Source organism: Prochlorococcus sp. MIT 1223 (assembly GCF_034092465.1).
Taxonomy (GTDB): Bacteria; Cyanobacteriota; Cyanobacteriia; order PCC-6307; family Cyanobiaceae; genus AG-402-N21.
Genome location: NZ_CP139303.1, coordinates 1 through 230,686 on the forward strand (window position 1 = coordinate 1; position 230,686 = coordinate 230,686).

Annotated in this window: 236 protein-coding genes, 2 tRNA genes, 1 other RNA gene and 1 pseudogene (1 of these 240 cut by a window edge); 121 read left to right on the plus strand and 119 right to left on the minus strand. The window is 35.6% G+C overall.

Annotation, left to right across the window (positions count from 1 at the left end; genetic code table 11):
• The first annotated feature begins 59 nt into the window (after positions 1–59).
• Positions 60–1,448 (plus strand): chromosomal replication initiator protein DnaA, encoded by a 1,389-nt coding sequence (dnaA, locus tag SOI85_RS00005; RefSeq protein ID WP_320664185.1) that lies wholly within the window; start codon positions 60–62, stop codon positions 1,446–1,448.
• Here dnaA and SOI85_RS00010 read toward each other — a convergent pair.
• Entirely contained in the window at positions 1,445–2,110 is a 666-nt protein-coding gene (locus SOI85_RS00010) for a ParB-like protein (RefSeq protein WP_320664186.1), read from the minus strand. The two genes, dnaA and SOI85_RS00010, sit on opposite strands and share 4 nt — an antisense overlap.
• A 69-nt stretch (positions 2,111–2,179) precedes the next feature.
• Positions 2,180–3,433, minus strand: coding sequence for a glutathione S-transferase family protein (locus SOI85_RS00015; RefSeq protein WP_320664187.1), 1,254 nt, complete (start codon positions 3,431–3,433; stop codon positions 2,180–2,182).
• Between the two features lie 40 nt (positions 3,434–3,473).
• Here SOI85_RS00015 and gorA point away from each other — a divergent pair, with 40 nt between their 5' ends.
• The gene (gorA, locus tag SOI85_RS00020) at positions 3,474–4,838 is read left to right on the plus strand and encodes a glutathione-disulfide reductase (protein WP_320664188.1); all 1,365 of its coding nucleotides are present in this window, start codon (positions 3,474–3,476) and stop codon (positions 4,836–4,838) included.
• Positions 4,839–4,871: 33 nt separating this feature from the next.
• Here the strand turns inward: gorA and SOI85_RS00025 are convergent, their stop codons facing one another.
• On the minus strand, positions 4,872–5,978 hold the full coding sequence (locus SOI85_RS00025; protein ID WP_320664189.1) for a calcium/sodium antiporter: 1,107 nt from the start codon (positions 5,976–5,978) through the stop codon (positions 4,872–4,874).
• A 158-nt stretch (positions 5,979–6,136) separates the two neighbouring features.
• On the opposite strand from SOI85_RS00025, the gene pyrC reads away from it, so the two are divergent.
• Entirely contained in the window at positions 6,137–7,195 is a 1,059-nt protein-coding gene (gene pyrC, locus SOI85_RS00030; protein WP_320664190.1) for a dihydroorotase, read from the plus strand.
• Positions 7,196–7,222: 27 nt separating this feature from the next.
• On the opposite strand, the gene SOI85_RS00035 is transcribed toward pyrC, so the two are convergent.
• Positions 7,223–7,308, minus strand: a tRNA-Leu gene (locus SOI85_RS00035).
• A 63-nt stretch (positions 7,309–7,371) separates the two neighbouring features.
• Here SOI85_RS00035 and SOI85_RS00040 point away from each other — a divergent pair.
• The 3 genes from SOI85_RS00040 to trpA all read left to right on the plus strand — a co-directional run bounded on the left by SOI85_RS00040 (position 7,372) and on the right by trpA (position 8,840).
• Positions 7,372–7,623, plus strand: a complete 252-nt coding sequence (locus SOI85_RS00040) for an NAD(P)H-quinone oxidoreductase subunit L (RefSeq protein ID WP_320664191.1) — start codon at positions 7,372–7,374, stop codon at positions 7,621–7,623.
• 3 nt (positions 7,624–7,626) lie between these two features.
• Positions 7,627–7,941 (plus strand): DUF3007 family protein, encoded by a 315-nt coding sequence (locus tag SOI85_RS00045; RefSeq protein ID WP_320664192.1) that lies wholly within the window; start codon positions 7,627–7,629, stop codon positions 7,939–7,941.
• 65 nt (positions 7,942–8,006) lie between these two features.
• On the plus strand, positions 8,007–8,840 hold the full coding sequence (gene trpA, locus SOI85_RS00050; protein WP_320664193.1) for a tryptophan synthase subunit alpha: 834 nt from the start codon (positions 8,007–8,009) through the stop codon (positions 8,838–8,840).
• Between the two features lie 121 nt (positions 8,841–8,961).
• On the opposite strand, the gene SOI85_RS00055 is transcribed toward trpA, so the two are convergent.
• The gene (locus tag SOI85_RS00055; protein ID WP_320664194.1) at positions 8,962–9,330 is read right to left on the minus strand and encodes an AbrB family transcriptional regulator; all 369 of its coding nucleotides are present in this window, start codon (positions 9,328–9,330) and stop codon (positions 8,962–8,964) included.
• Between the two features lie 103 nt (positions 9,331–9,433).
• Here SOI85_RS00055 and SOI85_RS00060 point away from each other — a divergent pair, with 103 nt between their 5' ends.
• A complete protein-coding gene (locus tag SOI85_RS00060; RefSeq protein ID WP_320664195.1) occupies positions 9,434–9,703 on the plus strand; it encodes a YciI family protein in 270 nt (89 codons plus the stop codon).
• On the opposite strand, the gene SOI85_RS00065 is transcribed toward SOI85_RS00060, so the two are convergent.
• From SOI85_RS00065 to SOI85_RS00080, 4 genes are all read right to left on the minus strand, one after another.
• Entirely contained in the window at positions 9,679–10,038 is a 360-nt protein-coding gene (locus SOI85_RS00065; RefSeq protein ID WP_320664196.1) for a c-type cytochrome, read from the minus strand. The genes SOI85_RS00060 and SOI85_RS00065 overlap by 25 nt on opposite strands.
• 35 nt (positions 10,039–10,073) lie before the next feature.
• The gene (locus SOI85_RS00070; RefSeq protein ID WP_320664197.1) at positions 10,074–10,388 is read right to left on the minus strand and encodes a hypothetical protein; all 315 of its coding nucleotides are present in this window, start codon (positions 10,386–10,388) and stop codon (positions 10,074–10,076) included.
• 1 nt (position 10,389) lies between these two features.
• The gene (locus SOI85_RS00075) at positions 10,390–10,755 is read right to left on the minus strand and encodes a YkvA family protein (protein ID WP_320664198.1); all 366 of its coding nucleotides are present in this window, start codon (positions 10,753–10,755) and stop codon (positions 10,390–10,392) included.
• Between the two features lie 97 nt (positions 10,756–10,852).
• Complete coding sequence (locus SOI85_RS00080) at positions 10,853–11,788, minus strand: RNA polymerase sigma factor RpoD/SigA (RefSeq protein WP_320664199.1); 936 nt, start codon at positions 11,786–11,788, stop codon at positions 10,853–10,855.
• A gap of 226 nt (positions 11,789–12,014) precedes the next feature.
• Here SOI85_RS00080 and SOI85_RS00085 point away from each other — a divergent pair, with 226 nt between their 5' ends.
• Positions 12,015–12,500, plus strand: a complete 486-nt coding sequence (locus SOI85_RS00085; RefSeq protein ID WP_320664200.1) for a DUF2214 family protein — start codon at positions 12,015–12,017, stop codon at positions 12,498–12,500.
• A gap of 56 nt (positions 12,501–12,556) precedes the next feature.
• Here the strand turns inward: SOI85_RS00085 and hisIE are convergent, their stop codons facing one another.
• On the minus strand, positions 12,557–13,222 hold the full coding sequence (gene hisIE, locus SOI85_RS00090) for a bifunctional phosphoribosyl-AMP cyclohydrolase/phosphoribosyl-ATP diphosphatase HisIE (protein WP_320664201.1): 666 nt from the start codon (positions 13,220–13,222) through the stop codon (positions 12,557–12,559).
• 62 nt (positions 13,223–13,284) lie between these two features.
• On the opposite strand from hisIE, the gene SOI85_RS00095 reads away from it, so the two are divergent.
• The gene (locus SOI85_RS00095) at positions 13,285–13,758 is read left to right on the plus strand and encodes a 6-carboxytetrahydropterin synthase (protein ID WP_320664202.1); all 474 of its coding nucleotides are present in this window, start codon (positions 13,285–13,287) and stop codon (positions 13,756–13,758) included.
• Between the two features lie 86 nt (positions 13,759–13,844).
• On the opposite strand, the gene clpB is transcribed toward SOI85_RS00095, so the two are convergent.
• The 9 genes from clpB to SOI85_RS00140 form a co-directional block, all read right to left on the minus strand.
• The gene (clpB, locus tag SOI85_RS00100; RefSeq protein WP_320664203.1) at positions 13,845–16,421 is read right to left on the minus strand and encodes an ATP-dependent chaperone ClpB; all 2,577 of its coding nucleotides are present in this window, start codon (positions 16,419–16,421) and stop codon (positions 13,845–13,847) included.
• Positions 16,422–16,909: 488 nt separating this feature from the next.
• Positions 16,910–17,269, minus strand: coding sequence for a plastocyanin (gene petE, locus SOI85_RS00105; RefSeq protein WP_320664204.1), 360 nt, complete (start codon positions 17,267–17,269; stop codon positions 16,910–16,912).
• A 25-nt stretch (positions 17,270–17,294) separates the two neighbouring features.
• Complete coding sequence (locus SOI85_RS00110) at positions 17,295–18,299, minus strand: NAD(P)-dependent oxidoreductase (protein WP_320664205.1); 1,005 nt, start codon at positions 18,297–18,299, stop codon at positions 17,295–17,297.
• A gap of 10 nt (positions 18,300–18,309) precedes the next feature.
• Positions 18,310–19,356, minus strand: a complete 1,047-nt coding sequence (hemE, locus tag SOI85_RS00115; protein WP_320664206.1) for a uroporphyrinogen decarboxylase — start codon at positions 19,354–19,356, stop codon at positions 18,310–18,312.
• A 146-nt stretch (positions 19,357–19,502) separates the two neighbouring features.
• Positions 19,503–21,785, minus strand: coding sequence for a 1,4-alpha-glucan branching protein GlgB (gene glgB / locus SOI85_RS00120; protein ID WP_320664207.1), 2,283 nt, complete (start codon positions 21,783–21,785; stop codon positions 19,503–19,505).
• A 20-nt stretch (positions 21,786–21,805) separates the two neighbouring features.
• Entirely contained in the window at positions 21,806–23,425 is a 1,620-nt protein-coding gene (locus tag SOI85_RS00125; RefSeq protein WP_320664208.1) for a CocE/NonD family hydrolase, read from the minus strand.
• 14 nt (positions 23,426–23,439) lie between these two features.
• Entirely contained in the window at positions 23,440–23,706 is a 267-nt protein-coding gene (locus tag SOI85_RS00130) for a hypothetical protein (protein ID WP_320664209.1), read from the minus strand.
• Between the two features lie 68 nt (positions 23,707–23,774).
• Positions 23,775–24,200, minus strand: a complete 426-nt coding sequence (locus tag SOI85_RS00135) for a DUF4332 domain-containing protein (protein WP_320664210.1) — start codon at positions 24,198–24,200, stop codon at positions 23,775–23,777.
• Positions 24,197–24,766 (minus strand): Ycf51 family protein, encoded by a 570-nt coding sequence (locus tag SOI85_RS00140; protein ID WP_320664211.1) that lies wholly within the window; start codon positions 24,764–24,766, stop codon positions 24,197–24,199. Before SOI85_RS00140 ends, SOI85_RS00135 begins: the two co-directional genes overlap by 4 nt.
• A gap of 65 nt (positions 24,767–24,831) precedes the next feature.
• Here SOI85_RS00140 and SOI85_RS00145 point away from each other — a divergent pair, with 65 nt between their 5' ends.
• The 4 genes from SOI85_RS00145 to SOI85_RS00160 all read left to right on the plus strand — a co-directional run bounded on the left by SOI85_RS00145 (position 24,832) and on the right by SOI85_RS00160 (position 31,350).
• Positions 24,832–28,806 (plus strand): translocation/assembly module TamB domain-containing protein, encoded by a 3,975-nt coding sequence (locus SOI85_RS00145; protein WP_320664212.1) that lies wholly within the window; start codon positions 24,832–24,834, stop codon positions 28,804–28,806.
• Positions 28,807–29,047: 241 nt separating this feature from the next.
• The gene (locus SOI85_RS00150; RefSeq protein ID WP_320664213.1) at positions 29,048–30,364 is read left to right on the plus strand and encodes a glutamate-5-semialdehyde dehydrogenase; all 1,317 of its coding nucleotides are present in this window, start codon (positions 29,048–29,050) and stop codon (positions 30,362–30,364) included.
• Entirely contained in the window at positions 30,361–30,741 is a 381-nt protein-coding gene (locus SOI85_RS00155; protein ID WP_320664214.1) for a dihydroneopterin aldolase, read from the plus strand. The genes SOI85_RS00150 and SOI85_RS00155 overlap by 4 nt, the downstream gene beginning before the upstream one ends.
• Positions 30,742–30,747: 6 nt before the next feature.
• Positions 30,748–31,350, plus strand: coding sequence for an esterase/lipase family protein (locus SOI85_RS00160; protein ID WP_320664215.1), 603 nt, complete (start codon positions 30,748–30,750; stop codon positions 31,348–31,350).
• A gap of 131 nt (positions 31,351–31,481) precedes the next feature.
• On the opposite strand, the gene SOI85_RS00165 is transcribed toward SOI85_RS00160, so the two are convergent.
• The 8 genes from SOI85_RS00165 to SOI85_RS00200 all read right to left on the minus strand — a co-directional run bounded on the left by SOI85_RS00165 (position 31,482) and on the right by SOI85_RS00200 (position 41,873).
• Positions 31,482–32,303 carry a class I SAM-dependent methyltransferase gene (locus SOI85_RS00165; RefSeq protein WP_320664216.1) on the minus strand — a complete coding sequence of 274 codons (822 nt, stop codon included), beginning with the start codon at positions 32,301–32,303 and terminating at the stop codon, positions 31,482–31,484.
• Positions 32,304–32,580: 277 nt separating this feature from the next.
• Positions 32,581–34,698, minus strand: coding sequence for a M3 family metallopeptidase (locus tag SOI85_RS00170; RefSeq protein WP_320664217.1), 2,118 nt, complete (start codon positions 34,696–34,698; stop codon positions 32,581–32,583).
• 1 nt (position 34,699) lies between these two features.
• Positions 34,700–36,271, minus strand: a complete 1,572-nt coding sequence (locus SOI85_RS00175) for an NAD(P)H-quinone oxidoreductase subunit 4 (protein ID WP_320665177.1) — start codon at positions 36,269–36,271, stop codon at positions 34,700–34,702.
• Between the two features lie 56 nt (positions 36,272–36,327).
• Positions 36,328–37,275: a homoserine kinase gene (gene thrB / locus SOI85_RS00180; protein WP_320664218.1), complete on the minus strand. Its 948-nt coding sequence runs from the start codon at positions 37,273–37,275 to the stop codon at positions 36,328–36,330.
• Positions 37,276–37,285: 10 nt separating this feature from the next.
• Positions 37,286–38,335, minus strand: coding sequence for a glucokinase (locus SOI85_RS00185; RefSeq protein WP_320664219.1), 1,050 nt, complete (start codon positions 38,333–38,335; stop codon positions 37,286–37,288).
• Between the two features lie 55 nt (positions 38,336–38,390).
• Positions 38,391–40,313, minus strand: coding sequence for a threonine--tRNA ligase (gene thrS, locus SOI85_RS00190; protein WP_320664220.1), 1,923 nt, complete (start codon positions 40,311–40,313; stop codon positions 38,391–38,393).
• 2 nt (positions 40,314–40,315) lie between these two features.
• Positions 40,316–41,332 carry a tryptophan--tRNA ligase gene (gene trpS, locus SOI85_RS00195; protein ID WP_320664221.1) on the minus strand — a complete coding sequence of 339 codons (1,017 nt, stop codon included), beginning with the start codon at positions 41,330–41,332 and terminating at the stop codon, positions 40,316–40,318.
• A gap of 7 nt (positions 41,333–41,339) precedes the next feature.
• A complete protein-coding gene (locus SOI85_RS00200; RefSeq protein WP_320664222.1) occupies positions 41,340–41,873 on the minus strand; it encodes a hypothetical protein in 534 nt (177 codons plus the stop codon).
• A gap of 239 nt (positions 41,874–42,112) precedes the next feature.
• On the opposite strand from SOI85_RS00200, the gene SOI85_RS00205 reads away from it, so the two are divergent.
• From SOI85_RS00205 to SOI85_RS00225, 5 genes are all read left to right on the plus strand, one after another.
• Positions 42,113–43,477 (plus strand): YcjF family protein, encoded by a 1,365-nt coding sequence (locus tag SOI85_RS00205; protein WP_320664223.1) that lies wholly within the window; start codon positions 42,113–42,115, stop codon positions 43,475–43,477.
• Between the two features lie 72 nt (positions 43,478–43,549).
• Complete coding sequence (locus SOI85_RS00210; protein WP_320664224.1) at positions 43,550–44,515, plus strand: metal ABC transporter substrate-binding protein; 966 nt, start codon at positions 43,550–43,552, stop codon at positions 44,513–44,515.
• Positions 44,499–45,299 carry a metal ABC transporter ATP-binding protein gene (locus SOI85_RS00215; RefSeq protein ID WP_320664225.1) on the plus strand — a complete coding sequence of 267 codons (801 nt, stop codon included), beginning with the start codon at positions 44,499–44,501 and terminating at the stop codon, positions 45,297–45,299. The genes SOI85_RS00210 and SOI85_RS00215 overlap by 17 nt, the downstream gene beginning before the upstream one ends.
• On the plus strand, positions 45,292–46,161 hold the full coding sequence (locus SOI85_RS00220) for a metal ABC transporter permease (protein ID WP_320664226.1): 870 nt from the start codon (positions 45,292–45,294) through the stop codon (positions 46,159–46,161). The genes SOI85_RS00215 and SOI85_RS00220 overlap by 8 nt, the downstream gene beginning before the upstream one ends.
• A 2-nt stretch (positions 46,162–46,163) precedes the next feature.
• Positions 46,164–47,369 carry a DUF4336 domain-containing protein gene (locus SOI85_RS00225; protein WP_320664227.1) on the plus strand — a complete coding sequence of 402 codons (1,206 nt, stop codon included), beginning with the start codon at positions 46,164–46,166 and terminating at the stop codon, positions 47,367–47,369.
• Here the strand turns inward: SOI85_RS00225 and SOI85_RS00230 are convergent.
• A complete protein-coding gene (locus SOI85_RS00230; RefSeq protein ID WP_320664228.1) occupies positions 47,359–47,709 on the minus strand; it encodes a DUF760 domain-containing protein in 351 nt (116 codons plus the stop codon). The two genes, SOI85_RS00225 and SOI85_RS00230, sit on opposite strands and share 11 nt — an antisense overlap.
• A 45-nt stretch (positions 47,710–47,754) precedes the next feature.
• Positions 47,755–48,345 carry a signal peptidase I gene (gene lepB, locus SOI85_RS00235; protein WP_320664229.1) on the minus strand — a complete coding sequence of 197 codons (591 nt, stop codon included), beginning with the start codon at positions 48,343–48,345 and terminating at the stop codon, positions 47,755–47,757.
• Positions 48,346–48,368: 23 nt separating this feature from the next.
• Between lepB and menD the strand changes: the two genes are divergently transcribed.
• Genes menD through SOI85_RS00255 form a run of 4 tightly spaced genes read left to right on the plus strand, consistent with a single transcriptional unit; the run spans position 48,369 to position 54,068 of the window.
• On the plus strand, positions 48,369–50,213 hold the full coding sequence (gene menD / locus SOI85_RS00240; RefSeq protein WP_320664230.1) for a 2-succinyl-5-enolpyruvyl-6-hydroxy-3-cyclohexene-1-carboxylic-acid synthase: 1,845 nt from the start codon (positions 48,369–48,371) through the stop codon (positions 50,211–50,213).
• 5 nt (positions 50,214–50,218) lie between these two features.
• Complete coding sequence (gene menB / locus SOI85_RS00245) at positions 50,219–51,109, plus strand: 1,4-dihydroxy-2-naphthoyl-CoA synthase (RefSeq protein ID WP_320664231.1); 891 nt, start codon at positions 50,219–50,221, stop codon at positions 51,107–51,109.
• A gap of 56 nt (positions 51,110–51,165) precedes the next feature.
• Positions 51,166–52,626: a glycogen synthase GlgA gene (gene glgA, locus SOI85_RS00250; protein ID WP_320664232.1), complete on the plus strand. Its 1,461-nt coding sequence runs from the start codon at positions 51,166–51,168 to the stop codon at positions 52,624–52,626.
• Positions 52,627–52,664: 38 nt separating this feature from the next.
• Positions 52,665–54,068: a UDP-N-acetylmuramoyl-tripeptide--D-alanyl-D-alanine ligase gene (locus SOI85_RS00255; protein WP_320664233.1), complete on the plus strand. Its 1,404-nt coding sequence runs from the start codon at positions 52,665–52,667 to the stop codon at positions 54,066–54,068.
• Between the two features lie 3 nt (positions 54,069–54,071).
• On the opposite strand, the gene glmU is transcribed toward SOI85_RS00255, so the two are convergent.
• Genes glmU through SOI85_RS00275 form a run of 4 tightly spaced genes read right to left on the minus strand, consistent with a single transcriptional unit; the run spans position 54,072 to position 59,327 of the window.
• The gene (glmU, locus tag SOI85_RS00260; RefSeq protein ID WP_320664234.1) at positions 54,072–55,418 is read right to left on the minus strand and encodes a bifunctional UDP-N-acetylglucosamine diphosphorylase/glucosamine-1-phosphate N-acetyltransferase GlmU; all 1,347 of its coding nucleotides are present in this window, start codon (positions 55,416–55,418) and stop codon (positions 54,072–54,074) included.
• Positions 55,419–55,450: 32 nt separating this feature from the next.
• The gene (locus SOI85_RS00265; RefSeq protein ID WP_320664235.1) at positions 55,451–56,368 is read right to left on the minus strand and encodes a tRNA (5-methylaminomethyl-2-thiouridine)(34)-methyltransferase MnmD; all 918 of its coding nucleotides are present in this window, start codon (positions 56,366–56,368) and stop codon (positions 55,451–55,453) included.
• A 5-nt stretch (positions 56,369–56,373) separates the two neighbouring features.
• A complete protein-coding gene (gene aroA / locus SOI85_RS00270; RefSeq protein ID WP_320664236.1) occupies positions 56,374–57,702 on the minus strand; it encodes a 3-phosphoshikimate 1-carboxyvinyltransferase in 1,329 nt (442 codons plus the stop codon).
• A 56-nt stretch (positions 57,703–57,758) separates the two neighbouring features.
• Positions 57,759–59,327: a UbiD family decarboxylase gene (locus SOI85_RS00275; RefSeq protein ID WP_320664237.1), complete on the minus strand. Its 1,569-nt coding sequence runs from the start codon at positions 59,325–59,327 to the stop codon at positions 57,759–57,761.
• 63 nt (positions 59,328–59,390) lie between these two features.
• Here SOI85_RS00275 and SOI85_RS00280 point away from each other — a divergent pair, with 63 nt between their 5' ends.
• The 5 genes from SOI85_RS00280 to sds are packed head-to-tail and all read left to right on the plus strand — an operon-like array spanning position 59,391 to position 63,869.
• Positions 59,391–60,119: a 2-phosphosulfolactate phosphatase family protein gene (locus tag SOI85_RS00280; RefSeq protein WP_320664238.1), complete on the plus strand. Its 729-nt coding sequence runs from the start codon at positions 59,391–59,393 to the stop codon at positions 60,117–60,119.
• A 32-nt stretch (positions 60,120–60,151) separates the two neighbouring features.
• Positions 60,152–60,976 carry a carbon-nitrogen hydrolase family protein gene (locus SOI85_RS00285; RefSeq protein ID WP_320664239.1) on the plus strand — a complete coding sequence of 275 codons (825 nt, stop codon included), beginning with the start codon at positions 60,152–60,154 and terminating at the stop codon, positions 60,974–60,976.
• 4 nt (positions 60,977–60,980) lie between these two features.
• Entirely contained in the window at positions 60,981–62,075 is a 1,095-nt protein-coding gene (locus SOI85_RS00290) for an N-acetylmuramoyl-L-alanine amidase (RefSeq protein ID WP_320664240.1), read from the plus strand.
• Positions 62,072–62,875, plus strand: coding sequence for a glutamate racemase (gene murI / locus SOI85_RS00295; protein WP_320664241.1), 804 nt, complete (start codon positions 62,072–62,074; stop codon positions 62,873–62,875). Before SOI85_RS00290 ends, murI begins: the two co-directional genes overlap by 4 nt.
• Positions 62,876–62,897: 22 nt before the next feature.
• Positions 62,898–63,869, plus strand: a complete 972-nt coding sequence (sds, locus tag SOI85_RS00300; RefSeq protein WP_320664242.1) for a solanesyl diphosphate synthase — start codon at positions 62,898–62,900, stop codon at positions 63,867–63,869.
• On the opposite strand, the gene SOI85_RS00305 is transcribed toward sds, so the two are convergent.
• Positions 63,866–64,537: an HAD family phosphatase gene (locus SOI85_RS00305; RefSeq protein WP_320664243.1), complete on the minus strand. Its 672-nt coding sequence runs from the start codon at positions 64,535–64,537 to the stop codon at positions 63,866–63,868. The genes sds and SOI85_RS00305 overlap by 4 nt on opposite strands.
• Before the next feature lie 96 nt (positions 64,538–64,633).
• Between SOI85_RS00305 and acs the strand changes: the two genes are divergently transcribed.
• A complete protein-coding gene (gene acs, locus SOI85_RS00310; RefSeq protein WP_320664244.1) occupies positions 64,634–66,610 on the plus strand; it encodes an acetate--CoA ligase in 1,977 nt (658 codons plus the stop codon).
• On the opposite strand, the gene SOI85_RS00315 is transcribed toward acs, so the two are convergent.
• Positions 66,599–67,339, minus strand: a complete 741-nt coding sequence (locus tag SOI85_RS00315; protein WP_320664245.1) for a DUF1350 family protein — start codon at positions 67,337–67,339, stop codon at positions 66,599–66,601. The genes acs and SOI85_RS00315 overlap by 12 nt on opposite strands.
• A 91-nt stretch (positions 67,340–67,430) precedes the next feature.
• On the opposite strand from SOI85_RS00315, the gene SOI85_RS00320 reads away from it, so the two are divergent.
• From SOI85_RS00320 to SOI85_RS00340, 5 genes are all read left to right on the plus strand, one after another.
• Entirely contained in the window at positions 67,431–68,282 is an 852-nt protein-coding gene (locus tag SOI85_RS00320) for a 3'-5' exonuclease (RefSeq protein WP_320664246.1), read from the plus strand.
• A gap of 182 nt (positions 68,283–68,464) precedes the next feature.
• On the plus strand, positions 68,465–69,748 hold the full coding sequence (hisS, locus tag SOI85_RS00325) for a histidine--tRNA ligase (protein ID WP_320664247.1): 1,284 nt from the start codon (positions 68,465–68,467) through the stop codon (positions 69,746–69,748).
• A gap of 2 nt (positions 69,749–69,750) precedes the next feature.
• Entirely contained in the window at positions 69,751–71,157 is a 1,407-nt protein-coding gene (locus SOI85_RS00330; protein ID WP_320664248.1) for a nucleotide sugar dehydrogenase, read from the plus strand.
• A gap of 431 nt (positions 71,158–71,588) precedes the next feature.
• Entirely contained in the window at positions 71,589–71,921 is a 333-nt protein-coding gene (locus SOI85_RS00335) for a TIGR02450 family Trp-rich protein (protein ID WP_320664249.1), read from the plus strand.
• Between the two features lie 157 nt (positions 71,922–72,078).
• A complete protein-coding gene (locus tag SOI85_RS00340; RefSeq protein WP_320664250.1) occupies positions 72,079–72,318 on the plus strand; it encodes a MerR family transcriptional regulator in 240 nt (79 codons plus the stop codon).
• A gap of 49 nt (positions 72,319–72,367) precedes the next feature.
• On the opposite strand, the gene SOI85_RS00345 is transcribed toward SOI85_RS00340, so the two are convergent.
• The gene (locus SOI85_RS00345) at positions 72,368–72,544 is read right to left on the minus strand and encodes a hypothetical protein (RefSeq protein ID WP_320664251.1); all 177 of its coding nucleotides are present in this window, start codon (positions 72,542–72,544) and stop codon (positions 72,368–72,370) included.
• 663 nt (positions 72,545–73,207) lie between these two features.
• Here SOI85_RS00345 and SOI85_RS00350 point away from each other — a divergent pair.
• From SOI85_RS00350 to SOI85_RS00360, 3 genes are all read left to right on the plus strand, one after another.
• Positions 73,208–74,263, plus strand: a complete 1,056-nt coding sequence (locus SOI85_RS00350; RefSeq protein WP_320664252.1) for a chlorophyll a/b binding light-harvesting protein — start codon at positions 73,208–73,210, stop codon at positions 74,261–74,263.
• A gap of 436 nt (positions 74,264–74,699) precedes the next feature.
• Entirely contained in the window at positions 74,700–76,073 is a 1,374-nt protein-coding gene (locus SOI85_RS00355; protein ID WP_320664253.1) for a sodium/glutamate symporter, read from the plus strand.
• Between the two features lie 77 nt (positions 76,074–76,150).
• Positions 76,151–76,411 carry a hypothetical protein gene (locus tag SOI85_RS00360; RefSeq protein WP_320664254.1) on the plus strand — a complete coding sequence of 87 codons (261 nt, stop codon included), beginning with the start codon at positions 76,151–76,153 and terminating at the stop codon, positions 76,409–76,411.
• Positions 76,412–76,423: 12 nt separating this feature from the next.
• Here the strand turns inward: SOI85_RS00360 and SOI85_RS00365 are convergent, their stop codons facing one another.
• Entirely contained in the window at positions 76,424–77,098 is a 675-nt protein-coding gene (locus tag SOI85_RS00365) for a glutathione S-transferase N-terminal domain-containing protein (protein WP_320664255.1), read from the minus strand.
• 177 nt (positions 77,099–77,275) lie between these two features.
• Between SOI85_RS00365 and SOI85_RS00370 the strand changes: the two genes are divergently transcribed.
• Positions 77,276–77,833 carry a GIY-YIG nuclease family protein gene (locus tag SOI85_RS00370; RefSeq protein WP_320664256.1) on the plus strand — a complete coding sequence of 186 codons (558 nt, stop codon included), beginning with the start codon at positions 77,276–77,278 and terminating at the stop codon, positions 77,831–77,833.
• Between the two features lie 420 nt (positions 77,834–78,253).
• On the opposite strand, the gene SOI85_RS00375 is transcribed toward SOI85_RS00370, so the two are convergent.
• The gene (locus SOI85_RS00375) at positions 78,254–78,967 is read right to left on the minus strand and encodes an SDR family NAD(P)-dependent oxidoreductase (RefSeq protein WP_320664257.1); all 714 of its coding nucleotides are present in this window, start codon (positions 78,965–78,967) and stop codon (positions 78,254–78,256) included.
• A gap of 8 nt (positions 78,968–78,975) precedes the next feature.
• On the minus strand, positions 78,976–80,253 hold the full coding sequence (gene crtL / locus SOI85_RS00380) for a lycopene beta cyclase (protein ID WP_320664258.1): 1,278 nt from the start codon (positions 80,251–80,253) through the stop codon (positions 78,976–78,978).
• 299 nt (positions 80,254–80,552) lie between these two features.
• On the opposite strand from crtL, the gene SOI85_RS00385 reads away from it, so the two are divergent.
• Positions 80,553–81,554: an SDR family NAD(P)-dependent oxidoreductase gene (locus SOI85_RS00385; protein WP_320664259.1), complete on the plus strand. Its 1,002-nt coding sequence runs from the start codon at positions 80,553–80,555 to the stop codon at positions 81,552–81,554.
• 16 nt (positions 81,555–81,570) lie between these two features.
• Here SOI85_RS00385 and SOI85_RS00390 read toward each other — a convergent pair whose 3' ends face one another.
• On the minus strand, positions 81,571–82,587 hold the full coding sequence (locus tag SOI85_RS00390; protein ID WP_320664260.1) for a mechanosensitive ion channel family protein: 1,017 nt from the start codon (positions 82,585–82,587) through the stop codon (positions 81,571–81,573).
• A gap of 131 nt (positions 82,588–82,718) precedes the next feature.
• Positions 82,719–83,291, minus strand: coding sequence for an isochorismatase family protein (locus tag SOI85_RS00395; protein WP_320664261.1), 573 nt, complete (start codon positions 83,289–83,291; stop codon positions 82,719–82,721).
• A gap of 188 nt (positions 83,292–83,479) precedes the next feature.
• On the opposite strand from SOI85_RS00395, the gene SOI85_RS00400 reads away from it, so the two are divergent.
• A complete protein-coding gene (locus tag SOI85_RS00400) occupies positions 83,480–83,941 on the plus strand; it encodes a Fur family transcriptional regulator (protein WP_414477792.1) in 462 nt (153 codons plus the stop codon).
• An 11-nt stretch (positions 83,942–83,952) separates the two neighbouring features.
• Here the strand turns inward: SOI85_RS00400 and arsS are convergent, their stop codons facing one another.
• Both arsS and stpA read right to left on the minus strand, forming a co-directional pair.
• Positions 83,953–84,891 carry an arsenosugar biosynthesis radical SAM (seleno)protein ArsS gene (gene arsS, locus SOI85_RS00405; protein WP_320664262.1) on the minus strand — a complete coding sequence of 313 codons (939 nt, stop codon included), beginning with the start codon at positions 84,889–84,891 and terminating at the stop codon, positions 83,953–83,955.
• Positions 84,892–84,949: 58 nt separating this feature from the next.
• Entirely contained in the window at positions 84,950–86,206 is a 1,257-nt protein-coding gene (gene stpA, locus SOI85_RS00410) for a glucosylglycerol 3-phosphatase (RefSeq protein WP_320664263.1), read from the minus strand.
• Positions 86,207–86,386: 180 nt separating this feature from the next.
• Between stpA and SOI85_RS00415 the strand changes: the two genes are divergently transcribed.
• The 5 genes from SOI85_RS00415 to SOI85_RS00435 all read left to right on the plus strand — a co-directional run bounded on the left by SOI85_RS00415 (position 86,387) and on the right by SOI85_RS00435 (position 91,614).
• A complete protein-coding gene (locus SOI85_RS00415) occupies positions 86,387–87,898 on the plus strand; it encodes a hypothetical protein (RefSeq protein ID WP_320664264.1) in 1,512 nt (503 codons plus the stop codon).
• 125 nt (positions 87,899–88,023) lie between these two features.
• Positions 88,024–88,755 carry a hypothetical protein gene (locus SOI85_RS00420; RefSeq protein ID WP_320665179.1) on the plus strand — a complete coding sequence of 244 codons (732 nt, stop codon included), beginning with the start codon at positions 88,024–88,026 and terminating at the stop codon, positions 88,753–88,755.
• Positions 88,756–88,766: 11 nt separating this feature from the next.
• Positions 88,767–90,095: an O-acetylhomoserine aminocarboxypropyltransferase/cysteine synthase gene (locus SOI85_RS00425; protein ID WP_320664265.1), complete on the plus strand. Its 1,329-nt coding sequence runs from the start codon at positions 88,767–88,769 to the stop codon at positions 90,093–90,095.
• An 18-nt stretch (positions 90,096–90,113) separates the two neighbouring features.
• The gene (locus SOI85_RS00430; protein ID WP_320664266.1) at positions 90,114–91,007 is read left to right on the plus strand and encodes a homoserine O-succinyltransferase; all 894 of its coding nucleotides are present in this window, start codon (positions 90,114–90,116) and stop codon (positions 91,005–91,007) included.
• Between the two features lie 37 nt (positions 91,008–91,044).
• A complete protein-coding gene (locus SOI85_RS00435) occupies positions 91,045–91,614 on the plus strand; it encodes an alpha-ketoglutarate-dependent dioxygenase AlkB (protein WP_320664267.1) in 570 nt (189 codons plus the stop codon).
• An 8-nt stretch (positions 91,615–91,622) separates the two neighbouring features.
• Here SOI85_RS00435 and SOI85_RS00440 read toward each other — a convergent pair whose 3' ends face one another.
• Positions 91,623–93,206 carry a SulP family inorganic anion transporter gene (locus SOI85_RS00440; protein WP_320664268.1) on the minus strand — a complete coding sequence of 528 codons (1,584 nt, stop codon included), beginning with the start codon at positions 93,204–93,206 and terminating at the stop codon, positions 91,623–91,625.
• A 30-nt stretch (positions 93,207–93,236) separates the two neighbouring features.
• Positions 93,237–94,526 carry an FAD-binding protein gene (locus SOI85_RS00445; protein ID WP_320664269.1) on the minus strand — a complete coding sequence of 430 codons (1,290 nt, stop codon included), beginning with the start codon at positions 94,524–94,526 and terminating at the stop codon, positions 93,237–93,239.
• A gap of 82 nt (positions 94,527–94,608) precedes the next feature.
• Between SOI85_RS00445 and SOI85_RS00450 the strand changes: the two genes are divergently transcribed.
• On the plus strand, positions 94,609–95,655 hold the full coding sequence (locus tag SOI85_RS00450; protein WP_320664270.1) for a sirohydrochlorin chelatase: 1,047 nt from the start codon (positions 94,609–94,611) through the stop codon (positions 95,653–95,655).
• 409 nt (positions 95,656–96,064) lie between these two features.
• On the plus strand, positions 96,065–96,328 hold the full coding sequence (locus SOI85_RS00455) for a DUF2811 domain-containing protein (RefSeq protein WP_320664271.1): 264 nt from the start codon (positions 96,065–96,067) through the stop codon (positions 96,326–96,328).
• On the opposite strand, the gene SOI85_RS00460 is transcribed toward SOI85_RS00455, so the two are convergent.
• Positions 96,318–97,955 carry a GMC family oxidoreductase gene (locus SOI85_RS00460; protein ID WP_320664272.1) on the minus strand — a complete coding sequence of 546 codons (1,638 nt, stop codon included), beginning with the start codon at positions 97,953–97,955 and terminating at the stop codon, positions 96,318–96,320. The genes SOI85_RS00455 and SOI85_RS00460 overlap by 11 nt on opposite strands.
• A gap of 563 nt (positions 97,956–98,518) precedes the next feature.
• Between SOI85_RS00460 and SOI85_RS00465 the strand changes: the two genes are divergently transcribed.
• Positions 98,519–98,989 (plus strand): pentapeptide repeat-containing protein, encoded by a 471-nt coding sequence (locus SOI85_RS00465; protein WP_320664273.1) that lies wholly within the window; start codon positions 98,519–98,521, stop codon positions 98,987–98,989.
• 5 nt (positions 98,990–98,994) lie between these two features.
• Here SOI85_RS00465 and SOI85_RS00470 read toward each other — a convergent pair whose 3' ends face one another.
• Both SOI85_RS00470 and SOI85_RS00475 read right to left on the minus strand, forming a co-directional pair.
• Positions 98,995–99,408, minus strand: a complete 414-nt coding sequence (locus tag SOI85_RS00470) for a hypothetical protein (protein ID WP_320664274.1) — start codon at positions 99,406–99,408, stop codon at positions 98,995–98,997.
• Between the two features lies 1 nt (position 99,409).
• Positions 99,410–99,943, minus strand: coding sequence for a VHS domain-containing protein (locus SOI85_RS00475; RefSeq protein ID WP_320664275.1), 534 nt, complete (start codon positions 99,941–99,943; stop codon positions 99,410–99,412).
• A 626-nt stretch (positions 99,944–100,569) separates the two neighbouring features.
• Here SOI85_RS00475 and SOI85_RS00480 point away from each other — a divergent pair.
• Complete coding sequence (locus SOI85_RS00480; protein ID WP_320664276.1) at positions 100,570–103,068, plus strand: glycosyltransferase family 39 protein; 2,499 nt, start codon at positions 100,570–100,572, stop codon at positions 103,066–103,068.
• A 258-nt stretch (positions 103,069–103,326) separates the two neighbouring features.
• On the opposite strand, the gene SOI85_RS00485 is transcribed toward SOI85_RS00480, so the two are convergent.
• From SOI85_RS00485 to SOI85_RS00495, 3 genes are all read right to left on the minus strand, one after another.
• Positions 103,327–103,527 carry a hypothetical protein gene (locus SOI85_RS00485; protein ID WP_320664277.1) on the minus strand — a complete coding sequence of 67 codons (201 nt, stop codon included), beginning with the start codon at positions 103,525–103,527 and terminating at the stop codon, positions 103,327–103,329.
• A 121-nt stretch (positions 103,528–103,648) separates the two neighbouring features.
• Positions 103,649–104,005: a hypothetical protein gene (locus SOI85_RS00490; RefSeq protein WP_320664278.1), complete on the minus strand. Its 357-nt coding sequence runs from the start codon at positions 104,003–104,005 to the stop codon at positions 103,649–103,651.
• A 227-nt stretch (positions 104,006–104,232) separates the two neighbouring features.
• Positions 104,233–104,319 (minus strand) — tRNA-Ser (locus SOI85_RS00495).
• 116 nt (positions 104,320–104,435) lie between these two features.
• Between SOI85_RS00495 and SOI85_RS00500 the strand changes: the two genes are divergently transcribed.
• Positions 104,436–104,696, plus strand: a complete 261-nt coding sequence (locus SOI85_RS00500) for a hypothetical protein (protein WP_320665185.1) — start codon at positions 104,436–104,438, stop codon at positions 104,694–104,696.
• A gap of 100 nt (positions 104,697–104,796) precedes the next feature.
• Here SOI85_RS00500 and SOI85_RS00505 read toward each other — a convergent pair whose 3' ends face one another.
• Genes SOI85_RS00505 through SOI85_RS00515 form a run of 3 tightly spaced genes read right to left on the minus strand, consistent with a single transcriptional unit; the run spans position 104,797 to position 108,250 of the window.
• Positions 104,797–106,059 (minus strand): glycosyltransferase, encoded by a 1,263-nt coding sequence (locus tag SOI85_RS00505; protein WP_320664279.1) that lies wholly within the window; start codon positions 106,057–106,059, stop codon positions 104,797–104,799.
• A gap of 59 nt (positions 106,060–106,118) precedes the next feature.
• Positions 106,119–107,039: an NAD-dependent epimerase/dehydratase family protein gene (locus SOI85_RS00510; protein ID WP_320664280.1), complete on the minus strand. Its 921-nt coding sequence runs from the start codon at positions 107,037–107,039 to the stop codon at positions 106,119–106,121.
• The gene (locus tag SOI85_RS00515; protein ID WP_320664281.1) at positions 107,036–108,250 is read right to left on the minus strand and encodes a class I SAM-dependent methyltransferase; all 1,215 of its coding nucleotides are present in this window, start codon (positions 108,248–108,250) and stop codon (positions 107,036–107,038) included. The genes SOI85_RS00510 and SOI85_RS00515 overlap by 4 nt, the downstream gene beginning before the upstream one ends.
• Positions 108,251–108,406: 156 nt before the next feature.
• Here SOI85_RS00515 and SOI85_RS00520 point away from each other — a divergent pair, with 156 nt between their 5' ends.
• A complete protein-coding gene (locus SOI85_RS00520) occupies positions 108,407–108,721 on the plus strand; it encodes an FAD-dependent oxidoreductase (protein WP_320664282.1) in 315 nt (104 codons plus the stop codon).
• On the plus strand, positions 108,652–109,650 hold the full coding sequence (locus SOI85_RS00525) for an NAD(P)/FAD-dependent oxidoreductase (protein WP_320664283.1): 999 nt from the start codon (positions 108,652–108,654) through the stop codon (positions 109,648–109,650). The genes SOI85_RS00520 and SOI85_RS00525 overlap by 70 nt, the downstream gene beginning before the upstream one ends.
• Positions 109,651–109,741: 91 nt before the next feature.
• Here SOI85_RS00525 and SOI85_RS00530 read toward each other — a convergent pair whose 3' ends face one another.
• The 4 genes from SOI85_RS00530 to SOI85_RS00545 form a co-directional block, all read right to left on the minus strand.
• Positions 109,742–110,698 carry a hypothetical protein gene (locus SOI85_RS00530; RefSeq protein WP_320664284.1) on the minus strand — a complete coding sequence of 319 codons (957 nt, stop codon included), beginning with the start codon at positions 110,696–110,698 and terminating at the stop codon, positions 109,742–109,744.
• A gap of 37 nt (positions 110,699–110,735) precedes the next feature.
• The gene (locus SOI85_RS00535) at positions 110,736–111,320 is read right to left on the minus strand and encodes an HAD family hydrolase (protein WP_320664285.1); all 585 of its coding nucleotides are present in this window, start codon (positions 111,318–111,320) and stop codon (positions 110,736–110,738) included.
• Positions 111,321–111,332: 12 nt separating this feature from the next.
• Positions 111,333–112,268, minus strand: a complete 936-nt coding sequence (locus SOI85_RS00540) for an NAD-dependent epimerase/dehydratase (protein ID WP_320664286.1) — start codon at positions 112,266–112,268, stop codon at positions 111,333–111,335.
• A gap of 221 nt (positions 112,269–112,489) precedes the next feature.
• Positions 112,490–113,185, minus strand: a complete 696-nt coding sequence (locus tag SOI85_RS00545) for a sugar phosphate nucleotidyltransferase (RefSeq protein ID WP_320664287.1) — start codon at positions 113,183–113,185, stop codon at positions 112,490–112,492.
• 347 nt (positions 113,186–113,532) lie between these two features.
• Between SOI85_RS00545 and SOI85_RS00550 the strand changes: the two genes are divergently transcribed.
• The 5 genes and pseudogenes from SOI85_RS00550 (at position 113,533) to SOI85_RS00570 (ending at position 116,673) form a co-directional block, all read left to right on the plus strand.
• Entirely contained in the window at positions 113,533–114,297 is a 765-nt protein-coding gene (locus SOI85_RS00550) for a YdcF family protein (RefSeq protein WP_320664288.1), read from the plus strand.
• A 245-nt stretch (positions 114,298–114,542) separates the two neighbouring features.
• The gene (locus SOI85_RS00555) at positions 114,543–114,713 is read left to right on the plus strand and encodes a photosystem I reaction center subunit XII (protein WP_320664289.1); all 171 of its coding nucleotides are present in this window, start codon (positions 114,543–114,545) and stop codon (positions 114,711–114,713) included.
• Between the two features lie 960 nt (positions 114,714–115,673).
• Entirely contained in the window at positions 115,674–115,829 is a 156-nt protein-coding gene (locus tag SOI85_RS00560; protein ID WP_414477817.1) for a high light inducible protein, read from the plus strand.
• 8 nt (positions 115,830–115,837) lie between these two features.
• Positions 115,838–115,948, plus strand: a pseudogene (locus tag SOI85_RS00565) (high light inducible protein); the annotation flags it as partial.
• 527 nt (positions 115,949–116,475) lie between these two features.
• Entirely contained in the window at positions 116,476–116,673 is a 198-nt protein-coding gene (locus SOI85_RS00570; RefSeq protein ID WP_320664291.1) for a hypothetical protein, read from the plus strand.
• A 65-nt stretch (positions 116,674–116,738) separates the two neighbouring features.
• Here the strand turns inward: SOI85_RS00570 and SOI85_RS00575 are convergent, their stop codons facing one another.
• Both SOI85_RS00575 and nrdJ read right to left on the minus strand, forming a co-directional pair.
• Positions 116,739–116,996, minus strand: coding sequence for an RNA recognition motif-containing protein (locus SOI85_RS00575; RefSeq protein WP_320664292.1), 258 nt, complete (start codon positions 116,994–116,996; stop codon positions 116,739–116,741).
• A 155-nt stretch (positions 116,997–117,151) separates the two neighbouring features.
• Entirely contained in the window at positions 117,152–119,497 is a 2,346-nt protein-coding gene (gene nrdJ, locus SOI85_RS00580) for a ribonucleoside-triphosphate reductase, adenosylcobalamin-dependent (protein ID WP_320664293.1), read from the minus strand.
• A 120-nt stretch (positions 119,498–119,617) separates the two neighbouring features.
• Between nrdJ and SOI85_RS00585 the strand changes: the two genes are divergently transcribed.
• From SOI85_RS00585 to SOI85_RS00595, 3 genes are read left to right on the plus strand one after another with little or no spacing between them, the layout of a single operon-like run.
• A complete protein-coding gene (locus SOI85_RS00585; protein ID WP_320664294.1) occupies positions 119,618–120,310 on the plus strand; it encodes a class I SAM-dependent methyltransferase in 693 nt (230 codons plus the stop codon).
• A 36-nt stretch (positions 120,311–120,346) separates the two neighbouring features.
• Complete coding sequence (locus SOI85_RS00590) at positions 120,347–122,014, plus strand: peptide chain release factor 3 (RefSeq protein WP_320664295.1); 1,668 nt, start codon at positions 120,347–120,349, stop codon at positions 122,012–122,014.
• Between the two features lie 56 nt (positions 122,015–122,070).
• A complete protein-coding gene (locus tag SOI85_RS00595; RefSeq protein ID WP_320664296.1) occupies positions 122,071–122,760 on the plus strand; it encodes a CPP1-like family protein in 690 nt (229 codons plus the stop codon).
• A gap of 31 nt (positions 122,761–122,791) precedes the next feature.
• Here SOI85_RS00595 and hslO read toward each other — a convergent pair whose 3' ends face one another.
• Together hslO and SOI85_RS00605 are read right to left on the minus strand one after the other, a co-directional pair.
• The gene (gene hslO, locus SOI85_RS00600; RefSeq protein WP_320664297.1) at positions 122,792–123,694 is read right to left on the minus strand and encodes an Hsp33 family molecular chaperone HslO; all 903 of its coding nucleotides are present in this window, start codon (positions 123,692–123,694) and stop codon (positions 122,792–122,794) included.
• A 31-nt stretch (positions 123,695–123,725) separates the two neighbouring features.
• On the minus strand, positions 123,726–124,346 hold the full coding sequence (locus SOI85_RS00605) for an ABC transporter ATP-binding protein (RefSeq protein ID WP_320664298.1): 621 nt from the start codon (positions 124,344–124,346) through the stop codon (positions 123,726–123,728).
• A 116-nt stretch (positions 124,347–124,462) separates the two neighbouring features.
• Here SOI85_RS00605 and SOI85_RS00610 point away from each other — a divergent pair, with 116 nt between their 5' ends.
• The 3 genes from SOI85_RS00610 to SOI85_RS00620 all read left to right on the plus strand — a co-directional run bounded on the left by SOI85_RS00610 (position 124,463) and on the right by SOI85_RS00620 (position 126,502).
• Positions 124,463–124,924, plus strand: a complete 462-nt coding sequence (locus SOI85_RS00610) for a DUF3531 family protein (protein ID WP_320664299.1) — start codon at positions 124,463–124,465, stop codon at positions 124,922–124,924.
• The gene (locus SOI85_RS00615) at positions 124,921–125,679 is read left to right on the plus strand and encodes a 16S rRNA (uracil(1498)-N(3))-methyltransferase (RefSeq protein ID WP_320664300.1); all 759 of its coding nucleotides are present in this window, start codon (positions 124,921–124,923) and stop codon (positions 125,677–125,679) included. Before SOI85_RS00610 ends, SOI85_RS00615 begins: the two co-directional genes overlap by 4 nt.
• Positions 125,680–125,758: 79 nt before the next feature.
• Positions 125,759–126,502 carry a TIGR00297 family protein gene (locus SOI85_RS00620; RefSeq protein ID WP_320664301.1) on the plus strand — a complete coding sequence of 248 codons (744 nt, stop codon included), beginning with the start codon at positions 125,759–125,761 and terminating at the stop codon, positions 126,500–126,502.
• Between the two features lie 11 nt (positions 126,503–126,513).
• Here SOI85_RS00620 and SOI85_RS00625 read toward each other — a convergent pair whose 3' ends face one another.
• The 5 genes from SOI85_RS00625 to SOI85_RS00645 are packed head-to-tail and all read right to left on the minus strand — an operon-like array spanning position 126,514 to position 131,536.
• Positions 126,514–127,158, minus strand: a complete 645-nt coding sequence (locus SOI85_RS00625; RefSeq protein WP_320664302.1) for a GDSL-type esterase/lipase family protein — start codon at positions 127,156–127,158, stop codon at positions 126,514–126,516.
• Positions 127,159–127,163: 5 nt separating this feature from the next.
• The gene (locus tag SOI85_RS00630) at positions 127,164–128,729 is read right to left on the minus strand and encodes a phosphate ABC transporter permease (RefSeq protein ID WP_320664303.1); all 1,566 of its coding nucleotides are present in this window, start codon (positions 128,727–128,729) and stop codon (positions 127,164–127,166) included.
• Positions 128,729–129,469 carry an ATP-binding cassette domain-containing protein gene (locus tag SOI85_RS00635; RefSeq protein ID WP_320664304.1) on the minus strand — a complete coding sequence of 247 codons (741 nt, stop codon included), beginning with the start codon at positions 129,467–129,469 and terminating at the stop codon, positions 128,729–128,731. The genes SOI85_RS00630 and SOI85_RS00635 overlap by 1 nt, the downstream gene beginning before the upstream one ends.
• Positions 129,466–130,383 (minus strand): putative selenate ABC transporter substrate-binding protein, encoded by a 918-nt coding sequence (locus tag SOI85_RS00640; protein WP_414477793.1) that lies wholly within the window; start codon positions 130,381–130,383, stop codon positions 129,466–129,468. Before SOI85_RS00640 ends, SOI85_RS00635 begins: the two co-directional genes overlap by 4 nt.
• A gap of 4 nt (positions 130,384–130,387) precedes the next feature.
• On the minus strand, positions 130,388–131,536 hold the full coding sequence (locus SOI85_RS00645) for a pyridoxal phosphate-dependent aminotransferase (protein WP_320665182.1): 1,149 nt from the start codon (positions 131,534–131,536) through the stop codon (positions 130,388–130,390).
• A 127-nt stretch (positions 131,537–131,663) separates the two neighbouring features.
• On the opposite strand from SOI85_RS00645, the gene SOI85_RS00650 reads away from it, so the two are divergent.
• The 4 genes from SOI85_RS00650 (at position 131,664) to SOI85_RS00665 (ending at position 135,302) form a co-directional block, all read left to right on the plus strand.
• Positions 131,664–132,053, plus strand: a complete 390-nt coding sequence (locus tag SOI85_RS00650) for a VOC family protein (RefSeq protein ID WP_320664305.1) — start codon at positions 131,664–131,666, stop codon at positions 132,051–132,053.
• A 42-nt stretch (positions 132,054–132,095) separates the two neighbouring features.
• The gene (locus SOI85_RS00655) at positions 132,096–132,686 is read left to right on the plus strand and encodes a uracil-DNA glycosylase (RefSeq protein WP_320664306.1); all 591 of its coding nucleotides are present in this window, start codon (positions 132,096–132,098) and stop codon (positions 132,684–132,686) included.
• Positions 132,687–132,688: 2 nt separating this feature from the next.
• Positions 132,689–133,921 carry a (E)-4-hydroxy-3-methylbut-2-enyl-diphosphate synthase gene (gene ispG, locus SOI85_RS00660; RefSeq protein ID WP_320664307.1) on the plus strand — a complete coding sequence of 411 codons (1,233 nt, stop codon included), beginning with the start codon at positions 132,689–132,691 and terminating at the stop codon, positions 133,919–133,921.
• Between the two features lie 103 nt (positions 133,922–134,024).
• Positions 134,025–135,302 (plus strand): S41 family peptidase, encoded by a 1,278-nt coding sequence (locus tag SOI85_RS00665; RefSeq protein ID WP_320664308.1) that lies wholly within the window; start codon positions 134,025–134,027, stop codon positions 135,300–135,302.
• 12 nt (positions 135,303–135,314) lie between these two features.
• Here SOI85_RS00665 and SOI85_RS00670 read toward each other — a convergent pair whose 3' ends face one another.
• Together SOI85_RS00670 and nadA are read right to left on the minus strand one after the other, a co-directional pair.
• The gene (locus SOI85_RS00670) at positions 135,315–135,890 is read right to left on the minus strand and encodes a DUF1543 domain-containing protein (RefSeq protein ID WP_320664309.1); all 576 of its coding nucleotides are present in this window, start codon (positions 135,888–135,890) and stop codon (positions 135,315–135,317) included.
• A 69-nt stretch (positions 135,891–135,959) separates the two neighbouring features.
• Positions 135,960–136,922, minus strand: coding sequence for a quinolinate synthase NadA (gene nadA, locus SOI85_RS00675; RefSeq protein ID WP_414477818.1), 963 nt, complete (start codon positions 136,920–136,922; stop codon positions 135,960–135,962).
• A 35-nt stretch (positions 136,923–136,957) separates the two neighbouring features.
• On the opposite strand from nadA, the gene SOI85_RS00680 reads away from it, so the two are divergent.
• Positions 136,958–137,818 carry a TIGR04168 family protein gene (locus SOI85_RS00680; RefSeq protein WP_320664310.1) on the plus strand — a complete coding sequence of 287 codons (861 nt, stop codon included), beginning with the start codon at positions 136,958–136,960 and terminating at the stop codon, positions 137,816–137,818.
• A gap of 25 nt (positions 137,819–137,843) precedes the next feature.
• Here the strand turns inward: SOI85_RS00680 and SOI85_RS00685 are convergent, their stop codons facing one another.
• The gene (locus SOI85_RS00685; RefSeq protein ID WP_320664311.1) at positions 137,844–138,647 is read right to left on the minus strand and encodes a TPM domain-containing protein; all 804 of its coding nucleotides are present in this window, start codon (positions 138,645–138,647) and stop codon (positions 137,844–137,846) included.
• Between the two features lie 31 nt (positions 138,648–138,678).
• Here SOI85_RS00685 and SOI85_RS00690 point away from each other — a divergent pair, with 31 nt between their 5' ends.
• On the plus strand, positions 138,679–139,893 hold the full coding sequence (locus SOI85_RS00690) for a class I SAM-dependent methyltransferase (protein ID WP_320664312.1): 1,215 nt from the start codon (positions 138,679–138,681) through the stop codon (positions 139,891–139,893).
• Here the strand turns inward: SOI85_RS00690 and aroB are convergent, their stop codons facing one another.
• Positions 139,894–141,000 carry a 3-dehydroquinate synthase gene (gene aroB, locus SOI85_RS00695; RefSeq protein WP_320664313.1) on the minus strand — a complete coding sequence of 369 codons (1,107 nt, stop codon included), beginning with the start codon at positions 140,998–141,000 and terminating at the stop codon, positions 139,894–139,896.
• Positions 141,001–141,217: 217 nt separating this feature from the next.
• Here aroB and SOI85_RS00700 point away from each other — a divergent pair, with 217 nt between their 5' ends.
• The 10 genes from SOI85_RS00700 to SOI85_RS00745 all read left to right on the plus strand — a co-directional run bounded on the left by SOI85_RS00700 (position 141,218) and on the right by SOI85_RS00745 (position 149,800).
• The gene (locus SOI85_RS00700; protein ID WP_320664314.1) at positions 141,218–142,405 is read left to right on the plus strand and encodes a 5-(carboxyamino)imidazole ribonucleotide synthase; all 1,188 of its coding nucleotides are present in this window, start codon (positions 141,218–141,220) and stop codon (positions 142,403–142,405) included.
• 20 nt (positions 142,406–142,425) lie between these two features.
• A non-coding RNA gene (ssrS, locus tag SOI85_RS00705) (6S RNA) lies at positions 142,426–142,605 on the plus strand.
• Between the two features lie 455 nt (positions 142,606–143,060).
• Positions 143,061–143,258, plus strand: coding sequence for a hypothetical protein (locus SOI85_RS00710; protein ID WP_320664315.1), 198 nt, complete (start codon positions 143,061–143,063; stop codon positions 143,256–143,258).
• Positions 143,259–143,388: 130 nt separating this feature from the next.
• A complete protein-coding gene (locus SOI85_RS00715) occupies positions 143,389–143,556 on the plus strand; it encodes a hypothetical protein (RefSeq protein ID WP_320664316.1) in 168 nt (55 codons plus the stop codon).
• Positions 143,553–143,684, plus strand: a complete 132-nt coding sequence (locus SOI85_RS00720; protein WP_320664317.1) for a hypothetical protein — start codon at positions 143,553–143,555, stop codon at positions 143,682–143,684. The genes SOI85_RS00715 and SOI85_RS00720 overlap by 4 nt, the downstream gene beginning before the upstream one ends.
• A 70-nt stretch (positions 143,685–143,754) precedes the next feature.
• A complete protein-coding gene (locus SOI85_RS00725; protein ID WP_320664318.1) occupies positions 143,755–144,861 on the plus strand; it encodes a hypothetical protein in 1,107 nt (368 codons plus the stop codon).
• 81 nt (positions 144,862–144,942) lie between these two features.
• The gene (locus tag SOI85_RS00730) at positions 144,943–146,214 is read left to right on the plus strand and encodes a hypothetical protein (RefSeq protein WP_320664319.1); all 1,272 of its coding nucleotides are present in this window, start codon (positions 144,943–144,945) and stop codon (positions 146,212–146,214) included.
• 80 nt (positions 146,215–146,294) lie between these two features.
• On the plus strand, positions 146,295–147,263 hold the full coding sequence (locus tag SOI85_RS00735; protein WP_320664320.1) for an SPFH domain-containing protein: 969 nt from the start codon (positions 146,295–146,297) through the stop codon (positions 147,261–147,263).
• Positions 147,264–147,296: 33 nt separating this feature from the next.
• The gene (locus SOI85_RS00740; RefSeq protein WP_320664321.1) at positions 147,297–147,995 is read left to right on the plus strand and encodes a hypothetical protein; all 699 of its coding nucleotides are present in this window, start codon (positions 147,297–147,299) and stop codon (positions 147,993–147,995) included.
• The gene (locus SOI85_RS00745; RefSeq protein ID WP_320664322.1) at positions 147,992–149,800 is read left to right on the plus strand and encodes a tetratricopeptide repeat protein; all 1,809 of its coding nucleotides are present in this window, start codon (positions 147,992–147,994) and stop codon (positions 149,798–149,800) included. Before SOI85_RS00740 ends, SOI85_RS00745 begins: the two co-directional genes overlap by 4 nt.
• 43 nt (positions 149,801–149,843) lie before the next feature.
• On the opposite strand, the gene SOI85_RS00750 is transcribed toward SOI85_RS00745, so the two are convergent.
• From SOI85_RS00750 to pepN, 6 genes are all read right to left on the minus strand, one after another.
• Complete coding sequence (locus SOI85_RS00750) at positions 149,844–150,500, minus strand: neutral zinc metallopeptidase (RefSeq protein WP_320664323.1); 657 nt, start codon at positions 150,498–150,500, stop codon at positions 149,844–149,846.
• Between the two features lie 261 nt (positions 150,501–150,761).
• The gene (locus SOI85_RS00755; RefSeq protein ID WP_320664324.1) at positions 150,762–150,962 is read right to left on the minus strand and encodes a hypothetical protein; all 201 of its coding nucleotides are present in this window, start codon (positions 150,960–150,962) and stop codon (positions 150,762–150,764) included.
• A 24-nt stretch (positions 150,963–150,986) separates the two neighbouring features.
• On the minus strand, positions 150,987–151,133 hold the full coding sequence (locus tag SOI85_RS00760; protein ID WP_320664325.1) for a hypothetical protein: 147 nt from the start codon (positions 151,131–151,133) through the stop codon (positions 150,987–150,989).
• 287 nt (positions 151,134–151,420) lie between these two features.
• The gene (locus tag SOI85_RS00765) at positions 151,421–151,675 is read right to left on the minus strand and encodes a hypothetical protein (protein WP_320664326.1); all 255 of its coding nucleotides are present in this window, start codon (positions 151,673–151,675) and stop codon (positions 151,421–151,423) included.
• Positions 151,676–151,842: 167 nt separating this feature from the next.
• Positions 151,843–152,046: a hypothetical protein gene (locus SOI85_RS00770; protein WP_320664327.1), complete on the minus strand. Its 204-nt coding sequence runs from the start codon at positions 152,044–152,046 to the stop codon at positions 151,843–151,845.
• Between the two features lie 181 nt (positions 152,047–152,227).
• On the minus strand, positions 152,228–154,846 hold the full coding sequence (pepN, locus tag SOI85_RS00775) for an aminopeptidase N (protein WP_320664328.1): 2,619 nt from the start codon (positions 154,844–154,846) through the stop codon (positions 152,228–152,230).
• A 171-nt stretch (positions 154,847–155,017) separates the two neighbouring features.
• Between pepN and SOI85_RS00780 the strand changes: the two genes are divergently transcribed.
• Positions 155,018–155,335, plus strand: coding sequence for a hypothetical protein (locus tag SOI85_RS00780; RefSeq protein WP_320664329.1), 318 nt, complete (start codon positions 155,018–155,020; stop codon positions 155,333–155,335).
• Between the two features lie 661 nt (positions 155,336–155,996).
• Here SOI85_RS00780 and SOI85_RS00785 read toward each other — a convergent pair.
• Entirely contained in the window at positions 155,997–156,245 is a 249-nt protein-coding gene (locus SOI85_RS00785) for a hypothetical protein (protein WP_320664330.1), read from the minus strand.
• A 1,076-nt stretch (positions 156,246–157,321) separates the two neighbouring features.
• Between SOI85_RS00785 and SOI85_RS00790 the strand changes: the two genes are divergently transcribed.
• Positions 157,322–157,846 (plus strand): hypothetical protein, encoded by a 525-nt coding sequence (locus tag SOI85_RS00790; RefSeq protein WP_320664331.1) that lies wholly within the window; start codon positions 157,322–157,324, stop codon positions 157,844–157,846.
• Between the two features lie 233 nt (positions 157,847–158,079).
• On the opposite strand, the gene SOI85_RS00795 is transcribed toward SOI85_RS00790, so the two are convergent.
• Together SOI85_RS00795 and SOI85_RS00800 are read right to left on the minus strand one after the other, a co-directional pair.
• Positions 158,080–158,418 carry a hypothetical protein gene (locus SOI85_RS00795; RefSeq protein WP_320664332.1) on the minus strand — a complete coding sequence of 113 codons (339 nt, stop codon included), beginning with the start codon at positions 158,416–158,418 and terminating at the stop codon, positions 158,080–158,082.
• Positions 158,419–158,664: 246 nt separating this feature from the next.
• Entirely contained in the window at positions 158,665–158,829 is a 165-nt protein-coding gene (locus SOI85_RS00800) for a hypothetical protein (protein WP_320664333.1), read from the minus strand.
• A 174-nt stretch (positions 158,830–159,003) separates the two neighbouring features.
• Between SOI85_RS00800 and SOI85_RS00805 the strand changes: the two genes are divergently transcribed.
• Positions 159,004–159,246 (plus strand): DUF3104 domain-containing protein, encoded by a 243-nt coding sequence (locus SOI85_RS00805; RefSeq protein ID WP_320664334.1) that lies wholly within the window; start codon positions 159,004–159,006, stop codon positions 159,244–159,246.
• A gap of 108 nt (positions 159,247–159,354) precedes the next feature.
• Here the strand turns inward: SOI85_RS00805 and SOI85_RS00810 are convergent, their stop codons facing one another.
• On the minus strand, positions 159,355–159,546 hold the full coding sequence (locus SOI85_RS00810; protein ID WP_320664335.1) for a hypothetical protein: 192 nt from the start codon (positions 159,544–159,546) through the stop codon (positions 159,355–159,357).
• 216 nt (positions 159,547–159,762) lie between these two features.
• Here SOI85_RS00810 and SOI85_RS00815 point away from each other — a divergent pair, with 216 nt between their 5' ends.
• Positions 159,763–160,071 carry a hypothetical protein gene (locus SOI85_RS00815; protein WP_320664336.1) on the plus strand — a complete coding sequence of 103 codons (309 nt, stop codon included), beginning with the start codon at positions 159,763–159,765 and terminating at the stop codon, positions 160,069–160,071.
• A gap of 27 nt (positions 160,072–160,098) precedes the next feature.
• Here SOI85_RS00815 and SOI85_RS09720 read toward each other — a convergent pair whose 3' ends face one another.
• A complete protein-coding gene (locus tag SOI85_RS09720; RefSeq protein ID WP_414477794.1) occupies positions 160,099–160,737 on the minus strand; it encodes a rhomboid family intramembrane serine protease in 639 nt (212 codons plus the stop codon).
• Positions 160,738–160,926: 189 nt separating this feature from the next.
• On the opposite strand from SOI85_RS09720, the gene SOI85_RS00820 reads away from it, so the two are divergent.
• From SOI85_RS00820 to SOI85_RS00830, 3 genes are all read left to right on the plus strand, one after another.
• Positions 160,927–161,064 (plus strand): hypothetical protein, encoded by a 138-nt coding sequence (locus tag SOI85_RS00820; protein WP_320664337.1) that lies wholly within the window; start codon positions 160,927–160,929, stop codon positions 161,062–161,064.
• 665 nt (positions 161,065–161,729) lie between these two features.
• Positions 161,730–161,915, plus strand: a complete 186-nt coding sequence (locus SOI85_RS00825) for a hypothetical protein (protein WP_320664338.1) — start codon at positions 161,730–161,732, stop codon at positions 161,913–161,915.
• A 211-nt stretch (positions 161,916–162,126) separates the two neighbouring features.
• Positions 162,127–162,312 carry a hypothetical protein gene (locus tag SOI85_RS00830; RefSeq protein WP_320664339.1) on the plus strand — a complete coding sequence of 62 codons (186 nt, stop codon included), beginning with the start codon at positions 162,127–162,129 and terminating at the stop codon, positions 162,310–162,312.
• Between the two features lie 233 nt (positions 162,313–162,545).
• On the opposite strand, the gene SOI85_RS00835 is transcribed toward SOI85_RS00830, so the two are convergent.
• Together SOI85_RS00835 and SOI85_RS00840 are read right to left on the minus strand one after the other, a co-directional pair.
• Positions 162,546–162,863, minus strand: coding sequence for a hypothetical protein (locus SOI85_RS00835; RefSeq protein WP_320664340.1), 318 nt, complete (start codon positions 162,861–162,863; stop codon positions 162,546–162,548).
• 47 nt (positions 162,864–162,910) lie between these two features.
• Complete coding sequence (locus SOI85_RS00840) at positions 162,911–163,264, minus strand: DUF1499 domain-containing protein (protein ID WP_320664341.1); 354 nt, start codon at positions 163,262–163,264, stop codon at positions 162,911–162,913.
• 326 nt (positions 163,265–163,590) lie between these two features.
• On the opposite strand from SOI85_RS00840, the gene SOI85_RS00845 reads away from it, so the two are divergent.
• Positions 163,591–163,794 (plus strand): hypothetical protein, encoded by a 204-nt coding sequence (locus SOI85_RS00845; RefSeq protein WP_320664342.1) that lies wholly within the window; start codon positions 163,591–163,593, stop codon positions 163,792–163,794.
• A gap of 20 nt (positions 163,795–163,814) precedes the next feature.
• Here the strand turns inward: SOI85_RS00845 and SOI85_RS00850 are convergent, their stop codons facing one another.
• From SOI85_RS00850 to mnmH, 4 genes are all read right to left on the minus strand, one after another.
• Positions 163,815–164,000: a hypothetical protein gene (locus tag SOI85_RS00850; protein WP_320664343.1), complete on the minus strand. Its 186-nt coding sequence runs from the start codon at positions 163,998–164,000 to the stop codon at positions 163,815–163,817.
• Positions 164,001–164,142: 142 nt separating this feature from the next.
• Positions 164,143–165,219 carry an AI-2E family transporter gene (locus SOI85_RS00855; protein ID WP_320664344.1) on the minus strand — a complete coding sequence of 359 codons (1,077 nt, stop codon included), beginning with the start codon at positions 165,217–165,219 and terminating at the stop codon, positions 164,143–164,145.
• Positions 165,219–165,584: a photosystem II reaction center protein Psb28 gene (gene psb28 / locus SOI85_RS00860; RefSeq protein ID WP_320664345.1), complete on the minus strand. Its 366-nt coding sequence runs from the start codon at positions 165,582–165,584 to the stop codon at positions 165,219–165,221. Before psb28 ends, SOI85_RS00855 begins: the two co-directional genes overlap by 1 nt.
• A gap of 59 nt (positions 165,585–165,643) precedes the next feature.
• Entirely contained in the window at positions 165,644–166,744 is a 1,101-nt protein-coding gene (gene mnmH, locus SOI85_RS00865) for a tRNA 2-selenouridine(34) synthase MnmH (protein WP_320664346.1), read from the minus strand.
• A 3-nt stretch (positions 166,745–166,747) separates the two neighbouring features.
• Here mnmH and SOI85_RS00870 point away from each other — a divergent pair, with 3 nt between their 5' ends.
• Together SOI85_RS00870 and SOI85_RS00875 are read left to right on the plus strand one after the other, a co-directional pair.
• On the plus strand, positions 166,748–167,464 hold the full coding sequence (locus SOI85_RS00870; RefSeq protein WP_320664347.1) for a GUN4 domain-containing protein: 717 nt from the start codon (positions 166,748–166,750) through the stop codon (positions 167,462–167,464).
• A 90-nt stretch (positions 167,465–167,554) separates the two neighbouring features.
• On the plus strand, positions 167,555–167,986 hold the full coding sequence (locus tag SOI85_RS00875; RefSeq protein WP_320664348.1) for an ATP-binding protein: 432 nt from the start codon (positions 167,555–167,557) through the stop codon (positions 167,984–167,986).
• A gap of 6 nt (positions 167,987–167,992) precedes the next feature.
• Here SOI85_RS00875 and SOI85_RS00880 read toward each other — a convergent pair whose 3' ends face one another.
• The 3 genes from SOI85_RS00880 to glnA form a co-directional block, all read right to left on the minus strand.
• On the minus strand, positions 167,993–168,247 hold the full coding sequence (locus SOI85_RS00880; protein ID WP_320664349.1) for a DUF6439 family protein: 255 nt from the start codon (positions 168,245–168,247) through the stop codon (positions 167,993–167,995).
• 123 nt (positions 168,248–168,370) lie between these two features.
• A complete protein-coding gene (locus tag SOI85_RS00885) occupies positions 168,371–169,444 on the minus strand; it encodes a class I SAM-dependent methyltransferase (RefSeq protein WP_320664350.1) in 1,074 nt (357 codons plus the stop codon).
• Positions 169,445–169,801: 357 nt separating this feature from the next.
• Positions 169,802–171,223 (minus strand): type I glutamate--ammonia ligase, encoded by a 1,422-nt coding sequence (gene glnA / locus SOI85_RS00890; protein WP_320664351.1) that lies wholly within the window; start codon positions 171,221–171,223, stop codon positions 169,802–169,804.
• A gap of 207 nt (positions 171,224–171,430) precedes the next feature.
• Here glnA and SOI85_RS00895 point away from each other — a divergent pair, with 207 nt between their 5' ends.
• Positions 171,431–172,594: a pyridoxal-phosphate-dependent aminotransferase family protein gene (locus SOI85_RS00895; protein WP_414477795.1), complete on the plus strand. Its 1,164-nt coding sequence runs from the start codon at positions 171,431–171,433 to the stop codon at positions 172,592–172,594.
• On the opposite strand, the gene SOI85_RS00900 is transcribed toward SOI85_RS00895, so the two are convergent.
• Positions 172,587–173,078, minus strand: coding sequence for a nucleoside deaminase (locus SOI85_RS00900; RefSeq protein WP_320664352.1), 492 nt, complete (start codon positions 173,076–173,078; stop codon positions 172,587–172,589). The genes SOI85_RS00895 and SOI85_RS00900 overlap by 8 nt on opposite strands.
• A 107-nt stretch (positions 173,079–173,185) precedes the next feature.
• Here SOI85_RS00900 and SOI85_RS00905 point away from each other — a divergent pair, with 107 nt between their 5' ends.
• A complete protein-coding gene (locus SOI85_RS00905) occupies positions 173,186–174,559 on the plus strand; it encodes a pyridoxal phosphate-dependent decarboxylase family protein (protein ID WP_320664353.1) in 1,374 nt (457 codons plus the stop codon).
• 116 nt (positions 174,560–174,675) lie between these two features.
• Here the strand turns inward: SOI85_RS00905 and SOI85_RS00910 are convergent, their stop codons facing one another.
• From SOI85_RS00910 to SOI85_RS00920, 3 genes are read right to left on the minus strand one after another with little or no spacing between them, the layout of a single operon-like run.
• Entirely contained in the window at positions 174,676–176,214 is a 1,539-nt protein-coding gene (locus SOI85_RS00910) for a GTP-binding protein (protein ID WP_320664354.1), read from the minus strand.
• Positions 176,215–176,265: 51 nt separating this feature from the next.
• Positions 176,266–176,745: a signal peptidase II gene (gene lspA, locus SOI85_RS00915; protein ID WP_320664355.1), complete on the minus strand. Its 480-nt coding sequence runs from the start codon at positions 176,743–176,745 to the stop codon at positions 176,266–176,268.
• Positions 176,742–177,314, minus strand: coding sequence for a biotin transporter BioY (locus SOI85_RS00920; protein WP_320664356.1), 573 nt, complete (start codon positions 177,312–177,314; stop codon positions 176,742–176,744). Before SOI85_RS00920 ends, lspA begins: the two co-directional genes overlap by 4 nt.
• Positions 177,315–177,459: 145 nt before the next feature.
• Between SOI85_RS00920 and SOI85_RS00925 the strand changes: the two genes are divergently transcribed.
• Positions 177,460–177,690 (plus strand): NAD(P)H dehydrogenase assembly family protein, encoded by a 231-nt coding sequence (locus SOI85_RS00925; RefSeq protein WP_320664357.1) that lies wholly within the window; start codon positions 177,460–177,462, stop codon positions 177,688–177,690.
• Here SOI85_RS00925 and SOI85_RS00930 read toward each other — a convergent pair.
• Complete coding sequence (locus tag SOI85_RS00930; RefSeq protein ID WP_320664358.1) at positions 177,678–178,946, minus strand: pitrilysin family protein; 1,269 nt, start codon at positions 178,944–178,946, stop codon at positions 177,678–177,680. The two genes, SOI85_RS00925 and SOI85_RS00930, sit on opposite strands and share 13 nt — an antisense overlap.
• A 5-nt stretch (positions 178,947–178,951) precedes the next feature.
• A complete protein-coding gene (locus SOI85_RS00935; RefSeq protein ID WP_320664359.1) occupies positions 178,952–180,139 on the minus strand; it encodes a pitrilysin family protein in 1,188 nt (395 codons plus the stop codon).
• 115 nt (positions 180,140–180,254) lie between these two features.
• Here SOI85_RS00935 and SOI85_RS00940 point away from each other — a divergent pair, with 115 nt between their 5' ends.
• The 11 genes from SOI85_RS00940 to SOI85_RS00990 all read left to right on the plus strand — a co-directional run bounded on the left by SOI85_RS00940 (position 180,255) and on the right by SOI85_RS00990 (position 191,032).
• Positions 180,255–181,001, plus strand: coding sequence for a phycocyanobilin:ferredoxin oxidoreductase (locus SOI85_RS00940; protein WP_320664360.1), 747 nt, complete (start codon positions 180,255–180,257; stop codon positions 180,999–181,001).
• Between the two features lie 5 nt (positions 181,002–181,006).
• Positions 181,007–181,894: an HlyD family efflux transporter periplasmic adaptor subunit gene (locus tag SOI85_RS00945; protein ID WP_320664361.1), complete on the plus strand. Its 888-nt coding sequence runs from the start codon at positions 181,007–181,009 to the stop codon at positions 181,892–181,894.
• The gene (devC, locus tag SOI85_RS00950) at positions 181,891–183,063 is read left to right on the plus strand and encodes an ABC transporter permease DevC (RefSeq protein ID WP_320664362.1); all 1,173 of its coding nucleotides are present in this window, start codon (positions 181,891–181,893) and stop codon (positions 183,061–183,063) included. The genes SOI85_RS00945 and devC overlap by 4 nt, the downstream gene beginning before the upstream one ends.
• Positions 183,064–183,100: 37 nt before the next feature.
• Positions 183,101–183,793 (plus strand): DevA family ABC transporter ATP-binding protein, encoded by a 693-nt coding sequence (locus tag SOI85_RS00955; RefSeq protein ID WP_320665092.1) that lies wholly within the window; start codon positions 183,101–183,103, stop codon positions 183,791–183,793.
• Positions 183,794–183,828: 35 nt separating this feature from the next.
• Positions 183,829–183,984 carry a hypothetical protein gene (locus tag SOI85_RS00960; protein WP_150882534.1) on the plus strand — a complete coding sequence of 52 codons (156 nt, stop codon included), beginning with the start codon at positions 183,829–183,831 and terminating at the stop codon, positions 183,982–183,984.
• Between the two features lie 52 nt (positions 183,985–184,036).
• Positions 184,037–184,969: a glycosyltransferase family 2 protein gene (locus SOI85_RS00965; RefSeq protein ID WP_320664363.1), complete on the plus strand. Its 933-nt coding sequence runs from the start codon at positions 184,037–184,039 to the stop codon at positions 184,967–184,969.
• Positions 184,970–185,093: 124 nt separating this feature from the next.
• Complete coding sequence (gene rpsB / locus SOI85_RS00970; RefSeq protein ID WP_320664364.1) at positions 185,094–185,813, plus strand: 30S ribosomal protein S2; 720 nt, start codon at positions 185,094–185,096, stop codon at positions 185,811–185,813.
• An 85-nt stretch (positions 185,814–185,898) separates the two neighbouring features.
• Positions 185,899–186,561, plus strand: a complete 663-nt coding sequence (tsf, locus tag SOI85_RS00975; protein ID WP_320664365.1) for a translation elongation factor Ts — start codon at positions 185,899–185,901, stop codon at positions 186,559–186,561.
• Positions 186,558–187,796 (plus strand): hypothetical protein, encoded by a 1,239-nt coding sequence (locus SOI85_RS00980; protein ID WP_320664366.1) that lies wholly within the window; start codon positions 186,558–186,560, stop codon positions 187,794–187,796. The genes tsf and SOI85_RS00980 overlap by 4 nt, the downstream gene beginning before the upstream one ends.
• Positions 187,745–190,282: an ATP-dependent DNA helicase RecG gene (gene recG / locus SOI85_RS00985; protein WP_320664367.1), complete on the plus strand. Its 2,538-nt coding sequence runs from the start codon at positions 187,745–187,747 to the stop codon at positions 190,280–190,282. Before SOI85_RS00980 ends, recG begins: the two co-directional genes overlap by 52 nt.
• 75 nt (positions 190,283–190,357) lie before the next feature.
• Positions 190,358–191,032 carry a M15 family metallopeptidase gene (locus tag SOI85_RS00990; RefSeq protein ID WP_320664368.1) on the plus strand — a complete coding sequence of 225 codons (675 nt, stop codon included), beginning with the start codon at positions 190,358–190,360 and terminating at the stop codon, positions 191,030–191,032.
• Here the strand turns inward: SOI85_RS00990 and SOI85_RS00995 are convergent.
• Positions 190,990–192,771 (minus strand): NADPH-dependent assimilatory sulfite reductase hemoprotein subunit, encoded by a 1,782-nt coding sequence (locus tag SOI85_RS00995; protein WP_320664369.1) that lies wholly within the window; start codon positions 192,769–192,771, stop codon positions 190,990–190,992. The genes SOI85_RS00990 and SOI85_RS00995 overlap by 43 nt on opposite strands.
• 95 nt (positions 192,772–192,866) lie before the next feature.
• Here SOI85_RS00995 and glyS point away from each other — a divergent pair, with 95 nt between their 5' ends.
• Positions 192,867–195,035 (plus strand): glycine--tRNA ligase subunit beta, encoded by a 2,169-nt coding sequence (glyS, locus tag SOI85_RS01000; RefSeq protein ID WP_320664370.1) that lies wholly within the window; start codon positions 192,867–192,869, stop codon positions 195,033–195,035.
• Positions 195,036–195,055: 20 nt separating this feature from the next.
• Here glyS and chlP read toward each other — a convergent pair whose 3' ends face one another.
• On the minus strand, positions 195,056–196,408 hold the full coding sequence (chlP, locus tag SOI85_RS01005; protein WP_320664371.1) for a geranylgeranyl reductase: 1,353 nt from the start codon (positions 196,406–196,408) through the stop codon (positions 195,056–195,058).
• Positions 196,409–196,520: 112 nt separating this feature from the next.
• On the opposite strand from chlP, the gene SOI85_RS01010 reads away from it, so the two are divergent.
• From SOI85_RS01010 to ccsB, 6 genes are all read left to right on the plus strand, one after another.
• Positions 196,521–197,261 (plus strand): M15 family metallopeptidase, encoded by a 741-nt coding sequence (locus SOI85_RS01010; RefSeq protein WP_320664372.1) that lies wholly within the window; start codon positions 196,521–196,523, stop codon positions 197,259–197,261.
• A gap of 153 nt (positions 197,262–197,414) precedes the next feature.
• Positions 197,415–199,217 carry a translational GTPase TypA gene (gene typA / locus SOI85_RS01015; protein WP_320664373.1) on the plus strand — a complete coding sequence of 601 codons (1,803 nt, stop codon included), beginning with the start codon at positions 197,415–197,417 and terminating at the stop codon, positions 199,215–199,217.
• Positions 199,214–199,603 (plus strand): DUF309 domain-containing protein, encoded by a 390-nt coding sequence (locus tag SOI85_RS01020; protein ID WP_320664374.1) that lies wholly within the window; start codon positions 199,214–199,216, stop codon positions 199,601–199,603. The genes typA and SOI85_RS01020 overlap by 4 nt, the downstream gene beginning before the upstream one ends.
• A 38-nt stretch (positions 199,604–199,641) precedes the next feature.
• Positions 199,642–200,370: an LPS export ABC transporter ATP-binding protein gene (gene lptB / locus SOI85_RS01025; RefSeq protein ID WP_320664375.1), complete on the plus strand. Its 729-nt coding sequence runs from the start codon at positions 199,642–199,644 to the stop codon at positions 200,368–200,370.
• Between the two features lie 8 nt (positions 200,371–200,378).
• Complete coding sequence (locus tag SOI85_RS01030; protein ID WP_320664376.1) at positions 200,379–201,572, plus strand: LptF/LptG family permease; 1,194 nt, start codon at positions 200,379–200,381, stop codon at positions 201,570–201,572.
• A 19-nt stretch (positions 201,573–201,591) separates the two neighbouring features.
• Positions 201,592–202,533, plus strand: coding sequence for a c-type cytochrome biogenesis protein CcsB (gene ccsB, locus SOI85_RS01035; RefSeq protein WP_414477796.1), 942 nt, complete (start codon positions 201,592–201,594; stop codon positions 202,531–202,533).
• Between the two features lie 18 nt (positions 202,534–202,551).
• Here ccsB and rpe read toward each other — a convergent pair whose 3' ends face one another.
• Positions 202,552–203,283 (minus strand): ribulose-phosphate 3-epimerase, encoded by a 732-nt coding sequence (rpe, locus tag SOI85_RS01040; protein WP_320664378.1) that lies wholly within the window; start codon positions 203,281–203,283, stop codon positions 202,552–202,554.
• Positions 203,284–203,485: 202 nt separating this feature from the next.
• On the opposite strand from rpe, the gene glpX reads away from it, so the two are divergent.
• The 7 genes from glpX to SOI85_RS01075 all read left to right on the plus strand — a co-directional run bounded on the left by glpX (position 203,486) and on the right by SOI85_RS01075 (position 210,516).
• Positions 203,486–204,490: a class II fructose-bisphosphatase gene (gene glpX, locus SOI85_RS01045; protein WP_320664379.1), complete on the plus strand. Its 1,005-nt coding sequence runs from the start codon at positions 203,486–203,488 to the stop codon at positions 204,488–204,490.
• A 31-nt stretch (positions 204,491–204,521) separates the two neighbouring features.
• Positions 204,522–205,811 carry a glutamyl-tRNA reductase gene (locus SOI85_RS01050; protein WP_320664380.1) on the plus strand — a complete coding sequence of 430 codons (1,290 nt, stop codon included), beginning with the start codon at positions 204,522–204,524 and terminating at the stop codon, positions 205,809–205,811.
• Between the two features lie 145 nt (positions 205,812–205,956).
• Positions 205,957–207,252, plus strand: a complete 1,296-nt coding sequence (locus SOI85_RS01055; protein WP_320664381.1) for a glucose-1-phosphate adenylyltransferase — start codon at positions 205,957–205,959, stop codon at positions 207,250–207,252.
• A 149-nt stretch (positions 207,253–207,401) separates the two neighbouring features.
• Positions 207,402–208,820 (plus strand): NADP-dependent phosphogluconate dehydrogenase, encoded by a 1,419-nt coding sequence (gndA, locus tag SOI85_RS01060; RefSeq protein WP_320664382.1) that lies wholly within the window; start codon positions 207,402–207,404, stop codon positions 208,818–208,820.
• 9 nt (positions 208,821–208,829) lie between these two features.
• The gene (pgl, locus tag SOI85_RS01065) at positions 208,830–209,543 is read left to right on the plus strand and encodes a 6-phosphogluconolactonase (RefSeq protein WP_320664383.1); all 714 of its coding nucleotides are present in this window, start codon (positions 208,830–208,832) and stop codon (positions 209,541–209,543) included.
• A 9-nt stretch (positions 209,544–209,552) separates the two neighbouring features.
• Positions 209,553–210,122: a CIA30 family protein gene (locus tag SOI85_RS01070; protein WP_320664384.1), complete on the plus strand. Its 570-nt coding sequence runs from the start codon at positions 209,553–209,555 to the stop codon at positions 210,120–210,122.
• Positions 210,109–210,516, plus strand: a complete 408-nt coding sequence (locus tag SOI85_RS01075; protein ID WP_320664385.1) for a hypothetical protein — start codon at positions 210,109–210,111, stop codon at positions 210,514–210,516. Before SOI85_RS01070 ends, SOI85_RS01075 begins: the two co-directional genes overlap by 14 nt.
• Here the strand turns inward: SOI85_RS01075 and ilvD are convergent.
• From ilvD to SOI85_RS01090, 3 genes are read right to left on the minus strand one after another with little or no spacing between them, the layout of a single operon-like run.
• Complete coding sequence (gene ilvD / locus SOI85_RS01080; RefSeq protein ID WP_320664386.1) at positions 210,513–212,183, minus strand: dihydroxy-acid dehydratase; 1,671 nt, start codon at positions 212,181–212,183, stop codon at positions 210,513–210,515. The genes SOI85_RS01075 and ilvD overlap by 4 nt on opposite strands.
• 35 nt (positions 212,184–212,218) lie before the next feature.
• The gene (locus SOI85_RS01085) at positions 212,219–212,518 is read right to left on the minus strand and encodes a hypothetical protein (RefSeq protein WP_320664387.1); all 300 of its coding nucleotides are present in this window, start codon (positions 212,516–212,518) and stop codon (positions 212,219–212,221) included.
• 30 nt (positions 212,519–212,548) lie between these two features.
• Positions 212,549–213,160 carry a uracil phosphoribosyltransferase gene (locus SOI85_RS01090; protein ID WP_320664388.1) on the minus strand — a complete coding sequence of 204 codons (612 nt, stop codon included), beginning with the start codon at positions 213,158–213,160 and terminating at the stop codon, positions 212,549–212,551.
• A 73-nt stretch (positions 213,161–213,233) separates the two neighbouring features.
• Here SOI85_RS01090 and SOI85_RS01095 point away from each other — a divergent pair, with 73 nt between their 5' ends.
• From SOI85_RS01095 to purQ, 5 genes are all read left to right on the plus strand, one after another.
• On the plus strand, positions 213,234–213,749 hold the full coding sequence (locus SOI85_RS01095) for a pentapeptide repeat-containing protein (RefSeq protein WP_320664389.1): 516 nt from the start codon (positions 213,234–213,236) through the stop codon (positions 213,747–213,749).
• Positions 213,750–213,767: 18 nt separating this feature from the next.
• Positions 213,768–214,802, plus strand: a complete 1,035-nt coding sequence (locus SOI85_RS01100) for a GTP-binding protein (protein ID WP_320664390.1) — start codon at positions 213,768–213,770, stop codon at positions 214,800–214,802.
• A 155-nt stretch (positions 214,803–214,957) separates the two neighbouring features.
• Positions 214,958–215,134 carry a hypothetical protein gene (locus tag SOI85_RS01105; RefSeq protein ID WP_320664391.1) on the plus strand — a complete coding sequence of 59 codons (177 nt, stop codon included), beginning with the start codon at positions 214,958–214,960 and terminating at the stop codon, positions 215,132–215,134.
• 82 nt (positions 215,135–215,216) lie between these two features.
• Positions 215,217–215,486, plus strand: coding sequence for a phosphoribosylformylglycinamidine synthase subunit PurS (gene purS, locus SOI85_RS01110; protein ID WP_320664392.1), 270 nt, complete (start codon positions 215,217–215,219; stop codon positions 215,484–215,486).
• A gap of 2 nt (positions 215,487–215,488) precedes the next feature.
• A complete protein-coding gene (purQ, locus tag SOI85_RS01115) occupies positions 215,489–216,142 on the plus strand; it encodes a phosphoribosylformylglycinamidine synthase subunit PurQ (protein ID WP_320664393.1) in 654 nt (217 codons plus the stop codon).
• A 66-nt stretch (positions 216,143–216,208) separates the two neighbouring features.
• Here the strand turns inward: purQ and SOI85_RS01120 are convergent, their stop codons facing one another.
• From SOI85_RS01120 to hisA, 16 genes are all read right to left on the minus strand, one after another.
• Positions 216,209–217,276, minus strand: coding sequence for a class I fructose-bisphosphate aldolase (locus tag SOI85_RS01120; protein WP_320664394.1), 1,068 nt, complete (start codon positions 217,274–217,276; stop codon positions 216,209–216,211).
• 159 nt (positions 217,277–217,435) lie between these two features.
• Positions 217,436–218,542 (minus strand): Gfo/Idh/MocA family oxidoreductase, encoded by a 1,107-nt coding sequence (locus tag SOI85_RS01125; RefSeq protein WP_320664395.1) that lies wholly within the window; start codon positions 218,540–218,542, stop codon positions 217,436–217,438.
• Complete coding sequence (locus SOI85_RS01130) at positions 218,543–218,977, minus strand: hypothetical protein (protein ID WP_320664396.1); 435 nt, start codon at positions 218,975–218,977, stop codon at positions 218,543–218,545.
• Positions 218,955–219,824, minus strand: coding sequence for an acetyl-CoA carboxylase, carboxyltransferase subunit beta (gene accD / locus SOI85_RS01135; RefSeq protein WP_320664397.1), 870 nt, complete (start codon positions 219,822–219,824; stop codon positions 218,955–218,957). Before accD ends, SOI85_RS01130 begins: the two co-directional genes overlap by 23 nt.
• Before the next feature lie 203 nt (positions 219,825–220,027).
• Entirely contained in the window at positions 220,028–220,930 is a 903-nt protein-coding gene (locus SOI85_RS01140; protein WP_320664398.1) for a phosphoribulokinase, read from the minus strand.
• Positions 220,931–221,021: 91 nt separating this feature from the next.
• Positions 221,022–222,104: a 3-isopropylmalate dehydrogenase gene (gene leuB / locus SOI85_RS01145; protein WP_320664399.1), complete on the minus strand. Its 1,083-nt coding sequence runs from the start codon at positions 222,102–222,104 to the stop codon at positions 221,022–221,024.
• Positions 222,105–222,140: 36 nt separating this feature from the next.
• Positions 222,141–223,181 (minus strand): UDP-3-O-(3-hydroxymyristoyl)glucosamine N-acyltransferase, encoded by a 1,041-nt coding sequence (gene lpxD / locus SOI85_RS01150; RefSeq protein ID WP_320664400.1) that lies wholly within the window; start codon positions 223,179–223,181, stop codon positions 222,141–222,143.
• A gap of 41 nt (positions 223,182–223,222) precedes the next feature.
• Positions 223,223–224,317 (minus strand): glutamate 5-kinase, encoded by a 1,095-nt coding sequence (gene proB, locus SOI85_RS01155; RefSeq protein ID WP_320664401.1) that lies wholly within the window; start codon positions 224,315–224,317, stop codon positions 223,223–223,225.
• Between the two features lies 1 nt (position 224,318).
• Positions 224,319–224,822, minus strand: coding sequence for a YqeG family HAD IIIA-type phosphatase (locus SOI85_RS01160; protein WP_320664402.1), 504 nt, complete (start codon positions 224,820–224,822; stop codon positions 224,319–224,321).
• A complete protein-coding gene (locus tag SOI85_RS01165; RefSeq protein WP_320664403.1) occupies positions 224,822–225,370 on the minus strand; it encodes a DUF3727 domain-containing protein in 549 nt (182 codons plus the stop codon). The genes SOI85_RS01160 and SOI85_RS01165 overlap by 1 nt, the downstream gene beginning before the upstream one ends.
• A 69-nt stretch (positions 225,371–225,439) precedes the next feature.
• Entirely contained in the window at positions 225,440–225,874 is a 435-nt protein-coding gene (gene ruvX / locus SOI85_RS01170; protein WP_320664404.1) for a Holliday junction resolvase RuvX, read from the minus strand.
• A complete protein-coding gene (locus SOI85_RS01175) occupies positions 225,871–226,920 on the minus strand; it encodes a hypothetical protein (RefSeq protein ID WP_320664405.1) in 1,050 nt (349 codons plus the stop codon). The genes ruvX and SOI85_RS01175 overlap by 4 nt, the downstream gene beginning before the upstream one ends.
• A gap of 42 nt (positions 226,921–226,962) precedes the next feature.
• Positions 226,963–228,138, minus strand: a complete 1,176-nt coding sequence (locus SOI85_RS01180; protein WP_320664406.1) for a F420-0:Gamma-glutamyl ligase — start codon at positions 228,136–228,138, stop codon at positions 226,963–226,965.
• 91 nt (positions 228,139–228,229) lie between these two features.
• Complete coding sequence (locus SOI85_RS01185; RefSeq protein ID WP_320664407.1) at positions 228,230–228,784, minus strand: thylakoid membrane photosystem I accumulation factor; 555 nt, start codon at positions 228,782–228,784, stop codon at positions 228,230–228,232.
• A 46-nt stretch (positions 228,785–228,830) separates the two neighbouring features.
• A complete protein-coding gene (locus tag SOI85_RS01190; RefSeq protein WP_320664408.1) occupies positions 228,831–230,459 on the minus strand; it encodes a DUF3685 domain-containing protein in 1,629 nt (542 codons plus the stop codon).
• Between the two features lie 114 nt (positions 230,460–230,573).
• Positions 230,574–230,686, minus strand: partial view of a 1-(5-phosphoribosyl)-5-[(5-phosphoribosylamino)methylideneamino]imidazole-4-carboxamide isomerase gene (gene hisA, locus SOI85_RS01195; RefSeq protein WP_320664409.1) — the 3' end only. Its footprint extends 655 nt past the window's final position; the window shows 113 of its 768 coding nt (coding positions 656–768); the start codon falls outside the window, past its right edge — the gene reads right to left on this strand; the stop codon is at positions 230,574–230,576.

Genomic DNA, 230,686 nt, shown 5'->3' on the forward strand with positions numbered 1-230,686 from the left:
TAAAATAATGAACATTTTCTCATAAAAGCTTAGATTTATGGTCTAAGTAGGAATTGCCTGTGTTTAGGGGTGAAGAAGTTTGGAGCAAGGTTCAAAGGTCCCTTCAAAATAATCTAAGTAAGCCGTCTTATGAAACGTGGATTAGACCAACAAAATTTTATAGCTATGAAAATTACATTTTGACGTTAATTGCTCCAAACCCCTTTTCCAGCAATTATCTAAAGAAAAATTATTCAGATACTATTCAAAGTCTTGCAAAAGAGCTTTTAGGACAAGAAATAAAGGTCCAATTCAAAGCAATAGAAGGGGAGACTCTTGATAAGGATCCTTCTGAAGATAGGGTAGAAATTAAATCTTCCAACTCTTCTAGGGGAAATCAGTCCTCTAATACAGCAGCGAAGCCCCCCAGGGTTAAAAAAACTTCACTTAATCAAAGGTATGTTTTTAACAGATTTGTAGTTGGTCCGAATAGTCGAATGGCTCATGCCGCTGCTATGGCAGTGGCCGAAGCCCCAGGACGTGAATTCAATCCGCTCTATATATGTGGTGGCGTTGGATTAGGTAAAACACATTTAATGCAGGCTATTGGTCATTATCGCTTAGAAATTGATCCGACTGCAAAAGTTACTTATGTTTCTACTGAGACATTTACGAATGATTTAATTCTTGCAATTAGGAAAGGCGAAATGGAGGCTTTTCGAAATAAATATCGTGCTGCCGACCTGATTCTTGTTGACGATATACAATTCATAGAAGGCAAAGAATTTACCCAAGAAGAGTTTTTTCATACTTTTAATGCTCTACATGAAGTAGGTCGTCAAATTGTTTTAACAAGTGATAGACCTCCTAATCAAATTTCACGCCTCCAAGAACGGCTGGTTTCTAGATTCTCTATGGGGTTAATCGCAGATATTCAAACGCCTGACTTAGAAACAAGAATGGCAATATTGCAAAAAAAGGCTGAACAAGAGCGAATGCGCCTCCCGCGAGATTTGATTCAATTTATTGCAGGAAGATTTACCTCAAATATCAGAGAACTTGAAGGAGCTTTTACACGTGCAGTGGCCTTCTCGTCTATTACCGGATTGCCAATGAACGTAGAATCAGTTGCTCCAATGCTTGACCCCAGAAGTCAAGGTGTTGATGTAACTCCTAAGCAGGTAATTGATAAGGTTGCTGAGGTTTTCGATGTAACAGTAGATGAAATATGTAGTTCAAGTAGACGAAGACCTGTAAGCCAAGCTCGTCAAGTAGGAATGTATCTTATGCGTCATGGAACTGATTTAAGTTTGCCTCGGATAGGCGAAGCTTTTGGAGGTAAAGACCATACAACTGTTATTTATGCAATTGAACAGGTTGAAAAGAAATTGTCTACTGAACCAGAGATGGCAAGTCAAGTTCAAAGAGTTAAGGATTTATTGCAAATAGATTCTAGAAAGCGAAATTAATAGAATCTTCCATTCCAGCCAGATAAATGAGATGCTGCTCTTGAGCAGACTAAAGATCTAGCTGCTGAAAAAGCTGGATGCAAGTTTTTTGAATTAAATGGTGGTAAAGCTCTTCTCCTAAGCCAGCTACTCCATTGAAATTCATGGTAAGGAATGAGTGGTTCAGACAGAATAATGCCTTCCTTCTTTAGCTTCCAGACAAGACTTCTATAAGGATCATCTTCCATTCTTAATAGGCTCGAAGGTAGCTCTTTAGCTTCTTTGGGACCTCTGCCTCTACTGTCATATAAATATAACCAGCCTTGTTGGGATAAATAGTCATAAACCTCATGATTTTCTGAAGTGTCTAACTCTGAAACTATGTATCCAAACGCTTCAGCATTATTATCTAGTTCAACCAGTGCCTTCAAACGATGATGACGATCTAGCATCCATAATTCATGATTTTTATTTTGTACTAGTGGAACTGGTCTCTTCTTTAGATAGGCGGAAATTTTCTTATGGCTTTCTTCTTGAAATTCTTCTTGACGTGCCCATACCTCTGAAAATCCCACACAGATCTGCGTAGGCTTTAAGTCCTTTACTTTTATTTTAAATAGCTCTTGATTTGACAGAGGCTTTGGAATTTGTCTGTAGTTTGGTAATTGAACTTTTAGTGACATAAATAATCAGAATTGGTCTACAGCTCGCTCATTTACTAAATCTAGGTAGGTTTGATAAAAGTATTTTCTTTATGATGATCTTATTGATTTTAAAAAAAGTTCTGGATTTTGATCGAAGCGATTTAAAAAAGGTATTGGAGAACTTTCTTCATTTCCATCTATCTGAGCTGTCTGCTCAAGGGATTGGCGTAGTTCTCTTGCTGCAAGCAAAGTCATATCTCTAGGTACAGAGATTCGATCTCTTAGATATCTCAATCCAGCAGCACTTCCTTTATTAGGCGTGGCAACTTTATTTGTCACGAGGTTTGTTAGAGCCGCTCTCAACGGTTGGTCAAAAAATTCTCTACCCATTGGATTTACTTTCTTAATTGATTCACGATGTTTTAAAACCCTTGTTAATGCCTCGGCTTTTGACTCCTTAGAATATTTCACTGAGATGGAAATTTCTTGCTCTTCAAGTCCTTTCCCAATATCTATTAGATTGGATATGTTTTTCTGTTTTTTATTGTTATCGAACCAGCAGCCTCCCATCTGAGGAGGTAAATCATGAGCATGAGTATGAAAATCACCTTGAGTTCCTCTATATACATGGTCCTTTTCAAGTGCACTGAACCAATTATTAATGCTTTTATATTCTTTTCTGAGGCAAAAGCCTTTGTAGTAAGCCAATGAAGCATTCATTCTTTCTAAGTAAGGAATAAATATAACGTCTCCACTTCCCGGAGAAAGGACGCCGTTATTATTAGTTGGATCGAGCCATGGAGTAGAGCTTTTACTTAAAGTATTCTCCACTTCTTCTAATATAGTCTGAAAATTTTTCCTTCTTCTTTCATTTTCTTGATAATTATTTCTTGAAGGGCTACATAACCAAATACACCATTGTCTAAATAATCTTCTTTCTAGTCTTCTTAACCATAATGTCTTAGGGTGAAGTAATGAATTAGCAAGTGGACCAAACTTCTCTTCAAGTGAAAGGAGAATATCGTCGCTTTCAGTAATTATTTTTCCTTCTAGCTCAATGGCAGGTAGTAAGCCGGAAGGTACTTTATTTAGATACCAACTTTCTTTTTTGCCATAACAACGCATCGTTACTTTTCTTATTCGGTAGGGGATTTCTTTCCATTCGAGCCAAAGCCAAACTTTTTGGCAGTAAGGGCACCAGGCATGATGATCTCTATATAAAGTTACTTGGGCATTTTCTTCTGGTTGTCCAAATAAACGGAGTAAAGCATGCGAGTTATTTTTACCACTTGCTCGATCTTCGTCTATTTGAGGCAATTCAAGTAATTCTTCCCATGAAAGTACATTTGTGGCTTGGTTCATGTAAATAGTGGAGAATTGGTTAGTTGGGTTTAAATTTTAATTGGAAAACACGTTTGACTTAATCGTTTTAGGCGCTGGCTCTGGAGGGTTAGCGGCTGCTAAGAGAGCTGCTTCTTATGGTGCCAAAGTGGCAATTGTGGAAGGAGATCGAGTTGGGGGAACTTGCGTTATTCGTGGATGTGTACCTAAGAAATTACTGGTATATGGCTCTAGCTATAGACAATATATAAAAAATGCAGATAGTTATGGCATCACTTTTAAAGATGTCAAAATTGATTCTCAGATCTTATTGCAGAACACAAGAAAAGAAGTTGATCGATTAAATGATCTTCATACTAAAAATCTTGAAAAGGCAGGTGTTGAGTTGATTAAAGGTTGGGCAGAGTTTAAAGACCCTAATTCAATCCTGATAAAAAATATTTCTGATAATCAAGGAGAAATTGAAATTGAGGCTAAAAAGATTTTAATTGCAGTTGGAGGTTCTCCTATTCGACCTGATATCAAAGGAGCTTCTCTTGGCTGGGTTAGTGATGATATGTTCGCTTTAAATAGTTTTCCCGACGAGATAGTAATTGTAGGAGGTGGCTTTATTGCTTGTGAGTTTGCATGCATCTTGAATGGTTTTGGTGCAAAAGTTTCCCAATTTGTTAGAGGAGATAACTTATTAAGAGGTTTTGATCTTGAGCTTTCTGACTTATTAAAAGATGAGATGGTAGCTAATGGAATTGAATTGAACTTCGGACAATCTATTTCAGGCATTGATGGTAAAGAAAATGATTTAACTTTAACGACTAATACTAAGCAAACTTTAAAGACTAAAGGAGTCTTATTTGCTACGGGGAGAAATCCTTCAATTAGTCGATTGAAATTAGAAAATGCTGGTATTGAATCTATTAATAATAAAATAAATGTAGATAAAAATAATCTAACTAGTATCTCTAATATCTATGCAATAGGTGATGTTACTAATCGAATTAATTTGACTCCTGTAGCAATTGATGAGGGTAGGAAGTTTGCAGATAAAATTTGGGGGAATGGGACTCTTAGTGTTAATTATAGTTTGATCCCAAAGGCGGTTTTTAGTTCTCCTGAAATTGCGGCAGTAGGTCTTACAGAAGAGGGCGCAATCGAGAAGTATGGATTGGAGAATATCAAAGTCTTTAGATCTAAGTTCAAACCAATGTCTCAGTCTTTACCAAAGAGTGGAAAACTATGCCTCCTTAAACTAATTGTTAAAAGAGATAATCATAAGATAGTAGGTTGTCATATGGCTGGCGAGAACTCAGCAGAAATAATACAGATGGCTGCTATTGCTTTAAGACTTGGAGCAACAAAAATAGATTTTGATAAAACAATGGCACTTCATCCAACTATTGCAGAGGAGTTTGTGACAATGAATGCCTAAGTAGATAAACTTAACTTTGATCTAAAAATACAGTTAATTTAATTTCGAAGTATACTTTTCTTGATTAATTATATAAAAATATTTAATAGATTTAATTGCTACTAATATTAATCCTGTAGGAAGAATAATGGAAACCAAAATTATCCTGAATTCTTCATGTAGAATAGGAAATGAGTAAGGTATTATTTGATCGATTAAATATAAAATATATAAACTTAAAAGACCTATCCCTTCTAACCTACTTATTTTTCCTTTGGTCCAAAAAATAGGCATGCATGCAAGAGTAGAAAGAAGCATAATAGGCATGTCTTTGTTGATTAATACCTCATCTATTTCTAGTCCTGTTGTTCCTGAAGAAATGGCACATAAACTTAGGACAAGAAGTAGGTTCAAAATACTACTTCCGACGACATTGCCGATAGCAAGATCGGTCCGCCCTTTAAATGTGGCTATTAATGAAGTAATTAGCTCAGGCATCGATGTGCCAGCGGCAACTATAGTTAGGCCAATTACCGCTTCACTCACTCCAAGAAGTAAAGCTATTGAACTTGCTCCATTAACAAGTAGCTTTGAACCAAAAGAAAGTAAAACTATTCCAATAAAAAGCTTTGTCAAAGAATTTATCCAATTATTTGATATCGGTTGAGGAATGACTCCCGCATTACAATCTTTTTCTTTTGACTCTTCTCGGACAGTACGAATTTCCCAAGCTGTATTTATTAATAAAGCAATCAATAACGCTATTCCGGCTTGCCATGTAAGTCTTCCGTTAGAAGTCATGCCCCAGACCGCAGACGAAACAGCTATCAATAGTGGAACATCTCTACGAATTAGTCGACTTTCTACTTTTAATGGAAGAATAATTGCACTACTTCCAAGGACTACAAGAATATTGAAAATATTGCTTCCAACTACATTGCTCGCTGCCAGTGCATCCGAGCCTTGATAAAATGAGTTTAAACTCACAAAAAGCTCGGGTGCACTTGTCCCTAGGGATACAACAGTCAATCCGATTACTAATTGTGGAATTCCTAGGATCCCTGCAAGAATTATTGAGCCTTGAACAAAAAGCTCGCCACCCCAGAAGAGAAAGGCTATCCCAATGATTAACTCTAATAGAGACGATGTAAAATCATGCATAGTCTTTTTTATGTTAGTTCCTTAACAGAAAATCATTTGTTCTTTTAATTTTATTTTGCTGAATCTTTTTCATTTTTTGTTTACCTGTTAGATTAACTATAGATACCTTATTAAGGTAATAGTATTTTATCTATTGATCCCATATTGGGTTTGAGCTTTTGATAGATCAGATTACTTTGCGTCAACCAGATGACTGGCACTTACATCTAAGAGATGGAGCGCTGCTTGAATCCGTTATTGGCTATACGGCTAGAGTTTTTCGTCGTGCCATTGTGATGCCCAACTTAACCCCACCTGTAACAACTATTGAAGCTGCAAGAAATTATAAGAAGAGAATATTGAATGCTGTGCCTGACAATTTATCATTTACTCCTTTGATGACGGCCTATTTGACAGATGACTTTTCTGCAGAAGTTTTAGAAAAAGGCTTTGATGAAGGTGTTTTTATAGCCGCTAAACTATATCCTGCAAACTCAACAACTAATTCTTCTAGTGGAGTTAGTGATATAAGAAAAATTGACTCTCTTCTTGAGACGATGGAAAGAATAGATATGCCATTGCTTATCCATGGGGAAGATACAGATCCCTTAATTGATATCTTTGATAGAGAGGCAGTCTTTATAGACCGTCATTTGCAGCCTATCTTTAAACGTTTTCCTAAGTTACGTGTTGTCTTAGAGCACATTACTACTGTAGATGCAGTTCAGTTTGTTGAAACAAGTGGATTCAGGCTCGCAGCGACAATTACACCCCATCACTTGCATATAAATAGAAATGCAATGTTTTTAGAAGGATTTCGAAGTGATTTCTTTTGTTTACCGATAGTCAAAAGAGAAAAGCATCGATTGGCTTTAAGGCAAGCTGCTACAAGTGGAAAATCTTGTTTTTTTCTTGGTACTGACTCTGCCCCTCACCTTCGCGGTGCAAAAGAGAATGCCTGTGCTTGTGCAGGCATATTTAATTCTCCTTATGCAATTGAAAGTTACGCAGAAGTATTCGAAGAAGAGAATTCCCTTAATCGATTGGAGGCTTTTTGTAGTGAGTTTGGTCCTTCTTTCTATGGCTTACCAGTAAATACAAGTTCTATCAAGTTAGTAAGGCGTTCATGCCTTGTTCCGGAAAACCTTCATCTTGGAAGAAGAAGTCAGGATTTATCAATAGTTCCATTTCATGCAGGGGAAAATTTAAATTGGTCTTTTGTCAATATTGAAAAATAATTGTTTATTAACAGTAAGCTAATTGAGTGGGAGTAGGGGGACTTGAACCCCCACGGCCTAAAGCGGCCAACAGATTTTAAGTCTGGTGCGTCTACCAATTCCGCCATACTCCCTTGAAAAGGTCGGGTAAGTAACCTTACCCTGATCATAGTTATTGAAGCGCACTTTTCTCCATAGTGACTTTACTCGCATTGGGAAATCAAATTCCCAACAACTTATTACTTGTCTTTGGCACTTATGCTGTGCTGGGCTTTATTTACTTGGTGGTTGTTCCATTAGCTCTTTATTACTGGATGAATAATAGATGGAATTTCATGGGAAAGTTTGAGAGATTAGGAGTTTACGGATTAGTTTTTCTTTTTTTTCCAGGTTTAATTATATTTTCTCCTTTTTTAAATTTGCGTCTTAATGGACAAGCTGAGAAATAGAACATGACTCGAGCAAAAGTTATTCAATTAGGTTTTTTGGTTCTGCTATTAGGTGGTGCTGGATATTTTGCTTTTCTTACATTTGGTTTTGATGAAGCATCTGCTGGTATAGCCGCTGAGGCTGTTCTTATACTTATAGTCCTAGCTTGGACCTTCTCTTACTTTCTCAGGGTTATTAATGGCAAGATGACGTTTGTTGAACAACGCAAAAGGTATAGAGCTGCTTACGACCAGATAACAAATACAAAATTAAAATCAAAATTTGAGTCTTTGTCTGAAGAAGAGCAGAAACGCTTGATTGATCAACTTGAAAAGTAACAAAGATTTTTTACTAACACTTTGATTTAGGAGTCCCGACAAATTAGCCTAAATTAGTTTTTTAAATGAGTGATAATAGTGAACACATTGAATTTAAAACCTTGAATAGTTCAAATATCTCTAATCGCTTCTTAAAAATTAAGCAAGAAGGACGAATTGCTTTAATGCCTTTTCTAATGGCCGGCGACCCTGACTTGAGAACAACCTCAGAGATTTTGTTGAAATTGCAAGATAATGGAGCGGATATTGTTGAGTTAGGTATTCCTTATAGCGATCCTCTTGCAGATGGTCCTGTTATTCAGTTAGCGGCTTCACGTGCACTTTCTTCTGGAACTTCTCCGTCAAGTGTTCTTGAAATGTTGAGTCAATTACGAAATAAATTGTCAATACCTGTAATTCTTTTTACTTATTGCAATCCTCTTTTGAATATAGGATTCGAACGATTTTGTGATGAAGCATCAGAAGCAGGTGCTTCTGGACTTGTTGTTCCAGATCTTCCTCTAGAAGAAGCTGAGAAGTTCTCTTCAATTGCTTCAGATAAAGGTTTGGATTTGATCTTGTTAGTTGCACCTACAACACCTAAAGATCGAATGAAAAGGATTGCTCAGAATACTAAGGGGTTTACATATCTAGTTAGTGTTACAGGTGTTACTGGAGAGAGGTCAGTTATGGATAATCGTGTGAAGACTCTTGTACAACAACTTAAAGAATCTTCGGTTAGTCCTGTTGCTGTTGGATTTGGTATTTCAGCTCCTAAACATATTCGTCAAGTTCGTAGTTGGGGTGCTGATGGAGCAATAGTCGGTAGCGCTCTAGTCAAAAGAATTGCAAGTGCTGTACCTGGTAATGAGGTAGAAGAAGCTGTTAATTTCTTGAATGAATTGAGATCAGAGGTTTGAAAAAATATTATATAGCTATTTTAATTTTTAAATTTTGAGAAAAATAAAAAGTCCTGGAATCATTCCAGGACTTTGCTTTTTATTTATTATTTATATTTTTTATTGACTTATTAGTGATTTTTTAATCATCACCATCTTCAGCACCTGCAGGAACAAGTCTTATTTGCTTGCGACCTAGCTTGATCTCAAATTCATCTCCAGCTTTTAGATCTAATAAGGCAGTATATGCCTTACCAATTAAAAGATTTCCATTGCCTTGAACTGTCGCTACGTAACTAAGCTTTCTTCCTCCTTTACCAATTCCAGCTACTCCTGTAGCTCCAAGGCTTACACCTTTAGCTTCAAGAAGAGCTTCATAAAAGGCTGTGAAGTTAAGACGTTCACCACCATCCTTCTTAGTGGATATATATCCACAAGCCTTAACAAGATCTGATTTGCTTACATCACCAAGTTCTTTGACTTTGGTGAGTAGGTCGCTACCTGTGAGCATAATTCTGAAATAAAAGAATCTACATAATTAACATAGCAAAATGTATGCCAATTGTGTCAACATTAGGGTGTTAATTTTCATGGATTAATTAATCATCGAAATTATGGAGCGATTTGTTCTTTGGGGTAAATACTGTGAGAATGCTATTGAAAAGCGAACACCATTTCGTGAAGAGCATCTAGATAGGCTTTCTAATCTTAAGAAACAAGGCTTACTTATTACGTTGGGTCCTACAAAATGTACTAGATATGTTTTTGGAATATTCCAAGTTTCTAATCTTGATGAATTAAGGAAGATAATTCAAGATGACGTTTATTGGAGAGAGGGTATATGGATTTCTTATGATATTTATCCTTGGACCCAAGCTTTTTGAGACTGTTCCCATATCCAATTTGCAACAATTTTATCGCCTTCTTCTCCAAGAACTTTTTTATATCCACTCATGTTTCCTATTCCATTACGAGCAACTTTTGCAATTGCTTCGGGGTTATCTAGACCATTGCGTTTTAAGGCAGATATCTTAAGGGTTTTGTTTCTTCTGATAATGTTTCCTCCATTTACATGACATCCTGAACAATGTTCTAAGAAAAGTTTTTCACCTTTTGAGTTGTTAAGTGCTAATAATTGATTTGAGTAGATTAAGAATGTTGAGAAGAGAAAAAAAGATATTAAAATTGAACCAAAAAGTTTTTTAATGAGTAGGTTCATTCAGAAGTCAATAAAATGGGAGTACGGAGATTTTCTTAATTATTGATGTTTTCTCTAAGTTCTTCTAATAGAAGATCTAGTTGATTAAAAGGATCAGATTCTTCTTGATTATTATTTATCTCTTGTTGAGGATTAATCCAGTTGCTTTCTATTGAGCAAAGACGCTCAGCAATTGTAGCAATACCACCTTTTTTGAAATCTGCTTTTAAGACTTCAATCAGATTTGGCATCCTTGATGAGCTGGCTTTAAGACTTTCTTTTAGATCCGCCTGGGTTTTTCCCCTGTGCTTAAGCCAATCTTTTATCAGAAAAGTAAGCTTTTCTTCTAGATCCTTAGACCATTTGATCATTTTATAAAGGTAACCATGTATCAAGTTTTTTCAGAGCCCTGGCCCTTATCTGAGGCGTCATATGATTTTGCCAAAGACTTATTACAGCTGTCAAAGCAACCAGATCATCGCTGAAACCTGCTACAGGAATAAAATCAGGCATTAGATCCATAGGCATTATTAGATAGCTGAGTGCTGCAAACATAGAGATTTTGACTTGATAAGGAGTTGAAATATCTGTCATCATTTCAAAAGCTTCTAGAGCAGGTTGAGCAATAGTTCTACCTGCCTTTATTAATATTTTCCTTAATAGCCCTTCATCAATAACAGAACTATCGATAACTTCTGCTTCGTAAAAATCTTTTTCTGATTTTTTATTAATTGTCATTTGTTTTTTAAGACTAAAAAGCCTTCTTCCTTATTTTTACTAAAAAAATGAAAATACCAACAATTCAGATTGATTTAGTTATATGAGGAAGGTTTATTCATTCACTTTCAATAGGAATCCCTTCACCTATTCCACTATTCACTCCGGCTCGGCGTAGTTTTCTTAGTGCTCTTTGAACTACTTGTCTGCAGTACTCTCTGCTGCAATTCATATGACGAGCAACTTCTGCCAATGTTCTCCATTGATTCGTTCCATCAAGACCAAATCGCAGGCTGACTATTTTTCTTTCTTTTGGAGTTAAATTTGCAGTGTCAAGTAAAGACCAGGCTGAGTCACTCCTTTCTGCTAATTCAGCTAGTTCCATTGGTGGGGTTTCTTCACTAGGTAATACATCAACTAGTTCTGATGGATCAGACTTTGACTTGATTACTCCTTGAAGACTTACGGTGATACTTCTTAATTCACATGCTAATAATTCTTCAACTTCTTCTTTTGATATATTCAATTTCTTAGAGAGTTGTGCGCTTGTTGGATGAATTCCATTTTCTTGCATTAAACGAGATTTGGCTGCTCTTAGTTTTGTTAGTTTTTCATTGATATTTACGGGTATCCTAATCGTTCTACTTTGTGTGGAAAGTGCTCTATTTAAGCCCTGCCGAATCCACCAATAAGCATATGTAGAGAATCGATGGCCTCTTTTGGGATCGTATTTTTCGACCGCTCTTGTTAGACCTAAGGTTCCTTCTTGGATTAAATCAAGTAGCTCAAGCCCTTTCCCTTGATAACGTTTAGCAAGATTTACAACCAGTCTTAGATTGGCTTCTATCATCTTGTTCTTCGCTTTTTCTCCAATTCGAATTGCTCTCTTTTCTATATCTGTGTAATCGCAAGCAGGCCCTTTACCTCCAGCAATATGACATCTCTGAGTCAAGGCAATCATTTCTTGCACTTTTCTGCCCATAGTGAGTTCTTGTTCAGGAGTAAGGAGCGGGTGTCGCCCTATCTCTCCAAGAAAGTCGCTTAAAGAACTCACGAGGTTTTCCTTATTTATATTCTTAATCTAGAGAAAAAATGTTTACTTTCTATTAGCGTAATGAATAGTTCGGAATTGATGATTTTCTTTCCACTTTTTTGAATCAACTTTTCTTGATTGGATAAAAATTTTTATTGATTTATGAAGTATTTTTTTAGGTGTACATACTTATATAGTTATTGTGTCTTTTCTCGTTAGTCTCTTTAAGTAGATTTATTTTCATCCCATGCCCCTGGGAACAATCTTTGGCAATGTTGTTTTGCAAAAGGCTGGAATTGCTTACATACATTATCTGAGTTTTATGATTTGTTTTGGAGCATTAGTTCTGGAACGAAAGATCTTAAAGGTCTCCCCTGATCGAAAAGAGGCTATAACTCTTCTTCTGGCTGATGTTGTATATGGAGTGGCTGCATTATTGCTTCTTTTGAGCGGCCTTTTAAGAGTTCTTTACCTTGGACAAGGCAGTGAGTTCTATACTCAAAATCCAATTTTTTGGATTAAGATAACTATTTTTATAGGAGTAGGATTACTCTCTCTTTATCCAACTTTTACATATATTCTTTGGGCTATTCCCTTAAGTAAAGGAGAGTTGCCAAAAGTGGATTCGATTTTAGTTGAACGAATTACAAAAATAATCAATATTGAATTGATTGGATTTATCATGATCCCTCTTTTTGCAACACTTATGGCAAGAGGGGTTGGATTGGGTTAAGGGAAGTAAGAATTGATTATTTTTCAGGATTAATTGGTTGGTTTTAGATCCTTATTTTATGCTTTATTTCTTCTCTTACCTCTTCTAGAGGCTAATACTTCAAGGACATCATTCCAGTTTACATTGTGATGTTTTAGTGCGACTTGTAAGTGAAAAAGCAAGTCTGCTGCTTCATTTGCAATTGAAGATGGTTCATCATCCTTACATGCCATTACAAACTCGGCTGTCTCTTCTCCTATCTTTTTCAGTATTTTATTGTCCCCTTCTCTTAAAAGGCTATTGGTATAACTTTTTCCGTCAGGTTGGGTATATCTAGATTCAATTGTTTGGAATAACTCACTGCATGCATCAGCAGGAACTATTGAGATCTCGTTTCCTTCCTTTTTTAATATTTCATTAAAGAAACAACTCCTTTTCCCTTCATGACAAGCAATTGAACCTACTTGTTGAACTGTGAGGAGGATTGCATCGGCATCACAGTCATATCTCATTGAATTTAATTTTTGAGTATGTCCGCTAGTTGCACCTTTCTCCCATAACTCTTTTCTGGATCGACTCCAATAATGTACTTTCCCTGTTGTAATTGTTTTTTCTAATGATTGTCGATTCATCCAAGCCATCATTAAGACAGCACCATCTAGCCAATCCTGCGCAATGGCTGGGATTAGGCCATTTTCATCAAAAGAAAGTTTGTTTATGAAGGATTCACTCATAGAAGTCATACACTTATTTTAAGAAGAAGTTTTAGTTTGATCTTTAACTAGTCTCCTCAATCGTTTATTGGATGTCTATCCCTAATTTCACTTTTACTTGTAGTAAGAGTTTTAAAGACTACCCCTGTTGCCATAGACAGTGGAAACATTCAGGACACTGCAAATTTGTTCATGGATATAGTCGCAGCTTCACCTTTTGGTTTGCTGCAACTAATCTTGATGAGAATGGATTTGTTGTTGATTTCTCAAGTCTTCGGGAAGTAGAGGGGAAATTAAAAAATCATTTTGATCATACATTCCTTATTAATGAAGATGATCCTTTGATTCTTGACTGGCAGAGACTACATAAAGAAGGTGCACTAGATCTTCGCATAATGAAAAATGTGGGAATGGAATCATCTGCTGAGCTTATTTGGAATTGGGCTAACTCTCTTTTGTTCAAAAAAGACTCTGGTAGAACATGTTGCTGGCGCACTGAATCAAGAGAAAATGATTCAAATGCAGCTTGTTTTGAGCTCGTCCCTGATTGGTTTAAAGATAGATAATGTATAAGAAGTGGAAATTATGATATTTAGTTTCTAGCCTTTTAATGAATGAGCATGAGTTTAATTTATAGAATGCGTTTCAGAAACTAAGAATCAAAATAGATCTCATTATTGAATAAACCTACCTTAATTATTGATCCAGGTTTTATACCACCTTTTAAAATTAATTTTGCAATAGGATTTTCTAGTTGCTTTTGAAGTTCTCGTTTAAGAGGCCTAGCACCGTAAATAGGATTAAAAGCTTTGTTTGAAATCCAATTAATTGCAGTTCTGCTAATCTCTATATCAATATCCCTTTCTTTTAGTCTTGTTCTTAAGTTATTGATTTGTATATTAATTATTTGATTTAAATCATTTTGCTGAAGACTATTAAAAATTATTGACTCATCTAACCTGTTAAGGAACTCAGGCTTGAAAGTCTTATTAAGAGAACTTTTAATAATATCTAGCATTCTTTCTCTTTGATTCTCAATTCCTGAAAGCTCAATAATTGCTTGACTACCAATATTACTTGTTAAAATTATTATTGTGTTGCTGAAGTTGACTGTTCTCCCCTGGCCATCTGTCACTCTTCCTTCATCAAGGATTTGTAGCATTAAGTTAAAAATATCATCATGAGCTTTTTCTATTTCGTCGAATAAAAGCACAGAGTATGGATTTCTTCTAATTGCTTCAGTTAATTGTCCGCCAGATTCATGTCCGATATATCCTGGAGGCGCTCCAATTAATCTGCTTACGGAATGTTTCTCCATATATTCGGACATATCTATCCTTATCATTGATTGCTCGTTATCAAACAGTTGCGAAGCAAGTGATTTCGAAAGTGCTGTTTTTCCTACTCCTGTAGGACCTAAAAATAAAAAACTTGCGATAGGTTTATTTGGATCACTTAGGCCTGTTCTTGATCTTTGTATTGCATCAGATATAGACCGAATAGCTTCATTTTGTCCGATAATTGTTTCTTTAAGAGAGTTTTCTAGGTCAAGCAGCTTCTCTATTTCTGATTTGGCTAATTTTTTGATAGGTATAGATGTCCACTTAGAAATTACTTCAGCGATATCATTATCTGTAACCTCTTCGCGTAGAAGGGAACTTTCTTCTGAATTATTCTCTCTTTCATCTAATTCCTTTAAGAGATTGCCCAAAGTGCCGTATTCCAGTTCGGCTGCCTTATTTAAATCATAATTTCTTTTGGCTTGTTCTATCTGTAGTTGCACCTTTTCAATCTCCTCTTTAATTGATGAAATTCCATCAATTGATTCTTTTTCTTTTTGCCATTGAGTATTTAGAGAGTTTTGCTTTATTAGTAGTTCTTTCAGCTCTACTTCGATAAGTTTTAGCCTCTCTTTACTCGCATTATCAGACTCTCTATCTAAAGAGAGTTTTTCCATTTGTAGTTGAACTATTTTTCTATCTATTTCATCAATTTCCAGAGGCCTTGAGGTGATTTCCATTTTCAACCTAGAGGCGGATTCATCTATTAGATCGATTGCTTTATCAGGCAAGAATCTATCGGTTATATATCTATTGCTAAGGGTTGCTGCAGCAACCAAGGCATTGTCTGCTATGCGTACTCCATGGTGAACTTCATATCTTTCTTTGAGGCCACGTAGGATAGAAATTGTATCTTCTATTGTCGGCTCATTAATCATTACTTGTTGAAATCTTCTTTCAAGAGCAGGATCTTTCTCTATATGTTTTCTATGTTCAGTAATTGTTGTTGCACCAATACATCTAAGCTCTCCTCTGGCAAGCATCGGTTTAAGTAAATTGCTTGCATCCATAGATCCACCCGTGGCGCCCGCTCCAACAACTGTGTGTATTTCATCGATGAAAAGAATTATTTGACCATCTGATTTAGTTACTTCTTTTAAAACAGCTTTAAGCCTCTCTTCGAACTCTCCTCGATATTTGGCACCTGCTATTAGAGCACCCATATCAAGAGAAATTAGCTGTCTCTCTTGAAGTGCAGAAGGAACATCTCCATTAATTATTCGTTGCGCAAGCCCTTCCACTATGGCAGTTTTGCCTACTCCAGGTTCCCCAATTAAAACAGGATTATTTTTTGTTCTCCTGCTTAGTATCTGTATAGTTCTCCTGACTTCCTCATCTCTTCCTACTACTGGATCTAGTTTCCCCTCTCGAGCTTGTGAAGTTAAGTTGATTCCATATCTTTCAAGAGATTCATATTTGTCTTCTGGGTTTTTGTCGATCACTTTTTGATTTCCTCTTATTGATTTAATACTTATAAGTAAAAGATCGGTATTAATATTATATTTATTAAAGAAGTTTTTACCGCATCTCTTGTCACTAGAAAGAGATAATATTAAATGCTCTTCTGAAATATAGCGGTCTTTGAATAATTCTCTATACTCTTCAGCTTTTGATAAGACTTTATCTAACTCTTGACCTAAAAACATACTTTCAGGTTCGTTATTTAATTTAGGCTGACTTTTAATGAATTCTTGAAGATCTTCTTTTATCTGCTGTCGCTCAATATTAACTTTTCTTAAAATACTTGAGGCTAATCTATTTTGTTCAATCAGTGCTAGAAAAAGATGTTCTGATTCTATTTTTTGATTCCTACTTTTTCTGGCAATCTCTTGGGAGGAGATTATCGCAGACCAAGAGTTCTCAGTAAATTGCTCTGCGTTAGGTTGCATATAAAAAAGCTTATTTATTTGAGATTATTATTTTTCGCATACTTTGATAAGGAGGTAAACCGATCTGAATCATTTTCGATTAGTTGATGTTCGGTTATTTACACTCTTAATTAACACTAATAAAAGAAGTATTCAAAATCATTCAGTTTGAGTAGATTTAAGTCCTCTCTCAGGTATCTTTTTTGTTGGAGAACCTCCTCTATATATTCTCCTATCAACAGTCTTCTTTTATATTTTTTAGGTGAAAATAAAACCGTAAGCTTTCGCCAGTGAAATCAATTTGTTCAAACTACTAACATAAGAACATATTTTCTTCGTAAGAAAGAACTTCTTTCTACTGCTCTAACAAAAGCCAATAAGCTTTTTCTAGACTTAGAAAAAACTATACTGATTGTTTAAGAATTACTGTAATTAAGAGTAGCTCGACTTTTAATCAAAGACAAAAAAAAGAGGTGGTAAACTACCACCTCTTTTTTTTGTCTTTAAGGCTAGTTAACAACAACTTTTCCTACCATTCCAGCGCCTCTGTGAGGCTCGCAATAGAAATCATAGGTACCAGAGTCGCTAAATGTTCTTTCCCATGACTCACCAGGAGCAAATGCTAGGTCTGGATGACTTAGGTCGTCATTTCCATCGAAAACTGCATTGTGAGGTGCAAGCTTGTTGTTTACAAATTTAACTGTGTCACCAGCGCTTATATTGACTGTGCTTGGCTCAAATGCAAGCATTCCAGCATCTGTGCCAAGTTTAACTTCTACGGTTTTTGCTTGAGCTGAGGATACTCCTAGTGAAACAACCAGGAACAAGGAAAAGGCAGCAGCAGCAAGTGATCGAAAAAAGGAAATCATTCGGTTCTTTATCTCTTTATATAGTTTAGCTTCTTTTGTGCTTTTTTTTCCTATTTATTCCTGAAACATGTAATACCTCGTTTAGTGTCTTTGCGTAACTCCTCCCTCCAAAACTCTCGGGCGTAGTTATTGGGTCGTGAATAAAATTTTTTTGTTTGATGCAGAATCTATCCCAAGTTGTCAGTTTTATTGGAAGAATTTTTATTAGCAATTCAATTAACCAATTCGTTAAGGGAATAGCGGGTGTGTTAATCATGCCTTTCCAATTTAAAAGAGTTTTGATTGCTTCATTCACCGAAATAGCCTCTTGACCTAAAACTAATTTCTTTATCCCAAGTTGATTCTCATCAGAATAAGGCCCATTAGGAGTAGTTGCTAAATGTCCGCATATAAATGCTATATCAGCAGCATGAATGAAATGAAATCTAGAAAATAATTTTATCCAGCGAGCGAGCCATAGCCATTCACATGCTTTGTTAAGGCCTTCCGTTAAGTAACTTGTTGGATAGATGCATTTTCTATCTACTCTTCCGCCAAAGACAAGAGTTGGAAATATTGCAATTATTTTGTCAGAAAAAGAATGCTCTTGTAATTCTTTAAAGCATCTAGCTTTCGTTTGGATGTATTCTGTTCCGTATCTAAAGGCTTCGGGAAGTGGAGAAAGATTATGTTTAAGAATACTGGCTGTTGAAAAGTAGATAATTTGTTCAATTTTCTCTGGGTTAAGAAGATCTAAAAGTTTTTCAACTGCAATTACATTTACTTCATAGGCTCTGCTTGGATCTCCCCATGCAGTTGCAGTATGAATAACTCTTGTGACAGTTGACAATTCATTTGCAAAAATGCCTGGTTGTCTTAAATCTCCAACTATTAACTGAACTCTTGGATGATTTGAATCTATCGCGGTGAGCTTGGATGGATCTCTTAACCAAAGGAGAAGATCTGCTTCGGTATTTTTAAGTAACCAAGTGGCTGTGTATTGCCCTACACAGCCACTTGCTCCTGTTATTAGTATTCGAGCCTTTTTCAAGAATCAGTAATTAAATATATTCATTGATACTTTTTCCAGTCTCAAAGAAAATTTTTGCATTATCTTCTGGAGTCCCTGGGAGAATTCCATGCCCAAGATTGAGGATATGAGATCTTCCTTTGGCCTTTTTTACGGTATCTATAATTCTTTCTTTAATGGCATTTGGTGAGCCAAATAGTAGGCCAGGATCAACATTCCCTTGAATCCCTATTCCCTTTGGAAGTCTTGCACATCCTTCTGCCATATCAACGGTCCAATCAAGAGAAACAATATCTACCCCTGTACTACCCATTCTTTCTATTACTCCTGCACTCCCAGAAATATATAGAATTACGGGAGTATTAGGATGAGTTTCTTTAACTAGATCTACGACTTTCTTCTGATAAGGAGCTGCAAACGTGTCGTAATCGATGGGACTCAATTGTCCAGCCCAGGAGTCAAACATTTGAACTACTTGCGCACCTGAATCAATTTGATAACGCAGATAAATTGCAATTGATTCAGCAAAATGGTTAAGAAGTTTATGGAGTAAGTCGGGTTCTTGGAAGGCCATCGACTTAATTATTGAATAATTTTTACTGCTTTTTCCTTCTACGACATACGCTGCAAGAGTCCATGGAGCTCCAACGAATCCCAATACAGCTGCTTCATTTTTAACACTTTCTCTTAACCTCCCAAGAACTTCTCCAACAAAGCCCATGCTTTCTGCTGGAACTAGTTTTCTCAGAGAGCTGACCTGATCAATATTTCTTATTGGATCTTGAATTATTGGTCCTTTGCTTTCAATAATGTCAAATTGAATACCCATGCCAGGCAAGGGAGTAAGAATATCTGAAAAAAGTATTACACCATCTGGCTTGAAGGCTCTAAATGGTTGCATAGATATTTCATAAGACAAATCTGGGTTTTCAGATCTATCCCTGAAACTGGGATAGCGATCACGCAGATCTCGGTATACCTGCATATACCTTCCAGCTTGGCGCATCATCCAAACTGGTGGACGATCTACTGATTCACCACAGGCTGCACGAAGTAATAAGGGCTTAGAATTACTCATTCGTAGGACGATATCAAGCGAGAAACTTACTAGACGCTGGCCCTATTAGTGCCCATTGGGCAATTGATAAGGAATCTTCTTCACACCTTTTTGGATTTTGGAATTTTTAAAAAGTGCGTTTTCATGTGTCTGGCGACTCTTTATTTTCAAGAACCTTTTCCAATTGACTTAGATGGATTGTGCTTTAGCACTAGAACACTAAGAGGTGGTAATGATAAATCGATGGAATAATCGTAACCATGAATATGCCATTCATCCGTAAATTTACCTCCCATATTGCCCATATTTGAGCCCCCATAGTTTTCCCCATCAGTATTTAGAAGCTCTTCATAGAACCCATTGACGGGTACTCCAACTTTGTAGTTTGAGTGGCCTTGAGGTGTGAAATTAGCTATAACAACAAGCCATTCTCCATCCGTTTTCTCCCTTCTCATGAAACTGATTACAGAGTTTTTATTGTCATTACAATCAATCCATTGGAAACCATATTCGTCAAAATCGTCTTTCCATAATGCAGGCTGAGATTTATAAAGCTTGTTAAGATCTGAAATTAATCTTTGAATACCTTTATGGGGTTCATATTTCGTAAGTTCCCACTCAAGATCATCCCATACATTCCATTCTTTTCTTTGCCCAAACTCCATACCCATAAAGATTGTTTTCTTGCCAGGATGAGTCCACATATAGGCCAGAAGTGCTCTTGTGTTTGCATGCTTTTGCCAGTCGTCACCTGGCATCTTATTTAATAAATTACTTTTGCCATGAACTACTTCATCATGACTTAGTGCAAGCATAAAGTTTTCAGTAAAGTTATAACAAATTGAGAAAGTTACATTGTTTTGGTGAAATTGTCTAAACCATGGATCTAGTTCAAAATAATCAAGCATGTCATGCATCCAACCCATATTCCATTTGAGGTTGAATCCTAGTCCTCCTATATCAGTAGGTTGAGTGACTCCTGGCCAAGTTGTTGACTCTTCTGCAATTGATAGAGCACCAGCAAAATTTTGAAAAAGAACATGATTTGCTTGTTGAAGGAATTTAACAGCTTCAAAATTTTCATTTCCGCCATTCTCATTTGGGATCCATTCTCCTTCAGGCCTTAAATAATCCCTATAAAGCATTGAGGCAACAGCATCAACACGTATTCCATCAATATGAAATTGATCAAACCAATAAATTAAATTTGCGACAAGGAAATTACGAACCTCATTTCGACTGTAATTAAAAATTAGGGTCCCCCATTCTTTATGCTCTCCAATTCGAGGATCTGAATGTTCATAAAGATGACTCCCATCAAAGAAGGCCAAACCATGACTATCTTTTGGGAAATGTCCAGGTACCCAATCTAAAATTATTCCAATGCCTTCCTGATGACATCTATCAACAAATGCTCTGAATTCATTAGGAGATCCATATCTACTTGTTGGTGCATACCATCCAGTAACTTGATATCCCCATGAGCCATCAAACGGATGCTCTGATATTGGCATTAACTCAATATGAGTAAAACCTTTCTCTTTGATATAGGGAATTAATTTGTCTGCAAGTTCTTTGTAAGTTAAAAGTCTTGTACCAGGCTTTAATTCAGCGGCTGGAACGCATTCTCTTGCTTCTCCGGTCTTTTCTATAAATGGTTCGTTAGCAGAAGCGTGCAACCAACTACCTAGATGCATTTCATAAACTGCAATAGGTTGATCAAGGGGATTACTTGTGTCTCGATTGTTAATCCAATGAGAATCCTCCCAATCGTAATTATTTAATTTAGATACGATCGAGCCGGTTGCCGGTCTTATTTCATGGTGGAAGCCATAAGGATCAGCTTTTTGGTAGCAGTGTCCCTCTTGAGAGCGTATCTCATACTTGTAAAGGCAACCTTCATTGATTCCTGGAATGAATAATTCCCAAATACCTCCAAGCCTTTTTTGCATTGGATGATGCCGACCGTCCCAAGAATTAATTTCTCCAATAACAGAAACGCTTCTAGCATTTGGAGCCCAAAGGCAAAACATCGAACCCTTAACTCCTTCTCTTTCGACAAGGTGAGCGCCCATCTTTTCCCAAATATGATGATGATTCCCTTCAGCAAAAAGATGCCTATCTACTTCTCCCATCCATTCATCTCTAAAAGCCCAAGGATCATTTTGAATATGTTGTATTGCTGCTCTATTGACTTTTAATTGATATTTGGAACCAGGGTTTTTACTGAGGATTGTCTCGAAAATCCATGGATGATTTGGATTGGTTAGTTCAATTTCTTGTTGGTTAATTAATAGACATACCTTCTCTGCCTCAGGTACCCAAGCTCTAATTATCCATTTATCTTCATGTGCTTGAGGCCCTAGGATAGAAAAGGGACTGTCATGTTTGCACTCTGAAAGCTTTTGCCCTTCTTTGGCCAGCCAGTCGAAAATAACACTTGTAGCCATGATGGACTGGAGATGTGAAGTTAGAGCTTAATCTGCTTACCGCCCTTTCTTGAGATTTCTTGATCAAGAAGGGGAGAGATATAAAGCTTTGATTTTGAAATATTAATTGAAATAGTAGTAACCAAGCAATCAGAGTCTGGGGCTCCACAAGAAAGATTATCGTCCCCTGGGTTGATCCCAATAGCTGGCCATGCAGCTCCAGCAATTGATAGACGAAGTCTGGTGCCTTCTTTGAAGTCAGCAAGTAAGGGTTGAAGTTTTATTTTTCTTACTTTGGGTTCCATTGCATTAGTTCCAATAACTCTTAGAAAACCAGTTGAAAGTTGTGAAACTTTTGTTTGCTCTTCATTAACTATTGATAAGGCTATGTAAATATCAAACCCCTTCTTATCTGATGAAGCTTCTAATTCAACTATTGGTATACCTTCTAGTCTGATTAACTTATTTAATTTAGAAGTAGTAAAAGTAGCTACGTCAAATCTTTTGTCTAATTCCTTCCTGTCTGTCTCGCCAGGCTGAGGGCTTAAATGTCCACCTATAGCTGGGAATGGTCTCCAGGGGTCATGGACTATAACAATATGTCCAGAGCTATTTGAGTTGCTTTTTAAAATCCCATCATCAGTATTTACACAAGCTTTGCCCTCTGTGGCTAACCCCCACCATTCGGGCATTATTTTGCTATTAAATTCTGATTTTTCCCATTTCTTAGTGGTTAAATTCCAGAGATGTTTATAGTTCGATGAGAAACCTAATTTAGTTTGTTCTTGAAGATGGTATTTAAAAAAATTCAGTAACAGATGCTCAGTCCCCTCCCACCATTGTAGATGAGTTGCAGGCCCAATATGTAGGTAAGGTCTACCTCCAGCTTGTAAAGCATGTTGATAGATATCAAGTATTCCAATTAAATGAGGATCCCACCAACCTCCAATTAAAAGCATAGGTTTAATTAGCCAATCTTTTGAGGGTTTATGGATAGTCCAACTTTTCGAATTGTTTTTTGATTTATTGAGCCATTGCATTGCCATCCCTTGAGGATCATATTTTTCTAATATTTGAGGCCCATCTCTAAGGTAGCTTCCATTTTCAAGACTTTTTCTTATCTCTAACCATCCATTCTTATTTTTAAGACGTTTAACTTTTTGTGCAGCCAGTTGTAATCCCCAAGAGAGCCCTATGTGCCACCAAAAAGCACCACCCTCGCAACTCCAGTGATCGCTCTCATTAAGTCCTGTCATGGCTGGGGCTAAGCAGTCAGGAGGTGTTGAATTAGGTATTGAAACTAGTTGAGTAAGGCCTTGGTATGAGAATCCATATGTACCTAATAAGCCATTGCATTCAGGTAAATCCCTAACCCATTTATGAGTTCTAGTTGTATCAGAAGCTTCTTGCGAAAACCCTGAAAAATCACCTTCAGAGCTACCTTGTCCGCGAACATCTTGAATAATTACTAGAAAACCATGGCTCGCAAAGTAACTAGGATGTAGGTAAGTCACTGTTGAAGCAATTTCTTTTCCATAAGGTTGTCGCATCAATAAGGCTGGCCAAGGGCCCCTTCCATTATTGGGAAGCCATACTCTTGAGCTTAGTTTTACTCCATCATCAAGAATTAAATATTCATCTCTATAGCTTATTTTTTCCAAGACTTCTAAATTTTTCAGACAACATCAGGACAATGTAGTCCCCTAACGTACATTGAAATTATTTCAGCATCTATTGAGCTAAGGTTTCGCTTTCTGGAAATAGATAAAATAGATTCCTTTGAACTTGCTGATATTCCTTTAGCATTAAGAGCTTTGAATTTTGAACATAAGGCAATAGCTTCTTTAGGATTTCTCTTGACACTTTCTAACAGAGTAGATTGAGCCTGCGACAATGAATTAGAGCTAAGAAGTGCGATAGTTAGTGCAATTATGTAGCCCATAATTGGTTTGTATTTATTCTGAATAGTTCTTTGATTATATAGCTATTTTAAGGCCCTAAGAAATCTTGTTAATGTTGCTTTTGGTCTAAGCCGATTTGATGATTGTGTTTAATTGCTTTTGTAATTAATGAATGAGCTTTTTGGAGATTAATAATGGGTTGTCGACCAGTCTTTAGGAAACGTTCAAAACGACCAGTCTTTTGGACCAATTCTGCAGGGGATAATACAGACAAAGCTTGAATAGTTGATACTCCTGAATGCATCAGTAAAGCGGCTTCTCCTAAAGAAACTTTAAGATCACAGATAAGATTAGCTATACACCGTAGTCGTTTGAGATTCCTTGAGGTGGCCATTGTTGTTTGGGTTATTTTTGTTAGTTCCTCATCTTTTAATCTCTTGATTTGAGCCCATGAATTTATTCCTAGTGACAAAAGAATTTTCTTTTCTTCTTGAAAATTTTTTGGAATGTTTTTAAAGGGGTCTTGTGTTTTCAACCTAGATCCGTTTGAATTTCGATTTGCTGGGAATCATCTTCGATTAGATCTGCTTCTGTTTTTATTTGACTTGGGATTTCCCCATCAGTATTCAGATCAATTGAGTTGGGAATAGGCAAGGTGATGTTCTTTACAACATCTCTTAGGACTTCTCCTATAATTACTGGTTTACTAACTCCATTTCCTAAGTCTTCTACTTTCCTCAGACGAACATTAACTAAAGATCTATTTCTTCCTACACCCTTTAGGTTACTAGCTATTTGTTCAAGGGTCGGTTGTATTGCTTCTTTTGGAAAGTCATTAGGTGCTTGGGCTACGACAAGGTCGTAACCATTGTCATAAACGATTGGGGTATATATAGCACCTTCAATGTTAATGGGAGGCCTATAACTTTCTGTAAATGCCCAACAACTTGCAGAAAGTAAGAGGGTGAATATAGTTGACCCAACAAGCCTAAACTTGCCATTCCAATTGAATATGAAAAATAAAATAGTGAGTATTAGTAGGACTAATCCTAACCACGCAAACCAAGTGGTTGCATCTTGAAGTATTTGAGAAATGGACATCAGCTGGTGAAGATGACAATCAGTCCTTATATTTTGATTGCTGCCCTAAAGGTAGATAGAACTTCATGGGAGTAAAGCGAAAATACTTAAAGGTTTTGAGAGCAACTCTCATGGGGGGCTCTTTGATTGCAATAGGCGTAATTGGTTTTTCTTCTGCAGATTGGTTGGCAAAGAAAATAATTGAGTGGTACCAGCCAAAGTTAGAAGAGGATCTTTCGAAAAAGCTTGGACACCCTTTGCTAATTGGACAATATAACGGATTAAGGCCCTGGGGCATATCCTTAGGTCCTACAAAATTATTAGCTGGTTATAAAGATAAATCAACAGCGAATGTATCTAACTTAAAAGTTCAGGTCGCCCCAATCTCAAGTTTGTTAAATAGGCGTCCAGTACTTATTTTTACTTTAAGTAAGGCAAGAGTTAATTTAACGCGGAATAATAAAGGTTCTTATTGGGTACTTGGAACATCTAAAGGAAGTAAGTCGCCAAATTTGGAACTTCAATTTCGTCTAAATGATTCTTCTGAGATATTCTTTGAGCCATCAAAGATATTAGTTAAACCAAATTCCAGGATAAAATTAAATCTCGCTGAAAGTAAGGTTAAGGGAGATTTGAGGCTTGATTTACCTAAATATGGCTCTTTGCAAGTAAAGGGAAATGGCAATTGGAATAAATTAGAGTTTGAAGCGAAAGCTGGATTAAGAAAATTTCAGTTAGAAGCTCTTGATGGCGTGTTGCCAACAAATTTAAGTTTAAAAACGAAAGGTACTGTTAATGGTGCTTTGTACTTAGGTGTGAAAGATGGAACCTTTAGTTGTGAAGGAGCACTAGGTATTTATGGATTCCATCTTGAAGGTGGGGCCTTGAAGGATTCCTTGACATCAAATAATGCAGCATTAACTTGTCAAGATAATTTAGTTCGCTTGCCATTAACTACTTTTAAATATGGAATATGGACTGCTGATATTACCGGAAATATTCCTTTTGATGATTCGAAAAACTTAAGATTGGGACTCTCTTCCTTAGTAAAGATTGAAGATAACTCTCAGGCGAGATTAGAGCTGAAGGCATCGTTACCTTTTTTCTTTAAAGAAGCAGGTTTGACTGCTGGTGTTTTAGTAGCTGACTTTACTTTGGATGACTATCCTTTAAATTCTTTAGGAGCATTCACTGGGCAATCATTATCTGGAAACCTTTCATCAAATGGCAAAGTTGAAGGTCCGTTATCTGAATTGACTACAAATTTGTCTTTTTCACTAGAAAACCCTCAATTCAGTAGTATTCGCTTACAAGAAAAATGGAGTGGAAATTTTATAGGTTTTTCTGGTAAAGGAGGAGAGTTGGAGATGAAATCTGTTGGAGCAGCCCTCCCTGCAAGCATTTCTGCAAATCTTGATGCAAATTGGGGTTTAGATTTTTTAACGATTAGACGCTTAGGTGGAGACATCTCTGTGACCAGAGATCAGCAGAGTTATGTATGGTCGGCTCGAGATTTTAGGTTGGATCGAATTGAACTAGCTCTTCCTCCTGAAAAGAGATTTAAAAGAATCTTTGGTAAATTATCTGGCTCTGGGAACTTCGCTCCAAACCCTCTTTCTTTAAACGGCAACTTATTGTTAGGCTATCCAAGATTAACAGGTCTTAAGTTAAAAGAAGCTCAGATAGTAGGGAATTACTTTGACAAGACTTACGCCATTAATGGCGAACTTTATCCATTAGATCAAGGGAAAATATCTATTTCTACAAAAGGTCGTGTTAATGGATCCTTATGGTCTAGAACAGAGCTAAAAAAAATAAGTCCTGCATGGTTGATTTCAACTGCAATTCAATTACCAAAAGTTAATATTCAAACACCTTCATCTGATGGACGTGCAAAAGATTTAGGGGGATTTGCTATTAACCCGAAAAGAGAATCTCTTGACAATCAGCTGAGAGAGTGGATACGTTCGATTATTGCTTTATCAAAAGATCAACAACTAAAGGAGATAAAGGAAATAATTAATCCTAACGATATAAAAGGATTTGTTAATGGTGTGATTGACGTACAAGGAGAGAATCTACAAAAGCTAAATATTGATTTAAAGGCTTCTGGAAAACTTTGGCCTAAATCTCAAAAGATCAAAAAGGAGACTGACATTAAACCATTTGGAGTCACTATTAAGGGACCCTTACAGATTGGTTGGGGTGAATTCACTTTTGAAAATATTCCTTTCTCTCTTCTTTCATTATTCGTACCTTCTCCTACTGGTTTGACAGGTATGTTTGGGCTAAATGGTAGATACCGATTGGGAAATAGAAAACCAGAGCTGACTGCGGATCTTGTTTTCAATGAAGTTGGTTTGGGAAAAAATAAATTGCTTTTAAAGAAAGGAAAGATTGATATTTCAGAATCAATTTTGAAGCTTGATATAAAGCTTCAAAATTCTTTGTCAACAAAACCCTTAACTTTAATTGGCGATGTTCCACTGGTTGAGTCTTTGCCAATCAATTTAAGGATAGAAAGTCATGGAGATGGTATTAATTTCGTTGATGATTTATTTGAAAATGAAATTGAGTGGAAGGCTGGCAGTGCTGATATTAGGTTGTTGATAACAGGAACGATAGATAAACCAAAGGCAAATGGTTTTTTGGTTCTAAAGAATGGAGAAATATTGCTCAACGAAAAACTTCTCAATGACATTAACGGTACAATGCTGTTTGACTTTAATAGAGTTGAAATACAACAACTAAGCGCGAAGGCAGGAGATATAGGTGTAATAAATGGTAGCGGTAATATCTCTTTGTTTAAGGAGGAGGAGGAAAGCAATCCCCTCTCTATAAAAATTAACGGTGTTAATCTTAAATCTTCTTTCTCAGATGTTCTAGTATCTTCGAAATTAGTAGTACGTGGAGCATTGATTAAACCTGTAATAGGCGGCGAAATTACAGTTGAAAAAGGTTCGATCTCCACTCAAAGATCTGGAAGTACAAAAAAAAATAAATCTAAATCTAAAAAGATATCTAATGGATATGGAATGAGTAAAACCATTCAATTACCTGAGCAAAGTTGGGATCGTCAATCACCACTAGTTTTATTTATTGGCAATGATAATGCTCCTGCAAGCAAGATGGTTAAATCAGCTATTCCTAAGGGATTCTCTTCTGTAAGTTTTGATAACCTAAGGTTAAATCTTGGTCCTCGACTCCGAATTGTTTCTCAACCTGTAGCTAGCTTTGAAGTGGAAGGTTTTCTTTTGTTGAATGGAGGATTAGATCAAACTATTAATGCCAGTGGATTAGTACGCCTACTGACTGGGCGGGTTAATTTATTTACGACTACTTTTGTCTTAGATAGGCGTGAGCCAAATGTAGCGATTTTTGTTCCTGATATGGGACTGATCCCTTATGTAGATGTTAAATTAACAACACGTATCCCTGAGACTGTAATCGATCCTGGAGAAGTGAGCTCTTCTAGTGATTTTGCTACTAATGGATCTAGCTCCATAGGGATAGGGGGATCACGTTTTGTGAAAGTAGAAGTAATTGCAACTGGACCGGCTGATCGTTTAAAAGACAACTATCAGATTAGAAGTAAGCCACCACTTCCTCAGAGTGAATTATTGGGTCTAATAGGTGGCAATTCACTGGCGAATTTATTTAAAGGTAACGATAGTTCTGTTTTTGCGGATGTCCTAAGTCGATCACTTGTTTCTCCTGTTTTGGGGAATATCAGTGGTGCTTTTAATGAGAGACTACAAATCAATCTTTATCCAGCATATGTAAACACAGTCGCCCCAGAGTCGGAAGTAGTCGATAATCAGTCAGCTAATAGCTCCGATGAGAACACTGACGGTTTGTTATCTCAACAAGCTTGGGTAACGGAAGTAGGGATTGATTTGACAGATAGAATAAGTTTTTTGATTCAAGCAACTCCAAATAGAGATGATATACCTCCTCAAGGAACTGTTGTTTTTCAGTTAAACCAGAACCTAGGATTACAAGGATCTTATGATCAAAATGGTAATTGGCAGAGCCTGGTTGAAATATTCGTTAGATATTGATCTATCCTTTCCTTGTATAGATATAAAACTCAAGAAGGAATAATATATTTAGGAAATCTTTTTTTGTTCTAAATTTAAAGCAGGGTTTAATTGGTAAAATTAGATCATTTTTAGTGACGTTCTCTCTTAAGACTATTCTCTTAAATAGTTAATGGATGATTAAATATAGTAAGCGCATGAAAAATTTATCAGTAATATTGTCCCTTTTTGGGGCAATATAAAGCTAAGACAATTTTGCAGAATGAAAAATCTTTCAACTATCCCAGAACCATCCAATGATTTATATCAAAGAGTTTTAGAGGTTAGAAAGTCATCTAAAGAGTTATGTCTTGCCTCAGATGACAAACGCAAGCAAGCCCTTTTCTCTATGGCAGAGGCATTGAATAGTAGAGCTGATGAGATTGTTGATGCAAATATTATTGATTTGCGAAAAGCTGAGGATGAAGGGATTAATAAGTCATTATTAGCGAGATTGAAATTAGATCATTCAAAATTATTAGTTGCTGTTGAGGGAGTAAGGAAAGTAGCAGGCTTGCAAGACCCTATAGGATTAAGCCAATTAAACCGTGAATTAGATAGTGATTTGATTCTTGAAAGATGTACTGTCCCTCTCGGAGTCCTTGGCGTTATTTTTGAAGCAAGACCCGATGCTGTTATCCAGATAGCTTCTCTTGCTATTCGTTCTGGTAATGGAGCGATTCTTAAAGGAGGAAGTGAAGCAACCTTAACTAATACAGCAATCATTAAAACTCTTCAAGAAGGATTGTCTAAAACTAGTGTCAAGTCTAATGCGCTTTGTTTATTGACATCTAGAGAAGAAAGTATGGCAATGCTTCGATTGGATGGACTAATAGACCTGATAATCCCTAGAGGAAGCAATGAACTAGTCAGATTTATTCAAGACAATACAAGTATTCCTGTTCTTGGTCATGCTGACGGTATATGTCATCTCTACATTGATTCTCATTGTGATATCCCTCAAGGTGTTCGTATTGCTTTGGATAGCAAAACACAATACTCAGCAGCTTGTAATTCAATTGAAACTCTTCTCCTTCATGAGTCTATTGCTGAACAATTTTTGAAACAGGCAATACCAGAATTTTCTGAAAGAGGTGTACTTCTTAAAGGTGATAAGGTAAGTAATTCCTTTGGGGTAGCTACTCTCGCCGAAAAAAGTGATTGGTCAACTGAATATTTGGATTTGATTCTTTCTATTAAAGTTGTCTCAGGTTTAGAAGAAGCGTTAGAACATATAGATCAATACGGTTCTCGTCATACAGATGCAATAGTTACTAATAATCTACAGATTGCCGAGAAATTTATGATGTCTGTTAACAGTGCAGGTGTATATCACAATTGTTCAACTCGATTTGCAGATGGTTTTAGATATGGATTTGGTGCTGAAGTTGGAATTAGTACGCAAACCTTACCTCCTAGAGGGCCAGTAGGATTAGAAGGATTGGTGACTTACAAATACTTCCTAAGAGGAAACGGGCATATTGCTGCTGACTTTGTTTCAGGGAAGAAATCCTTTATTCATAAGGATTTAAGTTTATGAGAAATAAGCTACCTTCAGGAGTTATAAAAATAAGAGGTGTCAATCTTTGGGCTCATGTTGGTGTTCTTGAAAGTGAAAGGCTGTTAGGACAAGATTTCCTTCTTGACATTAGTTTGTGGATTGATGTCTCTAATGCCGCAACTTATGACGATGTGAAATTATCGGCTGACTACAGTGTCGCCATAAAAGGCTTGCAGAAGCTCAGTTTTACAATTAAATGTTTGACCATTGAGATGTTTGGCGACAAAATCCTTGACTATCTTGAGGGCTTGTATGGACCAATCCCCATTAAAATTCTTTTAAAAAAATGTAGACCACCTATTAAGGGATTTCAAGGAAGTGTTGAGATAGAAATGAGTCGTAATTATGAGATTTAATCTACGATGTTAAGACGAACTAAAATTATTATTATGGTTCATGGGCTATGGGATAAACCTAATGTTTTTAATAGGCTTGTACTTCGACTTGAAAGTATTGGATTACGAGTCCTTGCTCCACACTTACCTCATGGACTAGGAAATGTTTCTATAAAAACTTTGGCAGAAAAGCTAGATAATTATATTTGTGAGACTTTAAATGAAGATGAATCTTTTGATATAGTTGGATTCTCAATGGGGGGATTAGTCGTTCGATATTGGCTTCAAAGAATGGAGGGAACAAAAAGGACTAGAAGGTTTTTTAGTATTGGGACTCCTCATCAAGGTACGTTCACGGCTCAGGTGGTACCTTCTTGGCTGCTTATAGGGATCGCTGAGATGAAGAGAGGAAGCATTTTCTTGAAAGATCTAAATAGAGATGTGCGAATGCTATATGTTGTTAATCCAGTAAGCTTTTTTTGTTTCTGGGACTTAATGGTTTTCCCTGGCTGGGAGGCAAGACTATTGATTGGAAAAGCTTATAAAATACCAGTCTTAACTCATAAAGATTTAATATCTAATTCTTCTGCAATAGATATTATTACTCAAAAGATCTTACGAAATCTCTAAATTAGGATGCCAAGAATTTTGCTGATCTAATTCTATTCTATAAGCTATTAGATACATCCTTAGTTAATAATAGATAGAATAATTCTAAACCTTAATTTCTAATCAAGGTTTAGTTTATCAGTTTGTATGACTTATCTTTTCGTTAGTATTATTATTGGATATGTACCAAGAAGTGTAAAGAATCTACTGAATCTGCTCTCAGCCTTAAAGAGTAATTGGAATAGATATTTGCCAATAAAATTATTTGGGAAAAAAACTTTTTGTATTTTTGCACTAAATGTTCGCCAAGGTCTTATTTTTACATCTGCAATATCATCAAAGCGAATCCACCATTTTAAGGGATAACGCTTGAAGTAATTTTTTTGATGTGTAAATTTATTGGATTTCTTCAAGAATCTAATTTCTCTTAGTGCATTTAAGCAATTAAGCAATATTTTCAAAGGATAGATCAAAATACTTTCTAGAGATTGAGGGTTTGAATATACAATAATTACTGGATTCCCTGGCTTTGTAACACTTAATAGTTTCCTTACAGCCTCTTCTTGTTTTTCTTTATCTATATGATAGATGGTATGCAAGCTTATTGCGCAATCAAAATAATTGGCTTCGAGAGGTATATCGAAAAAACTACCATGTAAATATATGCCATGTTCACCTAATTTATTTTTTGCATCTTCTAAAGCCTTTGAAGACAAATCTATGCAATACCTTTTTTCGTAATTGACTGAATATTCTAAATACTCAGGGTATTGAATTGGGCCTGATGCCATGTCAAGTATATTGGTACCTTTAATTGGAATGTACTTAAGTAGTCTTAATCTACATTTGCTTACATACTCTTTAGCGCAATCCCTTAAATCCTCTGATTGCTTAGCATCTTCTGTTATACCTTTATAAGTATTCCATAAATTTGAATTATAGTTTTTAGAAAGTATTTCTTCTGCTGATTTCATAGAGATAATTTTAAACTCATTTTACTACACTTAATTCTTGTTTAACCTTATAAATAGAATTCCTTACAAAAGTATAAGTATTAAAAATTAGGGTACGAAGTTAAAATTCTAAGTAGAAATAATTTTCTCTTAAATGTGCTTTCTTCAAGAAAGTAAGTTGTAAAACCAAGGTTATTGGCTTATCTAACTTAATACAATTCAACAGATATTTTAAAAATATATAAGAAAGAGAATCTATTTTGTATTTGACGAATAAATATTAAATTTAGCTATCGCTTTATAGCCCTGAATGTCTTATGAGTGCTTTTGTTGATGGCTGTCTACCTCTAAAGGCTTCAAAAACTTTTGATGGAGACCTGCTCCCACCCAGACTCAAGACTGTGTCACGAAAACGTCTACCAGTCTCGCTGACTTTTTGTACATCATCAAGTCCAACTTCTTCAAATGCAGAGAATGCATCTGAACTGAGAACCTCAGCCCACTTGTATGAATAGTAACCAGCGGCATAACCACCAGCAAATATATGACTAAAAGAACATAGGAATTGATCTTCCTTTATTGGATCTATTACAGTTGTTGATTTTGCGATTTCTCTCCTGATTTGGTCAGGACTAATGCCTAAGTCTTTATTCCATTGACTATGCAGTCTGATATCTGTTATCGCAAAATGTACTTGTCTTAATGTAGCCATTCCAGAATTGAATGTACGACTTTGCTTTAGCTTTTTAAACTCTTCTTCTGGTATTGGCTCGTCAGTTTTCCAATGCTTTGCCATTCCCATAAGTGTTGAACGGTCAAGGCACCAGTTCTCCATGAATTGACTTGGCAATTCAACCGCATCCCATTCGACATTATTTATTCCAGCTGCTTGTGGGTAGTCAACTGTTGTTAACATGTGCTGGAGACCATGTCCAAATTCGTGGAAAAGTGTTTCCACTTCTTCAAAGCTCATTAAACTAGGAGCCTCTTCTGTAGGAGGAGTTTGATTGCAAATTAAATAAGCGACTGGTAAAACCTTGTCTCCTTCAAGAGAGATATCTTTCCCTAGGCATTCATCCATCCATGCCCCCCCTCTCTTTGTAGCAGCTCTACTGTATGGATCCAGATAGAACGAAGCTAAAGTAGAGCCGTCTTTGTCTAATACGTCAAATAGTTTGACGTCTTTATGCCATGTTGGTGCTTCATCTGATTTAGAAGGGATTATTTGTATTTCGAAAAGTTTTCCACATAATTTGAATAATCCATTTAATACTTTTGGCAATGGAAACCAAGGTCGAAGTTTTTCTTGATTAAGACTAAATTTTTCAACTCTTAATTTCTCTGACCAATAACTGATGTCCCAGGGTTCAAGTTTATCTGCTTCAGAAGATTTATGCCTAAGAGCACAATCTTTTAATTCTTGAAGTTCTTTTTTTGCAACCTTTAAGGAAGCTGAACGTAGCTCTTCTAGTAGGTTCTCCACCTCAGTAGTATTTTGAGCCATTTTCCTTGTAAGACTTAGCTCTGCCCAGTTGTTATAACCAAGAATTTTTGACTGATCAGCTCTTAACGTAAGTATTTCTTCAATTATTTTTCTATTGTCAAGAAGACCTTCGCTAGCACGGCTTACATGTGCTTTGTATATCAATTCACGTAAATGTCTATTATCTGAATATGTAATAAAAGGAATGTAGCTTGGCATGTCTAAGCCAACTCGCCAAGGTCCTTTCTCTTTAGTAGGCTCTAAATCATCTTGACTTTTGTCTCCTGCCTCTTTCGCCGTGTTAGCAAGTATTTCAAGAACTCTTGAAGGTAAACCAAGTATTTCTTCTTCTTTGGTTAAAACCAAACTCCATGCTTTTGTTGCATCAAGTACGTGATTGCTAAATATATTTGATAGTTCTGCAAGTCTTTCGCTATTCAAATTAAAACTATTTTTTTGGGAGCCATTAAGGCCTACTCCTCTATGGTTCATTGAGGTTATCTCAGCTTCTAAAATTCTTAATTGAGTTTCGTTTAGGTTGTCTCGTTCCTTCTCTTTTAGGCTTAATAATGACTTGTATATTGTTCTGCTTTGTCCGACTTTGTTGCCAAAACGTATTATCTCAGGTTGTTGTTCGGCATATGCCTCGCGAAGTTCAGGCGAATTGCAAACACCATTTAAATGAGAGACAACTCCCCAACTCCATCTTATTTTTTCCTCAATAAGGTGTAGAGGGACCATTACATCCGCCCATCTTAATGATATGTTCTTATTGATTTTTTCTTCTAATATTTTTTCCAGTTCATCAACTTTTTGATTTAGTTGACCAAGCAGAAAAGGAATGCTTTCTTTTATTTCCTCCGGAGTAATTTCTTTGTAGTTTGGTAACCCTTCTCCCTTTAATAAAGGATATCTTTCTTGTTTATTTATCATGTCAACTTAATTGTATAGATTGAGTTATTGAGATCACATTATGGCTCAAAAGAACATCAGCCAGAGCATTTGTTGAACTTTCATATAGGTCAATTGCTACTCTAGGCCAGAATCCAATAACTAAAGTTGGAACTAATAGGCTCAAGCCTACTGATAGCTCTCTATTAGACATCTCTTTAGTAAAAGCTAAAGCAGGAATCCTTGGTCCAAAAAACACTCTTCGACACATTGATAAAAGATAAATTGGTGTAAGAACTAGACCAATGGCGGCAAGTAAAATTGTTATTGATCTGAATATAGAAGTAAATCCATCTTGACTTGTTATACCCAGAAATACAGTTATTTCACTTACAAATCCACTCATGCCTGGAAGAGCTAATGAGGCTAGAGAGCTTATTAAGAAAAGAGCGAATGTTATAGGTAAGACTTTTGCCAGACCTCCCATGTTTGGAATTGATAAAGTATTTGTTCTTTCGTAAAAGCTACCTGTAACAAAAAACATAGCTGCTGCTATTAATCCATGGCTAATCATTTGCAGCATTGCTCCACTAATTCCTAAAGCATCTATGGCGCCAATCCCAAGGAGAACAAAGCCCATATGACTTACAGAGCTACAAGCAATACGACGTTTGACATTGTCTTGGGCAAATGCATTTAATGCTCCATAAATGATATTTACAATCCCGATAATTATTAATGCTGGGGCAAGTTTTAAATGTGCGTCAGGAAGTATTTGCACATTGAATCTCAATAGTGCATATCCACCCATTTTTAATAAAACACCCGCAAGAAGCATTGAGACTGGAGCATTTGCTTCCCCATGAGCATCTGGAAGCCATGTGTGCAATGGAAATATTGGCAGCTTTACTCCAAACCCAATTAAAAAGCCCAAATAACAAAGAATCGCGAATGTACCCGTAGGGGATTTATGGGCAAGCTCTGTTAAATTTAAAGTAAAAATATCTCCTGAGAGAGCTAATGCTAAACCACTTATTAGTATTAATAATGAGGCTAATGCTGTATATAAAATAAATTTAGTTGCTGCATAAAGACGTCTATTCCCTCCCCAGATGGCAATTAATAGATAAACGGGTACAAGTTCTAATTCCCAAGCAAGGAAAAACAATAGAAAGTCTTGCGATAAGAAAACCAGTGCCTGAGCAGATGCTTGAACCAGCAATAAGGCAAAATATAGTCTTGTTTTATTATTGATTTTCCAACTAGCTATTGCAGATAGAAGAGTTATTAAACCACTTAAAACAACTAATGGAGCAGAAATGCCATCTACTCCTAGAGACCATTCAAGTCCTATAGATGGCAGCCAATTAAGTCTTTCAACAAGTTGAAGTTCGTTTGATTGTTTATTGAATAAATTTGCAAATACTCCAACAATTATCAAGAAGTCAAAAAGAAGAAAGCCTATAGCAAGGTTTCTTGCAATTGTTGAATCTCCTTCTTTTCCTTTTGGCAGTAAAGGCATTATCAATGCCCCAGTCGCTGGCAATAAGACTATTAGAGAAAGCCATGGGAATGTAACTTGGCTTTCAATAGGAAGGGGCAAATTTGCCTCCATAATTTGAGCAAGATGAGTTAAGAACCTATCAGCCATAGGTCTCTCCATAAGTATAACTACTCATTAACTTTTTTGACGCATTCGCTTCCCCTTCTTTGAAGCTCTAGGACGGGAGCTCTGCTTGCGACTCCGGCAAGCTCCCAGGCTCTTACCATGGATTGACTAACCATCCTGCTTTGAGACTCTTCGCATAAAGCCAAAATACTAGGACCTGCTCCGCTTATTGCGCACCCTAGCGCCCCAGCTTTTATTGCAGCAGTCCTAACTTCAAGTCCTCCTTTTATAAGCCCCCATCTATATGGCTCATGCAAGCGGTCGTGCATGCCGTCTGATATTAGTTCGTTATTTCCTGTTCTAAGACCTTGAAGAAGAAGTGAGATGGCTCCAAGATTCATGACGGCATCATTTATTGGAATATTCTTGGGCATCACTCGTCGAGCCTCGCTTGTACTAAGCCTTAATGATGGAATTGCTACAACTGCTTTAATTGAGCTATCCCAGTCGCATCTGATTACTCTCCATCTTTCCGATGCTGCTTTTGCTGTAAGACAAAGTCCTCCAAGCAATGAAGGCACAACATTATCTGGATGCCCTTCGATGTCAATAGCAAGTTCTAGAAGCTTTTCTTTTGGGAGAGGTTCTCCCATTAGTGCATTTGCTCCTACTAGTCCCGCAACAATTGCAGTAGCACTACTTCCAAGCCCTCTCGCTGGAGGGACTGCAAGCTTGACCCTGGCTTCAAGGGCAACGGGTTCTATTTCAGCAGCTTTCCAAACTCTTTGCGCTGCTCTATAGAAAAGATTTTCTGGCCCTCCACGCAAATGATTGCCTTCTGTACTTTCCATTATTAATTCAAATCTTTCAGCTGTTCCCTCAATCCTTTTGATAGTAAATTCATTCTTTAAGCTCAATGCAGCACCTAGGCAATCAAAGCCTGGGCCTATGTTTGCCGTTGTGGAAGGAACTTCCACGATTACTTTTTCTCCTATCAGCGGTGGCCGCATTAGTTCCTAACTATTGAGCTAAGTCTCCCATCTTGCTGGAAAGGATATGAGCTCTGCATGCTGCACTAAACAAGCCAACTTCAGGATCTATCAAGGCTATGACAGGGATTCTTCTCATTAAATCTTTAAAACGGCCTTTGTTTCTAAATGCTTCTTTAAAAGTAATAGATGTTATTCCTTTCAAATGCTTGCTAGCTGTCCCTCCTCCAATCCATAGGCCTGAATAGCAAAGTTCCTTTAAAGCAAAATCTCCAGCTGCTGAGCCGTATGCGCTAAGCCACATCTCCAAAGCCTCCACCATTAACTTGTCTCCGTGCATTGCATATTGACTTGCAATTGAGGGTAGATCAGCCTGAATTGTTTTTTTCTTGGCTCTTGAATTTTCCGCCAAACTTCTAAGGGGATGCGATTTTGCTTCTGATTGCATTAATTTCCAACATGCTATATGACCTAAACCTGTTCCACTAACAATTCTTTCTACAGAGACTCTCTCAATACTTAACTCTCGTTTTATCCATTTTCTAAGGGCCCATTCTTCGTCTGATCTGGGAGCGAATTCACTATGACCTCCTTCGCTAGCTAATGGTGTGATTCCATTATCCGAGACTATTCCTCTAGCCATTCCTAGGCCAGTACCAGCCCCCAAAACAGCAACCATTCCTTTTCTTAAAAGGGGTTTAATGTCATATCCTTCTTGAATTACTACATATTGATGATCATTTAAATGATTAAGTCCATAAAGGATAACTGAGAAATCATTTATTAATTCAACTTGATCAAGACTTGTTCGCTCGCATACTTTTTTAGAACTTATTTCCCAGCTTAAATTAGTCAAATGGCAAGAGTTATTTGAAACTCTTCCAGCTATGCCTATGCATCCGACTCTAGGCTTTTCTATTTGATTAGGCATTTTTTCTAGGAAATCAGAAAGTATTAAATAGAATGAGTCCCAATCTCTAGATGAATATTGCTTTTTGTACCTTTCTTTTATGCCATCTTTCCAGTAATAAATGGCTAAAAGAGTCTTTGTGCCTCCGATATCACAAGCAAGAAAATTCATAACATTAATTATTCAATTGATTGATTTATTAATATAAAATTAAGTAGAATAATTATCAATTCTTTATTTTTAAGCCTTTGAGTGAGATTGCTTGATCAATTATTGAAATTACTTCTTCTAAATCAAAAGACCCGCAATCTTTTCCCTCTCTTGTTCTTAAAGATACCTGATTGCTCTTTTCTTCCTTATCTCCAATAATTAATAAGTATGGAATTTTTCTTATTGTGCTTTCTCTTATCTTTAGCCCAATCTTTTCATTCCTAAGATCAGATTCGACCCTGAAACCATGTTGACTTAATGATTTTGTAGTTGCTACACAAGCATTATTATTCCTGTCTGTAATTCCCATAACAATAACTTGAACAGGTGCTAACCAAACAGGAAATAAACCAGCATAATGTTCAATTAAAATGCCAATAAACCTCTCAAATGATCCTAAGATTGCTCGATGAAGCATTACAGGAACTTCTTTATCTCCTAGCTCATTTATGTATGAAGCTCCAAGTCTTTCAGGCATTGAAAAGTCGACTTGTATTGTGCCGCATTGCCAAACTCTATTAAGACAATCCTTTAAGGAGAACTCTATCTTTGGCCCATAAAATGCACCTTCTCCTGGCAGTAAAGACCATTCAAGCCCCTTTGAATCTAAAGCGTCTGAAAGAGCCTTTTCAGACTTGTCCCAGACTTCATCAGTGCCAACACGCTTTTCTGGCCTTGTAGATAATTTTATTAAAATAGAATCAAACCCAAATGATTTATAAACTTCGAAAACAAGATCTATGAATTCTGTAACTTCTGTTTGAACTTGTTCTTCTGAGCAAAAGATATGAGCATCATCTTGAGTAAAGTTTCTTACTCTCATTAGTCCATGCAATGATCCAGAAGGTTCATTCCTGTGACAAGAGCCAAATTCTGCAAGTCTTATTGGAAGGTCTCTATAACTTTTTAACCCTTGATTAAAGACTTGAACATGGCATGGGCAATTCATAGGCTTTATGGCATATTCTCTGTTTTCTGAAGTTGTAGTAAACATGTCCTCTTTAAATTTTTCCCAATGTCCAGATTTTTCCCAGAGCGATCTATCAACAGCTTGCGGAGTCCTTATCTCTTTATAGTCATTTTTAACTAATACTTCCCTAACATATTTTTCAAGTACTTGATATATTGCCCAGCCATTTGGATGCCAAAAAATCATACCAGGAGCTTCTTCCTGAGTATGAAATAATGATAGCTTTTTAGCTAGTTTTCTATGATCTCTTTTCTCTGCTTCCTCTATATTTTTTATATAAAGATTTAGCTCTTTTGAACTTCTCCAGGCAGTTCCATAAATTCTTTGTAGCATTTCATTATCCGAATTTCCACGCCAATATGCTCCTGCAACTTTTAATAATTTAAATGCTCTTAAATGAGAGGTGTTAGGTACATGAGGACCTCTACACATATCAGTATATTCTTGATGCTTATATAGCTTTATTGTTTCATTTAATGGGATTTCATTAACTATCTCAAGTTTGTAATCTTCATCTCTACTAATAAATGTATTTTTAGCTTCCTCTTTGGAAACTATTTCAACAAAAATATTATAATTTTGATCAACAAGTTCCTTCATTCTGGCTTCTATCTTCTCAAGGTCTTCAGGAGTAAATGTATCTTTGTAAGAAATATCATAATAAAAACCATCTTCTATTACAGGACCTATCGCCATCTTTGCGTCTGGATAAAGTTGTTTCACCGCGTGCCCAATAAGATGTGCAAATGAGTGGCGAATTATCTCGAGACCTTCTTTATCTTTTGATGTAATTATTCTTAAAATTGAATCTGATTTGATAGGAATACATGTATCTAAAAGTTCTCCATTTACTTCCCCCGCTAAAGCGGCTTTAGCTAGTCCAGGACCAATCTCTTCAGCAACTTCCATTGTTGTGACTGGTTTCTCAAATGATTTTATAGTACCGTCAGGAAGAGTTATCTTAGGCATGATTAATAATCTCTATTGAGAAATCCTATTGATTCTTTTACTCTATTTAGAGTCTTTCTAGAGATTTCGTCTGCACGTAATCTACCTTTTTCCAGTATTTTATCTAATTCTGTTTGATCTTGAATAAGCTCTTTATATTTTATTTGAATTGGTTCAAGTGCTGATACTAGAACTTCACTTAAGAGAGGCTTGAATTTTCCCCAACCCATGTCAGCGCATTCTTCAGAAACTATTTGTGGAGCTTTCCCACTAAGTATTGAATAAATAGATAAAAGGTTACTTGCTTCAGGTCTTTTAGGATTATTAAATTCTAATCCAATTTCAGAATCAGTTTTTGCTCGTTTGATTTTTTTTGTTATAAGATCAGGAGGATCAAGTAATGCAATTCTGCTGAATTCATTAGAATCACTTTTACTCATTTTATTCGTTCCATCAGTAAGACTCATAACTTTTGCACCTTCTTTTATTATTAAAGGTTTTGGAACTTTTAAAATATTATTCTCTTTTGTAGAGAATCTAGCATTAATTCTTTGTTGAGCAATATCTCTTGCAAGTTCTAGATGTTGCTTTTGGTCTTCTCCTACAGGAACTAAGTCTGCATCATATAAAAGAATATCTGCTGCCATTAATACTGGGTAGTCCAAAAGTCCTATAGAAACATTATCTCCTTGCTTAATTGATTTTTCTTTGAATTGAATCATTCTTTCCATCCAGTTCAAAGGAGTTAAGCAATTGAGAATCCAGCAGAGTTCACTATGAGCGGGAATCTGACTTTGAATGAAAATAGATGACTTTTCCGGATTCATTCCACATGCAAGGTATAGGGCGGCGGTGGAATTTGTTTCTTTGGCTAATGTTTTGGGGTCATGGGGAGTTGTAATAGCATGTAAATCAACAACACAAACAAAAGTTTCGTGTTCCTCTTGCAGCTCCACCCAATTGCGAATAGCTCCTAGCCAATTACCTATATGAAGGCATCCGGTAGGTTGAACGCCAGATAAAACACGTTTTTGATGCATGAATTATTTAGTCTGAGGGAATATCAATTTTATTTTCTTCAGTAGAAATTGCATCTTGATTAAGTGCTTCACTTTCATTTTTAGATGACTTTTTAGAGATATCTTCTGGTGATTCTTGATTAGTATTATTTATTTGTTCTTGAGGTTTGGAGGGCCTTTCAAATGGATTTGGTTTAGGACTATTTGAAAAAGAGTTTCTATTTTGATCGTTATTTCTATTATTTCTAAAATTATGACTTCTTCTGCTGTCTGAGCTTGTTCCTTCAGATCGATATTCATTAAGAAGATCTTCCAATTTTCCCTGTTCAAGCATCTCTCCCAGAGTCCTTAAAGCAAATCCAAGAACTGCCACAGTTGAGCGAAGATTGAAAGCCTCTTGAAGAGAGCGTGCAGAACGCATTTCATTTTCACTTAATCTAATCCTGAAACCCCCTCCATCTCTATTCCCTTGGCCTCTCCCTCCCTTAAAGCCACTTCTTGAATCATTACGACTGTTCTCGAAGTTCCTTCCACTTCTAGGATCGCTGTAAGAGTCACCCATGGCTTTAAGCCTAATTAATAAAAGAAAGTGTGACTCATTTTGCGGTTTTATGGGATAAATTCACCTCATCCTTCAGCAGATTCACATTTCCTCGAATCAATTTAATCAATTCCTAATGCGAAAATATTTCAATAAATAATTAGTAATTAAAGTAAAAACATGGATTTGTAAGGGCTTAGAGCCCATGTGTTTGCTTTAATCTGTATATGAGCTAAGAAGATGTTGAACCAATGAATTTTGTGAAAAATTTTTCATCTCTTTCATTCCCTTTAAATACAAAGGTCCTTCCCTTGGCGAAAGTTGGAACCCTATTAGGTTCCGTCCTGATTGGCCAATGGTTAATAAGTGATGTGGCTCATATCCCTGGAGGAGGAATTGGAATTCTTGTTGTGGGTTTTGGGGCTTGGTACTTCCTTCAACCTGCGAAACCCTCTTTTAAGGCTCCTTCTTCTGTTCAAGGTTGGATAAGCCGATGTAACGAAGTGCTTGAACAATTTGAATTTTTGGAAGGACAAGAAGATTTTTTAAGAAATAGAAAAAAAAGAGTTAAGTCTCTTGAGGAAATACTTGATAGATCATTTCCTCAAAAGGTTTCTTTTACAGGTACTTCAGAGATTGCATATCCTGAGAAATCAGAGGTAAGCACTGCTTTATCAGTTACTCAATCTTTAAATCTTTCATATAACACTTCTTTACCTATAAGAGATGATCTTTGGCAATTACCTCAATCACTTGTTGAGCAAGACGCGATTATTTATGTTTTACCTGTTCCTCTAAGAGCTGTTGATCTGCTTTGGTTAAAGAAAATTCCAGAAGATCAACCATCATGGTTGATGATTTCTTGGGAGGATTGCGCTTCTTGGACTGACCAACTTAAGGATCTCCAGGCTCAGCTGCCGGAAAGATGGTCTTCAAGAATTATTAGATGGAATATGCCAAATGAAGAAATGAAAAATGTTTTAAGTCCTATTCGCAGGGTTTTAGATAAGCCTAAAATTAATATTGATTCAACCAAGCAAAGATTGTTATCAAGGTTACATTCTTCCTGGCAATCTGATTTAGAGCAATTAAGAAGAGAGAAATTTAAGCTTCTGCAAAACCGGTCTCAATGGATAGTAGCTAGTGCTGTATTTGCCTCTCCTCTCCCTAGCGGAGATCTTTTGTCTGTCGCAGTTGTTAATGGATTAATGATTAATGAAATGGCCAAAATTTGGTCATGCAAAATGAATCCAGAACTTCTTCAGGCAGTTGCACGCCAACTTGCTTGTGCGGCAGTTGCTCAAGGAGTAGTTGAATGGAGCGGTCAAGCACTTTTAGGAGTTGCAAAACTGGATGGAACAAGTTGGATAGCTGCAGGCTCTATGCAAGCATTGAGTGCAGCTTATTTAACAAGAGTTGTAGGTCGTTCAATGGCCGATTGGATGGCTATAAATAATGGACTATCTGAACCCGATTTGGAATTATTAAACCAACAAGTGTCTCAATTAGTTTCAAATGCTGCAGAACAAGAACGTGTCGATTGGAGACGTTTTCTAAAGCAAGGAAAGGATTGGATAGAATTACAAGTTGGAGATAATAGTAATAGTGAAATCGTAGAAGCTTAATTTGAATTAATCTTCTACCGTGATCTTAAATAATCAATATTTACTATTTAATTTTCTATGGGAATTACAACTATGAATAAGAATAGAAAGATTTTTGCTAAATTGAATATATTTTATTTTTTTCTTTTAGCTATCTTTGTATCATCTTGTTCGCTGCAAAAGATAAAGATAATTGAAAACAAAAAGGCTAAAAAACCTATTGCTCTTACTACGTTTACAGTCCTTGCAGATATAGCAAAAAATGTTTCCGGCGATAGATTTATTGTCAGGTCTATCACTAAGCCAGGCGCTGAAATACATACTTATCAATTTACACCTAGCGATCTTGTTAAAGCCAAGAATGCTGACTTGATTATAGAGAATGGATTAGGACTTGAATCATGGATAAGAAAGTTTACTTCTAGTCTTGGAAATGTTAAGACTGTGGTCTTAACAGATGGTATGGATCCAGTCTTGATTGATGGTGATAAATATTCTGGTAAACCTAATCCTCATGCCTGGATGTCTCCAAAAAGAACAATTCTATATGTTGATAAACTTGTTGATGCTTTTACAGAAATGGATCCTGAGGGAGAAGAAATTTTCATTAAAAATGCATTAAATTATAAAAAACAACTTTTAATACTCAATCAAGAATTAAATTATTATATTTCTTCAATTCCAGAAAAGAGAAGATATCTAGTTACATGTGAAGGGGCTTTCTCTTATCTAACTAAAGATTATGGAATGAAAGAGGCTTTTTTATGGCCAGTCAATTCTGAGAGTCAGGTTACTCCTAAAAGGATGGCTTCCTTAATAAAAATAGTTAAAGAAAATCAAATACCGACAATATTTTGTGAGACTACTGTTAGCTCTAAAGCACAGAAAGAAGTAGCAAGAGCAAGTGGAGCAGCCTTTGGGGGGAGTTTTTTTGTAGATTCACTTTCAGAATCAGATGGACCTGCTCCTACCTTGCTAGATCTACAACGTTATAACGTACGTCTTATAAGAGATGGCCTAACGACTGACCTACAAAAAATCAATGAGTTATCAAAATAAACAAATTCAAGAAAAGCTTTTCAGAATAGAGGCTGATCAACTATGTGTTGATTACAACGGAACAGTTGCTTTGTATGACGCAAGTTTAAAAGTAAAGCAAGGTTCAATTTGTGGTCTGGTTGGAATGAATGGGGCTGGTAAATCTACTTTTTTCAAGGCTTTAATGGGCTTTGTTCGTCCATCTAGAGGGAAAATCAAAATAAATGGAGTTGATGTTGGACAAGCTCAAAAAGATCAAGCCGTTGCTTATGTGCCCCAAAGCGAAGGGGTTGATTGCTCTTTCCCTGTGAGTGTATGGGATGTAGTAATGATGGGATTATATGGGTCTATGAATTTTCTAAGAATTCCTCGAGAGTCTGATAGAAGAGCCGTATGGAATGCTCTTGAAAGGGTTGATTTAATTGATCTAAGAACAAGACCTATAGGCAATCTCTCTGGGGGGCAAAGAAAGAGGGCTTTTTTGGCAAGAGCAATAGCCCAAAGAGCTTCTGTTCTTTTGCTTGATGAGCCATTTACAGGAGTTGATGTTCCAACTGAGAAGTTAATGGCACAATTGTTCCTTCAATTTAGACAGGAAGGGAGAACTATTTTAATTTCAACTCATGATTTAAGTCATGTAAGGGATTTTTGTGACTTAGTAGTTCTCATTAATAAAACAGTTTTGGCATATGGAGAAACATCAGAAGTATTTACTAGAGAAAATTTAAGTATGACTTTTGGTGGATTACCTCCTGATCCTCTTTTTGGTTCAAGTTCGTCCAGTCAAATGTTAAGTAATGATTGATTTATTAATAGCCCTAGATCCTTATTCTTTGTTGTTTGACCCTCTTTCGCATGAGTTTATGAGAAGAGCTCTTATGGTTAGTGCTCTCGTAGGTGCTGTTTGCGGACTTTTGTCTTGCTATATGACATTAAAAGGTTGGGCTTTGATGGGCGATGCAGTTTCTCATGCAGTTATGCCTGGCGTAGTAATTGCATATGCTTTAGGAATTCCATTTTCCGTTGGAGCATTTGTTTTCGGGGTTGGTTCTGTTGCGTTAATAGGCTTTGTAAAGCAGAAATCAAGAATTAAGGAAGATACTGTAATAGGGCTAGTTTTTACCGGTTTCTTTGCTCTTGGCTTGGTACTTGTTTCAAAGATAAAAAGTAATATAGATTTGATGCATATTCTTTTCGGAAGTCCACTAGGTATTTCTCAGTCAGATGTTAATCAAACAATAATTATTTGTTTTATAGTTGTATCTATTTTATTGATCTTTAGAAAAGATTTAATGCTTTATTGCTTTGATCCTACACATGCAAGATCTATTGGCATAAATACTGGATTAATTCATTATTTACTCTTATCGGTTTTAAGCCTTTCGGCTGTTATAGGACTTCAAACTGTTGGCATTATTTTGGTTGTTGCAATGCTTATAACCCCTGGAGCAACTGCATATTTACTTACTGATAAGTTTGATAGAATGACTATTCTGGCCGTTATAAGTAGTGTTGTGTCCAGTGTTCTTGGAGTATATATTAGCTACTGGTCAGATATTGAAACAGGAGGTTCAATAGTTCTGGTTCAGACATTAATTTTTTTACTAGCATTTTTATTTGCCCCTAGATATGGAATATTTAAAAATCGTTCATCTTTGACTTTATAGGTTTGATTAATAATATTAATAAAAGTGAAATAGACACTCGATATCAGGATCAGGAATGGCCATGGTGGCCTTTGTTTCCTCTTTACCCTTATGGGCGAAAAAGAACAATTTTCAGTGAATTAATCCCAAATCAAATTTGGAGTTTTGAGCAACTACAAGGTATTTATTATGTTGCTGTTCCCATAAGACTATCTGTTATAAAAGTTTCAGGTGGTTTGATGTTATTTAACCCTCTTCCACCAACTATTGAATTATTGAATCAGTTATCAGAGCTTGAAAGAAAACATGGACCTGTAATTGATATTGTTTTGCCAACTGCATCTGGATTGGAACATAAGATCTCTCTCCCCTCTTTATCTAGAGCATTCCCTAAAGCAAATCTATGGATATGTCCTGGACAATGGAGCTTCCCAATTGATTTACCATTGACTTGGATTGGAATTCCTCAAAATAAAACTAGAGTATTGTTTGAAGATGGACTACCTCATAGTGATAAATGTGAATGGTTTTCTCTAGGTCCCTTGGACATTGGCCTGGGAAGATTTCAAGAGGTTTCTTGTTATCACAGATCTTCTAATTCTTTGCTTGTTACTGATGCGTTGGTTGGGATTAGTGCGAGTCCTCCAAAGTTGTTTGAGTTAGATCCGACCCCTCTTTTGTTCCATTCACGGGAAAGCGGAGAAGAACCTCTTGTAGATAGCTATGAAGCAAGAATTAAGGGTTGGAGAAGACTTGTGTTGTTTTCTTCTTTCTTGAAACCTGCAAAACTTTCTATTCCCTCATTGCTTGACGTTTTTAGTAAATCTTTTAAGCCTGGCCTTCGAAACCCGAGTGCTCATTTTGGAATTTATCCTTTTAACTGGGAGAAAGGGTGGGAAGAATCTGCTAGCAATCTTGTTGGAGAAAGAGATTCTCTTGTGCAAATTGCACCAGTTATTGAGAGACTTGTTTTTCCAAGAGCCAAAGATACTTTTGTGTCATGGCTTGATAAGGTCGGATCTTGTAGAGGGCTCAAATGGTTAATCTCTTCTCATTACAATGCACCTGTTAAATTTTCTAGAAATCAAGCTATTCAGTTGAAGAAAAAAATTAACAGGAGAATATGGGCTCAAGGAGAAGGCAATTGGACCTTTCTTGATTGGCTAGATAAAAAATTATTGAACTTTGGAGTTGTCCCTGAAAACCCTCTTAAATCATTTAATGATTAAGTTCATCTGGATCAATTGACATTTCTTCATCCGTGATTAAGGATTCTTCTAATTCTTTTCTTTGTTCCATTTGACGTAAAAAATAACCAGTCATCATTGCTGAAGCCAGAAGGCTTGCAAATTGATCTCTTGATGAAGTTACCTTTACATCAAAGTGCTCTCCAGGAAGCATTCCTAAAAGGCCTTGAACATTGTGGCGAATGATGTCTTGTATATCATTACTCGCCGACTTGGCCACTCTTTGTAGAACATCAGGTGATTGTTCCTGAAGATATTGAATTAATGCATTAGATTCCTGTGCATCATTGTTGTCTGTAGTCAAAAACTCCGGGTTGAACATCCCAGTGTGCTCTTCATCACTTCCTAACCATATCGCAATATGGGCCTATCGCTCATATTGGCCAGGGGTGGTCTCCCGTATAAACCCAAATTTTCCTAACGGCCAATACCTTAAAAAAGCAGTTCCAATAACGTTTCTCTCAGGTAAAGGGCCCCAAATATGAGAATCAAGACTGTTATTTCTATTGTCTCCTAATACCCAGAGTGAGTCTTCTGGAACAATTATTGGACCCATCTTGTATTTAATAGGTTCCGCAACCCATGGTTCTTCAATTAATTTTTCGTTTAGAAAAAGTTTTCCTTCATGAACTTCTATTTGATCACCAGGGAGGCCTATAACTCTTTTTATTAATGCAGAATTCTTTTCGTACCCAGCTTCTACCAGTGCTTCTGGGGGAGCAAAGACAATTAGAGTGTTTTTATCTAGATGATTATGAGTCGAAAGAGTTAATCGAGGACGAATTTTCTCAATGAGTATTTTGTCGTGTATTTGCAAAGTGGGAAGCATGGATCCAGACGGAATCCATCTGGGTTCCATTACTTGCCATCTAAGCAAAAGTGCAAGGATCAACCAAATTAAAAAGTTACGCCAGCTTTGAAATCTCTTAGAAGATTCATTTGTTTGTGAATTTGACATTTAAAACTTTCCTTTAAATATTTATGAATGAGCAATTTTGTCCGAGTATTGGGATAGTTACATCTTTTCCTCTGTCTATAGCACGCTCAAATTTATTCGCCTCCATAAAGCTTTTACAAGCTTTTATAGCAAATGGTTTGAAATATATAGTTATTTGCCCTGGTAGTCGTTCTGGTCCGCTTGCTATAGCAGCAGGCGGACTTGCAGAGAAAAGAGCAGTAAATCTCATCACTTCAGTTGATGAAAGATCCGCTGCTTTTTTAGGTTTAGGAATAAGTAAAGGTATTGGTAAAGCCTCAATGGTCATAACGACCTCAGGGACTGCAGTAGCAAATCTTCTCCCGGCTGCCGTTGAAGCAGATAGATCGAGTCAACCTTTGATTTTCTTAACGGCGGATAGACCTTTGAGATTAAAAAATTGTGGAGCAAATCAAACGGTTAACCAAGAAGATTTCTTAAGCTCAGTTTGTAGATCATTAGAGGAAGGACCTGCAGAAGGTATTCACTGTTGGGGAAGTCATTCACAATTAGCTTTTGTTAATCGAGCGTGGGAAAAAGCACATAATCATCCGGGACCAGTGCACTGCAATATACCCATTGAAGAACCTTTATATGCCTCATTTAATGAGCAGCAAGAAGCCTGGTCAGAGTTCGACTCTCAAGCAAAAAATAAGATAATACCTTCCTTAGAAATACAAAATTTACCTAATAGTGAATTTTCATTTAATTTCAATGATTTTGATCCATTTAGCTCAGGGATAATTATTGCTGGTCCCTGGAGAGGACTTGCAAAAGACTTACCATCGTTTCAGGAAGCGCTTAAGAGATATCAATTGATTTCTGGATGGCCAATTTTTGCTGATCCTCTTTCAGGAATTGATATTACTCAAGCAGGTTTGGTTTATAATTGGGAGCTTTTAATAGATTCTGGATTTTTGAGGCAAAAAGATGGGTTAAATATTTTGAGGTTAGGGCCTTTGCCTTCAAGTCGTGTTTTAGAAAATTGGCTTAAACGATTAAATAGAAAACAAATTATTATTACTGAGGGCGATAAGCGTTATTTGGATCCGCTTGGAATTGCTCAACAATATAGTTTCGGATTGATTAATTGGGTTAAAGAATTCTTATCTGCTAAAGAGACTGGAGAAAAAAAAACAAACATTTCATCAAAAGTTTTTTTCGATGAAATTACACAGTTGGATTCAATAATTGATTTATGGATTAATAAAAAACTGCACTTCGAATCACAAATTTCTGAACCTTTGTTAGCAAAATGGATCGCAAAATTATTGCCCAAAAAAATAAATATAATGCTTTCTTCGAGTACTCCCATAAGAGATTGGATCTCTTTCTCTGGTAAAGAATCTTTTTCTAGGAGATGTTTTGGGCTTAGAGGTGCTTCTGGAATCGATGGGACTTTATCTATGGCTATGGGATTAGCTATAGCCAATGGTCCAATTGTTTTAGTGACAGGGGACTTGGCTTTAGTTCATGACAGTAATGGTTGGCTATTTTCAAGTCCTTTAAAACCTCCGCTGATAGTTCTTTTAATTGATAATGGTGGTGGAGGCATATTCAGCCAGTTAGATATAAATAAATTGCCCCGTGGCGATTTTGAAAACCTTTTTTCTATGCCTCAGAATATTGACCATCTAAGAATCGCTTCTGCTCACGATATTCCATATAGACAAGTTTCAACTCTTGAGGATTTGAAATCTGCATTAGAATGGGGTTTATATATGAATGAACCTATATTGTTGCGTGTTTGTACAAATGTTCTTCAAGACAAGAAATTACGGATTGACTTGAGATCCGGACTAAATGATCATCTTAATAGCATTATTCAAAATAAAGCACATGAGCATTAGAAAATATGGCAAATAATTTTGACGACAAACTTTTTTCAAGACAGGTTCTTCCAGGAGAGTCAATAATTTCTTGGGAAAAATGGGGAAGTTATGAGGATATTTTTTTAGATAAATCTGATGAGGGGATTGCAAGAGTGGCTATTAATCGCCCAGAGAAAAGAAACGCTTTTCGCCCAAAAACAATTATTGAACTATGTGATGCTTTTATAAAAATTCGAGATGATAATCGAATTGGAGTGGTCCTTTTTACCGGTGTAGGGCCTTCAAAAGACGGAGGTTTTGCTTTTTGTTCTGGGGGAGATCAAAGCGTTAGAGGAGATGGCGGTTACCTAGATGAGGATGGTTTACCGCGTTTAAACGTTCTTGATTTGCAGCGTATAATTCGCAGTCTCCCAAAGGTTGTTATTGCATTAGTCCCTGGTTATGCGATTGGTGGAGGCCAAGTCCTTCATTTATTATGTGACCTTAGTTTGGCTTCTGAGAATGCAGTCTTTGGTCAAACTGGTCCAAAAGTTGGAAGCTTTGATGGAGGATTTGGAGCTGGATATCTTGCAAGAGTTGTAGGCCAGAGAAAAGCTAGGGAGATTTGGTTTTTATGCAGGCAGTACAATGCTAAGGAAGCTTTGAAGATGGGACTTGTTAATGGGATCACAAAGATTGATAAGCTTGAAAATGAAGGAGTCCTATGGGGTAGGGAGATAATGCAGCACAGTCCAACTGCTATTCGATGCTTAAAAGCATCATTTAATGCGGAGGTTGATGGTTTAGTTGGCTTGCAAGAATTGGCAGGCCAAGCGACACATCTCTTTTATCGCACTGAAGAGTCGAAAGAAGGTCGCAATGCCTTCCTTCAAAAGAGAAAACCTAACTTCCCTGAATCTGGATGGTTGCCATGAAACAAATTCAATTTAATTATTTTGTTTCTTTAGTTCGTTTCGAAAAAAAAACTTAAATGGAGATACTTTTCGCTGCTGCTGAATGCGCTCCCATGATCAAGGTCGGTGGCATGGGCGATGTTGTGGGTTCTCTTCCCCCTGCGTTGTCAAAACTTGGGCATGATGTCAGGATAATTATTCCTGGATATAGCAAGCTTTGGAGTTCATTAGATATCCCTAATGAACCTGTCTTTTATGGTCACACTATGGGGTCTGATTTTTCTGTTTATGAAACTCAGCATCCATCAAATGGTTTGTGCATGTATTTAGTTGGTCATCCTGTTTTTGATCCTGAAAGAATTTATGGAGGCGATGACGAAGATTGGAGATTTACTTTCTTTGCAAGTGCGGTTGCAGAGTTCTCTTGGAATTTTTGGAAGCCCCAAGTGTTGCATTGCCATGATTGGCATACAGGCATGATTCCAGTCTGGATGCACCAAGATCCAGAAATAAGCACAGTTTTCACAATTCATAATCTCAAATACCAGGGACCTTGGCGTTGGAAATTAGATAGGATGACATGGTGTCCTTGGTATATGCATGGGGACCACACAATGGCAGCAGCAATGCTTTATGCCGATAGAGTCAATGCTGTTTCTCCTACCTATGCAAGAGAGATTAGAACCTCCGAATACGGCGAAAAACTGGAGGGGTTGCTTAACTATGTTTCTGGCAAACTCCGTGGAATATTGAATGGAATTGATTTGGAAGATTGGGATCCTTCTACGGATAAAGCATTGCCGGTAAATTTTAGCTATAAAGACCTTGAGAAAAGAAAATCCAATAAAAAAGTACTTCAGGAACAAATGGGATTAGAAGTTGACTCTGAGAAATATTTAATGGGCATGGTGGGACGATTGGTTGATCAAAAAGGGGTCGATCTTTTGTTACAGGTCGCTAATAGACTTTTAGCTTATACCGATTCACAGATTGTCGTACTTGGGACCGGTGATCGTGACTTAGAGTCGGGACTTTGGCAATTGGCTACAGATTATCCAGGCCGATTTGCTGTATTTCTTACTTATGATGATGCTTTGTCTAGGTTGATCTATGGTGGAACAGATTCTTTCTTGATGCCGAGTCGATTTGAGCCATGTGGTATTAGTCAACTATTAGCCATGCGTTATGGCTCTATACCTATTGTTAGAAAAGTAGGAGGTCTTGTTGACACAGTTGAACCCCATGATCCGATAAATGGAGCTGGAACAGGTTTTTGTTTTGATAGATTTGAACCCATAGATTTTTATACAGCTCTTGTTAGATCTTGGGAAGCTTTTAGACATCGTAAGACATGGAGGGAATTACAAATACGAGCCATGAGGCAAAAATATAGTTGGGATAGATCTGCAAAAGAGTATGAGACTATGTATAAGGATGTTTGTGGAATTAAAGAGCCTTCACCTGATGCTGCTGAAGTGGAAAAATTTTCTGTAGGGCAAGAAGCGGATCCTTCTCGAAAAGTTGATAAGAATAGTTAGATTTCTCTTTCCTGTTTGTCACATAAGAGAGCTTACTTTTGAGTATAAATCTTGAAAAACTGAATGAACTTTGGGGACAAGCTACATATGAGGAGTGTCCAGATTTTTCGACTCCTCTTGGTCCAGTATGTATTGATACTAGAAGTCTGATAGAAGGTAGTTTCTTTGTTCCCTTAATCGGGGAAAGATTTGACGGCCATGAATTCCTTCCTGAAGCCTTTAGTAAGGGAGCTCAGGCCGCAGTGGTTTCAAAAAAATCTAAGTTGAAGATACCAAGCAAATTTTTACATTGGGTTGTTGAGGATACTCTTGATGCATATCAACAGCTTGCTTTATTACATAGACGCAACTTGCGAGTCCCTGTCATAGCAATAACGGGATCAGTGGGTAAAACAACAACAAGAGAAATGATTAAAGAGATCCTGAAACCTTTAGGCCTTATTACCTCTACTCAAAATAATAATAATAATGATATAGGAGTCCCTCTGACGCTGTTTCAGGCTGACTTGGATAATGCTGCAGTTGTAGTAGAAATGGCCATGCGTGGCTTTGGTGAAATAGAGAGGCTTTCTCGTTGCACAGAGCCAGACATCGCTGTAATTACAAATATTGGTAATGCTCATATAGGTAGACTTGGTAGTCGTCGGAATATTGCCATAGCCAAATGTGAGATAACTACGAATTTAAAGTCTACAGGCGTAGTTATTATTCCGGCTTATGATCAATTGCTTGAGGAAGTCCTTAATGATTGCTGGAATGGAAGAATTTTAAAAATTGGCATCAAAAATTATTTCCCTGAACATATTGAGAACTGTTTGGATCATTTACCCTTAAAAGATCAAGATGTTGATTTTCAGGGAGACTTTTCTGTAATAGATAGTCTTTTAAAAGTTGAAGACACGATATTTAAAGTGCCTTTTGGAGGAATGCATAATGCTATGAATTTCATGCTTGCTTTAGGAGTTGCAAAGGAGCTTGGAATGAATTTGAGTCAAATTCCAAAACTAAATATTCAAACACCTTCTGGTCGAAATTGTTCCTTAAATATTGGTGGAATTACAGTTTTGGATGAGACCTATAACTCGTCTCCTGAATCAGTAATTGCATCTATGAAATTGTTGGTTGCCAGACCCGGCCGACATTTTGCCGTTCTTGGAGCGATGCGTGAATTAGGAGAGCATAGCTTTTCATTCCATTGCCAAATTGCTGAATTAGCTATTGATTTGTCTTTAGATGGATTGATTTTTATTGGAGATGGTGTTGAATCTGAAGCCATGTCAATTGCTGCGAAATCTTTGCAAACTTTTAAAGTAGTTTCTTCTATTGAAGAGTCTTTTAAATACTTGATCAGTTGGCTCATCCCTGGTGATACTGTTTTGCTTAAAGCTAGTAGAAGTGTTGAGCTTGAAGGATTGATTCCTTTACTAAAAAACTTTCTCTAGTCGTTAAATAATTTTCCATCCCTCTCTGGTGATTTGCCTGCTTCTTTCGACTACTAAGGATTGGCTTGGGACATCTTTAGTGATTGTTGACCCTGCTCCTATCGTCACATTGGCCCCTATTTGGATAGGAGCAACTAAAACTGAATTAGCACCAGTTTTGGTGTTATCCCCAATAATACTTTTGTTTTTGTTTTGACCATCATAATTAGCCGTGATTGTTCCTGCTCCAATATTTACATTGCTACCTACATCAGCATCACCTATATAACTTAGGTGACTTATGCTTGTACCCTCTCTGATAGAGCTTTTTTTAAGCTCTACAAAATTTCCTATTTTGCAATTGTTTTCAATCGACACTTCAGGTCTGATATGCGCAAAAGGACCTATATGTACATTGTTTTTTATGATGCATGTTCTGATGACTGACTGAATGGCTCTTACCTTATTTCCAATAATGGAGTCTTCAATTAAGGTTGCTGGACCTAGTAGGCAATCATCACCAATTTTGCAATTACCTCTTAGATGGGTCTGAGGCTCGATAATTACATCATTGCCAAATGTGCAATTTTCTGAAATTGTACAACTTTTAGGATCTGTAAAAGTTACGCCTTCATTCATCCAATAATTACGCAATCTTTCTTGTAGATATGATTCACATTTTGCCATTTGGATACGATCATTAACTCCGCTGACTTCTCTCTGATCGACAACTTCAAAATGGATTGCTTTTCCTAAATGACCTATTGCGTCAGTTATATATAGTTCACTCTGTGCATTTTTATTGGAGAGCAATGAGAGGACTTCCTTGAGCTTTTTCCAGTTAAAACAATAGATCCCTGAATTTGTAAGCTTGTTTTCTCGTTGTTCTTCATTACAGTCTTTATCTTCAATTATTTTATGCACTTCTTTACTCCCATTGGTGAAAACTCTTCCATAGCCTTTTGGATTGCTTGTCCTAGAAGTTAAAAGTGTTACGTCTGCGTTAGAAGAACGATGTTGATTCAAAAGTTCTTTAATGGTTGATGCTTGAAGAAGAGGTACATCTCCATTGAGGACGATAAGCTCACCCTCAAAATTTTTAAGAAATGGTATTAACTGTTGAACTGCATGTCCAGTCCCATTTTGAGGCTGTTGATTTACAAATTCGATCGAATTGAATTTAGTAAGGGATTCTTTTACTCTTTCTCCTTGATGACCAATTACTAGAAAGCTTTTGTCTGGCTTAATTTTTTCGCAAGATGAGATTACTCTTTCTACTAGGCTCACTCCTGCAAGCTTTAGAAGGACTTTTGGAAGCTTGCTTTTCATTCTCGTCCCTTTCCCGGCCGCTAATATTGCAATTGCTAGCATGTGAATTGAATTTCTCAGTTATAAAATTTAGGTTAGCGGGATTGCATCAGGTTCCAACGTTTTTTCCATGAACTAGTGCTAGGTAAGTCTGCCTCTATTTGCTCTTTTTCTCTACGTTTAAGGATTTCTTCAACACTTCCACATCCACTTGGATCGCGAAAAGGTACGCCTGCGGATGTCTTTAAATGCTCCTTTTCCATTCTGGTCAAAGGCCTTAATGTCTTTGTCTGTGCTTCTTCTTCCTGATTGAGGCTTGGCAATATTGCAGTTGTTCCGAGGCTCCACTTCTCTTTCGAACTTGTTTCTGGCTTAATTGACCTTAAAGTCAAACCAGCCCTAAGGAGGCTTCCTCTTATTGAGGCTGAACTCGAATATGTAATTAATCGACCGTTCGGAGCTAGCCTCTTAGCAAGTCTCTTTAGAAATTCTTCAGTCCATAAATTTGGACATTTTCTAGGAGAGAAAGCATCTTGAAAGATTAGATCGAATTTGTCTGAACTAGGTATGAGGTCAATTGTTTTTCTCGCATCACCCCAGATAACTTTTCCATGACTTCTACCTTTTTCCCAATTGCCTATATCACTTGTTGATTCCAGTACTTCTAGAACAGAAGAATGCCAGCTTTTTCTAAATGCCTTATTTTTAAGAGCAGTAGACATAGGACGTTGATCTATCTCTAGCCCCCACCAATTTATACTTATAGGTGTTTCTAGAATCTCTTCTACTAAACAACCAAGATTATATCCGAGACCAACACAAACATCTAGTACTCTTATAGTTGGAATATTAAGAAATCGATTAATCTCGGCAGGAGCAATAAATTTTTCCATTGACTCTTTTCTTGCCCCATTTATGTCATGATAGGCCTCTTGATAATAACTATTCTTGAAACTTAAGCTACCATCATTTGTAGTGATGGCTGTTAACTCACCTAGAACATTCGTTGCCAAGGTTACTAGATAAGTAGGCGACTTAACTCATCCCAGAAGTCAGGGTATGAGATAGAAGCCGCATTGCTTCGTACCATCGTTGAATCACTCTCTGCCATTATGGAAGCTATTGCGAGACTCATAGCAATTCTGTGATCAGTCTCGCTATCAACTTCACATCCATATAGCTTTTGTCCACCATATATGGTTAATCCATCGTCATGCTCTTCAATCTTGGCTCCCATTGCTGCTAGTTGTCGAGTAATAACTTTTAGTCTGTCGGTTTCTTTTATTCTAAGTTCACTGGCGCCACTGATTTTGCTAACTCCATCACAGAAGCATGCTGCAACAGTTAGAATTGGGATTTCATCTACAAGGCGAGGTATTATTTCACCATCAATATTAAAAGGCTTTAATTGCTTATTGTGCTCTACAACAATGTCACCTACTGGCTCGCCTGCAATATCTTTTTGATTAATTAATTCGAAGGTTGCACCCATTCTCTTCATTATTTCTATGATTCCAGTCCTGGTGGGATTTAGTCCAACATTTTCAATTGTGATTTTAGAACCAGGTATTATTGCTCCGCCTACAAGCCAAAATGCAGCGGAGCTTATGTCTCCCGGTACGACTATTGATTGCCCTTTTAACTTGGAACCCGGCCAAATCTTTATATGTCTACTCATCTCTCCACCTACTTCAATATTGGCTCCAAATGCTTTTAACATCCTCTCACTATGATCTCTTGAACGAGCTGGTTCAATAACAGATGTTCCTCCGTCTGCAGTAAGCGCCGCAAGTATTATAGCGGACTTTACTTGTGCACTAGCTACTGGAGTACCTATTACGGCTCCATGAAGACTCTTGCCAGTTACTGATAGGGGTGCGAGGTTTCCGTTAGAACGTCCGTTTATTAGTCCTCCCATTAGTTTGAGAGGTTGACTTACTCTTTTCATCGGACGATTTCGTAGAGATTCGTCTCCTGTTAAGACAAAGTGTCTGCCTTTGCGCCCTACCAATAAGCCAAGCATTAATCTCATAGTTGTTCCCGAATTACCACAATTAAGAATTTCTTCTGGTTCTTGGAAACCATCTAGACCGACTCCATTAACTTCAACTATTTGGCCTTTTTCTATGGAGCTAATAGATACTCCCATTGATCTAAGGCAATTTGCTGTACTTAAAGGGTCTTCAGCCGGTAATAGGCCATCAATTTTTGTAACGCCTTCTGAGATTGCCCCAAATAAAAGGGCTCTATGAGAGATTGATTTGTCTCCTGGTACTTTTACATTCCCAGATAAATGGCCACCATGCAGAAGTGGTCGTGTCTTAAACGTATTACTTGGATCTCTCAATGATCTTTAAGTTCAGATATTAAATATTTTATTAGTCTTTGAGCTAGCTTAGCAATTTATGACTTATTAATTAGGTTTTGCTTGTTTAAAAGGTCTTCAATTATGTAACCAAATAGTGATGGATCAGGTTCTTTATTATTTAGGTCTGATAGGCCAATTTCTTTCATTTTTGCAGTTATCTTTCTTTCAAGTTCTTCTGACCTATTAAGAGGCTCTCCCCACTCATGATTTATCTCCGGTCCAATTTTTCTTGTCGCGTCAATTGCTAATCTTCCACCTAATCCTATATCCACACTAGCGAAATCCAGGCTATCAAAAGGAGTATTTTCTAAAACAAATAAATCACGTTGTGGGTCAACTTGACTGGAAATTACCCAGATAACTTGTCTTGGATCTCTAATGTTAATAGTTGAATCGACAACTATAACGAATTTTGTGTAGGTAAATTGAGGAAGAGCACTCCAGAAAGCCATCGCAGCTCTCTTGGCTTGCCCTGGATATACTTTGTCTATTGAGATGATTGCAAGCTTATAGCTCAGTGCCTCCATTGGCAGGAAGAAATCAATTATTTCAGGTATTTGTTGGCGGAGTATTGGTGTGTAAATCCTATTAAGTGCAATGGCTAGCATTGCCTCTTCTTTAGGAGGCCTACCACTAAAAGTTGTAAGAAAAATAGGATCATTTTTTTGCGTCATGCAATGAAAGCGAATAAGTGGTGATTTTTCTACACCTCCATAAAAACCCATATGATCTCCAAATGGTCCATCGTCGAGCTCCTCTCCAGGTGTAATAGTTCCTTCAAGGACTATTTCACTGTGACTTGGTACTTTTAAGTCAACTGTTTTACACCGTGTCAATCGAATACCTTCTCCGGCATATAGACCTGCAAAAAGCCATTCGCTTAATTGAACTGGAATAGGTGTCGCCGCAGCCATTACTACGAGTGGATGAACACCAATTGCAATTGCTATTTCCAACTTTTCTCCTAACTCTGCTGCTTTTCGAAGGTGTCTTGCTCCTCCTCTAACACTTAACCAATGGACCGTCATGGTTTTTGCTGATTGGCATTGAAGTCTGTAAATTCCAATATTTGGAACTTTTGTTTCTGGATCTTTGGTAATGACTAATCCAAGCGTAATTATCCCTCCCGCGTCACCTGGCCAGGGCCGAATTAAAGGCAGTTCATAGAGATTTAAATCCTTTTCATGAATTATTTTTTGATGGCAAGGAGGGATGAGATCTATATCAGGCCTAGCCATAATTAAATCCCAGAGAATATTTCCAAATGTTCGAGTCTCTCTTAAATTCTTTGGAGGCTTAGGTTGCTGCAAAATGGAGAGTTTCTCTCCTAAGGTTTCTAATTCATCAGCTTTTTCTAATCCCATACTCCAAACAACTCTTTCTAATGTCCCCATAAGATTTATGGCAACAGGCATTTTTGAACCAATAACGTTTTCAAATAAAAGAGCTGGGCCACCTGCTCCAAGAACTCGATCGCTTATCGCGGCCATTTCAAGATTTGGATCAATTGGTGCCTTAATTCTTATTAATTGATCTTTATCCTCAAGAAGGGACAAAAAGTCCCTCAGATCTCTAGAGGAGTATCCTTTATTAAAAAAATTCATGAGAATAAAAGACAACCAGCCTAATCATCTAATTACTGTGACTCAATTAAGAGCCTTTGGGCAATGAAACTTTCGTATTTTCATGGAGCTGAAGACGTTCCAAAGGATTTTAGATCTGATACAGCTGTAGTAATTGATGTTCTTCGAGCTACTACAACCATTGCCTGGGCTTTTACTAATGGAGCAGATTCAGTACAGACATTTATTGATTTAAAGGAACTTCAGCAAGAGTCCTTAAAATGGCCTGTTGAACAAAGACTTTTAATAGGAGAAAGAGGAGGGAAAACTCTTAAAGGTTTTGATTTAGGAAACTCGCCTCTTGGAGTTACCCCTGAGATTGTTAAAGGGAAAAGAATTTTTATGAGTACAACTAATGGGACTAAGGCCTTAAATCGTGTGAGAGATTTTAATAATGTATACACTCTATCTTTGCCAAATAGAAGTGCAGTAGCAGAGAGGATTCTATTAGATAAAACAGATGATATCTGTATCTTGGGAAGTGGATGGGAAGGTTCTTATTCTCTAGAAGATTCACTGGCAGCTGGAGCTTTAGCATCATTTCTTTTAGAGAGTGGATCCGAATCAATAGTTGCGAATGACGAACTTAATGCAGCATTGGCTTTATGGCATTTTTGGAAGGATGATCTTCAAGGGTGTTTGAGAGTTGCAAGTCATGGCCAAAGACTTGCTGGAATTGGTAACCATGATGATGACTTTGCATGTTGTTCTGAATTGGATAATCTCGTAGTTGTTCCATATCAAAGTGAACCAGGGGTACTTTGTGCCTATTAATTTATTAAAATTCTTTTATTGGGTTTAATAAAGTGTCGGATTTCCTAGCAGCAGCTCTTCAGCTAACAAGCACTTCAAATGTGGAGGCAAATTTTTCTGCTGCTGAGGACCAAATAGAGTTAGCCGCTAGAAGAGGAGCAGAATTAGTTGGTCTACCAGAGAACTTTGCTTTTATTGGTGATGATCAAAAAAGGATTGAAATTTCTGAGAGTCTTGCAGAAAAATGCAGTAGATTTTTAGTAACTATGGCTAGGCGATATCAGGTCGTCTTGCTTGGAGGAGGCTTCCCAGTTCCAGCAGGAGATGGCACTCATACTCTAAATAGAGCCGAACTTATAGGAAGAGATGGCCAACTCTTAGCCAGATATGACAAAATTCATCTTTTTGATGTTGATCTTCCTGAAGGTAATACGTATCGAGAATCCTCTACATTTTATTCAGGTCAGAAAGCTCCTCCCGTAGTTGATGTCCCAGGGTTATGCCGTGTGGGCTTGTCGATTTGTTATGACGTTCGTTTCCCTGAGCTTTATAGGGATCTAATAGATAAAGGAGCTGAATTAATGATGATCCCTGCCGCTTTTACTGCTTTTACAGGTAAAGATCATTGGCAAGTTTTGCTTCAGGCCAGAGCTATTGAAAATACTGGATATATTCTTGCACCTGCTCAAACAGGGGTTCATTATGGAAGGCGTCAAAGTCATGGTCATGCGATGGTTATTGATCCATGGGGAACAGTTCTCGCTGACGCGGGATTAGTCCCAGGAGCTGCTATTGCCCCTGTTGACAAATCAAGAGTTGATCGAATTAGAGAACAGATGCCAAGTATTAAACATAGGAAAAAAGAGCTTTTTTCATAAATAAATGGATGTATTCAAGCTAAGCCGATTTGGTTCTGTTTTAGCTGGATTATTTCTTGGCTCGTCCTTTTATTTTGTAAGTCCTTCTTATTCAGCGAGTGCGTTGGCTGCGTGGTTGATAAGAAGTGACGGCGTTTTGGAGTTAAGAACAAAGACCGGGACTAGATTAAAAGCTTTCTTTCAGTCAGCAGGAGCAGGAAAAGGAGATAGGGTTTGGGTTGATTTCCCAGGTGAACTTAGTAAACCTCGTCGAATTTCAGGGAATGGTCCAATTAAAGAGGTTCGTCTTGGTAAACCTTTTAGTGGGTTTACACGGTTAGTCATAGAATTCTCTCCTTCTATTGAGATTGATCCTAGGAAGTTGAAATTGATTGGGATATCTCCCAATCGTTGGGAACTTAGTTTTGATGACCTTTCTTTATATTCATATGAATTAAAAAAGATTGGTGAAGGCGATGTTAAAAGAAGTTTTCGGAAACCTTCATTTTTGGGTTATGGAAGACCAACTTATTTGTTAGATGCTTCAACTCTTCCATCTGTAACTCGTGGTCGTTATAAAGTGGTTATTGATCCTGGTCATGGTGGACCTGATCCAGGAGCAGTTGGAATTAACGGTTTGAGGGAGACAGATGTTGTATTGGATGTGTCACTTCAAGTGACTGAATTCCTTAAAGAAAAGGGTGTGACTGTTTTATTAACTAGAAAAAAGGAGATAGATTTAGACCTTCCACCAAGAGTTGCTAGGGCTAATAAATCAAAAGCCAGTGCTTTTGTAAGTATTCACGCTAATGCTTCGAGGGATCACAGACGCGATGTAAATGGTGTTGAGACTTATTACTACACAGGCTATAGAGGCCTTTCGCTTGCCAAGAAGATTCATAAAGAGATTGTCCGTGTTTCTCCAGGGAGTCCTGATAGAGGTGTTCGACGTTCAAGGTTTTTTGTTATAAGACGCACAGACATGCCTGCTGCTCTTGTAGAAGTTGGATTTGTTACAGGTCGAATAGACGCTCGGAAATTAAGACAATCAGAGCATCGACAAAGGCTTGCATTCGCAATAGCTAAGGGCATACTCAATTATCTGAAGGGGGCCCGTTGACCATTCGTTTGGGACTTTTTGACAGCGGAATTGGAGGTTTTACCGTCCTAAAGAGTCTTGTCGAAAGGCATGGGGATGTTTCTTGTGTTTACTTAGGTGATCTCGCCAGAGTCCCATACGGGTCTAAAACCCCTAAGGAAATCAGATTAATTGCTAGTGAGGTAGTTCATTGGTTAAACAAGCAAGATTTGACAGCCGTTTTGGTTGCATGTAATACCACTAATTCATTAGCTTTAGATGTCGTTGAGAAGTTTGCCGAAGTCCCAGTATTTGGCCTTATTGACTCTGCAGTTGAAATGATTTATGAGAAAAGAGTTGGAATATTGGCAACTCCAGGAACAGTTTTTTCTAAAGCTTATTCCAAAAAAATATTAGAGAAAAGACCAGGTACTTTTGTAGTAGAGCAGGCTTGTCCAGCCTTTGTCCCTATGATTGAAACTGGTCTAGTCAATAATGAAGAAATTTGTATGCTAGCTAAAAAATACTTAAAGCCTTTAATTGAATCCCAAGTAGAATCAATAATACTTGGCTGCAGTCATTACCCACTTCTGCTTCCAATCCTCAGACCTTTAGTACCTTCTCATGTGCGTTTGATAGATCCGGCTATAGGAATGGCAAAAAATTTAGATAAATTACTTGTAAATGACAAATTTGTTGGTGTAACCATGCAAAATTCTTTAAATACAAAATTTTATGTAACCTCTGATCCCAATGGTTTTGCTGCGAGAGCTAAGCATTGGTTGAAAATTTATCCAGAAGTTGAACTGATTTCTCTGCGTTCTAAGGCTTGTGTCTTTTAGTATCAGATAACAGGAGAATTACATGATCACAGTTACGGAGATTCTTCAACCAGTTGAGAAGGATATAGAAATCCTGCTCAAGGATCTTCGTAGCCTAATAGGAGCTGGTCATCCAATACTTCAAGCGGCTGCGGAGCACTTATTTAGCGCAGGAGGAAAGAGGTTACGTCCTGGAATCGTTTTATTGATATCTAGAGCAATATCAAAAGATGGAAATTTAACAGAAAAGCATAGAAGGCTTGCAGAGATTACTGAAATGATCCATACCGCTTCGCTTGTTCACGATGATGTTGTTGATGATGCTTCGACGCGAAGAGGAGTGCCAACGGTACATAGTCGTTTTAATCATAGGGTTGCTGTTCTTGCCGGTGATTTCCTTTTTGCTCAAGCAAGTTGGCATTTAGCAAATCTTGATAACTTGGAAGTTGTGAAGCTACTTAGTCGGGTCATTATGGATCTCGCCGATGGAGAAATAAAACAAGGACTTAATAGATACGAATCAGATCAATCTTTTGAGGCTTATCTAGAAAAAAGTTACTGTAAAACAGCCTCTTTAATGGCGAACAGTTGTAGAGCTGCGGGATCTTTATCGGGTCTTAATGACGATTATTTAAAGCTTCTGCATCTTTTTGGCAAGAAATTAGGACTGGCTTTTCAGGTTGTTGATGACATTCTTGATTTCACTGGAAACGAAAAACAACTAGGAAAACCTGCAGCAAGTGATCTGGCAAGCGGATATTTAACTGCTCCAGTTTTATATGCACTTGAAGAAAAGCCTTCTTTGTCAGGATTGATTGAAAGAGAATTTTCACGCGAGGGTGATCTTGAAAATGCCTTGAATTTAGTTAGAGAATCAAATGCTATTAATAAATCTAGAGAATTAGCTGAAAAGTTTGCTGAAGAATCTCGTGAAGCGCTTAATTGGTTGCCTGAATCTCCTTCCAGGCGAGCTTTATTGGAATTGCCAGAATTTGTTCTAAGTAGATTATTTTAGATGAATTCATTCAATTTTTTTAACTCTTTTAGGACTTCACTTAGATGGTTTATGTATTTAGGATTTGAGTCGCTTTGAGATTTAATTTGGACATCCAAGCTATTTTTAAGAATCCATACTTGGCATCCAGCAGCTAAAGCTGATTGAGACCCAGAAATGGAATCCTCTATGGCCCAACATTTTTTAGGGTTTGCTTCTAGTTTTCGAGCGCCTAATAAATATGGGTCAGGAAATGGTTTGCCTTCCCTAAGAGAAGGATCATCTCCTTCTACTCTTGCTAAGAAGCAATTTAGCCATGGATGTGGAGATATTTTATTCTTTACCGAAATCGAAGTGCTGCTTGTAACTAAAGCAATCGGACATTTGTTTTCAAAGCACCAATTAACAAGATCCCTAGCACCTGGCATGGCTTTTGCTTCTTTTAGAAGCCTTTTAGAAATAGGTTTATGCACCTCTAAAATTTCAGATGCATCTAGAGGTTTAGGAATCCAATTGAGAAGTTGAACCGCACAGTCAGTTCTTCTACGCCCTTGTAGAGAAAGTAGTTGCTTATTATTTAATTCTGTACCAAATGAAGAGGCTGTTTCCTTCCATGCTTTTCCATGAAGAGGCTCAGTATCAAGTAAAACTCCATCCAGATCAAAAAGAATAGCTTTAGGGAAGAACATGAATAATTTTATGTTTGTTTTAAAAAGCGTTTCACTCTTTGCATAAATTGATCATGACAGCTTGAATGCGATTAATTAGCAAGTTGTTTTTAAGATATGTCTTCTGATCAATCCTCACAGATTGAGTCTGTTCTAGAAGAACAGCGAATTTTTTCACCTGATTCTCAGAAGGATGGGGAATGCCTTGTACCAAGCTTTGAGGCTTATCAAAATTTGGTTGATCAATGTAAAAACAATCCAGATAAATTTTGGGCAGATCTTGCAAATAAAGAATTAGATTGGTTTGAACCTTTCCAAAAAGTACTTGATTGGTCTAATCCACCATTTGCAAGATGGTTTGATGGTGGAAAAATTAACATCTCATACAATTGTCTTGATCGACATCTAGGCACTTCAATTGCTGACAAAGATGCACTTGTTTGGGAGGGGGAAATAGGAGATATAAGGAGATTTACTTATAAGGAACTCCACTTAGAAGTATGCCGTACTGCTAATGCTCTTAAGGAACTTGGAATCAAGAAAGGAGATCTTGTTGCTTTATATATGCCTATGGTTCCAGAGGCAGCTATATCAATGCTCGCTTGTGCTCGCATTGGTGCTCCTCATTCAGTCGTTTTTGGAGGGTTTTCCTCCGAGGCTCTTCGTGATCGATTGATAGATGGTAATGCTAAAGCGGTAATAACTGCTGACGGTGGTTATCGAAAAGATAAGGTCATACCTCTTAAGGAAGCTGTTGATGCGGCTTTAGATGGAGGTGTTTGTCCAAGTGTCGAATCAGTTTTAGTTGTTCAAAGAACAAAAGAAGACATATTTATGGATGAAGGACGAGACCACTGGTGGCATGATCTCGTCTCAAGACAATCCGAGATTTGTCCCGCAGAAAGAATGGAAAGTGAAGACCGCCTTTTTGTTTTATATACTTCTGGTTCGACTGGAAAGCCAAAAGGAGTAGTTCACTCAACCGCTGGTTATAACCTTTGGGCACATTTGACTTTTAAGTGGATTTTCGACATAAGAGATGATGATATTTATTGGTGTACAGCCGATGTTGGTTGGATCACAGGTCATAGCTATATCGTTTATGGCCCCCTTTCTAATGGCGCTACTACAGTTATGTATGAAGGAGTTCCAAGACCTTCAAATCCTGGTGCATTTTGGGAACTTATTCAAAAACATAAAATCACTATCTTTTATACAGCTCCAACAGCAATAAGGGCCTTTATGAAATCAGGAAGAGATATTCCTGATAAATATGATTTAACAAGTCTTAGATTATTGGGAACAGTTGGTGAGCCTATAAACCCTGAAGCTTGGATGTGGTATCGAGAGATTATTGGAGGAAATCGCTGTCCAGTGATTGATACATGGTGGCAAACTGAAACAGGGGGAGTAATGATTAGTCCATTACCTGGAGCGACCCCAACCAAGCCAGGTTCAGCAACTTTTCCTCTTCCTGGAATAGAAGCAGATGTTGTAAATACAAAGGGAGAGTCCGTTGAGGTTAATGAGGGAGGGTATTTGGTTGTTAGGCGTCCTTGGCCAGGGATGATGAGAACTGTGCATGGAGACGCTAAGAGATTTCGAGAAAGTTATTGGGAGTTCATTAAACCTTCAAATGGATCTTATATTTATTTTGCTGGAGATGGAGCTAAAAAAGATAGTGATGGCTATTTCTGGGTAATGGGAAGAGTTGATGATGTTATTAATGTCTCAGGCCATCGATTAGGGACTATGGAAATTGAATCAGCTTTAGTTAGTCATTATTTGGTTTCTGAAGCGGCGGTCGTTGGAAGGCCAGATGATTTAAAGGGTGAATCAATTATGGCATTTGTTACTTTAGAAAGTGGCCACCAAGCTAATGACGAATTAATTACAGAATTAAGAGCTCATGTTGGATCTGAAATTGGCCCGATTGCGAGACCTGATCAAATAAAATTTACTGATGCATTGCCCAAAACCCGAAGTGGAAAAATTATGCGTAGAATTCTCAGGGCTCTAGCTTCTGGACAGGAGATAAAGGGAGATACTAGTACTTTAGAAGATAGAACTGTATTAGATAAATTAAGAACCTAAAGCTTTGATTGAATATCTTTGAATAGTATTAATTAATTCATTTAGATTTTTAATTTTATAAGTTTCATCTGACCATTCACTAAATAAGTTTTTTCTTAAACCCGAACTAACAGGAGTTAGGTGATCTCCCTTAAGCTTTAATTCAGTTGTTGAATCTTTAGCTCTTGATTTTAGAGCATTAGTCAAAATAGGACTTTGATCAATTCTGTCATTTAGAAAGTTAATAATCAGATTATTTTGCTGGATATATTGGGATCTAATTAAGTCCAAAGTCTCTATTGGGCTAGGACTAAATTCTGTTTTTAAATTAAGTTTGTTAGAAATTTTGCCTAGCATTGGTATAGATTTATTTGCATTAAAATTGTTAAAACTTAAAGAAATTAGAGCACAGTTGTTTCTACCTCTATCTGGAGAGAGTAAATGCAATTTGCAACCAAGACTATGACCAATTCTAATAACTTTTAAGGGTGCATTCACTCTTGACTCTATTTTTTTTCGACATAATCTAAAATTTCTCCATGCATCATTAGCTTGAGATTGATGGTCAAAAGAGGGTAGGTAGGTCCATGCATGAATAGCAAAACCTTTTTTTTTAAGACTCTCAAGAAAATATTTATAGCTTATGTTGGGGCTCGCTGAAAGGTAGCTCCCACCGATGAATTCAATTAAGCCAAGAGGCCTTGATGGCCAAATACACCAGATTTTGTTTAATAATCGCCACTTACACATTCCTTTGATTTCAATCTCTGTTTAAATTCTTAGAGATTTTAAATGGACTTGCCATCTACGGGAGAATAAGGACATATTTAATTCTTAACCGGTGAATCAAAAGGTTGAAAATCAAAGACAGAATACTCAAATGGAACTCCTGCATCACCTAGAAGTTCCAAGCGTCTTTTTAAATGATGCACAGGAATCTAAACAGATCTCTGTTCCTACCACCACAGTAGTTGAAGAATCTCATGGAAACTTATCTGGTAAGCCTAATAATATTTTGATTTTAGATACAGAAACAACGGGACTTGATCCTAATAAGAGTCTCTGTATGGAAGTAGGCGTTATTTTATTTAATGTCTCCAATAGATCAGTTCTTTCTCAGCAATCATTCTTATTACCAGTGGAGACGAATGAAGCAGAGGATATAAACAATATTCCAGCTGAAATAACAAGATTGAATCAACCTTGGAAAGAAGGGATAAAATTTTTTGAAGCTTTGTTGGATCAATGTGATGCTGTAGTTGCTCATAATGCCTCTTTTGATCGCCAATGGTTTGGGAAAGGATTGTTGCCCGCAATTAATAAGCCGTGGATATGTACTATGGAAGATATTTCATGGCCTGCTAAGAAGAGACTAAGTAAAAGACCCTCTGTTAGAGATCTTGCTATTGCTTATGGGATACCCGTTTGGAATGCTCATCGCGCTTTGACTGATTGTATTTATCTTGCGGAAGTCCTTCTACGATGTGATGACTTAGAGGAATTATTAACTCTTGGGCTTGAGCCTAGACGACTCATGAAAGCAGAAGTTTCTTATGAAAGAAGGCATCTAGCAAAAGAAGCTGGCTTTAGATGGAATGATCCTATAAAAGGAGCTTGGACAAGGAGATTGAGTGAAAGAGAAGCTTTGGAGTTAGAATTCAAGGTAGCTTTAGTAGATTTAGATAAGCAATGAATTGCTTCTAAATTGAAAAAGTCAATTCTTTGTTCTCCTAATCCAAAGCTTTTATTGCATCTTTAGTTCAAAACGATTTTATTATTTGCAGGTTTCAGGTCTATTGGAATAAGGTTCTACTTATCTTTTTGAAGTTTTTCAATAAGGGAAATTCATTTCTAAATTAGAGGCCCCTTTGCAGGATGCATAAGTTTCAGAGTTTACGAGGAATGGTTGATTTACTACCTGCTCAGATAAGACTCTGGCAGATGGTTGAATCCAAAGCGCGTAAACATTTTCGAAGAGCAATAATTGATGAAATAAGAACGCCAATTCTTGAGTCAACTGAATTGTTTGCGCGTGGGATAGGAGAAGGAACAGATGTTGTGGGGAAAGAAATGTATACCTTTGTCGATAGAGGGGATCGCTCTTGCACTCTTCGTCCAGAAGGTACTGCATCAGTTGTTCGTGCAATTATCGAAAATGGATTAATTAATCAGGGCCCACAACGTCTTTGGTATTCAGGACCAATGTTTCGATATGAGCGCCCACAGGCGGGGAGACAAAGGCAATTTCATCAAATAGGAGTTGAATTTTTTGGACTTGATTCAGTAAATGCTGATGCTGACTTGATCTCTATTGCGTGGGACTTGCTCAATGATTTAGGCCTAAAAGGTTTAACTCTTGAACTTAATACTTTAGGAAGCCTTGATGATAGGAACAAATTTCGTGCTTTATTTGTGAAATGGTTAGAAGATCGTTTTGAGTTACTGGATCAAGACTCAAAAGAACGTGTACATAAAAACCCTTTGCGAATACTTGATACCAAAAACCCTCGAACTAAGGAATTATTAATGGACGCACCTTCATTGAACAACACTCTCTGTAATGAGAGTCGGCAACGGTTTGAGTCTCTACAGGAAATACTGAATAACTTGGAAATCCCTTTTAAATTAAATTTTGGACTTGTAAGAGGTTTGGATTATTACTGTCATACAGCTTTTGAGATAACAAGCGATGATCTTGGAGCCCAAGCAACTGTGTGTGGTGGAGGTAGATATGATGGCTTAGTTAAGCAACTAGGAGGTCCTGACGTATCATCTATAGGATGGGCAATAGGAGTTGAAAGATTAATTCTATTATTAGAAAAGTCTAATTCGAATTCAATCTCTCCTTATATTTACCTAGTCAATAAAGGAAATAAAGCTTCATTAGTTGCATTGTCTATTGCAAGAAAATTACGTTTAGCCAATTTTTCTATTGATATAGATTTTTCGGGTAGTGCCTTCTCCAAACAATTTAAGAGAGCCTCTCGTTCAGGAGCTAAATGGGCAATTATTTTAGGAGATGATGAAGTTGATGAAGGGAGAATTAATGTTAAAAAGATGAGATCTGATAAAGATTTAGAAATGGATGATTTGTTATTTTCACTATATGATCTTGAAGGATTAATCAGTTTTTTTGAAAATTCTTCTATAGAGAATTAATTATGAAAATAAATTCAATAAGCCATATATGTTGTATAGGAGCTGGTTATGTAGGTGGCCCAACAATGTCTGTAATAGCAGATAGATGTCCAGATATTGAAGTAACTGTTATTGATATTAATAAGGACAGAATTGATGCCTGGAATGAAAAAGATTTAAGGAAAATCCCTGTATATGAACCAGGTCTTGATGAGGTCCTTAAGAGAGCAAGAGGTAGGAATCTTTTTTTTTCAACAGCAATCGAAGCTTCAATAGCTAAGGCAGACATTGTTTTCATTTCAGTTAATACTCCCATAAAATCCAAAGGTGTCGGAGCAGGACAAGCAAGTGATATTCGTTGGGTTGAAGCTAGCGCTAGGCAAGTGGCTAAATATGCAAAAGGTAAAACAATAGTTGTTGAGAAAAGTACTTTGCCCGTAAGAACGGCAGCAGCAATTAAATCCATATTAGAAACTCCAAATAAGAACATTTCAGAAGACGAATCTTGTCAACGGTTCTCAGTATTATCAAATCCAGAATTCTTGGCTGAAGGTACTGCAATTAAAGACTTAGAAGAACCTGACCGAGTTTTAATTGGAGGAGATGATTCAAGTGCAATAGAAGCTTTGAAAAGTATTTATTTAAGGTGGGTTCCTAAAGAACAAATACTTTGTACAAATCTTTGGAGCAGTGAATTATCTAAACTAATTTCAAATGCATTTTTGGCACAAAGAATAAGTTCTATAAATGCTGTTTCTGCTTTATGTGAGGTTACTGGAGCAGATGTAAGAGAGGTTTCTAAGGCAATAGGAGCTGATCATAGAATAGGAAAAAAATTCCTTGAAGCCGGACCTGGATTTGGTGGCAGCTGTTTCAAGAAGGATATTCTTAATCTTGTTTATCTTTGCAATCACTTTGGACTCCCTGAAGTTGCTTCTTATTGGGAACAGGTTATTGAATTAAATGCGTGGCAACAGCAGAGAATTTACAGAACTATATTGCATAAACTTTTTGGGACGGTAAATGGGAAAAAACTAGCAATATTAGGATTTGCTTTTAAAGCTGATACAAATGATACGAGGGAATCACCTTCCTTACGAATTGCTTTGGATTTGCTAGAAGAGGGTGCATTGCTTTCTATTCATGATCCGAAAGTTAGTGAAGACAAAATATTTGAAGACTTGAATAGGAATGAAGCTGCATGGGAAGGTAAATGGTCATATGTTAAAACCATTTCAGAGGCTGTAATAGAAGCTGATGCAGTCTTAATTCTTACTGACTGGAAAGAATATGCTGAGCTTGACTGGTTTGATCTTGCCAAAAAGATGAGGGCTCCGGCATGGGTTTTTGATACTCGTTCAATTGTGGAACCAAGCCAAATTAAAAGTGCAGGTTTGAATTTTTGGAGAGTGGGAGATGGTGTGAATTAAAAAAGACTTTTGAACAATTGATACCACATAAATGTATTAGTAGTATGATCCTTTTGAATGATTACTAGTATTTAGAAAAAAAGGCAATGCCCCATAAATTATTATTTATATCTCTATCTTTAATATCTATAATTTATCTAATTAAATATAAGTCAAAAAAACGAAGAAACCTTCAATTTAATAAGTTAAGTATGATTGAATGGATGCAAATGAGTAACTCAGATAGACAAAATAGTTACAATAGACAAAGGATAGATTCAATGAATAGGAAGAAGATGCTTTTGAAAGACATAAGGAAAGAGTATAATAAAATTAAGTCAAGATAGTTTATATATAAATTTATCACAGCATTATTTCCTATAGATATTTTTAATAAGTCTTTCCTTAAAATTAATTACTAGAAAATTTAAAATTTTGGATTACAATCAATTATGAAATGGCCACCTGTAAAAGCTTGGACTAGCCACTATAAAATAAAAGAAAGAAGATACTTTGTCGCAATTAATTATGGAGGCAAAGGCAAAAATAGATGGGTTAATATGTTGTCAGTATTGGAAGGAGAAGTTTATATAAGAGTTCCTTGGGAGGAACTCGATGATATTAAATATTGGTCTCCAGGTTGGATTGATATCGAAGAGAAACGAAATATCGATTTAATTGAAATCCCAGTAAATTCTATGGATAATTCAATTTGCCTGCACCCCTCTGAGGATTCTGGCTTGCAAATACCTTCTCAAGCACAAAAACTTAGAAGTTGGAGTTGAACACCTTAAGTTCGTGCTTTTCATTGTTCTTAAAAATCCACTCCAAATCAAGTTTTTCTATATTTGTCATTAAAGGTTGTATTTTTACTCAATTGTTGTTGTCTTACTTACTTGTTTTGAGAAATTGCGTTATTAAGGGAAAACAAATGAATTTGTTATGAATGAAAGTCCTTGGCTTAATGAACTAGAGGCTAGTAAGAAGCTGGGAGTAACAAAAGATACCCTAAGGATATGGAGAGAAATTGGATATTTAAAACCAGGAACTCATTGGAGGAGTGCTCCTTCCCCTCAAGACAACCCATGGTCACCAAAGGTTATCTACCATGTTAGGTGGTGTAAGGAAATAATTGATTACTGGGCTAAAGAGGATGCACCAGTTTCTAGACAAGTAGCATAAATATATTTTCAGTAAAAATAGACTATAAATTGATTCTCAATAATTTTGTTTATTGTACGAGAGCTTCATTTCTGCACTCTTGGATAGATGTTTGCAAGGCTGGGTATAGTCCAATCATATTCAAATATTCTTCTGAAGATCTATATCCTTGCGCAAGTTCTCTATAATGTTCAACTGTCTGCATTTCAAGACTTAAATTCGCTTCGCCGATTTTTATGAATTCCATTTCCTATAACCTTCTTTTTTGAAATTGCTTACTTACTGATAATTAGATTTATGCTATGTAATTTGATTTTTTATGTTAATTAAATAATTGCCAGCTACTTTGTTAAGAAAAACTGACTTCTCTCCTGATTATTTATAGGGAGAACAAATTCTCAGATTAATTCAGGAGGTAAATTTGGTATGAACTTTTTAAAGTAGTTTGCGAGAAACCAGAGGATGACAATATTACCTAGCATTGCTAGAGCGAATCTGAGCCTTAGGTCTTTGACTAACTCTAAAAGCTTTACAAGAGGTTCCATGGGTTTTAAATAATCAAGAACTTATTATAAAAGAAAATGCCTTTGTTAATAAAACTCTCCTAATTATAGATGCATTAAGTTAAAACAGCTCTAGTTTTATGGATAATCTATGCGTTTTATTTAATATGCATTTTGCCTTGAATTTATTCAAATAGATATCAAGAAACATTCTGAGGATTTTTCAAATCCCGAGGATTATAGAATTTAAAATTTACTTTATCGAATAGTCGAAAACCTATTTTTTAATCAAAAAATTAGGATTTTGATGATTTCAAGTATTTACAGAATATATAAATTCTTTATTTAAGATGAGTCTTAGCTCAAATTGAAGTAAGTTTGGTGCGTTTTGCAGCGTTAAACCTCTAATGCAGACCTATGGTAATCCAGATGTCACCTATGGATGGTGGGCTGGTAATTCTGGGGTCACCAACCGCTCAGGCAAATTTATTGCTGCTCATGCCGCTCATACCGGCCTGATTGCATTCTGGGCAGGTGCCTTCACTTTATTTGAATTGGCTCGTTATGACCCTTCTATTCCAATGGGTCATCAGCCATTAATAGCTTTACCTCACCTTGCGACCCTTGGTATTGGTTTTGATGAGGCAGGTGTAGCAATGGGCAATCCTACTCCAGTTATTGCAGTTGCTGTGGTTCACTTAGTTGCTTCCATGGTTTATGGAGCCGGTGGCCTTTTGCATTCACTTGCTTTTAGTAGTGATATGCAGGATTCAGATGTAGCCCAAGCTAGAAAGTTTAAACTTGAATGGGATAACCCTGATAATCAAACTTTCATCCTTGGTCACCATTTAATTCTTTTTGGAATAGCCAATATCTGGTTTGTTGAATGGGCCAGAATACATGGAATTTATGATCCTGTTGTGGACTCAGTTCGCCAGGTCGAATACAACCTGAATTTAAGTACTGTTTGGAATCATCAGTTTGATTTCCTTTCTATTAATAGTTTGGAAGATGTAATGGGAGGCCATGCTTTCTTGGCTTTCTTGCAGATAACTGGTGGTGCTTTCCATATAGCGACTAAACAAGTTGGTGAATACACCAAATTTAAAGGGGCTGGATTACTAGGAGCTGAAGCTATCCTTTCTTTCTCTTTAGCTGGAATTGGTTGGATGGCAATTGTTGCAGCTTTCTGGTGCGCAACAAATACAACTGTTTACCCAGAGACTTTCTTTGGTGAAACTCTTTCACTTCAATTTGGCATCTCCCCTTACTGGATTGATACTGTTGACCTAGCTGATGGAGCACATACTTCACGAGCATGGTTGTCAAACGTTCACTATTACTTTGGTTTCTTCTTTATTCAAGGACACCTTTGGCATGCACTTCGTGCTATGGGTTTTGATTTTAAGCGTGTATCAAGCGCTATCTCTAACTTGGATAATGCAAGTGTGACTTTAAAGTAATTAGTTAAGTCCATTTTAATAGTCAATAAAAAGGCATCATCCTTCTGGGTGATGCCTTTTTATTATTAAATTAATCTTTGCAAGTTATAAATTCTGCGCTTAAGTGGTTTCAATGAACAATATCGTTAATGGCTTATCTATCTTCTCAAAAAACTTTGTATTCCTTAGAAAAACCTTTTCTATATAAGAATACTAGCAATTCAGATTTCTTATTAACTTTAGGTTTAGTTGAATTTGCTATTCAGGCTTTGTTCCTTCTTTTATTTCTCTAGTTGAAATTTAGAGGAGGATATAACTCCTTTTTTTTGAGAAATGTTTTATACGTTTAAAATAAATTGTTTCAGAAGGATTCAGGTTAGTATGTATTTAATGCTTTCTTTCAAGTTGGAGAAGTTTTGTTAAAAGGATTTTATTTATCTTTTATCTAGCTTTATAAATGAATGAAATATTTGAAATTATAAAAGACTTTATTCCTTTGAGTGCAATACCTTCATTCACAGTCTCCTTTGGCCTTCTTGTTTTAATAGGTTTTCTTTTGAGTCTTGGTAGAAGGTTGGAGTCTGCAATGAGATTAGAAAGATTTGGTATACCAATAGCTTTATTATTCGGACTTTTTGCTCTATGCGTTGGTCCTTATGGACCCATTCCTGTATTGCCTGAATCTGTAACTGATATTTGGGTTAATTTGCCTAGCCCGCTTCTTACTTTGGTTTTTGCAACTCTTATGATTGGTAGACCTATCCCTAACGGTAAAGGGATTTGGAAGCCTGTAGCTAATCAAGCATTATTGGGATTCCTTTTGGGTTTTGGTCAGTATTTGGTTGGAGGTTTAGCCGTATTACTTTTTCTAACCCCTTATTTTAATGTAGACCCATTAATGGGATGTCTTATAGAGGTTGGTTTTGAGGGAGGGCATGGGGCCGCTGCAATTATGGGCCAAAGTTTTGAGAAACTTGGTTTTAATGGCGGATTAGATCTTGGACTTGCAATGGCCACTGTTGGATTACTTTCTTCAACATTAATTGGTAGTGTTTTAGTCGTAATTGCCCGTTCTAGAGGATGGGTTGTTTTTCAGGCTGCGAGTACCAAAGAAGATTCAATTTATTCAGAAAATCCAATATCTTTTTGGGAGCAAGTTAGACAACTTTTATGCAATCTTGGGTTAGCAGGATGTGCTGTTTTATTTGCTGTTTTGATGCTTTCGTTTATAAGGTTATTAGCACCTTATTTCGGTGGTGTTCTTACTGATGTTGCTAATGTCTTCCCAGTCTTCCCTTTAGCGTTAGTTGGCTCATTTCTTATAAGATTTATTTTAGAGAAAACTGGTAAAGAAAGACTTGTCTCTTCCATCTTGCAGAGAGAGATTGGAATTCTTTCCACAGACCTTCTTATAACAATTGCTATGGCTGGACTGAACTTGCCGATTTTAAGAAATGATTGGATTCCTCTATCTATTCTTGCTATTAGTGGACTGTGTTGGAACCTCGCTGGAATGTTTATATTTGCTAGAATTACTTTTAAGGAGGAATGGTTTGAAAGATCACTAACTGAATTTGGTAATGCAACTGGAGTTGCTGCTAGCGGTCTCCTTTTACTTAGGCTTGCTGACCCCATAGATTCGACCAAGACATTGCCAATTTTCTCAATTAAGCAATTATTTCTTCAACCTCTACTTTCAGGAGGATTGATCACTGTTATAGCTCCTTTAGTTATAAACAAAATAGGCTTATTAGAGTGGACAGAAATTTGTGGATTGATAACTATTCTGATTATCTTATCAACATTTATATTTAAATTAAATAATGAGTAATGAATATTTTAATATTTGATTTAATAAACTTTGTCATTACGATTTAGAGTTCTATTAGTTTAATCCTTACAATCTAAATGAATTGGAAACTCCAGGAAGAAATTCCCTCTCAGGAGGCAAGGGAGAAATGGTTTAAGAGTCATCTTCTTGGCCGTGAAGTTGAATTGCGTGAACTTTATGAATTGCCTCAAAATGAATTAGACTTGATAATGGCTGAGACTGCAGAATTAAGAAGTGAAGTAGGAAATAGAGATAGGAATTTGGGCAAATTCTGTACAGCAGGATATTTCCTGGAATTAGCTAGAATAATTGACAAGAGAAGGTCAATTGAACAATAAATTTCTAGAAGTTTAAAGTTTTAGCCAAGTAGGCTCATCTTCCTTTTTCCATACTTTATTTTTAAACATCAATTTTCTAAAGTTACTTTGATTTAAATACTTATATATCCATTTATGTATATACTTAAGATCTGTATTTCTTTTAAATAGGTTAGGATCAGCAATATAGTATTGACGAACAAAAGGCCATATTGACCAATCAGCGATAGTCTCTTTATTTGAAACAAGCCAAATTCGAGATCCGATTTGCTCTGATTTTGATAGTTTATCATTCCACTCAGAAAGAATCTTTATAGCTTCATTCTTATGTGAAATTGGATCACAATTAGTGAATCTAGAGGCATACTTAAATCTATCTAAGTGATACTTAAATTTATTATCATTTTGAACAATAAGAGAGGAGACTTCGTCTTCATTCTTTTTACTATTATAAAAGATATCTTGGCAATAAGTGGAATTGCTAAGTGCCCATTTGATAATATCCAGACTTTCGTCTATTACGAATTCTTCTTTTGTTATAAGGACTGGTACGGTGGCCTTGTGAGATAATCTTACTAGTTCTATTGGCTTATCTTTTAAATCCACCTCTCTTATCATTACAGATTTTTTGCACCTTATTAATGCCCATCTTGCTCTCATTGCGTATGGACAACGCCTGAAACTGTATAAAACATTTTCCTGAGTCATTTAGGATTTTTCATGAATTTTAGTAGGATTCATTTATAAATATAATTTAATTGCCCGAATATGAATTTTTAGTCTTTCTTTGCTAAGATACTAAGTTATCACCTTGAGACAAAAGCTTATTATTTTATATCAGGATTGCCAACTTTTATTCATTCAGATCCATTAGAGGAGGATAGTATGTCTGGTTATGTATATCTAGTAAGGAATGCTGATCTATATATGATTGGAAGGACCAATGAACTTGAGAAGAAAATAAAATCACTAAAACCCGATGAAATTATAAAGACCTTAAAAGTAGATGATCCTAGGTATTTACAAGCAAGGCTTTTTAGAAGATATAAATCAAAAAGAATTCCTGACACAAATTATTTTCGACTTACGAACGATCAATTGGTTGACTGTTCTAATCATTTGAGCTCTAAAGGATATTTGCCATCTACTCTTGCGGCAGAAGTCACTATTGGCTTAACAGCCTCACTCCTTCTATTTGTAATTGCCTTTGTAATTGCGATGTGTCTTGGAAAAGGATTGGCAAATAGCTTTGCATTCTCTTTGCCTATAGGATCAATACCGATGTGGTCTTTGTTTTTTATTGGAAGTTTTGGTGGCTATGACATTAAAGACTTGCCGCTTTTTTCATCTTGGATAAATAGAGCTAAAGCATTGGTCTACGCCATAATTATAACTTCATTTTCATATTTCACTTTCTCTTTCCTAACTAATATCAATACTTAAATATACGATATTGCTTAATTACTACTATGTTCTCTTGCTAAATAATATTAACTGCTATTGCTAGCGTTAAAAAAGCTGTTTAAATGCATTTAATCTCAGTCCTATTGGGTCGGGGGTTTAACCTTTCCTTTGAATTTACATGGAATTTTCAAGCCTTTTGGATCTATTAGGACCTTACAAAGAAAATATCATTCAATTTTACTCAATTTCCTCGTTAGCTATTTCTATAATTGTGATTCTTTGGTTGTTCAATCTTGTTTCAACTTTTATTCGTCAAACCTTTCTGCTAGGAAAGTCAATAGGTTATTTCTATAGAAAATATATTCATTCATTTATTAAATTAATTATTTCTAAATTATCAAAGATAGGTAAGTTAGAGTCTAAATTAAATATTAATGTACAGAAGTTGCCCAACTATAATTAATAGTTTTTTTCTAAGATACAATTAACTGGAACTTCAAAAGGAATAGAGCTGTTAGGCAATTTGAGTAATGTAGAACTTATTAATGCAATATCTTCAACTTGAGTCATGTCTTCTTTCTTTATTGAGTTAATATTACTAGCCATATTGGTATTAACCCATCCTGGACAGATTGCAGTTACTCTTATACCTTTCTCCCACCCTTCATTTCGCATTGTTTGACATAAACCCATTAATCCGAATTTGCTTACTGTATAGCCTGCAAGATTTCCTTTTGATCTTTTCCCACTCATAGATACTAAAACTTGTATTCTTCCGCTCCCATCATTTTCTAAATCTTTCCAAACCTCTTTTGTTAGCAGCCAAGGTCCCATTAAATTTACTCTCCAAAGCTTGTCTAATTCTTTTTCCTCTTCCTCTAAGAACAGTAGGCCAGTATTCTTAAAAATTCCAGCACAGTGAATAACAGTATTTATTGAGCCAAAGCTTTTATGAGTATTATTAATCCATTCTTTTATTGAAGGGTTATTTTCTGCATCATAATAATTAACAATTAATTTATCTTTTGCAAATTTCTCAGGGTCTAACTCTGTTCCTTTTAAAAAACTTGGATTCCTTATTCCTAAACTTACTCTATGGCCGTCTTTTAAAGCCCTTAAAGCTATAGCACTTCCTATGCCACCTGAAGAACCTGTTATAAGTATTGTTCTCAATTTATTTTTTAAGGTTTAATAAACTTCCAAAGCAATTTGAGTTCTTTCCCTTGCATTGCCATTAGCCCCCATTTGACACTCCAGGGTGCTTTCTTGAACATACTCCACATTGAATTAATCAGTTCGTTCAGACTTAATGTGTTGGTTAAAAATCCATACCATTGATTATTTGGAAGTTTGAAAAATTGAATAAAGAATTCCCTTAGTTGAGACTCTTCAAAACGCATTAGTTTCTCAAGACCAAAAGTATAAAGAGCTTTTTTTTTAATAAGTTCCTTTGGCCAAAGGGCTTTCCAGCCTTCTTGTGCAATTTTCTCTGGTGAATTGGACTTCTCTTCCATTGACTTCGCAATAGCTTTCGCTAGCACTGGTGCTCTTCTAAGTAAACTTCCAACCAAGTAGCCAGATGCTGGATGAACCATTCCAGCCGCACCTCCAAAACTTAGAATGGGTTGATCTAAAGACGGTATCGGCATATTCATTGGTAAATAAACCCCAAGTTCTTCGTATTCAAGTTTTGTAAGTTTTATTCCTCGGTATTCAAGTCTTTTATTCAGTCTAGATTTAAGTACTTCTAGTGATAATGGTGGTGCAAGCCCAAGTGAGGTTTCCTCTAAGAAGAATTTATTGCTTCCAAAATCCATAGCATATAAGAATGTTGGAGGTTCTAATTTTTCGTTTGAAGTAAGGTGATCACATCGATAATCCATTAAAACGAATTGCCCTTCGTCAACAGGAGGTGAACTAAATTCACCCACTATTCCATAGCAAGTTTGGACAGCAATTGGCCCTTCATCAGGTATTTGTAGAAAAGCAGGCTTATATCCGGTTGCATCAATTATCAACCTTGCTGTTAGTTCTAACCCTTTTGAAGTAGTAACAGTGCTTATATCAGTATCAACTTTCAGATCTATAGCCTTACCAATGTGCCAAGTTACTAGAAACTTTTTACATTGATTAATCCAATATTGTTGCAGCTTTACTTTGTCAAAAAGCCCATAATCTCTGGCGTGATTAGTTGGGAAATTTTTATTGTTACCTTTGTGCTTTGAACCTTCACCAAAAAAACTGACTGTATTGCTCCATCTATGCTCAAGAAGATCAGACAATCCAAGCTGATCAACTTCTTCACCCCAAATACCATAGGTAAATGGCCAAGGTTTATGAGGCTCTGTTTCAGATAGTATTCCTACTTTTAGGTTTTCTTTGCCTAGAGCAGATGCAATAGATAATGCACCTGGGCCGCAACCAAGCACTAATGCATCAATTCGTGCATTAGTGTCCATTTCTTCTCCTAAAACTTCTTGCAGTACATTCTTGTACCCCTTTAACAAAAGTCATAGAGATAATTAGAGTTTTTTGGCACCATTGGCCAATCATTTTTGAAAACCCTCTTCTAATAAGTAGAGATTAACCTGGTCAGCACGTCTAAAACTAAATAAATGTGTTTTAGTTACTAGATTTATTCATTATCTCAATAGAGCGACTGGAACAAGCACGTTAAAGAAGAAACATGTTCATATCAAATTAAAATTTATCAGTTATATTTATAATCTAATGAATTAAACTATTTAAATTATTAGAAATGTCTAACATTAGGAATATTTTAATTACTGGAGCTACTTCAGGCATAGGTTATCAAGCTGCAGTTAAATTAATTAATCTAGGTCACAGATTAATTATTTTATGCCGGGATCAAAATAAATTAAGTAAGACATTATCAAGTTTTTCTAGAGAACCTGAGTTTGAAAAAGATTTCTATAAACAAATTGATTTTAAAATAGCAGATTTATCTAACCTATCAACCTTAAATAAACTGATGGAAGAATTACTTTCAGAAGGTTATGAAATAGATACTCTTATTCTTAATGCGGGAATGCAATACACTGGATCAAAAGACCCTATGTGGTCAGTTGATGGTCACGAAATAACTTTTGCCGTAAATCATTTAAGTCATTATTACTTAACCAGAAAAATACTTCCATTGTTATTCAGATCAACTTCTCCAAGAATTATAATCACAGCTTCAGAAGTACATAATCCAAAGTCGCCAGGAGGTAGAGTTGGAAAAGTTGCAGATATTGGGAATTTAGAAGGACTTAGGTCTGGTAAGGGTTTTATGATGTTGGATGGTGATATTAATTTCAATGCGGATAAGGCCTATAAAGATAGTAAACTATGTAATATCTTATTTGCTCGAGAACTTTATCGGAGATTGTCTGATAAAGGTAAGGAAATTCCTATCATAGCTTGGGCGCCAGGATTGGTTATTCCTAAAGGTAATGATGGTTTCTTTCGTTATAGTAGGAAGTATAATGAGTTCGGTCAAAGAATATTTGCTTTTATTGCTAGAGATCTATTAAGTATTACAGAGACACCAAAAAACGCAGGTGAATTACTCTCTAAATTATCAGTTGATTCAGAATATAACCAAAAAGGTTTTAGTTATATTAGTAATAAAATTTTGAGGCCAGGAACTAAATCATTTCAAGAAGAGAAAGTTAGTTTACAAGCCTCTAGCGATATTTTGGCTAGAGATTTATGGGAGCTTACTAGTGAAATACTTAAAATTAAATCAGAAATTTAAAATATATATTTAGAACTTATCTATTTAAATTAAGAGTTTGAGTAGGGAAGGCAAATTCAATACCTTGCTCCTCAAACTTCTTCATAATTCCTAGATTTATATTTTGTTGTGCTGTCATTGCTTGAATGTAGTTACTAGTAGGAATGAAGTATACGAGTTCAAAATCAAGACTGAAGTCGCCAAATTTTATAAAATGGCATCTGTCAAAAATTGCATTTTCAGTATTCTCAACAATATCTTTAATAACCTCAGGTATCTTAATCATATTTTGATGAGAAGTTTCATATACAACTCCTAATTTGTGTACTAATCTTCTATTATTCATTTCGGCATAATTTGAAATTACTCCATTAGTTAGTCTGCTATTACTCATTACAATTATCTCTCCATTAATACTTCTTAGCCGTGTTGAACGTACCCCTACAGTTTCTACCTTTGCCCAGACACCTTCAATATGAATGAATTGACCGTTTTGAAATGGTTTGTCTAAAAGAATAGTTATATATTCAAAAAATTCTTGAACAGGTTCTTTTAGAGCTAGGCCAGCACCTATTCCTCCAGCACTAAGTAGAGCCCAGACTGCCGTCATCTGAACACCCATATTTTGAAGATAGAAAACAATACCTATACACCATGTAATAGCCCTAATCATTGGACTAATAGAAGCAAGCATTGTACTGATAGATTTATCATCAACTTTTATCGACCATTCTTTTATGATTATCTGACTAATTTTATTGATTAATCTAATTACTAGTATTAAACAAATAAATTTAATTAAGCCAAGAACTAAATTATCCAATGTTTCAGTAATTGGGATGCTTGCCCATGCAATAAAAAAACTTATCAGAAATCCTAGTGGTTTAATTATTTCGATTAAAGACTTGGCGATGTAGTCATCTATTTTATTGTTTGTTCGAAGGGTGAACTTTCTTAAAATATTCTTCGATATAGCAGAAGAGACTAATGTTATTATGCTCCCAATGATAAATATCCCTATAGCTATTATCAACTCTTTAGTGAATGCATTCATTTGATAAACTTCCTGATACCATCTACTTTGCCGTATTAATTAGATTTTGCTAGCTTATATTAAAGATTCAATAAAAGCCTAATCAACTCACTTCTTTATTAATAGAAAACGTTAAAATGGGCATATCTAAATTATTTCTCTTGGAAAACCTCCTTAACAAGAGAGCTTATGATCTTAAATTCATTCCTTTTAGCAGTTCTACATAGTTCAAATATTGCTGCTTCTACTGTAGTTAATATAGCTCCGCAAGAATCTAATCTTTTTAGTGATGTTTCGTGGTCAATTGATTTTCTGCTGCTAACAGCATCAACTGCAATGAATGGTTTATATCCATTCTTTAAAAAATCAATACAAGTTTGTTGAACACATATATGCGTCTCTATCCCACATATAAGTATATTCTCATATTTAGTTAATTCTACACTCCTAATGATTTTGTTGTAGCAACTAAATTCCATCTTATGGATATTAGTATAATTTTCATTAGGAATAAGTCTTTTTACTGTAGAACCTAATCTTGTGGGATTTTGTTCACTATATATAGTATTTATATCAAGTATACTGCATACTTTTAATAGCTTATCTATATTCCATAATAACTTTTCTCGATTCAGAATACCCTCAATCAACTTCTCTTGAACATCCACTACTACTATCAATGTATTTGTTTCGTTCATTAGGATAGATTCGCTGGGTGAAATCATTTTAGGTATTTTGGATGAGGAGGAATTTGAGAATCTTGCTTGTGAGAAACTTTAGTAAATAATATGAGAATTTAAGTGACTAATTACGTAAATGCTCAAGGAAACAAAGTATTCATTTCAAGACTCTTGTTTGATTCATCTAAATATCTTTCGGATCTCTCATTAGCAGCTAGTATTGAGAAAGAGAAATGATTCTGTTGTCTGTAAACACCTCTTATGAAGCTTTCTCAACTCCTTTGGAGAGTGGTCTCCATCAGGATGGCAAGCGTTTAACTTCCCAAAGAAGAAAAATCTTAGACTTATTTGAGAGAATAGGTTCTGGGATACATTTAAGTGCTGAGGATGTGCATGGAGAACTTTTAAAATTAAATAAACGAGTTTCTTTGGCAACTATATATAGAACTCTTCGGTTATTGGTTCAAATGGGATTTTTAAATGAGCTCGAACTTAGTGAAGGTGGTCATCGGTTTGAGTTATTAAGTCATGATCATCCTGATCATCATCATTTGATTTGTATTAGGTGTGGGAGGACTGAAGAATTTGAAAGTAACCAGGTTGTTCAAGCTGGAAGACTAGCGTCTGAAAAACTTGGTTTTAAATTAATTGAATCGACACTTAATGTAAGAGCTATTTGTCCAAGCTGTATTTAGGTAATATTCTTTCAACTCAAAGCTCCTCCACAGCTTGAGCCACTTCCAGCTGTGCAACCAAAGCAATGATTGTCTACTGATATTGGATTACCTTCGAAAGTAAACTTTTTCTCAATAAGCTCTTGAATATTTATTGGCCCAGCTATTTGATTAAGTTTTAATTGTTGATTAAAGTCACAATCATAAATCTTACCATTCCAATCTATACTTATTGATTTCTTGCACATCACAGCACATAGATTATTTGGATTATAGTTATCTTTTAGCAAGTTTTCGTAATCATTTAGTTTGTCGATTACTTTTAAGTAGTCTGCAAATCTATTTATTGGCATATTTGCCAAGGCTAATAATTTAGAGAAGGAGATTCCATATCTATTATGTAATTCTTTACGATAATCCTCTTCTAATCTTTTTTGGTCAGGTGGAAGACATGGGCCAATAGGATTGAATACTAAGTTTAATATTAGACCACTTCCCTCCTTCCCATAGCCTAGTGAATTTAACAGCTTTAAACCTTTTATACTTCTTTCAAAAACACCTCTCCCTCTTTGTTTGTCTACATTCTCCTCTAGATAGCAAGGTAATGAAGCAGTTACTTCTACTCTATTTTTAGCAAGGAAACTTGCTAGGCTCTCTTGACCTGGCTCAGTCAGAATAGTTAAATTACATCTATCTATTATTTTAATATCTAGCTTATTAGCCTCTATAACTAATTGTTTAAATTTCGGGTGAAGTTCAGGGGCACCTCCCGTCATATCTAATACTTTAATACCATAAATCTTAATAACCTTTGGTATTATCGAAATTATATGATCATCCATCATCTCTGTTCTATTTGGACCTGCATTAACATGACAATGTGAACATGCTTGGTTACACTTATAACCCATATTTATCTGGAGAGTTTCTAAACCTTCTCGACTTATTTGAGGAAATCTTTTTATTTGCAAAAGATTAATTAAAATTCCAATATATTTTATATATACAATAAAACTAAAATTCTTAATTTTATCGAAATTTAATATTCTTGTCTAATTTTTTTGATCTCTCTCTTGCAATTATATTAAACCATTTTATATATTCAGCAGGTCCGCCTGTTAGCACAGAGTTAAACCTAAGATTATCATTCTTATCAGTTACTCCTGTTAAATCTGTAGAGTTTACTTTGGGTCTTGGAACCTCATTATTCCCACTACTTACAAACAAAATCTTGTTTTCTTTATTGTACTTTCTACCTAATTCTTGAATTAATGACAGGAAACCCCTGTCACTTCCTCCTCTTTGCCACATATTTAACTCTTTATTCCAAGTTGAGGTTACAGTATCACCTACTCCAATTAACATAGGCATCTCATCTGGCTTGATTCTATTAAGACAAAGATTAATTAAATCCTCTTCTGATTTAGGCGCCTCTCTCACATTGAATGAACTCCCAAATGGATACCTACCACTTTTATTGAAAATGTACTGATTTAGCAGAACCAGTAACCCTGACTCTTTTACTGCTCCATTAATTATGAATTGTATATCAGTAGTCCCTATATCGTGAGTTTTGGCCCCCTTCATTATCTCTACATTATCAACCTTTCCTAGGTTTGGCATAAGATGAAGAGAAAAAGATTTCTCAAGTGAAGTACCCTTTGTTGAATTAATAATTTTTTCCATTATTCTTTTCATTAATTGCTGTAACTCTATTTGTAAGTTTAATTTTCCTTCAGCAATATTAAGTATCTCATTAAAGTTAATTGTTGGAGTGAATCTTGTATCGCAGACCGCAACATCAATTAATTTTTTTATTTTGATTGGTTCTATATTAGGAAATATTTTGCTGAGTTCTTTTGTTAAATACTTTTTCATCTTTGAGGGGACATTTTTAAGAAAATCAATTTCTTCATTACTTATCCCAAGTAAGGAAATTTCGCCAAAATTATTTTGATATTCCACACCACATCCAGCCAGCCCTGGTAAATATAGACCCTTTTTTGTGGCTTCTGTCTTTGAACCTATTGATTTTTCTATGATTCTATTAACCCCTCTTTCTCCTTCATGCTCGCCACAGGTAAGGACATAAAACTCTCCTTTCAAATTAGAAACAGAGTAAATATATGAGTGATCTATTCTTCTATTAAGAGGATCTTTTACTAAAGGTATGCAGACACCATCAATGTCTTGTATTATTAATATTTCATTTTCGTTGATTATACTTTCAACTGTATTTTTTATATTGATCAATTTTGACATAAAATCATCATCTGAAAGAACCATTAAATGATTATATCAATCCTAGCATTAAGAGCATATTAACTTATTCATTTTCTAACTTGTACAATTAAATGATTTTTAATTCTAATTTTGTAGTAAAGTAAGGATTATTAACCTTCCTATGTTAAAAAGACTCTCATTAGGAAGAGTTTATTTGCTTATAGTCACTTTAGGCATAATTCTATGCAAAACAGTTTTTTTAAGGAACCCTATACAGAGACTTCTCTTTCAGAACGTATAAGAGAACTCAATAAAAGTAAGGTAGGTTTTTACAGTATTGGTTTATATCCCGCATCACTAGCTTATAACTGTGTTATGCAAACTGAAGTTGAAAACTTGTTACTTGCACCTAGACCAGGTAGGGAAATCTTAGGAGCTTTCTCGAAGGAATCGCTAGAAGGAATGAACGAAATATACTTAAATAAGATTGAAAGAATATCCAATCATTTTAGTAATGGTGTTTATACTAAAAATACACTTTCCTACCTTATCTTAAATTGTGAACTTGTAATCCTAAGTTCTAATAGCAATCATATTGAATCGGACCTTAGAGATACTTTAGAACTAAGAAAAAAGTTAAATCGTGATCAGGTTGTAATAGCTTGCCTGGTTGGTTCATTCTGTAACGATAGTCATTTAAATAAGTCATATGTTCTTTGTGAGAAAGAGTCTAATCTTGGTTTCTTTTCGGGTTTTCATAGACATGGAGCACTACTTAATGAATTTGATAGCTTTACGGCTAATTTCTGTCACCCGGATGCATTAACTGCAATGTTAGGAGCAAAAATGCTTGACTCTTTGTCACCAAATATTCAAGTCTCATCTGGTGTTCATAATTTAGAGGGACAATATATAAAAGCTTCTAAGAACATATCCTCTATCTTTGCAGGTTTTGCACATACTTATCATCAAGATAACCCAGGACTTTTGCCCACAATATTGACTTTACTTTTAGATCAATGTTTAGATCAAGCTGCAACAGTATCAATGTGTCGTAAAGATATTGACAAATTATATAAAGATCAATATTTTCCTATTACAGAACTTGGCTATGGAGTACAACATATTGAAGCTTCTTTATTAAAAGATGGAGACTTAAAACAGGTAAGAGATCATACTTTCTCGCAATTAACAGCGATGGTAGCGGATGTAAGAGGTAGCATGATGCTTCCAGTCTCAGGTAAACCAACAAGAAACTTCCAGGCTGGTCAAGTACTTGCTGAAAAGATGAATGAGCTTAAACGATGTCCATTAGATATAAACGAATTTATAGTTTGGTGTGAGAATTCTAGTTTAAAAATAGGTGGTTTAGAAGGTATTAAATCATTAAAGTATTGGCCTCAAATAAAGAAAAGCTATTTGATTGAGTTTCATGACTCATCAATGATAAATCTTTTATATATGTGCATTCTCGGCTCTGATTATGTTAAAGATATTTTTTATAAAGTTATGACTGAGAGCAGGCAACTTTCTAATTTTTGCCAGGAATCTGTTAGACCTTCTCATAGCAGGAAATATGCAAATGCTATTTCAAATCTTGAGAATGATGAAGCTATAAAATTAATAGTTAAATCAATTATTTCTAAAAATAACTCTTTAACTAATAATAATACTTATACTTCATTCAATATTCCTAATAACTCAAATAGTCAACCCTACTTTAAAGCTATGAACATTATTGAGCAACATCTTTGAATTTTTGAAATTTTTATGTTTTTGGTGCTTTTAAGAGTTTTTATGGGATTGCTAATCTAAAAGCTTTGTCGATTCCCATACTGTACAAATGCCGACTACGATTTGATGTATACGTAATTTTTGATGTGGCTAAGGAATTAACACATAGAGCAGATGAGCTGAAATCACTTGGTTGGTCTCAGGATGATCTTTACCGTTATACAGAGCTGTGGGAATACAGGCAAAGATGGGGTGCGATAAATTTAGAGAGAGAAGATAGACAGTTTCTGAGAAAGGCCGAAGCTGCATTGCCAGTTATTTCGAAAGCAAAAGCTTCTGTTAGAAAATTAATTAATGAAAAATCCTATTATAGATGGCTTGATTTCTACCTAGAAGCAATGAATAAAGCTGAAGGTGAATTAAATGTTCCAGATGAATCAAGAGGTTTATGGGCAATAATCCTTGAGGAGGAAATCCGAATACTTGATTTTTATGAGCCTGTTTTAGGGTTGCCAGATACGATTAAAGCTAGATCTTTAAAACCAATTAGAGAGGAATTGGTTTTAAATTTTTCCAAAAAAAATCATGAAAAGGTAAGTTTATTCAAATTTGATTTTGAAAAGCCACTTAAATCCATTGATCCAGATCAATCCAAGAATAAGAATTGGAAGCCTCTTAGAGAAGATGTCTCTTCTGAAGATCAAAATTACCCAGTAGTAAATGGATTGGTTGCTGAGAGTTTTCGAAAAGAAGTTAGAAAGTTACTTATAACTGCCATTAAGGATGGATTTCCGTCTTTGTCAGATACAGATAAAACAGCGCCTCCTGAAGACTGGAATCCAAAATTAAATTCCGTAGCTAAAAAGGATATTAGTTAGTCCTTAGTCCTTTGAGTTCACAGCACTTCGAAACTCTTCAATTACATGCTGGCCAGACACCTGACCCTGCCACAAATGCAAGGGCCGTCCCTATTTATCAAACTAGCTCTTATGTCTTTAATAATGCTGAACATGGGGCAAACCTTTTTGGATTAAAGGAATTTGGCAATATATATACTCGCCTTCAAAACCCAACTACTGATGTTTTCGAAAAAAGAGTTGCCGCACTAGAAGGCGGAGTCGCTGGATTAGCAACTGCTTCAGGACAGTCTGCGCAATTCATAGCGATCACAAATTGTATGCAAGCAGGAGATAACTTTGTCTCTACTTCATTTCTTTATGGGGGTACATACAATCAATTTAAAGTTCAATTTCCTCGTCTCGGAATCAATGTAAAATTTGCCGAGGGAGATGATGTAAGTAGCTTTGCTTCTCAAATTGATTCAAATACAAAAGCTATTTATATTGAATCAATGGGGAATCCTAAATTTAATATTCCAGATTTTGAGGGCTTATCAGCATTAGCAAAAGAAAATAATATACCTTTAATAGTCGACAATACTCTTGGTGGTGCCGGTTCCTTAATTAGGCCTATTGAGCATGGTGCTGACGTAGTTGTCCAAAGTGCTACCAAGTGGATAGGAGGTCATGGAACAAGCCTTGGAGGGATAATTGTTGATGCAGGAACTTTTAACTGGGGCAATGGGAAGTTCCCTCTTATGACTGAACCTAGTGATGCTTACCATGGACTTGTTCATTGGGATGCATTTGGATTTGGAAGTGATGTTTGTAATTTATTAGGTTTACCCTCAGACAAAAATATTGCTTTTGCATTGCGTGCAAGAGTTGAAAGTTTGAGAGATTGGGGCCCTGCGTTAAGTCCTATGAATTCCTTCTTGCTTTTACAAGGTTTAGAAACTTTAAGTTTAAGAATCGAACGACATTGTTCTAATGCTATGGCTCTAGCTAATTGGTTAAGCGAGCAATCAAAAGTTTTAAGTGTTAGTTATCCAGGTTTAACCTCAGACCCCTATCATCAACAAGCTAAAAAATATCTTACTGATAGAGGTATGGGATGCATGCTGATGTTCTCTTTAAGAGGGGGGTATGATGATGCCGTGCGATTTATCGACTCTTTGAAACTAGCAAGTCATCTTGCAAACGTAGGAGATGCAAAGACTTTAGTTATTCATCCAGCTTCAACAACTCATCAGCAGCTATCTCCTGATGAACAACTATCAGCAGGAGTAACTCCCACAATGGTTAGAGTATCAGTAGGCATAGAGCATATTAATGATATCTTGGCAGATTTTGATCAAGCATTATCTGTAATTAATTAGTTCTAAAAATAACTTTTTATGGCTCTAATTCTTCCTAGGAGTTATCACAAGATTCCTTCGGTTGAAAGGAATCACATTTCTTGGATTGAGCCGGAATTAGCAGAGAGACAAGATATAAGACCCTTGAGAATTGGGATCTTAAACATAATGCCTTTGGGGAAGCAGTATGAATTCAACCTTCTTCATCCGCTTGGCCTTTCCCCTCTACAGATAGAGCCAATCTGGATAAAACTGCAATCTCATTCTTATAAAACTTGGGATCAATCTCATTTGGAGAATCTTTATGTTGGATGGGAAGAAGCAATGTCTCCGAAGCCTTTGGATGGCTTAATAATTACTGGCGCTCCAGTTGAACATATACCTTTTGAGTCCGTAAATTATTGGCCTGAGTTGGTTAAGTTAATAGAAGAAGCTAGGTATTGTTGCGCTAGTACTCTTGGGCTTTGTTGGGCAGGCTTTGCCCTCGCATATTTGGCAGGCGTTGATAAAGAGAATTTTAAGAAAAAGCTCTTTGGAGTTTTTCCTATGAGAAGTTTAGTACCAGGTCACCCTTTGATGGGCAATCAGGACGATGAGTTCTTGTGTCCACAAAGTAGGTATGCAGGCTTGCCTGATCTTGCAATGGAAGAGGCTCAAAGACAAGGACGTTTAAGACTTCTTTCTTATGGAGAGAAAGTTGGATATACAATTTTCGAGACGACTGACCAAAGGCAATTAATGCATCTTGGGCATCCAGAATATAACGTTGCAAGGTTGTTATCAGAGATGGAAAGAGATAAAGCAAGAGGAGATGTACCTCCACCTGAAAATTTTGATTCTGAACATACTCATACTTTATGGCGATCACATAGAAACTTACTTTTTCAACAATGGCTCTGGTTCTGCTATCAGCGTGTAAGTTTTAATATTTAATTAAAAATATAATAAAAAGTAAGTTGCACGAAGTTAAATGTTAAATAAAAAAGAATATCCTTGGAATTTAATTAAAGGTTGGATGAATTTTGAAGAATCTAAGAAATGGGAGAAAGAAATCTTTTCCAAATTAGATTGGTCTCAACCTAAAATAAAGGTTTATGGGAAAGAATATTTAGTTCCAAGAAAAACAGCCTTTATTGGACAAGAAAACATTAAATATCGTTATAGCGGTTTGCTTCATATATCCGATGGCTGGCCTAAGTGGTTCCTTCCACTTCTGAAAAATGTTTGTTTAGCTAGTAAGAGTGACTTTAATGGATGCCTAGTGAATTTATATAGAAATGGAAACGATAAAATGGGTTGGCATTCAGATGATGAAAAAGAACTTAATCCAACTATGCCTATTTCTTCGCTTTCTTTGGGAACATCAAGAGACTTCTTTCTTAAGCACCGGTATATCAAAGAGAAACATCAGATAAAGCTTGAGGGAGGAGATCTTTTTATTATGTACCCTGACTGCCAGAAAGAATGGCTTCATTCAATACCTCTAAGAAGAAAGGTTATTAGTTCTAGAATAAACCTTACTTTTCGATGCTATAAATAAACAAATAATTAAAAATGAGATTGCTCTTGTCCACCTAATCTTTGAAATAAATCAAGACTTTCTTTGTTGAGCCCAACAACCTCTACTTCAGAACCTCCTTGACTGATTTTTCTTATAATTTGATCTAAAGCAGTTACTCCACTTTGATCCCAAATATGTGCATTAGTCATATTTATTGTTACCTTTGAAGGGTGTTCATGAACATTAAATCCCTGTAGAAAATATATTTTACTTACAAAGAATAATTGACCAGTAACCTCATAAATCAGCTCTTCATTGCTCGATGCTTTTACGCTTACATTTATAACTTTAGCTACTTTCCTGCTAAATAATATTCCTGCAAGTGCAACTCCAGCAATAACTCCAAGAGCAAGATTATGAGGTTTTGTTAGCATCGTTACAGCAAATGTCATTAACATCACAGCGGTATCACTTCTAGGGATCTTTCTAATATTTTTTAGACCATTTGTATCGGCTGTACTTATTGCAATTGTAATCATTACTGCAACCAATGCGGCCATTGGGATTTGTTCAAGCCATGGTTTGCAGAGCAATATCATTGCAAGCAAGCAAATGCCTGAGGACAAAGTAGAAAGTCTTGTCTTTCCTCCGTTTTCAGTATTCATTACAGACTGCCCAACTAGTGCGCATCCAGCCATACCTCCAAATAGTGAAGAAATGAAATTAGCTATTCCTTGTCCCCTAGCTTCTTTGTTTTTGTCTGAGTTGGTATCTGTCATATCATCGAGTATGTCTTGAGTGAGAAAGGTCTCCATAAGACCAACAAGGGAAATGGCCAGAGCTGTTGGCAATATGATTCCAAAAGTTTGAAGGTTAAAAGGAACCTTTCCTTCTCCAAAGGAACCAAATGGAAGACTTAGATTTGGAAGTCCATTTGGTAATTTTCCAAGGTCACTTACAGTTGGAATATCAAGATTAAACCCTATAGAAATTATTGTTAATGCAATTATTGCAACTAATTGAGAAGGAATTGATTTCGTCAACTTAGGAAGGCCATAAATAATTATTAGCCCTAGAGCAACTAAAAGCCACACTTCAACTATTTGCTCTTTTACTGGTCCAAGAAACTTTCCATAGTGATCTTGTATTCCAAGTTGTTCAAATTGCGCTTGAAAAATTAATAATGCAAGAGCATTTACAAATCCACTTAAGACCCCTTGCGGAACGAAACGCATTTGATAAGCGAGTCTTAAGTATCCCCATAGAATTTGAAAAACTCCAGTAAGTAATCCTGCCGCAATTAAATAAGAGAGACCTAATGCTTGAGAAGTTAATTCGTCTAATCCCATTGCTTGCCCAGTATTTACCCCGGTAACAACTACACCTGTCATTAAAAGAGCTGTAGAACCAGTCGCTGAGGTGATCATTCCCATTCGACCACCTACAAGCGCAATAGTTATTGATAGACAGAAAGCACCAAAAAGGCCTACTTGTGGATCCACTCCTGCAATGCCAGAGAAAGCAATCGCTTCAGGAATCATTGCAAAAGCAACAACCAGTCCAGATAAAACATCTTTACTTGGGTTACCAATCCATTGGTTAAGGTTGTTTGTTTTTGATCTTGCGAGCATTTTTAATTTTCTTCTATTAACGACCGTATATCAAAGAGGAGGCAGTAGTCCTTGAGGGTCGTATTTAGATTTTAGATTTTGCAACCCTGGAAGCCAATCTAGAAAAGCTAATTTCAATTCTTTTTCATGCCAAGGTAGATGTGGATGCATTTGCGCAAGATGGATACCAGGGCATACACATTCAAGTGTTTTCCAGACTTCTTCCATCCAATGAAGGCTTTTGCTTCTACCTTTTATGTCACCAGCAATCCATGCGCCTGAAATCCATGGCTTCCAAATAGCATTCCTATGCATAAATGAGCTGGCAGATTTGTTTATAAAAGTTGTAGCTCCACCTAATTGTTGAGAAGCTAAATAACACTCTGGGGAAGGCCTGTGTGCCATTAACCTATTAAGTGAATTTATTAACTTATCGGAATTTTTATTCCAATTACCACCAAGCAAACCTATTACTTCATTATGGAACTTTATAGATTGATGTGAAATATTGCTGCTAAGGGCAAAATCAGGTTTATCTTTAAGACCATTTTTAATTACAGTTTTGCATTGTTTTGAAAAAGGTAACTTTTCTATTATTTCTTTAGCCCTTTCAACTTCTTTAATTCTCTCAATTTCTATAACAATATAAACTTTTATTCTTTCTTTCCAAATCCAGTTAAAACTGGCATTGTTTGGCCATGACTCAGCTTGATAGATGCCTTCTGCTAATTGATCTGAATTAATAATAGCTTCAGTAATAAATAGCGGTTTCATCTTATCTGTTTGAAGTTGGATATTAGTAATTATTCCTAAGAAAGGTGCTGCTCCAAGCAAACCTCTCCATATTAATCTTTCTTCAAAAGTTGATAATTCATTTGGTTTGGAGATATTTATTTTTTCGCCTGTCCCCCATATTCCTGTCATTTTAGTAATTCGATCAATTGCCAATCCTTTATTCCTACTAATTGGACTTATTCCTCCTGTTAGTAAATACCCTGAACCTGTTTGCCCGGATAAACCTGTTGGGAAACTTCTTCCATATTTGCTTAACTCGTTTAAAAGAGAACCCATCTTTACACCTGCTCCAATATCAACATAATTATCAGTTTTATTAAAAATTATTTGCTGATAGTTTTCTCTCAGATCTAGGGTCCATAAATTATCAGCAGCACATCGACTACTTGTACCACCACTGCAGATTAAAAGAGGTTTTGGATTGAGTTGATTTGTACTTATATTCTTAATTAATTTTGGGTCAATTTTTTTTAATACTCCAAAATTAGAGCTATCTGAAGCCAATTGGTTTGGAACTTTGAAGTCACTTTTATTAGAAGTTCTCACGTCTTTTCAGAAAATGGATAACACTTGGCTTGCCCTTGGATTATCTTTAATAGTTATAAGGTATTGCTAAACCCTCCTTACTGTGAAATCTGCTTTACTACAAAGTAACAACTCTAGAATAGGTGTTTTGATATGTGGTCATGGAAGCAGACATGATTCTGCAATAAAGGAATTTGCCTTTTTAGTCAGTAAAATAAAATTAAATTTGCCTGGTATACCTGTCGAATATGGCTATTTAGAATTTGCAAAACCTGTTTTAACTGAAGCCCTAGATAAACTTCTTAACCAATCAGTAGAAAGAGTAATAGCTATACCTGCCATGCTTTTTGCGGCTGGACATGCGAAAAATGATATACCTGCATTGTTGAAGAAATACTCAGAAAAAACAGGACTTAAGATTGACTATGGAAGAGAACTAGGTATTAATAGCTTAATGATTGGAGCTGCGGGAGCAAGAATAAAAGAAGCAAGTGACTTAAACCCAGGATTAGCAGTAGATCAAACCTTACTAGTTGTTGTTGGCAGAGGTTCTTCTGATCCTGATGCAAATTCTAATGTTTCTAAAATAACAAGAATGTTGGTTGAAGGGTTAGGCCTGGGATGGGGAGAGACTGTTTTCTCTGGAGTAACCTTTCCTCTTGTAGAGCCTGGCTTAAGACACTTAATCCGACTGGGCTACAAGAGAATAATAGTTTTTCCATATTTTCTTTTTTCAGGAGTGCTAGTTAATAGAATCTTAAAATATACGAAAAAAGTGGCAGATGATAATCCCGAAATTCAGTTTATAAATGCAAGCTATTTGTCCAGTCATAATCTTGTTGTAGAGACTTTCATAGAAAGGCTTGAGGAAGTCTTAATTGGAAATAATTTAATGAATTGCTCTCTTTGCAAATATAGATCTGACCTGTTGGGTTTTGAAAGTGAAGTTGGGACCGTTCAAGAAAGCCATCATCATCATGTAGAAGGACTTAATTCATATTGTGAGATTTGTGGAACTCGCTCGGGATGCAAATGCGATAAAGCACTTGATGATCATACGGAGGGAGCAGGATTAATGCCTGGACATAGTCATCATCCTCCTTATCCAAATGCAGAGCATCCTTTAGGCCCTGTCACGCTTCGCTATTAAATAACTGCAAAAAATAAAAAAAGATGGAAAGATCATCAAACTCAGCAGTCTCTTTCTCAATGAGTCCTAAGAGACTCTTTAATGATAAGAATTACTTATCGTTTGAGCTGAATGAGTTTTCCCCAGCTTTTTTCACAGATACAGGATTGTTTTCCACTTAAAGCTTGTATTTAGATAAGCAATCTCTTTAATACTGTGGTTTTTAAGTTTTCCTAAGTCTTTTGAGTTGAAGTTGATATCAGCAAGGCTTGATTGTTAGTTATTTTTTCATTTAGATTGAATACCTTTAATAAATCATTGGTAATAGGCGAGTCTTATTCCGTCTCAAAATTCTTGTCCAGATTTTCTTTATCTTTGACTCTTTAGTGAATTTTTAGGAAGCTTACCTCTATAGATAAGTATTAATTGAATGAATTACTTTGAAGCCTCAAGCTCTGAAACGTCTTCCCATAAACTTTCCTTAGAAGCAAATAGAGAATATATGAGCCTAGAAACCGAAATACCAGAGTCACTCTATAACGGAATGAATGACTTTATAGAGTCTCACCCTAACTATGATCAATGTGGACTAATGAGTTCGGCTTTGGCTAATTTCTTATATCAAAATGGATGTTCCGATAGGGCTGTGACAGAAAAATATTTAAATGATTTGTTCGCTCAATCTAGTTCTTAGTTGCTTTTAAGCAGGCCCTTCTTGTGATTGCCATCATTGTCAGGGTTGGACTTTGCCATGAGGAGCTAGGCCAGCACGCTCCATCAACCACTAAAACGTTTTTACATCTCCAAAGTCTGTTCCATTTGTCAACAACACTTTTATCCTCAGAAGAACCCATTGGCGCTCCTCCTACTTCATGGATGTAATAGCCTGGAGGAGGCGCATTCTGTTGGGTAGCAAGGGCATTATTCAGAATTAAATTTGAAAAAGGAAAATTAATAATTTTGTTTAATGGAAGCATCTTTCCACCAGAGCTAACAATTATTTTTTCAATAGTTTTAGACATGTGATCTACCATATTATTTTCATTCTCTCTCCACTTGATATCAATATTTGGAATATACCCACCCCAAATATCCTTTTTATTTGAAAGAGTTACTTTATTACTTTTGTTAGGGAGCACCTCTCCATGCCCAATAAGAAATCCAATTTTTGAATATTTATCATACTTTAAAAATGAAGGTGGTTCAAATCTATCAATACCTCCCCATATCCCATACCCCCTATTAAAACCCTTATGTTCATAAATATTTGGTTTATTACCAAATGGTATAAAAAAGCTTCCAGCTCCAGACAATGTTTCGCCAGAATTTTCAAGAGGATCGATTCCTTGACCTGAAAGATTAAAGAATCTACATATTGATACATGATCCATTAAATTGCATCCAAGGCTTTGAGAAGTGTCTTCGAAGCCTTCTTCATTATGAGCCTTTTCAGAATTTAAAAGGAATTTTAATGTTTGAATTGTTGAGGCACAAAGTACTATTAATTTAGCTTCTAACTTAATTCGACTACTATTCTCCTTGTTTATTACTATTATTCCTTTTGCTTTATCTTCACTGCCGTTCATTATTAATCTCTCAGCAATATGATTGCTGAGTAATTGAACTTTACCAGTAGCAATTGCTATCTTTAAAGTACTACCTAGGCTGCTCGACCTTGGCCAATCTTTATTAGTCTTTGAATTATTACTTTCAAACCCTCTTGAATGTATTACAGGATAACCAAGTTTATTAATAGTTCTTCCAGCAAATACTTTTTCACTTTTTGTGAAAGGCTTTTTACCTACATATTCTCCATCAGGCAATTGATCGAGTCCATCCTTATTTCCATAAATTCGAAGTAGATTTTCTATATTTGAATAATGAGAAGATAGGTCTGAATATTGAATAGGCCAAGACTCGCCTACACCATCATGATTGGCTGCTTTGAAATCATAGTCAGAAAGTCTTAATGTGATACCTCCCCAGGTGAGGCTTTTCCCTCCTACTTGCCGACCTTGCGTCCAAATAAAAGGACGATCTTTTGGATGTTCATAGATATTTTCTTTCTCATTGGCATATAGCAAAGGATTTGTTTTCCAGAAGCCAGGATGCTGAGATTGTTTTCTATGTTCTCCACTTATTAGACCGTATAGCCTTTTGAACGTATTTTGGGGCTCTGATCCAAAAGCTTGTTTAAGAGATAACTGAGGTCCTGCCTCAATAACTAATACTCTTATTCCAGCTTTTGCAAGGGTTAATGCTGCTATCCCTCCAGTAGCTCCTGAGCCTATAACAATAACTTCAAATGGCTTCAAGTGCACAGGCCTATTTTATATTTTTTTCTACTTTAAAATCCATTTAATTAAATATCACTAATTAAATTTTCAATGTAATTAACTTTTGTCCTATTTTAATTAGCTTCTACTAATCTTTCAAGTCGCAGAGGAAAACTAATCTTCGAGACCTTCTTGATCAGGTTGAAATACCTCCTCTTGACCTGAATTACCTATCCCTGGATCATTTATAAGAACACCAATAGAATCAAAAGAACTTTTAACTTCTCTTCGCTACCTAGCTTTTTTATTCCAGGTAAATACTGATCGATCTCTATAAACAAACTTTTTTATGTAAATTCTTTCTTAAAGAGATATTTCTTTTTAGTAGCAAGTCTATTCAAAATTCTCTTAATTCTCAGACAGCATCTAGTTGAAAGCATAACTATATAGATCTCATAACTGTTTTTATCGACAATTTTATTCTGGTAAATAATGTGCTAAAAACTTTCCAACTTCTTTGATACTCTCAAGAAGTAAGATTTTAATAAATATTCTGCTTCTCATTAGCATCACTCGTTTCTAAAATTCTTCTGAAGGAGATTTTGATTATGATTACTCGTTTTCTTGTATTGTTTTTTGTTTTACTCTTGGTACCTTTTACCCCTTCCTATGGTGCTTTGGATTACGGTAAACAATCTCTTATTGGTGCAGATTTTTCCAATGCTGACCTTAAAGGTGCCACTTTTTACCTTGCAGATTTACAAAATGCAAATTTCTCGGGGGCCGATCTAGAAGGAGCAAGTTTATTTGGAGCTAAGCTTGAAAAGGCAGATTTAAGTAATTCTAATTTAAGAGATGTAACTTTAGATTCTGCGGTATTAGATGGCACTGATCTTACTAACTCTGTTCTTGAAAATGCGTTTGCTTTCAATGCGCGTTTTAATGATGTAAATATTGAAGGTGCGGACTTTACGAATGTACCATTCCGTAAAAATGAAATAAGCCAACTTTGTCAATCAGCAAAAGGCTTTAATCCTATAACTAAAAGAAACACCAGAGAAACATTGGGATGTGAATAAAATTTTCAACTATTTTTCATCATACGCTTATATATCTTCTTTGTATTGTCTTTATCCCCAATAGGCCAACCTAGTAAAGCAAGTTTATGCATTAAATTTTTTGATAAGAAATAACTATCGATGTAACTATCTTGTAGGTAACCTTGTAAATTTAAAGAGTGTTTTAAAAGTCTAAACTCAGATTGAATACCTGGCCGTTTATCAATTAAGTTGTAGCCAACCAACTCTTTCTTTGTCTCTAGATCAATTAAACTTTTTGCATAACCTATTATAATAGTATTATCATTACTTTTATAATAAGTATATAAAAATCCACTAGGGTTTTGTCTTCCATTAAATTTACTTGTATCTATTCCAAGCATTCTCTTTGTTGAAATAGATTTGACATTTATTTTATATTTCTTCTGATTAATATCCATACTAATTTCCCCAACTTAAACTTGATCCTTCATATTTTTCCCATAGATTATTAGCCTCTGCTAAAGCTATTCTCTGCTCACAGGCTTTGTCATACCTTTGAATAGCTGGGGTTGGAATTGATCCTTTGCTTTTCATTGTACGTAATCCTGTCTCAAGACATTGAAGCGCTACGCTTGAGAGGTCCCTTCCTTCTGCTGCCGCCCAAGCTTTCATCAAATAATTCAGGTTCTGAGGAACTGAAATCTGTAGTTTTGATGAATTAGGGGAGTTAAGGGAGAGATTGTCTAAGCTTTTTTCTTTAGTAGAGAAATTATTTTTTATAGATTGCCTAATACTTTTTATCGTTTTTATTCTCTTATCAGATTTTCTTTCTGCGGATATGTTTTCCTCTGGGATGTTTTCATATTCAAGAATTAGCTGTTCTGTTTTTTCAATAGAATCAATAGCCCATTTAGAGACCTCTTTTTCTAAGGAGGTATGTTTTAGCCATGAATCTTTTTCTTTAGACCAGTTATTCACTTCAATAAGGGCCATTGCTCGAAGTCTACTATATCTGTGGTCATTGTCTATAGATTGTATACAGATCTTTCACAGAGTGTGTATAGATTGAGTATAGTAATGTTGCTGTCTTGATTGGATTCTCAACCCTTCCCTTGGGGCTTCCGCCCTTTGTGGGTAGTCCCTGCTTTCCCTGTCAGTTAAAGAGCCTCTGACTTTTTCGAGAGTTACAGGCGTGTGTGTTTCTAATAATGATCAATTGGACAAATAAATATACGTTCATTTCTTCTTACTAGAAATAAATTAATAGGTTGATCTGAACTTTTTGCTAATCTCAGAACATCAATTTCGTGAGAATCAAATTTGAAATAGTTAATCGTGTAACTCTTAATTGTTCTTTCTGTCACTTTTCTCTATACAACCTAAAAAAAATTCAGTAGCTTTGTATTAAGTAGTTGATTTCAATGACTTTTGCCAAGACGGCATAAATTCAACTTTCTCTCTGACCATGAATCTTTTAAGACTTCCCAAATCTACTTCCTTTGGAATTGCTTTCTTTAGCATTATTGTTTTAGTCTCTTTTTTGAAAAATCTTTTACCACTTATCGCTTTATCTTTAATTCTTGCTTTTATCTGGAGGCAGGCAAGTAAGATTGATCTTAATGAAAGGCAAATGTCTAGTTAAGGCTTCAACTAACTCCCTTTTAAAAAGGTCTATAGATCAATTGTGTTTTAACAGGTCTTTGCTGAAAGGAAGGGTAGATTATATCTGTTTATTTGCTATTTGGTGTGCTTGCTTTTTATTTGATGCCATTTGGATTCATCAGAATAATTTGCCACCAGCTTGGGATCAAGGGAGCCATTTATCTAAGGCCTTTGAAATAAACGAATATCTAAATCACGTTAATTTGTTTGAAACAAGTTGGTGGAATGATCTTTGGGCTAAATTCCCTAGTTATAGAGGACCCTTTACGTATTTAGTGTCTTCTCCGATTTTTAGACTATTTGGAACCACATATAAGAATGCAATTCTAACTAATCAAATTTTTAATGGCATATTAATTTTTAGCACATATTTTTTGGGACGGTTAATTCATAGTAGAAACGCAGGTTTATGGGCAGCATTTCTTTGCGCAATATCTCCTGTTTTTATTCAACAAAGAACTGATTATTTAATTGACTTAAGTCTCGCTTCTATAATTAATTTGACTTGGCTCTGCTTGTCTCTTTGGAGGTTCAAAATATTTCTAAGTAAATGGGTCTCATCTATTTTATCAGGTATCTTTATTGGAATTAGTTTCTTAACAAGGCCTACTGGTCTGATTTTCTTTTGGCTATCTAGCATATTATTTTTACTTCAATTCATTCACTCTTTAATTAGATTCAAGACTAAAAGCATATTACAATCACTTGTTATTATTTTAAGCTCACTAATTGTTGCTTGGCCTTGGTTTTCAGAAAATTGGCTAACGATAATAACTTCAATCAATAAGGCTAGAAGATGGGGCATACTTTATCAAGATGGATTAGAGGCTAATTCATTAGATGGCTGGCTCTTTTATCCAAAGATGGTGCCTACAATAACCGGATCACTTTTTATAGGATTATTAGCTGCTGGTTCTCTAATAGCTATTTATTCTAGGTTATTTATTAGATCTAACTCTATAAATTTTTCTATTGATACATCAAAATTAATATGGTGGATTAGTTTTCCCTTAGGAGCTATTCTCCTTTGCATTTTTATGAGCACAAAAGAGATAAGATTTGTTTTACCTATTCTTCCACAGTTCTTTATTCTAATTGGTATTATTATTACTTCTATCCAAACTAACTGGAGCACTATTTGGAAGAAAGCCCTTATAATTATCTCCATTTCAGGTGTCTTCTGGACTTATTTTGGTATTGGTATAAATACAACTGGTTTATCTCCAAACCTTCCTGCTAAATCTGTTAATTGGCCTTTAGATCAAATAGTTGAAACTATTATCATTAATAGCCCATACCAGCTATCTACATTAGCAGTGCTTTCAGATTCAAAATATTTAAATGCCTTTAATCTAGATGCAGAAGGTAAAAAACAAGATAATCTTGTTGCAGCAAGACAGACTTATTATCAATCAGAATCCTTTAGTGATGAGTTAAGTAATTTTGACTGGTTTCTTTTTAAGACTGGTGATCAAGGGATCATGAGTGGCGAAAATGAGAGAAAAATAGCAGAAATTGTTAAAGATTCAATCTTTTTTTCTGAAGAGAGAAAATGGTTTTTGCCTGATGGAAGTTATGCGTATTTATTTCGACGTAAGCCACTTAGTATTGAGGTTGCTAGATCTAGTTGCTCAAGAAATAATCCTATCTTAAATTTTCAAAATATTCCCGGTGGTTTCCAACTAGATATAACAGACAAGGCAAGAAATTTAATTAAAAGCCATATACTAATCGATTTGAAAGATAGTAAAAGACAATATAATTTTGATCAGTCAGTTGCTCAAGGAATGCTTAGATTTGATCTGAAGAATTCTAATGATTGTTTTAAAATAACCCAAAGGTTCAATTCGAATTCAATTATTCTAGAAAATGATAACTTTTTCGGGTCTAGAATATCACTTTTAAATCCAGATATATATCCTGTCTCTAAACTATTATCGGAAGGCTCAGTTGAAATTAAAGCTACTAATTATTCTCAGCAAAGATTAGCTTTAAATAGAATAGAATTAGTTACAAATATGGGGAGTTTATTGAGGAATGGAGAACTAGACTTATTATTTGCGAAAGCAGGCCAACTAAATCAAGGGGATCCAGAACAGGTATATTTGGAAAACTCTGAAGCGATTTTTAATGAGAGATTAAGACTCGATGAAAATAACTTAGATTATCTGTATGGTCTCGCTATTTCACAGATATTACAGAAAAAAGTTTCCCTTGCTTCTAAGAGCCTAGATTTGATTTCTGAGATTGATATAGATAACCAATACGTATTTTTAGCAAAAGCTTTTCTTGATATTTATCAATTCAATCCTAAATTAGCTCTAATTTCAATTGACCGTGCAGAAGATATTAATAATGATCCAAATATAATAGATGTATTAAAAACTATGAGGATCTTGGCTAAAATTCAAAGCACGAAATTTCTTGAAGCAATAGCTTTAATTAAAAAGACATAATTACTTTATTAAACTAAAAGCAAAAAGCTTTAAGAATTATTTTTTAAGAGTTGAATTTAATCTAAATCATAAGTCTCAGGCGCCTCTCCAGTATCACTCTACAAATGTTGTAGCTATTGTAATAGTATTATCATCTGTCAGACTTGATTTAATAATTTTCCTAGAAATAGTTTCAGCATTAGCCAATCACTAGGAGTTAAATCAGCGTTTTTTTTTATTTTTTAAATTCGTTTTATATGCACAAATAGTTCATGCCTTTTAATCTCCATCTGTGTACTCCACGGACCCGTCTGGCTTCCTTTGTGGCTTTGAATGTAAAACTCTGAGAAGTCCTTTTGTATCCATATTTGGAGTTGTGATAGCAAATGAAAGGAGGAAAAAACCACCAAATATTGCAATCAGAATAATTATTAATGGCGAAATGCCTATCTCGTACAAGGTGAATGCTATATGATTCATATTAAAAATTTTTGTGGTTTTTAATTACCAATGGGTTAATTTAATAAATTATTTGATAAATTCTAACCATCTTTTTTATTTGTATAGGCTATTTGGTACATATTTAAATAAATCATATCTTTTACCACATATCATCATTGATTTTATCTTTTTCTTTCTTTCGTTTCTCAAGTAAATCAAGTCTTCTTTCTAATTCTATTTTTTCAGGATCCACATCTTCACCTTTTGTGTCCATATTTATAACCTCTTTTATTTGAAGTTCAAATGAATCTTTAAAATGTTCTTTCATTTCTTTCCAGGCTTCTCTTTCCTCTGCATTTCCAACAGTTCCTGTTATTTGGTCACTAACAATTGATCTTACAAATTTCCTTAGATCATCTTCTGTCATTGACTCTATTCTACTGTCAATGTATCTTTCTTTAAGATTCTCAAGTTGTTTCTTTGATAGATCTTTGTAACTAATCTGTTCAGTTGACATAATTTTCTTTTTTGATCACCCTTTTTACGTTAACAAGTTAACGAGAGATTGTGTTTATCTATTCGCCATGTTACTTGTTTTCGAGAAACATGTTCTGAGTTGAAAACCTTCCAACATCTTAAGTACTTAATGAGGGAAATTATTTGACTTATAGAAAAAACTTTAGAGCAAAAGCTTGAATAAATAGTTTTTTCAACCTTAGATAAAATAAATGAATTAGCTGGTAACGGAGGGGGTGGGATTCGAACCCACGGTGCCCTTGCAGACACGCTAGTTTTCAAGACTAGAGCCTTAAACCACTCGACCACCCCTCCTAGCTTGTCGACTGATCGCCGACAATTACACTTTAGCAACAAGCAGTACAAGATTTACCATGAGCAAGACTTCGCTGGAACAAAAACACTAAAAATTCTTTTGTTTCATCGTTTTAATGTCTTTTGAGGCTTTGGGGCTAAGAAGCATCCAAATACTTAAAAATTCAACTATAGTCCTATTGATGAAATTATGCCTGCTAATGATAAACAAATATCGTATAACTAGAATAGATGGAGAAGAGGATAAACTTACATCTCAATCTTTTGATAGTTACGATGAAGCATATGATTTACTTGAGGAGATCTATGGAGATATTTGCTGCTCAGATGCAGATTATGAAGATCGTCCTTACTATCAAATTATAAAAATGTCTTAGTCAATAAATTATTAGATCTATCTTTAAAGTATAAATTAATCTTCTAAGATATAATACTAATTTCTTATTTAAAACGAGCTTTTATTTTAATATACATAATTTAAAATATATCACCATGGTTAATTAAAGATTCTGATAGAACCTTAAAATAGTTTTCTGAGTTATGATATCTCTTCCAATCAATAGATCTTCTCTGCGAATCTTCAGATAATTTGCACTTGTTTTTTATAGCTCTACTTAGTGCTGCTTCTATTGACTCCGAGGTGTGAGAATTAAATATATAACCACCACCAAACTCTTCGATCTCATCTGACATCCATGTACCATTAGGGACAACAAAACACTTGCCGAGAGACCTTGCTTCACAAAATATACCTGAGGTTTGACTATGATATCGATTCCTACTGTATGGAAGAAGGAAAATATCAATTGAATTCAATAAATTCTCATAATCAATAGGAGAAAGAGAGTTTCTAAATAAAGTTACATTAGGTTTTGAATCTAATAGATTGATAGCCTCTAAAACCTTATTCTCCATTCTTACCCTAATTGAACATTGTAGAAGAAACTGTATATCAAAACCTTGATTCCTATTGCTGTAAATTTCGATAACATCGGGCAACAAGTCAAACCCTTTAGAGGTCCTTGCATCTCCCATATATCCAACTCTTATGCTTTTATTATTTTGTGTCTCTTCTTTATCTTTTTGACTTATTACATGTGGTATTGGTAAGACCTCAATTTTTTTAGAAGTGTAAACAGAAAATTCATCAGACAGTTTATTGGTATCAGAAAAAAGATAAATTCTTTTGGATATAATACTATTATTAATTTGATTATATAAAAATTTATGTAAGTTATCAGGAAATTTGCTTAATTGATAATTTGGTCTAGAAGTAAAATGATTAACGAAACCAACCTTAAAGTGGAATTTATGCGCAATAGATTCCAAATACTTTATTATCGCGAAGATGTTAACTATTGTCATCGTAGGAAAGAAGATAATATTTTTTTTGGACTTTTCAAGATATTTATCTATTTGCTTAAGGTCATAGTAGGTGAAAATATTATGCAGCAAGAAATTCCATGATAGATAAATAAACTTATATATTTTCTTTGGAAGGAATCTTTTTATTAGTGGAACATTAAATCTTCTGCCTAAATCAACTTTGTAAAAAGGAATTGCTCCTAATTCGTTTACTATTTCTTGACTCAAGTGCTTATTAGCTAGTATTAGAACTTTCCAACCTTTTGCTTTTGCTTCTTGTTGAAGTGATTTGCAATAATTATAATCATGACCTTGGAATGAGATTAGTGTCCTACACGATATTATAAAATTTATATCCTGATCTGATTTTTTCATATTTAAGAGTTTACTCATTATTATACATCAGTTAATTTACTCAACTCATAATAATCATACTATTTATTGCTTTTACTATTTTTGTACCAATCAATTGAATCTTTTAGCCCTTCTTTTAGAGACCTTGGTGAATACTCCTTATACATATTTTTAAGTTTATTTATATCTAAAAGTTTGCTTTTTGCACCGACATATCTTGATGTATCATAGTCTATTAGTTCTTCTGGACATTCTAAATATTCACATATACTCTGAGCAAATTCTTGTATCGAGTAATCCATACCGGCTCCTATATTTAGTAAGTCATTATTTACTTTGTCAGCAGTATTATACATAGCATTTAAGAAGTCATCTACATGAACTAATTCACGTCTTTGACTTCCATCTCCCCACAATAATGCCTTTTCTTTAGTTACTTTAGAATTATATATTTTCCTTATTAAATCAAAAATGAAGTGCATCTGCCTTCCATCATTATGATAATCCCCACCATAAAGAGTTGAAGGAATATAGCAAGAGTAGTTCATATTATATTGAAGGTGAAGAGCATTAGCTCCAGCGAGTAGCATTCTTTTTGTTAGAGCATATGTATATAAGCTTGTGGTTGGGATCCCTTTCATATAATTCTCTTCTTTTAATTCCAATAGTGGATCATATGAGCAACTAGTTCCCATAAATATTAACTTTGCTTGTGGTTGTTTTTGCTTCCACCAATCCAGAACATGTGTATTTATTAATTGATTAATTAACCATTGTTCCCCTGGATGTTTTAAGCAGAAATCTCCAGCTTGAGTCCATGCAGCCAAGTGATATATTCTATCGTATTTTATAAAACTGTAGTCATTTAATGAATCCTTAATCGTTAGATTACATTCGGAACTATTTGGACTAGTTATTTGGTTATCCCCTTGCTCTCTTTTTAGGGAACGTATTAGGTGCCTTCCTAAAAATCCTGAACCACCTGTAATAAATATATTCACTTAAAAATACTTGGATTAATTGGAAAGTAGAATTCTATTCCAGAATCGATGAGACTTGAATTACGTTCAAGTATTTCTTTTTTAAAATTCCAGGCTAATACATAATAAATATCTGGTAAATCCTCTAACTCATCTTCTATTACAATTGGTATATGCATACCGGGACTATAGAGTCCCTTACGTAATTTGTTCTTCTCGACAAGACATTGCAACGTCTCAGTTCCAAGGTTGAAATAATTTAGCAGTGTATTGCCTTTTACGGGTGCTCCAAATCCATAGATCTTCTTACCTTGCTCTATTGCTTTCCCAAGGTATTCAAGATCACGAACCCTAAGATCCGATATCTTTCTAGAGAAATCCAAATAGGTGCTTTTCTTATTTATATTACTTTCCTCTTCTTGTTTTATTAACTTCATTAATCTATAAGTCTTTTCCTTTGTATTCTTATGTGTAACAAAAGCTATCATCGACCCCCCGTGAATTGGGGAAAGAAATGCGTCAAATATTTCCAGTCCATGTAATTCAAGAAGGTAGGAAATCGACTTGAGATTATAATATAGAAGATGTTCGTGATAAATCTGATCAAATGCAATATTATCTACGATAGATTTCATATATAAGAATTGAACTATGAAAATTCCTTCTTCAGACAAAAGATGTTTTATACCTTCAGTAACTGAATGGAGTTCTTCTAAATGGAAGAATACACCAGCTGCATTTATAATCTCGAATTTTCCGTCAATTGATTCAGCTAATTCCTTATTGAAGAATTTATTTATCGTTGGTATGCCATTTGATTTAGCAATTTCAGAGGTTGTTTTAGAGGACTCTACTCCCAGCACATTGCATCCTATATCCATGAAGTGCTTTAATTGTGTTCCATCATTAGAGCCAATATCTAGAACATTAATGGCACTTTTATTAGCTGAATCAAAGTAATTATTTATTGTGATATTTGCGATATTTTTAAAGTGTGATGAAAGTGATTTTGTTATTCCTGATAGATATGTATGATCACCAAACATTATTTCCTTCTTCACCGTATAGTCTAATTGAGTAGTGCTACATTTATTGCAATAAAATACCCTTAGAGGATACTTTGGCTCGGAACCAATTTCTTCTCTCTTTAAAAAGTTATTGCACCAAGGCTGTAATCCTAGATCTATGCATAGATCTAAATCATTACCACCACATACTCTACATGAAAGCATAAAAGAGGTTTCTTTTGTTTAATTTAACATGTAATTGGCTTGATTAACAAGCTATATATTTTAAGTTAAATAAAATCGATTATTTTAGTCTTATAATTAAACTTAAAACATAATCAATATGTGCTAGAATTGCTTTAATTATTATTAATTAGCTTGATGTTATCATTTAGTGAGTTGAATGATAAAGTATTGATAATTGGAGCAGGAATGGTAGGTTTGTCGATTGCTAATCAGCTTGTAGATAGAAAAATTTCCAGCAATATTGTCTTAATAGAAAAAGAAGATTTACTTGGTCTCCACAGTTCTGGAAGAAATAGCGGTGTTTTACATGCGGGTATTTATTACAAGCCAGGATCGTTAAAGGCGAAGGTTTGTATCAGTGGAGCTAAGCGATTAAAAAAATGGATCGTTCAGCGAGGCTTGCCAATATCAAATTGTGGGAAATTAATCGTTCCACAAAAAAAGAGTTAGACTATATGATCGATGTACTTTATGAAAGAGGTTTAGAGAATGGTGCAGATGTAAGTATTTTAGGGAAATCAGCAATAAGTCAAATAGCACCAATAGCTAGATCTTCAACTGGTAGAGGTTTATGGAGCCCAGGGACATCTGTTACTCAGCCAAAGATTGTCATAAAAAAGCTAGAGGAAGAATTATCTTGTAAGGGTGTAAAAGTAATTAAGGGTGCAAATATCATTAATGTCGATGAGGATAATAAATTTTTAGATATAATGTCTAAAGGAGAATTATTTAGAATTAGATATATACATTTATATAATTGTACTGGATTGCATTCCGATAGAATCGCAAAATTATTTAACGTAGGCAAAGAATACCTTTTACTACCATTTAAAGGACTATATTGGAGAGTTAAAAAATCATCAAATATTTCTCTTTCAACTAACCTTTACCCAGTCCCTGATTTAAATGTACCTTTCTTGGGTGTGCATTTTACTCCCAGTGCAGAATTGGATCCAACTATACATATAGGTCCAACTGCAATTCCAGCGTTAGGTAGGGAAAATTATGAAAAATTCAAAGGAATCGAGCCTTTTATGACCTTTAGGAATTTTACTATTCTTGCCAATCAATATATAAATAATAAAAATGGCTTTAGAAATTATGCACGAGATCAAGCTTTTCTATCACTACGCCCACTATTAATGGAACAAATTAAGCTTATCATTCCTGAAATAGATATTAATGATATAGAAAAAAGTAACAAGGTAGGAATCAGAGCACAATTATTTAACAAGAAGAAAAATGAAATTGTGGATGATTTTCTCTATGTCAATTCTGGTTCAAGTACACATATATTAAATGCAATTTCTCCTGCTTTTACAGCTAGTTTTTCTTTAGCTGATTTGATTATTGATGAGACAATTAACATCTATACTTAGCCTTGATTAATTTAAGTCAAACTTACCTTATAACTATCTATCTGTACTAACTATAAAACTATTATTAAAATATGTTAGGAAGTCAAATAATCTATTCTTCGCAATAAATTATTTGACTTCCTAAGGAATCAAATTCAAATGGTACATGTACGTATTCTTTTAAAGCAGAGCGTATTTGTAAGTGCTTTTCAGGATTTGCTACAAGAAGTATAAATCCTCCTGATCCAGCCCCAAGGAGTTTACCTCCCGAAGCTCCGGCATCAATGGCCTTCTGATAAATAAGATCAATATGATCATTACTAATTTTTTCAGATAGTTGTTTCTTTATTTTCCATGATTCATCTAATAGAGATCCAAAATCGGTTATAGGTAGGTTAGAAAATAGAATATCTTCTGCCTCTTTTACAAAATCTTGTAATTTAAATAAGTAGTCTTTCTTTAGTTTGAAATTCTCAACTAATGACTTAGATATATAACTAGATGTTCTAGATATACCGGTAAAGAATAAAAGTAAATGTGATTGGAGGTCTTCCTTTCTTTTTTTTGAAATACATACTGGCTTGATTTCTATGGAAGAGTCTTTTGGAAAGTTGATTATATTGAGCCCACCGTATGAGGTGGCATATTGGTCTTGATATCCGCCTACTTCATTAAGAACATTTATTTCTAGATCTATTGCATCTAAGGCTAGTTTTGACTTACTTATTTTTACATTCTTATATGCGTATATAGCATTTAACAACCCTACTACGAAAGATGAGCTACTCCCTATCCCAGACCTGGCTGGTAGGTCAGAGTCGCAATGTATTTCTAGACCTTCTTTTATCTTTGATTCTTTAATGAGAGCTTTTACAGCTGTGTGTTTCAGATCTTCTATATCTTTCACATTTTCAACAATAGAATATGCAACTCTATATTTGAAATCAAAAAATGGAGGTAGTTTCCTAAGTGATATATAGCAATATTTATCGATAGTAGTTGAAATTACAGTACCAGAGTGCTCTTTAAACCAAGAAGGATAATCCGTTCCTCCTCCGAAAAATGACATTCTAAATGGAGTTCTTGTGATAATCATATATTTTGAACTATATATCCTTTGACAATATAAAATCTATTGCTGATTTTATATTGCTCTTTCTGTAATTTGAAAAATTTTCATTTGTGAACTGATTACAATTAGTGCTATCAGGTAATAAGATAGTTTGTAAACCTGCTTTACTACCTGCTTCTACATCGCTAGCTTTATCTCCTATTAGCCAGGACTGATTTAAATCTATATTCAGATCTCTCGCTGCTTCAAGAATCATTCCAGTACCAGGTTTCCTACATTGACAATCTTTTATGTATCCATAATCTGGATGATGAGGACAAAAGTAAACTGCATCCAGCCTACCTAAATTCATTGATATTTGTTTGTGTAACCATGTGTGTAAGTAAAATACTTCTTTTTTTGAGTAATAACCTCTAGCTATACCTGCTTGATTAGTTATTACTACTATTTTATATCGTGACTTGCTTATCGAAACTATACTTTCAAGAGCACCTTCGCACCATTCCCAATCACTTATCTTGTGCAAGTATCCTATTTCTTCATTAATAGTTCCATCTCTGTCTAGGTATATAGCTGGAGCCTTTGTGAGATTATTATTAGAGAAAATTTGTTTATGCAATTTATATTGTTATTAAACATTTTTATACTCAGAAACTTTTATCATCTGATATCCCTTAATAAGTTCTTCAATTCCTTCCTCAAGTGAATGAACAGGTAAATAACCTGTAGATTCTATTTTTTCATTGCTTACAATATAATTTCTTTGATCTGGATCCTTACCAATTTTTGCTTCAATAATTTCAAACTCAGTAACCTTTTCTTTAATTCTTTTGCAAAGCTCCAACTTTGATAGATTAGCTTCAGATAAACCGACATTGTATATTTGCCCTTTCATTTTAGAGATATTTTCAAGTCCATGAAGAAAGACTCTACTTACATCTCTTATATGAATATAATTTCTTTTAAATGAACTTTCAAATAAAACAACCGCTCTATCATTAACGGCTCTATATACAAAGTCATTTACTAATAAATCAATTCTCATTCTAGGAGACATGCCAAATACTGTGGCTAACCTAAAACTAATTGAATTTTCATGCTCTAGAAGCTTTTCTTCGATCTTCACTTTATCTATGGCATATTTAGAAATCGGACGGAGCTTAGATTCTTCTGTGCAGAAATTATTTTCATCACCTGTGCCATATGCACTATTTGTAGTAGGCATAATAATAATTTGACTCTCATGAACATTCTTAAATAAATTAAGAATAGAATCATGATTAACACTTTCGGCGTTATAAGGATCTTGTGCACAAATAGGAGCTCCAACTAAAGCAGCAAGAGGAAATATCACGTCATGTTCTCTTATTAGTTTATTAATTAGGCCTTCATCCCTAACATCACCTCTAATTATATGTAGATTTTTGTTGGTACATAGATGAGCCAAGCCAGATTGACGGTACATGAAATTATCTAAAACAGTGACTTTGTACCCTTTGCTTAATAGATCAGGTACAACTATTGAACCAAGGTAACCTGCACCACCTGTTACTAGAATATTAATCATTTGATGATTTCATGGGTAAAAACTCATTAGTACCAACCTCTTTAAGGAAAAAAATGAGATAATACTACTTTTTCTTGATCTCTAAATATACATCATTAATGGGAAGATCGAAAATCATGTTACTTGATGAGAATTGATTTCGGCTTAATACTATAAGTTATTTAATTATATTGAGTTATTAACTTATAGATTTAGCCTTAAAAGGAAGCTATATTAATTTCTCATTTTATAAATCTATCTAAATCTTTAATAAATCTATAATAATCACTAGGGATTCCAATATCAATAAAGTCATGATCTTGCCAACTAGCACTTAGCATTTTCTTTTCGGCTAAAATGGGAAGGAAATCTTTCTCAAAGGAAAACTTACCATTGAATAAAATAAGATTTTCTAAAATCTTAGACTTGCTTATTAAATAACATCCTGTATTAATAATCCTTCCACCTTCTTCTTCATCAAATTCAATGATATTTCTATTATTATCCAATCTTATTGATCCATAACGATTATTTATTACAATTTCTTTTATAGAAACAGTTATTGATTTATTGGATTTACAGAAATCAGAGTAGAGCTTTTGAAGATCAATATTATTCCATGTATCTCCATTAAGGATAATTATATTTTCTGATTTGAACTTGAATGATTCGAGTGATTTCTTGATCGCCCCACCAGTTCCGAGTGGTTCATCTTCTTCTACATATTTGATTACTGCCCCTTGGTAATTATCCCCAAAGTAATCTTTGATTCTCTTAGACAAGTAACCCGTCGATAGGACGAATGTGCCAACACCTTTGTCTATCCAAGAGCTAATTAAATAAGACAAAAAAGGCTTGCCACCCACCTTTGCCATAGGCTTGGGAACATCGTATACGACTTCCCTTAGGCGTTTTCCTAGCCCTCCACAAAGAATCATTGCCTCACTTGGGATTTTGGTTGATGAATTCAGAGTCGCTAAAAGATACTTCTTATATATTAATAAATTTTTGTTTGAGCGATGACTTTTGTAGCTTCTAGTATAAAATCATTATAATAATCTATTTTCGTTTTTTTAATATATTTTTCTGCTTTTGTTGTCTTATATAGAGACTAAATTTTACTAATTAAACTAGTTTTATTATCATTCTTAATAATTCTCAAATAGTCTAATACATAAAGTTTACCTTTATATCAACAGGATTATATTTAATTCTCTAATCATAAAAGAAAGCAATTATTTTTATAATAGTTACCCTAAGAGTAGTAAACAAAATAATGCTTGTGATGAGTTACTTCTTTAGCAAATTTCTTCCTCTTTTCCTTTTGCCTTTAGGTCTAGCTCTTTTGCTTTTGCTACTTTCTAATCGAAGGAAAAATTCATTTAAAATATATACGGCAATATTAATTTTATGGACTTTTAGCACAGGTGTTGTTGCTAATGGATTGTGGATACTCCTTGAATTTCCATGGCAAAGATTAAATGCTAATCAAGTCCCCTCTTCAGACGCTATTGTCGTTTTAAGTGGTTCTGGAATAAATCAATCGCCTGGTAGTAATAAAATTATTGAATGGGCAGATCCAGATAGATTCTTTGCCGGAATAGATCTTTTTAAGGAGCGTAAAGCTTCAAAGTTACTTTTTACAGGGGGATTATCGCCTTTCAGGAGAAATCTTCCAACCGAAGGGGCTTTTTATCGTAAAAAAGCCATTGAACTTGGAATCCCTGCTAGCGATATATGGGTTTCACCAATTGTTAGTAATACAGTTCAGGAAGCTCTCGCAATAGCCAATTTGCTTAATCCTCAAGACAGGGAATATCAACCGCAAATATTATTGGTGACAAGTGCTTATCATATGAATCGAGCAAAATGGATATTTGAGCGTCAAGGGCTAAAAGTCAATGCTTTTCCAGTTGATTTTCAATCTAGAAAGCTTTCTAGAATCCTTGGAAATCCTTTAAATTGGGCCCCTAATGCTTCAATGCTTGGAAAAAGTTCTTCTGCTCTTCGTGAAATTATGGGGAGGATCATTTATCAGATCTTTTATTGAAATTCAGTTTTTCATAGCTCTAAATACAAACATAATGTATTACAGCTAACTTCTGATGCTTTGTCTGATCTGCCTGGTTGATTTAAAAAGCATACATTTAACAATTTAAACGAACGATTAGCTGTCAAAAATAGAATTGAATAAGGATTTGAATCATTTTTTTAAGAAGCTTTAATTTCTGAGAAGGATTCTGCTTAACGACTATTTGAAACAGGTAAAATAAAGACCTAACAATTTTCAGCTAAATGCAGCAACTCATATTTTTTGCAGAACGCATGCCTTCTGACTTATCTAAGGTGGATTTCTCTTCTGGGTTTAATCTCCAGGGCCCTGACTTGGCTGGCATTTCTCTTCTGCTAGTTACTTTTGCAGGTGTTCTAGCCTTGAGATTGGGTACATCCCTTAGAGATACCTAGAGTTTTGTCAATTAAAGCTCATTCTGAATATGTCCATATTGAGAATTAAAGATTATTTGTAGAAAAAGTAAAAAAAACGAATTGTAAAACAATCAATAGAATTCTCTGCAATCAGTTTATTTATATTTGAGAAAATGAGAAACAGATATATATTTTTATTATGCTTATGCTCTCAAAAACTACTACTAGTTTCCCTATTATAACTGCTTCTAAGCCCAAATTCTTTATTTTCAAAAGTACTTATTCGGATTCAAGATTGAACAATTTAATTTAGTTCTTATTGCTTTTTCTGCTGCGTTCTTTAGAAAGCTTTTGTCCCATTTTTGGTCCAGATAGAGATTAGACTATTAGAAGATAAACTTATCTTTACGCGCTTATCTAGGTCTTGACCTAGTGATCGATCAATATCAAAAAAGCTAAATTTGATTTAAAACTAAAGAAATAATATAAATCCTGAATTTTTAGCCACAGAAATGAGAAAAATTAATTAGCTTCATCAGACCTGTGAGTACAAGGTCCAAATGGCTCAACGAATATCCGTTGCCTTAAATAAAATACCCTCTAGTAGTAGAGACCTTTTAGAATTTGCATTTTTTTGCGTAGTAGGTTTTACTGCCGGTTCTTTGGGGATGATTTAGAGGCTTATCAAATAATCAAAGGCTTTCTATAAAGGCTTGTTTTAAAATTTATTTTCTAATTAAAGTTGAATTTTATTTGAACAAGTATTTATCTTTCAGAATTTAATTTGATAATACGCTTAACGGTAAAAAGCTTTGCTATATCAGCGTAATTGCATCAATGGCGAAAAACATAGAAAGAAGGCTTTACAAAACGTAATAAAATGTGTTACATTTCTTAGTAAGCCATAAGTGGTTATTTACCAATTTTAAGATGACAACTTCCACCCCAACTGCCGACCGTACAGATGGTTCTGTTATTAGCGAATACGGCAAGCAAAATATGTTCGCGACAGAAGTTCAGATGCAAATGGAAGACTCTTATTCCAATTACCCAGAAGAGGCCGAGAAGGCAAATGGTCGCTGGGCAATGATTGGGTTTATTGCATTATTAGGAGCATATGTTTCCACTGGTCAAGTTATACCAGGTATCTTTTAATGGAAAATAATTATTGGAAAAAAGCTGAGCAAACAAATGGCAGACTTGCCATGATAGGACTTTTTGCTGCTGTTATTAATTATGGTTTTTTTGGTTGGATTGTACCTGGATTCTTTTAATACTTCTGTTACTTTACTTAATTGAAATCATAGGTTTTAATTACCTTATTAATAAGAAGTAAATCAAGTATCAAAAAAATTAAATATAGCTAAGTTGCCTAATGAATCAAGTGTTTTGATACAATTTATTTTAAACTTAGCTTAATAATTTGAATATTAGTTATTTGGGCATGATTTTCTTTCTTCTGGCAGAAGGTCACGAATGCTATAACCAAACTAATAACTATAAAGAAGGAAAAAACTTCCCTCAAATTTCGACATCCCTTTCGAATTTTCATATTTAAACCTTTTATTGGATTATCAGAGGCGTTTGACCTTTTGCTGTATAGGGGGAGGGTAACTTTCATCTAAATATATGTCCTGATTAATCAGATGTTCTCTCGTTTTTGTTGTTTATCAATTCCTTAATTCTAGCAAGGCCTTTCAGTGTTTTACAAAATTCCTCAATTGATGATGCATTAGACCAATTCTTAAAAATTCTGTGGTAATTTTGATAATAACAATCAATTATCAGAGAAATTAATCGCATGAGCCCTTCTAAGAGTGAGCAGTCTAGGTTTCTTGGTGACCTACCAATGGAAGGAGATATAAGTGAAAAAGAGCGTATTCGCTATATCTCTCACTTGATGTTCTTCGGAGGATGTGGCTTGCTATCTTTTGGTGTTTGGGCCCTGTCTGGCTTTAATGCAGCTTCAGGCTCTGGAGGACCATTCCCCTTAGGCTAGAAAATTAAATCAAATGTAAAAACAATTAATTTTTATTAGATATATTTATTGTTGTCTTATAGGTTTTAGTTGGATTTGCTTAACTGCTCTTCTTTGTCGTTTATCAGAGTAGATAGCCATTTAGCAGCTAGGACTCTTGAGATAGACCTGTTTCTTAGTAGCTCACAAATTAATTCATGCAAAGGGATACTACTTACTTTTGAATTAAACCAGTTTTCAAATTTTAGAATTTCTTCTTTAGAGCTGGATGCCCTGAGTTGATCTATTAAAGCGTCATGGGCACTGTCACTTATTATTTGATCTGGCTTTTGGAGAGTTGTCATTTTTTCTTTAGAGGTATGAGGATTCCTCTTCCTATACCATTAGCTAATAAGTAGTCACTTGTGCAATGAGTTATTTATCTATAATAGTGTTTTGACAAATTTGTTATAACGTCGACTCTTTAAGGAAATTCAAAAAAACCAGATATGAAGCCTGTCTAGGCCTTTTTATCTGGTTTTGCTAGGGGGAGCAGGCATTTATCAGAATCGCATCCAGCAGGACCAGCTTCTGTTAGCTCTCCTTTGTCATAACGAGTCAGCGCAACAAAAAAATCATCGCTTACTCTTCTTTCAATGACTTCAGATTGAAGTTTTTCATATGTTTGCGCATCTATTGGTTCAAAAGGTAAGCGAGGAAATGTTGCATTGGCATCAAATCTAGCTAAAAGTGCTGCTGATATATATCCCTCACTATTATTTATGGCATTGTGAATGGCTTTTGATAATGGTTGAATCTCATCTTCACGAAATTCAATTGTGGCTGATGTGTTGTGATCAGTGTAGTTACTTTGTACTTGCATATAAAAGTCAAATTGAGCAAGCGCCGTGAAGTTATTAATGTCTATTTGGTCTGCTCCAGGTAGATTTGCCCAACTAACTTCTGTTGGAATTTCTACTAACCATTCTGTACATCTTGGGTCAAATGGATTGTCTAGCAAGCGCCCGTTTTCATCTTTATCAGATTGTGAGGGTACAACTGTATATCCATAATCCATGCATGCCATAGCAACTGGATCATTCTTTCTAAATGTAATTCTTCTAATGAAACGTTGAGCTTTAGGTGGATGCCAACCAGGAGAGGCTCCTGTAAGAAGACTTTTTGTTCCTGCTGGCTGAACTGTTGTGCAACGTGAGGGTCTGCGAAGATTATGTTTATCGCAATACTCCCAAACTGTTTGATTAACTACTTCTTTCCAATGGTTTAGGTATTCTGCTTCTTTGGCCTTGAGTTTTTTACCTTCTTCTGAATTTGGTCTACCTTCTTCCCACCATTTTAGCCAATTTGTTCCAAATGCATGAACAAAAAAATCAAATAACCCAGTGAAACTTACTCCGACAATTGGGTCCCACTCTCTACTTTGCCGATACCGTTCAATTTCAAATCTATGGTTTAGGAGGCAAGCTACAGAAAGAGCAGCAGCTTTAAAGGAATCATCTTGTTCTTTAATATTTGCAGGGTCAATTTGATTAAGGTGAACTTCTGCAAGATTGCAGTGAAAATCGGCCCCTAGAATTTCTCCGCAAGGATTCAAGCCGTATCTACCAAGTCTATGTTCTAGTTCATCCTTGCTGATGGGACCATAATTTTGTTCTAACCAAAAACCAGCTTCTTCTTTCCCTTGATCACAATATATTTCTATAAACTCTTTCCTAAGTTCGGTAGTAGTTAAAAGGTCAGCATTTGAACGTGCAATTGCCTCTGGTGCGAATTGAATAGCACCTTCTCCTGATTGAAATTGCTTTGTCACGGCACTTGTAACAACATCAAGGGATGGCTTTGTGTGGTAAACAAGAGTGTGATTAGCCATTCTTAGAGCATCTTTCTCTGGGTCTATGCTCCAATTCCCCTCAGAATCTTGTTGCCATAGATTTTCTTTTACTCCAGAAGCCTTTAAATCTTTAGCTGAAAACTGTCGCATTCCAGCGCTACGGCGTATATTCCCAGCAACAATAGTCACAGCTGCTTCATCTATAAGTAGGCAGCATTCAATAGAAGTAAGCCTTCTTCCTATAGCTTTATTTGTAAGGTTTGTTATGCGTCCATAAAGATCTTTTAACTTTACAGGGTTTGCCATGCCTCCAAATCCTTTTAAGGATTCTCCAGCAGGCCTTATATCTTTTAAGTCAATAGAAACATTGATTTCCCCTCCACTGAAGGATTCATTACTGCTTAGCTCTAGAAGCTTTCTGTAACTTTCTACCCAACCTCTCCTACTATCTCCAACCTTTATTAATACCTCTTCTCCTGTAGTTATGGAAGATGTTTTTTCTTGCCGATTACTTGGTGAAGTTATTCCAATATCTGTTACTTCTTTTATTTTAATAATGTTTTTAATCTTAGGAAGTTTACTAATTAAGTGTTCTTCAATGATTGCGCCTGTGCCGCATCCCATCATTGCAAGATCCATCATTAGGCTAAAAGCTTCCCAATCAACAAGATTTGTAGAAGTGCAGTTATAGGCACCTGAAAAGTTCTTATTGTTTTCTATCCAAGGAGTGCCTCCTATCCATAACCACCGACCAGAAGGAAGAGCTTTCTTCTCTTTTTGCATTCTTGCCATTAACTCAACTTCTTCATTGCTCAAGTTGCCTAAGATAGTTAGTCCTTTGAGGTTTCTTTTGCTTACTTGATCCCAGCTTTCTCTACCCTGGTCAGTTTTTCGACTGTAAGTTCTATAAAATACTGGGTTAGCAGCGGGAGCTGTTAAAGGAAAATCTTGGTGAGAAATACCTTTTTGTGAGGTCTGTAACCCAATTTCGGATCGGCTGGCTGAGATTGTCAAGACTTTTCCTGGTCATTACGTCCTTGCACCCTAACGCCACTAATGGGGTCTGCAAGTAATTTTTACACCATCTGCAGTGTATGGAAGAGAATATAAAAATGTTCTATTTTTTTTATTATTGTGCATCGGATTCCAGAACCAGAATTAATGACCGGTTTTGAGCAAGTCAAAGCTTACTCAGAATCTGACTTCTCATCATCTGATGCGGATTTGGTTGAGAGAATTGAGGAATATATTTTTAGATTTGACACCCCTTTAATGAATGATGGAGTAATTATTGATATGGGTTGTGGGCCAGGAAATATTACTGAGAGGCTTGCCTCTAAGTGGCCAAAGTCAAAAATATATGGCATTGATGGTTCGCAAGAAATGTTGAATATTGCCAGAGCAAGGAAGATAAGCTCTGAAAATCCTAAATTGAAGGGTATTTCATATTTAAACTCTTCGTTCTCATTGCTTTTAAGAACTAGGCCAGAGATGATTAATAGTGCTGACCTTATTGTTAGCAATAGCGTTCTGCATCATATACATCACCCAATTGATTTTTGGAGGACTCTTAAGAAAATAGGAAAAGAAGGATGCTTGATTTTTCAGAGAGACCTAAGAAGACCTTGCTCAGCTGAAAAGGCAATTGATTTGCAACGAAAATATCAGTCTGATTCACCAGAGGTTTTAAAAAAAGATTATTTAGCATCTTTGTATGCTGCTTTTACTATTAATGAGGTCAAAGAACAGCTAGTTGAAGCAGGACTGTTTCAATTAAAAGTATTTGAAGTAGATGATCGTTATCTTGAGATAGTTGGAGTTATTTAAGATAACTTTGAAGAAAATTAGTATGAAATTCTTTTAATGAACATTTTGTCGCTTGATAGCAGCGAATCATTACCTGAAATAGAAGAAACTTCTAAAGAAACCATTGCTAGAGCTGTTGCTAAGAGGAAAAATTTTGCAATTATTTCTCACCCAGACGCTGGTAAAACTACTCTTACAGAACAATTGCTTTTGTATGGAGGAGCAATTCAACAAGCAGGTGCTGTAAAAGCTCGAGGAGAACAGAGAAAAGTTACATCAGACTGGATGGAGTTAGAAAAACAAAGGGGAATATCAATTACTTCAACTGTTTTGCAATTTGAATACAACCAAAAAACTATTAATCTTCTTGATACCCCTGGTCACCAGGATTTTTCTGAAGACACATATCGCACCCTCGCTGCTGCTGATAATGCAGTAATGCTTGAAGACGCTGCTAAAGGACTTGAGCCTCAAACAAGGAAATTATTTGAAGTGTGCAGGATGAGACGTATCCCTATATTCACTTTCATAAATAAAATGGACAGACCAGGTCAAGAACCTTTAGCACTGCTAGATGAGATTGAATCTGAGCTAGATTTGTTAACTTGGGCCGTTAATTGGCCTATAGGAAGTGGCGAAAATTTTCGAGGAATTATTGATCGCTTGTCTAAAGAAGTTATTTTATTTACTCGTACTCAAAGAGGAAAACAGTCAATAGAGAAAAAACATAAGTTGAACGATCCGGAGTTATTCGACTTAGTTGAGCAAGATCTTTTAAATAAGGCTTTGGAAGAAATCGAACTGCTTGAAGAGGCAGGCTCTTCGATGGATTTAGATCTTATTAGGGGCGGTGAATTAACCCCTGTATTTTTCGGATCTGCAATGACAAATTTCGGCGTTAGATCCTTCCTTGATAATTTTCTGGACATGGCCCAAGGTCCAGTCGCGAGAAATAGTAGTAATGGACCTATTGATCCAATGAGAGATGGATTTAGTGGATTCGTTTTTAAATTACAGGCAAATATGGATCCAAGACATAGAGATCGAATTGCTTTTGTTCGAGTATGTAGTGGTAAGTTTGAAAAAGACATGACAGTTCGTCATGCCCGAACAGGCAAAAACATAAGACTATCAAGACCACAAAAGATTTTTGGCAAAGATCGTTCCTCTGTTATGGATGCCTTCCCAGGAGACGTTATTGGTTTAAATAATCCGGGCATGTTTTCAATTGGCGATACTTTATATGTAGGTAAACATCTTGAGTATGAAGGTATACCGTGTTTTAGTCCTGAGATTTTTAGTTGGTTACGCAATCCCAATCCTTCTGCATTTAAAAATTTCAAAAAAGGAGTAAATCAGTTACGAGAAGAAGGAGCTGTTCAGATCCTTTACGATAAAGATGAGAGCAAAAGAGATCCTATTTTAGCGGCGGTTGGTCAGCTTCAATTAGAAGTTGTTCAACATCGCCTTGAAAATGAATATGGAGTCTTGACAAGACTTGAACCTATGGGATTTCAAGTAGCAAGATGGGTTAATGCAGGTTGGCCAGCTTTGAATGAGATCGGACGTGTTTTCAACTGTAAAATAGTTCAGGATTCGTGGATGAGGCCTGTTCTTCTTTTTAAAAATGAATGGAATCTGAATCAATTACGAGAAGATCACCCTGACTTGGATTTAAGAAATGTCGCTCCAGTTGTAAGTGGTGTAGACCCTATTAGTCTTTAACTTGATTGCCTTTATAATTTGTATATTAGAGTTTCAGGAAAAGACCTGACTTATTGATGGTTGATGATCAAAATTCCAGTTTTAATTCAGGGTCGAAAGATCCTTATGAGTTGCTTGGGGTAAGTCCTGGCACAAATTTTGATGATATAAAGCTAGCTAGAGAGAAAAAAATTTCTCAAGCAGGAGACGACTTGATTCAAAAAGCAAAAATTGAAGCAGCTTATGACACTTTGCTTATGAATAGCCTTAAAGCAAGGCAGTTAGGCAAAGTTAGCAATGAAGCGATTAATGCATCTGAAAAGGAAAAATTCACTAATAGTGAAATTGGTGGTGTTGCAAGCTCCCTGCTTACACGCTTAAAGGGGGCTAACCCTAATCTCAGTGAAATAAATAGCCAAGGTTTTTTATCTTCCTTTTCTATCTCTGGTGGTCAAGGGGTAATACTAAGATGTTCTATTGGTTTCCTAGCACTTGTACTGCTTTTAATTTCACCAGATAACACTATCGAACTTATTCTTTCATTATCAACCATCGGATTATTTATTAGTCAGGTTAAAAGAGGGAGAAATCTAATAAGTTCTTTAGGTTGGAGCGTGGTCCTTTTATCTGTAGGCTTGATTTTAGGAGGTTTCCTTTCAAGTCAGACAGGACTAAGTCATGAAAACCTATATTCTCTATCAGAACAAAAGTTAGAATCATTGCCTGCCTTATTTTTAATTTTCCTAGGGACTATAATTTTGGATTAGTTGTTATATTTGAATTACTATTTCTTATCGTTCATTTTTCTATAAGTTTGCGAATTTCATCTTCTTGTACTAAATATATACTTTTACAAAATTGACAAACTAGCTCTGCCTCTTTTTCTTTATTTAGAATCTCCTTTAATTCTTTTGCTCCTAATATCTTAAGAGCTGATACACTTCTTTCTCTAGAACAACGACATTTAAACTGAATATTTTGTCTAGTACTTATTTCTTGAGTTTGAAAACTATCGAGATTTGGGAAAATCCCCTCGATTAGTTGAATTAGATTGCTTTGAGAATTAGCAAGTATTTGACTAAAAGATAAGATTTTTTGGCACCTTTCTTCCAGAAAAGCAACTAATTCCGGATCATTCTCAGCTTTTGGCAATACCTGAACTAAAAGTCCGCCAGAGCAAATTAAATTACTATTTTTGATGCTTTCTCCAACAAATACAGCTGAAGGTGTTTGTTCAGAATGAAGAAGGTATGAAGCAATATCTTCACCGATCTCTCCATTCACTAATTCAACAGTGCTACTAAAAGGATCGCCTTTCCCTTCATCTCTTAAAACATGTAGATATCCTGTCCCAGTAGCAGCAGCGAAATTAAATGAATAATTACTATTCTTATCTTTTATTAAGTCTAATTCTAGGTTGGGGTTGCCGACATATCCCCTAACTGTTCCATCTCTTCCTGCATCAACCATTAATCCTTTAAGTGGTCCATCAGAGTTGACTTTTATAGTCACTCTTCCGTGGTTAACTTTCATAGAACTTGCGAGAAGTAACCCTGCACTCATAGTTCTTCCTAAAATTGCAGTGGTTAAAAATGAGAGATTATGTTTTTGCTGTGCGGTTTTAGTGATATCTGTTGTTAAGACTGCTACTAGACGAATTCCACCATTGGCAGCAGTTGCTCTTATTAAATGATCGCTCATATTAATTTTTTAAATGAAGTGAACCTAGACATTAAATTAATTTTCCTTGGTTGAGTTGATAGGAATACATCGATGAGGCTTTAAATAACTCAATTTCATGGGTAACAACTATTAGAAGTTGATCTTTCGCTAAATTCATTAATAATTCCATGATTTCAGAACGAACAGACCAATCTAATCCAGCGGTTGGTTCGTCAAGAAGAAGAATTCTCGGTTTTTTAAGCAATTGAACAGCAATTGCTAGCCGTCGCTGTTGGCCTCCACTAAGTTCCTCAGGCGATTTGCGAAGATTAATGCCATTAAGCCCAACTCTATTTAGGACTTTAATTTGTTCTTCATTTCCAAGTCGAAGTTGCCCTAAGCGTAATTCTTGAGAAATTGTTAAGCCGAGGAAATGGCGTTCAGGGAATTGAAAAACAATTCCACACATCCATTTTCTTTGTCTTGAGTTAATAGGTTCTTCATCCCATTTGATAATCCCTGAATTAGGTGTCGAATGTCCACTTATGATTTCAATAAGAGTAGTTTTGCCACTTCCACTATTGCCTTTTATTACTGTTGGAATACCAGGATATGCGCGCAGGTTAATCCCTTTTAAAATAGGTTTCTCTGAAGTTGCAGGATGAAAATGAATCCCTTTAAGTTCAAGCATTAATCCCCCTTAGGTTCTTATTTTAATGAGAAAATGTCCAACCCTAAGCAATTGGTATTTGTTTAGATAGATTTTTATTATTGTATATAAATCCATTTTAAAAATATGTACTTCAGATGAAGGTTAACTTTCGTGAGATAGATCCATTTAATTCGTGGATTTGGATCCGTTTTGCAAACGTTCCTGGACAAGGTGAAAAGAATTATATTGATGGTGTTTTTGATAGTTGGTATGTAATAGGACGACTTGGTGGGTTTAATTCAGCAAATCTCCAGGCACATGATTATGGCTCGGACTTAAGCTGGATGTCCTACGAAAATGCAGAGTCTGGCTCTGTATTGCCTTCATTAATGCACAATATTGGACAATTGGAATATCAAGGTGACTGGGCAAGGTGTTGGGTTGATTTGGGGACTTGTGATGCCTTGGCTATTGACGTTTTGATTAATTCATTGAAGCAAGTAGATGTAGATATTGTTGAACTTAATGAAGTAGTAATTGGAGGAGTTAATGATGATTGGCCAGTTGAAGATCACCCAGACTCTATTTTTCCCTCACAAGGTGAACGAAGAGTTTGAAAGAATTTAGGCGACTACTCATATCTCAAAAACGACTTGCAGATAGCAATAGTGATGCCGGCATCATTTCTTTGAACAATGCAGAAGCTCATTATTTGTATCGAGTCCTCAGGTTACAAAAAGGTGATTGCGTGAATGTTGTTAATGGTAAAGGTTGTTTGTGGGATGCAGTTCTTAATACTCCTGCTTCTATACAACTTACCTCAACAGTTAACCAACCATTGGTTGATCAACTCCCTCCTAGGACCATGACTTGCTTGGCGATTGTAGTTCCTAAAAAAGGCTTTGAAGATGTTCTCAGAATGGGTTGTGAACTAGGAGTGGATGTTTTTCAACCATTGACTTCTGATTTTTATGTTCCTCATGCTACAACTAAAGGAAAGACGATGAGATGGCAAACTATTTTGCATGAGAGTCTTGAACAATCAGAGAGACTCTGGATACCTGAATTACGGGAAATTACTTCACTGAACACTTGGTTTAAAACTATTCCAAATTCCTCTGCTCTTTCGATAGCGACAGCAAGAACTCCAGGTTCTAAGGAAATCAATAAATGGATGAAATCTTTAGATAAATCAATTAAACAAATATGGGTGTTAATTGGACCTGAGGGAGGATGGTCAAGGAGCGAAATATTTTTATCCAGTGAACTTGGTTTTGAGCAAGTTAAACTTGGAGATAATATTTTAAGAACATCTACTGCTGCTATTGTCGCTTCACATTCTATGGTTACATGGAGAAGACTCTCTTGTTAAATTGAGAAAAGATTCCTTTTTATGTCTATAGATGTCTATAGAATTTATAGTAAATATTTAATTTGCTATTTCATATCGCATGATTTCTTTTACCTTAATTGATACTCAATGGCTCATTGCATTTATCTTAAACTTTATCTTAATTTTTATCGGTCAAGGTACTAAGCTCTTAACGCCAAAAGGATGGTTTCATGCTGGAATCCTTGGAACGCTACTTTGGGGCTGCTTAGGATGGGAAGGGTGGTGTTCAGTTGTTGTCTATCTTGTTCTTGGAACCTATGTCACAAAGATTGGATTTAAGTACAAGGAATCACTTGGTATAGCTGAAGGAAGAGGAGGTAGACGTGGCCCGGAGAATGTTTGGGGATCAGCCGCTACAGGCGCTTTTATTGCTATTCTCATAAATCTAGGTGTTAAACCTGAGTCAATTTTGTTGCTAGCTTTTTCAGCTAGCTTTTCTGCAAAACTTGCAGATACCTTTGGCAGTGAAATAGGAAAACGATGGGGGAAGAAAACATTCTTGATATCTTCCTTTCAACCTGTCCCTGCTGGTACAGAAGGTGCCATAAGCCTTGAAGGAACAATTGCTAGCTTCCTTGGAAGTATTTTAATGACATCAGTTATGAGAGCTTTTTCTTTGATTACATCTCCTTCATTTGTGTTGATATCAATTTTCTCAGGATTTATTTCAACGTTATTTGAAAGTGTTTTAGGAGCAGTTGTTCAAAATAAATTTAAATGGTTAAGTAATGAAATTATTAACTGTATTCAAACAAGTTTTGCTGCTTGCTTGGCTGTGTTTTTAGTCTATGTATTTTCTTGATCGTTTAAAATCTATATTTCTGCCCATTTCAGGAGGGATTTCCAATTGGCTACTTGATTGTATATCCATGTATGCCCTAGAGAGTTTAGATGAATCCCATCTTCTTCAATCCACTCCCTCCAGTCTTTTTCATTGATCATATTTCTGTAGGTTGGAAGAAAAGGAATATCTAATTCAATGCAAGTCTCTTCAATTTGGTTCTCATACGTAGAACAAGATTTATTTGAATACCATAAACAGTCGGCGAATGGCATGGCTGTCTCTTTGACTGGCGTTAAACCTAAAACTAATACATTTGTCTGAGTTTTTATATCGGAAAGGAGTCTTTCTAAACCGAATTTGAACGCGTCAGCTGAAAGTTGAGGACGACCATCTTCTCTACCTATTCTAGCTGTATCATTCAGACCAATTGCTAAGAGCAATCCATTTGGAACTTTCCTTCGCAATTCACCTCGACATTGCCATTCTGTTTTCCATCTCTTTGCAACTTTTTCAAGGCCATCACCTCTTATTCCTAAAGGATATATTGCCGGAGCACTTGGGAGGCTCATCCAATCCCGACGAAGTCTTTCACTCCATCCACCACCTTTTTGATCTCCCCAGCCATAAACGTTGCTATCGCCGATAATTATTAGTTGTCTTGGAGGTACAATCATTGTTTTTATGATTGAAGAGAGACACAAAGTGAGGGGTCAGTTGTTTTCTTAATCCAGTATTCTCTTGCTTTATCGCTTATTAGTTCTCCACTCAATGTTAGCAAACTAAATGTTGTTGTAATTACGATAACCTGAGCCCAATCAAATGAGCTAAGCGATTCTTGTAGTTGCCATCCTAATCCAACTCCTCCGACTACACCTACAACAGCAGTTTCCCGTAAAAGAACGTCTGTTCTATATGAAGCAAAAGCTAGATAGCTTTTGCTTTGTGGACTTAATTTGCCATAGAGCCATGCGATTAGACTTGATCCTCCCAAGGACTTTATAGAGTTAAAAAGAAGGTTATTATCGTGACTTAGATTCTCTTTAAGAAGTCTTCCCATTACTCCTATGTTACTTATCCCTAAGGCTAAAGCTGCAATTGATATGCTAGGTGTGGTAGTTAAGAGAAGTAGTAATGCTGATAATGGTGGAGGAATAAGTCTGAAGAATAGCCAAACAAAAGTTAGTATTCTCATACTTAATTTGCTTTGACAAAGCATCATTAATAATGGAGGAGAACCTATTGCAATACCAGCAGATAATAAAGTTAAGTAAATTGTTGAGTAGATTAGACTTAATATTGGGAGTTGTTCAAAAGCAGATTTTATATCTAAAAAAGCTGGGAATATCAGGTTATCTAGTTGAATAGTGTTCAATGGATCTATTTGTATTGATTTTATAGAAGAAATAATAATTATAGTAGTTAGCCCGATAAAGATTGAATTTCTAAAACCGTTGTCTCTAGGATTCTGAATTGATGAATTAGCTCTATTTATCGCAATTATAATTTTCTCAATACAATACATTGAAATAGCAAGCATCCAAAGAGAAGTCCAGAGTTCTCGGAATTCCAAGGACTGAATTGTTAATTGAAGCTCTGTACCTATTCCGCCTAGTCCAAATAGCCCAAGAAGAGTGGCTCCTCTAAGGGCACATTCCAATCTGTACCCTGCATACGTAGTAAACATATGCCTCATAGGAGGTAGCAGACTTGTTGCTAAAGCAGCAAATGGACCTGATCCTGATTGCGTTATTGCTATTAATGATTTTTTATTTAAAGTATCCAATTGATTAGCTATAACTCTTGACATCAATGAAGAATGGGGAATCATTATTGCAATAATGGCAACCAGTGGATTTAATCCAAGGATTTGCAATAACAAGAGACCCCATATAACTTCATGAATTGATCTTGGTATTGCTAAGATTAATCTGATGCTATTTCCTATCCAAGGTCGACCAGTAAATACCTGCCAAAATATATTTGAGCTTAGTACTCCTAAAATAGTTCCAAAAACTACACTCGAAATCCAACCAATTAAGGCTATAGCAATTGTTATTTGCAAGCTGTTCCAGGCATTGCTTAAAACTATTGGTTCAATTGATGGGTTTATTGCTGCTGAGAAAAAAGACAATAATGTATTTAATCCACCAATATGTGCAGTGCTTGAGACCTCTATAGCTACTGGGATGATGGCAAGTGCAGGAAGAATAACAATCGCTACAGGAGTAAGATTAAGTCTGTACATTATTCATTATAAAGCCATTCTAAATCTTGATAGTTCAATCCGTATGAGGGGCTGTCTAATACAACTTCTCCCTCGTTAAGTCCTATAACTCTAGAAAAATGGCAAATTAATTCTGGTTGATGCAAGCTAATCAAAAATGTATTTTGAATAGATGTAGAAAAAATACTTCTTGAATGTAGTAATAAATTAAGTATCTCTGTTGAAAGGTGAGGGTCAAGACTGGTAAAGGGTTCGTCTGCAATTATTAGATGAGCTTTTTGCCTAAGGAGTCGAGCTATTGCAACTCTCTGTCTTTGACCTCCGGACAATTGATTTACTTGGGCTCTTATGACTTTTTTAGATAAACCAGCTGCGTTTAGACAAGAAATACATTGTTTAGTCTCAACCTCTCCAAAGAGATTTTTTAGTGCCCATATGAAACTATGTCTACCTAGTGCGCCTATATTTATATTCTGCTGAACATTCAACTCTTCTACAAGTTTTAAATCTTGCCACAGAGTACCAATTTCAATACGTTGTCTTCTGTTTAAGGACTTTAGATCTTGCCCTTTCCATTTTACTTCTCCATTACTAGGTTTAATAGAGCCATTCGCAACTGATATAAGACTTGTTTTGCCAGCACCGCTTTTGCCTAATAAAGCGATTTTCTCTCCTTCATAAATAGTTAGTTGAATATCTTTTAGTCGATTACCTCTGCTACTTTTTAAGTTTATTCCATTCAACTCAATCAACTTACTCACTTAATTTTCCCTAATTGACGTCCAATCTTTTCTATGTCTTTGTATTGATCGGCATCTGCAGAGATGAATTTGTTTGCACCGAATAAGTTTAAAATGCGTTTTTGACGTTTTGATTTTTTATTGAAGCTTAGAAGCGTGGTTTTTAATTCTTTTGTAAAACCTTTTCTAAAACGTTTGTCAAGATCCCCTTGTGCTAGCCAGTGATAATCAACGTATGAAGGTGTTCTCCAAATGATATTTACTTTTGATAAGTCTATGCGATTTTTTTCGATATTAGCTAGCCACACTTGCTCGTTAAGTACACCCGCTTCATATGAACCACTTTGAACAAGGGCCACAGTAGCATCATGACTACCGCTAAACCCTGGACGACCGCCTTTGAAATCTTTGATGCTGATGCCAGCTTTTTGCAAATAATGTTGCGGCATTAATCGTCCAGAGGTTGAACTTTCTGATCCAAAGGTAAACCTCTTCCCCGCTAGAAGCTTAAGCCCGGAGATATCTTTTATTTTAGGTAATTTGCTTTTCTTATTTGCAATAAAGACACTATGAAACTCAGCATCAATATCGCGTTGTGCAATAACTTTGGCATCTTTTGTTTGCAATCTTGCTTGAACACCTGTGAGGCCACCAAACCAAACTAAATCAAGGTCTCCAGTCCTAAATGCTGTAACTGCTGCAGGATAGTTTATGACGGGTTTGTATATAACAGGAACTTGAAGGCTTGCACTTAGTTCTGAGGAAAGAAGTCTATAAAGTCGATTTAGTTTCTCGGGATTTTGATCTGGTATTGCTCCAATGACTAAAGAATTCTGAGCAAATGTCATATTATCGACTATGCATAAGTTGATAATGGTCAGAAAAACAATTATCACTGCATTCTTATCAGGGATTAATCGCGTTGAAATTCTCATATTGTTAATAAAATTTGGTCATTAATTGTTGGAGTCTTGCTAATCCATCTGAAATTGTTTCTTCAGAAACTGCACATGAAATTCTTATGCACATATCTTCACCAAAAGCTATACCTGGAATTATAGATAGGCCAACTTCCTCTAGGGCAATTTTACAAAAATCAATAGAGGTTAAATTCATTTTTTCTACTTTCGGAAACGCATAAAAAGCTCCTTGAGGTTTAGTTAATGTTAAACCGTTGATTCTCTCGAGACCTTCACTAAGCAATCGCCTTCTGTAATTATAGATTTCTACCATCCCTTTTATGCTTTCTCTGGGACCTCTGATTGCTGCTAAAGCACCCTTTTGAGCAAAGCTGCATACATTACTAGTGCTTTGACTTTGTAAGGCTGTAGCCTTTTTTATTACTTCAGTATTTCCTGCTAAGTACCCAATTCGCCAACCTGTCATAGCCCAGGCTTTAGCAAATCCGTTGACTGTGAATATTCTATCTAATAAATCAGGCGCAATTGCCGCAAAACTATAATGTACTTGACCTTCTGCAAGAAGAAATTCATATATCTCATCGCTCATTAATAATACTTTTGGATGCCTACGAAGAAATTCAGCTATAGCAATCATCTCTTTCTTGCTCATAACAAGACCAGTAGGATTACTCGGTGAATTTAAAATTAATAATCGTGTCTTCTCGCTTATTCTTGACTCTAATCTTTCAATTTGTATTTTGAATGATTCTAAAGGCGATGATTCAATGAATATGGGTTTTGCTCCAGCAAGTAAGGCTATATCCGGGTAGCTAAGCCAATAGGGGGATGGTATGAGAACTTCGTCACCGGGATTAAGTATTACTTGAAAAAGATTATAAATAGCTTGTTTCCCTCCATTTGTTACCAGGATATTTTTAGATGAGTAATTTATTTTGTTTTCTAATTTCATTTTATTAGCTATTGCTTCTCTTAGTTCCGGATCCCCTCCAGCAGGCCCATATCTTGTAACCCCTTCTTTTAGTGCTGCCATTGCAGCCTCAATTATGAAATCTGGAGTATCGAAGTCAGGCTCCCCTGCACTTAAGCTGCATACATCTTTCCCTTGACTTCTCAAGGCTTTTGCTTTTGCTGTGATTTCCAAAGTCAGTGATGGCTTGAGTCCCATCGCTCGCTTTGATAAAAATGAAGAGTTAGGAGTTTTCAAAGCCCTTCCATTTGGAATTAGTCTTAAACTTTACATATTGCCTGATGATGAGTATTAAACAACCTTTATTTATTATTTAAGAATTTGAATGACAAAACTTGAAGCTAGTGTCGTAATTGCAGCTAGGGAGCCAAAAGCACTTGCGGACTTTTATGCAAAAGTAAATAAAGTTGACATTGTTGATGGAATTGAGCCGGATCATTATCTTGTTTCAATAAATGATGGTTCTTTATATATTCAGTTTTACCGACCGTCGCGTACCCGGGATTTCCCTGAGAAAGGAAGGAGTACGTCAATATGCTTTCAATCTAAAGCTGTTTCTCAGCCGCTTATTTATATTGCTAATTGGTCAAGTGACTTGGAAAAACTAGGGGCGACCCTTGTTGAACCTCCTATTAATAAATCTTTTGGAGCTGAGGCATGGATGACAGACCCAGAAGGAAATAAATTTTTAATCCTTGTACCTCTTCTTTCTTGAAAGGATAATTTGATTGGACTTAAGATTCCTATTGATTTTTCTATGAATAATTCTTTGATTTCTCATCACAGCAAAGCTACGGGAGTTTCTTCTAAGGTTGTTGTTAGCAGAGGGAATCCTTTGTCAAAATTAATGATTGTAGGTGAAGCCCCTGGAGCAATGGAAGAAGAATTAGGACAACCTTTTGTGGGTAGGTCAGGTAAAGTTCTTGATGATTTATTTGATTCGGTGGGAATTGATACTCAAAAAGATGCTTATATTTGCAATGTGGTCAAATGTCGACCACCTAAAAACAGAAGACCTACGAAGGAAGAAATTCAATTGAATTTACCCTGGCTCTATCAGCAAATAAAACTTGTTGACCCACTCGTGATTGTTTTAGTTGGTGCTACATCAGTTGAAGCACTTTTGGGAATTAGAGGAGGGATTAGTAGGCTTAGGGGTACTTGGCAGAATTGGGAGGGTAGATTAGTTATGCCTTTATTTCATCCGGCTTATCTTTTAAGGAATCCATCTAAAGAAGAAGGTGCACCAATTTCCTTGACCCTGTTAGATCTTATTAAGGTAAGAGAAAAGCTTCGGAGATCGCATCTTTTCCCTGTGTTTTCTAATCCTGAATCCGCTATTAGTTAGCCATGACAGCTACTTTGAGTCAAAACTTGTCAGAACCTTCTCTTTCAAGGAGATATAGCACTCAAATTATCCGTCGCAAGACTCGAACTGTGATGGTAGGAGATATTGCTATGGGAAGTGAGCACCCAGTAAGAGTTCAGTCAATGATTAATGAAGATACAATGGATATTGAAGGGTCTACAGCTGCAATAAGACGATTGCACGAAATAGGTTGTGAAATAGTTCGAGTTACCGTTCCTACTCTCGCAAGTGCCAAAGCAGTAGGAGAAATAAAGAATAATCTTTTACAAACCTATCAACCCGTTCCTTTGGTTGCAGATGTTCACCATAATGGAATGAAGATAGCTCTTGAGGTGGCTAAGCATGTAGATAAAGTTCGTATAAATCCTGGGCTTTTTGTTTTTGAAAGACCTGACGCTAATAGAACAGAGTTTTCTGATAAGGAAATACAAGCAATTAAAGATAAAATAGTACAGAAATTTGAACCTATAGTTAATACTTTAAAGGAGCAAAATAAAGCCTTAAGAATAGGAGTAAATCATGGTTCATTAGCAGAGAGAATGTTATTTGCTTATGGAGATACACCCCTAGGTATGGTTGAATCAGCTATGGAGTTTGTTCGGATTTGTGATTCTCTAGATTTCCATAATATTGTTATTTCAATGAAAGCCTCTAGACCCCCTGTCATGTTAGCGGCTTACAGAATGATGGCAGATACAATGGATAAAGAAGGTTTCAATTATCCTTTGCACTTAGGAGTAACAGAGGCTGGAGATGGAGATTATGGTCGCATCAAAAGTACGGCCGGAATAGGTACTCTTTTGTCTGAGGGAATCGGAGATACAATTCGAGTTTCTCTTACGGAAGCTCCTGAAAAAGAAATACCTGTTTGTTATTCAATCTTACAGGCTGTTGGCTTAAGAAAAACAATGGTTGAATATATAAGTTGTCCTAGTTGTGGTAGGACTTTGTTTAACCTAGAAGAGGTTGTTGCGAAAGTCAGAGAAGCGACTCAGCATCTAACAGGACTTGATATTGCTGTTATGGGTTGTATTGTTAATGGTCCTGGAGAGATGGCTGATGCAGACTATGGATATGTAGGAAAAGGGAAAGGCACCATCGCTTTATATCGCAATAGAGACGAAATTAAAAGAGTTCCTGAAGATGAAGGGGTTAAAGCATTGATAGATTTAATTAAAGAAGATGGCAAATGGTTTGAACCTGATCAAAAATAAACTATCTATATTTAACTCCTATTATATTTAATTTACTATGTATAAATATATAAAAAGATCTTCTAAACTAAGATGTTTTTTTAAGGATTCTCTTAAGATATTTTTGCTTTTTTCATTATTAATTTCGCCTTCTTCTGCATTTCAAAATAAAGCTAGATCAATAATTAAAAGTAATCCCAAAGAAGTTATTGATGAGGTTTGGCAGATAATCTATAGAGATTACTTAGACTCATCGGGGACTTATGATAAAAAAGAATGGATTTCGACTAGAAAAGAATTATTAGGGTCTAAATATATTGATTCTCAGGATTCATATATCGCAATTAGAGAAATGCTATTAAGTTTAAAAGATCCTTATACAAGATTTCTAGATCCTAAGGAATTTATGGAGATGAGAATTGATACCTCAGGAGAATTAACTGGAGTAGGTATTCAAATTTCATTAGATACGGTCACTAATAAAATTGTAGTTGTTTCTCCAATAGAAGGAACTCCTGCTTTTAAGGCAGGGATAAAACCTCAAGATGTGATTTTTTCAGTTGATGGACAATTCACAGATGGTATGACTATTGACCAAGTCGTTAAGTTGATTAGAGGTGAAAGAGGTTCAACAGTAAGTCTTGGTATCATGAGAGAAAATAGGTTTTTTAAGTTTTCATTAGTTAGAGAAAGAATAGAAATAAATACAGTTAAGAGCCATATAAATATGACTAATGAAGGAATAAATATTGGCTATATAAGATTGAAGCAATTTAATGCTAATGCAGCTAGAGATATGAGTAAGTCCATTGAAAAGTTAGAGAAAGATAATGTATTGGGATATGTTTTGGATTTAAGGGGTAACCCTGGCGGACTTTTAGAAGTAAGTATTGAAATAGCAAGACAATGGATCGACCAAGGCGTAATTGTAAGTACTCAAACTAGAGATGGTATTAAGGATGTCAGGATGGCAAATGGGAGCGCTCTAACCAATAAACCTATAGTAATTTTAGTGAATGAAGGTTCGGCAAGTGCAAGCGAGATCTTGTCAGGAGCAATTAGAGATAATGGTCGGGGAATACTAGTTGGAAAGAAAACATTTGGTAAGGGATTGGTTCAATCAGTTAGAGCTCTTTCTGACGGTTCAGGACTTACCGTGACCATTGCTAAATATTTGACACCAAATGGGATAGATATAAATAAGAACGGATTGAAACCTGATATAAATGCAGACTTAATAATGAAATCCAACAAAAAACTATCAAGCTTAGACTTAGGGACTAATAAAGATAGTCAATATGTCATAGCAGAGAATGAGTTGGTTAAGAAACTATCTAATCAATTAAAAGATTCAGCTTATAATCCAGTAAGTACGAATTTAAGGTTTGCATTAAGTAACTAAATCCTAAGAATATTATTTATCTATTCTCATATATCCATACCAATCAGGCACAAATAGTTGACATCTTTTCTCTTTGTCTTCAGTTAGTTCAATTTCCCAATCACCGTTCACTTTGATTGAATGGCAATTGTCAATTCCTATAATTCTTCTTAACTTTGTCAAGTTATCTTTGTGTATTTTGTTTAATTTATTATTTTCCCATTGATATTTTGCTTTTGTTATTGCTTCTTTGCTTGTTTTAGCGACTACCAATCTAAAACTATGTTGTTCTGCAAGCTCATTTTTATTATAACCTCCTAGATTGACAAACCATAACATATTATTTTGCTTATTTATTTTGCTACTTAAGGAAGACTTTCTTGTTATAGAAACTTTATACCCATCTACAAATCTAATCTTTATATAACTATCTATATGAAGTCCTTTCTTTTCTCCAAACCATTCATTTCTAAGTTGTTTAAATGTATCTTCTATCTTCTCTCCTATGACCCATCTTACGTCATGTAGTTCAATATTGCAGGCTCTAATATTCCCTCCAAGTATTACAAGAAATAGACTCTTTTCACTTTTTGATAGATATTGATTCATAAAATAAATATTAAACTATTGATCTATTTTTATCTTAATAAGTTTCTGTTGGTTTAAATTAATTGTTAATCAATTACTCATCTCAAGCATCCTTTTTATAGGAATATATGCCTTTTTTATTATCCTTTCACTTAAACTTATCTGTGGTTTCATATGTTTTAAACAATCTAAAACCTTCTCAAGTGTATTTAATCTCATGTATGGGCATTCATTACATCCACATCCATCAATTCCTGGAACATCCAAATAAACTTTGCTTGGATTGGCTCGTCTCATTTGATGTATAATGCCTGGTTCTGTAATTACAATGAAGGTGTTTTTCTTGCTGCTTTGAGTGTATTTTAGTAATTTACTTGTAGATCCAATGAAGTCTGCTAGATCTAGAATATTTGGCTGACACTCTGGATGCGCAATAACATCAGCGTCTGGATATTTAAGCTTGAGTTTAATAAGAGCCTCTTCGCTGAAGGCTTCATGAACCGAGCATCTTCCTGGCCATAAGGTTAGCTCTCTCCCACTATTCCTTTGAACCCACCTGCCAAGATTTTGATCGGGTGCAAACAAAATTGGTCTATCTTTTGGTAATTGATTTACAAGATCAACTGCGTTGCTGCTGGTGCAAATTAAATCACTTTCGGCTTTTACTGCCGCTGAGCAATTGATGTAGCTGACAATATAGTGTTCCGGATATTTTTGTTTAAATTTTTTGAACTCGTCTTCTGGGCAATCGTCTGACAAGCTGCAACCTGCATCAATATCTGGGATAAGTACAGTTTTATCTGGGCATAGTATTTTGGCTGTTTCTCCCATGAAATGTACCCCACAGAAGACAATTACATCTGCGTTTGTGCTGGCGGCTTTTCGAGAAAGTTCTAGTGAGTCTCCAATGAAATCAGCAATATCTTGTATTTGAGGCTCTTGGTAGTAATGAGCAAGTATTACCGCATTGCGTTCTTGACAAAGCAAAGCAATCTCTTCTAAGACTTCTTCCCTTTTATTGGGAACCGGTAAAACCGTCTTGTAGGCGGTAATCAGTTTTCTTCAAAGCATTTGAGGCATTATAGAGGTTGTTTAACTTAATTACGCTGTCTAGTTTTAATCTTTTGATTGCGGGTGATCTTCATGGCTTATGGAGCAGTGAAGATCTTGACCTCATTATCAGGATTAATCCTGATGCAGTGCTTTTCGTTGGAGATCTAGGAGAAGGAGATATAGCTGTAGTAAAGGAAATAAAAAAAATACCTATTCCAGTGTCAGTAATACTTGGAAATCATGATCATGGTCATGATGGCACGGGTCTTCTTCTTAAAACACAATTGAATTTATTGGGTGATTTAGATTGTTCTTGGAGCCTTAAACGTTTTGAGAATCCATCTTTTTCTTTAATTGGTGCTAGGCCTTGTAGTTCCGGGGGTGGATTTTATCTTTCTAAAGAAGTTCATGCAGTTTTTGGTCCGATTACCCTTGAAGAATCAGTTAGGAGAATTGTCGCTGCAGCCAAAGAAGTACCAACTGATAAACCTTTTGTTATTTTGGCTCATTCTGGACCGTCTGGTCTTGGATCTGATTTTGCGAGCCCTTGTGGCCGTGATTGGAAGGCACCGGCTCTTGATTGGGGAGATAAAGATTTATCTTTAGCAATTGATAAGATTAGAAAAATAAAGGTTCCTGACTTAGTTGTTTTTGGTCATATGCATCATGTTTTGAGAAGAGGCCAAGGGAAGAGAGTTACATTTACTAAAGATATTTGGGGTACGTCTTATCTCAATGCGGCATGTGTTCCTAGAAAAGGAAAAGATGTATTGGGGCAATCTTTGTGTCACTTTTCCTGGGTGGAATTCCAAAACAATAGTCTTAAACGTGTTTCTCATCGTTGGTATAGAAATGATGCAACATTGGCATATGAGGAAAAATTATTAGATCAATAATTAGACAAAATGCTTTGGTTCGGATCTAATCAGAATTTGATTTTATGCTTTTGGTTAATGTTCTTTGAGCTAGTAAGTAGCCAATAACCCCGGCACCCAAAAAACCTACCCCATTTCTTAGGAGTGGAAGTATCTCACTGGTTCTAGTAATAACTGGAGCAACTCCGAAAACTCCAAAAAGAATTATCCACAAAGGAGAAAGAAGTAAAAGCCAACCCCATGCAATTAATTGATCTTCCTTTCTTGGTGCTGCTGCAAAACCAGCAATTAATCCACCAAGTAATGAGGTTATTAATGTCCAAGTCCATTGTTCTTTAGGAAGACCTGGTACAACTTCACATCCTCCTTTATCAAGGCAGGTCTTTACCGCTGAGATTGCATCAAGAACAGAACCATCTTCTCCATGATCTTTAACATAAAATTGATTGCCATAACGGGTCTGTAGTTCCACCCAAAAAATTCTTGGCATAAGAGCGAAATAAGCATCACCAACATTGAAATTTAATAGATTTCCTCCTCTTGGGTCTGCTATTACCAATAAACTACTTTCATCGAGTCCCCAAAACTCTCTCACTGCTAATCCAGGGGTTTTTTCATATTGAGATAGAAATCTTATTTTCCATCCGGTATTACTTTCATAGTCAATAAGTGATTTCTCTAGAGCTTCTCTTTGGGTATTACTTAATGTCCTGGCAAGATCAATTACTGGTGTTTGATGATCAGGAAGTAATTCTGGGTTATTAGAGGCATACGCAGGTAACCATAAGCTTAAAGATATTAGAAATGCGAAGATAGCTGAAAAAGCTTTTATTGTGCGTTGTGATTTCATGGGATTATCTTAACGAATAAGATTCTTGCCAATGGACCCTATAGACGCTGAATGTCCAAATTGGCTCTCTAAGCGTATTGAAGAAGAGAAGGGAAGTATTAGTTTCTTCCAATTTATGGAATGGTCTTTAAATGATCCTGAGTATGGAGCCTATGCAACAGGACGTTTGTCTATAGGTAAACACGGAGATTTCGTCACATCCCCATCTTTGGGATCTGAGTTTTCCGACCTTTTGGCTGTTCAAGTAATTGATTGGTTGAATCAATTGGGTGAATTTTGTGATAAATCCCAGTCTTTCTCGTTAATTGATATTGGTCCTGGAGAAGGTGATTTGTCTAAAGGCTTAATTAATTCAATAGAAAAATTAGCTCCATTACTTTTAAGCAAAATCGAATTGATTTTGGTAGAAGTTAATCAAGGGATGATAGATAGACAAAAAAGAAATCTAGAAAATATTAAATCAGTTCCTATAAGATGGAGTTCTTTAAGTGATTTAGAACGAAAACCTTCTATAGGAATTGTAATAGCTAATGAATTATTAGACGCAATGCCAGTAGAGAGAATCGTATTTAGAAATGGAGATTTATATCGTCAGGGCATATCTATTTTAAAAAAGGATCAAAATAGCTATTTGAATTTTGTCGAGCTTCCTCTGTCTGTTCAATTAATTAACTCTATAGATTCATTTACAAGTTCTAATAACATCAAAATACCACCATTTGGAGTTGTTGATGGTTGGACTACTGAATGGCATATAGGGTTAAATGCTTGGTTTAAAAAGGTTTCAAAGATTTTATCAATAGGTTCTTTATTAATTATTGATTATGCCTTAGAGGCATATCGCTATTACAGTGAAAAGAGATCATCAGGAACTCTGATGGCATATAGAAATAATACCGCTTCTACTAATATTCTTTATCAGCCAGGATATTGGGATCTAACCTCGCATTTATGTTTAGAAACCTTGATAGATTCTGCTAAAAATAATGGACTAATCTTCTTAGGTGATCTACGCCAAGGAGAAGCTTTATTAGCATTAGGTCTTTCTCAAAAGCTTTATTCATTGAACTCTTTATCAATCGAGAATTTGGCAATTGCTTTTGAAAGAAGAGAAACACTTCTTAGATTGGTAGATCCTCATTGTTTAGGTGATTTTCGTTGGATTGCCTTCCAATTTAATAATCAAAATACAATTGTCAAAGCAAATAATATTCAACTATCCACAAGATTTCTACAAGAACCATAGTTAACTGATTTTTTTAAGACATTCAACTATTTCCGTTTTATCTATATCATTTGAAATCTCAGTAGAACCAATGCTAGTTGGAAGAATAAACCGCACTTTCCCATCTCTTACCTTCTTATCTCCTTCTAAAGTTTTTAAAACTTTATTGATATCTAAGCTTGGCCAAACGGTAGGTAGTCCAGACCTTTTAATCAAATCTTTTTGTCGTCTAGCATCAGTCTCTTGCCATTTTCCTTTAAGGACAGCTAGTTGTCCAGCTGCAACCATTCCAATTGCAACAGCTTCTCCATGAAGATATTTCCCATATCCACAAAGATTTTCAATTACATGACCAAATGTATGACCATAATTTAATATTGCTCGAAGGCCTCCTTCTCTTTCGTCAGACATAACGATTTTTGCTTTGGTGGAAGCTGAGCGTTGAAGGATCTCTTCGATAAGATCTTTTCCCATTCCAGAAAGGCTATTTATTTCTGGAGAATCTTCTAGTAATTTAAATAGTTCATAATCTCCAATTACAGCATATTTAATTACCTCAGCCATCCCTGCTCTGAACTCTCTTTGTGGGAGAGTATCTAAGGTTAATGGATCAATTAAAACTAATTTCGGCTGATGAAAAGCCCCAATTAAATTTTTACCCCCAGGGTGATTTACACCTGTCTTACCTCCTATTGAGGCGTCTACCATTGCAAGTAATGTAGTAGGAACTTGAATAAAAGAAATTCCTCTTAACCAAGTGGCAGCTGCAAAACCAGCTATATCTCCAACAACTCCACCTCCTAAAGCTATTATTAAAGATCCTCTTTCAAGCTTATAGTCAAAGGCAGCATTATGTATCTTTTCAATTGTACTTAAGTTTTTATTAGTTTCGCCTTCTTCAATAGTCAATGAATTTGCATGCAGCCCTGTTCCCTTAAGCTGATTTATAGCCTGTTCGCCATAATATTTATAGATAATTGGGTTTGTTACAAGAAGGATCTTTGTATTTTTATTAATCCCTAATCTGATTAATTCTTCACCAATATTTTTTAATCCTTTTCCTCCAATTATGACATTGTATGGATTATTAACTAAGTCTACCTGGATTACTTTTGGATTCTGGTTCACAATTTTGATATTAAATCTGTATGTGTATGACTATATTAAATAATCATTGAAAGAACAAAGGATATTTATTTAAATAAATTGATACTAGTCTTATATAAAAGAGATTAGTTGTTTTGATTTAGATATAATGATAATGAGCTTTTAGGTAGAATAAAAATCTTTGAGGCTTTTTTAAGTTGTTAGTCTTTTTCTCTTCTTACTATTTTTATTGCTGTATATGAGCAATCCATCTCCACCCCTAAACCACCATTTAAAGAATATGTTGGGAGTTGTTGGAGGAGGACAACTTGCCCAAATGTTAGTTGATTCGGCGCTACAGAAAAGAATTGACATAGCAATACAAACTGTCTCTAAATCCGATCCAGCGGCAAAAAATGCAAAAAAGGTTTTTCTTTCAGATCAATCTGATGTTGAGACAACAAAGCAAATGTCAAGTGAGTGTGCATGCATAACTTTTGAAAATGAATGGGTAAATACTGAAAAACTGATGTCTTTAGAAAAAGAAGGTATTCAGTTTATTCCAAGGATTTCATCTATATCTGCTTTGATGGATAAAAGCTCTCAGAGGAGTTTGCTTCAAGAATTGAATATACCTGCAGCAGATTGGTTGCCATTATCTTTTATAAACCTTAGTGATACAAAATTACCAAATGGATGGAATTTTCCTTTGATGGCAAAAGCTTCTAGAGGTGGATATGATGGTAAAGGCACTAAAAAGATTAATGACTTCAGTCAACTGCACACTTTAATAACCTCGGTGGATTCAAAACTTTGGTTTTTAGAGAAATGGGTTGAGTATGAAAAAGAGTATTCCATTGTGGCAAGTAGAGACTTAGAAGGAAGTATCAAAGTTTTTTCACTTGTTGAAACTCAGCAATATAATCAAGTTTGTGATTGGGTCCTGGCCCCAGCTGATGTAAGCCATTCAGTGGAGATGATGGCTTTTAATATAGTGGCATCTCTATTAAGTGAGCTTAACTATTTTGGAGTAATAGCAATTGAATTTTTCTATGGAAAGAATGGTCTCCTTGTTAATGAAATAGCTCCTAGGACTCATAATTCTGGTCATTATTCCATTGAAGCTTGTCAAAGCAGTCAATTTGATCACCAAGTATGCATAGCTGCTGGATTGCCCGTTCCCTCTCCCAAGATGATTGTCCCTGGAGCTATAATGATTAACCTTTTGGGGCAGCCCGATAGTTGTAGTTTGACTTTAGAAAGTAGAGTTGAACAAATAAAACAAATACCTGGGGTTAATTTGCACTGGTATGAAAAGAAAGAAGAAAAGCCAGGAAGGAAGTTAGGGCATGTAACATTTGTATTGAGGTCAGATGACTTTACTTCTAGAAGACAAGAGGCAATGGAGATAGTCGAAAAAATACGTTTAATTTGGCCCATTAAATGACAGGATTGCATTAATATTTAACAGGACTACTTTGTTGGTGAAGGCCTTTCTAGTGCTCTGATCTGACTCTCTTTCGATTTGGGGGAGACTGTCGTGTATGTGACGTATACCAGTCAACTGGAAACGAAGCACCACTTTGACTCCCCCCTCTGGTATTACCAGGTCGAACGCTGAGGTTCTCACGGCAAGGTGGTTCAACTCTTCGAAAGTGATTGATATAACATTAATTTGATTTAGTTGCTTATTCGCAAGGTCTTTTAATTGTACCTACAAGTTTTACCTACAGATTTTTAGTTAAGAGTGATCTCTTTAATCCTTCCCTAGATACGTTTTTAATGGGTAAGTAGATCGTTTGCTTTCAATTTTCTATTCCAAGCAAGGGTAGGTCTATACATGGAAAACGCAATAAGGGGTCTATACAGGGGAAAGGCGATAAGGGGTCTATACAGGAGGGACGGGATAAGGGAGTATGCCGAATGAGATGAGTGATGAAGTTTCTTTTTGAGTCGAGCTGGACTTTAAACGTAGCGAGCATAGCTTTCTCATTCAAAGCGTTTAATCAAGACATAGCCTCGTAGTAGGCGTAGACCGATAATCCGAGATAGCAACGGATTCAGGCTGCCAGTCATGGGTACTGGGGATAGAAGTAAACGAGATGCTGTCTTTTAGACAGGTCAAAGACTTTGCTTTCTTTCAGGGTTGGGGACTCCCTATTTCTTTTGCGTATCCGAGCTCGGTGAAGCCTGCATGGCAGCATCTCTTAGATAAATCAAATGTACCTAAAACAGCAATGTTTTATAAGGGACTTTTTTACCTTTCTTATTCCAAACCGGCTGGTGAATACCTTCTTTAACAGCAAGGTTCAAAGTCATTGGTTTTGATTAGTAAAGCCAGCAATCATAATCCTTAAATAAATTGCTTATTTCTAATTAGTGTTGAGATGCTTCTACTGTTAGAGAAAACAAAGAAGAAGATCTAAGAGAATGGATGCACTTGACCCGCTAAACCAAGTCGCTGGAGGTACTTCTCCTTCTCCTCTGCTGTTGATCATGGGAGGTATTGGAGCATTCTTTGCAGGTGCCTTGATCACCTCTCTCATGAGAGGAAGAAAAGAACAGGGTTGGTTTAAACAAAAGGAGGAAGATGAATGACTGATTCAGAGAGAGATGTAGATGATGACTCCTATGACGAAGTAAAGGAATACTTCAGGGGACAAGACCCTGATGATGAAGATGGTGCTTACTTTCCCCTTGAAGAATCACAGCCACCGCATTATTGAGGCGAGCCTTTTGAGCAGAAGGAATTAGAATTTCCATAGGCCTGACGCCTAGCTTGTTCGCTGTCTCGCTTTGTCCCAACAAATCAAATGTATCCGCTGTGGTGCACCCATTCAGTGGACTACCTCTCAAGCAAAATGTGAGTTTTGTGGACAGCCAATCGTACGAACTCGTCAATCTTTAAGAGACGTTAGAAATGTTCTAGATCAAATCAACAACGGTTTCAGGCAAGTTCCTCTTCCTTCTAAGAAAAAGCTTTTAGCTCAAGGAAAAATCCTTTTTGAAAAGCAGAACATTCTCTCTGATAAACAATTGAAAGTTGTAGGGAAATTTGTAGGGAAAGTTTTTCGTCGAAAAAGGAATATTTTTCTATTCATGGCAATACCCATCAGTGTTTGGGGTTACTTCAAAATTAATTATCCACAAACTGCTAAACCTTACTATCCAGATTTTCCTTACAAAATGCCATCTCCTGAAGAGACCGGAGACTTTGTTTTATATGGCAGGGAGGACACTAAAGAAGGGATAGCTAGCTTGAGGTTTTGGTGCCCACGATGGAGAAAAAACCAATCTCTATCCAAGTGCATTGAAGAAAACTCCCAGAAGAAAAGATGGGTTGATATTGGCTCAAAGAAAAAATATAACGACTGGTTTGTGGTGAAGTTGGCTTCCTCAATCAGAGATGGGCAGACGCCTTCTACTTTGAACCACAATGATGCTGCGGTTCAATGCAAGAAAGGGTTAATCGCTTATTACCAAAATGGTGGACTAGATAAGTTCTATGAAATGCAATCACAATTTCCTTCTCAGTTTGGTTATGAGGAAAAAGAGCAGTATGAAAGGCGAAAACCTCTTTCAGTACAAAGAAAAATGGGAAAACTTTGGTGGAGTTCAGGCGATGTTGATAGTGACCTGGAAAGTGGGAAATATTTAGCGTGGCATAGAAATAATCTCAGCAATTACGAAGAACGCCTTAGAGAAGTGTCTGATAAGAATTATTGTCCGTTTCGGGAGGGTTTTAAACACAAGTGCAAAAATCCCAAGCATCGTTTAGAAAGTATAAATACAATAAAATCTCTTCTTAAAAGTTCCAAGGAATCTCTTGCCTTAAGGAAATTATGGAGAAAGGAACATGCTGTAAATTATGAGGTCTTATTGAGAAAAGTCTGCAAGAGCTGAAACTAAAACAGTACAGGTTACCTTCAGTCCAGGACGCTCTTCTTTATTTTGTGGGATAATAACTTTAGAAGATGATTGGTTTTGACAAAGAAAATAACTAGGAAAACATCATTGACTCTTATGACTTTGAAGAAACTCATAACTGGATTCTCAACATTATCTTTGCTGGGATGTTCAACTCTATTGCCAGCTAAATCTGAATCACCTAGCGAGCTCTATAAGAACAAATCTGATTGTATAGAGAGTCCTGAGTTTGTTACACCTAAATCTGGAGCCTACAAATATTGCATAAAACCTGATGGAGCCATACAAAAAATAGATATCTATGGGGTCGTTACAGAGGAGGAAGGAAAGCTTGATGCGCTAGTAGAAAACAAGATTAAGAAAGGAGGATTTAGTAGAACTAGCGTCGATAGTTTGTCTGAATTTAAAATCGAAGGAAATGAGTTGATCGAATATCGATGCAAAGCAAAGAAAGTAAACAAAGAAATTCAATGCGATGGGGCTAGCGAGAGAAGGACCAAAGGTGTAAGACCTAAAGGTTATTACTTGGCCAAAGGTTTAATTGAAATCGAGGATAAAAACTGGAAGGAATCAATTAAATATTTTGATGATGAGCTTGATTTGAAAAAAAATGTTGAAGCTTATTACTATCGAGCTTTCTCTAAATTAATGCTAGACGATTTCAAAGGAGTCATCAAGGATGCAGATTTAGCCTTGAAAATAGATTCAAATTATCTTAAAGCTTTTAATGTTAGAAGTATAGCTAAATTTGAGTTAAAAGATTTCAAAGGAGCGATTAGTGATTTAGATAGATTAACGACTTTATATGAGGCTTTAACTTCTAAGGAGATAGAACAACTTGAGATTGAAGATACTAATGAAACATTCGACAAGTTTTACTTTAGACGCGGGTTAGCAAAAAGTGAGACTGGCGATAGTGAAGCTGCAAAAGCAGATTTTATTAAAGAAATAGATCTTAATCCTCTTTTTGGACAAGCATATTTCCAAAAAGGTTTGGAGCAATATTGGACAAATAGAGATGCTGCTTGTAATGATTTACTCAAAGGTATTTCACTAGGAGCTCGCGATACAAGTGACTCATTTGTAAATCAAAAAGGAAATTCTGAATCATTCTTGGATGAACTTTTCGATAATGAAATCACTTTAACTAAAGCTTGTAAGGATTCCAGTGCTAAGAAAGTAGATCTCAATAAACAAAATTATGAGACAGAGAATTTAATTGAAAAAGCATATCAGTTAGGACTCAAGTATATTTTATTAGTTCCGATATTTCTTGTGATTATTATTTCAATCATCATTAAATATGCAGGCAAGAATGATAGTGAATAGTTATTTAATTTTGAAGAAAAATTTATGCTTTAAACATCATTTAATCATGATGGTAAACTCATAAAGATTTAAAGAAGACCTTGGCCGTTACAACAATAGAAAGTAAGGCAACCAATGATTCGCTGGTATGGTGTCATCCTAATAGAGATATCGTCATAGGCTCTCAGATACTTGTAAATGAAAGCGAAGAGGCGTTGCTTTTTGAAAATGGACAGCTTGTACAGATTCTTCAAGCAGGCAAGCATTTAATTGAATCAGGAAACATACCTGGATTAGATGCACTTATAAGAAGATCTATTGGTAATAACTCTCCAATTAAGCTTGATGTTTGGTTTGTCAGTAAAACTTCTTCCACTGACTATAAGTGGGGTGTTCAGTTACAAGCTAAAGATACGACGCATCAACTCATTGTTCCTGTTGGTTCATATGGCTCGATGTTATTGAGGATTCAAGACCCTGCATCTTTTGTCGTTCAGGTTGTTGGAAAGAAAATGTCTATGACTAAGCAAGAGTTGAAAGACTTTCTTGTCCCAAATATTGAGAGAAGCCTCAAAGACTACATTGCAGACAAAATTAAGAAAGGAACCCTCGATATATTCACAATCGAATCCATTTTGGAGGAGGCTTCAGCAGATACAAAGAAATCTATCGATCGATCGTTTGAACGGTTTGGGTTAAAGCTTCTAGATTTCTTTATTCAAGGAATCGAAGTCATTGGAGATAACCCCGAATATATAAAGATCAAAGAGAGTCTTGCAGATGCTGCCAGTTTGAGAATTAGAGCAAAGGCAGCTTCAGAATCACAAGGTTTCTATCAACAAGAACGAGCGCTTGATGCCCTTAATAAAGCTGCAGAAAAAGATTCAAATGTTGCAGGCAAATTAATGTCAGAAGGTCTGGGGAGAATTAACTTTGGAGGTAAAACAAAAACTGAATCAGCTGGAGACTTAAAGATGAAACTAAGCTCATTAAAGGATCTGTATGACGAGGGGCTCATCTCTGAAAAAGAGTATGAAAAGAAAAAACAGGACTTATTAGGACAAATTTAGGATTCACATGACCAATTCCATTACTAGAAAACTATGAGATTGAAAACGGCACTTCCAATTTTATGGCTCCCATTAATTGGAGTATGGTCATTTCTCCTTTCTGTTCAACTCAATAAGACATCTACAGAATTAGAGAGCATTGTTCCACTGATTAGTTATATACTGGTTTCATTCCTGTTGGTATTGCAATTACAGCTAGTTATTGGGAACAAAAGAGAAGTCGCAATAGTTAAGCTTGGAACGGCAAATGTCTTGTTGACATGTTTAGTTGTAGCAACAACTTCAATACTTTTAAATCTGTTTAATGCTATTCAAAATGAATTATCTGTAGGGATAGTTGTTTCATCCTTAATTGTCAATACTATTCTGGCTGAAATTTTCTCTGCATCAAGTAAACAGGTTATTAAACAAAAAGATAAACTAGTTAAAAAGAAAGAGGCTTGGGTTCAAACCAATCGTGAAATAGAAGAAAAACAAATCAATGCTTCAGAAGAAAAGGCAAGAAAGAGAAACTCTAGTCTGAGATATAGACAGGAATGGAAAAAATATCTTAAACAGGCATCAATTGATTATTTAGATAATAAAGAGATTATAGAAGAAATAACAAGAATAAAAGAAATAGTTGAATTCAGTTCTTACTTTAGAGAATCTTCTTGTATGCTAATGTTATCTAAGCTTCAATCTTCTTTAGACCCAGATCAAGTTATAATTATATTAGCAGAAGTAAAATGAATATTAGATCCTCAAATAAATGCAACTACTGTGGAGCACCTGTCCCTTATAGTTCAATTAAATGTAATTTCTGTGGTCAAAGGATTCAAAAGGGTATAAGATCTAGCTTAAGATTGAATAGAGAAGATTTTGAAATAAAAAATATAAAGTCTAATTTTTATTTGATAACAAGAAATTTATCGAAAAGTACTAATAAATTAAAAAATAGAAGTATTCTGTTATTAAATAAAATACAACTGTATGGAGGAGACAAGCTTGAGAATTTAAATAAACTAATTAGAAAAGAGTTAAAGAGTGAAAGAACTAAGAAAATAATACCTTACCTACCCCTTGGAATAGTTGTTTTATTGTCTTTATCTATCTCTTCCAGTTTAATTGTAAAGCATACTAGAAAGAAAGAAGCTGAATATTTATTTAACGAAGGACTCAAGGCGCTGAACTCGAATTCATATTCCTCGGCAAAAGAATACTTTGAGAGTGCATTAGAAATCTCACCAAAAGATCATCGATTATATTTTAATCTTGGCTTAGCTAATGGTAAATTATTCAAACATAGATCAGCAGTTGAGAATTTTAGTAAAACAATTGAACTAGCTCCTAAATCTTATATTGAAAGAAAAATTGTTTACTTTGAGAGAGGTAATGCTAATTATGGGATGCGTAATTATTCCCAAGCAATCTCTGACTATCGTATATATAAAGTACAAAGAGACACTGCTGCAGTTAATTATAATCTATGTATTGCTAATTATAACTTAGGTAATTATAGTCAATCAATATTAGATTGCTCTAGGTCAATAGAGCTTAATATTAGAGGAGGTGATGCATATTATATGAGAGCACGATCTAAATTGTTAAGAGCTCGTAAAAAATATACTCCTAATGCTTTATTAGATAAAAAAGGATATTGTGATGATATTGATAAATCTGTAAAACTTGGTACTAAAATTACTTTTTCTAAAGATAAGAATTACAAGGTTTTTTGTAGTAAGTTAGAACAAGAGATCTTATCTAATCAAAAAAAAGTAAGAGAAAAACAAAAAGAAAGGAAAAGAAAAGAAAAAGAAGAGAAACTACCGAAAGAGGCAAAGTATTATTTAGATAGATTAAAAGAAACACATGGAAACCGTAAAGATTGCTCTGATACTATTCGTCTTTCTAACTTGTTAATTCCAGAATATAATTCAGATACTTCTTATTATTATAGAGCCAAAGGTAACTTCCTATGTGGTAATTACCTTTCTTCTATTAGTGATTATTCTAAAGCGATTGAACTAGATTCTGACAATGTGGAATATTACAAGGGAAGAGCATCTGCTAGGAGTATGTCCAACGATTTTAAGGGCGCTGTTGATGACTATACTAAGGCAATAAATATATTGCCAGACTTTGGCCTCTATCAATCGAGAGGAAAAGCATATTATAAATTATCTACATATGCAGCAGCTATTTCTGATTTTAAGAAATCAATTTTAATTAAAAAACCCAAAGATAGTACTTCTCAGTCTTATTATTGGCTAGGTCAAATTAATTTTAATTTAGGTAAATATATTGATGCAATTGATTATTTGAATAAAGCGATTAAATTACGAAGATATAACTGGCCATTATATGCCCTTAGAGGGAATTCTAAATATATGATCAAAGATTATAGTGCAGCTTGTTCTGATTGGGTTCTCTACGCCAAGAAAAGTCACTCCAAAAGCTATTACGCAAAACCTAACTTAAATAGACTGAAAAGTCTAAAGAAATTGCCCGGTAATTCAGAAAGTATCGATGAGTTGTATCGTAGAAGTTGTACATAAATTGCATAAAAAGAAATAGCTTTTTCCTTTTATTCTTTAGTTATTATTTCTGCAAACAAAACATTTTATAGTAAGCATCTTTAATCTTTCCTTTAGTACTTCCAAACCTCAGGCCAGACCTTAGAGCTAATGCTCTGTTCTCTCCTGCTCCGTGATGTTGAACATGATCATATTCTTTATCTCCAAGTAATGCCGCTGCTAAAATCATATTTTCAACATCCTTTTTGTTGAAAGATAGGTTTGGAATACTTGCGAGAATTACTCCAGCGAAACAATCTGCCTGTAATTCTATTCTCATTGTGTTGTTTTTTGCCCTGGCTACTAGTTGCGCCTGTGCAAATTGAACGTGGTGGGCATATTCATGGGCGACAACAAAGGCAACAGCCGCATCTCCTATCTTTGCTAGGTCATTCATGAAGTTCTTTTCAAAGCAGATGAGGCCTGAGCTTGGGCTGTAATAAGTGTCATCGCACCAGGTCCATTTGATTTCTTTTGCGTTTGCCCTTTTACCCATCGTCTTAGAAGCACCAGTAAGTACGACTTCAATCAATGATTCGACACCCTCTGTCAAATCTAAAGCTGCTTTTGCTGGTGTAGATCCAAGTAAAAGTAGTGAATATAGCAATGATGCTGAAATTATTTGTTTGATCACAATTTCTGCTAGGTCAGAATAAATTCTGACATAAATTTCCGTGTCCATTTTAATTACTAAGAAAACTCAGTTACCCCCATAACACTTTTTTTTTTGTCTAATCCAATCGCTCTATCGCTTTCCTGACGTCTCCCCTCTTCGGTCTGGTGTAGCTCATATCCACTTCACTTCTTTCCTTCACAGAATTTTGAGTGATCTCGAGGAATTTGTATGGAGAGATGTTGATCTTGCTTCGTTTAGCAACTATATAACCTCGTAGTTCAGGAGATCCGAATTTATACCTCCAACATCTTTGAAGTTCTTAATTTATTAGATGTTACCTTTATTAAGTCTATTTAGTTTTAAATTAATCTCATCAATATTATTTCTTGCCATTGATATGTATTCCTTTGCTCCGTATTTACCATCAAATGATAAATCCTTTGAATCTAAATACCTTTCGTATAATTCTATATCTTCCTCCCACTTCTTTATTTGTTTTAAAAGATAAGATTTATAATTCTCTGTCATCACATTTTTTATCTACAAAGGATCCTATTCTTTAGGACTTAATTTCTTAGAGATTTCCGTTCTGATTCGATCGGCTCTGTGCAAAAGGCTTACTGCTTCTTTTCTTCCTACAGCATTATTTGCCTTGTGCATAACCTTGGCATACTCTTTATTCAATTTTGATTGGTTCATTAATTAACCTCAGTTGTTTGTGTGCTAGATGAATTGGACGACTTACCAATATCTTTTGCCATCTCTTTTGAGATGTCAATAGTATAGCACAATAGAATTCTTAATCAAAATTAAATGATCTTTTTATAAAATTACTTCTTATATAGCTTACAAAATTACTGTTTAGACCCTGTAAAAATTCATCAATATCATGATAGTTATATGTCTGATTAATCCGAATACGCAAATCATCCAACAATAGTTTGGTTTTGCCATCATTGTGTATTTGATATGATTTTCTTCGTAACTTACTTTTCCCTATATACCGCCCATTTATCATTGTTATCATTGGTTTCGGATAGAGATGCAAATGCAATATTTGTTTTGTCTTTTCTTCTTACAATGATTTCCTTTCCACCCATATAAGGCTCATTTATTTCGGATTCAGATTTATCGGCTTCTTCTCTTTCCTTTTGGCTTAGGGTTTCTAGTATCTTATCCCATATTAAATCGTCAGTAGCAAAAGCCTGAACTGAGAATTTACTTGGACCTGGTTTATTCACTAAAGAATTTTATCTAATTATATTCATTCTACTAATAATATCAATAGTTCAGCTTTTATATTTTTTGTTTAATTTAACATCTTGATTCCTGTTTGTAGAAATATATGGTTTGAAAATATCGGATATTTAATTAGAAAATCCCTGGATTATTAATTAATTCAATAAATTTAGTTATCTTGCGACTCCCTGCTTTTACGGACTAGTTGGTCATTTTTTAAAGTTGTGTCAACAAGTTCTTGAAAGCCTCCCTTGGCTGAGGCAATGCCAAACATTATTATAAAACTTATCCCAGAAAAAAGAATTGCTCCAATTGCTAATGGACTTAGATTTAGATCTGTTGCAAGTATTGGTGCAAAAGTAGAATAAATCATTTGCTAAGTAAACGTTTGTTAATTCACCTTACACTTAACTCCTAGGATATATCTTAAAACTTTCTATTATATTAGTACCTCTAATTAAGTAGATCGGTATTAGCTTAAGTACAGGCTTGTCTTATAGTTATCATATTCATTGTGCTAGTGAAATAGCGTTGCTTAAGTTGGCTTTTGGTTTTTAATTAATTATAAGTTCTATTACTTCCCTTGTATTAGAAGATAACTCTTGACTATTTATAATTTCTAGCGCTTTTAACATATTTCTCTTATTAGTATCTATATGACTTTTCCATTTACTAAATACTTTTAAAAGTCTAGAGGCTGTTATTGGATTCCTCTTGTCCACTTCTATAATTTGTTCTGCTATGAAAATGTATCCACTACCATCATCTGCATGAAAATATTCTAGATTTTTAGAAAAGCCACCAAGTACAGCTCTTAGTGAGTTTGGAGCAATTCGATCAAACTTGGGATGATCTAACAAGTCCTTAACTGTTTTTAAAGCGTTTTTATGTGGTATAGAAGCTTTTAAGGTAAACCATGTATCTAATACCACAGGGTTTTCTTTCCATCTTTCATAAAATATATTTAAAGCTTCATCTCTTTCTAGGCAATCTATTGGAGATAGAGCATTAAGTGCTGACCTTGTTAACGTCATTGAGTTACCTTTGACAGATTCTAAGCAACTTGTTCGAATACTTTGATTTTCATTGAGTACTAAAAAACTCCAAATTATTTCCATTAATTTTCTTTCTGCTTTGCCTTCCGGCCATATTTTCGATGCTGACTCAAGATGTTTTTCAAGTAAATTATTTAATTCATCTGAAAGGTTTTCTCCTATTTGTTTTAACATGTGAATATAAGATCGATATAATCTAACTGGATCAACAACTTCCTGAAATATTTCAAGTTCATCCACTTTGGGAACCGTCAAAATTGCTGCTAGGAATTCCTTATTCGTTTCTTTAAACATGGATATATTTTCTCTATATAAATCTGTAAGCCATCCTTCTGTCTTACTACATGGAGCCCCTAAAGATCTTGAAATTAAAACTCTCCTACTTATTTCTTGAACTGCATCCCATCTGGAGAACAGATCCTTATCACATTGGCCTAATTTAAAAAGCTCTTCTAATGATAAGTCTGATTCCCATTTAACTGGCGCAGAAAAATTTCGAAATAATGAGATAAGTGGAGGTTGAGTTTTCTTGGGAAGATCATTAAATTTATATGTTTGTTCTTGTTTCTCTAGAATTAAGGTTAATTCTTTGAGCTCTTCTTTATCTTGATTTATTATTCCTAAGCGAATTGGGATAACTAGTGGAGTTGCTTTTTCTCCTTGATTCTGTGTATTTATTCCTTGCTTGATAATTATAGATAAGCTTCCTTCTTTGCTATTCCATTCTCTTTTGATTGATATATTAGGTGTCCCCGACTGATAATACCAATTTATAAACTGAGGCACATTAAAATTTATATTGCATCCACTATCCGAAGCACCTTCAGTAATTGCATAAACAAAATCTTCTGTTGTTGCCGCTGAACCATCATGTCTTTTTATGTATTCACTCATCCCTTTCATGAAATATTCTTGGCCTAACAATGTTTGTAGCATTCGAATTATTTCAGCGCCTTTCTCATAGATAGTTGTTGTATAGAAATTATCAATAGAAATATATTCAGAAGGTTTGACAGGATGTGACGTTGGTCCTGAATCTTCTTTAAACTGAGTACTTCTAAGAAGTGATACATCTTCTATTCTTTTTACGGTAGAAGAATGTAAGTAAGAGGTAAATGATTGATCTCTAAAAACTGTCAGGCCCTCTTTAAGAGATAATTGGAACCAATCTCTGCAGGTGATTCTGTTGCCAGTCCAATTATGAAAATATTCATGTCCAATTACACTTTCTATTCTTTCTAATTCACCATCAGTTGTTATACGAGAATCTGCAAGAACTAGTTTTGAATTAAAAATGTTGAGACTCTTATTTTCCATTGCACCCATATTGAAATGGCGAATAGCAACTATATTGTAGGTATTTAAATCATACTCCAAATTATAAACTTCTTCATCCCACCTCATTGACTTCTTCAAAGAATCTATAGCATGTTGAGTATATTCTTCATCTCCTTCTTCGACGTAGATATTGATAGTTATATTCCGTCCCGAAAGAGTTTGATACGCAGAACTAGATCTTCTTAGGTCTCCTGCGACTAAGGCAAAGAGATATGATGGTTTTGGAAAAGGATCCTCCCAGATAACCTCATGTCTAGATGAATTAATTGTTAAAATCTTTGAACTTATATTATTGCCATTAGAAAGTAGAATTGGATACTTTTTTATATCAGCTTCAATTCTAACTTTATATCGACTTAAAACATCTGGTCTATCAGGATGAAAACAAATTCTCCTAAATCCCTCTGCTTCACATTGGGTAGTTATTATTCTTTCGCTTGAATATAGTCCTTCTAACGAGGAGTTCAGGAAAGGATTAATAGAAGTTTTTATCTCTAGGTTGAATTCCTGATCTGGTATGTCATTTATTATTAACTTACCATCAAGAAGTTTAAATTTGTCTTTATCTAAATCTTGTTGATTGATTTTAATTCCTTTCAGTTTTATATCTATCCCATTTAGAATTAGCTTTTTAGATTTATTATTTATAGGTATTATCGTCATTGACGATATGACGTCTACATCATTATCATTTATAATAAAATCGATATATATATTCGGTATCTCAGCAGGATACTTTGTGTATTCACTTAATTTGACTTTTGTTTGTGGTCCCTTCACTTCTTTTTATTCCTATTAATAGTGTCTAAAAATTATCTTAAGCCAACCTTTGTGCTTTTACAATTAATCATTCGAGTCAATTCTCTTCTCGTGAATTAACCACGCTATAATTCTTGATATAAATATACTTAATATATGAACTTTATTTCTATTGTTTTTAGTCTTATTCTCATGATTCAATACCCATCAACATTTAACTGTGAAGGGAAGCAAATAGCTGTGGTTGTTCGCAATAACCAGAATGGTGACTATTCATTAGCTCAAGACTTGGAAAATCTGGATAAGGGTTCGTTTGTTCTTTTGGATAGCGTCGAACGTAGGTTAATGTTGCCTCTTTCTTTTAAAGCAGGAGAGATTACTTTTACAGATGGTAAATGGTTGTGGAGTTTTAAAGATAATGTGAAGGGATTAAGGGTTGACCAGCCCCGATATGCGAAATACCTTCCAGATGGAAAAATAGAAGAATACTGCTGTCAAAGGAATTCTTAACTTTCGTAATTAATACATAGTGTATTTAATTTTATTATCAGATTATTAATATCACTTAGCTTTGTTAGGGGTTTATTCTTTCTTCAATCCATTCATTGTCTTTACTCCACTTGGTTCTATGGTGAGGATAATTTTTAGGGACAGTTGTTCCACATAGTCAATATCAACGCTAATCAGCACAAAATTTCCTGGCATGTCTGTTTCATTAGGAATTTCTAACTTGAATAGTTATGTTTTATTGTATGTCTGTGAGGTTGAGGCCAAGTCCACATTGCTTTGCCTTTGGGACTAGGTCCATCCAGTGCAACTGAGCTTTTAGATTCCTTTTAGACGTTGCCTCTCCCCTGAACCGAAATTGCGACTTTGCTTTTGCAAGTAACCAGCAAATTTCAACTCTTGATCACCTTTTTAAATCAGATATCTTTTTTTCACTTCTTGTGTCTGAAAGTATTTCAATTCATCCAAGGCACTCTCTTCAGTGTAGAACGACAGTACGTACTCTTGGAGACTTATTAATAGCTACTGTGGATAACTGTATCCATTTGCTTGAGTTGTCACGCCCCTCTTGTCCTTGAGCAGTTACTTTCATTATCTCCATGATGGAAGATTAGAGGTGCTTACAAGAACTGGTTAGAGTTAGTTGGGATTGCGGTGAATACCGTCAGAATTTCTTGGTTTCTTTTATCGTAAAGCCATTTTTTGTTATCAGATTATTGTCTCGGATCTCTAGCCCTTTGACGGTTGAGATTTCTCCTTTAAGGCCCTCTGCTTTAAGTTGTTCCAGCATATTTTGAAGAACTTGTCTTTCAACTAATTTTCTATCAATTTTATCTGGAGTCATTTTTTCTAAAATTTTACCTGCTTTAGCTTTTACTACTTCAGATGAATTAGTGATTTCGAGCAGAATCATTCTCATTAATACGTTTTAAACAAATTAGTGGATTAATCAGCTTTTCGCTGGAAATCTTGAGATCAGTGCAAGCGTACTATTAAAATAGATCTAGCTAGAGCCTTATAGTCTCATTTTTAAAGCATATCTCCGTTGACATCATCTTCAGGCTTGATGAAGCGTATATACCGTTGCTATATAAAGAATCCATAAATCAACTTTTGTTTTTGATTAGGGCTTATCAATTTAATGCTCGGGATCATAAATACACTGTCAGTCTTTCAGTTGATGGATATGAAGAGCAGAAATAGTGCATTGTGAACTAAACATCTTTAGCTCTAGCCCGTCTAACTACGACTGTCTCAGTGGTGAAAATCAATATGTTCTATTTGCTATAGACGTATATAGATTAAAATTTCATGTTTTTCCTATTCCTGTTTTCTTGTAAGGGAGACAGCTCCAAGTGTTAGTCGAATCTTAACCCTTAGCCTCGAAGGCAGTTTCATATAATGAATCCGCTCGAGCTAAGGAATGTCTAATTGCCATTCCTTACTCGCAATAGGGAACTTTTCTGTAGATAGCGCCTGAATTATTGCTCATTTCGTTTCTTCAACTATTTACATAGGGAAATATCTACGCCTATCTCGACACCCTTAAGTATGAGGAGGCTGTCCAATTCAGGTTGACTGTGAAAATATAGGCATTTTGACAAAAAACCTTTAATTACATATCCCCAATATGGAAGCAGGGCAGATCTTTAAACTCAGTCTATGACTTAGTAGAAAATAGATTGACTACTCGTCTAATACTCAGACTTTGATTTTATATTTGCACTCCCTTTGTCATTGTTCAATCAAACAGCAAATGAAACCTTTATAGGGAAGAGACCGTTTTGTTTTGATCTACGTACAAGTAGCATCTATTTCCCTATAACACCCTACAAGTAGAGCCTTGTTGGCTTATTGATAGCTAATTAGAACTGTCTGTCTGAGTTGATTTGGATCAAATTAAGTAAGTTAATTCAGGAATCAAGGACTACTACTATTTTGTCGATACGCGCAGAATATGCTACATATGTGATAGGTAACTTCTAATTAATGTCTCAACTAACGATCAAGCTGAGCGCTAAGGCAGATGCCTTAATTGCTCACCTTCAAAAGGAAATTTTTAATCGTCGCCGTAAGAAAGTAACGGCTCAAGGAGTTGTTGAAACTCTTGTCGAAAGTGGTGCTAAATCACAGTCAGACAAGAGATTTGCGACATCTTGGAAAAATCTAATTAAGGATATAGAGAAAGCAGCCAAAATCTCAGAGGTTCATGGGAATAAGCCTGCAAATATCAGTGCTGAAGAATGGACTCTAATACTTTCGCACCGAAATCGAAAAGGTACGACAGTTAAAAAAGCTCCTGCAAAGAAAGCTTCCTCAGCAAAGGCAAAAACTGTAAAAAAAGCTTCTTCTGCTAAGAAGTCAGCTGCAAAAAAAGCAACAACAAAAAAAACATCGGCTAGTAAAACAGCTTCATCAGTAGCTAAACGTATGGCTAAAGCGGCCACACCAAGACCAGCCAGGCGAGCCAGGAAATCTGCAGCAGCAAAAGCAGCAACAACAGATAGTAAATAAATTATCTGTTTAGTAAAGAAGTCAGATCCGTATAAGCGGTGAGAAAGGTGCAAATCCTTTCTCTGACTATTAATAACATGATATATATGTAAATGACCTTAACCTTGCACTTTCATAATTAATACCTTACACCTTTAAAGTAAAAAGATAATTATTTTTTGTATATTTATATGGTTAATTATTTAATCTTTTTTTGTTGTTAACCTACTATTTATTATCGAAAAAGCCAGTAACTATGCAGCCTTGCTGGTGTTAATACCGCAAGAGATATTAGTTACATTGTCTTTATTCGTATCGAATTCTTTATATGCTGATCCTTCGATAATACATTTTTGGAAGGCAATTAACTTAAACTTGTCTGACAAATCTCTCCACTCTATATTTTCGAGAGCATCTAATTCTTCATCACTAAGACCTTCACTTTCAAAAAAGCATTTTAAAGCGGATTCGAATTCAGTTAACTTGCTATCTAGAAAAAAAGCTTTAATGCACTCATCAAAAAAATTAATTTTTTGTAATTCTGTTTCAACGGAACGAGCCATTGTCTTGTAGTCATTCAATCCTAACGCCATAAGGGAATCCTTTTAAGTTTATAAACCTTTTATACCTCTAATATCTAGAGAATGGAAGTACTTAATTTAACTAAAGTCTTATATCAAATTTAAGTTTCTATAAAATTTTCTATAGTTATAAGTTCTTTCTCTTGTCAAAAGATAAGAAGTGAGTTTAATTCTTCTATTCTTTTATATAATTATGTGATTTATATAATAAGATCTTTAATTAATATATTATAGTTCAATTAAGATTCCTATAAAGACTTAATTGTCATCTAAATCACTATTAATTGAATCTAGTAGACCTTCTATAATTGTTGAGGCATTTAGATTAATTCTCTCCTCATATTTTTTTTCGTGGATCACTTGCTCCCTGTTTGAGCAGGATTTGTCGGATAAAGTATTAAATGAAGTAGATCTTTGAGTCATGGATTAAATCCTTTATCGAAATATGCGCCATAATCAGAAATAAGCAAGCCTTATAAATGGATGAAAGCCTAATTAAAAGTAAAGAATTTGACCTAATCTCTCTGGCTCAAGGCAAACAATCGAGAATACTGATAAGACTTGCTAGTACACTAATACTATCGCGAGAGGTTTGCGTTGGAGTCTTGTCCTTATCCTGAGTTTCTTCATGTAAGAAAAGGAGATTACATTGTTATTCAAGGTGAATTATCTCGTTCAGAAGGAGAAGGAACTGAATACTGGATAGCCCAAGTGATTCATGTAGTGGGTGGCTCAAGAAATTCCTCAGTCAATACGATCTTTCAAGTCGCTAACATTGATACCGGGCAGATCGCTTATATTAATGCTGACCTTGCGATGAAAATTCTTAGAAAACCATAGTTCTAAGGAAGATAGACAATTTAGAAGTTTGTAGAAAGGGTAATTTAAAAGGTATTTATTAACAGGGGATACTTTTACTTGATCAGATAGATTGAAAATATTTTATTTTTAGAAATTGCAATTATCAAAGGTAAATTCATCGATTACCAATATCTCTTCATCAAAAGGAGGGCCCTCAAGCCACTCTTTATATTCTTTGGCTAAAGCTAATTGATCTTTACCTTTTAGTTCAGATGCACGTTTTAGGACATTCACAAGGCTTTCAGCCATAGATTGTTCAATACGTGTAATTCTGTTCATTTATAAATTGAATATATTTCAACTTACCTTACAATTCTGAATTGCATAGCCTTATACACGCGAAAAAGAATAAATTCACTCAAAAATTTATTACTAGTTGCTATGGGTTTATAACAAAACGAGAGAAATAGTGTTCATTTGAACTTTTTTTAGGATTAGACACTTGTTTCTTTCATTTGTTGTTGCATGATTGATAAATAGAATTTTTAGATATTGATGGGGAACACCCAAAAATTAATAAGCCATAAAGCTTCTTACTATAAGGAAGTTTCTAATAATATCGTAAATTTTCTCGATAAACCAAAAAATCGTGCAGTCAAAGAAAATCAATTAATACCAGATGAAAATAAAGTAATTATGTTATTTATAATTTCATTTATTTATCTATTCTCAGCTTTAGAAGAGGCAGATTGGAATGTGTTATCAGCAAGTAATAATGATCAGGAGATTGTTGTTGATAGGTCAGGATGGAATCTCTCAAGTATTATTAACTTACTAAAGTCTAGGATCAAAACTACATCTTAGGAAGACATTTTCGTCCAATAGCCTTTATTAGAGAACGAATATTATAGAACCGGCAATAAAACCAGATAAGTGAGCAGTTAAGCCGACCCCAGGTGTTAGAGAATATATAAAACTGATTATAGATATAAAAAATATTGATCTACTTATTGAATTATTCTTCCTAAGAGAAATCCTATAATTGAGAAACTTTTCTTTCCCAAATAATGCACTTAGAAGTATAAATGCATTGACTCCATAGATAATACCACTAAAGCCATACCCTATATAATTTAACTTTAATAGTATGTAGCTATCAATAAACCAATTAATTAAGACTTGAGTCGGAGCTATTAATAAAAATAATTTTAGTAGGATTAAATTATCATTTATCTTTATTGCAATCAAAAAGTAACGAGCGATAATTATTCCGAAGATATTGGCAGTTAAATGTGCTAAGTCATGATGTATAAAGTGTGTTGTTATTATCCTATATGGCTGATTAATGATTATTGAGGGTATGTATGCAAAATTTATCTTGTCTATTGTTGTAAATGCATTTTCTACAATAAATACAAAAAAAATAAGAATAGAGATTATGATAAATTGGAAATCAATAGTCTTAATGCTTCTAACAAACCTCTGATTGAAAAAACTCATTTTATTAATATTACCATTAATTAATCGCATGAGGAATTTTTATACTAGTTAATTTTACCTTGTATTTATAGTTCCTAGGATTGTAAAATAATAGTATTTTCATGTGTTTAGTTAATTCACTTTATTAATAATATATAAGAGGACTTCTATGGCGATAACCGTACTTTTCTTTATTCCTGAAGATAGATATATAATTTGTTGAACTCCTTTATCCATTGTATGGATAATAAAATAAAAAATACCCTTAAAGAAGCATTGCATTCTTCTAATGCAAAGGGAAATAAATCATTGGCAAAAGCAGTTATTTACGCTTTAGAAGAAGGTGAGATAGCAGAAGCGAAGGTTAAACCAGCCTGAATATCAGCAGCCTATAATTCCAGTATTAATCCATTTTGTCTTATTTGCCTCATAAATATCAGATTATCTTGATATGAGACTTGTTTTTACGTAATTATACTTAAACCCCTTTTCTTGATTTAAAGCTAGAAATTAATTAGAAGCGTTTTTTAACATGACAATATCAAAAGGGTCTAGAAGGGCGTTGATCAACATAGTACAGAGAAGTAATGAGGAAAAAAGCTATAGAAGAGCATTTACCTTGGCCTTTTTAATTGCTTCTATTTTGTCTGCTATATCAATTGGGTATATTTTATACATTAGCAATACATTTTTTCAGGAATCATTTCTTAAGTTGACAGCGATTAACCTTTTATGAGAATAATTATGCAAAATGAAAGCTAGAAAAGCTTTTTATAGATTGAATATATCTATGTATATATGTAATTTTATCTATTTTATTTATATTTAAATTAATTTTAAAAGTGATACCAGATGCGCTAAACATAGGAATAATATTTTTCGAATTTTTATTAATTTGAATTTTCTTATATTTATGCTTGCTTCTTTTTCTTATTGCATTGAATAGTTACTTTATTTAATATTTGACAAGTTATATTACTCATTCTTATTGCATAATTCGTTCAGACCGATGAACCTATATATGTCTAGGAACAATTATTAGTATGGATACTAAATCAACTAATGTTGAGACAAGCATAGAATTCGCAATTTATAATGCTCTGGATAGGATCTCATTGCTTCAGGAGGCTGACATTAGAGCATTAACAAATGAATATGGAGAATGGTTATCAGCCTCGGAAAAAGAAATCGAAATATTAGTCATTGAGTATTTAAATGATTTAAAATAGATGGGATGCTTTCTATCTTTTCATTATTAAATGTACTGCATAAACTATTTCTTTTGATTTTCAAATGGTAAAAGTATTATTCGACATGATTATATCCTTATTGTTATGGGCTTGGCTTGTTATCCATATTAATGACTCTTATACCGATAGCGTAAAAAAGATCTTAAGAAAAATCCTCTCTCTCTTTATTCAGTTATATGAGAATCTGATTGTGTTATTCTTTTTACTTCTTAAGGACTTATTACTTAGTCAAGCACAAAGCCCAGATGAATATATAAAAGAGAATCAATTTAGCACTAGTAATCATAAGCCTATTACTTGTAATATCAAGGAATCTGAGTATCCGTATGAGTTTATTTCTATAAGTAATAGATTAAATGAATTAAGGAGTGAATGACTCTAGGAATTATTATCATGTCTAATAAATAATAAATATTTAGTTTATTAATGTAAGAACTAAAGCAGGAGTTGCTACGATTATTAAGCCAACTGCGGCCGTTGCCGCAAGGAGAGAAGTGCTCACGGTTAATTGCTTGGATAAGAATATAAAGAAAATCTTAAGCCCGAGGGATCTCTTTCCTTGGTTCAATAGAAGAAGAAGTCTTTTTTTTTAATATTTCGTTGTATTGACTAGTCTTTTGCTTCTTTTATTGTGCTGGTCTTTTTCTTTTTAACAGAGAGGTAGAACCATAGCCATGTCGGGAGTGTTATAAAGAACCCTATAAGAATGATATAACTTTTTGTAGTATCCCAGGAGGCTTTATTGCAAAGTTCTTTTACTTGTGATTTGCTTTCTATTTCAAGCTTATTAGTTAGGGAATTACATATATTTATTCCGTGCAGGCTTAATGCTCCATAAGTTATTGCAGTGGGTACCGTAGCAAGCCAAATCGCTAATATTAAATTACCTACTTTTAGGTTTCTATCATCTTTTCTTGAGATAGTCATACAATCTTATGGATTTATTTCACAACTATTCTGCCTCCGGAGGTTATTTATAGTTTGTTATTTACATTCTTCTTCATTAATTCCTTGTATAAGCCGTTTATTCTTCTTCTATTTACCCCTAAATCAGAGGCCCCATATCTAGATGATGATTTTACTTGAATTAGAGAAAGCTCTGTTGACTTTAGGATTTCCAGGTCATCCGGAAATCTAAAAATTAAGCTTCTACAGATGCCATGCCAATAATTATTGGTTTCTTCGACTACGGTTGTTCTAGGAATAGATAACGATATTTTAACTAATTCGTTAAATGCTTTATTAATATCCTTGAATTTCCATTCATCAAAAAAACAATTTGTTTCAATCACACATTTAGCGAGTTTATGATCTGATTTTTTAAGCATCTTTCAAATAGCTTTAATTAATATTACTACAGAAACTTTTTAAAATATCACTATGTTCTCTATTCCTTTTTCTTTCCATAAATATCATCCAGAATATTTTTATTAAGATTGGCTTTTGGGGGTAAGCCTTAATAAGGGGTTCTTAATGCAGTAAAGTAATAAATAACCTTCAATACAATCTCTTCTCTTAGCAAGAATGGGGTTTTCTTTATAGCCTTAGTTTTTAAGGCAATAAAGCCAACTAAGATAATAACGTTTTAAGTATGTTTGCTTAAATCGGCGTATTATCTGAATTTGAAGGGTTTAATTCCCGAATACTTGATTTAATGTCAACTAGTAAGAGAGAAGAAGTTAGCTCTCATTTGCGTTATATCCGCCAAGAGCTAAGAGATTTAGATCAGATGCTAAATGAAGATGGATTAATCCCTGAATTGACAGAACTTAAGGAGATCCATAATTCTTTAGATGCCTTATATCAATTGCTGGCTGGCAAGATCAAGAAGAAACCAAAGCCAGAATTTGATGATTAGTAAACTTTAAGGATGATCATCTACGACTCGTAATTTAAGCAAGCTATTCGTGTGGGATGCTCTTTGCAATCATTGATCCAGTATTGGTTGATTTGTGGACTTTGCTTCTTTTTTGTTGCTGAAAGGCCAATAGGAGCAAGACCTATTGCATCGCCATAGTAGTTGCTTGAGGCCTCCAGCAGTCCTCTGAATAGCATATTGAGCATTTTTCTAGAGCGAAGATATACAGATGAAAGCCTAGAATTGGATTTTTTGCATGCGTTTGAATACTCAAATTAAATATTCAGCTTGTCTTTTCTTCTTAACAACAACAATCATTAACTTAAATTTAAATAATAGAATATCGCTTTAAGTTAATTTGTAACTGCTCTTGCTCTCTAATATATCTTCTATAAGTATCTCTTTGATTAAAACTTGTAGTACTACTGAAAGTGGTAAAGCTAAGATTAAGCCGATGGGGCCAAATATAATTGCAAAAATAAATTGTGAAGTAAGAGCTAAGCCCGGAAGAAGCTTAACTTGTTTTTGCATAATTGAAGGAGTAATTAAATAGCTTTCGATATTTTGAATTATGATATACATTCCAAGTACAGCTACGGACTTCCATGGAGAGTCTAAGAAAGCGATTGACATTGGAAAAATAGTACTAATTGTTGGTCCTACGTTTGGGATAACATTAAGTAATCCAGCAATAATAGCATTTGCAAAAACTAGTTTTATTCCTAGAATATATAATCCAATAGCAGCTAATAAGGCTACAAAACTTGAACTAATCAAAACTCCAAACATCCAATTAGTTAAGGCACTTCCACACATTATTAATATTGATCTTGCGCGCCTTCTGTAAAAAGAAGGTATTAATAATATGAATACCTCTCTATATGAATTTGGTTGTACTGTAATCATTAAGCTTACTGATAGTATAAATAATAGCTGTATTATTCCTACTCCTAAATTACTTGCTAGTCCTACGATCTTACTCAAGCTGTCAGTAACACCATTTGCAAGTGTAGCGCTATCAGGCATTGAAAATATAACTTTTTCAAGTATACCCTTCTCTAGCTTAGGATCAATGTTACTGCCATATATAATTGTAGAAAATTCCCTTACTAAACTCTGAAGTAATTCCCAAATTTCTCTTGCCGCTGATGGTAGATCTGTTATTAGTTGTTGGAACTCATTAGTGAATTGAGGGACAACAATTAATATAAATATAATTAACAGTAATATAAGACTTGTAATTGTAATTGTTAGTGCTAGGAATCTTGGTATTGATAATAATTTTTCAATTTTTCCTGTTAGAGAACAAAGAGCCATGGCAAGTATGATGCTCGCAAAAATCTGTATTACTATCTCTTTAAGACTCCAAAATAGGATGATCGCTATTATTATGAATGTTAATGAAATTAGATTTGATATTTTCATTATCTATCCTCCATATTAATGGTATCGGGATTGTGTTTTTCTCTTGAATATTTGTTAGCAAATCTTATAAATCGCTGGAATTCATCAATTGTCTTCCACCTGTAAGTAAATTCTATAAATTTGTTTTTATCATTATTCTCGTAGAGTTTTATTTCTCTACTAGTGATTTCGCCTTCGGGGTCCTTCATAATCATTTCACTTGTTTTACTGCTTTTACTTAACTGAAGTTCACCTTCGTATTTAAATAGAAAATGTGCCTTACCACTTTTACCATCTCTGTTCCGTTGGAGCCTTATTTCTGGTTTTGATGATAATTGGATATCACTTGTAAACTTAATGGTTGCAAGTTCAAACTTATTTTTCATTTGATTTAGTTAATGACTTAAAAATAATCGAAGCTTGTGTTGAATATGGATTCATGGTTTCAATATACAAGACCTTTTTTGAGAAGTAATTTTGCAGAGGTTTCAATATCTAAACCTGATAGATCAATACTTTGAATTTTCTCAATTTTACTTAATTGATAGTCATAACACCTATCGTAATAATCAAGCATAATTCTGCATGCTTCCCCCAAATCATTTTTCATAATTGCTTCTAATGCCTTTTGAGTTCTCTGAGGCCCTAAGCGCTTCTTGATTCTTAAGGTCGCTTCTTTAAGCTCATCCGCTGAGTAACTTCCGTATACATATACAAGTTCTATTACCCTTTCTTCTTGAGTTTTAATAATTTCAAGAACAGGAGAGGATTTCATCTGATCAGTTATTCCCTTAGGTATTCGACATTTTCCTAAATTCGGGCCTTCATCTTCAACCCAAATTGCTTTACTACTAGTTTTAGTACTTTTATCTAGCAATTCTGCTAATAAATTTTCATATTGCTCTGTACTTGGTTGAGGAGGGTACCCAAGTCCTCCAAAGCTACTGCCTCTGTGATTAGCTAAACCCTCTAAATCAATTGTGAAGATATCTTTTTCGGATAAAGATAAAAGGAGTTTTGTTTTACCAGTGCCCGTTCTACCTCCTATTAAATGAAGAGGCCATTCTTTTTTAAACTGATTAAGAACCCAACTCCTATAGGATTTGTATCCACCTTGTAATTGAACTGAATTTATACCGAGTTGATTGGCTAGCCATACAACACTCTTTGATCTCATCCCACCTCTCCAACAATAAATACGGAGTTTTAAATTATTATTAAAGCTATTCTCTGATTTTTCTTTTGAGAACACCTCACTTAGCTCTTCTTTAATTGATTGAAGTTTGGGCCTTACGAACTCAATACCTTTAATGAAAGCCTCCTGTTGGCCCACTTTTTTATATGTAATCCCAATAAGCTTTCTTTCCTCATCACTGAATAAAGGGATATTTTTAGAATCTGGCCAATGGCCTTTTTCGTATTCTTTAGGGCTTCTTATATCTATAATTGGACCACTTACCTTTCGAAATTTTTCAAAAGATAGACTAGGAACTCTTCTTGCCCCTGATATCTTGATCAAGCTCTGGTAAACAGAGGATGCTTTCAACTTATGGCTTCTGAAAAATCCCATTCAAATAATTTAAGCATTAAAGAGTTGCTTGATCAGATTTCTAGTAGCACTACTAGGAAGAGGAAAACTCTTTTATCTTCTCTTGAAAAGAGAGTAGACGAGCTGATCGATCTGGATTCGGCAGGCTTAAATAATTTTGATCCAGAGGGAGATGATTATTCTGCAGGATTTATCCTGCAATTACTCAATCGAAATAATCCCGATATCCTTGCCAAGGTACTTACAAATAAGCCTGATGGCTGGTTTAAATTAAAATCATCTGTGGCAATTAATTATGGACCGCTTCAGGAATGCCTTCTTAAAGAAAATTTTGAAGAGGCAGACAGAATTACAAGCTCATCGTTAAGGGAATTAGCTGGGGAAGCCGCTGTAAAACGAGGATATGTTTACTTTAGTGAAGTATCAAATATTCCTTCAGATGATCTAATCACTATTGACAGGCTCTGGGTTGCTTATTCTCAAGCTAAGTTTGGCTTTTCTGTACAGGCGTCACTTTTAGATTCTCTTGGGGGTAGATATGAAATGCTCTGGCCTAAGATCGGATGGAAAAAAAATGGAGTTTGGACAAGGTATCCTGGTTCATTTGATTGGTCCCTAGCGGCTCCTGATGGTCATATGCCATTGGTTAATCAACTTCGTGGGGTTAGATTAATTGATTCTTTATTGAGTCATCAGGGTATTAAATCTCGTGTCTAAAGTCGATCTTTTGAAAACAAGCACTTTTTATTCATTATTTATTTCGGTAATGGTTCTATTTTTTCTCTATGAGCCTTAATTAGCTCATTTATGCTCAAGACCTTTTCTCTGAAAATTTTATATCTATTAGATAAACCTACTTTTAGCTGGGTTCAATTCACATCGCCATCAACACTCCAGTTATCTCCATTTATAAAGCTCCTTTTAGAACCTTTAAGAGACCCTCAGGAATTAAACCGTATTGAGCTTGGATTACATGAGGCGCTTGTAAATGCAGTTAGGCATGGAAATTCATGCGATCCAACTAAAATGTTGCGAGTAAGGAGAATTATGACCCCAAACTGGTTTATTTTGCAAATCCAGGATCAAGGGGAAGGTTTACCTTCTTACTCAAGAATCAGTTCCTTACCAGCGCAAGTAGACGCTGAAAGTGGTAGAGGATTATTCCTGATTCATGAATGCTTTGATGATGTCAGGTGGAGTGCTAAAGGAAATAGATTACAAATTGCTTGTCGTCGATAACTTCGTTTAATGATTAGGACATCCAGGATCCTTTATCTCATGATTTAACCATTTCAAAGATTGGCTTATAAGCTCTTTAATATCCTCTTTTTCTCCTTCATTGATTAATTGTGATAGTGCAGCAACCAAAAGCTCAGCGGCCCTTTTTTCGTGATCAGATTTTTGCACATGCCAATCTCTGTTATTAATAGAAATGTCCTTATGAAGCCCTTTCAATAATTCTTTTGTTTGATTGCTCCATTTATTCGAATTTGATTTCATGGAATCTATATAGTGATTTTTTTGTATTGGTAATTAATTAATCCTTTAAAAGCTTTAAAAGGATTAATTAAAAATTATAAGCTTATCTGCTGTTTTTTAGATTAAAGGATTAAGTGTACTTTTTTAATATTTTTCTGGAGTAGGCTTGTATGCGGTCCAAACTCTAGTCATGAAATGAGATTGAGCACTTATATTTATAAATCCAGCATTTTTGAGCCTTTTATTTATATCATCATTAATATAATCCTTATAATATGGTTCGTGAAATACTTTGTGAAAATTATCCATTACAACTTTAAACTCCGGCGAGTCGGATAATTGAATGGAATCGGCTAGAACAAATACACCACCAGGTTCAATTAATCGAAAGCATTCGTTTATTACATTTTGCCTAGCTTTTGGGGGTAGCTCATGTAATAGAAAAACGCAGGTAATTCCATTCATTTCATTGCTTTTATAGTTCATTTCTTCCGCATTACCTTTCGCAAGTTGTACAATCTCTCCTTCCCTCCTGCTAAGGTATTTACTTGCTTGTTTTAGATAAGAACTAGAAAGATCTAAGCCAAATAGTTCTACTTCTGGTAAAGCACTCCTGATCTGTTGTAGTGTTCTACCTGTCCCAGTAGCAACATCAAGTACTTTTAATTCATCTTTATTTCTGTTATTAAAGAATTTAAGTCCGTTTATAAGTGGACTTAGAACTCTTCTGCGCATTGAATCAGCTGTTCCATTAAATAAAATTTCCACTTGTATGTCATATAGTTCTGCAGAATGTTTGCTTAAGTAACCATCAGTTTGATGATGAAAATTTTGTAAATAATAGTCAGGATATTGTTTGCGATTTATATTTTTAGGAATATCTCTAGTTTTACTTTCTTTGCGTCTATTCCAGGTCAATGGCATGTCTAGCCAGACAAGTGGGTATTTTTTTGCCCATTCAATCCAGGGTGCTTCGAAAAGTTGTGCTTTAGGGTAAATACCATTTTCCGCTTCTAGCCAATCTATTTCTTGAAGTGTATTCATGGACTTACGCAATTTATTAAAGACATCTGGACTTAGTGGAAAATCTGATGAATTTTTATCTTGCAAATACCTTTCCATTAGCTTTGTGCTTACACTCTTATGAGCTAAGCCGGCAATGCTTTTTCCTTGTTGAAGTGTGTGGTAAGCAATTTTCGCAAGACTTGGGCTAACCATAAAAAGGTTTTAGTTGACACTATTTCAACAGAAATATGAGTTTTTTGAGACAAATTAGTCAATTTACTAACAATTTCCAAGCTTTTTGGTGGATTTTTAGATTTGAATCTTAGTTTTTTCAATATTTCTCTTCAAGAAATTTAATTTAGAGTAAAAGAACTTTTGTATTTGAGAGATAACCTTTTATCTTTCTTTGATGCTTTCTTTGATGCTTTATTTGGTTAAAATTAACTAATACCTTGTTTACTATAAGTAGATATTTTATATGAATGAATAATTCTTTATATAGAACACTGCAACTTAAAACTTTTAAGTTGCAGTGTTCTATATGAAATTTAAATCCGAAAAGTTCGAAAATTATGCGTCGTAATACATGAAGAATTCATGTGGGTGAGGCCTTTGTCTCAATTGCTGGACTTCTTCGAATTTAAGAGAAATCCAGTTTTCTATAAAGTCGTCTGTAAAAACACCCCCCTCTTTTAAATAATCATTGTCAGCTTTTAAGGCATCAAGCGCATCATTCAAAGATGAAGGTACCGTTCTTATGCTTTCAAGTTCATCAGAGGGTAGTTCAAACAGATCTACATCAACTCCTTCGCCTGGATCAATTTGGTTTTTAATACCATCTATCCCTGCCATCATCATTGCTGAAAAAGCTAAATAAGGATTTGCTAAAGCATCTCCTGATCTGAATTCTAATCTTTTCGCTTTTGGACTAGGGCCAGTTAGAGGAATGCGAACAGCGGCAGATCTATTGCCTTGTGAGTAAACCAAATTAACAGGAGCTTCAAATCCAGGAACTAAACGTTTGTAACTATTAGTTGTTGGATTTGTAAAGGCTAAGAATGATGGAGCGTGCTTCAGAATCCCACCTATATACCATTTTGCAGTTTGAGAAAGGTTGGCATAAGTCCCTTCTCCAAAGAATAAGGGTTGGTCACCATTCCACAAACTTTGATGAACATGCATTCCAGTTCCGTTGTCATTGAAGACAGGCTTTGGCATAAAAGTTGCTGTTTTACCATATTTTTTAGCGATATTTCTCACAACATATTTGTATATCATTACGTTGTCTGCCGCATTAATTAAAGGCGCAAATTTCATCCCTAATTCATGCTGACTTGCTCCAGCAACTTCGTGGTGATGTTTCTCTATTGGAACACCTAATTCACCCATCAAAAGAAGCATCTCTGAGCGAATATCTTGAGCAGTATCATTAGGCGCTACAGGAAAATATCCTTCTTTATATTGAATTTTATAAGCAAGGTTTCCACCTTCTTCTTTCCTTCCAGTGTTCCAAGGCGCTTCAATAGTATCTACACTATAAGAAGATTCTCCTTCACTAGAGTTATATCGAACGTCGTCAAATAAGAAGAATTCTGGCTCTGGACCGAAGTAAGCCTTGTAAGCAAGGCTTGTACTAGACAAATAATCTAGGGCCTTTTGAGCTAGAGCTCTGGGACATCTTGCATAGGGTTCCCCACTTCTTGGTTCTTGTATTGAACAAATTAAGCTAAGTGTCTTGTGTTTATAAAATGGATCAATCCAAGAGGTATTTGGATCTGGGACCATTGCCATATCAGATTCATTAATTGCTTTCCAACCACGAATTGATGAGCCGTCAAAAGCTAGCCCTTCAGTAAAAGACTCATCCTCAAGCATCTCAGTAGTAATTGTTAGATGCTGCCACTTGCCATGCAAGTCTGTAAATTTAAGATCAACAAGTTCTATGCCTTCATCCTTGATTTGACGTAAGACGTCCTGAGATGATTTAACCATGGAGTTTTTTCTAAGTTTATTTCCTATATAGACCGTAATAAGGACGAGGGACTAGTTTTGTATCAATGGGTACTTTTTTAGGTCTGCGTTTAGATCTGGTGTAAAGAATTTCCAAAATTTATTGTAAGGCTATTGCAATACAAATAAAAATTTTCCGTAATTAGGCCTTTGCTGTTTAGGCTCGTATGTAGATAGAAAGATTAGATCTTGACGACAACTCCAATTTTGCCATCAGTAAATAATCTCCATAAAAAACTCTTTGGGCCTATTTCTGTTCCCGAAAGGCTTTTGTTGGGACCAGGCCCCTCTAATTCTCACCCTTCTGTTTTAGAAGCTTTATCTCTTAATCCAGTCGGTCATTTGGATCCTTTTTACATCTCTTTAATGGGAGAAGTTCAGGAATTGCTTCGATATGTTTGGCAAACAGATAATCGATTAACACTTCCTATGAGTGGGACTGGTAGTGCGGCTATGGAGGCCACAATCGCAAATGTAGTGGAGCCAGGAGATACTGTTTTAGTTGCAATCAAAGGATATTTTGGACATAGATTGGCTGATATGGCAGGAAGATATAGGGCAAACGTTCAAACTATTGAAAAACAGTGGGGAGAAGCTTTTTCATTGGATGAGATTGAAAGAGCATTAGTTAAATATAAGCCTGCTGTTTTCGGAATTGTTCATGCAGAAACTTCTACAGGTGTTTGTCAGCCGATGGAAGGCATTGGTGAACTCTGTCGAAAACATAATGCTCTCTTACTCTTAGACACAGTTACCTCTTTAGGAGGAGTTCCTTTATATCTTGATAAATGGAAAGTAGATCTAGCTTATAGCTGTAGTCAAAAAGGATTAAGTTGTCCTCCTGGTTTAGGACCTTTTACTATTAACTCTAGAGGTGAAGAAAAGTTAAGTCAAAGAAGTGGAAAGGTGCCAAATTGGTATTTGGATGTATCCCTTTTAAATAAATATTGGGGAAGTGATCGTGTGTATCACCATACAGCCCCAGTAAATATGAATTTTGGTATAAGAGAATCTCTTCGATTGATTGCGGAAGAGGGGTTAGAGAATTCGTGGAAACGTCATTTGGATAATGCAAATCTTCTTTGGAGTGGACTCCAGAGTCTTGGCTTGAAAATGCATGTCAATCCCGATTTGCGTTTAGCAACTCTGACAACTGTTTGTATCCCTTCTGGAGTTGACGGAAAGGCTTTTTCACTTCATTTATTGAATAATTTTGGTGTAGAAATAGGGGGTGGATTGGGAGATTTGGCTGGTATGGTATGGCGCATTGGACTAATGGGGTACAACTCAAAAAGGGAAAATGTTGAACGCATTCTTTCTTTGTTTGAATCTGAATTGCCAAAATTTAGATAGAATTATTTGCCCTTTTTCGTTTGAACCAATTCTTAATTTGATAACTTACTTCTTCCTCTAAAAAACCTCTTTGAATAATTATTTTGTGATGAGAACTAGGTTGTTTTGACAAATCTATAGTTCCTCCTAGCCCCCCCCTTTTAGTATCTGATGCCCCATATATAACCTGGCCTACTCTTGCTTGAATAAGAGCAGCTGAACACATAGTGCAAGGTTCTAGCGTAACAATTAAAGTGCAATCGTTAAGCCTCCAATCATTTTTTATCCAAGCAGCTTGTCTTATTGCTGCAATTTCAGCATGTCCCATGGGATCTGCTTCCCTAACCCTTCTGTTACCTCCATGTCCGATACATCTCCCTTTCTCATCTAAAACAACTGCTGTTACAGGTATCTCTCCTAGCGCACCAATATAATCAGCTCTTTTTATAAGAATAGTCATCCATTCTTTTATTTTGTTTTCATCTATATGTATTGGTTTTGACAAAGTTTTATAGAGCTGTTGGGTTCTGATTAAATAAGCTTAAGAAAGGGAGGCTAAGGAATAAAATTTTTAGGTTAACAACAGAAGTTTGTATAAACACATCATTCTCATTGGAACCTTTTGCCTCTCCAGATCAACTTGATAGTGAGTTGAGATCATTCTTAGATGATACTTGCAGTGAACTATGTAATTGGTTTGCGGCAACGGGCAAGTCTTCGCCTTTGCCTGTCTCAAAAAAAAATGTTGAGGTAGCACCTCTTTATGAGGGATTTTCAAGACAAGATTTATTAGAAGATCTCAAAATAATTATGGCAGGTGCTTATCGCCCTTCTCACCCAGGAGCTCTTGCTCATCTTGATCCGCCGCCTCTTACTTCGTCGATAGTTGCTGATCTTGTTTGTGCTGGATTAAATAATAATTTATTAGCCCATGAGCTTTCACCAAGCTTTAGCAAGTTGGAGCGCAACGTTTGTAAATGGATTGCAGATCAATTTGACTTTCCATCCTCGAGTGGAGGAGTGCTTGCGAGCGGTGGAACTATTAGTAATTTAATGGCTTTAGTTATAGCTCGTAAAAAAGCTGGACTACAGACTGATGCTAAAGCTGTAATTTTGGCAAGCTCAGATGCTCATATTTCACTCTTGAAATCTATTGGGGTTATGGGACTTTCTCGTGAATCATTTGTAAAAGTATCAACTAATAATGATGGTCAGATTTCAATTGACTCTTTGAGGATTGAATTAAATAAACTTCGAGAGAAAGGTCAGAAATGTTTTGCCGTGGTTGCTACAGCAGGTACCACTATTCGAGGAGCAATTGACCCTTTATTAGAGATGTCTCGATTTTGTAAGAGTGAGGGACTTTGGCTTCATGTAGATGGAGCTATTGGCGGAGTTTTTGGATTAGTTGACTCCACTTCTTCATTAGTAAAAGGAATATCTTTAGCAAACTCTCTTTCTATTAATCCCCAGAAACTTTTAGGAGTGGCGAAAACATCCTCATTATTACTAGTAGCAGATAGAGCTGATTTAATGTCTACGTTTGGAACTGAGATGCCATATATTGAGCCAAGTATCGGAGATGATTTCCATGGAGGAGAAGCAGGCCTTCAAGGAACAAGGCCTGCAGATGTCCTCAAGTTATGGATGGGTTTACGACAATTAGGAGAAAAAGGGATTGAATCTTTACTTCAGAACGCTATTGATAGACGAAGATACCTTCAAACTCTTATAGATGAATCTAACTTTGAAATTGCAAGTGGCCCTTTACATTTAATTGCTTTAACCCCTAAAAAACTTGATAAGGAACTTAGTTCTTCATGGTCTATCAAAACAAGAAAAGACCTTTTGGATAATAACTTTATGGTTTCTAGACCTCTTTATAAAGAGAGGTATTATTTGAAAATTGTTTTAGGTAATCCTCATACAAGTAAAACACACTTGAATGAGTTGTCAGAAATTTTAAATCAATCATTATTTAAGTAAGGTAGACCAAATGTCATTTCCTCGTAAAAAAATCCTAGCTCTTTTCACAGCCGGAATTTCAGTTCTTATTGGATTTGGCTATTTGCTGTTGATAACACTTTTAGATGCACGTGGCCCTATGCTTCCTCCCCCCCCCGAGGCCTTTGGTGCGGTGGTAGTTGTCGATTTAGATTATTTCTTAGGGGAGTAACAACTTTTCTTAACGCTAGATTTATAAAATTACTTAGAGTTTCTTCTCTCCGATTTAAATCATATTGATGTTGGACTACCTCTTGAATGCCTCCATCTCCCCAATCCTGATCTTGCTGGAAATATGTTATGAAACTTTCTCCTGCGACACGGGTAAGCCATGCTGCGGTAACACTTTGAATAGCTCTAGTAACAATAAAACCTGGTACATTCATCGATAGAGCTGAGGTTATTGCGCTTAGCCCACCCTGAACAATCCCTAATCCTGTAAGTGTTTTAGCCACAGACAAAGCCAAATCTTTTGCTCTTGCTCTTGTGATTTCGATACCATACACTTTTGCAATCTCAATTACCATTTGGGCATTAACTGCTGCTGCTCCTAATAGCTCTACTCCTGGTAGTGGAGTGATTGCAACTACGCCGCTACTTATCCAGCTATATTTATCAACTGATTTCCTTGCAGATAGTTCACGTTGTTTATTAAGTACGTTTTTGCCAATGTTTCCAAGGCTTTTGCATTGAAGAAGAATATTGTCTGAGAGAAGTTCTTCTCCTTCTTCATAAAGTACTTTAGCTAGACGCCTGACAAGGTTGTCAATCTCAGGTAGAGGCTGGATGGGACTTTTTCCTGGCTTTGGTATTGATTGAGGAGATGCAGTTGTAGCTATGATATCTTCTGATTTAATTAGTCCTTTAGTTCTTGCTCTAAGTATCGCAAGTAGTTGCTGTTCTTCTTTAATTCCTCGAAGATCAATTTTATTTAATACAAGAAAAAGTCTTTTCCCAACTTTTGAAAGATTATCAATAATCTCAAACTCTGCTTCTCTCAAATCAGTATCTATTACCACAATCATTAAGTCTGCTCTACTGGCTTTAATTAGAGCTTCTCTCTCTCTAAATCGGCCATTTTTACCTCCTTCAAGAATACCTGGCGTATCTGTTATTTGGATACCTCTTCTTAATCCTTTGAGCCTGAGTCTATAGGAATTGCTGTTAGTTGTTGATCCCATCGAAGGTCCTACATTACCTACTATTTCATTTAAAAGTGCTCTTATAAGAGATGTTTTTCCACTCGATCCTGTTCCGAATACGACTATATTTAAATCACCTCTAGAAAGCTCACTTTTAACACGGTCTCGTTCCTGCCTTAAACCTTCTATCTCAACTTTATTATGGATCCTTGCTATAAGCCTATCAATACTCTCGATACTTTTTATGGCAGCTTCTTTTTTTGTTTTAAGAAATAAATTTAGATGATTTCTTTTCCTGTTTGAGCCTGTAAAACTTAGTATTTTATTAATTATAGGAGACTTTAACTTTTTCGAGAAAATAAGAATAAGAATGGATGTAATAAATAATGTCTGAAGGTTTATTAGTCGTATTAGCGCTCCTATTATTCCTGCAATTACTAAAAAGAAAGGAAAACTAATTGCAATTAATATTATGAGTTTTTTTCTGGTCATCATAAATTATTTTTATTATTTAATTTTGGCATGCAAGTACCTGGTGAATTTAAGCTAAAAAATACTCTCTTCATTCTTTTTCTTTATAATGTCTACTAGAAAGAAAATCAAACCTATATTAATTGCAATATCAGCAAAATTAAAAATGGGGAAGTTGATAGGAACTATCTCAATGAAATCATTTACATAACCTAGTCTAAACCTATCTATACCATTACCTATCGTTCCTCCCAGGAGAAAACTCAAAGATGTTCCAAGCCATAACTCTACTAATTTGGAGCGCAATAGCCAAATAATTATCGACATAGTGAAAAACAGACTTATAAAGGAGAGGAAGGATGTTCTTTCACTAAGAATGCTGAAAGCAGCTCCTGTGTTTCTTGCAAGTCTTAGTTGGATTAAATTAGGTATGATTTTAATGATAAAATTTTCTTTGAGCAGATTGATTGCAAAATATTTGCTTAGTTGATCTATTAGCATTATGAAAAATGCCAATGTAATTAAGACTTTATGACTTATATAAGCTTTTTTCATTTGATAAATAATACTTTCTTGATAGAGATAGAGAATAGTGCAATTGCAGGACAAAGAATCAGTTGATGAAGGAAAGGTGAAAAACCATACAAAAATATAAGTTCAGTCATGCTTCCCCCCCAGAGCTGTAGGAGCCCTCCTAATATTAAATTAATTATGCCAGTAACATGAATTACTAATAAACCTACAATAGATATTTTTGTAAAAAAGATTAAAGGATTTTTCTTCTTACGCTGTGAGAGTTTACCAGTAATGAATGCTGCAGGAATGAATCCAACAAGATAACCAAATCCAGGCGTAATTACATATCCAATGCTGCCCCCACCCTGGAAAATTGGAAGGTAGAAAAGACCTATGGTTAGGTATGCGATAGATGATAGAACGGCTGTTCTGGGGCCGAGAACTATTCCACTTACTAAAACAGAGGGTATTTGTAATGAGCTTTTTAATGAAATAATATTAGCTAGAGAATTAACACTGGGGGCTAAGAACCCAGTTGGAACCATCGTTCCTATTAGGATCATCATAAGACCAAGTATTGCCCCACTTAAGATTCTTACGGCTCTCACAAATTAATTTCATATACAACTATGCTGCTGCATTTTTTAGATAAGCGCTACTTACATGAAAAAAGATATTTATTAAAAGTAGAGATTGCTTGACTTCCTATACTGGTGTTTGCTGATTCAGAAGCTTTTTTCGTCAATTGAAATTATGGATTTATTTATTGGAGCCAAAGTCTTTATAAAGTCATCGCTTCCTTATCTTAAAACCACTGATCCTATGCCCATGCTACGTCCCCCAGATCTTGTAACTGTTGAGGAGTTGGGGGAGGTGATTGGTTTAAGGGCAAAAGAGATTGCAGAAGTAAAATTCAGACGAGGTACATTTTTAATACCTTTTGAAAAACTATCTATGCAAGCACCAGTAAATCACAATGAATAGTTATCCCATTTTTGGGTAAGTTTTTTCAGGCTTTTCCTTGGTCCGCAAAGACTTAGCAGAGGCGTTGATAAGTATTTAGTTGCTACATTTAATAATTCATTACTTGTTATCGATTCAATAGCTTTAAGATTTAATTCATCTTGATTTATAGGTAGTTTCATTCCTAGTAAATAGGCTTTTCTTTCTGCGCGTTGGGATACGGTTTGAGTTGAGTGTGATATTTGACTACGATATTTAGTTTTAGCTAGTGAGATCTCTTCTTTTGATAGCAAATCTTGTTGAAGATCTCTCAATGCTTTTATAAGGAGATCAAGAGTTAGTAAAGATTTTTCTTCACTTGTTGAAGCATGTAGGACAAATGGAGATCCTATTTCCCTGGAGGGATTGTATACACCAACATCGTATGCTACACCGTGCTTTTCTCTTAATTCAAGAAATAATTTACTAGACATGCCTGAACTAAGATGACAATTGAGGAGTCGTAGGCAAAGGTTGTCTTTATTTGTATAACCAACTGTTGGTTGACCAATCATTAAAACAATTTGCGAGGTATTTGCAAAATTTAGACTTATCGTTGGACCTCCTTTATTCGGTTGGATGACGTTTGATAAGAAATTATCTTGCGAACTTAAATCACCTGAATCTTCTTTTGTTAGATCATTAAATGGCTCAATATACTGAATCTCTTCTGAAAGATTTTGGGGTAGTGCTCCAGAAATAACCAGAATTTTTTTTTCTTTATAGATAGATTTTGATAGCGTGATTAGATCGTCTTTATTTATGTTTTTAATATCTTCAATTTCTCCAAGAGGATCATGTCCATATGGACCATTGCCATAAGCAATACGTCTCCAACCATCATATGCAATATAAAAGGGATTCTCTCGTTGTCTGTTTAATGCATGAATAGAAAGATCTTTCTCTAAATTTATATGATCTGCGTTTAAATGAGGATCTTTTATCATCCATCCCAATATCGGAAAAAGCTTATGAGCGTCACTACCCATACATTTCAAGCTAATTAAAATACCATCTTCGTATGTTTCGCAATGTAATCCTGCTCCACATCCTTCAACTATATCTCCTAAGGCTTTATCGTTATATGGTCCGCATCCCCTACTCAGTAATGAACTTAGTAATTGATGTGCTCCTTTTCGCCCTGAGGGATCATCACGACTACCTCCACTAATCCATAGTTTTGCGGCAAGAACACCTGGTGAATTATGAGGATCGAAGTATGTTTTTAATGTTCTCATGTTTTTTATTTTTTTGGATTTGCTATGAGAATTGATGCTTTATCTGGATGTAAATTATAAAAGATTTCGTTTTTGAGGTTTTCTGCTGACCAGTAATTAATGAGTTCTAAAGGTGCTAATAAGGGTTGATGCCGACCCCAAAGAAATTGTGATCCAATGCATGAGGAAACATTGCGGCTTGTCTCGAGTGAAAAACAAAGACTATTTTTAACAAGTTGGTGGGCACGTTTAATTTCTTCTGACTGAGCAGGATTATTTATATATTCGTTTAGTATTAAAAAAATCTCTTTCTTTACTTTTTCAATTTCTTTTTTTTGACAAGAAGCCTCAAGAGTGATTATTCCCCCCTCTTCAAGTGAAGTTATATCCATGTCTATCGACTCCACAATCTTAAGATTTTCACGTAAATGTTCAACCAAACGGCTACGACGCCCTTCCGCAAGTAAAGAAGTAGCAATATCAAATCCCATGATTAGAGATTGATCCTGGGCAGGTGGACTAGGCCAAGCCATAATCAAACGTGATATCCCAAGTCGATCTACATTTATTTCTTTGGTTACTTTTTTGAAAACAAGAGGCGTTTTTTTCTTTTGTTTAGGATCTATTGATGAATTCTTCTCTTGTTTTGAGAGATTTGATTTATTGAATAAGCTTTTGATTTCATCTGGGACATTTCCTGCTATTGAGATTACGCAATTAGTAGATTTATAAAGCCTTTCATGAAATGATTTCATATCAACGTTAGAAAGTTCATTCAGACTTTTTTGGAAACCTAAAATAGGACGCCCGTAAGGATGATTGATCCAACAAATTTCTAATAACTTTTGAAATATTTGCTCATCAGGTTGATCATTATGTTGAGCAATTTCCTCTAAAACAACCTTTCTTTCCATTCTAAACGCATTTGGTTCTATAGCTGGGTAAAGAACTAACTCAATTAAAAGATTAAGTGCAGGTTTTATCTTTTCTGATGGTACTAGTACGTAGAAGTGGACGTCATCAAATCCAGTTGCAGCATTACTACTTCCACCTAGAGCCTCAATTTTTCTATCGAATTCACCTTCTTTTAGATTCTTCCCACCTTTGAAAATCATGTGTTCAAGGAAGTGAGCAATACCCTCTTCCCCTGGCCTTTCGTATGAACTACCAGCTTTGATCCAAAGATCAATACATGTCAAAGGTGTGTCAGGCATATGGGCGATGACACAAGAGATATTGTTCTGAAGAGAACAAACTTTAAGACTTGGTTCTAAGATTGAGTTTGTCAGTGTCTCTTGTCAAAGATTTACTCCCTTTATACTCTCTGTTGTGCTTCTTTCTTCATATATTAGTGGAAAAGGTCTTCATCCACTTTTAGAATCAACTGCTGATTTAATAAGGAAATCTAGAGATAGCCTCGATCAAGTGGCTTTATTGGATTTAGATCCAGAATTACGAAATGTTTATAAGAAAGTTGATGGAGATGACTTGTTTATTTTTAATGAATTACATCAGGCGAGAGGCTTTAGGAAGCTTCATTTGGAATTAGCAAGAATTGGTTCGAACTTGCAAATACTTCATTGTGTATTTTTCCCGGACCCCAGATTTAATCTGCCTATTTTTGGAGTGGATCTTGTATCAGCTAACGGTATTGTGACAGCTGCAATTGTTGATCTGTCTCCCGTTGGAAAGTGTTTACCTGATCCGATAATACAAAAGATGGCTTTAATTGATATGCCTGAATTCAAATCAATAAGAGCTATACCTGAATGGGGAACTATATTTTCTTCAAATGTATGTTTTATCAAGCCCGAATCTTCAATGGAAGAAAAAAATTTCTTAAAGCTGGTTCATAATTATTTGGGTTCTTTAATTTCTTACTCTTTTCTTGTTGAGCCTGATTCTTTGCATTCTCCAACTACGATTGAAAGATATAACTATCAGAAGACCTATTGCATACAACAGAAGAGAAATGACAAAACCAGGAATGTCCTTGCCAAAACGTTCAGTCCGACTTGGGCTGATCGCTATATAGATATAGTTTTATTCGAATGTTCTCCACTTCCAAAAGAATAAATTTTTTGAAATCATTTTTGGTCTCATCATTCGGCTTGTTTGTTGTATTGGGTTTAACAGGCTGCCTAAAAGAAACGCAACAGGCTTCGTCTTTAAAGGAAGAAATAGTTAAACCTGTTGAATCTGTAGCAGCATTGGGTCAACTTTCTCCTTATGGGGAAGTTAGACGACTAGCTGCCCCTTTAAGTAGTTTCGGTGGTACACCTAGAGTCTCTAAGCTTTTAATTAAAGAAGGAGATGTCGTTACTCAAGGACAGATATTGGCTGTGTTTGATAGTCAACCAAAGATCATTTCTGACCTTTCATCAAAACAAGTTAGATATAAAACACTTACTAAAAATATTTCTTATCAGTTAAAAGATATCTCTCGTTATCAGCAAGCGGCACTAAAGGGTGCTTTCCCAATTGCCTTGCTTGAAGAGAAAAAAGATGAACTTTTAAAATTAGAAGGACAAAGAGATGAGATACTTGCTGAAATTACTGGTTTAAAGTCAGAACTTAGAGACAGCCAATTGTTAAGTCCAATTGATGGAATGATACTTAAAGTAAATACTCGTGTTGGAGAGAGACCAGGACTTGAAGGCGTTCTAGAAGTTGGAGCAAGCCAATTAATGCAAGCATTGGTTGAAGTTTATGAATCTGATATTTCAAGAATTAGAGTTGGTCAGTCTGTGTCATTAATCAGCGAAAATGGAGGCTTTGACGAGATTCTTTTAGGGACTGTTGAAAGAATTAGTCCTCAAGTAAGACAAAGAAAGGTTTTATCAACAGATCCAACTGGAGATGCTGATGCAAGGGTTGTTGAAGTCAGGGTAAAACTCCTTCCTAATTATATTAAATCTGTTAGTCATTTAACAGGAATCAAAGTTATTGCAAAATTTAAACCAGAGTGAACATTAATTTTTGGACTTCTCGGCAAATACCTCTTTCTTGGTTGTTATTGACAAGACAGCCTTTGAGACTTTTTGTTGCTATCGCTGGAATTTGTTTTGCTGGAATTTTGATGTTTATGCAATTGGGGTTTAGAGATGGTCTGTTTGACACAAGTGTGACTGTTCACAAGCTTTTTGATGCAGATATTGTCTTAATTAGCCCCAGGTCTAAGAGTTCTATAAGTATGAGTGGTTTTCCAAGGAGAAGGCTCATTCAAGCGATGGCACATAAAGATGTATTAGGAACAACTCCCGTTAACTGGACGTTTGTTTTATGGAGAAATCCTAAAACACTTTCTACGAGATCAATACTTGCTCTTGGCTTTGAGCCAACAGACCCTTTGTTAAAAGAGGAAGGATTCAACGCTAAGGCTAAAACTCTTACAAATGTTGGCAGAGTTTTATTTGATGAGCTTTCTAGAGATGAGTTTGGTCCTATACCTCAATGGTTTCGTTCTGGACGTCCAGTTGAGACTGAAGTTGCTGGTAAGCGAGTACGAGTCTCTGGTCTTGTTAAACTTGGCCCTTCCTTTGGCGCTGATGGAAATCTCTTAACTAGCAGAGAAACTTTTTTGAAATTATTACCGAACACTCCTTCTGGAAGTATTGAAATAGGGCTTGTAAGATTAATCAATAAAGCGGATCCCGTTAAAGTTGCGAAATCCCTTCAGTTAAGTCTTCCAAGGGATGTAAAGGTTTTGACTCAAAAAGAATTTATTGAGTTTGAAAAAAATTATTGGAGAAATAGTACTTCTATAGGATTTATTTTTTCACTTGGAGCAGCAATGGGATTTGTTGTTGGATGCGTAATTGTTTATCAAATTCTATATAGCGATGTAAGTGATCATTTAGCAGAATATGCAACATTAATGGCTATGGGATACAAATTAAAAACTTTGTTAGGAGTGGTAGCCAGAGAAGGAATTTTGCTTTCAATAATGGGATATTTGCCGGCATATATATCTGGTCAAGGGCTTTATTCGCTTGTAAGAAGTTCTACTAAATTGCCTGTAGTGATGACTTTTGAAAGAGCATCACTTGTTTTGATCCTCATTTTATTTATGTGCATGGGATCTGCTCTTGTTGCTATGCGACGTCTTTCGGATGCTGATCCTGCCGAAATTTTCTAATGAGAGCACACTATGAATTTTGTTTTTTGTTAATTTGATTTCTGATTCTGAATTAACTGTTGAAATAAATTCTCTTTGTCATTGGTTTGGCAAAGGGACAATGAGGCGACAGGTCCTCCAATCTGTTTCTATGAAAATTGCACCAGGAGAAGTTGTATTGCTAACTGGACCCTCTGGTTGTGGCAAAACCACGTTGCTTACCCTTATCGGTGCTCTTAGACAAATTGAGAAAGGAGAGTTAAATGTTTTAGGGAAACAATTGCATAGTGCGAGTAGAAATAGCAGGCAGTTGATTAGAAGAAAGATTGGGATGATTTTCCAAGGTCATAATTTACTTCGTTGTCTTACTGCTGAGCAGAATGTTCAGATGGGATCTGACTTGTTAGAGGGTTTTTCATACCGGGCTCGAAGAGATCAAGCGCGTGAGTGGCTGAGGGCTGTTGGATTAAGTGATCATATGAGTAAGCTTCCCCACAATCTTTCAGGTGGACAAAAACAAAGAGTCGCTATCGCTAGAGCCTTAGCAGCGAGACCAAGACTTCTTTTGGCCGATGAGCCCACCTCTGCTCTTGATAGCAGTACTGGTAGAGAAATTGTTGATTTACTAAAAAAATTAGCATTAGAGCAATCTTGCTCAGTCCTTATGGTCACTCATGACCCAAGGATATTAGATATTGCAGATCGAGTGTTAAAAATGGAAGATGGCAGATTAATGTCCTCGATTGAGTAAGTTGGGTAGATATAGTTTTTAGGACTTTTTGACGAATGGCTAAAAGAAGAAACCTTAAGAAGGAAAAACAAGAGAGAAATCGTGCTTATGCAAGGAGATTTAAGAAGCGTAAGTTGAGAAATGATGGTCGTGGAGAAGGTGCAGGAAATGGGGTTACTGGTACTGCTAATAATGGAGGAGCAGCAGACTGACTTCTAAAATGAGTTTTTTTAAAAGAAAAAATACTTTTTATGGTGTTATTTAATGTTTATAAGTGTTATTATTCCCACTTATAATCGGAAGCTTATTCTTGAGAAGTGTCTAAATGCTCTCGAGAAACAAATCATAATACCTGAAATAAAAGAGTATGAAATCGTAGTTATAGACGATGGTTCAACTGATGGGACGATTCCTTGGTTAAAAAAGAGTGGTAAATTATTTCCTCATCTTCGACTTTTAGAGCAGGAACATAGAGGTCCCGCAGAAGCTCGAAATCTTGGAGTATTAAATAGTTTTGGTGATTTAATAATATTTATAGATAGCGACTTGGTAGTTACTGAATTGTTTTTAAGTTCTCATGTTAAATCTTTAATAAGCACTTGGAATAGACGGAAGGACCGTCTTTGTTTCACCTATGGATCTGTTATAAATACTTCAAATTTAGAATTCCCAACATCAGAGCCTTATAAGTTATCAGATCTTTCTTGGGCTTATTTTGCTACTGGAAATGTAGCGATTGATAAAAACGTTCTCTTAAAATCGGGCCTTTTTGATACCTCTTTCCATCTTTATGGATGGGAGGATTTGGAGCTGGGGGAAAGACTACGCCAAATGGGAGTTCAACTTGTTCAATGCCCAAAGGCAATTGGTTATCATTGGCATCCTGCATTGACTTTAGAGAAAATCCCAGATCTTATAAGGGTTGAAAAGGAGAGGTCAAAAATGGCATTGGTTTTTTATCGAAAACACCCGACTTTAAGAGTTCGCTTTATTATCCAATACACTTTTATTCATAGACTGCTATGGGAAAGTCTGACACTAGGTGGCTTGATTAATGAGAAAACACTTCGCCCTCTTATAGCTGTTCTTATTCGTAGAGGTAATTCAAATTTAGCAATGAATATTTTAAGAATTCCTTTAAATCTTATTGGGGTTAGGGCTATTTATAGAGAAGCTAAGTCTATTCACCATAATTGAGCATTCTATTTGATAAATTATATAAGTAAACAAAAAACACACACTTGACTGTTTCGGGTGATTATTGACTCTAAGTCGTATTGATCTTGTCAAGTGGAGGCCAACTCGAAACTAAGAACAAATTATGGCTGTTGTAACTCTCTCAGAGATGATGGAGGCTGGTGCACATTTTGGCCACCAGACGAGAAGATGGAATCCAAAGATGTCTCGTTACATCTATTGCGCTCGAAATGGAGTGCACATTATTGATCTAGTAAAGACTGCAGTATGTATGAATAGTGCATACAAGTGGACTAGATCTGCGGCAAGAGGAGGGAAAAGATTTCTTTTTGTTGGTACTAAAAAACAAGCATCTGAAGTAATTGCTCAAGAAGCTATGAGATGCGGAGCTGCCTATGTGAATCAACGCTGGCTTGGTGGAATGCTCACTAACTGGACCACAATGAAGGCTCGTATTGACCGATTAAAAGATCTAGAAAGAATGGAATCCAGTGGAGCAATTGCAATGAGACCTAAGAAAGAGGGGGCTGTATTGAGACGAGAATTAGAAAGACTTCGTAAATATCTTGGAGGCTTAAAAAATATGAAAAGATTACCGGATGTTGTTGTTCTTGTCGATCAGCGAAGAGAAACTAATGCTGTCTTAGAAGCGAGAAAGCTTGATATTCCTTTGATTTCGATGCTTGATACTAATTGTGATCCTGATCTGTGTGAAGTACCAATTCCTTGTAATGATGATGCTGTTCGCTCAGTTCAATTAATTCTTGGACGATTGGCAGACGCTATCAACGAAGGCCGTCATGGCTCTAATGATAAAGGTGGTTCTGATGGAGGCAGAAGATAGCATCTATCGCTAAATTTTTTAAGTTTATAAGTCTTTAATTTATAGTTCACTTAGTAATCTTTATTAACTCCAATCTCTTTTTAAAATGGTTGCAATAACAGCGAAACTCGTCAAGGACCTGCGCGATAAAACAGGTGCAGGAATGATGGATTGCAAGAAAGCTCTAGCAGAAACTTCTGGTGATGTTGAAAAAGCAATTCAATGGTTAAGACAAAAAGGCATAGCTAGCGCTGAAAAGAAATCTGGTAGAGTTGCCGCTGAAGGAGCAGTTGGAAGTTACATTCATACAGGCTCTAGAGTAGGAGTTTTGCTTGAGTTGAATTGTGAGACTGATTTTGTTGCTCGCGGAGAAAAATTTCAAGGTCTTTTGAAGGATCTGGCTATGCAAGTAGCAGCTTGCCCTAATGTTGAATATGTAAGCGTTGATGATATACCAGATGATATAGCTGATAAAGAAAAATCAATAGAAATGGGGAGAGATGACCTGTCTGGCAAGCCAGAGCAAATTAAGGAAAAGATTGTTGAGGGCAGAATTGGGAAAAGATTAAAAGAACTTGCATTATTAGAACAGCCTTTTATCCGAGATAGCTCTTCAAGTGTTGGCGAACTTGTTAAAGAAGTAGCAGGTCAAATAGGAGAGAATATTAAAGTTCGTCGTTTTACTAGATATACTTTAGGAGAGGGTATTGATGTCGAAGAGGCAGACTTTGCATCAGAAGTGGCATCTATGACTGATATTAAAAATTGAATTTACCAAAAGATAATTCTTCAAAATATAAACCTGAGAAGCAGCTTGAGCTTTTAAGACTGCAGTGTAAAGAACTGTCTCCAGAACTATATAAACTTAATGCTTTATATCTTAAATTAATTCGTTCAATTTTACCTAATGCGGTGCGCCAGTCAGTTTTCTTGCTTATAACTGATCAAGGTAAATATCAAATGGAATCTTCAACCTTAAACTCTAAAAATGTATATTTGAATAAAATTGATACACTTATCTCAAGCAATCTATCATTATTGACAATTGAGCATTTAATGAATGTTTCAGAAGAATTAGAAAAAGAGAATGAAGAAAAAATCAAGCAAAATCAAAAGGCAATTCTATCTGAATTTGATCTAAATAATGTTTCATCTAATGCTAGCTCTAGGACCATTTCTGAATCGATAGAAATACCTTCTAACCCTCCCCTTGAATTTCCAGAAAGGATATACGAGTCATTTTTTAAAAATGATCTTCAGATAGAAGAGAATGTTTCATTTCCTAATTTAAAAAATAATACTCATAAATTAAGTTCTGAATTAGACAGAAGAAAAGAATCTTCCAAGAATGAAGGGCAATTCAAAATTAAACGTTTAAATGATAATAATGGCCTGGCTGGTTTGAGGAGAATCTTTCAGATAGCTGGAGATACCATGCTCTTTAAAAAAAATAATGATCAAAATAATGAAAGTAGAAGAATAGAGGAAGTTAATAATGGAAATGATTCAATAACAGAATCACCAACAGCCAAAGCTGGATTTTTACCTGAAGATCCTTATGAGCTTTATAAATGGATGAATTCATTGGAGTTATCTTTGATTAGAATTCTTAGAGATTTATCAAATTCAATAAATATAGAGCTGCTATCTGGTGGGTTTATAAATAATTTAATACCTGTCAGTATTCTCGATTCAGCGGTTGCTGGGCAGATTCATTCGCAAAACGCCCCATCTAATTTATTAAGGATATATGTTCCGATTAATAGTGCTCTTTCTGATCAAGCTATAGATATTACTTGTGTTTTGATACGGCCTTCTGAGCTTGAATTTGACAATCACAGACTAAGAAAATGTAAGTCCTTGCTTAATCAACAAAGGCACCTTTTACTCAAAATGATAAAACAGCATAGCCATTGGCAAAATCGCTTGCTGGCTAATGAAGTAAGTCAACAATGGTTGAAGAAACCCCTAAATTCCAACAATCCAACCACAACAAAGGGCTGACTGATAAAGAGGTCGGATTATTTCAAGCATGGACTCGTCTACTTCAAAAGGCTTTGACCTTAGAGGTTGAAAATGATTTCAAAAATCTTCAAGGTAGAAATGAATTATTCAATGCGTTTATTTCAAGGCAATTAAAAGCTTTCCCTGCATTTTTGTCAAAAGACTCTATTGCGCGATTACAAGAATTTGAAAAAGGATTCAATGGCTACCCATCTTTGCCAGAACCTCGGAAACGTAGACTAGTCATTGACTTAAGACATCAACTCCATAGGTTGTTAAAAAAATATGACTATGAGCCAAAGACTACTTCTATTAACTTAAAAATAAGGAATCCACACTCGTTTGAAAAGAATGTAAGCAATACTCCTGAGAACGTACTAAATCTAGACAGTGAAATAATAGATATTCATGGAATCGGTGAGAAACGAGCACAAAAACTTTGTGCATTAGGTCTTTATCTTGTTAGAGATATTTTTCTTCATTATCCAAGGGATTATGTCGATTATTCATCTCTTCGTAAAATTCGAGAATTAGAGGTTGGTGATACTGCAACAATCGTTGCCACTGTAAGAAAATGCAATTCTTTCGTGAGTCCACGTAATAAGAACCTCTCAATACTTGATATACAGCTTCAAGATATTTCTGGACGTATAAAAGTCACACGGTTTTTTGCAGGTCGTCGATTCAGTAATAGAAGTTATTTGAAATCTCAGGAACAGTTATATCCTGTCGGCTCTAGAGTTGCTGTAAGTGGCTTAGTAAAAGAGGGTCCCTATGGAAAAAGCTTTAATGATCCTATTATAGAGGTCTTAGAAAGTACTTCTTCTGAAATTAAATCAAAGACAATTGGACGTTTAATTCCTATCTATTCATTATCAGAAGGGATTACTTCTGAATATTTTCGTGAAATTATTTATAAGATTTTACCCTTATCCAATTCTTGGATTGATCCTGTTCCGAGTGAAATAATTAGATCAATTTCATTGCCGATTAAGTCCAAAGCATTAATTGATATACATTGTCCTACAGATCAGGAGGCACTTGACAAAGCTAGAAGAAGACTTGTATTTGATGAATTTTTTGCTTTGCAACTTAGTTTGTTACTTAGACGTTCAAAATTAAAAAATCGGCCGTCTCCGTATTTACCTGCAACATGTTCGAGAGACGGTTTGCCTTCCCTTTTTCTTAACTCATTGCCCTTTGCTTTAACTAAGTCTCAGCAAAGAGTTCTGGTTGATATCGAGCGAGATTTAAGTAAATTCGAACCTATGTCTCGGCTTTTGCAAGGCGATGTAGGTAGCGGTAAAACGATTGTTGCCGTAGCAGCATTATTAAGAGTTATACAGGGTGGATGTCAAGGAGCATTAATGGCTCCTACCGAAGTCCTAGCGGAACAACATTATAGAAACTTATGCAAATGGCTACCTCAATTACATGTAAATGTAGAACTCTTAACTGGATCAACTACTCGTAAACATCGCCGTCAAATATTGGATGATTTGGCAGCAGGAACTTTACAGTTACTCGTAGGTACACATGCACTGTTAGAAGACCCTGTTACGTTCGCAAGATTAGGACTTGTTGTTGTAGATGAACAACATCGCTTTGGTGTACGACAGCGCAATCTATTATTAGATAAGGGATTGCAGCCACATCTCTTAACTATGACTGCGACCCCGATACCAAGAACTTTAGCCCTTTCCCTTCATGGTGACCTTGATGTAAGTCAAATAGATGAATTACCTCCAGGTCGAACCCCTGTTGATACTCAATTATATTCGCGAGGAGAAATTGACGATGTCTATAAGTTAATCAGAAATGAGGTAACACTTGGGCATCAGGCATATGTTGTTTTACCTTTAGTTGATGACTCTCAAAAGTTACAATTACGTTCGGCTATTAAAGTTCACGAGGAATTAGAAAAAGATATTTTCCCTGATCTTCAAGTCGGACTACTACACGGAAGAATGTCAGGTAGTGATAAGCAAGAGATTATCAGGAAATTTATCTCTAGGGAGTTTGATATACTTGTCTCTACGACTGTTGTCGAAGTTGGTGTAGACATTCCTAATGCAACTGTAATGGTAATAGACAATGCTGATCGGTTTGGTCTATCTCAATTGCATCAATTAAGAGGACGTGTTGGTCGTGGAGCCTCAAAATCTTTTTGTTTACTTATTTATGATGGAAAACAACAGAGTTCTAAGCATAGGCTTGAAGTTCTAGTAAGTTCAAATGATGGGTTTGAAATTTCTGAAATTGATTTAAGATTAAGAGGGCCTGGTCAGGTACTAGGAACAAAGCAATCAGGGCTTCCTGATTTTGCTCTGGCGAGTTTAATTACTGATGCTGATATTCTTGAATTAGCTCGTCAGAAAGCAACGGACTTATTAGTAATAGATCCTGAATTAAGAAAGCACGCTTTTCTGAGTTCTTGGATTAAGAATCAATTTCATGTCTCAAGTATTAACTCACACTTGAATTAAGAATGATTCCTTAACACTCTTATGAGACCTTGGCACAAAAAGAGGATTCTAGAAAGCAAGGAACGGTTGATTCCCTTGCCTTCAAAAATTCATAAAATCAAACCGCATCCTTATATGTCTCTTGGCGCCCCTTATGGTAATGGTATAGACCCTTGGCGTTTAAGAGTTGAAGTAATTAGAAGATTGCTCTTAGCTGAAGAATATCTACGGTTAGAACATTCACAGCTAAGAGTTGCGGTATTTGATGCATGGAGGCCAATATCAGTTCAAGAATTTATGATTGATTATTCTATTAATGAACAATGCAGATTACGAGGAGTGAATCCTCATAAGAGTTTAGATAACTCAGACTACCAACAGATTGTTAAAGATGTGAGTAAATTTTGGGCACCACCAAGCTTAGATCTCAACATGCCTCCTCCTCACAGTACCGGTGGTGCTGTTGATTTAACCCTTATTGATCTTGAGGGAAAACTTTTAGATATGGGGGGAGATATTGACGAAATTGGACCTGTTTCCTCACCTGAATATTATGGTAAAAACGTAATTCCGTATAAAACTAATGACTCTTCACTTTTTCATCAGAGAAGAAGCCTTCTTTCACATGTTATGAAGCAAGCTGGCTTCGTTCAACATCCAAATGAATGGTGGCATTTCAGTTATGGAGATCAATTGTGGGCTTGGACCAAAAATTTCCCTAATGCTATTTATGGTGTTTGCTCTGGAGAGAGTAAATCTTTTATGGCTTGATCATCTAAATTGTCTATATGGTCACCAAAACTTATATACCTCGACCTAGTTTTCCAGCTTAAGAATAATGGTTCTAGAACCTTCTCCAGATTATCTATGTGCACACGTTGTATAAATGGTTTAGCGAGTCTTTGTAGATTTCTACTCCCTCCAAGCCATAGTTGATATTGATCCTTTCCACTACCAACAAGGGCCAGTTCGGCCATGTAAGGACGAGCACATCCATTGGGACATCCAGTCATCCTTATTAGAATTGGTTTTGATATGGATAGAGCTTGTAGCTGCAAATAAATTCTATTTAGTATCTCAGGAAATGTCCTTTCAGCCTCAGTTAGAGCTAGACCACATAAGGGAAGAGCTGGACAAGCTAATCCATGTCTTTGAAGTGGATTTGGATCTGAGGGTGTTCCAAATCCAATCTGTGTTAATTGATTCTTAACACTAGCTTTTTGATGACTGCCAATATTACATAGGAGAATATCCTGATTTGGAGTGAGTCGGATCTCAAGTTTATATCTATCAACTATTGCCCTTAATCCATCCTTAATAGCCCCTGATAATCTTCCTGACAGGAGAGGGAGGCCTACGAACCATAAGCCTTTGGATTGCTGATGCCAACCAAGGTAATCTTCTAGTTTCATCTTAGGCTCAAGCTTTAAAGGCTCAATTGGCTTGGAAAAATATTTGGTTTTAAGTTCATTCACAAACCATTCTAGTCCCATGTCGTTAAGTACATATTTCATACGGGCTAGTCTCCTTGTCTTACGATTTCCATAATCACGTTGGAGAGCAAGAATTGCTTGTACTAAATCAAAAATATCTTCGCCTTTAACGTATCCAAGAGGATCGGCGATACGCGCAAATGTTTCATCAAGGTTATGAGTTCTTCCCATACCTCCCCCTACGTAGACATTGCATCCTTTCAATTTGCCGTTTGCCTTGGTAAAAACAACTAATCCAATGTCATGAGTAAGAAGATCTACAGAATTGTCACCAGGAGCTGTAACTGCACATTTAAATTTTCTAGGTAAATATGTTTTCCCATAAAGAGGTTCATTTTTATCCCCACTAAAAAGACCATTTATACGCTGTCTTCCCCTTGCCTTCTGAACATCTTTAGATGGCTTAATCATGTAGCTAAGATCGCCATCCACCCATAGGTCAAGATATGTCCCCTCTGCGGTGACTGGGCTTAGTAAGTCTGCAATATCATTTGCTAAAGACCTAACTGCAGGGTATGAGCCATTCTCAAATGGCGCAGCTGGTGCCATTACATTTCTATTGATATCCCCACAAGCGGCTAAGGTTGAGCCCATTGATTTAATTATTGTTCCAATAACTTCTTTTAAATTTTCTTTGCGAATGCCATGCATTTGAAATGCTTGTCTTGTTGTCGCTCTGAGTGTTCCATTGCCTAATTCATTAGACAGATTATCTAAAGCAACAAATAAGTCTGGATGAATTTTGCCCCCTGGACTCCTTAATCTCAACATCAGCTGCCAATCTTTCCCCTTGGTTTCCCTATTATCTTGTTGATAGCTTCCGTGAAACTTTAATAATTGAACTGCATCATTTGTGAAATGATCTGCATCATTTTTAAGTTCTTTTAATAGTGGGTGTTCCAAATATTTACTTTCAGCCTTAAAATCTTCAAATTTAATTTTCTCAGCACCATTAGCTATGCATGGCACATCTCTTTTAGATTCTTTTTTGATCGACCTATGCGCTTCTTCTGTCACGGTGTCATATTTTTCCTAACTTACCGTAGCGAAAAGTACAGTGATTAATTAGGTTGTAAATCAATAAAGTGTGATCTTGCTAATTAATTATTGTTGTGCCTAGTTTTCTTCTAGAAATTGGTATTGAAGAATTACCTGCGGATTTCTCTAGACAGGTGATTCCCCAGTTATCAGAGATGGTAACCATCGATCTTGATAAATTTCGAATAAGCCATGGTCAAGTTCATTGCACGAGTACACCAAGACGAATTGTATTACTCATAGAAGAAATTTCTAAGTTTGCAAATGACTTTATAGAGGAGAGAAAGGGACCTCCCTTAAGTCAGGCTTTTCTTAATGGTTCACCCACTCAATCAGCTATAGGTTTTGCTAGAAGCTGTGAGGTTGAAATAGAAGATCTAGAGGTTAGAACTACTAAGAAAGGAGATTTTGTATTTGCAAAAAAAATAGAGAAAGGAAGACTTATAAATGATTTGTTAATTGAGCTGATACCAAATTGGATTAGCAATATTCAAGGAAGGCGTTTTATGAGATGGGGAAGTGGAGAACGAAGGTTTTCTCGTCCTATTCGATGGATTGTTTCATTGCTAGACGATGAACTGATTCCGATCCATCTTGATTCCGCTGACCCTGAAGTACATTCAAGTCGTATTACTAGGCCACATAGGCTTGATCAATCTTCATTATCGATTAAATCGGCTAGTGAATATTTTCTTTCTCTTCAAAATGTTGGCGTAGAAGTTAACCGAGATGAAAGGAAAGCGAAGATTAATCATTTAGTTAGCCAAGCCTCTAAGAAATATAAGGCCTTCCCAGAATTATCGTCCTCTTTACTGGATGAATTGACAGATCTAGTTGAAACACCATCTCTTATTTGTGGAACGTTTGATAGTTCCTTTTTAACTTTACCGCCTGAAGTTTTAATAACTGTTATGAGAGTTCATCAAAGGTATATTCCTTTATGTCTTGCCAACACACTTAATGAAAATCCTTTAGCATTACAATCAGAAAATATTTTATTGACTAAATTTCTTTGTATTAGTAATGGTTTGTTATCTGCAAAGGATAATATTAAGAAAGGGAACGAAAGAGTTTTAAGGGCTAGGCTTGCTGATGCTAAATTCTTTGTTGAATCAGATTTTAAAGTAAAAAGTATACAAAGAAATGAGCTTTTGAAGAATGTTTCATTCTCTCAAGGTCTTGGTTCAGTATTTGATCGTGTAGAAAGAATACATTGGCTAGTTACTGTATTAGTAGAAGAAGTGATTGGTCCAAAACTAAATATATTTAATATAAAAAGGGCTGCAATGCTTTGTAAACATGACTTGGTAAGTCAAATGGTTGGTGAGTTCCCAGAATTAGAAGGGATTATTGGTGGTAAATATTTATTGAATGAAGGAGAGTCAAAAGAAGTAGCTTTGGCTGTACTTGAACATTATTCACCAAGATTTGCTGGAGATGTTGTCCCCAAATCAGACGCTGGATCTATACTTGCTCTTGCAGAAAGATTTGAACTATTATTTAGTATTTTTTCACAAGGGAAAAGGCCTACTGGATCGTCTGATCCATATGCACTTAGGAGAGCTGGTAATGGAATTATTCAAATATTATTTTCTAGAAATTGGAAATTTGATATCAATAAATTCTTGTCAAAATCTATTAATCATTGGATTGCTCTTTTCCCTAAATTCAATATTAATAAAGAACATATCATTAAAGACTTATCAGAGTTCTTGCGGCAAAGGATCATTAGTCAATTAGAAGATGAAGAACATGATATAGACCTAATACAATCTGTGGTCGGTACGCACCTTGATCTAGAAAGGTTACTTTCAGATTTAATTGATACTCGAAGACGAGTTGAATTATTATCAGAAATGAGAAAAGAGGGATCTCTTTCATCTCTGCAGTCTGTTGTTGCAAGAGCTTCTAGGCTGGCATCTAATAGTAGATTATCCCCTCAAGTATTGAGTCCATTAGATATTATTGATTCCTCTCTATTTGAGAAGACTAGTGAAATGAAAATACTAGAATTAATAAAAACCTTAGAACCTTTTACTAAAACTCCATCCATCGACTCTTACTCTGATTTAGCTAAAGGATTGGTACAAGGTTCAAAAGCATTAGCTGAATTTTTTGACGGAGATAATAGTGTTTTAGTTATGTCTGATGATCTTAAAATTAGAGAAAATAGATTGAACCTTCTCGCAATCCTAAAAAATCAAGCAGCTATTCTTGCGGATTTCAATGAGATAGTCGGCTGAAAACAGGAATTCTCTTTTCTTTAAACTTTCTCTGATGTTTTTTCTTTTTTTGATTCGCTCCCACTTTTTAATGAGCTGGAAGCAAGCATTGCATTTACCTCTTTTTCATCCCTCACAGCACTTGGTACAGGCTTATAAGTTTTAGGGGCCAACGCTCCGCCTCTTAAGACTGAGCCTATTGTTAGGAACGTTAGTTTCAATTGCTGTAATGGTTTCATGGCAACAACAGTTTTATATAAATAACTATCGAATGTCATCCTTTGAACGTCCATGTCATCACACATTTCTACAAAGGCTTCTCTAGCAGAATCACTTGTATAAAAAATTCTTTGAAGAATATCAAGCACCTTATAGGTTGCACCATATTTTTTATCCCATTTACTTAGATACTTTTTAAGGTCTTTTTCTGTTGGAATAACTTTTCCACCTTGACTGGCTTCAACAATTTCCTCAGCACACATTCTTCCACTTTTGGCTGCAAAGTAAATTCCTTCTCCAGAACTCTTTGTTACATATCCAGCAGCATCTCCAACTAATGCCATTCGTCCTACAACTCGTCTTGGGCGAGGATGTTCAGGAATTGGATGGGCCTCTATTTTTATTACTTCTCCATTTACAAGCCTTTTCTTTGCCCTTTCTCTTACTCCTGCTTGAAGGCTTTTGATCAATGAGCCATTATCTTTCATTGTTCCAGTTCCTGCCGCAACATGATCATATTTTGGGAAAACCCACCCATAGAAATCGGGGGAAACATCAGTTCCTACATACATTTCTGCCCTGTCTTCATAATATTTCATTTCTTCAGGTGGAAGCTTTATTCTTTCTTGTATAGCAACTGCATAGTTGTAATCACCTGCATCCATTACTTTTGCAACTCTGCTTGTCGCCCCATCAGCACCAACTATTAAGTCAACTTCAAGTTTCTTTGACTCGCCATTGGTGTTTTCTTTTGTGTATTCAGTGTAAGTAAGTGTATAGGGACCAAGTTTGTTCTTCCCTGTATCTATATGACTAACAAGTCCATTTACTAAGTTTGCGCCTAAATCTGATGCTCTGTTTCTCATAAATGCATCCATTACCTCTCTTCTACACATCCCTATGTATTCCTTTTCACTGTCCTCGTAAATCTTGTCTAATCTAATATCCACTTCTCTATTTGATGGGGAAATCATTCTCATATTTCTAACCTTCCTATCAATTATTGATTCGGGAAGGTCAAATTCAGAGACCATGCATAGAGGAATTGCTCCTCCACATGGTTTTGCATTGTCTAGTTTCCTTTCAAACAACCATGTTTGAATGCCTGCCTTTGCAAGAATTTCAGCTGCACAGGAACCACTTGGCCCACCACCGATAACTGCTACACGCAACATCTTTAATGACTTAAGTAGATATTCTCTCTTTAAAATTTACATCGCCAAGAGTATAACTTCGCTATGACTTGCATAGGTCGTTACGATCGAAACATGTATTTCATTTAATTTTGTGCGTCGAGCAGAGGGAGCTCGAAGAGATCAGAATACTGACATTCCTGTGGCTCACAGGATTAATCCTATTCGTAGGTTTAGTTCGAAGAGGCTTGGCCAGTTAGCTATTTCTTCAGTATTTATTAGTATTTCAGCTACTGTTTTTCTCTTCTATTTTATTTATAAACCATCTTTGATAGAAAAAGCAGCTTTAAATGACGCAAATTCTATTAGGAAAGAAAGCTTATTAGGTCATTACCCTTATCCAGAGGTTTCTGCTGATGAGTTGGTTATGCTTTATCCAGGATTCAAAGTCCATAAGGATACTCTTGTTGCTTTGAAAAGGATGCAAGCAGATGCTTACCAAGATGGAGTTGAGTTAGTTTTTTTAAGTGGATTCCGATCTATTGATTTGCAAAGAGAGATTTTTTATGAAAATAAATCAATAAGAAATCAAATAGCTGTAGAAAGATCAAAAGTATCTGCTCCGCCTGGGTATTCTGAGCACAGTACTGGTTATGCAGTTGATATAGGAGATCGGAATATGCGAGAGACTGATTTTGAGGTCTCCTTTGAATTAACACCCGCTTTTAAATGGTTGGAGAAAAATGCAGCAAAGTACCATTTTGTTCTTTCTTTCCCAAAAGGGAATGTCCAAAAGATAAGCTATGAACCCTGGCATTGGAGGTATGAGGGAACGGTAAAAGCTTTGAAGCAATTTGAACCAGCTAATAGATCAGTAATTAATCATTCAAGGTAGACTCTGTAATTAATAAGTCTTTATTTTCTTTGAATCATATTCTTAATAGAAAAGAGAACTTTTGTAGCTATAAAATGATGAAAATGAGCTCATCTTGAGATAGCCTTCCAAACTACGTCTTTCGACGTTGAATTCTTCTTTATTTAATAACCAATGAGTTCGCAAACTCAATCGATCCGAAATATTGCAATAGTTGCTCATGTCGATCATGGTAAAACTACTTTGGTTGATGCCCTCTTAACTCAGTCCGGAATTTTCCGGGATAATGAAGCTGTTCCTACTTGTGTATTGGATTCAAATGATCTTGAAAGGGAAAGAGGTATAACTATTCTTTCCAAAAACACAGCAGTTACTTATAAGGACACAAGAGTAAATATTGTTGATACCCCTGGCCATGCAGACTTCGGAGGAGAAGTTGAAAGAGTTTTGGGAATGGTAGATGGATGTCTGTTAATTGTTGATGCGAATGAAGGACCTATGCCTCAAACTCGTTTTGTTCTTAAAAAGGCTCTTGAACAGGGTTTGCGTCCTATTGTTTTTGTCAACAAGATAGATAGAGCCAGAGTTGATCCGGAAACAGCAGTTGATAAGGTTTTAGATCTTTTCCTAGAACTTGGTGCAGATGATGATCAATGTGATTTTCCTTATCTTTTTGGAAGTGGTTTAGGAGGTTTTGCTAAGTCAGACATGGCTTCTGAAAGTGAAAACATGAAGCCTTTATTTGACGCAATAATTAGACATGTACCTCCTCCTGTTGGAGATCAAAATAAACCTCTTCAACTGCAAGTTACAACTTTAGATTATTCAGATTTTCTTGGCAGAATAGTAATTGGAAGAGTACATAATGGAATTATAAAAAATGGGCAAAATGCATGTTTAATAAAAGATAATGGAGCTATTAAAAAGGGAAGGATTAAGAAATTACTAGGATTTGAAGGTTTGCAGAGAATAGAAGTTGAGAAGGCAATAGCAGGTGAATTGGTTGCTGTTACAGGATTTGATGATGTTAATATAGGTGAAACTATTGCATGCCCAGAAGAACCAACTGCTCTTCCTCTTATTAAAGTTGATGAGCCAACTTTGCAAATGACATTTGTTGTAAATGACTCACCATTTGCTGGGAAAGAGGGCAAATTTGTAACTAGTCGTCAATTAAGAGATCGCTTATTCAAAGAATTACTTACTAATGTTGCTTTAAGAGTAGAAGAAACAGATTCACCAGATAGGTTCTCTGTATGTGGTAGAGGAGAGTTACATTTAGGAATTCTTATAGAAACAATGAGAAGGGAGGGATTTGAATTTCAAGTATCTCAACCTCAAGTAATTTTTAGGACTATTGATGATATTCAATGCGAACCTGTAGAAACTCTTGTTATTGATGCACCCCCAGAATCTGTGGGGGCCTGCATAGAAAAATTAGGTATAAGAAGAGGAGAAATGCAAAATATGGAAACAGCTAGTGATGGTAGAACTCAATTAGAGTTTCTTATTCCATCAAGAGGACTTATTGGTTTCCGAGGAGAGTTCATTCGTGCCACTAGGGGACAGGGGATAATGAGCCATTCTTTCTTTGAATATCGCAAGACTTCAGGAGATTTTGAAGCTAGAAGAAACGGTGTTTTAATATCTTTTGAGGAAGGTGTTGCCACTCATTATTCATTGAAAAATGCTGAAGATCGAGGACAATTTTTTATAAAGCCCGGAGTTAAAGTTTATAAAGGAATGATTATTGGTGAAAACAATCGCACACAGGATCTTGAGATTAATATCTGTAAAACCAAACAACTAACTAATATGCGTTCTGCAGGCGCAGAGGAATTAGATACTCTTCAATCTCCTATTGATATGACATTAGAGAGAGCACTTGAATATATTGGATCTGATGAAATGCTTGAAGTCACCCCTGAATCAATTCGTTTAAGAAAGATACCTGGTAAGAAAGTTACAAAGAAATGAGCAATCTGCCAGAAAGGAAAGAGGGATTAGAGATTACTAATGATGAACGTTTTATCAAGGGGCTGAAGCTTTTTAATTCGGCTGATTGGTATAAAGCTCATGATTTATTTGAAGATCTTTGGCATGAAACTTATGGCCCGGAAAGATCAACTATTCAAGGTATTCTTCAGATTGCTGTTGCTCAAGTTCACTTAGAGAGTGGCAATACTAATGGAGCAAAAATACTTTATGGGGAGGGTTTGGGTAGATTAAAAGGGTCTGGGATACCAGATCTGGGATTGAATATTGAAGGTTTATGCAAAATAGTGGAATTACGCTTAAATGTATTACATCAAGATATTGACTTAACTAATTATGAGCTTCCATTTTTAACTGGAAAGTTATGATTAGGTTGAAATAACTTTGATTAAACCCTTTATTTACTATGAGACTTAAACTAAAAAATGTCTCATTACAATTAGGTGGTCTATCTATAATTAAGGATATTTCTTTGTCTGTAGATCAAGGGGAGGTTGTTGGATTACTTGGTCCTAATGGTGCTGGCAAAACCTCAAGTTTTAATCTTTTAATTGGTCTCCTTCGTCCTGACTTCGGAAATGTTTTATTAGATTCCCAACCAATTCAGGAATATTCTATGCCTAGAAGAGCAAGGATGGGTATTGGTTATTTGCCTCAGGAGCCAAGTGTTTTTAGACATTTAACAGTGAGTCAAAATTTAGAATTAGCTCTCAATCAGAGCTTTCTATCTAGACCTTTGTCGCGGTTACGAAAGGAAGAATTGATCGAGGACTTTAACCTTGGTAGATTTATAAATAGATATGGTTATCAATTGTCTGGAGGAGAGCGGCGAAGATGTGAAATTGCCCGAGCTTTAGCTGTTGGATCAAAGGGGCCACAATTCTTACTTCTTGACGAGCCTTTTGCAGGTGTAGATCCTATGGCAGTAGCTGATCTTCAAAATTTAATCCATAGACTAAGAAATAAGGGAATGGGAATTCTAATTACAGATCATAATGTTAGGGAAACGCTAGCTATCACAGATAACTCTTACATTCTTAGTGAAGGAAAGATCCTTGCTTCTGGACTTTCTAGTGAGGTAGCGAGTGATTCTCTTGTACGTAGGAATTATTTAGGAGAGGGTTTTCAGCTTTGAGAAAATACATGTCAAATACTTATATAACCAGAAATATATCTAAAATTAATAACTTTCTTTCTTCCAATCTGAAAGAAATACCTTTATTAGATAGATGGTTGATTTTAGAATTAATTCCACCCTTAATTTTTGCCATTGCTGCTTTGTCAACAGTTTCACTTTCTCTTGGAGTGATGCTTGACTTAGTTAGAAAAATTGTTGAGTCTGGTCTACCTTTTCAATCTGCTTTCAAAGTTTTAATACTTAGGTTGCCCGGGTTTCTTGTGATCTCTTTTCCTATGGCGATGTTGATGTCTTCATTACTTGCCTATAGTAAATTGTCCTCAAATAGTGAAATTAAAGCTTTAAGAAGCCTTGGTGTCCTTTCAAGAAGAATGGTTGCTTCGGCCTTGGTACTAGGTTTTTTTATGACCAGCTTGACATTCTTTTTTAATGACTTTGTAGTTCCTAAATCCAATAGATTAGCAGAAGCAACTCTAAGAAAAGGCCTCAAAGTTGCTATGCATTCTGATTATGGTACAGATATAATGTATTCACGTTTCGGTAAGATAATTAACCCTTTAGATAGATCAACTAGAGATGGATTAACTCATCTATTTTATGCAGTTGAGTTCCAGAATAAAGTTATGAAGGACGTTACAGTATTGGATTTTACCAGGCTTGGTTATACACAAATGCTTGTAGCAAAAAGGGCTATATGGAAGGATGCCGATGCTCAATGGTTGTTTGAGAATGGAAAGATTTTGACCCTTGCACCTAATAATACTTCTACTTCTGTTGATTTTGATAGTTATATTTATCCATTAGATTCTGGCCCTAGGCAAATTGCAGAATTGCCAAAAGACGCAAATAATATGACAATTTACCAAGCAAGAAAAGCAGAGCAATTATATAAGCAAACTGGAAATATAAAAGAGGAAAGAAGGATGAAAGTCAGAATTCAAGAGAAATTCACTTTGCCAATTGCGTGTATAGTTTTTGCCTTAATTGGAAGTAGTCTGGGTTTAAAATCAAATATAAGAAAAAGTCAAAGTCAAGGGTTTGGCTTAAGTATTGTTTTAATCCTTGTTTACTATGTCTTAAGCTTTAGCTTTAGCTCATTGGGTATCACAGGTTCTCTTGATCCTTTATTGGCAGCTTGGTCCCCAGTGCTGATATCTCTTTCTGGTGGTGGCTTCTTACTTAGCCAGGCAGATAAATGAAATTTAAACCTTAATGAATATGAATCTAATTGATATTAATAGTTATATAGGAGATCCAGTTCTTCTTTTTGGATTTTTAGCTTTTTTATTTCTCTTAATTTCCTTACCTTTTTCTTTTTGGGCGGCTGGCGGCTCACAAGTTTCTGTTGTGGTAAAGCTAATGGTTGCTATTGCAAATTTATTTTTAGCAACCCAATTGATCCTTCGATGGTGGCAATCTGGTCATTTCCCAATCAGTAATTTATATGAATCTCTTTGTTTCTTAACCTGGGCTTGCACAATCGTCCAACTTCTAGTTGAGAGATCATGGAACTCTCCTTTTATTGCAGCTTTTTCTATACCTATATCTTTACTAACTATCTCTTTTGCAAGTTTTGCACTTCCTGATCAATTAAGGCTTGCTGCGCCATTAGTTCCTGCACTAAGGTCGAGTTGGTTGGTTATGCATGTAAGTGTAATAATGTGCAGTTATGCAGCTTTGATTGTGGGCTCTTTATTATCTTTTGCAGTATTATTTATAGATAGATCGGGTGATCTCCAAATCAGAAGTAGTTCAATTGGTGTAGGAGGATTTAGAGCTTCATCTTCAGACGATTCTGGAGATATTTCATACACTTCAATTCAACCTGTTATCTTTAACCAGATTGAGCAACTAGATTCTCTTAGTTATAGAACTATTACTGTTGGTTTTCTTCTCCTGACTGTCGGTCTTATTAGTGGTGCAGTATGGGCAAATGAAGCATGGGGAAGTTGGTGGAGTTGGGATCCAAAGGAAACTTGGGCATTAATTTGTTGGTTAGTATATGCTGCTTATTTGCATGTTCGCCTAGTAAAAGGCTGGCAAGGTAAAAAGCCTGCATTGATAGCTATTTCAGGGCTTATAGTTATCTCTATTTGTTATATAGGAGTAAATCTACTTGGTATTGGATTACATAGTTACGGCTGGTTTTTTGACACTTAGGTTAAACTATTCCAGTAGTCAAGGCTTACTTAAAACCTTTCCATTTTGTGCGTCTTGGGCGATTTTTCTCAGCTCATCACAGCCTTCTTTTAAGGTTGGATATGCAAACATTCCACTTCCAGCTATAAAGCAATTAGCCCCAGCTGCGCAGCATTGAGAGAGTGTCCAGTCAGCTTTTATTCCGCCATCGACTTCAATATCTATCTCAAAGTTATTTTCTAAAATAAATGATCTTAAATCTCTAATTTTCTCGAGCATTGTTGGTATGTATGCCTGACCTCCAAAACCAGGGTTAACTGTCATAACAAGTACATGGTCAACCATGTCTAAAACATTTTTTACCATTTCCATCGGAGTATGGGGATTCATTGCAACTGACGGAGATCCTCCTAATTGTCTAATTTTTCCAAGTATTCGATGTAAGTGAACATTTGCTTCTACGTGAGCTATTACAACGCCTGGTTCCCCATTTGGCCCTTTTGTCGCTTCAACGTACGAATCAAGCATTGTTTCACAATTATATTGACTGACCATCAATTGGGTTTCAAAGGGAACTTTGCAATAATTTCTGCAAGCAGAGATCATTTCTGGGCCAAAAGTGAGGTTGGGTACAAAGTTTCCGTCCATTACATCAAATTGAATTCTGTCTACCCCTGCGTCTTCAAGGTCTTTAACGCATTTCCCCATATTGGCCCAATCCGCTGGTAGTACTGATGGAATTATTTGGATTGGACGGTTTTGGGTGCTCATACAAAAAACAAGAAATTTACAATGATTCTATATATCTGAAGTACCTTCTTTTTTCTGAGAGGCTGCACTGATAAAGTTGACCCCGCTCGATGCATTGATCTATTGCGATTCGCGTAAATCGAATTGATGAAAAACTTTTCATCAAAAAGTCGTAATTAGTTCATTCGTTAAGGGCTGTTCTTTATCTAAACCTCTTCAAACAGTGGATCGCACTCTTATTCAGGAAATTCTCGAGGTCGTAGAACAAGCAGCAATTGCTTCAGCTCATCTAACAGGTTTAGGTAAGAAGGATGAAGCAGATGCTGCTGCTGTTGAGGCCATGCGTAAGCGAATGGGTCAAATACAGATGCAGGGACGAATAGTTATTGGAGAAGGAGAAAGGGATGAAGCTCCGATGCTCTATATCGGAGAAGAAGTTGGCACTGGCAGTGGTCCGGGAGTTGACTTTGCTGTAGATCCATGCGAGGGAACAAACCTTTGTGCAAACAATCAGCGTGGCTCTATGGCTGTTTTAGCCGCTTCAGATACAGGTGGATTATTTAATGCCCCTGATTTTTATATGAACAAGCTTGCGGCGCCTCCTTCCGCAAAAGGAAAAGTTGATATAAGAAAATCTGCGACTGAAAATATAAAAATCCTTAGCGATTGCTTAGGAATGTCAGTTAGTGAATTGACAATTGTGGTAATGGATAGGGCTAGGCATAAAAATTTAATTTCAGAGATTAGATCTACTGGTGCACGTGTTCAGCCAATTTCTGATGGAGATGTACAGGCAGCGATAGCATGCGGATTCGCTGGGACAGGAACTCATTGCTTAATGGGTATTGGTGCAGCTCCTGAAGGTGTTATTAGCGCTGCTGCAATGAGGGCATTGGGAGGCCATTTTCAGGGCCAATTAGTTTATGACCCTGCGGTTGCGCAAACTCAAGAATGGGCAGACTATACAAAGGAGGGAAATATCGCTCGATTAAATGAAATGGGAATCACTGATGTTGATAAAATTTATGAAGCTAATCAATTGGCTTCAGGCGAGAATGTTGTTTTTGCCGGTAGTGGAATAACTGATGGACTTCTTTTTAACGGAGTTAAGTTTGAATCTGATTGCACTAGAACTAGTAGTCTCGTGATTAGTACTCTTGATAATTCTGCTCGCTTTACAAATACAGTTCACATAAAAGAAGGAGCTAAGACCATAGGTTTAAATTGAACATACAGACCAAAAGGAGCAAAGAAGATTTATGCACATTGCTGTCGTCGGTCTAAGCCATCGGACGGCACCAGTTGAAGTCCGAGAAAAGCTCAGTATTTCTGAGTTGCAAATAGGGGATTCTTTTAATTCTCTTAAAGAAAAGGAGCAAGTAATAGAGGTTTCTATTCTTAGTACATGCAATCGCTTGGAAATATATTCGTTAGTGAAAGAGCCTGATACTGGCGTATCTGAGATTAGAGAATTTCTGAAAGATCATTCTGGTCTTTCAGAAGAGGTTTTATTTCCCCATCTATTTAGCTTTATACAGGAAGAAGCTGTAGCTCATTTGATGAGAGTTTCATCTGGTCTAGACAGTTTGGTCTTAGGAGAAGGTCAAATTCTATCTCAAGTGAAAAAGATGGTCAGACTTGGCCAAGAAAATAAAGCTACTGGACCCATCCTTAATAGACTTCTTACTCAAGCAGTAAGTACAGGAAAACGTGTAAGAAGTGAAACAAATTTAGGAAGTGGAGCTGTTTCAATAAGTTCTGCAGCCGTAGAGTTGGCACAGTTGAAGTTAGGACAATCTTTAGGAAAGGATCAGCTGGTGACACTAGAAAGTGAGAGAGTTGCAGTAGTAGGAGCTGGTCGAATGAGTAGGTTGTTGATCCAGCATCTTCAAGCAAAAGGATGTTCAACTTTGACTTTGGTTAATAGATCTCTTGACAGGGCACAATCCCTTGCTTCTGATTTTTCCACCGTTCAGATTAATTGCTTACTACTCGATAGCCTTGATAGTTGTTTATTAAACTCTTCACTAGTTTTTACTAGTACAGCTGCTGAGAACCCCATCATTGATGCTGAGCGTTTAAAAAAAATATCACTACAAAACTCTTTAAGGTTGATTGATATAGGAGTGCCTAGAAATATTTCTGCAGATGTAAAACATCTGAAAAATGTTCAGTCTCACGACGTTGATGATTTGCAGGAAGTTGTATCTCGCAATCAAGAAGCAAGACAGAAACTTGCTCTTCAGGCAGAGGAATTAATTAAAGAAGAAGGGCGCCTCTTTCTAGAGTGGTGGGAAAGTTTAGAAGCTGTGCCAACCATAAATTCACTTAGATCATCTATGGAAGGGATTAGAAAAGAAGAATTGCAGAAGGCTTTAAGTAGAATGGGTCCAGATTTCTCTGCTAGAGAAAGAAAAGTTGTAGAGGCATTGAGTAAGGGAATTATTAATAAGATATTGCATACACCTGTAACAAAATTAAGAGCTCCACAAGCACGTACTGATCGGATTGACTCATTAAGGAAGATCGAAAACCTTTTTGATTTGTAGATTTATGTAATTAACCGTAAGCCATTGATAACATTAGCTTTCTCGTGTTGATTCCCATAAGTCTTAATAAGTATTGGTTCTTTATGCTCTTTATTGACACATCTTCCAGTAAGTTTGACCCCGCATAGTGGATTAAAAGGGGCGGATGAAGCGTGTCTTAGCGATCATTCTTGGAGGTGGTAAAGGTTCACGTCTATATCCCCTTACTAAAATGAGGGCAAAACCAGCTGTGCCGTTAGCTGGCAAATACCGATTAATAGATATACCTATTAGTAATTGCATTAATTCAGACATCAATAAGATGTATGTCTTAACTCAATTTAATAGTGCTTCTCTTAATAGGCATATTGGACAAACTTATAATTTAAGTGCTCCTTTTGGGCAAGGTTTTGTAGAGGTTTTAGCTGCTCAGCAAACCCCGGAAAGCCCATCATGGTTTGAAGGTACAGCAGATGCAGTTAGAAAATATCAATGGCTTTTTCAAGAATGGGATGTCGATGAATATTTAATACTTTCGGGTGATCAGCTATATCGAATGGATTACAGCCTTTTTGTTGAACATCATCGGTCTCAAGGAGCCGATTTAACAGTTGCTGCTTTGCCTGTAGATGCTAGTCAAGCAGAGGGTTTTGGTTTAATGAGAACTGATGATAATGGAAATATAAAAGAATTTAGGGAAAAACCTACTGGAGATTCTTTAAAGGCAATGGCTGTTGATACCTCGCGTTTTGGCTTACCTAAAGAGTCCGCCATCCAAAAGCCTTATTTGGCGTCCATGGGTATATATGTTTTCAGTCGTGATACTTTGTTTGATCTTTTGAATAAGCATCCATCACATACTGATTTTGGGAAAGAAGTTATACCAGAAGCTTTAAATAGAGGAGATAAGCTTAAAAGCTATGTTTTCAATGATTATTGGGAAGATATTGGAACTATAGGGGCTTTCTTTGAATCTAATTTGGCATTAACTCAACAGCCAACTCCTCCTTTTAGCTTTTATGATGAGAAATTCCCTATTTATACTCGTCAAAGATATTTACCGCCTTCAAAACTTGTTGACGCACAAATTACGAACTCAATAGTCTGTGAAGGTTCAATATTGAAATCCTGCAGTATTCACCATTGTGTTTTAGGGGTTAGGAGCAGAATTGAGAGCGAAGTGGTTTTGGAAGACTGTCTTGTCATGGGGTCTGACTTTTTTGAGTCTTCTGATGAGAGAATTGCCCTAAGAAAAGGAGGTGGAATTCCTCTTGGGGTGGGAGTAGGTACCACCGTCAAGAGAGCTATTCTTGATAAAAACACTCGTGTAGGAGATAACGTAAAGATATTAAATAAGGAAAGAATTGAAGAAGCTGATAGAGCAGATCAGGGTTTTTATATTCGAAATGGAATTGTCGTTGTCGTGAAGAATGCAACTATTCCAGACGGTACAATTATTTAAAAAAGATACCCTTTGAATTCCTAGGAATTTACTAATTTTTCAAGATAAATTCTAAAAAAGAATTTTTCAATGCTGACATTGGGTACTTATTAGGAGCGTAATTAATATTCAATCGTCACACTGACTCATGTAAAAGCTTTTAAGAATCCATGTCCAAGGCACATTTTGGTTTGATAGGTCTTGGGGTGATGGGAGAGAACCTTGTTCTTAATGCAGAAAGAAATGGTTTTTCAAGTGTTGTCTATAACCGTACATACTCAAAAACAGAAGCTTTTCTCTCAGAGAGAGCTTTAGGTAAGTCAATAGAAGGAGCAAAGGATCTTAGGGATTTTGTTTCCAAGTTAGAAAGACCTCGCAGAATATTGATGATGGTAAAAGCAGGTCCAGCGACTGATGCTGTCATTCAACAAATTTCTCCTTATTTGCAGGAAGGTGACTTGCTGATCGATGGAGGGAACTCTCAATTCGCAGATACAGAAAGAAGGGTTTTAGAACTTGAGAGCAAGAGCTTTGGTTATATAGGGATGGGTGTTTCTGGAGGCTCAAAGGGGGCTTTAGAGGGGCCGAGCATGATGCCAGGAGGGACTAAATCGTCTTACAAAGCCATAGAGGATTTATTGAACAAAATGGCTGCTCAAGTGGATGATGGCCCATGTGTTACCTATATAGGTCCACGAGGTTCAGGTCATTTTGTAAAGACAGTTCATAATGGAATTGAATATGGAATTGAGCAGATTCTTGCTGAATCTTATGACTTGATGAAACGTGTCTCAGGTATGGATGGAGAACAAATGGCTGATATTTTCTCTTTTTGGAATCAAACAGAAGAACTTTCATCATATTTAGTTGAAATAACTGAAGCTTGCTTGAGAACAAAAGATCCATCTGACGGATCGGATTTAGTAGAGAAAATTACTGACAAGGCTGGTCAAAAAGGAACTGGTTTGTGGACAGTTGTTAGTGCTCTTGAATTAGGAGCCTCTGTGCCAACAATTTACGCATCATTAAATGGCCGTGTAATGAGTTCTATGAAAAGTCAGAGAGAATATGCAGAATCAATTATTTCAGGCCCGAGTGTTGTTGATTTCGATTTAGGTAATCCAACGAATGGAATGTCCCCTCTTATGGATGCTGTCGTTTTGTCAACAATTTCCTCATATGCCCAAGGTATGGAGATCTTAAGGCTTGCTTCTATTGAATATAATTATGAGCTAAATCTTCCTTCAATTGCACAAATCTGGAAAGGTGGTTGCATTATTAGATCAAGCTTATTAACTAGAATACAAAATGCTTTTACTGATAATGATGGGCTCTCTAATTTGTTTCTTGATCCTTGGTTCGCTAAGCAAGTTAATGATCGTTTACCTGGATTAACTAGTGTTGTTTCAGGAGCAGTTAAATCAGGAATTCCAGTTCCTTGCTTTAGCAGTAGCTTGGATTATATAAATAGTTATAGGACATCTAGATTGCCGCAAAACTTGGTGCAGGCTATGAGAGATTGCTTTGGTTCTCATACCTATGAAAGAGTTGATATGCCAGGCAGTTTTCATACTGAATGGATTAAGTGATTTTAAATTATGTCTAATTACAGAATAATTAAAGTAGGAGACAAGATAGAACTAGCAAATAAAGCTACAGATTTAATTGTAGAGAATATTCAATCAAATCTTCAAGAGAAGCGGAGGGTTCAGATCTCCCTTTCGGGAGGATCTACTCCTTTATCTATTTATAAATTGCTTTCAAAGAAATTAGTCCCTTGGGAAAGAATTGATGTTTTTCTGGGCGACGAGAGATGGGTTCCGGAAAATCACGAATTAAGCAATGCTTTGATGGTGAAGAATTCATTGCTTTCAAGTTATCCAGGTGAAAAAGCATCTTTTTATTCTGTTCCCACAACTGAATTAAAAAATCCACAAGCCAGTGCTGAATTCTATGAAAAGCTTTTGATGGAGAAATGTTCAGGTGATCCCCCTATTTTTGATCTTATGTTGCTTGGTCTAGGAGAAGACGGACATACTGCTTCTTTATTCCCTTATACGGATTCATTAGAAGTAAATAACAGATGGACAACTGTTTCAACTGGTAATAATCAGGAGCGCATAACTCTTACTCATCCTGTAATTAGTGCATCTAAAAAAGTGATATTTCTTGTAAGTGGTTCTTCGAAGCAAATTGCATTAAAAAGATTAATAGACCCTCTTGAAGATCCAAATAGAACTCCTTCTAAATTAATTAAACCTTTAAGTTGTATAGATATAATCGCAGATCAATCTTCAGCAATGTTGATTTAGTCATTATTTATGTCTTATTCAATTCCCAAAAGTTCGAATAATTTCTTGATAGTAAGTAAGGATGACTTTAGAGATTGGAAGACAATTAATGACACGATAATGGGAGGTAAAAGTCAGGCGACTTGCAAAGTGACATCAGATGGTCTTTTGTTAAAAGGTGAAATAGTAGAAGAAGGAGGTGGTTTTATTAGTTCTCGCTCCCCATTGTTTACGCCTTCTCTAAACCTTTCTTCTTTTCAAGGCATAAAGCTTGAAATTGATGGTGGAGGAAGAACCTTGAAGTTTGGTATTTCCTTTAATGCAACTTTTGGCATGTCAAGACTTGTCTCTGGAGCTCTTAAATGGGTGATGACATTTCCTACAAATGATAAGGGTTTCTCAAGTGTAAATATTCCTTTTAATTCATTAGAACCTACTGTTAGAGCTAAGCGAGTTTTCTTTCCAGTAAGATTTGATTCATCATGCATTAATCAATTCCAAATTTTATATTCTAAATTTGGTCAACCTGGAGAATTAAATTCTGAATTTAAGCCTGGTCCTATTTCCATTGCGATTCGCTCAATAAATGCCTACATATAATTCGCTTAATGATCTTTTGTCTTTAGTTGCTAAGTCAGCAGATTTGTGTATGAAACCCTGGAAATATTCAGTTCTTTTAAAAGAAGATAATGAGATGTTAAATCAAAAGGAGTTTACAGAATTATTGTTAAAGATTGAATGTAGAGATGAAAAAGGGAACAGGTATATTGATAATGATCTAGAACTTGAGATTTACCGTAGTGGTAAGGACTTAAACATTACTTTGTCTTGGTCTGAGCTACCGCTCAGGCCAATACTTTGGCAAGGAAAGCATTCATTGTGGATGGATGCACATACTGGTGAGCGTTCAATTTCTCCAGTTGAAGGAGAAAAACTTGAAGCATTAGCTAGACGCTTGAGATCAGCTTTTGCTTCACAGATAATTAACTTCTAGCCCTGATCTGTGACGGCTCCTTTGCTTGAGCTACTAACTAAGCGTGCATATTTACCTAGGATGCCAGTTGAGTATCTAGGCTTAGGTTTAACCCATTTTTTCCTTCTCTGCTCCAATTCCGCTTCATCTACATTAAGTTGTATAAGTTTTTGATTAGCATCAACAGTAATGCTGTCTCCTTCTTGTACAAGTCCTATATTTCCTCCAACAGCGGCTTCGGGAGCCACATGTCCTACAACAAGTCCATAAGAACCTCCACTAAATCTCCCGTCTGTAATCAGAGCAACTTTTTCTCCAAGTCCTTGACCAACTATTGCTGAAGTTGGTGAAAGCATTTCCCTCATTCCAGGACCACCTACTGGTCCTTCATAGCGAACAACTACAACATCTCCTGCCTTGACTTCATTTTTTAGTATCGAGGAAAGGCATTCTTCTTCACTTTCAAATACTCTTGCTGGACCTGTTATTACCGGAGTCTTTACACCACTTATTTTCGCAACACTTCCTTCTATTGCGAGGTTACCTTTTAAAATAGCAAGATGTCCTTTCTTATAAATAGGATTGGATATTGTGCGAATAACGTCTTGATTATTTGGAGGTATAGACGGTACATCTTTCAAAACTTGATTAATTGTTTTGCCCTGAATTGTTAAACAATTTCCGTGCAATAACCCTGCATCGAGTAATAGTTTCATCACCTGGGGAATTCCCCCAGCTTTGTGTAAGTCTACAGTTACATATTTTCCACTTGGCTTTAGATCACAGATAACAGGAACCTTTTGCCTTATCCGTTCAAAATCATCTATTGCAAGATCTATTCCTGCAGTCTTTGCTATTGCTAGAAGATGTAATACCGAATTAGTTGATCCACCAACTGCCATTACTACACTTATCGCATTTTCAAAAGCTTCTTTGGTAAGTATGTCTAAGGGTTTTATGTTTTTTTTAATTGCTTCGACAAGTACTGCTGCACTTTGAGCCGCACTTTCTGATTTCTCATTGTCTTCTGCAGCCATAGTTGAGCTATATGGAAGACTTAGACCCATTGTTTCAATTGCTGCTGACATTGTGTTTGCTGTAAACATTCCTCCGCAACTTCCCGCTCCAGGAATCGCATTCTTTTCAACTGCTAATAATCTTTCCTCGTCGATTTTCCCACTTGTAAGTTGACCAACTGCTTCAAAAGCACTTACTACAGTTAAGTCACTTCCATCTAGTTTGCCTGGTTTTATTGTTCCTCCATAGACAAATATTGATGGAATATTCATCCTTGCAATAGATATCATTGCACCAGGCATATTCTTATCACAGCCGCCTATTGCGAGCATCCCATCCATACTCTGAGCATTGCAGGCGGTCTCTATAGAGTCTGCTATTACCTCTCTTGATACAAGGGAATATTTCATACCCTCGGTCCCCATTGAGATCCCATCGCTAACGGTGATGGTGCCGAAGATTTGCGGCATAGCACCGGCTACTCTTACTGCTTGCTCTGAACGGCGAGCAAGCTCCATTAGTCCCATATTGCAGGGAGTTATTGTGCTGTAACCATTGGCTATTCCGACAATTGGTTTATTGAAGTCATCGTCACCAAACCCTACGGCTCTAAGCATTGCCCTATTTGGCGATCTTTGTAGTCCTTTTGTTATTGCGCTAGATCTAAGCATTTCTTGATTTAGTAAATAAATTTTGTTCAATATTTTTAAACTTTTTCACCAAGATCTTCTAGTTGCTTCCTTACATCAGCTATTGCTGAATTTAATTGTTCAACTCTATGCTCTAAATTCTCGCTTGTTTTTTTCTCTATTACTGAATTTGACGAATCGATAGCTTCAGAACCATCTTGGATGCGAGGTGCATAAAGCATTGCTCTCTGTTTCCTGCTCTCTTGACGTCTCTCGGCTTCTGCAAATAACCACCAAGCAAGTCCTGCGGCTCCTAAGATTGCTCCACTTAGCAGAGAGCCAAGACTGCTTGATGAAGATTCTCTGTACTGTCCCATAAATTTAATTATTACATTTAAATCCTAGTTCTATCTTGTGATTATGGTGTTAATTCGTTTCTCTGGGTTTCCTATGCCTGGATAAAGACTTCCATCATCTTTCAATTCTGGATCTATACAGGCTGCATAAATTGTTAAATCTGAAAAGGATTCTCCGAGTAGTTTTAGGCCTTCGCTACTGGCGATTGCGCAAATGATTCTTATTCTTTTCCCTTCTATATGTTGTTTGTTCAGATCTTTTATTGTCTTCAAAAGTATTTCCCCAGTAGAAATCTGGTCAAGATATATAACTATTCCTGAATTAGGTTCAATCTTTTTAGGAACTCCACTTAGGCATAAAACTGCATTTGGCAAAAGATCTCTTCCCCCCTGCCAAAGCATTAAACCCCCTGGTAAGTTTGGTATCGCTAACAAAGGTACTCTTGATTCAATAACAAATCCTTCTGTTTTGCCGTGTGTGGTTTTGATTTCTTCTTTTCTGTTTGGAAGCCATTCTCTTATGGCTTCATACGTAAGCCATTTTCCTAGTTGTTCCAACCCTGTTGAGTAAATCGCACTTGGGGTGGTTTCATTTCTCAACATACTTAACCAATGAGCTATTACTGGGTGAGGTGGAACAATTATTTTTAATGTCATTGGCATAAGGCTTCCATGGGCAGTTATTTGCCATAACGTGAATATATAAATTACTGGCTTGAAGCCTTTTTGCTTACCAATGACTAAAAGTCTTTCAATCTTTGTTCGAGTTCAGAAACTTTTGATTGCTTCATCTGTTTTCTGCCTTTTGACATTCTTTATCTCTTCAGAAGCTTTTGCTAAAAGACCTCCAGAAATTAGGAATCAGGAGGAATTACAAATCAAGCAAGATATGTCTGGCTTGGATTTAAGCGGAAATGAGTTTGTTAAGTTTGATCTTAGTGGTATTAATTTTAGTCAATCAAATCTTGCAGGAGCCGTTTTTAATAACAGTAAATTAGTAGGAGCAGATTTAAATGGCGCAGATTTAAGTGATGCTCTTGCTTATGCAAGTGACTTTGATAAAGCTGATCTTAGAGATGTTAATTTCAATGGAGCTCTTTTAATGGAAAGTAATTTCCAGAATTCTGATATAGAAGGAGCTGATTTTACTGATGCAGTTATTAGCCGCATTCAACAAAAGCAACTTTGTTCAATAGCTGATGGTACTAATCCCTCAACTGGCGTAGAGACTAAATATAGTCTTGGATGTTAACTTTTAGATTAATTATAAATGTCTTTTCCTAACCGTATTCCTGTAACGATAATTACCGGCTTTCTTGGTTCAGGTAAAACTACACTTCTCAGAAAGCTATTAATTAATAGTCAAGAAAAATTGGGTGTAATGGTTAATGAGTTTGGAAGCGTTGGAATAGATGGGGATTTATTTAAAAGCTGTGGATTTTGCTCTGGTGAAGAATTGGATGGGCGGTTAGTTGAATTAAACAATGGATGTATTTGTTGCACTGTTCAAGATGATTTTCTTCCAGCCTTAAATAACTTATTGTTACCTACAAGAAGATTGGCTGGAATAGTTATTGAAACAAGTGGTCTTGCCTTGCCAAAGCCATTAATTCAGGCCCTATCATGGCCTTCTATAAAAGCAAAAGTTTACTTGAATGGTGTTGTTACAGTTGTTGATGGAGAAGCTTTAAGTAAAGGAAGTCCCATTGGGGACTTGAGTGCATTTGATAATCAAAGAAGTGAAGATAAAAGTATTGATCACTTAACACCTTTAGATGAATTATTTAATAATCAACTAGATGCTGCAGATGTAATCTTAATAAGCCGTGCTGATTTACTAGGAAAGGCTTTAATTAAATCTATTAAATTAAATATCGAATCAAAGGTTAAATCAACTATACCAATATTTCCAATATCTTGTGGAGAAATAGATTCTTCTATAGTCTTAGGAATAAATCGATCTAGTGAGGAATATGAATCTAAAGATAAAGAACATAAGCATGACCATCATCATCTGGAAGTTATAAATAATTCAATTCGTCATGAATGTAAAATAGAGCAAAATAACTTGAGAGAATTATTAACCTCTATAGCAGTTGATTTTCAGATTATTAGACTAAAAGGTCGATTTTGGCTGGCTGGAAAAGATTTGCCATTGCAGGTTCAGATGGTTGGCCAGAGATTTGACTGTTGGTTTGAGAAAGTTCCTCCATCAAGCTGGAAGCCGAGAATCAGCGGACTAGACCTTGTCGTTATAAGTTTTAGAGATGGAGTAGTTGAAGAGATTCAAAATACTTTTAAATAGCCGACTCTTATTAAAATCAATGAATATCAATGATATTTCTATTTAGTATTTATATTAACTTTGGGTTGTTTTCTTCAGAGGTTCTAGCGAATCTGTTTATGTCTTGAGGAATTCCTAACAAATTTCTCCTCTTTTTTCCTAATTACTTTGCTTTAGTGAGCTCATTACTTCGTCAAAATATTTGTGATACACCTCTGGATGCCTTTGTAGAGTCGTCTGTTTGCAATAGATGTGGAGGTAATGGTTATACCAAATCCTCTCCTGATTGCTATAAGACTTGTCTAGAGTGCTTGGGAAAGGGTTTATTAGATCCTGAGAATAAATTCTCTTAAAGTCTTTTGTTGTTCAATCACTTTCTTAAATCAGAGATTTGTTTGATAATCAATGTTAATCCTTCTTTATTGATTAAAAATAATGTCTCTTTATCGATCAAGAGTTCTAGTCCGCTTAAGACCTTCAGTCCTTGACCCAGCCGGTGAAGCAACACGAGCAGCAGCAAATAAATTAGGAATTGATGGAATCTCTAGATTACGAATAGGAAAAGTTATAGAAATTGAAATTGAAGCATCAAATGAAACTGAAGCAAAGTCAAAATTAGAAGTTATTAGTGACAGACTCTTAGCTAATCCTGTTATCGAAGACTGGAGCTTGGAGATGGCAGTCGAAACCCCTCTTCAGAAATAGATATGACAATTGGAATTGTTGTTTTTCCTGGTTCAAATTGTGACAGAGATGTCAATTGGGCGCTTGAGGGCTGCTTGGGAATACCTACTCGTTATTTGTGGCATGAAACGACCGATTTGAAAGGCATAGATGCAATTGTTTTACCAGGTGGATTTAGTTATGGCGATTATTTGCGCTGTGGGGCAATTGCTAGGTTTGCTCCTGTTCTCCAGTCAGTATGTGACTTCGCCAAAAGAGGAGGGAAAGTACTTGGAATCTGCAATGGTTTTCAAATTCTTACTGAATTAGGTTTATTGCCAGGTGCTCTAACTAGAAATAGAGACCTTCATTTTATTTGTAAATCAGTTTCACTTTCCATTGCAAACAATAATACTGATTGGTTTAAGAACATAAGAAATCAAGACACTATTGCATTACCGATAGCTCATGGAGAGGGAAGATATCAATGTAGTAAAAGTACTTTTAATGAACTAGAAGATAATGGTTTAATTGCACTTAAATATATAAATAATCCAAATGGCTCTTTATACGATATAGCAGGTCTTACTAACGTAAAAGGAAATGTTTTTGGATTAATGCCTCATCCAGAAAGAGCATGTGACCCACTATTAGGTTCACTTGATGGGCAAGAAATATTAAAGTCTTTAATTTCCTGAAAATCTTTTGAACAAAAAAAACTGGGTTGCAATATGAAAGAGCAACCCAGACTTTAATTTTATTTATTAGTACGTGTAGCCAGCAACGAAAAGAGCTTCGTCTGAAGAAGGTTGAGAACCAGTAACGTAGCTTCCTGTTGAAGCTTCCGAATTGGCCTGAGCTCTAGCTATAAGAGCCTTTTGTCCAGCTTCTGTATTGGATCCACCCCATGCTTTTAAGCAAGAATGTTGTAAAGCGCGTCCATATGAGAATGAAACGTTCCATTTCGCTTTACGGTCAATTTTGTTCATTAAGTTTAGATAAACAGAAGCTGCTTCTTCACTTAGTCCTCCTGATAGGAATACGATTCCAGGCACGCTTGCTGGTACCGAACGTTCCATTGTTCTTATTGTCAATTCAGCTACCTTTTGAGGATCTGCCTTTGTTGCAAAGTCTGCACCAGGAACCGTCATAGAAGGCTTAAGCAATGTTCCTTCTAAGAGAACTCCATTCTCTTGGCAGGCTTTATAAACCGTTTTGATTACTTGCTCTTGAACAGCTGCAGTTTTATTAATGTCGTGAGCTCCGTCCATCAATATCTCTGGTTCAATAATTGGTACAAGGCCCGATTCTTGAACAGATCTTGCATAACGAGCTAATCCCCATGCATTTTCCTGGATTGAAAGATTAGTAGGACATCCGTCATCTGTTATTTGAAGTACTGCACGCCATTTAGCAAAACGAGCACCCTGTTCGTAATAATCAGCGGCTCTCTCAACTAATCCGTCTAGACCAGAACAAAATGTTTCCACATCATTTCCTCCAGCCAAAGGACGTAGTCCTTTGTCTACTTTTATTCCTGGAATTATTCCAAGCTTTTCAAGCTTTTTCACCATAGGCTCACCGTCTTGGTGATTTTGAAAGAGAGTTTCTTCAAAAAGAATTGCTCCACTTATAAAGTTTCCTAGGCCTTCTGTAGTGAAGAGCATTCCTCGGTAGGCTTTCCGATTGTCTTCGCTATTTTCAACACCAATAGATGCAAGCCTTTTGCCGACTGTCTTAGTTGACTCATCAACAGCAAGAATTCCTTTGCCTGGGCGAGCTATAGAGGAGGCTGTTTTCTTAAGCTCTTCTGCGTAGTAACTAAGGGCCATTTCTGCCAGAAAAATTTCCTTAAGATTTTTCCACACAACGTGTATAAATCATGTATAAATTTATACATCGTATTGTTCTTTATTGTCTATTTGCTCTTAAGAGGTTTTTTATTTTTAAATTTTTGATAATAAAAAACCGTTTTTTAAAAAATCTTATGTTCATTCAAAATTAACTTTTAATCCTGCTTGAGCAGAAACATTGACCTTGTCACATACTTTTTGGCTTAAGGCTGCCTCTGCTAATCCAGGAATCATTGGTGTATTTTCAGTAATGCTTTTAGCCCACCAATTTTGAATTCTGGCGACGGGTGCGATACGTCCATCTTTCCATGTCTTAGCAAAGGTTAGATCTTGATCAGCAGTTATGTTTTTGAGCGGTCCATCATTTTGAGAAAGCCAAAGACCAAAGCCATGTACATAGTCTTTCTGATTGTCGCTACCTAATATCAAAGTGCCTTTGCTTCCATATATTTCAATCCAGCAGCCTCTACCATTTCTTGTTACTGAGGACAGATTTATTTGAGCAATGATGTTCTCATCGCTTCCATTTATATTGTCAAGAATTTCAGCTTGACTTATACAAGTATCTTCACTTGTTACTAATTTGGATTTATTGGTTTGGCTGCAATCTCTATTCTTTATAGATGTTGATATAAGAGATGAAATAGAAACAGTTGGGCCAAAAAACCAATGCAAAATATCAAATGCGTGAGTCCCAAGTGCACCAATAACTCCTCCTCCCTCTTCTTTATTTGAGTACCAATTCCATGGCCTTGATTGATTGGCTCTACTACTCATAAGCCAATCTAGTTTAATAAGCCAAACTTTTCCTAATTTGCCCTCATTAATTATTCTTTTAGCCTGCATAAATAAAGGAACTGCTCTATATTCAAAGTCAACAGCTACTATTAGGTTTCTTCTTATTGATAGTCTCTGGAGTTCTTGTACTTCTTCTTCATTCAATCCTACTGGCTTTTCTAGAAGTAGATGTTTGCCAGCTTCAAGTGCTTCTTTTGCAAGTTGGTATCTAACACTTGGTGGTGTAGCTATAATTATACCTTTAATATTTTTATCTTTTATAAGGGATGTCCATTCTTTAAATCCAATTAATCCATTATTTTTGCAGGATTCATTTAATCTGTTTTCTCTTGGGTGCCAAATTGCAAAAGGTTTTAGGATCTTGCTAGATTTTAAGGCTGGTAGATGAACAGATTCTCCAAAACCTAGTCCTGCTATAGCAATTGGCAGTCTCTTCTCTTCGTTCATTTACTTGATTTCTGATGTACAGACTTGATTAATTAAGCCTTCTATCAGTTTATCTTGATTAGATCCTAGCCATTCGGCTCCTAATTCTTTAATGCCATTTATTGAAATATCTTTGTAAAGATTTTTTGAACAATCAATGTCTGTTTCATAAATAAATTCCTTTTTTTCTGCAGTCTTAAATGGGATAAACTTTGTTGTAACTCTTACGATTTTATCCTGGATATATTTGATAGTTAATTTATCCCAGTATTGCCTTCCATATTCACTTGAGGGTACTTCCACCCATTCATTTGAATAGGCATTCGCAAAGTTAGGAGATGTTATAAGAATTATAATAATTACTAATTTTATTAAGCTTATTAATATTATTTTTTGCTTCATTAAAGATATATTTATTGAGCGAATATATTTACTAATAAATTGGATTATTGCCATGAAGTTTTAATATCTTACTAAGAGTTTTTCTTAATTGTGTCCTTGGTACAATTGTATCTACAAATCCATGTTCCTGTAAATATTCTGCCGTTTGGAAATTATCAGGTAGCTTTTCGCGAAGTGTTTGCTCAATTACTCTTCTTCCTGCAAAGCCGATCAGAGCTTTTGGTTCGGCTAGGATTAAATCTCCTAACATTGCGAAACTTGCTGTAACTCCTCCTGTGGTTGGATGAGTAAGTAGTGGCATATATAGAAGTTCTTTTTCTCTATGCCTTTCTAGTGCTCCAGATATCTTTGCCATTTGCATGAGGCTAAGCATTCCCTCTTGCATCCTTGCCCCTCCAGAGGCACATACAATTAAAAGAGGAAGTTTGTCTGCTGTAGCTTTTTCAATTAAACGTGTGATTTTTTCGCCAACCACTGAGCCCATAGACCCTCCCATAAACCTAAAATCCATTACTGCTAAAGCAATTGGGATATTTTCTACTTTGCATAGGCCAGTCCTTACGCCATCTTTCATGCCTGTACTTGTTTGGCTTTCTCTTAGTCGATCGGCATAAGCTCTTCTATCTTTAAAGCCAAGCGGATCTATAGGACTTAGATCTTTATTAATTGGCTGAAAAGTTTGAGGATCAGCAATTATATTTATTCTTTCCTGACTATCAATTCTGTTGTGATGACCGCAGTTATTGCAAACGTTTGCGTTCTCTAAGAGATCTTTTCTGTATACCACTTGTCCACATTCTGGGCACTTCCCCCAAAGTCCGTCTCCTTCATCTGTCTCTTGAATAACCTTTCCTACAAATTGTCCTTTGCGTCGATCAGCAAACCAGTCGAATAGAGACACGATTAAAAAACTTTCTATTCCTATTTAAAGCGTAAACATGCTCATTCCCAAAATGATCTATCAATATTTATTTAATTTTCATCGATTTATAATTAATTCAATGAGAGTTTTAGGATGAAAAGCTCCATCGGCCAGGCTAATTAATTAATTAAATAAATTGGAATGATGAGAAAATTAAAATAATTTACTTTAAATAATTTTCTTTAGGATAGCTTTTTCTTGTCTTCAATCATTTTGTGGATTATAGGAGTAAGAATTAACTCCATCGCAAATCCCATTTTTCCTCCATTTACAACAATGCTAGTAGGACTAGACATGAAGGAATCATGAATCATTCCTAATAAATGTTGGAATTCAATGCCCCATTTTTCTCTTGCTCCTTTCCTAAAGTGAATAATTACAAAACTTTCGTCTGGTGTCGGGATATTTCTACATATAAATGGATTTGATGTATCAATAGTTGGAACTCTTTGGAAATTAATATCTGTTCTACTAAATTGAGGACAAATATGATTTATGTAATCAGGCATTCTTCTTAAAATTGTATCAACAATTGCTTCTGCCGAATAACCTCTTTCTGCATTATCTCTATGAATTTTTTGTATCCATTCAAGGTTTGTTATTGGCACAACACCAACTAATAAGTCTGCTAATGAAGCAACGTCATAATTTTCACCTACAACGCCACCATGTAAGCCTTCGTAAAACAGAACATCAGTTCCAGAAGGAATATCTTCCCAAGGAGTAAATTGCCCAGCTTCAAGTGATGTTCCTAGTCTGGAATTATGTTCTTGAGCTTCTTCTTGGCTGTGAAGGTAATAGCGTTTTTGCCCTCTACCCGTCTCTCCATAGCTCCTAAACAGTTCCTCAAGTTTGTCAAATAAATTTGCTTCAGGACCGAAATGAGAAAAGTTTTCGCCTTTTGATAAGGCATCAGCCATAGCTTTTTTCATAGGCATTCTTTCGAAGCGGTGATAACTGTCACCTTCAACAACAGCAGGAACAATTTCTTCTCGAGCGAATATGTGCTCGAAGGCTCTTTTGACTGTACTGGTGCCAGCTCCTGATGAACCAGTTACTGCAACAACGGGATGAGTCTTCGACATTTATTTTTTGAATCAAACTATGAGATTTTCGCAGGTCAACAGGCCAAATAATCAAAACATGTGGACAGATATTTTTATTTGTGAATGAATTTTAGGAATTAAGTGCATTTTTTATTTTTTCACCCATCTCTTTACAACCTAATTCTGTTTTTGTTTGGTCCATTAAGTCAGCTGTTCTGAAGCCTTCATAAAGAACGGCCTCTACTGCCTTTTCTAGTTCTGCAGCAGCTTCTGATTCTTTTAACGCAATCCTTAACATCATTGCGGCTGAAAGAATCATTGCTATCGGATTTGCTTTGTTTTTGTTTGCTATGTCAGGGGCAGATCCGTGAACAGGTTCGAATAGCCCTGGCCCATCTATGTTTAAAGATGCAGAGGGAAGCATTCCAATAGAGCCTGTTAACATTGCCGCTTCATCGCTAATTATGTCTCCAAAGAGATTCCCCGTAAGAATTACATCAAATTGAGCAGGGTCTTTTACTAATTGCATTGCAGCATTATCTACATACAAATGAGTTAATTCAATGTCTGGATTTCTTTTTGCCTGTAAGTTCACTCTTTCTCTCCAAAGTTGACTTACATCAAGAACATTAGCTTTATCAACAGAGCAAATCTTTTTCCTTCTAGTCCTTGCTAATTCAAAAGCTATGTCGCTAATTTGATCTATTTCACCTGAGGTATAACTCATAGTATTAAAGGCTTTTACTCCCCCTCCTTCTATACTTATTCTTCCTTTAGGCTCTCCAAAATATATTCCACCAGTTAATTCTCTAACGACAATTAGGTCGACATTTCTTATTATTTCTGGCCTTAAACTACTTGAATCAATTAGTGAAGGCCAAATCTTTACAGGCCTAATATTTGCAAATAACTCTAGCCCAGATCTTAGTTGAAGTAATCCAGTCTCAGGCCTTTTCTCTCGCGGTAAATTGTCATATTTTGGGTCACCAATTGCTGCCATTAAAATCGCATCTGATTCTTTACATGCTTTTAATGTACGTTCCGGTAATGGATTACTCGTTTTTTCTATCGCAGAGCCACCAATTAGTTGTTCTTCAAAATTTAATTCAAACGAAAATTTCTTACTAATGTTTTCTAATAATATTTTAGTTACTTTTGTTATCTCAGGACCAATTCCATCCCCAGGGAGTAAGACGATTTTGTATTTATTCATGTGAAGGTGTTAGTTGAATTGAGGTTTTGAATTTTATTAGAGTTCTTTAATCTTGAACTTACGGAAAGTTTTTGCAATTTCTGGAAGTTTTTTAAAAATTGCAGAACATCTTAACCATAACTTGTTAGGCATTGCTGGGAAACCACTTATAACTTGTCCTGGCTCTATATCTCTTATGATTCCACATTTAGAAGTTGCTACAACACCGTCACCAACCTTTACTCGATTCGACACTCCTACTTGGCCAGCAAGTATTACTCCATTCCCAAGAATTGCTCCGCCGGCTATTCCAACTTGTGCCGCTAAAGCACAATTTTGCCCAATAATTACACCATGACCTATTTGAACCAGATTATCTATTTTAGTTCCTGCACCTATGAAGGTCTTGCCTACTGATGGTCTATCAATATTCGAGTTACAACCTATTTCGACATCATTATCAATCATTACTATTCCTGTTTGGGGCATCTTTCTCCAACCTTTTTTTGTTGGAATAAATCCAAAACCTTCGGATCCAATAACTGCATTTGAATGAATTATGCAATTATTTCCTAGTATTGATTTGCGATGAATAACACAGTTGGAATGAAGGTAATTAGATTGGCCAATTTTTACTCCTTCGTAGATGACTACACCGGCCCTAATTATTGTGTTCTCTCCAATAATTGAATTGTCAGCAATACATACATTAGCTCCAATTGAGATACCTTTTCCAAGTTTGACTCCTTTACCTATAACGGCAGTTTTATGAATACCTAATAAAGGATCAATGCTAGAATTAAGTATATCTAGGCTTTCGGCAAAAGCTAATTTTGGATTTTCAAAGATTGCCCATGAAAGCCTTCGTTCTTTTGCAATATTTATTAATTCCTCATCATTTGGAAGAATCGCTAGAGAAGCATTGGTTGTAGAAAGATGAACTGTTAGATAACTGTTTTTTTCTAAAAAAGTTAGTTGATTCTCCTGGGCATTTTCAATTGAAGCTCCTTTCTTGATTTCTGTGTCTTGGCTAATTGCAAAGTCAATTAGTTCCGCATCGCCTTTTTTTAATGAGTTAATTAATTGGCTTAAAAGCATCTCTAGGATAATTTTGGAAAGATCTGAATGATTAGATTTAATTATTCAAACATGCCAGTAGTTAAAACAAGTACATCTCTATGAATAACAATAGGTGATTTTGTTGAGGATAGTTTATTTCGTATATTACTTCTAATATCTTCACTGCTTAAAGAACATATACCTCTTCCAATTTCTTCACCAGCTTGACTTTCGATTGTTACAGCTTGATTTTTAGTGAAAGATCCATTTACATTTTTAATACCTACTAATAATAGAGATGCTCCTTGTTTCTTTATGGCATAACAAGCGCCATTATCTATTTGAATAGAGCCAGCAGGTTTTAAGGCATAGGCTAACCAACTTTTCTTGTTTCCTATAGGGTTTGGTTGAGGATGAAATATCGTCCCAAGTTTTAAACCTTTAAATAATTCTTTGAGAGTACTTGGTTCTCTTCCATCTGCCAAATGAACAGTGATTCCTCTTTCTGTGGCAATTTTGGCAGCAGCTAGTTTAGTTTTTATTCCACCAGTACCCCATGTGCCAACTTTGAATGATTTATCTTGAATATCTTTTAATTCACTTGGATGGTAAATTTCGTTTATAGGGTGAGCCTCTTTATTCGTTTTTGGATCACTTGAGTAAAGTTTATCAATATCTGTTAATAATATTAGTTTATCTGCAGAAATAGCCCCTGCGACTAGGGCAGAGAGTGTGTCATTGTCACCATACTTTAGTTCATCAATAGCGATAGTATCATTTTCATTTACGATTGGAATGACATTCCAATCAAGAAGCTTCTGCAAAGTCATTGAAGCATTTACGTAAGATAATCTCGATCCAAGTTCAGATCGAGTCAAAAGTATTTGAGCTACTTTATATCCATATTTATTCATTGATTTTTCATAAAGACTCATGAGATGACCTTGTCCTACTGCTGCAACTGCTTGTAAGGCGACTATTTCTTCAGGTCTATCCTTTATTTCTAGCCGGTCGCAACCAAGCCCAACAGAACCACTCGATACAATAATTACCTTATTTCCTTCTTTAAGGTATTTTGCAATGCACTCACAATAATTATCAATTACCTGCGCTGTAGATTGTCTTTTACTACCTCTTAATAGACTTGTTCCTATTTTAATTACCAATAAACTCATATTATTTCCCCCCTAGATTTCTAGCTAAATATCTTTCTATTCTTTGCGTATAGTTTCTACCTGAAACCAAACCATTTTGCTGTACTGGTTTAACTAGTATTGTATATATTCCTAGTCTATTACCAATTAGTATATCAGTGAATATTCTGTCTCCGATTATTGCTATATTGGAAGCAGGATAGTTGAATTTTTTAATTACTTTTATAGTCTTTCCTCTTCTAGGCTTTGAAGCGCTATAAGTGTAACTTAGACTTAATTCATTGGCTATACACTTTATTCTTTTTTTGGAAGGATTATTACTTAGCAAGTGAATATGCAATTGCTCTTTAGCTTCAAGAATCCATTCCTTAATTGATTGCGGTAAATTAATCTTTTGTCTTGGAAGTAGAGTTCCATCAACATCAAGTAAAAGTAATTTTATTTCTTGGCTTAGTAATTCATTTATGGAGAGATTCTGAATACTTAGATTAGTATCCCAATCTGGCTTAAGCCAATTTTTAGTCATTACTCTGAGAAACCTCTTTCTTCAAGTTCCTTTTCAATTTGGGCCTGAATCCTGTCAAATTCTTCCCCTTCTATAAGGCTTGCTTCATTGTCATGTATTTTTCCAACGATGAAAAATGGATCAAGTGGAATGTAGAGACCATATTCTTCTTCTTTTACCTTAAAACTGACAAGTAATTCATATGTTTCTGATTCATCGTCTATGTCGTCTTCGTCCTCTTCAAGTTCTTCAGGGTCTGGCTCATCTAATTCCCCTGAGACAGTAAGGGTTAAAGCAGATCTTATTAAATTAAGATCATATTCTTGCAGGACTACATCAGCTACTTCCAGAATTGGCTCACTTTTTTCTATTGTTTCTACAAGCTCTGGATCATCTCCATCAATAAGCTTGAATAATGAGACAGGAGTATCGACAGGAGTTAATAGAGCATATTCACAGTCTTCTATAGGCACAATTTGTTCAAGGAAGCACAGTAGATCACTACCTTTACTATCTTTGACAAGAATCGTTGGTACTTGTCCGTTATTACTTGATTCAGAATTAGCCATTGATTAGATAAATTTCAATGTGAGAGTTGGCAATCGGTTTTACTCAAGTTAAGGCTCGATGTGAACCTTTCATTTGCTTAGGCTTAACTCTGGTCCTTCAATTAGCCATTGTTCTAAAAGAAGGCCAGCAGCTTCACTATCTATTTTGCCTGATCGATCGCTATGAAGCTTTAAATTTGCTTTTGCTTGCCATGTACTGGAATGTTCGTTTACCCAAGCTATTGGCAAATTAAGAGCATTGGCAATCCTTAGGCCATATTCCATGCAAAACTTTCCTTGGATTGTTTTTTCTCCAGATTTGCCAAATGGTAGTCCTATTACAAGCCCCTCTACCTTTCTATTTTTACAAAGCTGATTGATTACATTTAGATCACTTTCAAAATCTTTTCTAATTAATGGTTTTAATCTCGTAACGGTTATCCCGAGAGGATCACAACCGGCTAAACCAATTCTCTTTTTCCCGACATCTAAGCTTAGAACTGATTTTGCTTTTGGTCTCTTCATTTAATTTTACTAAATAAGAAGGGAGAGGGCAAAGGAGGTTGATTTGGCTTAAGTCCACCAAATATTGCTTCTAAAGTATTTCCTTTTAAAACTAAGTTTTTATTAGCTTTTCTTTTCCATAAAGTTCTTCCTAAAATTACTGATTCTCCTTTTTCTTTCCAATTAAGTTCTTCGAGTATATTATTTGTATGTATATCTGAAGCCAATGTTTCAATAGATATCTTAGGCCAACTAACTATTAATTTATTTAGCAAATAAGGAATAGATTTAATCAGTCTGGAATCCCAAGCTATATCTCGAATTATTTCCAGAGATAATAATTCTTCAGAACAAATAGGTGTGATTAATCCAAGTAGTGCTATATATTCATCTTGATTCTTAGTTAAAAGAATTAAATTTTCTGGTTCATTTCGATCTATTAGATCCATCCATTGATTGTCGACTATGTCTCTATATTGAGGAGATTCAGCTCTGTTTTTCAACCTCCATAGCACTTGACCATTTGATCGTGATAAAGGTTGGCAAGAGACATTTAATGGCAATTTATTAGATTCTAGGCAGTCTGGATCTGGGTGTTCTCCGCATTCCCAGCTTTTCATTATTTTTAAGGGCTGGAAACCAATTTCTCTTGATAATGAAAGTTGATCAGTTTCAGAACTTGGTAATCTTATTAACCAGTTTTGAGTGACATTTTTTTGGGTCTGTATAGCTGCTTGTAGAAGTGATTTACTTGCTTCTAATTTTGTTGATTGTTTCGGATCTTTTATAAACTCTGGGAAGGAAAGTGACCAGCATGAACCTCTTCTATTATTAGGTTGAAGAACAACAATAGCTATTAGATCACCACCCTCAAGTGCTACAAGGCATTTTGGTTGCCGTTTTGGAATTAGACCTTTTAATTTACCCTCTGCTTCGGATAACCATGTTTTTATAAGCATTATTTGCATCCAGCCAATTCTTCGCGTTTGCTCACTTGAGGCAAGCATGGGAAGGTGCTTAGCTTGCAGTGCCTCAATTTTTAAATTTTCGCTTTTAGTATTAGACAAATCTCCTTTAAAATTTACCTTATATATATAGTAATAATAATATTATTTTTTAAAAGGTCTTATCAAAACTATTGGAGTCTGTTGATTTCCATTGCCTGCAGGATTAGTTGAAAGGACATGCTTAAGAAATTTTACATTAGATTGATCTGTAGTCTCTAATACTTTGACTTTGCCAAGGTCATTTACATCAACTATGGCAATATCAATACCTAAATTCTTTGAGGCTTCATAACAAAAGATATTTTCTTTTATTGGTCCTAAAACAATAGTCTGATCATATGGAGGTGTCGTACCTGTGATGTCGTCTATTAGGCGAGCTTGTTTTCCCGCTAGACGATAAAAAATTCCTTTAATTCCTATTAGTTTGAAAATAGATCCAAAGAACAATGATGTTATTGCTCTAGTGGGGCCAATTATATTTATAAGCGATTGCATCCCACATGCTGTAGCTAAACTACTGGTTGGATGAAATGGTAGACAGAGTATCCTTGAGATGAATGAAGTTTTAATAAAAGTTGGAGAAATATATCTCCCTTGCATTATTGCTAAAGGAGTTTCGCCTATTGTTAATATGTCCCCAGGTTTAATTATTTTTGAACAGTATTCATTAATTACATCGTATGGATTATCTAGCTTTCCAAGAATATGAGTCTTTATAGGTAGCAACATTGAGCCATTTGAAGATTTTATCCAGTTATCATTTTGTGTATTTCTAAATGGTTTAGAAATTGGCAAAACAAAGCCTTCTTTATTTTTGATTATTCCAAAAGGTCCATAATTCTCCCAAATAACATCAATCCATATTGTTTCCGATAGAATATTTATATCATTAATGCATGGTTCTTCTTCTAAGATAATCTCTACCTTTATTTTAGTATCTTTATTACTTTTAACAATATATGCTTGCCAGTAATTATCTTTTCTATTCTCTTCATCAGGATGTTCAGTAATTATCCTTACTTTAGACTTTATATGTCCAATTTCTCTTTTGCTTAATACTTTGGGCTTGATTTTTAAACTAGGAATCATAACCTCAATTCTTTTATGTGTATTTTTAATATGAAGCCAACCTGTGATTATTATTTTATTATTGCTTACATTTATAAGCCAGTCAATTGGACTAAGTTTTAATGGAGATTGCTTCCTCAGTGAATGAGATAATTCAATCGTAAATAATAAAACAAAGAGTATAATTATGAATGTTGTAATTAGGTTCATTTCTCCTAGATAACGTTTATAGAGAATACATTATTAAATGTATATTGGTGACTTATTATAATAATGTACATGCTTTATTGTTATTAAATAATTAACGGGGATCTGCATATCCGTCTTTTGCAGCTTCACTATTATATTCATTAAAGCTCTTTATACTTACAGTGAAATCAGGTGTTTTTAATCCAGTTGATTTACTTATCGCATTATTTATATCTTCTATAGGAACTTGTCCTTCTGCATCAAGAATAATTTCACCTTCTCCATTTATAACAACCACTTGAGGGATATTGCCATGCCAGTAATACGATGGATCACTTTTGTTTCTTGAATTTTTATTCTGAAGCTCATCAGTAGTTAAAGGAATTAGATCAATTTCAGAAGGCCATAATAACTTTATACCTGAAACTACAGGAGCAAATACTTTGCTTGTCTTACTATCATCTAAGTAGAAAACCAAAACAGATGTCCTATGATTTTTTAATGACTCTGAAAGAGTTGTTGATGGAGGGACTAGGGCACCGTTGCCAGTAACAATTGTAAAAATATTGCCTTCATAACTATCGTTATCAAGAGATGCATGAGCACTTGGAATAAAGCAAAAGATAATTGCCAATATACATATGAACTTTTTTATTTTGTTATTCATCAAAAAAGATTAAAGAGTTGATTGATTCATCTATACAAATAATAAGTCAACCTCTTGAGAAGGTCCTTCCCATTCCTTGTGCGATGCCTTTACCAACTAATCCTATTGCCCTACCTATTACTTTTGTTAATAAAACAACCATTAAGTCACCAATATATTTTATTAAAGATTGTAGCTGTGGCGAAATGGCATCTCTTGCTTCAATTAACAAAGCGACTTGTTGCTGCAACCAACCCAGACTCTGAAGTTCATCGTCTCTAGCTTCTACGAAGAAGATGGTCTCGATTTCGTTCTTGTTGAATTTATATAACTGTCTCTTGCTCTCATAAAGTCTGATTGGTCTTTTTATTAGATTTTGTATTTGGCTTTGACTGTTAAGTTGGTTTCTAAGTCTGTCGAGTTCACGCGTAGGAACAAGATTTTGGTTTAGTAGAAAATGCCTTAGATCAGACCATTCAGAACATACATTAATTAGCTCTGAACTCAGAACTTCTGCAGTTCTAATTAACCAATTACTAATAAGTATTTCTACATGTATCAATGCTCTTGGGTCGTCAATTGGCAGTAACTTGCCTTCTAAAAGTAAGGACTTACTGTGTATTAAAGGATGCAAAAATAATGTTGGATTAGGAAGTTCTTCATCTAGCTCTGTTAAATCAATTCGATTTATCAACTCTTCTTCTACGATCACTTGTTCACCGTTAAGTTGCAACCTTAAATAACTACCGATTAGTGATCTAATAGATTCCTTCCTAAGAGTTATCTGGAGATCGTTCCATAATAATAAAGTTTTAGACTCATCAGTCTTAGAATCATTTATCTTAATTATAACTCTATCTAGTTGCTTTAGTAGCGAGTGGAAAAGTTCTTTTTGATAAATTGGCTTTATTGCATCTATTGCTAGAAGACAACCCGAGGAATTAATTATGTCTACATTAATAGTATCTGCCAATCGGGCGAAGATCTCTTTCCATACTGTTGATGAATCTTTTTTAGTTAAAGTAATATTTGTTTTGTATTCGTTAGTATCTTGATTACTTAGACTGTTATCTTGATTTATCTTCTTGATTGATTTCTCTGGTAACCCCCAAAGGTAATGCAAAATATATTTTGCTTGGTTCAACTCTCTTTTACGTCCTTGTAAAACTAATTCAATAATTGGATTTTTTTTAGAAGTATTAAGTAACTTTTCTATGGAATCAAGATCTGAATCTATTTGGTGCACCCCACTTATTAATAGCCATTGACCTAATCCTAAAATAGGTATATTTAATTTATTCTTTACTGAAACATTCTCTTTTAGTTTAACAACTCTTCCACCTTCAAGAACAGTTTTAATTGAGTTTTTGAGAACTTCAGAATTTGGATCTTGAATTAGTCCTGCACAATTCAAATTAAGTAACTCTTGGGTATTTAGAGAAAGTCTTCTAGGTAATACAATTAGTAAGGGTGATGGATGCCAGCGATCCTTTAGCCTTATTAGTTCTATTTCTAGACTTGCAGGCAGTTCAATACTTTCTATAAAAAATACAACTAGGCTTGGATGTCGTGTCAGTTTTTCTTTAGATAATGCTATCTCAAGGGGGACTTTTGAGTCTGACAATTGAATTGCTAAGGACTCGCCAATTAAATCAGGAGCAATTATTAGTATCTGTTTGGGCTTTCCCTCGTTCAATTAATTCACCAAAAAGTCGTATATCTGAAATGTAACGAATACTTTTCAAATGATCCATAGACAAACAGAAATATATTCGCGAAATTGATTATGCTCCTATCTTTATCTTGATTTTCATGCGAAATAACTATTAGTTTTTGTGAAGTCCTGAAGCCTTGGGCTTGATAAAGCTTTTTGAGCATTTTTTAAATCAAATTTCTTGTCGTAGAGTGCTCTCCCGACAATTA

Coding starts and splice junctions, on each gene's coding strand:
- menD (WP_320664230.1), top strand. CDS start 48,369: ATGAATGAGCAATTTTGTCCGAGTATTGGGATAGTTACATCTTTTCCT.
- SOI85_RS00470 (WP_320664274.1), bottom strand. CDS start 99,408: ATGGATATTAATCAGAAGAAATATAAAATAAATGTCAAATCTATTTCA.
- lptB (WP_320664375.1), top strand. CDS start 199,642: ATGAGACTTAAACTAAAAAATGTCTCATTACAATTAGGTGGTCTATCT.
- SOI85_RS00070 (WP_320664197.1), bottom strand. CDS start 10,388: ATGATCAAATGGTCTAAGGATCTAGAAGAAAAGCTTACTTTTCTGATA.
- SOI85_RS00475 (WP_320664275.1), bottom strand. CDS start 99,943: ATGGCCCTTATTGAAGTGAATAACTGGTCTAAAGAAAAAGATTCATGG.
- gndA (WP_320664382.1), top strand. CDS start 207,402: ATGTCCAAGGCACATTTTGGTTTGATAGGTCTTGGGGTGATGGGAGAG.
- SOI85_RS00055 (WP_320664194.1), bottom strand. CDS start 9,330: ATGCTCACAGGTAGCGACCTACTCACCAAAGTCAAAGAACTTGGTGAT.
- SOI85_RS00440 (WP_320664268.1), bottom strand. CDS start 93,206: ATGCTCGCAAGATCAAAAACAAACAACCTTAACCAATGGATTGGTAAC.
- purQ (WP_320664393.1), top strand. CDS start 215,489: ATGACAATTGGAATTGTTGTTTTTCCTGGTTCAAATTGTGACAGAGAT.
- SOI85_RS01030 (WP_320664376.1), top strand. CDS start 200,379: ATGTCAAATACTTATATAACCAGAAATATATCTAAAATTAATAACTTT.
- menB (WP_320664231.1), top strand. CDS start 50,219: ATGGCAAATAATTTTGACGACAAACTTTTTTCAAGACAGGTTCTTCCA.
- SOI85_RS00230 (WP_320664228.1), bottom strand. CDS start 47,709: ATGTTCAACCCGGAGTTTTTGACTACAGACAACAATGATGCACAGGAA.
- clpB (WP_320664203.1), bottom strand. CDS start 16,421: ATGCAACCTAACGCAGAGCAATTTACTGAGAACTCTTGGTCTGCGATA.
- hslO (WP_320664297.1), bottom strand. CDS start 123,694: ATGAGCGATCATTTAATAAGAGCAACTGCTGCCAATGGTGGAATTCGT.
- ruvX (WP_320664404.1), bottom strand. CDS start 225,874: ATGAAGAGACCAAAAGCAAAATCAGTTCTAAGCTTAGATGTCGGGAAA.
- SOI85_RS00360 (WP_320664254.1), top strand. CDS start 76,151: ATGAATTGGAAACTCCAGGAAGAAATTCCCTCTCAGGAGGCAAGGGAG.
- SOI85_RS00215 (WP_320664225.1), top strand. CDS start 44,499: ATGAGTTATCAAAATAAACAAATTCAAGAAAAGCTTTTCAGAATAGAG.
- SOI85_RS00275 (WP_320664237.1), bottom strand. CDS start 59,327: ATGAATTTTTTTAATAAAGGATACTCCTCTAGAGATCTGAGGGACTTT.
- SOI85_RS00095 (WP_320664202.1), top strand. CDS start 13,285: ATGTCTATCCCTAATTTCACTTTTACTTGTAGTAAGAGTTTTAAAGAC.
- thrS (WP_320664220.1), bottom strand. CDS start 40,313: ATGCCTAAGATAACTCTTCCTGACGGTACTATAAAATCATTTGAGAAA.
- SOI85_RS00330 (WP_320664248.1), top strand. CDS start 69,751: ATGAAAATAAATTCAATAAGCCATATATGTTGTATAGGAGCTGGTTAT.
- SOI85_RS00825 (WP_320664338.1), top strand. CDS start 161,730: ATGGATACTAAATCAACTAATGTTGAGACAAGCATAGAATTCGCAATT.
- SOI85_RS00795 (WP_320664332.1), bottom strand. CDS start 158,418: ATGGCGTTAGGATTGAATGACTACAAGACAATGGCTCGTTCCGTTGAA.
- SOI85_RS00365 (WP_320664255.1), bottom strand. CDS start 77,098: ATGACTCAGGAAAATGTTTTATACAGTTTCAGGCGTTGTCCATACGCA.
- SOI85_RS01100 (WP_320664390.1), top strand. CDS start 213,768: ATGTCTTTTCCTAACCGTATTCCTGTAACGATAATTACCGGCTTTCTT.
- SOI85_RS00140 (WP_320664211.1), bottom strand. CDS start 24,766: ATGTCCATTTCTCAAATACTTCAAGATGCAACCACTTGGTTTGCGTGG.
- SOI85_RS01085 (WP_320664387.1), bottom strand. CDS start 212,518: ATGGGACAGTACAGAGAATCTTCATCAAGCAGTCTTGGCTCTCTGCTA.
- stpA (WP_320664263.1), bottom strand. CDS start 86,206: ATGGTTCTTTCAGATGATGATTTTATGTCAAAATTGATCAATATAAAA.
- SOI85_RS00855 (WP_320664344.1), bottom strand. CDS start 165,219: ATGAAAATATCAAATCTAATTTCATTAACATTCATAATAATAGCGATC.
- SOI85_RS00755 (WP_320664324.1), bottom strand. CDS start 150,962: ATGACAGAGAATTATAAATCTTATCTTTTAAAACAAATAAAGAAGTGG.
- SOI85_RS00870 (WP_320664347.1), top strand. CDS start 166,748: ATGGCTTCTGAAAAATCCCATTCAAATAATTTAAGCATTAAAGAGTTG.
- SOI85_RS00650 (WP_320664305.1), top strand. CDS start 131,664: ATGACAAAACTTGAAGCTAGTGTCGTAATTGCAGCTAGGGAGCCAAAA.
- SOI85_RS00500 (WP_320665185.1), top strand. CDS start 104,436: ATGTCTTTTGAGGCTTTGGGGCTAAGAAGCATCCAAATACTTAAAAAT.
- chlP (WP_320664371.1), bottom strand. CDS start 196,408: ATGTTGCGTGTAGCAGTTATCGGTGGTGGGCCAAGTGGTTCCTGTGCA.
- SOI85_RS00220 (WP_320664226.1), top strand. CDS start 45,292: ATGATTGATTTATTAATAGCCCTAGATCCTTATTCTTTGTTGTTTGAC.
- SOI85_RS01055 (WP_320664381.1), top strand. CDS start 205,957: ATGAAGCGTGTCTTAGCGATCATTCTTGGAGGTGGTAAAGGTTCACGT.
- SOI85_RS00200 (WP_320664222.1), bottom strand. CDS start 41,873: ATGGGTGACTCTTACAGCGATCCTAGAAGTGGAAGGAACTTCGAGAAC.
- SOI85_RS00640 (WP_414477793.1), bottom strand. CDS start 130,383: ATGAGAATTTCAACGCGATTAATCCCTGATAAGAATGCAGTGATAATT.
- SOI85_RS00465 (WP_320664273.1), top strand. CDS start 98,519: ATGATTACTCGTTTTCTTGTATTGTTTTTTGTTTTACTCTTGGTACCT.
- SOI85_RS00065 (WP_320664196.1), bottom strand. CDS start 10,038: ATGAACCTACTCATTAAAAAACTTTTTGGTTCAATTTTAATATCTTTT.
- SOI85_RS00840 (WP_320664341.1), bottom strand. CDS start 163,264: ATGCTTAAAAAATCAGATCATAAACTCGCTAAATGTGTGATTGAAACA.
- lepB (WP_320664229.1), bottom strand. CDS start 48,345: ATGTCAAATTCACAAACAAATGAATCTTCTAAGAGATTTCAAAGCTGG.
- SOI85_RS01130 (WP_320664396.1), bottom strand. CDS start 218,977: ATGGCAATAATCCAATTTATTAGTAAATATATTCGCTCAATAAATATA.
- glgB (WP_320664207.1), bottom strand. CDS start 21,785: ATGGCTACAAGTGTTATTTTCGACTGGCTGGCCAAAGAAGGGCAAAAG.
- SOI85_RS00800 (WP_320664333.1), bottom strand. CDS start 158,829: ATGACTCAAAGATCTACTTCATTTAATACTTTATCCGACAAATCCTGC.
- SOI85_RS00305 (WP_320664243.1), bottom strand. CDS start 64,537: ATGTTCTTCCCTAAAGCTATTCTTTTTGATCTGGATGGAGTTTTACTT.
- SOI85_RS00490 (WP_320664278.1), bottom strand. CDS start 104,005: ATGTCAACTGAACAGATTAGTTACAAAGATCTATCAAAGAAACAACTT.
- SOI85_RS01090 (WP_320664388.1), bottom strand. CDS start 213,160: ATGCCAATGACATTAAAAATAATTGTTCCACCTCACCCAGTAATAGCT.
- SOI85_RS00175 (WP_320665177.1), bottom strand. CDS start 36,271: ATGGAGGCAAATTTGCCCCTTCCTATTGAAAGCCAAGTTACATTCCCA.
- SOI85_RS00570 (WP_320664291.1), top strand. CDS start 116,476: ATGAGCCCTTCTAAGAGTGAGCAGTCTAGGTTTCTTGGTGACCTACCA.
- SOI85_RS00415 (WP_320664264.1), top strand. CDS start 86,387: ATGCAAAACAGTTTTTTTAAGGAACCCTATACAGAGACTTCTCTTTCA.
- hemE (WP_320664206.1), bottom strand. CDS start 19,356: ATGAGTAATTCTAAGCCCTTATTACTTCGTGCAGCCTGTGGTGAATCA.
- SOI85_RS00750 (WP_320664323.1), bottom strand. CDS start 150,500: ATGGACACGGAAATTTATGTCAGAATTTATTCTGACCTAGCAGAAATT.
- SOI85_RS00520 (WP_320664282.1), top strand. CDS start 108,407: ATGTTATCATTTAGTGAGTTGAATGATAAAGTATTGATAATTGGAGCA.
- lpxD (WP_320664400.1), bottom strand. CDS start 223,181: ATGCTTTTAAGCCAATTAATTAACTCATTAAAAAAAGGCGATGCGGAA.
- SOI85_RS00910 (WP_320664354.1), bottom strand. CDS start 176,214: ATGATGACCAGAAAAAAACTCATAATATTAATTGCAATTAGTTTTCCT.
- SOI85_RS00645 (WP_320665182.1), bottom strand. CDS start 131,536: ATGGGACTCAAGCCATCACTGACTTTGGAAATCACAGCAAAAGCAAAA.
- SOI85_RS00355 (WP_320664253.1), top strand. CDS start 74,700: ATGAATGAAATATTTGAAATTATAAAAGACTTTATTCCTTTGAGTGCA.
- SOI85_RS01120 (WP_320664394.1), bottom strand. CDS start 217,276: ATGGCCCTTAGTTACTACGCAGAAGAGCTTAAGAAAACAGCCTCCTCT.
- typA (WP_320664373.1), top strand. CDS start 197,415: ATGAGTTCGCAAACTCAATCGATCCGAAATATTGCAATAGTTGCTCAT.
- SOI85_RS00815 (WP_320664336.1), top strand. CDS start 159,763: ATGGGGAACACCCAAAAATTAATAAGCCATAAAGCTTCTTACTATAAG.
- SOI85_RS00290 (WP_320664240.1), top strand. CDS start 60,981: ATGGATGTATTCAAGCTAAGCCGATTTGGTTCTGTTTTAGCTGGATTA.
- SOI85_RS00160 (WP_320664215.1), top strand. CDS start 30,748: ATGTTAAGACGAACTAAAATTATTATTATGGTTCATGGGCTATGGGAT.
- SOI85_RS00150 (WP_320664213.1), top strand. CDS start 29,048: ATGAAAAATCTTTCAACTATCCCAGAACCATCCAATGATTTATATCAA.
- SOI85_RS00280 (WP_320664238.1), top strand. CDS start 59,391: ATGAAACTTTCGTATTTTCATGGAGCTGAAGACGTTCCAAAGGATTTT.
- SOI85_RS00745 (WP_320664322.1), top strand. CDS start 147,992: ATGAATATTAGATCCTCAAATAAATGCAACTACTGTGGAGCACCTGTC.
- ispG (WP_320664307.1), top strand. CDS start 132,689: ATGACAGCTACTTTGAGTCAAAACTTGTCAGAACCTTCTCTTTCAAGG.
- trpS (WP_320664221.1), bottom strand. CDS start 41,332: ATGCATCAAAAACGTGTTTTATCTGGCGTTCAACCTACCGGATGCCTT.
- SOI85_RS00885 (WP_320664350.1), bottom strand. CDS start 169,444: ATGGTTAGCCCAAGTCTTGCGAAAATTGCTTACCACACACTTCAACAA.
- SOI85_RS00965 (WP_320664363.1), top strand. CDS start 184,037: ATGTTTATAAGTGTTATTATTCCCACTTATAATCGGAAGCTTATTCTT.
- SOI85_RS00155 (WP_320664214.1), top strand. CDS start 30,361: ATGAGAAATAAGCTACCTTCAGGAGTTATAAAAATAAGAGGTGTCAAT.
- SOI85_RS00210 (WP_320664224.1), top strand. CDS start 43,550: ATGAATAAGAATAGAAAGATTTTTGCTAAATTGAATATATTTTATTTT.
- SOI85_RS00930 (WP_320664358.1), bottom strand. CDS start 178,946: ATGAGAACATTAAAAACATACTTCGATCCTCATAATTCACCAGGTGTT.
- rpe (WP_320664378.1), bottom strand. CDS start 203,283: ATGAGCACCCAAAACCGTCCAATCCAAATAATTCCATCAGTACTACCA.
- SOI85_RS00340 (WP_320664250.1), top strand. CDS start 72,079: ATGAATGAAAGTCCTTGGCTTAATGAACTAGAGGCTAGTAAGAAGCTG.
- SOI85_RS00315 (WP_320664245.1), bottom strand. CDS start 67,339: ATGTGTAAGTGGCGATTATTAAACAAAATCTGGTGTATTTGGCCATCA.
- SOI85_RS01070 (WP_320664384.1), top strand. CDS start 209,553: ATGTCTTATTCAATTCCCAAAAGTTCGAATAATTTCTTGATAGTAAGT.
- SOI85_RS00780 (WP_320664329.1), top strand. CDS start 155,018: ATGATTCAATACCCATCAACATTTAACTGTGAAGGGAAGCAAATAGCT.
- SOI85_RS00630 (WP_320664303.1), bottom strand. CDS start 128,729: ATGTACAGACTTAATCTTACTCCTGTAGCGATTGTTATTCTTCCTGCA.
- ilvD (WP_320664386.1), bottom strand. CDS start 212,183: ATGCTTAGATCTAGCGCAATAACAAAAGGACTACAAAGATCGCCAAAT.
- proB (WP_320664401.1), bottom strand. CDS start 224,317: ATGAGTTTATTGGTAATTAAAATAGGAACAAGTCTATTAAGAGGTAGT.
- SOI85_RS00170 (WP_320664217.1), bottom strand. CDS start 34,698: ATGATAAATAAACAAGAAAGATATCCTTTATTAAAGGGAGAAGGGTTA.
- SOI85_RS00835 (WP_320664340.1), bottom strand. CDS start 162,863: ATGACTATCTCAAGAAAAGATGATAGAAACCTAAAAGTAGGTAATTTA.
- SOI85_RS00740 (WP_320664321.1), top strand. CDS start 147,297: ATGAGATTGAAAACGGCACTTCCAATTTTATGGCTCCCATTAATTGGA.
- SOI85_RS00455 (WP_320664271.1), top strand. CDS start 96,065: ATGAATTACTTTGAAGCCTCAAGCTCTGAAACGTCTTCCCATAAACTT.
- SOI85_RS00165 (WP_320664216.1), bottom strand. CDS start 32,303: ATGAAATCAGCAGAAGAAATACTTTCTAAAAACTATAATTCAAATTTA.
- SOI85_RS00820 (WP_320664337.1), top strand. CDS start 160,927: ATGGATAATAAAATAAAAAATACCCTTAAAGAAGCATTGCATTCTTCT.
- SOI85_RS00540 (WP_320664286.1), bottom strand. CDS start 112,268: ATGATTAATATTCTAGTAACAGGTGGTGCAGGTTACCTTGGTTCAATA.
- SOI85_RS00370 (WP_320664256.1), top strand. CDS start 77,276: ATGTCTGGTTATGTATATCTAGTAAGGAATGCTGATCTATATATGATT.
- SOI85_RS00575 (WP_320664292.1), bottom strand. CDS start 116,996: ATGACAACTCTCCAAAAGCCAGATCAAATAATAAGTGACAGTGCCCAT.
- SOI85_RS00655 (WP_320664306.1), top strand. CDS start 132,096: ATGAATAATTCTTTGATTTCTCATCACAGCAAAGCTACGGGAGTTTCT.
- SOI85_RS00385 (WP_320664259.1), top strand. CDS start 80,553: ATGTCTAACATTAGGAATATTTTAATTACTGGAGCTACTTCAGGCATA.
- SOI85_RS00960 (WP_150882534.1), top strand. CDS start 183,829: ATGGCTAAAAGAAGAAACCTTAAGAAGGAAAAACAAGAGAGAAATCGT.
- ccsB (WP_414477796.1), top strand. CDS start 201,592: ATGAATCTAATTGATATTAATAGTTATATAGGAGATCCAGTTCTTCTT.
- SOI85_RS00350 (WP_320664252.1), top strand. CDS start 73,208: ATGCAGACCTATGGTAATCCAGATGTCACCTATGGATGGTGGGCTGGT.
- tsf (WP_320664365.1), top strand. CDS start 185,899: ATGGTTGCAATAACAGCGAAACTCGTCAAGGACCTGCGCGATAAAACA.
- SOI85_RS01125 (WP_320664395.1), bottom strand. CDS start 218,542: ATGAACGAAGAGAAGAGACTGCCAATTGCTATAGCAGGACTAGGTTTT.
- psb28 (WP_320664345.1), bottom strand. CDS start 165,584: ATGAAAAATAAGTTTGAACTTGCAACCATTAAGTTTACAAGTGATATC.
- SOI85_RS01185 (WP_320664407.1), bottom strand. CDS start 228,784: ATGAATAACAAAATAAAAAAGTTCATATGTATATTGGCAATTATCTTT.
- SOI85_RS00670 (WP_320664309.1), bottom strand. CDS start 135,890: ATGAATCAATATCTATCAAAAAGTGAAAAGAGTCTATTTCTTGTAATA.
- purS (WP_320664392.1), top strand. CDS start 215,217: ATGTCTCTTTATCGATCAAGAGTTCTAGTCCGCTTAAGACCTTCAGTC.
- SOI85_RS01075 (WP_320664385.1), top strand. CDS start 210,109: ATGCCTACATATAATTCGCTTAATGATCTTTTGTCTTTAGTTGCTAAG.
- SOI85_RS00185 (WP_320664219.1), bottom strand. CDS start 38,335: ATGAATTTTCTTGCTTGTGATATCGGAGGCACAAAGACTCTTTTAGCC.
- SOI85_RS00590 (WP_320664295.1), top strand. CDS start 120,347: ATGAACATTTTGTCGCTTGATAGCAGCGAATCATTACCTGAAATAGAA.
- SOI85_RS00610 (WP_320664299.1), top strand. CDS start 124,463: ATGAAGGTTAACTTTCGTGAGATAGATCCATTTAATTCGTGGATTTGG.
- SOI85_RS01095 (WP_320664389.1), top strand. CDS start 213,234: ATGACTAAAAGTCTTTCAATCTTTGTTCGAGTTCAGAAACTTTTGATT.
- SOI85_RS00525 (WP_320664283.1), top strand. CDS start 108,652: ATGGATCGTTCAGCGAGGCTTGCCAATATCAAATTGTGGGAAATTAAT.
- SOI85_RS00085 (WP_320664200.1), top strand. CDS start 12,015: ATGCCCCTGGGAACAATCTTTGGCAATGTTGTTTTGCAAAAGGCTGGA.
- SOI85_RS00715 (WP_320664316.1), top strand. CDS start 143,389: ATGGATGCACTTGACCCGCTAAACCAAGTCGCTGGAGGTACTTCTCCT.
- glnA (WP_320664351.1), bottom strand. CDS start 171,223: ATGGTTAAATCATCTCAGGACGTCTTACGTCAAATCAAGGATGAAGGC.
- SOI85_RS00760 (WP_320664325.1), bottom strand. CDS start 151,133: ATGAACCAATCAAAATTGAATAAAGAGTATGCCAAGGTTATGCACAAG.
- SOI85_RS00530 (WP_320664284.1), bottom strand. CDS start 110,698: ATGTCATTTTTCGGAGGAGGAACGGATTATCCTTCTTGGTTTAAAGAG.
- SOI85_RS00850 (WP_320664343.1), bottom strand. CDS start 164,000: ATGCTCAATATGCTATTCAGAGGACTGCTGGAGGCCTCAAGCAACTAC.
- leuB (WP_320664399.1), bottom strand. CDS start 222,104: ATGAATAAATACAAAATCGTCTTACTCCCTGGGGATGGAATTGGTCCT.
- SOI85_RS01020 (WP_320664374.1), top strand. CDS start 199,214: ATGAGCAATCTGCCAGAAAGGAAAGAGGGATTAGAGATTACTAATGAT.
- rpsB (WP_320664364.1), top strand. CDS start 185,094: ATGGCTGTTGTAACTCTCTCAGAGATGATGGAGGCTGGTGCACATTTT.
- SOI85_RS00010 (WP_320664186.1), bottom strand. CDS start 2,110: ATGTCACTAAAAGTTCAATTACCAAACTACAGACAAATTCCAAAGCCT.
- SOI85_RS00075 (WP_320664198.1), bottom strand. CDS start 10,755: ATGACAATTAATAAAAAATCAGAAAAAGATTTTTACGAAGCAGAAGTT.
- SOI85_RS00685 (WP_320664311.1), bottom strand. CDS start 138,647: ATGAAATCACAACGCACAATAAAAGCTTTTTCAGCTATCTTCGCATTT.
- SOI85_RS00060 (WP_320664195.1), top strand. CDS start 9,434: ATGGAGCGATTTGTTCTTTGGGGTAAATACTGTGAGAATGCTATTGAA.
- SOI85_RS00480 (WP_320664276.1), top strand. CDS start 100,570: ATGAAAGGCAAATGTCTAGTTAAGGCTTCAACTAACTCCCTTTTAAAA.
- SOI85_RS00485 (WP_320664277.1), bottom strand. CDS start 103,527: ATGAATCATATAGCATTCACCTTGTACGAGATAGGCATTTCGCCATTA.
- SOI85_RS01140 (WP_320664398.1), bottom strand. CDS start 220,930: ATGTCGAAGACTCATCCCGTTGTTGCAGTAACTGGTTCATCAGGAGCT.
- glgA (WP_320664232.1), top strand. CDS start 51,166: ATGGAGATACTTTTCGCTGCTGCTGAATGCGCTCCCATGATCAAGGTC.
- SOI85_RS00130 (WP_320664209.1), bottom strand. CDS start 23,706: ATGGGCTACATAATTGCACTAACTATCGCACTTCTTAGCTCTAATTCA.
- SOI85_RS00925 (WP_320664357.1), top strand. CDS start 177,460: ATGGATTTATTTATTGGAGCCAAAGTCTTTATAAAGTCATCGCTTCCT.
- SOI85_RS00515 (WP_320664281.1), bottom strand. CDS start 108,250: ATGCTTTCATGTAGAGTATGTGGTGGTAATGATTTAGATCTATGCATA.
- SOI85_RS00700 (WP_320664314.1), top strand. CDS start 141,218: ATGAGCAATCCATCTCCACCCCTAAACCACCATTTAAAGAATATGTTG.
- SOI85_RS00025 (WP_320664189.1), bottom strand. CDS start 5,978: ATGCATGATTTTACATCGTCTCTATTAGAGTTAATCATTGGGATAGCC.
- SOI85_RS00400 (WP_414477792.1), top strand. CDS start 83,480: ATGATTCTGTTGTCTGTAAACACCTCTTATGAAGCTTTCTCAACTCCT.
- SOI85_RS01165 (WP_320664403.1), bottom strand. CDS start 225,370: ATGGCTAATTCTGAATCAAGTAATAACGGACAAGTACCAACGATTCTT.
- SOI85_RS00145 (WP_320664212.1), top strand. CDS start 24,832: ATGGGAGTAAAGCGAAAATACTTAAAGGTTTTGAGAGCAACTCTCATG.
- SOI85_RS00015 (WP_320664187.1), bottom strand. CDS start 3,433: ATGAACCAAGCCACAAATGTACTTTCATGGGAAGAATTACTTGAATTG.
- crtL (WP_320664258.1), bottom strand. CDS start 80,253: ATGGACACTAATGCACGAATTGATGCATTAGTGCTTGGTTGCGGCCCA.
- SOI85_RS00545 (WP_320664287.1), bottom strand. CDS start 113,185: ATGATTCTTTGTGGAGGGCTAGGAAAACGCCTAAGGGAAGTCGTATAC.
- SOI85_RS00710 (WP_320664315.1), top strand. CDS start 143,061: ATGCTGTCTTTTAGACAGGTCAAAGACTTTGCTTTCTTTCAGGGTTGG.
- trpA (WP_320664193.1), top strand. CDS start 8,007: ATGAGTGATAATAGTGAACACATTGAATTTAAAACCTTGAATAGTTCA.
- SOI85_RS01050 (WP_320664380.1), top strand. CDS start 204,522: ATGCACATTGCTGTCGTCGGTCTAAGCCATCGGACGGCACCAGTTGAA.
- petE (WP_320664204.1), bottom strand. CDS start 17,269: ATGATTTCCTTTTTTCGATCACTTGCTGCTGCTGCCTTTTCCTTGTTC.
- SOI85_RS00430 (WP_320664266.1), top strand. CDS start 90,114: ATGGCTCTAATTCTTCCTAGGAGTTATCACAAGATTCCTTCGGTTGAA.
- SOI85_RS00335 (WP_320664249.1), top strand. CDS start 71,589: ATGAAATGGCCACCTGTAAAAGCTTGGACTAGCCACTATAAAATAAAA.
- hisIE (WP_320664201.1), bottom strand. CDS start 13,222: ATGACTTCTATGAGTGAATCCTTCATAAACAAACTTTCTTTTGATGAA.
- SOI85_RS00555 (WP_320664289.1), top strand. CDS start 114,543: ATGCAGCAACTCATATTTTTTGCAGAACGCATGCCTTCTGACTTATCT.
- SOI85_RS00390 (WP_320664260.1), bottom strand. CDS start 82,587: ATGAATGCATTCACTAAAGAGTTGATAATAGCTATAGGGATATTTATC.
- SOI85_RS01180 (WP_320664406.1), bottom strand. CDS start 228,138: ATGAACCTAATTACAACATTCATAATTATACTCTTTGTTTTATTATTT.
- SOI85_RS00550 (WP_320664288.1), top strand. CDS start 113,533: ATGAGTTACTTCTTTAGCAAATTTCTTCCTCTTTTCCTTTTGCCTTTA.
- acs (WP_320664244.1), top strand. CDS start 64,634: ATGTCTTCTGATCAATCCTCACAGATTGAGTCTGTTCTAGAAGAACAG.
- SOI85_RS00505 (WP_320664279.1), bottom strand. CDS start 106,059: ATGAAAAAATCAGATCAGGATATAAATTTTATAATATCGTGTAGGACA.
- recG (WP_320664367.1), top strand. CDS start 187,745: ATGGTTGAAGAAACCCCTAAATTCCAACAATCCAACCACAACAAAGGG.
- SOI85_RS00395 (WP_320664261.1), bottom strand. CDS start 83,291: ATGATTTCACCCAGCGAATCTATCCTAATGAACGAAACAAATACATTG.
- SOI85_RS00625 (WP_320664302.1), bottom strand. CDS start 127,158: ATGATTGTACCTCCAAGACAACTAATAATTATCGGCGATAGCAACGTT.
- lspA (WP_320664355.1), bottom strand. CDS start 176,745: ATGAAAAAAGCTTATATAAGTCATAAAGTCTTAATTACATTGGCATTT.
- SOI85_RS00770 (WP_320664327.1), bottom strand. CDS start 152,046: ATGATTTATTCTACTTTTGCACCAATACTTGCAACAGATCTAAATCTA.
- SOI85_RS00620 (WP_320664301.1), top strand. CDS start 125,759: ATGATTTCTTTTACCTTAATTGATACTCAATGGCTCATTGCATTTATC.
- SOI85_RS00810 (WP_320664335.1), bottom strand. CDS start 159,546: ATGAACAGAATTACACGTATTGAACAATCTATGGCTGAAAGCCTTGTG.
- SOI85_RS00595 (WP_320664296.1), top strand. CDS start 122,071: ATGGTTGATGATCAAAATTCCAGTTTTAATTCAGGGTCGAAAGATCCT.
- SOI85_RS00605 (WP_320664298.1), bottom strand. CDS start 124,346: ATGCTTGAACTTAAAGGGATTCATTTTCATCCTGCAACTTCAGAGAAA.
- SOI85_RS00880 (WP_320664349.1), bottom strand. CDS start 168,247: ATGAAATCAAATTCGAATAAATGGAGCAATCAAACAAAAGAATTATTG.
- thrB (WP_320664218.1), bottom strand. CDS start 37,275: ATGCGGCCACCGCTGATAGGAGAAAAAGTAATCGTGGAAGTTCCTTCC.
- SOI85_RS00690 (WP_320664312.1), top strand. CDS start 138,679: ATGGACCCTATAGACGCTGAATGTCCAAATTGGCTCTCTAAGCGTATT.
- SOI85_RS00345 (WP_320664251.1), bottom strand. CDS start 72,544: ATGGAATTCATAAAAATCGGCGAAGCGAATTTAAGTCTTGAAATGCAG.
- SOI85_RS01160 (WP_320664402.1), bottom strand. CDS start 224,822: ATGACTAAAAATTGGCTTAAGCCAGATTGGGATACTAATCTAAGTATT.
- glmU (WP_320664234.1), bottom strand. CDS start 55,418: ATGCTAGCAATTGCAATATTAGCGGCCGGGAAAGGGACGAGAATGAAA.
- SOI85_RS00560 (WP_414477817.1), top strand. CDS start 115,674: ATGTTCGCGACAGAAGTTCAGATGCAAATGGAAGACTCTTATTCCAAT.
- SOI85_RS09720 (WP_414477794.1), bottom strand. CDS start 160,737: ATGCGATTAATTAATGGTAATATTAATAAAATGAGTTTTTTCAATCAG.
- SOI85_RS00935 (WP_320664359.1), bottom strand. CDS start 180,139: ATGCCTGACACACCTTTGACATGTATTGATCTTTGGATCAAAGCTGGT.
- pgl (WP_320664383.1), top strand. CDS start 208,830: ATGTCTAATTACAGAATAATTAAAGTAGGAGACAAGATAGAACTAGCA.
- SOI85_RS00790 (WP_320664331.1), top strand. CDS start 157,322: ATGTCTCAACTAACGATCAAGCTGAGCGCTAAGGCAGATGCCTTAATT.
- SOI85_RS00785 (WP_320664330.1), bottom strand. CDS start 156,245: ATGATTCTGCTCGAAATCACTAATTCATCTGAAGTAGTAAAAGCTAAA.
- SOI85_RS00720 (WP_320664317.1), top strand. CDS start 143,553: ATGACTGATTCAGAGAGAGATGTAGATGATGACTCCTATGACGAAGTA.
- hisS (WP_320664247.1), top strand. CDS start 68,465: ATGCATAAGTTTCAGAGTTTACGAGGAATGGTTGATTTACTACCTGCT.
- SOI85_RS00845 (WP_320664342.1), top strand. CDS start 163,591: ATGTCAACTAGTAAGAGAGAAGAAGTTAGCTCTCATTTGCGTTATATC.
- sds (WP_320664242.1), top strand. CDS start 62,898: ATGATCACAGTTACGGAGATTCTTCAACCAGTTGAGAAGGATATAGAA.
- SOI85_RS00875 (WP_320664348.1), top strand. CDS start 167,555: ATGCTCAAGACCTTTTCTCTGAAAATTTTATATCTATTAGATAAACCT.
- SOI85_RS00045 (WP_320664192.1), top strand. CDS start 7,627: ATGACTCGAGCAAAAGTTATTCAATTAGGTTTTTTGGTTCTGCTATTA.
- SOI85_RS00435 (WP_320664267.1), top strand. CDS start 91,045: ATGTTAAATAAAAAAGAATATCCTTGGAATTTAATTAAAGGTTGGATG.